This window comes from Bacillus sp. PAMC26543, from assembly GCF_014250375.1.
GTDB lineage: Bacteria > Bacillota > Bacilli > Bacillales > Bacillaceae > Bacillus > Bacillus halotolerans.
In genome coordinates, this window is sequence record NZ_CP060193.1 from 3054284 (window position 1) to 3284969 (window position 230686).

The 230686-nt window shown below is 44.9% G+C and carries 221 protein-coding genes, 17 tRNA genes, 3 rRNA genes, 9 pseudogenes and 1 riboswitch (2 of these 251 cut by a window edge); of the genes and pseudogenes, 82 read left to right on the plus strand and 168 right to left on the minus strand.

The features are described from left to right. On the minus strand, positions 1-893 hold the 5' portion of the coding sequence (gene hemE, locus H7F27_RS15425; protein WP_106022384.1) for a uroporphyrinogen decarboxylase. 169 nt of this gene lie to the left of the window's left edge; the window shows 893 of its 1062 coding nt (coding positions 1-893); its start codon is at positions 891-893; the stop codon falls past the left edge of the window. Positions 894-1013: 120 nt separating this feature from the next. Next, the gene (locus H7F27_RS15430; RefSeq protein WP_185848124.1) at positions 1014-3158 is read right to left on the minus strand and encodes a transglycosylase domain-containing protein; all 2145 of its coding nucleotides are present in this window, start codon (positions 3156-3158) and stop codon (positions 1014-1016) included. 121 nt (positions 3159-3279) lie between these two features. Between H7F27_RS15430 and hmoB the strand changes: the two genes are divergently transcribed. The 4 genes from hmoB to H7F27_RS15450 all read left to right on the plus strand — a co-directional run bounded on the left by hmoB (position 3280) and on the right by H7F27_RS15450 (position 6876). Next, positions 3280-3780 carry a heme-degrading oxygenase HmoB gene (gene hmoB / locus H7F27_RS15435; RefSeq protein ID WP_024120788.1) on the plus strand — a complete coding sequence of 167 codons (501 nt, stop codon included), beginning with the start codon at positions 3280-3282 and terminating at the stop codon, positions 3778-3780. A gap of 50 nt (positions 3781-3830) precedes the next feature. Continuing rightward, complete coding sequence (locus H7F27_RS15440; protein WP_095713707.1) at positions 3831-4145, plus strand: hypothetical protein; 315 nt, start codon at positions 3831-3833, stop codon at positions 4143-4145. Between the two features lie 79 nt (positions 4146-4224). After that, entirely contained in the window at positions 4225-5613 is a 1389-nt protein-coding gene (locus H7F27_RS15445; protein WP_081638267.1) for a hypothetical protein, read from the plus strand. Positions 5614-5685: 72 nt separating this feature from the next. Continuing rightward, a complete protein-coding gene (locus H7F27_RS15450) occupies positions 5686-6876 on the plus strand; it encodes a M20 family metallopeptidase (protein WP_185848125.1) in 1191 nt (396 codons plus the stop codon). Positions 6877-6892: 16 nt separating this feature from the next. Here H7F27_RS15450 and H7F27_RS15455 read toward each other — a convergent pair whose 3' ends face one another. The 3 genes from H7F27_RS15455 to ecsA are packed head-to-tail and all read right to left on the minus strand — an operon-like array spanning position 6893 to position 9585. Then, entirely contained in the window at positions 6893-7600 is a 708-nt protein-coding gene (locus H7F27_RS15455; protein WP_185848126.1) for an EcsC family protein, read from the minus strand. 22 nt (positions 7601-7622) lie between these two features. Continuing rightward, positions 7623-8849, minus strand: a complete 1227-nt coding sequence (locus H7F27_RS15460) for an ABC transporter permease (protein ID WP_095713711.1) — start codon at positions 8847-8849, stop codon at positions 7623-7625. Further along, a complete protein-coding gene (gene ecsA, locus H7F27_RS15465; RefSeq protein ID WP_095713712.1) occupies positions 8842-9585 on the minus strand; it encodes an ABC transporter ATP-binding protein EcsA in 744 nt (247 codons plus the stop codon). The genes H7F27_RS15460 and ecsA overlap by 8 nt, the downstream gene beginning before the upstream one ends. Before the next feature lie 489 nt (positions 9586-10074). Here ecsA and H7F27_RS15470 point away from each other — a divergent pair, with 489 nt between their 5' ends. The 3 genes from H7F27_RS15470 to trpP all read left to right on the plus strand — a co-directional run bounded on the left by H7F27_RS15470 (position 10075) and on the right by trpP (position 12381). Next, the gene (locus tag H7F27_RS15470) at positions 10075-10512 is read left to right on the plus strand and encodes an HIT family protein (protein WP_003327743.1); all 438 of its coding nucleotides are present in this window, start codon (positions 10075-10077) and stop codon (positions 10510-10512) included. A gap of 147 nt (positions 10513-10659) precedes the next feature. Further along, positions 10660-11739, plus strand: coding sequence for a 3-phosphoserine/phosphohydroxythreonine transaminase (gene serC, locus H7F27_RS15475; protein ID WP_185848127.1), 1080 nt, complete (start codon positions 10660-10662; stop codon positions 11737-11739). A gap of 123 nt (positions 11740-11862) precedes the next feature. Next, positions 11863-12381, plus strand: a complete 519-nt coding sequence (gene trpP, locus H7F27_RS15480) for a tryptophan transporter TrpP (protein WP_185848128.1) — start codon at positions 11863-11865, stop codon at positions 12379-12381. A 72-nt stretch (positions 12382-12453) separates the two neighbouring features. Here trpP and H7F27_RS15485 read toward each other — a convergent pair whose 3' ends face one another. Next, positions 12454-12645: a membrane protein YhzF gene (locus tag H7F27_RS15485; protein ID WP_185848129.1), complete on the minus strand. Its 192-nt coding sequence runs from the start codon at positions 12643-12645 to the stop codon at positions 12454-12456. A 127-nt stretch (positions 12646-12772) separates the two neighbouring features. Here H7F27_RS15485 and H7F27_RS15490 point away from each other — a divergent pair, with 127 nt between their 5' ends. Then, positions 12773-13129 carry a YtxH domain-containing protein gene (locus H7F27_RS15490; RefSeq protein WP_024120778.1) on the plus strand — a complete coding sequence of 119 codons (357 nt, stop codon included), beginning with the start codon at positions 12773-12775 and terminating at the stop codon, positions 13127-13129. 177 nt (positions 13130-13306) lie between these two features. Then, complete coding sequence (locus H7F27_RS15495; protein ID WP_024120777.1) at positions 13307-13918, plus strand: HTH-type transcriptional regulator Hpr; 612 nt, start codon at positions 13307-13309, stop codon at positions 13916-13918. Here H7F27_RS15495 and H7F27_RS15500 read toward each other — a convergent pair. Continuing rightward, positions 13915-14256 (minus strand): YhaI family protein, encoded by a 342-nt coding sequence (locus H7F27_RS15500; protein ID WP_024120776.1) that lies wholly within the window; start codon positions 14254-14256, stop codon positions 13915-13917. The genes H7F27_RS15495 and H7F27_RS15500 overlap by 4 nt on opposite strands. Positions 14257-14463: 207 nt before the next feature. On the opposite strand from H7F27_RS15500, the gene H7F27_RS15505 reads away from it, so the two are divergent. Next, entirely contained in the window at positions 14464-14982 is a 519-nt protein-coding gene (locus H7F27_RS15505) for a DUF3267 domain-containing protein (RefSeq protein ID WP_024120775.1), read from the plus strand. A 71-nt stretch (positions 14983-15053) separates the two neighbouring features. Further along, positions 15054-15272 carry a hypothetical protein gene (locus tag H7F27_RS15510; RefSeq protein ID WP_081638266.1) on the plus strand — a complete coding sequence of 73 codons (219 nt, stop codon included), beginning with the start codon at positions 15054-15056 and terminating at the stop codon, positions 15270-15272. Positions 15273-15342: 70 nt separating this feature from the next. On the opposite strand, the gene yhzE2 is transcribed toward H7F27_RS15510, so the two are convergent. Further along, positions 15343-15429 carry a sporulation protein YhzE2 gene (gene yhzE2, locus H7F27_RS15515; protein ID WP_003155248.1) on the minus strand — a complete coding sequence of 29 codons (87 nt, stop codon included), beginning with the start codon at positions 15427-15429 and terminating at the stop codon, positions 15343-15345. Positions 15430-15554: 125 nt separating this feature from the next. Next, a complete protein-coding gene (yhzE1, locus tag H7F27_RS15520; RefSeq protein WP_003327753.1) occupies positions 15555-15641 on the minus strand; it encodes a sporulation protein YhzE1 in 87 nt (28 codons plus the stop codon). Positions 15642-15799: 158 nt separating this feature from the next. Between yhzE1 and H7F27_RS15525 the strand changes: the two genes are divergently transcribed. Continuing rightward, positions 15800-16675: a peptidylprolyl isomerase gene (locus tag H7F27_RS15525; RefSeq protein WP_024120774.1), complete on the plus strand. Its 876-nt coding sequence runs from the start codon at positions 15800-15802 to the stop codon at positions 16673-16675. Between the two features lie 44 nt (positions 16676-16719). Here H7F27_RS15525 and H7F27_RS15530 read toward each other — a convergent pair whose 3' ends face one another. The 6 genes from H7F27_RS15530 to H7F27_RS15555 all read right to left on the minus strand — a co-directional run bounded on the left by H7F27_RS15530 (position 16720) and on the right by H7F27_RS15555 (position 24468). Next, entirely contained in the window at positions 16720-16932 is a 213-nt protein-coding gene (locus tag H7F27_RS15530; protein ID WP_010333590.1) for a sporulation YhaL family protein, read from the minus strand. A 124-nt stretch (positions 16933-17056) separates the two neighbouring features. Continuing rightward, positions 17057-18001 (minus strand): 3'-5' exoribonuclease YhaM, encoded by a 945-nt coding sequence (yhaM, locus tag H7F27_RS15535; protein ID WP_024120773.1) that lies wholly within the window; start codon positions 17999-18001, stop codon positions 17057-17059. 73 nt (positions 18002-18074) lie between these two features. Further along, positions 18075-20972 carry an ATP-binding protein gene (locus tag H7F27_RS15540; protein WP_081638269.1) on the minus strand — a complete coding sequence of 966 codons (2898 nt, stop codon included), beginning with the start codon at positions 20970-20972 and terminating at the stop codon, positions 18075-18077. Between the two features lie 4 nt (positions 20973-20976). Then, entirely contained in the window at positions 20977-22203 is a 1227-nt protein-coding gene (locus H7F27_RS15545; protein ID WP_185848130.1) for a metallophosphoesterase family protein, read from the minus strand. 116 nt (positions 22204-22319) lie between these two features. Continuing rightward, the gene (locus H7F27_RS15550; RefSeq protein ID WP_024120770.1) at positions 22320-23579 is read right to left on the minus strand and encodes an ABC transporter permease; all 1260 of its coding nucleotides are present in this window, start codon (positions 23577-23579) and stop codon (positions 22320-22322) included. After that, a complete protein-coding gene (locus H7F27_RS15555; protein WP_101860882.1) occupies positions 23572-24468 on the minus strand; it encodes an ABC transporter ATP-binding protein in 897 nt (298 codons plus the stop codon). The genes H7F27_RS15550 and H7F27_RS15555 overlap by 8 nt, the downstream gene beginning before the upstream one ends. Positions 24469-24595: 127 nt before the next feature. Between H7F27_RS15555 and H7F27_RS15560 the strand changes: the two genes are divergently transcribed. Then, positions 24596-24781 (plus strand): YhzD family protein, encoded by a 186-nt coding sequence (locus H7F27_RS15560; protein WP_095713718.1) that lies wholly within the window; start codon positions 24596-24598, stop codon positions 24779-24781. A 20-nt stretch (positions 24782-24801) separates the two neighbouring features. On the opposite strand, the gene H7F27_RS15565 is transcribed toward H7F27_RS15560, so the two are convergent. After that, entirely contained in the window at positions 24802-25569 is a 768-nt protein-coding gene (locus H7F27_RS15565) for an enoyl-CoA hydratase (RefSeq protein ID WP_024120767.1), read from the minus strand. A gap of 165 nt (positions 25570-25734) precedes the next feature. Here H7F27_RS15565 and H7F27_RS15570 point away from each other — a divergent pair, with 165 nt between their 5' ends. From H7F27_RS15570 to khtU, 3 genes are all read left to right on the plus strand, one after another. Then, the gene (locus H7F27_RS15570; RefSeq protein WP_081638265.1) at positions 25735-26073 is read left to right on the plus strand and encodes a hypothetical protein; all 339 of its coding nucleotides are present in this window, start codon (positions 25735-25737) and stop codon (positions 26071-26073) included. 62 nt (positions 26074-26135) lie between these two features. After that, complete coding sequence (gene khtT, locus H7F27_RS15575; RefSeq protein ID WP_010333581.1) at positions 26136-26633, plus strand: K(+)/H(+) antiporter subunit KhtT; 498 nt, start codon at positions 26136-26138, stop codon at positions 26631-26633. Between the two features lie 7 nt (positions 26634-26640). Then, on the plus strand, positions 26641-27861 hold the full coding sequence (gene khtU, locus H7F27_RS15580; protein ID WP_010333580.1) for a K(+)/H(+) antiporter subunit KhtU: 1221 nt from the start codon (positions 26641-26643) through the stop codon (positions 27859-27861). A gap of 18 nt (positions 27862-27879) precedes the next feature. Here khtU and H7F27_RS15585 read toward each other — a convergent pair whose 3' ends face one another. Both H7F27_RS15585 and H7F27_RS15590 read right to left on the minus strand, forming a co-directional pair. Further along, on the minus strand, positions 27880-29385 hold the full coding sequence (locus tag H7F27_RS15585) for a coproporphyrinogen III oxidase (RefSeq protein ID WP_024120764.1): 1506 nt from the start codon (positions 29383-29385) through the stop codon (positions 27880-27882). A 112-nt stretch (positions 29386-29497) separates the two neighbouring features. Continuing rightward, on the minus strand, positions 29498-30364 hold the full coding sequence (locus tag H7F27_RS15590) for a Cof-type HAD-IIB family hydrolase (protein ID WP_103672382.1): 867 nt from the start codon (positions 30362-30364) through the stop codon (positions 29498-29500). A 491-nt stretch (positions 30365-30855) separates the two neighbouring features. On the opposite strand from H7F27_RS15590, the gene H7F27_RS15595 reads away from it, so the two are divergent. Further along, positions 30856-31929: a DNA alkylation repair protein gene (locus H7F27_RS15595; protein ID WP_185848131.1), complete on the plus strand. Its 1074-nt coding sequence runs from the start codon at positions 30856-30858 to the stop codon at positions 31927-31929. Positions 31930-31973: 44 nt separating this feature from the next. On the opposite strand, the gene H7F27_RS15600 is transcribed toward H7F27_RS15595, so the two are convergent. Then, positions 31974-32327, minus strand: a complete 354-nt coding sequence (locus H7F27_RS15600; protein WP_010333576.1) for a YlbF/YmcA family competence regulator — start codon at positions 32325-32327, stop codon at positions 31974-31976. Positions 32328-32419: 92 nt separating this feature from the next. Continuing rightward, positions 32420-33553, minus strand: a complete 1134-nt coding sequence (locus H7F27_RS15605; RefSeq protein WP_095713720.1) for a DUF445 domain-containing protein — start codon at positions 33551-33553, stop codon at positions 32420-32422. Positions 33554-33815: 262 nt separating this feature from the next. Here H7F27_RS15605 and H7F27_RS15610 point away from each other — a divergent pair, with 262 nt between their 5' ends. From H7F27_RS15610 to H7F27_RS15635, 6 genes are all read left to right on the plus strand, one after another. Then, positions 33816-34907 (plus strand): YheC/YheD family endospore coat-associated protein, encoded by a 1092-nt coding sequence (locus H7F27_RS15610; RefSeq protein ID WP_101860884.1) that lies wholly within the window; start codon positions 33816-33818, stop codon positions 34905-34907. After that, positions 34897-36258: a YheC/YheD family endospore coat-associated protein gene (locus tag H7F27_RS15615; protein WP_069486318.1), complete on the plus strand. Its 1362-nt coding sequence runs from the start codon at positions 34897-34899 to the stop codon at positions 36256-36258. Before H7F27_RS15610 ends, H7F27_RS15615 begins: the two co-directional genes overlap by 11 nt. 158 nt (positions 36259-36416) lie before the next feature. Further along, positions 36417-36626, plus strand: coding sequence for a YheE family protein (locus tag H7F27_RS15620; protein ID WP_101860885.1), 210 nt, complete (start codon positions 36417-36419; stop codon positions 36624-36626). 212 nt (positions 36627-36838) lie between these two features. Continuing rightward, on the plus strand, positions 36839-37042 hold the full coding sequence (gene sspB / locus H7F27_RS15625; RefSeq protein ID WP_010333571.1) for a beta type acid-soluble spore protein SspB: 204 nt from the start codon (positions 36839-36841) through the stop codon (positions 37040-37042). Between the two features lie 106 nt (positions 37043-37148). Next, positions 37149-37274, plus strand: a complete 126-nt coding sequence (locus tag H7F27_RS15630) for a hypothetical protein (RefSeq protein WP_081638264.1) — start codon at positions 37149-37151, stop codon at positions 37272-37274. Positions 37275-37312: 38 nt separating this feature from the next. Continuing rightward, positions 37313-37933: an NAD(P)-dependent oxidoreductase gene (locus tag H7F27_RS15635; RefSeq protein ID WP_095713722.1), complete on the plus strand. Its 621-nt coding sequence runs from the start codon at positions 37313-37315 to the stop codon at positions 37931-37933. Positions 37934-37978: 45 nt separating this feature from the next. Here the strand turns inward: H7F27_RS15635 and H7F27_RS15640 are convergent, their stop codons facing one another. After that, positions 37979-40000 carry a multidrug resistance ABC transporter ATP-binding protein/permease BmrD gene (locus H7F27_RS15640; RefSeq protein WP_185848132.1) on the minus strand — a complete coding sequence of 674 codons (2022 nt, stop codon included), beginning with the start codon at positions 39998-40000 and terminating at the stop codon, positions 37979-37981. Further along, positions 39997-41754 carry a multidrug ABC transporter ATP-binding protein BmrC gene (locus H7F27_RS15645; RefSeq protein ID WP_185848133.1) on the minus strand — a complete coding sequence of 586 codons (1758 nt, stop codon included), beginning with the start codon at positions 41752-41754 and terminating at the stop codon, positions 39997-39999. Before H7F27_RS15645 ends, H7F27_RS15640 begins: the two co-directional genes overlap by 4 nt. 447 nt (positions 41755-42201) lie before the next feature. Between H7F27_RS15645 and H7F27_RS15650 the strand changes: the two genes are divergently transcribed. After that, positions 42202-42702, plus strand: coding sequence for a universal stress protein (locus tag H7F27_RS15650; protein ID WP_024120753.1), 501 nt, complete (start codon positions 42202-42204; stop codon positions 42700-42702). Positions 42703-42827: 125 nt separating this feature from the next. After that, positions 42828-44189, plus strand: a complete 1362-nt coding sequence (gene nhaC, locus H7F27_RS15655) for a Na+/H+ antiporter NhaC (RefSeq protein ID WP_101860888.1) — start codon at positions 42828-42830, stop codon at positions 44187-44189. Between the two features lie 37 nt (positions 44190-44226). On the opposite strand, the gene dat is transcribed toward nhaC, so the two are convergent. Further along, positions 44227-45078: a D-amino-acid transaminase gene (dat, locus tag H7F27_RS15660; protein WP_103672378.1), complete on the minus strand. Its 852-nt coding sequence runs from the start codon at positions 45076-45078 to the stop codon at positions 44227-44229. Positions 45079-45360: 282 nt separating this feature from the next. On the opposite strand from dat, the gene H7F27_RS15665 reads away from it, so the two are divergent. Next, the gene (locus tag H7F27_RS15665; protein WP_185848134.1) at positions 45361-46209 is read left to right on the plus strand and encodes a polysaccharide deacetylase family protein; all 849 of its coding nucleotides are present in this window, start codon (positions 45361-45363) and stop codon (positions 46207-46209) included. A gap of 25 nt (positions 46210-46234) precedes the next feature. Here the strand turns inward: H7F27_RS15665 and H7F27_RS15670 are convergent, their stop codons facing one another. The 3 genes from H7F27_RS15670 to H7F27_RS15680 form a co-directional block, all read right to left on the minus strand. Continuing rightward, on the minus strand, positions 46235-46960 hold the full coding sequence (locus H7F27_RS15670; protein WP_395958056.1) for an NAD-dependent protein deacylase: 726 nt from the start codon (positions 46958-46960) through the stop codon (positions 46235-46237). Between the two features lie 96 nt (positions 46961-47056). Next, positions 47057-48172, minus strand: coding sequence for a mechanosensitive ion channel family protein (locus H7F27_RS15675; protein WP_095713728.1), 1116 nt, complete (start codon positions 48170-48172; stop codon positions 47057-47059). Positions 48173-48326: 154 nt separating this feature from the next. Continuing rightward, entirely contained in the window at positions 48327-48431 is a 105-nt protein-coding gene (locus H7F27_RS15680; protein WP_103672376.1) for a YhdX family protein, read from the minus strand. A gap of 235 nt (positions 48432-48666) precedes the next feature. Between H7F27_RS15680 and H7F27_RS15685 the strand changes: the two genes are divergently transcribed. The 3 genes from H7F27_RS15685 to crcB are packed head-to-tail and all read left to right on the plus strand — an operon-like array spanning position 48667 to position 50133. Further along, positions 48667-49392, plus strand: a complete 726-nt coding sequence (locus tag H7F27_RS15685; RefSeq protein ID WP_103672375.1) for a glycerophosphodiester phosphodiesterase — start codon at positions 48667-48669, stop codon at positions 49390-49392. Continuing rightward, complete coding sequence (locus H7F27_RS15690; RefSeq protein WP_103672374.1) at positions 49385-49777, plus strand: fluoride efflux transporter FluC; 393 nt, start codon at positions 49385-49387, stop codon at positions 49775-49777. The genes H7F27_RS15685 and H7F27_RS15690 overlap by 8 nt, the downstream gene beginning before the upstream one ends. Further along, the gene (crcB, locus tag H7F27_RS15695) at positions 49777-50133 is read left to right on the plus strand and encodes a fluoride efflux transporter CrcB (RefSeq protein ID WP_103672399.1); all 357 of its coding nucleotides are present in this window, start codon (positions 49777-49779) and stop codon (positions 50131-50133) included. Before H7F27_RS15690 ends, crcB begins: the two co-directional genes overlap by 1 nt. Before the next feature lie 13 nt (positions 50134-50146). Here the strand turns inward: crcB and H7F27_RS15700 are convergent, their stop codons facing one another. Next, positions 50147-51532 (minus strand): hemolysin family protein, encoded by a 1386-nt coding sequence (locus H7F27_RS15700; RefSeq protein WP_185848135.1) that lies wholly within the window; start codon positions 51530-51532, stop codon positions 50147-50149. Between the two features lie 673 nt (positions 51533-52205). Further along, on the minus strand, positions 52206-53387 hold the full coding sequence (locus tag H7F27_RS15705) for a pyridoxal phosphate-dependent aminotransferase (protein ID WP_185848136.1): 1182 nt from the start codon (positions 53385-53387) through the stop codon (positions 52206-52208). A gap of 157 nt (positions 53388-53544) precedes the next feature. On the opposite strand from H7F27_RS15705, the gene H7F27_RS15710 reads away from it, so the two are divergent. The 3 genes from H7F27_RS15710 (at position 53545) to H7F27_RS15720 (ending at position 56445) form a co-directional block, all read left to right on the plus strand. After that, entirely contained in the window at positions 53545-53976 is a 432-nt protein-coding gene (locus tag H7F27_RS15710; protein ID WP_024120741.1) for a Cu(I)-responsive transcriptional regulator, read from the plus strand. 58 nt (positions 53977-54034) lie between these two features. Then, positions 54035-55369: a hemolysin family protein gene (locus tag H7F27_RS15715; RefSeq protein WP_024120740.1), complete on the plus strand. Its 1335-nt coding sequence runs from the start codon at positions 54035-54037 to the stop codon at positions 55367-55369. A gap of 176 nt (positions 55370-55545) precedes the next feature. After that, on the plus strand, positions 55546-56445 hold the full coding sequence (locus H7F27_RS15720) for an NAD-dependent epimerase/dehydratase family protein (protein WP_024120739.1): 900 nt from the start codon (positions 55546-55548) through the stop codon (positions 56443-56445). Between the two features lie 24 nt (positions 56446-56469). Here the strand turns inward: H7F27_RS15720 and H7F27_RS15725 are convergent, their stop codons facing one another. From H7F27_RS15725 to H7F27_RS15735, 3 genes are all read right to left on the minus strand, one after another. Then, positions 56470-57597 carry an NAD(P)/FAD-dependent oxidoreductase gene (locus H7F27_RS15725; protein WP_185848137.1) on the minus strand — a complete coding sequence of 376 codons (1128 nt, stop codon included), beginning with the start codon at positions 57595-57597 and terminating at the stop codon, positions 56470-56472. Between the two features lie 101 nt (positions 57598-57698). Continuing rightward, the gene (locus H7F27_RS15730; RefSeq protein WP_024120737.1) at positions 57699-58298 is read right to left on the minus strand and encodes a 1-acylglycerol-3-phosphate O-acyltransferase; all 600 of its coding nucleotides are present in this window, start codon (positions 58296-58298) and stop codon (positions 57699-57701) included. Positions 58299-58433: 135 nt separating this feature from the next. Beyond that, positions 58434-59429 carry an aldo/keto reductase gene (locus H7F27_RS15735; protein ID WP_185848138.1) on the minus strand — a complete coding sequence of 332 codons (996 nt, stop codon included), beginning with the start codon at positions 59427-59429 and terminating at the stop codon, positions 58434-58436. Positions 59430-59625: 196 nt separating this feature from the next. Between H7F27_RS15735 and sigM the strand changes: the two genes are divergently transcribed. The 3 genes from sigM to H7F27_RS15750 are packed head-to-tail and all read left to right on the plus strand — an operon-like array spanning position 59626 to position 61461. Beyond that, positions 59626-60117, plus strand: a complete 492-nt coding sequence (gene sigM, locus H7F27_RS15740) for an RNA polymerase sigma factor SigM (protein ID WP_024120735.1) — start codon at positions 59626-59628, stop codon at positions 60115-60117. Next, positions 60107-61183 carry an anti-sigma factor gene (locus H7F27_RS15745; protein WP_185848139.1) on the plus strand — a complete coding sequence of 359 codons (1077 nt, stop codon included), beginning with the start codon at positions 60107-60109 and terminating at the stop codon, positions 61181-61183. Before sigM ends, H7F27_RS15745 begins: the two co-directional genes overlap by 11 nt. Then, complete coding sequence (locus H7F27_RS15750) at positions 61171-61461, plus strand: hypothetical protein (RefSeq protein WP_024120733.1); 291 nt, start codon at positions 61171-61173, stop codon at positions 61459-61461. The genes H7F27_RS15745 and H7F27_RS15750 overlap by 13 nt, the downstream gene beginning before the upstream one ends. A 32-nt stretch (positions 61462-61493) precedes the next feature. Here H7F27_RS15750 and H7F27_RS15755 read toward each other — a convergent pair whose 3' ends face one another. Further along, entirely contained in the window at positions 61494-61922 is a 429-nt protein-coding gene (locus H7F27_RS15755) for a GNAT family N-acetyltransferase (protein WP_095713736.1), read from the minus strand. Positions 61923-62031: 109 nt separating this feature from the next. Between H7F27_RS15755 and H7F27_RS15760 the strand changes: the two are divergent. Continuing rightward, positions 62032-63437: pseudogene (locus H7F27_RS15760) on the plus strand (PLP-dependent aminotransferase family protein). Positions 63438-63474: 37 nt separating this feature from the next. Here H7F27_RS15760 and H7F27_RS15765 read toward each other — a convergent pair. From H7F27_RS15765 to citA, 4 genes are all read right to left on the minus strand, one after another. Next, the gene (locus H7F27_RS15765) at positions 63475-64830 is read right to left on the minus strand and encodes a sodium-dependent transporter (protein ID WP_185848140.1); all 1356 of its coding nucleotides are present in this window, start codon (positions 64828-64830) and stop codon (positions 63475-63477) included. Between the two features lie 117 nt (positions 64831-64947). Beyond that, entirely contained in the window at positions 64948-66345 is a 1398-nt protein-coding gene (gene bcaP / locus H7F27_RS15770; RefSeq protein ID WP_101860899.1) for a branched-chain amino acid transporter BcaP, read from the minus strand. Between the two features lie 248 nt (positions 66346-66593). Then, positions 66594-67463, minus strand: coding sequence for an SDR family oxidoreductase (locus tag H7F27_RS15775; RefSeq protein WP_024120728.1), 870 nt, complete (start codon positions 67461-67463; stop codon positions 66594-66596). Positions 67464-67535: 72 nt separating this feature from the next. Then, positions 67536-68636 carry a citrate synthase CitA gene (gene citA, locus H7F27_RS15780; RefSeq protein WP_101860900.1) on the minus strand — a complete coding sequence of 367 codons (1101 nt, stop codon included), beginning with the start codon at positions 68634-68636 and terminating at the stop codon, positions 67536-67538. 108 nt (positions 68637-68744) lie between these two features. Between citA and citR the strand changes: the two genes are divergently transcribed. After that, the gene (gene citR / locus H7F27_RS15785) at positions 68745-69620 is read left to right on the plus strand and encodes a transcriptional regulator CitR (RefSeq protein ID WP_024120726.1); all 876 of its coding nucleotides are present in this window, start codon (positions 68745-68747) and stop codon (positions 69618-69620) included. A 69-nt stretch (positions 69621-69689) separates the two neighbouring features. Here citR and H7F27_RS15790 read toward each other — a convergent pair whose 3' ends face one another. Continuing rightward, positions 69690-70691: a peptidoglycan endopeptidase LytE gene (locus H7F27_RS15790; RefSeq protein WP_024120725.1), complete on the minus strand. Its 1002-nt coding sequence runs from the start codon at positions 70689-70691 to the stop codon at positions 69690-69692. A 539-nt stretch (positions 70692-71230) separates the two neighbouring features. Between H7F27_RS15790 and H7F27_RS15795 the strand changes: the two genes are divergently transcribed. Further along, positions 71231-72607, plus strand: coding sequence for an alkaline phosphatase PhoA (locus tag H7F27_RS15795; RefSeq protein ID WP_185848141.1), 1377 nt, complete (start codon positions 71231-71233; stop codon positions 72605-72607). A 30-nt stretch (positions 72608-72637) separates the two neighbouring features. On the opposite strand, the gene spoVR is transcribed toward H7F27_RS15795, so the two are convergent. Further along, positions 72638-74044 carry a stage V sporulation protein SpoVR gene (gene spoVR / locus H7F27_RS15800; RefSeq protein ID WP_024120723.1) on the minus strand — a complete coding sequence of 469 codons (1407 nt, stop codon included), beginning with the start codon at positions 74042-74044 and terminating at the stop codon, positions 72638-72640. A gap of 44 nt (positions 74045-74088) precedes the next feature. Between spoVR and H7F27_RS15805 the strand changes: the two are divergent. From H7F27_RS15805 to H7F27_RS15815, 3 genes and pseudogenes are all read left to right on the plus strand, one after another. Next, a pseudogene (locus tag H7F27_RS15805) lies at positions 74089-75743 on the plus strand (mechanosensitive ion channel). A 119-nt stretch (positions 75744-75862) separates the two neighbouring features. Beyond that, entirely contained in the window at positions 75863-76303 is a 441-nt protein-coding gene (nsrR, locus tag H7F27_RS15810; protein WP_010333538.1) for a nitric oxide-sensing transcriptional repressor NsrR, read from the plus strand. A 152-nt stretch (positions 76304-76455) separates the two neighbouring features. Further along, a complete protein-coding gene (locus H7F27_RS15815) occupies positions 76456-77901 on the plus strand; it encodes a peptidoglycan endopeptidase LytF (RefSeq protein WP_103672364.1) in 1446 nt (481 codons plus the stop codon). A 42-nt stretch (positions 77902-77943) separates the two neighbouring features. Here the strand turns inward: H7F27_RS15815 and H7F27_RS15820 are convergent, their stop codons facing one another. Next, positions 77944-78267, minus strand: a complete 324-nt coding sequence (locus H7F27_RS15820; RefSeq protein WP_024120720.1) for a YqzG/YhdC family protein — start codon at positions 78265-78267, stop codon at positions 77944-77946. Between the two features lie 201 nt (positions 78268-78468). Here H7F27_RS15820 and H7F27_RS15825 point away from each other — a divergent pair, with 201 nt between their 5' ends. Continuing rightward, the gene (locus H7F27_RS15825; protein WP_024120719.1) at positions 78469-78711 is read left to right on the plus strand and encodes a YhdB family protein; all 243 of its coding nucleotides are present in this window, start codon (positions 78469-78471) and stop codon (positions 78709-78711) included. Positions 78712-78726: 15 nt separating this feature from the next. On the opposite strand, the gene H7F27_RS15830 is transcribed toward H7F27_RS15825, so the two are convergent. The 14 genes and pseudogenes from H7F27_RS15830 to H7F27_RS15895 form a co-directional block, all read right to left on the minus strand. Further along, the gene (locus H7F27_RS15830; RefSeq protein ID WP_185848143.1) at positions 78727-79251 is read right to left on the minus strand and encodes an NADPH-dependent FMN reductase; all 525 of its coding nucleotides are present in this window, start codon (positions 79249-79251) and stop codon (positions 78727-78729) included. Continuing rightward, the gene (locus H7F27_RS15835; protein WP_185848144.1) at positions 79248-79895 is read right to left on the minus strand and encodes a response regulator; all 648 of its coding nucleotides are present in this window, start codon (positions 79893-79895) and stop codon (positions 79248-79250) included. Before H7F27_RS15835 ends, H7F27_RS15830 begins: the two co-directional genes overlap by 4 nt. Then, on the minus strand, positions 79892-81034 hold the full coding sequence (locus H7F27_RS15840; RefSeq protein WP_069486301.1) for a GAF domain-containing sensor histidine kinase: 1143 nt from the start codon (positions 81032-81034) through the stop codon (positions 79892-79894). Before H7F27_RS15840 ends, H7F27_RS15835 begins: the two co-directional genes overlap by 4 nt. Positions 81035-81181: 147 nt before the next feature. After that, positions 81182-82927, minus strand: a complete 1746-nt coding sequence (locus tag H7F27_RS15845) for a phospho-sugar mutase (protein ID WP_024120715.1) — start codon at positions 82925-82927, stop codon at positions 81182-81184. Between the two features lie 133 nt (positions 82928-83060). Beyond that, positions 83061-84728, minus strand: coding sequence for a glycerol-3-phosphate dehydrogenase (glpD, locus tag H7F27_RS15850; protein ID WP_101860906.1), 1668 nt, complete (start codon positions 84726-84728; stop codon positions 83061-83063). A gap of 144 nt (positions 84729-84872) precedes the next feature. Beyond that, positions 84873-86363, minus strand: a complete 1491-nt coding sequence (gene glpK / locus H7F27_RS15855) for a glycerol kinase GlpK (RefSeq protein ID WP_024120714.1) — start codon at positions 86361-86363, stop codon at positions 84873-84875. Between the two features lie 18 nt (positions 86364-86381). Then, positions 86382-87206 carry a glycerol uptake facilitator protein GlpF gene (gene glpF, locus H7F27_RS15860; RefSeq protein WP_024120713.1) on the minus strand — a complete coding sequence of 275 codons (825 nt, stop codon included), beginning with the start codon at positions 87204-87206 and terminating at the stop codon, positions 86382-86384. A 170-nt stretch (positions 87207-87376) separates the two neighbouring features. After that, positions 87377-87952 (minus strand): glycerol uptake operon antiterminator GlpP, encoded by a 576-nt coding sequence (gene glpP, locus H7F27_RS15865; RefSeq protein ID WP_029441192.1) that lies wholly within the window; start codon positions 87950-87952, stop codon positions 87377-87379. A gap of 30 nt (positions 87953-87982) precedes the next feature. Continuing rightward, positions 87983-89335, minus strand: a complete 1353-nt coding sequence (locus H7F27_RS15870) for an aspartate aminotransferase family protein (RefSeq protein ID WP_185848145.1) — start codon at positions 89333-89335, stop codon at positions 87983-87985. Positions 89336-89472: 137 nt separating this feature from the next. Next, positions 89473-90281: pseudogene (locus H7F27_RS15875) on the minus strand (AEC family transporter). Positions 90282-90395: 114 nt separating this feature from the next. Beyond that, on the minus strand, positions 90396-91937 hold the full coding sequence (locus H7F27_RS15880; RefSeq protein WP_024120710.1) for a bifunctional GNAT family N-acetyltransferase/carbon-nitrogen hydrolase family protein: 1542 nt from the start codon (positions 91935-91937) through the stop codon (positions 90396-90398). Positions 91938-91952: 15 nt separating this feature from the next. Further along, positions 91953-92615, minus strand: a complete 663-nt coding sequence (locus tag H7F27_RS15885; RefSeq protein ID WP_024120709.1) for an HAD family hydrolase — start codon at positions 92613-92615, stop codon at positions 91953-91955. A gap of 122 nt (positions 92616-92737) precedes the next feature. Next, positions 92738-93160, minus strand: a complete 423-nt coding sequence (locus H7F27_RS15890; RefSeq protein WP_024120708.1) for a CBS domain-containing protein — start codon at positions 93158-93160, stop codon at positions 92738-92740. A 136-nt stretch (positions 93161-93296) separates the two neighbouring features. Then, complete coding sequence (locus tag H7F27_RS15895) at positions 93297-93692, minus strand: YhcU family protein (protein WP_024120707.1); 396 nt, start codon at positions 93690-93692, stop codon at positions 93297-93299. A 111-nt stretch (positions 93693-93803) separates the two neighbouring features. On the opposite strand from H7F27_RS15895, the gene H7F27_RS15900 reads away from it, so the two are divergent. Then, a complete protein-coding gene (locus H7F27_RS15900) occupies positions 93804-94712 on the plus strand; it encodes an RluA family pseudouridine synthase (protein WP_101860909.1) in 909 nt (302 codons plus the stop codon). 34 nt (positions 94713-94746) lie between these two features. Here H7F27_RS15900 and srtA read toward each other — a convergent pair whose 3' ends face one another. Both srtA and H7F27_RS15910 read right to left on the minus strand, forming a co-directional pair. Next, a complete protein-coding gene (gene srtA, locus H7F27_RS15905) occupies positions 94747-95343 on the minus strand; it encodes a sortase SrtA (protein WP_095713752.1) in 597 nt (198 codons plus the stop codon). Beyond that, a complete protein-coding gene (locus H7F27_RS15910; RefSeq protein ID WP_101860910.1) occupies positions 95340-98906 on the minus strand; it encodes a DUF6359 domain-containing protein in 3567 nt (1188 codons plus the stop codon). Before H7F27_RS15910 ends, srtA begins: the two co-directional genes overlap by 4 nt. A gap of 144 nt (positions 98907-99050) precedes the next feature. Here H7F27_RS15910 and H7F27_RS15915 point away from each other — a divergent pair, with 144 nt between their 5' ends. Further along, the gene (locus H7F27_RS15915) at positions 99051-99698 is read left to right on the plus strand and encodes a spore coat protein (protein WP_024120704.1); all 648 of its coding nucleotides are present in this window, start codon (positions 99051-99053) and stop codon (positions 99696-99698) included. Here the strand turns inward: H7F27_RS15915 and H7F27_RS15920 are convergent. Further along, positions 99630-100596 (minus strand): annotated as a pseudogene (locus H7F27_RS15920) (hypothetical protein). The gene H7F27_RS15915 and the pseudogene H7F27_RS15920 sit on opposite strands and share 69 nt — an antisense overlap. A gap of 121 nt (positions 100597-100717) precedes the next feature. Then, entirely contained in the window at positions 100718-101287 is a 570-nt protein-coding gene (locus H7F27_RS15925) for a YhcN/YlaJ family sporulation lipoprotein (protein ID WP_024120703.1), read from the minus strand. A gap of 154 nt (positions 101288-101441) precedes the next feature. Here H7F27_RS15925 and H7F27_RS15930 point away from each other — a divergent pair, with 154 nt between their 5' ends. Next, positions 101442-101882, plus strand: coding sequence for a hypothetical protein (locus tag H7F27_RS15930; RefSeq protein WP_024120702.1), 441 nt, complete (start codon positions 101442-101444; stop codon positions 101880-101882). A 43-nt stretch (positions 101883-101925) separates the two neighbouring features. Here H7F27_RS15930 and H7F27_RS15935 read toward each other — a convergent pair whose 3' ends face one another. Further along, entirely contained in the window at positions 101926-103317 is a 1392-nt protein-coding gene (locus tag H7F27_RS15935) for an L-cystine transporter (RefSeq protein ID WP_095713755.1), read from the minus strand. Positions 103318-103489: 172 nt separating this feature from the next. On the opposite strand from H7F27_RS15935, the gene H7F27_RS15940 reads away from it, so the two are divergent. Further along, entirely contained in the window at positions 103490-104569 is a 1080-nt protein-coding gene (locus H7F27_RS15940) for a diguanylate cyclase DgcK (RefSeq protein WP_024120700.1), read from the plus strand. 2 nt (positions 104570-104571) lie between these two features. Here H7F27_RS15940 and H7F27_RS15945 read toward each other — a convergent pair whose 3' ends face one another. Beyond that, positions 104572-105402, minus strand: coding sequence for a MetQ/NlpA family ABC transporter substrate-binding protein (locus H7F27_RS15945; protein ID WP_185848146.1), 831 nt, complete (start codon positions 105400-105402; stop codon positions 104572-104574). Between the two features lie 444 nt (positions 105403-105846). Here H7F27_RS15945 and cspB point away from each other — a divergent pair, with 444 nt between their 5' ends. Beyond that, positions 105847-106050 (plus strand): cold shock-like protein CspB, encoded by a 204-nt coding sequence (cspB, locus tag H7F27_RS15950; protein WP_010333511.1) that lies wholly within the window; start codon positions 105847-105849, stop codon positions 106048-106050. Positions 106051-106141: 91 nt separating this feature from the next. On the opposite strand, the gene H7F27_RS15955 is transcribed toward cspB, so the two are convergent. From H7F27_RS15955 to queG, 18 genes and pseudogenes are all read right to left on the minus strand, one after another. Next, a complete protein-coding gene (locus H7F27_RS15955; protein ID WP_185848147.1) occupies positions 106142-107083 on the minus strand; it encodes an ABC transporter permease in 942 nt (313 codons plus the stop codon). After that, positions 107076-107993: an ABC transporter ATP-binding protein gene (locus H7F27_RS15960; protein WP_024120697.1), complete on the minus strand. Its 918-nt coding sequence runs from the start codon at positions 107991-107993 to the stop codon at positions 107076-107078. Before H7F27_RS15960 ends, H7F27_RS15955 begins: the two co-directional genes overlap by 8 nt. A gap of 16 nt (positions 107994-108009) precedes the next feature. After that, on the minus strand, positions 108010-108708 hold the full coding sequence (locus H7F27_RS15965; RefSeq protein WP_024120696.1) for an ABC transporter ATP-binding protein: 699 nt from the start codon (positions 108706-108708) through the stop codon (positions 108010-108012). Further along, positions 108705-109076 carry a GntR family transcriptional regulator gene (locus H7F27_RS15970; RefSeq protein WP_024120695.1) on the minus strand — a complete coding sequence of 124 codons (372 nt, stop codon included), beginning with the start codon at positions 109074-109076 and terminating at the stop codon, positions 108705-108707. The genes H7F27_RS15965 and H7F27_RS15970 overlap by 4 nt, the downstream gene beginning before the upstream one ends. A 5-nt stretch (positions 109077-109081) precedes the next feature. After that, positions 109082-109861, minus strand: a complete 780-nt coding sequence (locus tag H7F27_RS15975; RefSeq protein WP_185848148.1) for a hypothetical protein — start codon at positions 109859-109861, stop codon at positions 109082-109084. 169 nt (positions 109862-110030) lie between these two features. Beyond that, positions 110031-110405 carry a hypothetical protein gene (locus H7F27_RS15980; protein WP_024120693.1) on the minus strand — a complete coding sequence of 125 codons (375 nt, stop codon included), beginning with the start codon at positions 110403-110405 and terminating at the stop codon, positions 110031-110033. 12 nt (positions 110406-110417) lie between these two features. After that, a complete protein-coding gene (locus H7F27_RS15985; RefSeq protein ID WP_003224063.1) occupies positions 110418-110948 on the minus strand; it encodes an NAD(P)H-dependent oxidoreductase in 531 nt (176 codons plus the stop codon). Between the two features lie 22 nt (positions 110949-110970). Then, entirely contained in the window at positions 110971-112575 is a 1605-nt protein-coding gene (locus H7F27_RS15990; protein ID WP_024120692.1) for an MFS transporter, read from the minus strand. 40 nt (positions 112576-112615) lie between these two features. Beyond that, positions 112616-113282: pseudogene (locus tag H7F27_RS15995) on the minus strand (HlyD family efflux transporter periplasmic adaptor subunit). Positions 113283-113317: 35 nt separating this feature from the next. Beyond that, entirely contained in the window at positions 113318-113782 is a 465-nt protein-coding gene (locus H7F27_RS16000) for a MarR family transcriptional regulator (protein WP_101860915.1), read from the minus strand. Positions 113783-113941: 159 nt separating this feature from the next. Beyond that, on the minus strand, positions 113942-115120 hold the full coding sequence (gene yhbH / locus H7F27_RS16005; protein ID WP_095713766.1) for a sporulation protein YhbH: 1179 nt from the start codon (positions 115118-115120) through the stop codon (positions 113942-113944). Between the two features lie 178 nt (positions 115121-115298). Then, a complete protein-coding gene (prkA, locus tag H7F27_RS16010) occupies positions 115299-117194 on the minus strand; it encodes a serine/threonine protein kinase PrkA (RefSeq protein WP_024120689.1) in 1896 nt (631 codons plus the stop codon). Between the two features lie 357 nt (positions 117195-117551). Beyond that, positions 117552-118259 (minus strand): polymer-forming cytoskeletal protein, encoded by a 708-nt coding sequence (locus H7F27_RS16015; protein WP_024120687.1) that lies wholly within the window; start codon positions 118257-118259, stop codon positions 117552-117554. A gap of 10 nt (positions 118260-118269) precedes the next feature. Continuing rightward, positions 118270-118983 carry a bactofilin family protein gene (locus H7F27_RS16020; protein ID WP_024120686.1) on the minus strand — a complete coding sequence of 238 codons (714 nt, stop codon included), beginning with the start codon at positions 118981-118983 and terminating at the stop codon, positions 118270-118272. Then, positions 118974-119615 carry a YhbD family protein gene (locus tag H7F27_RS16025; RefSeq protein ID WP_059336480.1) on the minus strand — a complete coding sequence of 214 codons (642 nt, stop codon included), beginning with the start codon at positions 119613-119615 and terminating at the stop codon, positions 118974-118976. Before H7F27_RS16025 ends, H7F27_RS16020 begins: the two co-directional genes overlap by 10 nt. 126 nt (positions 119616-119741) lie before the next feature. Then, positions 119742-120224 carry a tRNA (uridine(34)/cytosine(34)/5-carboxymethylaminomethyluridine(34)-2'-O)-methyltransferase TrmL gene (gene trmL / locus H7F27_RS16030; RefSeq protein ID WP_081638260.1) on the minus strand — a complete coding sequence of 161 codons (483 nt, stop codon included), beginning with the start codon at positions 120222-120224 and terminating at the stop codon, positions 119742-119744. Positions 120225-120261: 37 nt separating this feature from the next. Then, the gene (locus tag H7F27_RS16035) at positions 120262-121191 is read right to left on the minus strand and encodes an amidase domain-containing protein (protein WP_081638259.1); all 930 of its coding nucleotides are present in this window, start codon (positions 121189-121191) and stop codon (positions 120262-120264) included. A 79-nt stretch (positions 121192-121270) separates the two neighbouring features. Beyond that, on the minus strand, positions 121271-122416 hold the full coding sequence (gene queG, locus H7F27_RS16040) for a tRNA epoxyqueuosine(34) reductase QueG (RefSeq protein ID WP_029441191.1): 1146 nt from the start codon (positions 122414-122416) through the stop codon (positions 121271-121273). Between the two features lie 83 nt (positions 122417-122499). On the opposite strand from queG, the gene H7F27_RS16045 reads away from it, so the two are divergent. Further along, complete coding sequence (locus H7F27_RS16045) at positions 122500-123123, plus strand: hypothetical protein (protein ID WP_024120682.1); 624 nt, start codon at positions 122500-122502, stop codon at positions 123121-123123. A 90-nt stretch (positions 123124-123213) separates the two neighbouring features. Here H7F27_RS16045 and H7F27_RS16050 read toward each other — a convergent pair. Then, positions 123214-123287, minus strand: a tRNA-Gly gene (locus H7F27_RS16050). A gap of 193 nt (positions 123288-123480) precedes the next feature. Between H7F27_RS16050 and H7F27_RS16055 the strand changes: the two genes are divergently transcribed. Both H7F27_RS16055 and H7F27_RS16060 read left to right on the plus strand, forming a co-directional pair. After that, positions 123481-123681, plus strand: coding sequence for a helix-turn-helix transcriptional regulator (locus H7F27_RS16055; protein WP_101860930.1), 201 nt, complete (start codon positions 123481-123483; stop codon positions 123679-123681). Between the two features lies 1 nt (position 123682). After that, positions 123683-124156 (plus strand): hypothetical protein, encoded by a 474-nt coding sequence (locus tag H7F27_RS16060; protein ID WP_024120681.1) that lies wholly within the window; start codon positions 123683-123685, stop codon positions 124154-124156. A 17-nt stretch (positions 124157-124173) separates the two neighbouring features. On the opposite strand, the gene rpsN is transcribed toward H7F27_RS16060, so the two are convergent. From rpsN to H7F27_RS16090, 6 genes are all read right to left on the minus strand, one after another. Next, the gene (gene rpsN / locus H7F27_RS16065; protein ID WP_024120680.1) at positions 124174-124443 is read right to left on the minus strand and encodes a 30S ribosomal protein S14; all 270 of its coding nucleotides are present in this window, start codon (positions 124441-124443) and stop codon (positions 124174-124176) included. 107 nt (positions 124444-124550) lie between these two features. Further along, positions 124551-125081 (minus strand): hypothetical protein, encoded by a 531-nt coding sequence (locus tag H7F27_RS16070; protein ID WP_101860931.1) that lies wholly within the window; start codon positions 125079-125081, stop codon positions 124551-124553. Between the two features lie 91 nt (positions 125082-125172). Next, positions 125173-126309 carry an FMNH2-dependent alkanesulfonate monooxygenase gene (gene ssuD / locus H7F27_RS16075; RefSeq protein ID WP_024120678.1) on the minus strand — a complete coding sequence of 379 codons (1137 nt, stop codon included), beginning with the start codon at positions 126307-126309 and terminating at the stop codon, positions 125173-125175. A 19-nt stretch (positions 126310-126328) separates the two neighbouring features. After that, positions 126329-127162 carry an ABC transporter permease gene (locus tag H7F27_RS16080; RefSeq protein ID WP_185848948.1) on the minus strand — a complete coding sequence of 278 codons (834 nt, stop codon included), beginning with the start codon at positions 127160-127162 and terminating at the stop codon, positions 126329-126331. Further along, on the minus strand, positions 127156-128157 hold the full coding sequence (locus H7F27_RS16085) for an aliphatic sulfonate ABC transporter substrate-binding protein (RefSeq protein ID WP_101860916.1): 1002 nt from the start codon (positions 128155-128157) through the stop codon (positions 127156-127158). The genes H7F27_RS16080 and H7F27_RS16085 overlap by 7 nt, the downstream gene beginning before the upstream one ends. Before the next feature lie 17 nt (positions 128158-128174). Next, positions 128175-128942 (minus strand): ABC transporter ATP-binding protein, encoded by a 768-nt coding sequence (locus H7F27_RS16090; RefSeq protein ID WP_101860917.1) that lies wholly within the window; start codon positions 128940-128942, stop codon positions 128175-128177. A gap of 397 nt (positions 128943-129339) precedes the next feature. On the opposite strand from H7F27_RS16090, the gene katA reads away from it, so the two are divergent. After that, positions 129340-130791: a catalase KatA gene (katA, locus tag H7F27_RS16095; RefSeq protein WP_095713780.1), complete on the plus strand. Its 1452-nt coding sequence runs from the start codon at positions 129340-129342 to the stop codon at positions 130789-130791. Between the two features lie 39 nt (positions 130792-130830). Here the strand turns inward: katA and H7F27_RS16100 are convergent, their stop codons facing one another. From H7F27_RS16100 to H7F27_RS16110, 3 genes are all read right to left on the minus strand, one after another. Further along, positions 130831-131016 (minus strand): FbpB family small basic protein, encoded by a 186-nt coding sequence (locus tag H7F27_RS16100; RefSeq protein ID WP_024120673.1) that lies wholly within the window; start codon positions 131014-131016, stop codon positions 130831-130833. Positions 131017-131158: 142 nt separating this feature from the next. After that, positions 131159-132931 (minus strand): phosphomethylpyrimidine synthase ThiC, encoded by a 1773-nt coding sequence (gene thiC, locus H7F27_RS16105; RefSeq protein ID WP_101860919.1) that lies wholly within the window; start codon positions 132929-132931, stop codon positions 131159-131161. 132 nt (positions 132932-133063) lie between these two features. Further along, a riboswitch (TPP riboswitch) is annotated at positions 133064-133171 on the minus strand. A 68-nt stretch (positions 133172-133239) separates the two neighbouring features. Continuing rightward, positions 133240-133932, minus strand: a complete 693-nt coding sequence (locus H7F27_RS16110) for a Type 1 glutamine amidotransferase-like domain-containing protein (protein ID WP_101860932.1) — start codon at positions 133930-133932, stop codon at positions 133240-133242. Between the two features lie 101 nt (positions 133933-134033). Here H7F27_RS16110 and H7F27_RS16115 point away from each other — a divergent pair, with 101 nt between their 5' ends. The 3 genes from H7F27_RS16115 to H7F27_RS16125 are packed head-to-tail and all read left to right on the plus strand — an operon-like array spanning position 134034 to position 135771. Beyond that, positions 134034-134258 (plus strand): hypothetical protein, encoded by a 225-nt coding sequence (locus H7F27_RS16115; RefSeq protein WP_024120670.1) that lies wholly within the window; start codon positions 134034-134036, stop codon positions 134256-134258. Then, positions 134255-134614, plus strand: coding sequence for a spore coat protein (locus tag H7F27_RS16120; RefSeq protein ID WP_010333479.1), 360 nt, complete (start codon positions 134255-134257; stop codon positions 134612-134614). Before H7F27_RS16115 ends, H7F27_RS16120 begins: the two co-directional genes overlap by 4 nt. 20 nt (positions 134615-134634) lie before the next feature. Then, positions 134635-135771: a zinc-dependent alcohol dehydrogenase gene (locus H7F27_RS16125; protein ID WP_185848149.1), complete on the plus strand. Its 1137-nt coding sequence runs from the start codon at positions 134635-134637 to the stop codon at positions 135769-135771. Positions 135772-135811: 40 nt separating this feature from the next. On the opposite strand, the gene H7F27_RS16130 is transcribed toward H7F27_RS16125, so the two are convergent. Continuing rightward, positions 135812-136009 carry a hypothetical protein gene (locus tag H7F27_RS16130; protein ID WP_101860921.1) on the minus strand — a complete coding sequence of 66 codons (198 nt, stop codon included), beginning with the start codon at positions 136007-136009 and terminating at the stop codon, positions 135812-135814. Between the two features lie 153 nt (positions 136010-136162). Here H7F27_RS16130 and spo0M point away from each other — a divergent pair, with 153 nt between their 5' ends. Further along, complete coding sequence (gene spo0M / locus H7F27_RS16135) at positions 136163-136939, plus strand: sporulation control protein Spo0M (RefSeq protein WP_101860922.1); 777 nt, start codon at positions 136163-136165, stop codon at positions 136937-136939. A 98-nt stretch (positions 136940-137037) separates the two neighbouring features. Here the strand turns inward: spo0M and H7F27_RS16140 are convergent. The 20 genes from H7F27_RS16140 to H7F27_RS16235 all read right to left on the minus strand — a co-directional run bounded on the left by H7F27_RS16140 (position 137038) and on the right by H7F27_RS16235 (position 144797). Then, positions 137038-137119: transfer RNA gene (locus tag H7F27_RS16140), tRNA-Leu, on the minus strand. Positions 137120-137373: 254 nt separating this feature from the next. Continuing rightward, positions 137374-137462 (minus strand) — tRNA-Leu (locus tag H7F27_RS16145). A gap of 7 nt (positions 137463-137469) precedes the next feature. Then, a tRNA-Cys gene (locus H7F27_RS16150) sits at positions 137470-137540 on the minus strand. Positions 137541-137545: 5 nt separating this feature from the next. Beyond that, a tRNA-Gly gene (locus H7F27_RS16155) sits at positions 137546-137620 on the minus strand. 49 nt (positions 137621-137669) lie between these two features. Further along, positions 137670-137741 (minus strand) — tRNA-Gln (locus tag H7F27_RS16160). A gap of 9 nt (positions 137742-137750) precedes the next feature. Continuing rightward, positions 137751-137826, minus strand: a tRNA-His gene (locus H7F27_RS16165). 24 nt (positions 137827-137850) lie between these two features. After that, positions 137851-137924, minus strand: a tRNA-Trp gene (locus H7F27_RS16170). A gap of 5 nt (positions 137925-137929) precedes the next feature. Continuing rightward, positions 137930-138014, minus strand: a tRNA-Tyr gene (locus tag H7F27_RS16175). 22 nt (positions 138015-138036) lie between these two features. Next, positions 138037-138109 (minus strand) — tRNA-Thr (locus tag H7F27_RS16180). A gap of 5 nt (positions 138110-138114) precedes the next feature. Then, positions 138115-138190, minus strand: a tRNA-Phe gene (locus H7F27_RS16185). A 12-nt stretch (positions 138191-138202) separates the two neighbouring features. Next, positions 138203-138279, minus strand: a tRNA-Asp gene (locus tag H7F27_RS16190). Positions 138280-138292: 13 nt separating this feature from the next. Further along, positions 138293-138369, minus strand: a tRNA-Met gene (locus H7F27_RS16195). A 7-nt stretch (positions 138370-138376) separates the two neighbouring features. After that, positions 138377-138452: transfer RNA gene (locus H7F27_RS16200), tRNA-Val, on the minus strand. Between the two features lie 9 nt (positions 138453-138461). Next, positions 138462-138533 (minus strand) — tRNA-Glu (locus H7F27_RS16205). 34 nt (positions 138534-138567) lie between these two features. Beyond that, positions 138568-138659: transfer RNA gene (locus H7F27_RS16210), tRNA-Ser, on the minus strand. A gap of 5 nt (positions 138660-138664) precedes the next feature. After that, a tRNA-Asn gene (locus H7F27_RS16215) sits at positions 138665-138739 on the minus strand. A gap of 9 nt (positions 138740-138748) precedes the next feature. Then, a 5S ribosomal RNA gene (gene rrf, locus H7F27_RS16220) occupies positions 138749-138864 on the minus strand. A gap of 106 nt (positions 138865-138970) precedes the next feature. After that, a 23S ribosomal RNA gene (locus H7F27_RS16225) occupies positions 138971-141898 on the minus strand. Between the two features lie 169 nt (positions 141899-142067). After that, positions 142068-143617, minus strand: a 16S ribosomal RNA gene (locus tag H7F27_RS16230). Together the 16S, 23S and 5S rRNA genes with 16 tRNA genes alongside form the textbook arrangement of a ribosomal RNA operon. A gap of 295 nt (positions 143618-143912) precedes the next feature. Continuing rightward, positions 143913-144797, minus strand: coding sequence for a nucleotidyltransferase-like protein (locus H7F27_RS16235; protein ID WP_185848150.1), 885 nt, complete (start codon positions 144795-144797; stop codon positions 143913-143915). 206 nt (positions 144798-145003) lie between these two features. On the opposite strand from H7F27_RS16235, the gene H7F27_RS16240 reads away from it, so the two are divergent. Continuing rightward, positions 145004-145357 carry a YgzB family protein gene (locus H7F27_RS16240; protein ID WP_127695640.1) on the plus strand — a complete coding sequence of 118 codons (354 nt, stop codon included), beginning with the start codon at positions 145004-145006 and terminating at the stop codon, positions 145355-145357. Between the two features lie 30 nt (positions 145358-145387). On the opposite strand, the gene perR is transcribed toward H7F27_RS16240, so the two are convergent. After that, complete coding sequence (gene perR / locus H7F27_RS16245) at positions 145388-145825, minus strand: peroxide-responsive transcriptional repressor PerR (RefSeq protein ID WP_010333472.1); 438 nt, start codon at positions 145823-145825, stop codon at positions 145388-145390. 134 nt (positions 145826-145959) lie between these two features. Beyond that, the gene (gene bcp, locus H7F27_RS16250) at positions 145960-146433 is read right to left on the minus strand and encodes a thioredoxin-dependent thiol peroxidase (protein ID WP_101860257.1); all 474 of its coding nucleotides are present in this window, start codon (positions 146431-146433) and stop codon (positions 145960-145962) included. A 151-nt stretch (positions 146434-146584) separates the two neighbouring features. On the opposite strand from bcp, the gene H7F27_RS16255 reads away from it, so the two are divergent. After that, positions 146585-147874, plus strand: a complete 1290-nt coding sequence (locus H7F27_RS16255; RefSeq protein WP_101860258.1) for a glutamate-1-semialdehyde 2,1-aminomutase — start codon at positions 146585-146587, stop codon at positions 147872-147874. Positions 147875-148094: 220 nt separating this feature from the next. After that, the gene (locus tag H7F27_RS16260) at positions 148095-149156 is read left to right on the plus strand and encodes an aromatic acid exporter family protein (RefSeq protein WP_101860259.1); all 1062 of its coding nucleotides are present in this window, start codon (positions 148095-148097) and stop codon (positions 149154-149156) included. 73 nt (positions 149157-149229) lie between these two features. Here H7F27_RS16260 and H7F27_RS16265 read toward each other — a convergent pair whose 3' ends face one another. The 5 genes from H7F27_RS16265 to fabL all read right to left on the minus strand — a co-directional run bounded on the left by H7F27_RS16265 (position 149230) and on the right by fabL (position 153245). Continuing rightward, positions 149230-150972 carry an ABC transporter ATP-binding protein gene (locus tag H7F27_RS16265; RefSeq protein ID WP_185848151.1) on the minus strand — a complete coding sequence of 581 codons (1743 nt, stop codon included), beginning with the start codon at positions 150970-150972 and terminating at the stop codon, positions 149230-149232. Between the two features lie 84 nt (positions 150973-151056). Next, the gene (locus H7F27_RS16270; RefSeq protein WP_003239685.1) at positions 151057-151587 is read right to left on the minus strand and encodes a nucleoside tri-diphosphate phosphatase; all 531 of its coding nucleotides are present in this window, start codon (positions 151585-151587) and stop codon (positions 151057-151059) included. A 143-nt stretch (positions 151588-151730) separates the two neighbouring features. Further along, the gene (locus H7F27_RS16275; protein ID WP_024120661.1) at positions 151731-151991 is read right to left on the minus strand and encodes a YgaB family protein; all 261 of its coding nucleotides are present in this window, start codon (positions 151989-151991) and stop codon (positions 151731-151733) included. 173 nt (positions 151992-152164) lie between these two features. Next, complete coding sequence (gene sspE / locus H7F27_RS16280) at positions 152165-152422, minus strand: gamma type acid-soluble spore protein SspE (protein ID WP_024120660.1); 258 nt, start codon at positions 152420-152422, stop codon at positions 152165-152167. 70 nt (positions 152423-152492) lie between these two features. Beyond that, complete coding sequence (gene fabL / locus H7F27_RS16285) at positions 152493-153245, minus strand: enoyl-[acyl-carrier-protein] reductase FabL (RefSeq protein ID WP_010333464.1); 753 nt, start codon at positions 153243-153245, stop codon at positions 152493-152495. Between the two features lie 82 nt (positions 153246-153327). On the opposite strand from fabL, the gene H7F27_RS16290 reads away from it, so the two are divergent. Next, positions 153328-153552: a hypothetical protein gene (locus tag H7F27_RS16290; RefSeq protein WP_024120659.1), complete on the plus strand. Its 225-nt coding sequence runs from the start codon at positions 153328-153330 to the stop codon at positions 153550-153552. Between the two features lie 22 nt (positions 153553-153574). On the opposite strand, the gene mutY is transcribed toward H7F27_RS16290, so the two are convergent. Beyond that, positions 153575-154675: an A/G-specific adenine glycosylase gene (gene mutY, locus H7F27_RS16295; RefSeq protein ID WP_024120658.1), complete on the minus strand. Its 1101-nt coding sequence runs from the start codon at positions 154673-154675 to the stop codon at positions 153575-153577. Positions 154676-154891: 216 nt separating this feature from the next. On the opposite strand from mutY, the pseudogene H7F27_RS16300 reads away from it, so the two are divergent. After that, positions 154892-155876, plus strand: a pseudogene (locus tag H7F27_RS16300) (metal-dependent hydrolase). Here the strand turns inward: H7F27_RS16300 and H7F27_RS16305 are convergent. The 5 genes from H7F27_RS16305 to H7F27_RS16325 all read right to left on the minus strand — a co-directional run bounded on the left by H7F27_RS16305 (position 155873) and on the right by H7F27_RS16325 (position 161534). Continuing rightward, entirely contained in the window at positions 155873-158458 is a 2586-nt protein-coding gene (locus tag H7F27_RS16305) for a YfhO family protein (protein ID WP_095714798.1), read from the minus strand. The pseudogene H7F27_RS16300 and the gene H7F27_RS16305 sit on opposite strands and share 4 nt — an antisense overlap. A 69-nt stretch (positions 158459-158527) precedes the next feature. Continuing rightward, entirely contained in the window at positions 158528-159517 is a 990-nt protein-coding gene (locus H7F27_RS16310) for a glycosyltransferase family 2 protein (protein ID WP_010333459.1), read from the minus strand. A 230-nt stretch (positions 159518-159747) separates the two neighbouring features. Next, positions 159748-160611, minus strand: coding sequence for an alpha/beta fold hydrolase (locus H7F27_RS16315; protein ID WP_101860263.1), 864 nt, complete (start codon positions 160609-160611; stop codon positions 159748-159750). Beyond that, complete coding sequence (locus H7F27_RS16320) at positions 160598-160930, minus strand: SdpI family protein (protein ID WP_024120653.1); 333 nt, start codon at positions 160928-160930, stop codon at positions 160598-160600. Before H7F27_RS16320 ends, H7F27_RS16315 begins: the two co-directional genes overlap by 14 nt. 85 nt (positions 160931-161015) lie before the next feature. After that, positions 161016-161534 (minus strand): SH3 domain-containing protein, encoded by a 519-nt coding sequence (locus H7F27_RS16325; protein WP_024120652.1) that lies wholly within the window; start codon positions 161532-161534, stop codon positions 161016-161018. Positions 161535-161726: 192 nt separating this feature from the next. Between H7F27_RS16325 and H7F27_RS16330 the strand changes: the two genes are divergently transcribed. After that, positions 161727-161939 carry a helix-turn-helix transcriptional regulator gene (locus tag H7F27_RS16330; protein ID WP_010333455.1) on the plus strand — a complete coding sequence of 71 codons (213 nt, stop codon included), beginning with the start codon at positions 161727-161729 and terminating at the stop codon, positions 161937-161939. A 414-nt stretch (positions 161940-162353) separates the two neighbouring features. Here the strand turns inward: H7F27_RS16330 and H7F27_RS16335 are convergent, their stop codons facing one another. Then, positions 162354-162623 (minus strand): YfhJ family protein, encoded by a 270-nt coding sequence (locus H7F27_RS16335; protein ID WP_024120650.1) that lies wholly within the window; start codon positions 162621-162623, stop codon positions 162354-162356. A 124-nt stretch (positions 162624-162747) separates the two neighbouring features. Here H7F27_RS16335 and H7F27_RS16340 point away from each other — a divergent pair, with 124 nt between their 5' ends. Beyond that, a complete protein-coding gene (locus H7F27_RS16340; protein WP_010333452.1) occupies positions 162748-162900 on the plus strand; it encodes a small, acid-soluble spore protein K in 153 nt (50 codons plus the stop codon). Between the two features lie 33 nt (positions 162901-162933). Here the strand turns inward: H7F27_RS16340 and H7F27_RS16345 are convergent, their stop codons facing one another. From H7F27_RS16345 to recX, 3 genes are all read right to left on the minus strand, one after another. Further along, positions 162934-164127, minus strand: a complete 1194-nt coding sequence (locus H7F27_RS16345) for an MFS transporter (RefSeq protein ID WP_101860265.1) — start codon at positions 164125-164127, stop codon at positions 162934-162936. A 136-nt stretch (positions 164128-164263) separates the two neighbouring features. After that, positions 164264-164584, minus strand: coding sequence for a YfhH family protein (locus H7F27_RS16350; RefSeq protein ID WP_106021585.1), 321 nt, complete (start codon positions 164582-164584; stop codon positions 164264-164266). A gap of 6 nt (positions 164585-164590) precedes the next feature. Beyond that, entirely contained in the window at positions 164591-165382 is a 792-nt protein-coding gene (gene recX, locus H7F27_RS16355) for a recombination regulator RecX (RefSeq protein WP_185848152.1), read from the minus strand. 88 nt (positions 165383-165470) lie between these two features. On the opposite strand from recX, the gene H7F27_RS16360 reads away from it, so the two are divergent. From H7F27_RS16360 to H7F27_RS16370, 3 genes are all read left to right on the plus strand, one after another. Beyond that, the gene (locus tag H7F27_RS16360) at positions 165471-166382 is read left to right on the plus strand and encodes a TIGR01777 family oxidoreductase (protein ID WP_185848153.1); all 912 of its coding nucleotides are present in this window, start codon (positions 165471-165473) and stop codon (positions 166380-166382) included. 53 nt (positions 166383-166435) lie between these two features. Continuing rightward, positions 166436-166546: a YfhE family protein gene (locus H7F27_RS16365; protein ID WP_010333447.1), complete on the plus strand. Its 111-nt coding sequence runs from the start codon at positions 166436-166438 to the stop codon at positions 166544-166546. A gap of 65 nt (positions 166547-166611) precedes the next feature. Beyond that, positions 166612-166803: a YfhD family protein gene (locus tag H7F27_RS16370; RefSeq protein WP_044163723.1), complete on the plus strand. Its 192-nt coding sequence runs from the start codon at positions 166612-166614 to the stop codon at positions 166801-166803. Between the two features lie 38 nt (positions 166804-166841). On the opposite strand, the gene H7F27_RS16375 is transcribed toward H7F27_RS16370, so the two are convergent. The 4 genes from H7F27_RS16375 to H7F27_RS16390 form a co-directional block, all read right to left on the minus strand. Continuing rightward, positions 166842-167426 carry a nitroreductase family protein gene (locus tag H7F27_RS16375; protein WP_024120644.1) on the minus strand — a complete coding sequence of 195 codons (585 nt, stop codon included), beginning with the start codon at positions 167424-167426 and terminating at the stop codon, positions 166842-166844. An 87-nt stretch (positions 167427-167513) separates the two neighbouring features. Next, the gene (locus tag H7F27_RS16380) at positions 167514-168392 is read right to left on the minus strand and encodes a PhzF family phenazine biosynthesis isomerase (RefSeq protein WP_101860266.1); all 879 of its coding nucleotides are present in this window, start codon (positions 168390-168392) and stop codon (positions 167514-167516) included. Positions 168393-168506: 114 nt separating this feature from the next. Further along, positions 168507-169538, minus strand: coding sequence for a FecCD family ABC transporter permease (locus H7F27_RS16385; protein ID WP_024120642.1), 1032 nt, complete (start codon positions 169536-169538; stop codon positions 168507-168509). After that, on the minus strand, positions 169535-170536 hold the full coding sequence (locus tag H7F27_RS16390) for a FecCD family ABC transporter permease (RefSeq protein WP_185848154.1): 1002 nt from the start codon (positions 170534-170536) through the stop codon (positions 169535-169537). Before H7F27_RS16390 ends, H7F27_RS16385 begins: the two co-directional genes overlap by 4 nt. A gap of 156 nt (positions 170537-170692) precedes the next feature. Between H7F27_RS16390 and H7F27_RS16395 the strand changes: the two genes are divergently transcribed. Further along, positions 170693-171670 carry an ABC transporter substrate-binding protein gene (locus H7F27_RS16395; protein WP_101860268.1) on the plus strand — a complete coding sequence of 326 codons (978 nt, stop codon included), beginning with the start codon at positions 170693-170695 and terminating at the stop codon, positions 171668-171670. 19 nt (positions 171671-171689) lie between these two features. Here H7F27_RS16395 and mprF read toward each other — a convergent pair whose 3' ends face one another. Then, the gene (mprF, locus tag H7F27_RS16400) at positions 171690-174260 is read right to left on the minus strand and encodes a bifunctional lysylphosphatidylglycerol flippase/synthetase MprF (RefSeq protein ID WP_185848155.1); all 2571 of its coding nucleotides are present in this window, start codon (positions 174258-174260) and stop codon (positions 171690-171692) included. Between the two features lie 172 nt (positions 174261-174432). Between mprF and H7F27_RS16405 the strand changes: the two genes are divergently transcribed. Both H7F27_RS16405 and H7F27_RS16410 read left to right on the plus strand, forming a co-directional pair. Next, positions 174433-174915 carry a MarR family transcriptional regulator gene (locus H7F27_RS16405; RefSeq protein WP_024120638.1) on the plus strand — a complete coding sequence of 161 codons (483 nt, stop codon included), beginning with the start codon at positions 174433-174435 and terminating at the stop codon, positions 174913-174915. A gap of 112 nt (positions 174916-175027) precedes the next feature. Continuing rightward, a complete protein-coding gene (locus tag H7F27_RS16410) occupies positions 175028-176584 on the plus strand; it encodes an MFS transporter (RefSeq protein ID WP_185848156.1) in 1557 nt (518 codons plus the stop codon). On the opposite strand, the pseudogene bstA reads toward H7F27_RS16410, so the two are convergent. Then, positions 176581-177098, minus strand: a pseudogene (gene bstA / locus H7F27_RS16415) (bacillithiol transferase BstA). The gene H7F27_RS16410 and the pseudogene bstA sit on opposite strands and share 4 nt — an antisense overlap. A 128-nt stretch (positions 177099-177226) precedes the next feature. Here bstA and H7F27_RS16420 point away from each other — a divergent pair. Together H7F27_RS16420 and H7F27_RS16425 are read left to right on the plus strand one after the other, a co-directional pair. Then, complete coding sequence (locus tag H7F27_RS16420; protein ID WP_095714815.1) at positions 177227-178480, plus strand: MFS transporter; 1254 nt, start codon at positions 177227-177229, stop codon at positions 178478-178480. Continuing rightward, positions 178446-179063, plus strand: a complete 618-nt coding sequence (locus H7F27_RS16425; protein ID WP_095714816.1) for a TetR/AcrR family transcriptional regulator — start codon at positions 178446-178448, stop codon at positions 179061-179063. Before H7F27_RS16420 ends, H7F27_RS16425 begins: the two co-directional genes overlap by 35 nt. 36 nt (positions 179064-179099) lie before the next feature. On the opposite strand, the gene H7F27_RS16430 is transcribed toward H7F27_RS16425, so the two are convergent. Next, positions 179100-180188 carry an acyltransferase family protein gene (locus H7F27_RS16430; protein ID WP_095714817.1) on the minus strand — a complete coding sequence of 363 codons (1089 nt, stop codon included), beginning with the start codon at positions 180186-180188 and terminating at the stop codon, positions 179100-179102. Positions 180189-180696: 508 nt separating this feature from the next. Further along, positions 180697-181329: an esterase EstB gene (locus tag H7F27_RS16435; RefSeq protein WP_095714599.1), complete on the minus strand. Its 633-nt coding sequence runs from the start codon at positions 181327-181329 to the stop codon at positions 180697-180699. Positions 181330-181736: 407 nt separating this feature from the next. Between H7F27_RS16435 and H7F27_RS16440 the strand changes: the two genes are divergently transcribed. Next, positions 181737-182300 (plus strand): PadR family transcriptional regulator, encoded by a 564-nt coding sequence (locus H7F27_RS16440; RefSeq protein ID WP_095714600.1) that lies wholly within the window; start codon positions 181737-181739, stop codon positions 182298-182300. A gap of 103 nt (positions 182301-182403) precedes the next feature. On the opposite strand, the gene H7F27_RS16445 is transcribed toward H7F27_RS16440, so the two are convergent. From H7F27_RS16445 to glvA, 16 genes are all read right to left on the minus strand, one after another. Then, positions 182404-183561 (minus strand): linearmycin resistance permease LnrN, encoded by a 1158-nt coding sequence (locus tag H7F27_RS16445; RefSeq protein ID WP_103672434.1) that lies wholly within the window; start codon positions 183559-183561, stop codon positions 182404-182406. A gap of 14 nt (positions 183562-183575) precedes the next feature. After that, the gene (locus tag H7F27_RS16450) at positions 183576-184766 is read right to left on the minus strand and encodes a linearmycin resistance permease LnrM (RefSeq protein ID WP_024120629.1); all 1191 of its coding nucleotides are present in this window, start codon (positions 184764-184766) and stop codon (positions 183576-183578) included. A gap of 11 nt (positions 184767-184777) precedes the next feature. After that, entirely contained in the window at positions 184778-185713 is a 936-nt protein-coding gene (locus tag H7F27_RS16455; RefSeq protein ID WP_103672432.1) for an ABC transporter ATP-binding protein, read from the minus strand. A gap of 142 nt (positions 185714-185855) precedes the next feature. After that, a complete protein-coding gene (gene lnrK, locus H7F27_RS16460) occupies positions 185856-186518 on the minus strand; it encodes a two-component system response regulator LnrK (protein WP_024120627.1) in 663 nt (220 codons plus the stop codon). Further along, positions 186515-187717 (minus strand): sensor histidine kinase, encoded by a 1203-nt coding sequence (locus tag H7F27_RS16465; protein WP_185848157.1) that lies wholly within the window; start codon positions 187715-187717, stop codon positions 186515-186517. The genes lnrK and H7F27_RS16465 overlap by 4 nt, the downstream gene beginning before the upstream one ends. Positions 187718-187839: 122 nt before the next feature. Beyond that, positions 187840-189021, minus strand: coding sequence for a Gfo/Idh/MocA family protein (locus H7F27_RS16470; protein ID WP_101860276.1), 1182 nt, complete (start codon positions 189019-189021; stop codon positions 187840-187842). Positions 189022-189030: 9 nt separating this feature from the next. Beyond that, positions 189031-189972 carry a sugar phosphate isomerase/epimerase family protein gene (locus H7F27_RS16475; RefSeq protein ID WP_185848158.1) on the minus strand — a complete coding sequence of 314 codons (942 nt, stop codon included), beginning with the start codon at positions 189970-189972 and terminating at the stop codon, positions 189031-189033. A 27-nt stretch (positions 189973-189999) separates the two neighbouring features. After that, complete coding sequence (locus H7F27_RS16480; RefSeq protein WP_185848159.1) at positions 190000-191448, minus strand: sugar porter family MFS transporter; 1449 nt, start codon at positions 191446-191448, stop codon at positions 190000-190002. A gap of 174 nt (positions 191449-191622) precedes the next feature. Continuing rightward, positions 191623-192567, minus strand: a complete 945-nt coding sequence (locus H7F27_RS16485; RefSeq protein ID WP_185848160.1) for an AraC family transcriptional regulator — start codon at positions 192565-192567, stop codon at positions 191623-191625. A gap of 95 nt (positions 192568-192662) precedes the next feature. Continuing rightward, entirely contained in the window at positions 192663-193520 is an 858-nt protein-coding gene (locus H7F27_RS16490) for a catechol 2,3-dioxygenase (protein WP_024120621.1), read from the minus strand. 17 nt (positions 193521-193537) lie between these two features. Then, complete coding sequence (catD, locus tag H7F27_RS16495) at positions 193538-193942, minus strand: DoxX family oxidoreductase CatD (RefSeq protein WP_024120620.1); 405 nt, start codon at positions 193940-193942, stop codon at positions 193538-193540. 162 nt (positions 193943-194104) lie between these two features. Further along, positions 194105-195919 carry an ABC transporter ATP-binding protein gene (locus tag H7F27_RS16500; RefSeq protein WP_185848161.1) on the minus strand — a complete coding sequence of 605 codons (1815 nt, stop codon included), beginning with the start codon at positions 195917-195919 and terminating at the stop codon, positions 194105-194107. Beyond that, positions 195913-197634, minus strand: a complete 1722-nt coding sequence (locus H7F27_RS16505; RefSeq protein WP_101863592.1) for an ABC transporter ATP-binding protein — start codon at positions 197632-197634, stop codon at positions 195913-195915. Before H7F27_RS16505 ends, H7F27_RS16500 begins: the two co-directional genes overlap by 7 nt. Before the next feature lie 104 nt (positions 197635-197738). Then, positions 197739-199325 carry a PTS maltose transporter subunit IIBC gene (gene malP / locus H7F27_RS16510; protein ID WP_024120617.1) on the minus strand — a complete coding sequence of 529 codons (1587 nt, stop codon included), beginning with the start codon at positions 199323-199325 and terminating at the stop codon, positions 197739-197741. A 14-nt stretch (positions 199326-199339) separates the two neighbouring features. Then, positions 199340-200104, minus strand: a complete 765-nt coding sequence (locus tag H7F27_RS16515; RefSeq protein WP_024120616.1) for a MurR/RpiR family transcriptional regulator — start codon at positions 200102-200104, stop codon at positions 199340-199342. Positions 200105-200169: 65 nt separating this feature from the next. Further along, complete coding sequence (gene glvA, locus H7F27_RS16520; protein ID WP_185848162.1) at positions 200170-201519, minus strand: maltose-6'-phosphate glucosidase; 1350 nt, start codon at positions 201517-201519, stop codon at positions 200170-200172. Between the two features lie 334 nt (positions 201520-201853). Between glvA and H7F27_RS16525 the strand changes: the two genes are divergently transcribed. Genes H7F27_RS16525 through H7F27_RS16550 form a run of 6 tightly spaced genes read left to right on the plus strand, consistent with a single transcriptional unit; the run spans position 201854 to position 205689 of the window. After that, entirely contained in the window at positions 201854-202168 is a 315-nt protein-coding gene (locus H7F27_RS16525) for a WXG100 family type VII secretion target (protein WP_024120614.1), read from the plus strand. 5 nt (positions 202169-202173) lie between these two features. Continuing rightward, positions 202174-203376: a hypothetical protein gene (locus tag H7F27_RS16530; RefSeq protein WP_185848163.1), complete on the plus strand. Its 1203-nt coding sequence runs from the start codon at positions 202174-202176 to the stop codon at positions 203374-203376. An 11-nt stretch (positions 203377-203387) separates the two neighbouring features. Continuing rightward, entirely contained in the window at positions 203388-204173 is a 786-nt protein-coding gene (locus H7F27_RS16535; RefSeq protein WP_024120612.1) for a hypothetical protein, read from the plus strand. A 49-nt stretch (positions 204174-204222) separates the two neighbouring features. Beyond that, positions 204223-204744 carry a YfjD family protein gene (locus H7F27_RS16540; RefSeq protein ID WP_049809915.1) on the plus strand — a complete coding sequence of 174 codons (522 nt, stop codon included), beginning with the start codon at positions 204223-204225 and terminating at the stop codon, positions 204742-204744. Between the two features lie 43 nt (positions 204745-204787). Continuing rightward, entirely contained in the window at positions 204788-205309 is a 522-nt protein-coding gene (locus H7F27_RS16545; protein WP_185848949.1) for a YfjD family protein, read from the plus strand. 50 nt (positions 205310-205359) lie between these two features. Continuing rightward, positions 205360-205689 (plus strand): YnfA family protein, encoded by a 330-nt coding sequence (locus H7F27_RS16550; protein WP_081638253.1) that lies wholly within the window; start codon positions 205360-205362, stop codon positions 205687-205689. A gap of 37 nt (positions 205690-205726) precedes the next feature. On the opposite strand, the gene H7F27_RS16555 is transcribed toward H7F27_RS16550, so the two are convergent. From H7F27_RS16555 to H7F27_RS16625, 15 genes and pseudogenes are all read right to left on the minus strand, one after another. Next, the gene (locus H7F27_RS16555; RefSeq protein ID WP_010333419.1) at positions 205727-205906 is read right to left on the minus strand and encodes a small acid-soluble spore protein H; all 180 of its coding nucleotides are present in this window, start codon (positions 205904-205906) and stop codon (positions 205727-205729) included. A gap of 52 nt (positions 205907-205958) precedes the next feature. Continuing rightward, on the minus strand, positions 205959-207776 hold the full coding sequence (locus H7F27_RS16560) for an acetoin dehydrogenase operon transcriptional activator AcoR (RefSeq protein ID WP_185848164.1): 1818 nt from the start codon (positions 207774-207776) through the stop codon (positions 205959-205961). Positions 207777-207877: 101 nt separating this feature from the next. After that, positions 207878-209255 (minus strand): annotated as a pseudogene (gene lpdA / locus H7F27_RS16565) (dihydrolipoyl dehydrogenase). A gap of 18 nt (positions 209256-209273) precedes the next feature. Beyond that, positions 209274-210470, minus strand: coding sequence for a dihydrolipoamide acetyltransferase family protein (locus H7F27_RS16570; RefSeq protein ID WP_185848165.1), 1197 nt, complete (start codon positions 210468-210470; stop codon positions 209274-209276). A 13-nt stretch (positions 210471-210483) separates the two neighbouring features. Further along, positions 210484-211512: an acetoin:2,6-dichlorophenolindophenol oxidoreductase subunit beta gene (gene acoB / locus H7F27_RS16575; protein ID WP_101860285.1), complete on the minus strand. Its 1029-nt coding sequence runs from the start codon at positions 211510-211512 to the stop codon at positions 210484-210486. 1 nt (position 211513) lies between these two features. Next, positions 211514-212515 carry an acetoin:2,6-dichlorophenolindophenol oxidoreductase subunit alpha gene (acoA, locus tag H7F27_RS16580; protein WP_101860286.1) on the minus strand — a complete coding sequence of 334 codons (1002 nt, stop codon included), beginning with the start codon at positions 212513-212515 and terminating at the stop codon, positions 211514-211516. Between the two features lie 233 nt (positions 212516-212748). Next, positions 212749-213438, minus strand: a complete 690-nt coding sequence (locus tag H7F27_RS16585; protein ID WP_101860287.1) for a YfjL-like protein — start codon at positions 213436-213438, stop codon at positions 212749-212751. Positions 213439-213467: 29 nt separating this feature from the next. Beyond that, on the minus strand, positions 213468-213920 hold the full coding sequence (locus H7F27_RS16590) for a DUF6884 domain-containing protein (protein ID WP_095714616.1): 453 nt from the start codon (positions 213918-213920) through the stop codon (positions 213468-213470). Then, positions 213917-214672: a hypothetical protein gene (locus H7F27_RS16595; RefSeq protein WP_095714617.1), complete on the minus strand. Its 756-nt coding sequence runs from the start codon at positions 214670-214672 to the stop codon at positions 213917-213919. Before H7F27_RS16595 ends, H7F27_RS16590 begins: the two co-directional genes overlap by 4 nt. Positions 214673-214780: 108 nt before the next feature. Beyond that, entirely contained in the window at positions 214781-216037 is a 1257-nt protein-coding gene (locus H7F27_RS16600) for an amidohydrolase (RefSeq protein ID WP_095714618.1), read from the minus strand. Between the two features lie 23 nt (positions 216038-216060). Further along, entirely contained in the window at positions 216061-217596 is a 1536-nt protein-coding gene (locus H7F27_RS16605; RefSeq protein ID WP_185848166.1) for an AbgT family transporter, read from the minus strand. Between the two features lie 21 nt (positions 217597-217617). Then, positions 217618-218800 (minus strand): annotated as a pseudogene (locus tag H7F27_RS16610) (M20 family metallopeptidase). Between the two features lie 237 nt (positions 218801-219037). Continuing rightward, positions 219038-220024 (minus strand): tRNA dihydrouridine synthase, encoded by a 987-nt coding sequence (locus tag H7F27_RS16615; protein ID WP_024120596.1) that lies wholly within the window; start codon positions 220022-220024, stop codon positions 219038-219040. 339 nt (positions 220025-220363) lie between these two features. Then, on the minus strand, positions 220364-221764 hold the full coding sequence (rlmD, locus tag H7F27_RS16620) for a 23S rRNA (uracil(1939)-C(5))-methyltransferase RlmD (protein WP_185848167.1): 1401 nt from the start codon (positions 221762-221764) through the stop codon (positions 220364-220366). 113 nt (positions 221765-221877) lie between these two features. Continuing rightward, positions 221878-222741 (minus strand): DNA-3-methyladenine glycosylase family protein, encoded by an 864-nt coding sequence (locus H7F27_RS16625; RefSeq protein WP_101863609.1) that lies wholly within the window; start codon positions 222739-222741, stop codon positions 221878-221880. 117 nt (positions 222742-222858) lie between these two features. On the opposite strand from H7F27_RS16625, the gene corA reads away from it, so the two are divergent. Both corA and H7F27_RS16635 read left to right on the plus strand, forming a co-directional pair. Beyond that, positions 222859-223818 carry a magnesium/cobalt transporter CorA gene (corA, locus tag H7F27_RS16630; RefSeq protein ID WP_024120593.1) on the plus strand — a complete coding sequence of 320 codons (960 nt, stop codon included), beginning with the start codon at positions 222859-222861 and terminating at the stop codon, positions 223816-223818. Between the two features lie 99 nt (positions 223819-223917). Next, on the plus strand, positions 223918-224781 hold the full coding sequence (locus tag H7F27_RS16635) for an NAD(P)-dependent oxidoreductase (RefSeq protein ID WP_260627281.1): 864 nt from the start codon (positions 223918-223920) through the stop codon (positions 224779-224781). 34 nt (positions 224782-224815) lie between these two features. On the opposite strand, the gene pdaA is transcribed toward H7F27_RS16635, so the two are convergent. Both pdaA and H7F27_RS16645 read right to left on the minus strand, forming a co-directional pair. Further along, positions 224816-225607 carry a delta-lactam-biosynthetic de-N-acetylase gene (gene pdaA, locus H7F27_RS16640; protein ID WP_024120592.1) on the minus strand — a complete coding sequence of 264 codons (792 nt, stop codon included), beginning with the start codon at positions 225605-225607 and terminating at the stop codon, positions 224816-224818. Between the two features lie 99 nt (positions 225608-225706). Then, positions 225707-225892 carry an SE1561 family protein gene (locus H7F27_RS16645; RefSeq protein WP_010333401.1) on the minus strand — a complete coding sequence of 62 codons (186 nt, stop codon included), beginning with the start codon at positions 225890-225892 and terminating at the stop codon, positions 225707-225709. A gap of 145 nt (positions 225893-226037) precedes the next feature. Between H7F27_RS16645 and yfkAB the strand changes: the two genes are divergently transcribed. Together yfkAB and mscC are read left to right on the plus strand one after the other, a co-directional pair. After that, positions 226038-227159 (plus strand): radical SAM/CxCxxxxC motif protein YfkAB, encoded by a 1122-nt coding sequence (gene yfkAB, locus H7F27_RS16650; RefSeq protein ID WP_185848169.1) that lies wholly within the window; start codon positions 226038-226040, stop codon positions 227157-227159. Then, complete coding sequence (mscC, locus tag H7F27_RS16655; protein ID WP_083504394.1) at positions 227160-228002, plus strand: mechanosensitive ion channel protein MscC; 843 nt, start codon at positions 227160-227162, stop codon at positions 228000-228002. A 35-nt stretch (positions 228003-228037) separates the two neighbouring features. On the opposite strand, the gene H7F27_RS16660 is transcribed toward mscC, so the two are convergent. Next, entirely contained in the window at positions 228038-228832 is a 795-nt protein-coding gene (locus H7F27_RS16660; RefSeq protein WP_081638251.1) for a YfkD famly protein, read from the minus strand. A 70-nt stretch (positions 228833-228902) separates the two neighbouring features. Continuing rightward, positions 228903-229958, minus strand: a complete 1056-nt coding sequence (cax, locus tag H7F27_RS16665; RefSeq protein WP_024120588.1) for a calcium/proton exchanger — start codon at positions 229956-229958, stop codon at positions 228903-228905. A 166-nt stretch (positions 229959-230124) separates the two neighbouring features. On the opposite strand from cax, the gene H7F27_RS16670 reads away from it, so the two are divergent. Then, positions 230125-230686: the 5' end (the start) of an MFS transporter gene (locus H7F27_RS16670; protein ID WP_101860293.1), read on the plus strand. It continues 614 nt past the right edge of the window; 562 of the gene's 1176 nt are visible here — the first part of the coding sequence; it begins with the start codon at positions 230125-230127; its stop codon lies off the right edge, out of view.

Sequence of the window (230686 nt, forward strand, 5' to 3'; positions counted from 1 at the left end):
ACTTCCCACGGAGCAAGCAAAATAGACGGGTCCAGGTTGCCTTGCACCGTTTTGGTGATGCCTTTTGATCTGGCTTCATCAATGCCGAGTCTCCAATCGAGCCCCACAACATCGAGAGGCAGGTCATGCCAATCCGTTGCTAAATGGCTGGCACCTACACCAAACATGATAAGCGGCACATTTTCCGATGCCAGCTCAGAAAAAATCCGGTTCATTACCGGTTTGATGTACGTTCTGTAATCCGCTTGATTCAGCGCGCCAACCCATGAATCAAAGATTTGAATGGCTTTTGCGCCCGCCTTAATTTGCGCTTTCGCGTACACGATAATCATGTCGGCAAGCTTTGTCATCAGCAGGTTCCAGGCATCCGGCATGCTGTACATAAAGGCTTTTGTTTTATTGTAGTTTTTCGAAGGCCCGCCTTCGATCATATAGCTGGCAAGCGTAAAAGGCGCACCAGAGAAACCGATTAGCGGGACGTCAAGCTGTTCATTGACAAGCAGTTTGATCGTTTCGAGCACATACGGCACGTCCTGTTCCGGCTCAAGCTTGCCGAGCTTTTCAATGTCCTGCAGAGAACGAATCGGCTGATCAATCACCGGCCCGATTCCATTTTTAATTTCAACATCCACACCGATCGACGGAAGCGGCGTCATAATATCTTTATAAAGGATTGCAGCATCGACTCCGTATTGCTCGACCGGAAGTCTTGTGACGTACGCACACAATTCGGGCTGATGTGTAATTTCGAACAATCCGTATTTTTCCTTCAGCTTACGGTATTCCGGCTGCGAGCGCCCAGCTTGTCTCATGTACCAAACAGGCGTGTGATCCGCTTTTTCTCCCCGCGCAGCTTTTAAAAACGTCTCGTTAAACGTTTCTCGTTTCCTCATCTGATTTCCACCTTTCATACTGCAACCATACGTTCGTGTTCCTTGACCATTACACTATACCTCGTTTTGGGCAAATGGTATAGAAATGCGGCTCAAAGTTCAAAAAATCGCCGAATTCCATTAAGAGGAAAACAGTTTCGGCTGAACGTAATCGGTTCCTTCTCCTTCTTTTTTTGTCTGTGTATTATAAGGCACCACTTTATAGGAAGCGCCCGAAAACAAATTGGCATATGGGATCTCATAGCTTCCCTTTCCTTCAACAGAATCAAGAAGCGTTTCCTTGCCGTCCTTATTTACATAAATTCTGTACACTGCCCGATCATCCTCTTGCGCATCCCATTTTAATTCAATCGTAAACAGCCCCGCTGCCCTAAATGTATAGTCAGCCTTCAGCGTTTTGACAGGCTCAAGCTCAATTGGGCTTTCAAGTTCTTTTACTTTTTTAGGCTTCGCAAACGCAGAACCCGTTTCGCCAGCCTGTGTCAAAATATCCTTAAACATTCTGGTCGGATATGCGCTTCCGCCTTTTAAGTAATGGTTTTGATCTGTTTTGTCATAGCCCATCCAGACAGCTCCCGTTATGTTCGGCGTATAACCTGCAAACCAGGCATCCTTTGTTGCGCCGGAAACGCCTGTATATGAAGTAGAACCGGTTTTCCCGGCAAGATCGCCGTGATAGGTGCCGGACGTTGCTGTTCCCTTCTTAACCACCTGCTGAAGCATTCTCGTCATGTTCCAAGACGTCTGTTTGCTGAATACTCGTTTTCCTTCTTCTTTATGATCGGCTATTGTTTCCCCGTCTTCATCTGTTATGTTTGAAATAAAGTACGGCTCGGTGTATGTTCCATTCGCGGCAAACGTATGAAAAGCGCCGGCAAGCTGGAGGGGTGATACGCCTTTTTCCAAACCGCCGAGAGCCAGAGCAAGCCCTTCATCCGGTATATCAATGCCGTTTGCCTTCAAATAAGATTTCCCCGTTTCCACACCGATCTCATTCAGCGTCCACACTGCAGGCGCGTTTTTGCTGTAAGTGATGGCATCAGACATCGTGACTTCCCCTTCATAACGGCCGTCATAGTTTTTCGGTGTGTAATCTCCGTAGGATTGTAATTCATCCTTTAACAGAGAGTACGGCTTAAATTTCTTTTCCTGCATCGCAGGTCCGTATACGGCCAGCGGCTTAAACGTTGACCCCGGCTGGCGCACAGCTGTCACACGATTATATCCTTTAGCCGTGTAATCTCTTCCGCCGATCGCTGCTTCCACACCGCCTGTTTTATTGTTGATAAAGACTGCGCTTCCTTCAGCATCTTGATCTGTTCCGGGATAATAGCTGCCCTCCTTCATGACTTGATATGCCGTTTTTTGCAGTTTTGAATCAAGCGGCACCTTAATCGTGTACCCGCCTTGAAGCAGCTGCTCTCCGGAAATGGAATACTTGTCCTCCGCTTCTTGGATCACAAGGTCAATATAGCTGTCAAACCAAGGTGTTTCCGACTGTTTTTTCACGTTCAGCCCGAGCGTCCTCCCCTGCGCGCTGACAGCCTCTTTCGCACTGATATAGCCTTGGTCATTCATCATGCCGAGAATCGTATCACGCCGCTCCTTGCTTTTATCAGGATGCAAAACAGGAGAATACGTAGAAGGCGCCTTCGGAATAGCAGCCAAGACCGCGCCTTCTGACACGGTTAAATCTTTAACTTCCTTATTAAAATAATAATGGGATGCAGCTTGAATTCCATAAACCCCGTGTCCGAAGTATAGCTGGTTCAGATACATTTCCAGCAGCTTGTCCTTGCTGTAATCCCGTTCAAGGTTGATCGCTATGATCACTTCTTTCGTTTTTCTTAAAAACGTTTTGTCATGTGTCAGAAAAATATTTTTGGCAAGCTGCTGGGTGATCGTGCTCGCGCCTTCTACTTTTCCTCCTGCTAATATATCGCGGTACACCGCTCTTCCGACAGATTTCACATCGATACCGTGGTGTTCATAAAATCTCTTATCTTCCACTGAGATAAACGCTTCTCTGACCCCTTTCGGAATTTCATTGATAGAGACCGGTTCACGATTTTCTGTATACAGACTTGCGACCTCATCCCCGTTTTGGTCAACAATTTTTGAAGATGCGTGAAGGATCAGCTTCTTTTCATCTATGACATAATGACCGAGAAAAATGATTGAAATATATCCTATTAAAGCGAGAAAAGCAGTTAACACTAAAATAATGATGGGAATGAAAAGTTTCTTTTTCTTTATCTTAAACATGAACTCACCTCGCCTTTCTAAAGGTAGTATGGGAAAAATTGTTTGGATTTATGTTTGAAGCAGTCGCCAATAGAAACTTATACCATTGTTTTGATATACTAGCAAGCAGGAGGTGGCTGATATGAAGGTTTATATTACATATGGGACAGCCGATTTTTTGAAAAACATCGTGCAAAAACATTCCTCGGAAAATATGCTTTTGATGCAGGGACAGGAAAATGCGATTTTAATTCACGAAACAAACGGAGAAACGGTTTTTCAGGCCCCCCATTCCTATGAAGTCATTGACCAAGTCGGGGACATGAAGCATCCCGGTTTCGCAGTATTGAACAATATAGCCGTCACACAGGAAGGACGGCCGCTGTTTGAAAACAGATTTAAAAACAGAGCGGGAAAAGTCGAAAACGAGCCCGGTTTTGAAGCCATTCGTGTCCTGCGTCCGCTTGACAGCGACACGTACGTCATTCTCACCTTGTGGGAAACAGAAAGATCCTTCCAAGACTGGCAGCAGTCAGGCTCATACAAAGAAGCCCACAAAAAACGCGGCACGTCTGCCGGAGTTGACACAACGTCCATTTTCTCCCGGCCTTCGTATGTCACCACATATGTTGCTGTCGAATAGCTGCCGGAATGTCCGGCAGCTTTTTTTATGGCGAAAGGGAGGGAAGCTAGATGAAGTATATTTGCCCAGTCTGCGGGTTTAAAGGGCTGACAGAACCGGCATATGATGACCAAGGGAATCACTCCTATGAAATCTGCTCGTGCTGCGGCTTCCAATTCGGATTTGACGATTTTGAAATGACGCGTGAGGACGGTTCATATTTAGAGCCTTCGGAAAGCATAATCGCCTACCGAAAAAACTGGCTTGCTGTCGGTGCCGTTATTTTTTCACCCGAATGCTACCCGCAGCATCAGCAGCAGGCTAAAAAAGTATTGAAGCACGAGTTGATCGAGCAGCTAAAACATATTCATGTCTATCTGAAGTAATATCTGCGGTCAGATGCTATCTGTCCCGGCACCTTCCGCCCGCCTATGAATAATCTGTAGGAAGCGGAAGGAGTGATCAATGATGGAAATCGGGATTATGTCTGTTCATGTTCTTTATGTGTTTTTTATTGGAGCGATCATTCTTTTTATGCTGCTGCGAAAAGATACAACCTTTATTTCGTTATTTGGGATTTTCATCATTTCGTTATGGGCCAGCCATTCGCTTTCAGCTTCGGTCAGCAGTTTATTCCACAGCTTCATCTATGCGGCATCTGAGCTGCTTCCTACGATTTTCATCATCTGTTTTATCGTGTCTATGAGTGATGTGTTAACGAAAACTGGGATAAATGAAGCGATGATTTCTCCCTTTGTCCGTCTTGTTAAAGGTCCAGTAATTGCATACTGGCTGATTGGCGGACTGATGTTTGCCATTTCTCTATTCTTCTGGCCTTCGCCGGGTGTCGCTTTAATCGGCGCCGTTCTGCTTCCGGCAGCCGCCCGTGCCGGCCTGCCGCCTATCGCTGTTGCCATGGCAATGAATTTATTCGGGCACGGCTTTGCCCTTTCAGGAGACTTTGTCATTCAGGCAGCGCCAAAACTGACAGCTGATGCAGCAGGCATCCCTGTCGGTGATGTCATCTCAGCAAGCATTCCGCTCGTTTTGATTATGGGCGTGACCACAACAACTGCCGCTTTCTTTATGATTCAGCGTGAACGCAAAAAACAATTGCGGCCCGCTTCTTTTTCCCCGATGTCAGAAGAACATGACACTTCAATGTATTTGCCGAAACGTCTTCGGTCAATGCTGGCTCTTTTGATTCCTCTTGTATTTGCCGCTGATATCGCGTGCATGGTCATATTCAACCTTCAAGGAAATGATGCAACCGCGTTAATTGGCGGATCGGCCATTTGCATCCTGCTGATCGTTCATTTCCTTGTGTATAAACAGAAAGGGCTTGAAAAAATCACTGGATATTTTATCGAGGGGTTTCAATTCGGCTTTAAGGTTTTCGGTCCCGTCATTCCAATTGCCGCTTTCTTTTATCTTGGTGATTCCGGCTATGAGAGCATCTTGGGTACTGAACTCCCTAAACATTCACACGGCATTGTCAATGATCTCGGCATCGCCTTATCCCACGCCATGCCTATGTCTAAGGAGCTTGCCGCCGCAGCCTTGACTGCCGCTGGAGCCGTAACCGGACTCGACGGTTCAGGTTTTTCAGGCATTTCCCTCGCCGGCTCCATCGCCAAGCTCTTTTCATCCGCTCTCCATGCTGATCCAGCCGTCCTGACCGCACTCGGGCAAATATCAGCCATCTGGGTGGGCGGCGGTACGCTTATTCCATGGGCGCTCATTCCCGCTGCAGCCATTTGCAAGGTCGATCCATTTGAGCTTGCCAGAAAGAACTTCCTCCCCGTTGTGATCGGACTTTCGGTGACAACCATTGCAGCGATGATCATGCTTTGAAACCCAACCAGTTGAAATATTCAGACTTTTTATATACAATCATGGAAAAGCTTAGAAAAGGGGGAAGCGGCTTTGTCCATAAAGACGCTGCAAAAAGAGATAAACAAACAGCTCGACAGCTGTTTCGATGAAATGGTGGAAATCAGGCGCCATTTCCATATGCACCCTGAACTGTCCAATCAGGAAGAAAAAACGGCCGCTTTTATTGCTTCCTATTACGAATCGTTAGGAGTCCCGATCCGCACCAAAGTCGGCGGGAATGGAGTTTTGGCTTATATTGAAGGCAGCGAGCCCGGTCCTGCTGTCGCACTGCGGGCCGATTTTGACGCCCTTCCCATCCAGGATGAAAAAGATGTTCCTTACGCCTCCAAAGTGCCCGGTGTCATGCATGCATGCGGCCATGACGGCCATACAGCGGCTCTGCTTGCCGTCGGAAAGGTGCTTTATCAGAACAGGCATGATCTGAAAGGAACATTTATTATGATCCACCAGCACGCTGAGGAGTACGCGCCAGGGGGCGCAAAACCGATGATTGAAGACGGCTGTCTTGAAAACGCAGACGTCATATTCGGCACCCATCTTTGGGCGACTGAGCCGATCGGAACCATTCTCTGCCGCTCCGGTGCCGTAATGGCCGCAGCTGACAGATTTACAATCAGCATTCACGGAAAGGGCGGCCATGGCGCTCACCCCCATGATACAAAAGACGCCGTCCTGATCGGCTCGCAAATCGTTTCCTCGCTGCAGCATATTGTCAGCCGTAAAGTCAATCCGATTCACTCCGCTGTCATATCGACAGGCTCTTTCATGGCTGATAACCCGTTTAATGTGATTGCAGACCATGCAACTCTCATTGGCACAGCTCGTTCGTTTAATGAAAATGTCCGCGACATTCTGGAAAAAGAAATCGAAGCTGTTGTAAAAGGAGTGTGCAGCATGCACGGCGCTTCCTATGACTACAACTATGAACGCGGCTACCCGGCGGTAGTCAATCACCCTGCGGAGACCGACCATCTGGTAAACGTCGCAAAAGCCACAGACGGCGTTCATCAGGTTCTTCAAGGTGAACCGCAAATGGGCGGCGAAGATTTTTCTTATTACTTACAGCATGTCAAAGGAACCTTTTTCTTTACCGGCGCCGCTCCTGAACAGCCTGAACGTATCTTTTCCCACCACCATCCAAAATTTGATATCAATGAAAAAGCGATGCTGACTGCTGCAAAAGTACTTGCGGGCGCTGCAATCACTTACCATTTATCTTAAAAAAACAGCCGGAGTTTTACTCTCCGGCTGTTTCCTTTAATATTCTCAGATGAAAAACGTGTCTTGCTGTATCTCCAAGCTGAGCAAGCAGTTTATAATTGGCAATTCCGCCGACTGCGGCCCCTACCCCTGGTAAAAGCTGAAAAAGCTTGACGACATCAATATAATCGCGATACTCCTGCTGAAACACTCTCCAGTCAATATCCTTTTTCTCCGTCTCCCAGTTTTCAATGACAGAAAAAAGCGATTTGCGGCAGTCATCACTTGAAAAAGCAAGCTGAAATACAAGAAGCAAAAACATCCTTTCTTCTGCATTCTTCACATCAAAACCGTATATCGAGGACAAAGTGAATAAACATTTCATCTTAATGGAAAGCAGCAGCGGGAAATCGGCAATACCTAAAAAAATGCCGCCCGCCCCGGTGCCGACTCCTTCAGTAGCCGCCACTTTCTGATAAGAAGCAATCGTTTTTTTCGCAAGCTCGTTTTTTTCACTGAGTGAAAGCGTGCTTGTATCCTTCTTATAAGTGGTGATATTAGATCCTGCCATCGTTGCTTCCACCATTTTTTTCACGCTTTCAGTTACCGCTGCATGAATTTTTTCAGGTATTCGTTCATTCACCTTTGTTTGCACACGCTTTGAGAAGCGTTCAAACATGGAATCCTTTCGCAAAAAATGCATTTTCCATTGAAGAGCTTCCTGCATCAGCAGATTCTCGCTCATTTGACCTACCCCTTTTTTCAGCTCACAGCTTTCCGTGTTTTTTTAATCTGGCGGTCATGTAAGACGGCAGAACGACAAAGATCAAGACGGCAGAGCCGATCAGCGCGTACAGAAAACCTGCAGCGCCCGCAGCATATGCAGAGGCCGCTGCCATGAGCAGAGCCTGCACGCTAAGCGCAGTTTTTAATAGAGAAAAGTAGCTTTTCAGCTTCGCTTCCTTTTTGACAGGATATAGATCTTGAAGCGCCAGATGGTCAAAGTGGCCAAACAGCGGCAGAAGCTGAATGCCTGTGATAAAGACGGTAAACACAGTCAAAATCCCTGCGATCATCGGGCTTGCAGACGCATACATAATAATCAGCGCGAAAATAACGGTTAATCTGACTTGAATGCCCAGATAATCACTTGAACGCAAAAACGCGCGGGCAAACATATAGGCGAACGTTTTACGCTGTTCAAACGGCACAAACCGCAGCAAAAAGTCGAGATACGCTCTCCGTTTCGCTTGTTTCTTTAAATGCGGCACATCCGTAAATAGGTTGGCAATCCGGTAAAAACGCTGCTTGCGTCTCAATTCGTATTCAATATGGCTTTCCCATTTAAATGTTTTTCCTTTTGCAGCGGAAGACACATAAAGATAAAGAGCCGCCATAATGATATAGATCACAAGCGCATACACATAAACAGACTGAAAAACAAAATACAGAACGAGTGTATTAGCGGCAAAACGAATGACAAGATCCATCTGTTTCATGCTTCGGTCATTTTGAAACGTCATACGCCATTCCAAGGCCTGATTCCACGCTTTCAGCAGCAGAAGCTGTACAAATACCGCCGCGTACGACACGAGCGATGCCCCCGGCGTGACAGCGAAATAAAGCGGCATCGCTACAAGGCTCAGTGCAATCAGCGGAAACAGCTGGGACACATAGCTGTAAACAAACGCCTGTCTCAAATACGGCTCCATCTTAGCCTCAAGCGGCAATAAGAAGACAAGGTCAGCCTCCTTTAAAAGCGTCCGCACATAAGATCCTGTCAGAACGAGTGAAAACAGAACGGCCATCACCCAAAAGGACGGAAAGTGAGCGGGAATGTCCCGTACCCATTTGCTGTACCAGCTCGCCGCACCTGCGATAAAAAAGATCAAAACGATAACGAGGTGATCGTTGAGCATATATTTCATATACATTCTTGTTTCTTTAATATGCTCCTGCAGCCGTGACTGCCAAATATCCAGCATGTTATTCATGGCCAGCGTCTTCCTTTGTGAGCTCTAGATATAAATCATCCAGCGCCGCGCCCTTCATTCCAAACTGCTCTCTGAGCTCGGACAGCGTGCCGCGCGCCCGCACTTCGCCGTTATGTAATATGATAAACGAATCACAATAGCGCTCCGCCGTTGCCAGGATGTGCGTTGACATCAGCACGCTCGCCCCACTTTTCTTCGCTTCATTCATCCGCTCAAGAAGAGCATTGATTGCCAGCGGATCAAGTCCCAGAAACGGCTCATCAATGATGTAGAGCGCAGGCTCTGCCAAAAACGCACACATGATCATGACCTTCTGCTTCATTCCTTTAGAAAAATGCGCCGGGAACCATTTCAGCCTTTTTTCCATTCGAAATTCCTTTAACAGCGGCGGCAATCTTTTTTCCATGGTTTCTTTTGAAAGGCCGTATGCCATCGCCGTCAATTCAAGGTGTTCCATCAGCGTCAGTTCTTCATATAAGACGGGTGTCTCAGGAATATAAGTGAATTGGGACCGATAGCCTTCCCGATCCTCAGCAAAGGTTTTCCCGTTTAACTCAATAGATCCTTTATGCGGGTCCATCAGCCCGATGATATGTCTGATTGTTGTACTTTTACCTGCACCGTTTAAACCGATTAAACCGACAATTTGGTTCGGCTCAAGGGTGAATGACACGTTTTTCAAAACCGGATTTCTCGTATAACCGCCGGTTAAGTCTTTTACCGATAGCAGAGACATAGTTTCTCCCCTTATATTGTTTTTCTTCATAGTACCAAAAACAAAGCCTGATTTGAAACAATTCCCTTTTAACAAATGATGATTTTGCTGTAATAAAGAGACAGGTTTCTGGACAATATAATCGTTGTAGAGGAAAAAGCATATCAACTGAAAAATGAGGTGTTTGTCAAAGACGTCTTAGGCACAGTTGGATAGAAAATAACATGTCCTATGCTCAAACCTTTTTGCATTCACTGAATTGATGAATCTTCATTTCTGAAGCTGACTATCAAATGAGGTGTTTATCGCAGGAATCGTTAGGCATTAAACAAGTCTTCATTTTATTGACAAATGAGGTGCTTACCAAAGGCATAACACATTTTCTTCATAAAGCTGATTCCTCTGCATTCAGGGTGAACGCTCCGCCGTTCATCCTGTTTTCTATTTTCTTCATTTCTGTGGTACGATTAGTTTATACATAAAAAAACAATTTCATAAGGAGGAACCCTCATGCATAGTGCAGAGAATTGTATCTTTTGTAAAATTATCGCCGGTGAAATCCCGTCAGCAAAGGTTTATGAAGATGAACATGTGCTGGCATTTCTCGATATCAGCCAAGTGACGAAAGGCCACACCCTTGTTATCCCGAAAACCCATATTGAAAATGTTTACGAATTTACAGACGAATTAGCGAAACAATATTTTCACGCCGTTCCGAAAATTGCCCGCGCCATCAGGGATGAATTTGAACCGATCGGCTTAAATACGTTAAACAACAACGGCGAAAAAGCAGGACAATCTGTTTTCCATTACCATATGCATATTATCCCGCGCTACGGAAAAGGAGACGGATTCGGAGCAGTGTGGAAAACACATGCAGATGATTACAAACCGGAAGATCTCCAAGACATTTCTTCATCCATTGCCAAACGCCTGGCCTCATCATAAAGATGAGGTTTTTTTATTTGTGAACAATTCGCAAATATTCGTCATTTTCTTTTGATAATTCTAATTTTTTATCAAAAAAACTGAATTTTTGTGATAGGATAATTGTATTATTTATTACATTAACGTGGAAAACAGGGAGAGATCATGATGGAACGTACAACGAATTTTAACGCAGGTCCTGCAGCGCTGCCATTAGAAGTTCTGCAAACAGCACAGAAAGAGTTTATTGATTTTAATGAATCCGGCATGTCCGTTATGGAGCTTTCCCACCGCAGCAAAGAATATGAAGCGGTGCATCAAAAAGCGAAAAGCTTGCTGATTGAACTGATGGGCATCCCGGAAGACTATGACATTCTGTTTCTTCAAGGCGGGGCAAGCCTTCAATTCTCAATGCTTCCGATGAACTTTTTAACACCTGAAAAAACCGCTCATTTTGTGATGACAGGCGCTTGGTCTGAAAAAGCGCTCGCTGAAGCGAAACTGTTCGGAAACACATCTGTGACGGCGACAAGCGAATCAGACAATTACAGCTACATTCCCAAGGTTGACCTTACAGATGTAAAAGACGGCGCATATTTACATATTACATCTAACAATACGATTTTCGGCACACAGTGGCAGGAATTCCCGAATTCTCCAATTCCGCTTGTCGCTGACATGTCCAGTGATATTTTAAGCCGAAAAATCGATGTATCCAAATTTGACGTCATTTACGGCGGTGCCCAAAAAAACCTTGGTCCTTCAGGTGTTACCGTTGTCGTAATGAAAAAATCATGGCTGCAAAATGAAAATGATAACGTTCCAAAAATCCTTAAATATTCAACACATGTCAAAGCGGATTCTCTTTACAACACTCCGCCTACATTTGCCATTTATATGCTGAGCCTCGTCCTTGAGTGGCTGAAGAAAAACGGCGGAGTTGAAGCCGCTGAACAGCGCAACGAACAAAAAGCACAGGTTCTTTACAGCTGCATTGACGAAAGCAATGGCTTCTATAAAGGCCATGCCAGAAAGGATAGCCGTTCACGCATGAACATTACCTTTACGCTCCGTGATGACGGTTTAACGAAAAAGTTCGTTCAGGAGGCAAAAGAAACAAAAATGGTAGGCCTTGGCGGACACCGTTCAGTAGGAGGCTGCCGTGCTTCCATTTATAATGCGGTGTCACTGGAAGACTGTGAAAAATTAGCTGCGTTCATGAAGAAATTCCAGCAGGAAAATGAGTAAAAAGTCTGGCTGTGCAAACCATTCGTTTGGTATACTGTTTGCATAACAAATTCTTTAAGCCTTCGCAATAAATGATGAGCATATTATTGGAGGGCAAAAAGCTTAGCAGAGGAGAGCATAGTTATGAAAACAAAAGAGTTAGTCATTATGGCTCTGTTTGCCGCAATCGGCGCAGCGCTCCATTCCATTATTCCGCCCTTTTTAGGCGGGATGAAACCAGATATGATGCTGATCATGATGTTTATGGGCATCCTTCTGTTCCCGCGGGTGCAAAATGTACTCGTTATCGGGATTGTGACCGGGATCATTTCAGCTCTTACAACCGCATTTCCGGCCGGACAGATTCCGAATATCATTGACAAACCTGTATCAGCGTTTCTGTTTTTCTTCCTGTTCCTTCTGGTCAGAAAGAGCCAGAAAACAGCTGCAGCCACAGTGCTGACAGTCATCGGCACCATCTTATCAGGAACTGTATTTTTAACGTCAGCTTTATTTATCGTCGGTTTGCCTGGCGGTTTCGCCGCATTATTCGCCGCAGTCGTTCTTCCGGCAGCTGTATTGAATACAATTGCCATGATCATAATGTATCCGATTGTGCAAACCATTTTAAGACGCTCAAGTTTTATGGAAGCTGCAAAATAAATGTGACACAAAACCTCTTCCGCTTCCGGGAGAGGTTTTTTTAAAAAAGAGCCCGCAGTATGTCAGCATGTTTTAAGCGAGGAGTTTTGTGAAAAAGATAAGACATAGTGTAAAGGCGGTTCCGGTTGAACAAACAAGCGCTTTCTGCCGGATGACTTTCTTCGGCGGATAAGAAGCAGCCTGGCTGAGAAGTCTGATATAGTAAATGGCGCCTGTTGCAAAGGCAAGGGTGATGCAGGATAACACAATTATAAAGACAGACAACCTTCTCCCTCCTTTTCACTTAAAAAATATGCTAAAATAAAGCAAGCTATGTATAGAAGTTCATTCTTCGAACAAAATTGAAAAAGCTGCACGTATCATATTTCAAGAAAAAAACGGGGTGATTTTAATGGCGGACGGACGTTCTCTATTAACAGGACTATTCGTGGGCGGCATCATCGGAGGTGCTGCAGTTCTTCTATCAGCACCTTCTTCAGGTAAACAGCTGCGTGAAAAAATCAAAACCAATTGCGATTCTTTTGAAGAAACGATCAAGCGCTTAAAATCAGACGGCTTAACTTTAAAGGACCAGCTAGTGAAAGCGGCAAAAGAAAGTGCAGATGTCATTAAAGACGTGAGCGGTGAACTGCAAACCTCAATTAAAAAATGGCAGGAAGAGATCAAACCTCATCAGCAGGATCTTCAAAAAGAAATCGCCGATATTGAAGAAAAAATCAAACAGCTGGAGAAAACCTTACAAAACTAATATCCTATTCAAAGGAAAAAAGTGCGGGTCATAACATGACCTGCACTTTTTTTATTCGCAAAAGCCTTTCCTAGCAACGGCTCAAGAATTTATTAAAAAATTCTTACATTTTCATCTTTATTAATCTTTATTTTATTGGCATAATAGAGAAAAAGATAAAGAGAAGCAGGTGACGTAATGAATCAAGTGGAACCGCCTTATGATGTGAAAGAGGCTCTGGTCTTCACCCAGAAAATGGCTCAGCTTAGCAAAGCTCTTTGGAAATCGATTGAGAAGGATTGGCAGCAATGGCTCAAACCGTATGACCTGAATATTAATGAGCACCATATTTTATGGATTGCTTATCAGCTGAATGGAGCTTCCATTTCTGAAATTGCAAAGTTCGGAGTCATGCACGTTTCAACGGCATTTAACTTTTCAAAAAAGCTTGAGGAACGCGGGTATTTAAGGTTTTCAAAACGGCTGAACGATAAACGAAACACATATGTTCAGCTGACTGAGGAAGGAACTGAGGTATTCTGGAGCTTGCTTGAAGAATTTGATCCGACGCGCAACGCGGTTTTTAAAGGGTCACAGCCTCTGTATCATTTATTCGGAAAGTTCCCTGAAGTGGCAGAAATGATGTGTATGATCCGCCATATATACGGCGATGATTTTATGGAAATCTTTGAAACATCACTCACAAATATCGACAACGACTTTGAAAGCGTAAACGGAAAACTGAAGAAAAAAGCAACGGACACTGCTGCGGATGAATCAGCCGAAGAACTTGAACCTGTAAACAGTTAATCAAAGTGTCTGATAATGTCTATAAAAACTTCCATCAGTTCTTTATAAAGCCCCTGCTCATACAGGGCAAAAATCGTTTCATGAACATCTAATTTTTCGTTCAGCTGTCCGGCAAAAAGCGCAAGGAGCTTATCAAAGGTTACAAATCCTTGCGCTTTTTGTGCTGCCAGCTCCTCCGACAATTCACCGCATATGCGCACAACCTCTTCCCCTTCTTCTCTGCTCAGCCCTTTATCAATCAGCAGCGCATAGAAAGGGTACCTGTCCATATCCACTGTTTTCACTAATAATTGTATGTAATATTCCAATCGCTCAATGCGATGATCCATCGAATCCATCCACACCACTTCTTTCTATCTTTAATCTTATTTTAGCTGATAATTCACTGAGAAGAAAGTTCTAACCCCATATTTCATAGATTGTTTGCTCCTTTCAAAAAAATACCTATTGAAAGATATTTTTTCTTAAAAAAGCATTGATTTTTTTTCTTGGGAGGAGTAAATTATTTTGAGATTCTATTCAAGATGTACGGAAGGATGACTTTGATGAATTGCTGGAAAACCATAAATCTGATGAAAGATTATGGTGCCGTTCGCATAATATTGATTGCTGTGTGTTTCATGATTATGGTTTTTATATCTAACTTCTTAGCATTTGAGCTGTTGCGGCCTAAAACAAGCTTGAGTGATGAATATGTACCGCTGTTCGGCGTTTTGCTCGTCGTTATTTTATTTGTACATAAAGTCATCCATGTCCTGCCGATCATCTGCAAAAAAAGAAAAATAGAAAAAAAGATTTATATATGGCGTATGCGAACGTGGAAACGGATACCGAAAACGACGATGCTGATTTCACTGTTAAGCCCTTTTATGCTGATAACACCTGTATTATTTTACGCCGCGCTGGCGTTTCCGAATCACGCCCATTACTTCTGCATGATTTCAGGCATTCATGCAGGCTACTGTCTGCCTGACTTTTTGCTGGCTCTGAAGCTGATGCAAGCACCGAAAGCATGCTTTATCGATCAGGAAGCAGACGGCTTGGATATTTTGGTCGAAAAGTAGCGGACGCTTGGCGCTGTGCCGATTTTTCAGTTTACATTCTATCTTTTTTGATAAATATTTGGTAATGTAATATGGGAGCAGTTCAGAGAGAGGGGGAATCTCCCATCATTTTATTCTATTTTATCGTGACTGCCTTGTTTATTGTTTACTTTATAAACAGGCTCACCAATACATTATGCCTTGTCAGAGAGATTCCTGAAGAGCGCCAGGATAAGGTATTTCGATTTATCAATGTATGTATATTAATTTTACTGATCTCTTCATTTGTGGAGATATCCTTTACTGTTTAAATATGAAGGAAGTAAAGAAAGCATAGCTGCCGGTCTCGCTAGAACCGGCAGCTATGCTTTTTTGCATTGATTAGTAAAGCCAAGAAGCGCCGATGATAATCAACAAGATAAATAAGACGACCAATAAAGCGAAACCGCCTGCAAATACTTCACCCATCTTAAAAAGCACCTCCTGTAAAAAGCTTTATTTTCCAATTACATCTTATGCAGTTAATTGATGAAACGATTAGGCGCTTGTGAAAGTAAAGGATCGCTTATTCAACAAGCGATCCCTTTTGCTGCTTAGTAGATGTAAGCTGCACCTACAATGATAAGCAAAATGAACAGTACAACAAGCAAAGCGAAACCGTTTGAATATCCTCCGCTCATGTTACATACCTCCTTTTCTTGATCAATATATTTGTATGTCATCAGCGAAAGTTTGACTAGACGAATGCCCTTTATTTAAAATCTTTTTACAGAAAGCCACAATATGTTATGATACGCATAGGCAATTCAATTTGGAATGATTAGGAGTGTTTGAAACAATGAAGAAAATCGCAATAGCAGCTATCACTGCTACAAGCATCCTCGCTCTCAGTGCTTGCAGCAGCGGCGACAAAGAAGTCATCGCAAAAACAGACGCAGGCGATGTAACAAAAGGCGAACTTTACACAAACATGAAAAAACAAGCTGGAGCGAGCGTCCTGACTCAGCTGGTGCAAGAAAAAGTTTTGGACAAGAAATACAAAGTATCAGATAAAGAAATTGACAACAAGATGAAAGAATACAAAACACAGCTCGGTGATCAATATACTGCGTTAGAAGATCAATATGGAAAAGATTACCTCAAAGAACAAGTTAAATATGAATTGCTTACACAAAAAGCAGCTAAAGATAACATCAAAGTTACAGATGACGAAATTAAAGAATACTGGGAAAACTTAAAAGGCCAAATTCGCGCAAGCCACATCCTTGTCGCTGACAAAAAGACAGCTGAGGAAGTAGAGAAAAAGCTGAAAAAAGGCGAGAAATTTGATGCCCTTGCGAAGGAATACTCTACAGACACAGGCTCAGCTACAAACGGTGGCGAACTTGGTTGGATTTCAAAAGATAACGAACAACTGGATTCCACATTCAGAAAAGCTGCATTCAAGTTGAAAACAAACGAAGTCAGCGACCCTGTGAAAACACAATTTGGCTACCATATCATCAAAAAGACTGAAGAACGCGGAAAATATGAAGATATGAAAAAAGAGCTGAAATCTGATGTTCTCGACCAAAAACTTAATGACAACACAGCTGTGCAGGCAGCCGTTCAAAAAGTAATGAAAAAAGCTGACATCGATGTGAAGGATAAAGATTTGAAGGATACATTTAACACTTCTGCTTCTACTAGCAGTCCTTCAAGCAGTTCTAAATAATAAAAAAAAAGCTGTGCAGGCTCACCGGAGCTGCGCAGCTTTTTTTATGCGATGGAATGATTTTGGTTTTCTTCCTCACGCTGCTGGGACGTGCGGCGTTCTTTTTCTTTTTCCATCCTTTCAATATAAATCTGACCTTCTTTTTCAATAAAAGACTGGTCTAACTTATCTTCCTCTTTGGCTGCTGACACCAGCTTATATGCACTGAAAATGATACCCACAATACAAAGATATACCCACCATGGAAAAAACAACACGGGCTTCTCCCCCTTTTGCATAGATTCTTTATTTTTAACCTTATGCAGGAATGAGACAGGTTATGAGCGGGAAAAGCATGTAAAAAAGGACTGAGCTGAACATGTCAGCATCAGTCCTTTTTGATTATTGATGAAAAGTCGGTTTATAAAAGGAACGGTTTTCAAGTGCAAATACACGTTCAGTGTACTCACCCGGCTTCACGCGCTCCAGCGCTCTGTCCATCATATTCATTTTCGCATCCAGATTATCAATATAGTGCAAAATTTCCGCTTCTTTTACCATCGGCGGTTTTGGGCTGCCCCATTCTGCTTTGCCGTGATGGCTCAGGATCAAGTGCTGAAGAATCAGCACCTCTTCAGAATCGATTTGAAGCTCCTCAGCCGCTTTTGACAGCTCTGTGACCATAATGGAAATATGGCCGAGCAGATTGCCTTCTACTGTATAGGAAGTGGAAACGGGCCCGGACAGCTCTTTCACTTTTCCGAGATCGTGAAGGATAACTCCTGCATAAAGAAGATCACGGTCAAGAGACGGATATAAATCAGCAATTGCTTTTGCCAGATTCAGCATAGAGACGACGTGATACGCTAAACCTGAGACAAACTCGTGATGATTTTTCGTAGCCGCCGGATAATCCATAAATTCTGCTTCGTGCTTTTTGACCAAATATCTTGTTATCCGCTGGATATTTGGATTTTTCATTTCAAATATATATTGAGTGATGGTATCCAGCATTTCATTTTTCGGAATCGGCGCAGTTTCCAAAAAATCATCAATATTGACGTTTTCATTCTCGCTTACCGGTCTGATATTTCTCAGCTTCAGCTGGGTGCGTCCGCGGTAATGGTGGACATCCCCCACAACCTTAACGATCGTCTGCGGCGCATAGGTTACTTCATCACTTTGCTTGGCATCCCACAGCTTGGCTTCAATATCACCTGACTGGTCTTGAAGCATCAGAGTTAAAAACGGTTTTCCATTGCTTGCAATCCCTTTTGTTAAGGATTTAATCAATAGATATTGGTCAACCTGTTCGCCAACCTCATGTAGCATAATCCCTTTAGCCATACTATTAAAGCTCCCTCCATATCTTACATAATATCAGTATATCACATACCGATTTTCAGCTATATAACCTCATTTATGATACTAAATGGATGATTTGATCACTTTGAAACGCATTTTTTACATGTTCATGGCATGTAAAATAGAAAATCTGCCGTTCTCCTCCTGATAAAACAGCAAGCATTTCCAGCACGCGGTTCAGACGTTTCTGATCGAAATGTACAAAGCTGTCGTCGAGCTGGAATGGCAGCATTGCCCCATCCTGACGAGTAACGGCCAGAGCGAAACGAATTGCTGTATACAGCTGTTCACACGTGCCCTGAGACAGCTCTTCCGCCTGAAATACCGTTCCAGCGCTGTTCATAACCATGATGGAATCATCTGTTTCGGAAAAATAAATCGATTGATAGCTGCCGTCAGTCAGCGGGCGGAAGAATTCTTCAGCTGTCTCCAAAAGACGCGGCAATCCGACTTTTTTATGCCGCTCCATTTTGTTTCTGATCACATGTCTGACCATTTGAATCGATGCCCATTTTTTTGCAGCTTCTTTCACACGCTCTTTTTGCATTTCGGTTTGCAATTTGAGATCTGAGACCAATCCCGAAGCCTCTAACTGTTCCTGTTTGACCAAAAGCAATGCGATTTGAGCGCGCAGCTGTTTCAGCTCCTCATCGAGCCGTTCTTTTTTTTCATGTTCCTGCAGTCGTTTTTGTTCCAATTCAGAAAGAGTGCCGGAGTCCGCCAGATGAAGTTCTGCTGAGCTGACACCTTGAAGCTGTGCATTAACGTTATACAGCCTTATTTCAGTATCCTTCAATTTCTTGCTGATGTCGGCTATGGCGAAAAACTCATTTCTGTTTTTTGCACCCGCCTCAGTGAATAATTGTTCGATCTGCGCTTGGAAATACCGTATCTCTTGCTCCAGCTCCAGCACCTGCTCTTCGTGAAATTGGATATCTGTTTCAATTTCTCTTTTTTGCTTCTCGATCTCTTTTTCGCGTTCCGCATTTTTCCGCAGTGCGTGAAGGACATCAGCCACGGGGGTTTGAGAATCGTTTTTGTCAGAATGCAGCATTCTGACGCGTTCCTCAAATGTTCGCCGATGCTTTTGTAATCTCCCGGCTTCGATCGTCAGCTCATGTTTTTTCTTCACTTCTTTTTTTACATCCTTCATTACATTGTAAGCATCCAGTAAGAAGGAAGGGTCTTCCTTAAATCCGAGTTCATTCATGAATTGCTCAGCTTGGCTGAAGGAGGGAGCCATATCGGCCTCCCACTGTTCGAATTGCTGGATGATCCTTTCGTAAGCTGCCTCTTTCTGCTGGAGCTCTGCCTGCAACGATGTGAGGTGCTGTTTATTGCGGTCATCCTCCCATAGCGCTTCTCTAATCGCTTCGGCTTCTCGCGGAGAAATATCCGTCTCTGGCTCTTTCCTCTCCCTTACTTCTTCAGAAGACAGCGGCTTTCTGCCAGTTGTAAAGGCATACAGCATGAATGCAGCGCCGACGCATATGGCTGGAATCCATTGCCCCAGCAGCAGAAAGAGAACCATGAAGAGAATGCCTGCTGCAATCACGATCTTCTTTTGTTTCGCCTGCTGCCTTTCGAAGAACTTCAGCTGTTCCCTCAGTTTCATCTGCTCTTGATGCTGTCCCTGTGCTTCATCATATGCTTTAAGAGCGGCTTCTTTTTCTTTTCTTTGGCTGTTTTCAAGTATGGCGGTAGATACGTCACGAATTGCCCTTTCAGCGTCTTCCAGCTCGCGCCGCGCCGCTTCAAACGCTTCATCAAGCTGTCTTTTTCTGTCTCTTGCCTGTACGTAATGCCGCACCGCCTGCTGGAGCTGCCATTCATAGTCATAAGACGTGTTCATATTCAGCAGTTCATTTTCATCTGTTTTATTCAGCTGCTCCAGCCCAGCCGCTGCCTGTGAAGAGGACTGACGCAGCTGAGCCTGGATGGCGGCAAGCTGTTCCCCGTAGGATTGGTACATATGATACGCTGATGATAGCTCTAGGATAAGCGCTTCATTCGCCAATATATCCTCATTCGGGTTAAGCTTTTGCAGCTGTTTGTCCAACTCTGCAAGCTTTACCCGAAGCGCCTCCAGCTGTGCGGATTTCGGATGAAGATGGGATTCATACTTTTCTAAACGATGTATCCCGTCAGCAGGGAATTGCCCCGCATGCTCCGGATATTGTTCAATCGCCTGTTCCAGCGCAGTTTTTTCGGTTAGCACCGGCTTCAGTTCAATGGCCCTGTCGATGTTTCGAATATGTTCCGCAGTCTCATTCAGCTCTGTTTCAGCAGCAGCAAGACGGGATTCGAGCGTTCTTTTCTCCTCAAGTAGCTGATGATAGCCCGCCTCCTCCGCTTCAGCCTGCTTCAGCTTTGCTGCCAGCTGCTTCAGCGTTTCCAGCTCCTGATTCAAATGAGGGTTTCGGCCGTTTGGTTTAAAGAGCCTTTCGCTTTCCTTCATCAGTCTTGAATCAAGCTTTGATACAGCTTCAGCGCCAAACAGGCTGGAAAACAGCAGGAATTCTCCAATCTTGTCCCGATTAAAGGCGTGAATTTCCTGCAATCCGAATACGTCAAACGAATAAATGGCTTTGTACAGCGCCCTGTCCGTACCCTGGAACAGCTGCTTCAGAAAATCTTCCTGCTTTACCTCTCCGGTTTCTGTGTACACCCTTACCTTCTCAGCGGTTCCTTTCGTCCGTTCAATCTTCATCACGCCGTATTCAGGGTGTTCAGCCTCAAGAACACCGCCATACACACCGCCTGATTTCGGTTCATATTTTTTCGATTTCGGAAAACCAAACAGCATGCTTTCGATAAATGACATCATCGTCGTTTTTCCTGCCTCATTTAATCCGTAGATTAATTGGACAGGCGAGGCGGAAAAGTGAAAGGTTCGATTTGAAAATTTTCCGTATTGGTAGATATGTATTGATATGATTCGCATTGCTTTCACCGCCTCATGACTCAAGCACCTTAAGCTGTCTTTTCAATAAAACCTGTGCCTGCTCTTTTATTTCCTTTATCTCCTTTTGACTAAACCGGTCTGCGTGTCTCCTATATACAGGATGCCGTTCAAGTCCTTCCAGCACGCCTGCAAGATCAGTCTGTTCAATGTCTTCCAATAAACCGCCGAAAAAAGGATCAAGGCTCTTAAGCTCTGCTTCATTTTCCGTCTCATCTTCTAATGAGAGCGGCCATATAAAATTCTCCTCGTCTACCTCTTGCTCCTGAAAGGCTTCAAGGAGCTCGTCCAGTGAACCTCTCGGCGCATCCGATAACCATTCTGGCGCGATCCCCTGTAATACGAGCTTCACACAAGCAGGAGTCCCTTTTTTCCGCAGCTTTGAAAACGTATCCTCGACAATTTGAAAGAGCGCGGTCATATTCTCTATCGCTGACACATCAACTTCTGCTTTCTCCCACAGGACGTCATGCGCTTTCTTAAATTCATAGGAAATATTTCCGCGCTCCACACGGACAAGATAAAAGCCTTTATCTCCTGTTTCCTTCATATGGCGCGCTTGAGGATTTCCCGGATATATCACGGCCGGATTCCCGGCAGAAACAACCTGGCGTTTGTGAATATGGCCAAGCGCCCAATAATCCATCCCGCTTTTCACAAGATCATCCTGAGTAAACGGGCAATATGGATCGTGTCCTTCAGATCCTGATAACGTGCCGTGGAGCATCCCGATATGAAAGGGCGCGTCAGTTGATCTCCGGTAGCGGGCGGCTTGGTTTTCCGTCACGGCTCTGGTCTGATAGCTGAAACCGTAAATGCTTGCTGCGCGCCTGTCATTCTTATAAAACGATTTTTCTTCAGGGACTGGGGATGTAAACATGTGAACATTCTCCGGCCATTCAATCGGCGTCCATTCTCCGCCGAGATGATCATGGTTCCCAAAAATCACATAGACTGAAATCCTGTACTCTCTAAGTCTATCGAACTGTTTTTTCAAAAAGAGCTGCGCCTTTAAACTTCGATTGGCCTCATCAAACAGATCCCCCGCCAGCAAAACGAAATCAACGTTCTCTGTGATTGCAGCGTCTATAATATGTCTCACGCTTGAAAACGTGCTTTCTTTGATCCGGGCAAAAATGGGTTCCGGCAGATGCGATATCCCGTAAAACGGGCTGTCGAGATGAAGATCTGCCGCATGAATAAAGGTTAGATCAGTCAACATTCTGCTCCTTTCCAGGATGAAGTACCCTTATTTTAGCACCGATTTCTTGCGAATGCACGTTCTGTCAAAACGAATACAATCAAAAACAGCCTGAGCATCCCCAGGCTGTTTTCCAATCAGCTTTTTGACAAACGCAGCGCTTGTTTGATTGCTTTAAACGCGCTTGAGTTGCCGTAAATCAAGACGCCGCCTTTATAGATTCTGGCGCCAATGACGGCAAGTATGATAATGGTGAGCAATGTTATCCCGATGCCGGCAGCCGCCTGCCAAAACGGAATATCAAGCATGCCGACGCGCAAGAACATAATCATCGGCGTAAAGAACGGGATAAACGATGTGACCGTAATAAATCCTGCGTCCGGAGCGTTTAGTCCGAACATGGCAATCATAAAACCGGCAACCACCAAAAGCGTCATCGGTGTGATCGTTTGCTGCACGTCCTCTATTCTGCTGACGACGCTGCCAAGAAACGCGGCCAGTGTCGCATATAAAAAGTAACCGAGCAAAAAGAAAATAACAGCATATATCACGGTAGAAACGGGAACGTCGGTCAGATTAAGAAAACCGCCGACAGATGAAGCCGTTTCGCTCGTTTTGTTCAGCTTCAGCGATAGATATCCGGCAGAAATAATGACAGCAAGCTGTGTTATTCCGACAAGCCCGATGCCTAACAGCTTTGCAAACATTTGCTGGATCGGCGGCATGCTTGAGATGAGGATTTCCATGACACGCGAAGATTTTTCAGTCGCAACCTCCATCGCAATCATACTGGCATACATAATAACGGAGAAATATATGACAAACAGCATAATGTAAACAAGCCCCATCGCCTGCCCCAGCTCTTCCTCAGACTTTGCACCCTCTTTCAGCGCCTCCTGCCCGACAGTGACAGGCGCATAGAGGCTGCTGATGGTTTCCTGCGAAACGCCGAGCTCCTCTGTTCCAACAGCAGTTTTTGTTTGTGTTAACGCCTGCTGCAGTGTTTGGTACGTGCTTTCATCCGAAATCGTTAACGCTTTGTACGTCCCTGAGATCGTCCCTTTTTCATCTCTTTTGATAATGAGCATCCCATCAAGCGTTTCCTCTTTGACTTGCTTTATAACCTTTTCCTCTGATTGCTTAGACTGCTTCACATCAAGATCGCTGTCTGTATCGACTGCTTTCAGTTGCTTTGAGAAAATCGGATATAATTCGTTTGTTTCATCAATAACAGCAATTTTCTCTTTTGTATCTTCTCCTTGAAACATAGAAATGATCGATTCTAAATTGGTGACAGCCAATACAAGCAGAACTGTGATCACAGTAGAAATAATAAAAGACTTTGCCATAATCTTATTTTTGTATGTATGAGAAAGCATGATCAAAAATTTATTCATAGACGGCCCCCACCTTTTCTATAAAAATATCATGGAGTGACGGCTCTTCAAGCTCAAACTTTCGAATAAATCCTTTTCCTTGGAGCATGGCGAAGATCTCTTGAGAGATGTCTTCATTGGCAATTTGCAGCTTTACGCCGCCCGCCGTTTCTTTCCATTGCGTAATTCCTTCATGCCCCTGTAAAAAATGCAGATCGTCATCGGAATGAATGGTCACATTCTTTTTGCCGAATGAACGTTTAATTTCCTTCAGTCTGCCTTGCACAACAGGCTTCCCTTTTTGCAAAATACAAAGGTGCTCACACAGCTCTTCGACATGCTCCATCCGATGGCTGGAAAATAAAATCGAGACACCGCTGTTTTTCAAAGAGATAACAGCCTCCTTCAACAGCTCGACATTGACAGGGTCCAGCCCGCTGAATGGCTCATCGAGAATCAGCAGCTCAGGCTTATGCAAAACCGACGAAATAAACTGGATTTTCTGCTGGTTTCCTTTTGAAAGCTCTTCTACTTTTTTATTCTCGTATTCTGTTATATTGAAGCGTTCAAGCCATGTTCCGAGCTCTTTTACGGCTTCGCGTTTCTCCATGCCTTTTAATCTTGCCAGATAGACAAGCTGGTCCTTTACCTTCATTTTCGGATAAAGTCCGCGCTCTTCCGGCAAATATCCGATTTTGTTGATCATACTGTAGTTGACGGGACGGCCTTTCCAGCTGATCGTACCCTCCGTAATGCTTAATAAGCCGAGAATCATACGAAAGGTCGTCGTTTTTCCCGCTCCGTTTGCGCCTAAGAGGCCAAACATTTGCTGTTCCGGAATTTCCAAATTCAAACCGTCAACCGCTTTATAATCTCCAAATGTCTTCGTTACGTGATCAATCGTCAGCACCGAATCTCCTCCTTCCCTGACCCATTATATACTATATTTGGTTAAAACATAATAAAGGATTTTGGTTTGTTTTTTAGAATATAAATGAAGAAAGAACGATAAATGATGAAGTTGGAGGCGAAATATAATGGCGGAGTATTTTCTTACGGCTTTTGATCCTTCGGGAGAAATACTGATAAACGAGCGATTTGACGCGGAAAACGAAGATACGGCAAAAAAGCAGGGTGAAGCCCTGTTAAAGGAAAAAGAGATTCATCGTCATACCCATCGTTTAGTGAATGCAGCCGGAAAGCTGATTTTGTTTCAGAGATGATCAGCTTCCCGGCTGATCTGTTATGCTTGAAACTTCGGCTCCCGTTTCTCTAAAAATGCACGGATTCCTTCCTGGTGATCTTTTGTCCTCCTCATTCTCTCCTGGGCACTTCGTTCAAGAGCCAGCACCTTCTTCAATTCATCAATATGGAGGCTTTGAAAAATGGCTTTCGTCTCAATCATTGCCAATAAGGGCGAGGCTAAAAGCGTTTCAACATAAGGTCTTGCACCTTCCGCAGGATCTCCGTTAAATGTTCCATCCAAGAGACCCATGCCAGCCGCTTCTTCAGCGGATAGCTTTTTCCCGCTCCAAATCAGCTTTTTCGCTTTCGCTTCCCCAATCCTTTTTTTCAGCAAATAATGTCCCCCGCCATCAGGAACAAGGCCGATGCCGATAAAGTTCATTGCAAGGACGGCATTTTTCTCCGCAAGCACAATGTCAGCACAAAGTGCTAAACTCAAGCCCAGCCCAGCGGCAGCACCATGGACAGCGGCAATTGTCACTTTTTTCATTTCGTATAACGTTAAAGTAATGGCTTCGATCGTATCCATCAGCTGCCTAAATTGATCAGGGTCATGCTCAGAGGTCATCATCCGTATATCGCCGCCTGCCGAAAAACCTTTTCCGGTACCTCTCAGGAGGACGATGAGCGCCTCGCTTTCAGAAACCTTTTCACACGCCTCCTTCAGCTCGAAAAGCATTTGCTCATTCAAGGCGTGATGAGCATCAGGACGATTCAGCACAATTTCTGCCACAGGCCCCTTCAGTTCATATTGAATATAATCCATATGAAACACCTCCATGTATACGCTTTCTTTTTTTCTTTCTCATATACATTCCCCGCCGTCCTTAAAGAAACCTTTTTTATTTTTCAAGGTCAATAGATACTGAAAAATGCATATCATTTGAATGGGAACATAAAGTTTTATATAGTGAAATGGAAGGGATATAGAATGAGAAAGGGGGAAGGTAACATGGATAAATTGCTGATCAGCTTTCTATTAAGCTTATTTATGGTGTGCTTTCCCCCTTCTGACGTGGCCCTGCCCTCCCAGTTTGATGCAAGCACTGACAGCTATGTGCCAATGTCCTCATATCCGAAAGAATCACAATCAGCCAAAACGCCGTCACCGGGCAGTCTGCATCTGGCGGAGTTTATGAAAGAGTACAATCCATTGGCGCAGTCTATCAGAACGTTATCTGTCAAGCCGCTTGATGATCCTCACATCAACAGGCTGGAAAGGGTTTGTGCCGTCCCTGTCAAATACCAGTCTAATTACCTCCGAATATGAATGTATATCGTTTTGTTTGTACCCTATCTTTTATGCCAACACTACATTCGGAGGGATTTTCATTGAATATAAAAGAAAACGATCTGCCGGGAATCGGCAAAAAATTTGAAATTGAAACAAGAAACCGCGAAAAAATGACGATTATCATTCATGATGACGGAAGAAGAGAAATCTATCGATTTGATGATCGGGATCCGGATGAGCTTCTTTCCAATATTTCATTGGATGATTCTGAAGCAAGGCAAATTGCAGCCATTTTAGGCGGCATGGTCTATAAGCCGCAGGCGCTGGAATCCATCGAGATGGCGTTTAGCGACCTCATTATTGAATGGTTTAAGGTGGAAAAAGGCGCGAAGTCAATCGGGCGCACCCTCGGCGAACTTGATGTCCGTCAAAACTATGATGTCACTGTCATCGCCATCATTAAACACAACCAGCAAAAGTTTTTAAATCCAGGCGCTGACTCGGTGATTGAAGAAGATGATACCCTTGTCCTCTCAGGTGAAAGAAAGCATCTGAAAAAACTGACTCATGATTTTCTTTCTAGAGAGGGCGTGTGATCAGCGGATGGATCATCTTGTTTTTGAAGTCGGAACAGCGCTTGTGCTTGTGGCAATTGCCAGTGTCATCGCAAATAAAATTAAGTTTTCAATTATCCCGTTTCTCATTATTTTAGGGATGCTGCTTGGCCCTCATGCCCCTAAAGTCGGGATCATTGACCTCACGTTTATAGAAAGCAGTGAAATCATTGAGTTTTTCGGGCGGATGGGCGTGCTTTTCCTCCTTTTCTATCTCGGACTTGAATTCTCTGTCGGAAAGCTGATCAAGTCTGGAAAATCCATCGCAATTGGCGGATCAATTTATATTTTGATTAACTTCAGCCTCGGACTGCTTTATGGCTTTATCACCGGGTTTTCTTTTCTGGAAGTCCTCGTGCTGGCAGGCGTCATCACCATTTCTTCAAGCGCGATCGTCGCAAAAGTGCTGGTCGATTTAAAAAGAACGGCCAACCCGGAAACAGAGCTGATTCTCGGCATTATTATGTTTGAGGATATCTTCCTTGCCGTGTATCTGTCTGTTGTTTCCGGCCTTGTGCTTGGAGACGCGACATCAGTCGGGAGTGCGCTTTTGTCCATTCTGATCGCATTTGGCTATATGCTGCTGTTTTTTATCGCGGCCAGAAAGCTCCCGCCGCTTTTGAATAAGCTGTTGGACATTCGCTCGAACGAAGTGTTTATTATCGTCATTTTTGCAGCGCTCTTTTTCATCGCCGGATTTTCAGAGACAATTCATGTGGCAGAAGCCATCGGCGCGCTGCTGCTCGGTTTGGTATTTTCGGAAACAGAGCATTCCGATCGGATTGAGCACCTTGTCGTTCCGTTTCGCGACTTTTTCGGCGCGATGTTCTTTTTCAGCTTCGGCCTCAGCATAGACCCTTTTTCACTTGGTGAAGCGGTTTGGCTGGCATTGGGAGCTGTGATCCTGACCATATTCGGAAACTTTATCGCCGGAATGGTGGCTGGACGCCGCGCAGGGCTTTCTCATAAAGCCTCATCCAATATCGGTCTTACGATCGTATCACGGGGTGAGTTTTCGATTATCGTTGCCAACCTCGGCATAGCCGGCGGCCTGTCAGCCACATTAAAGCCGTTCGCCGCATTATATGTCCTCATTCTGGCGATTTTGGGGCCATTATTAACAAAAGAGTCAAAATGGATTTACCGCCAGCTAAACAAGGTGTTTAAATGGAAGCCGGACGTTCAGCCTGTGAAAAAACAGCGGGGATAAAAAAAAGCAGCACTGTGATCAGTGCTGCTTTGTCGTTCTCTCAAAAATCTGCTCTAAATATTTGATCTTTTCGTCCGTGTAGTGCTCAAATCGGTCATTGTATGATTTCGGGTCTTTCGGATTGGCAAAGTGTGTGATTTTCCCTGTATCCGGATCAATAAATTTACTTGCCGCACCGCAGCCGATGCCGATAATCGTCTGCACTTCTTCCATAATCATAATGTTGTAGATGCTTTCCTGGCCCGGAATCGAGTACCCGACGTTTTCCAGATTTCCAAGAATATTTTTCTGGCGGTATAAATAATAAGGCACGTATCCATGTTCTTTCGTCCAAGCTACCGCATCATCCATCATTTGAGAAACCTCTTCTCTCCCGGCAACTTTGTATTTATGTTTGTTTCTTGTCATTTCTGACGCCCGCTTAAAGGAAAGGGTATGAACAGTCAGCGATTCCGGCATCAGTTTCTCGGTTTCTGAGAGGCTGTGTCTGAACTCCTTCACGCCTTCGCCAGGCAAGCCGATAATTAAATCCATATTGATATTATTCATGCCGTGCTGGCGTGACAGATGGTATTTTTCAATGGTCTCTTCCACCGTATGATGACGGCCGATTGCTTTGAGCGTTTCGTTTTCATAGGATTGCGGGTTAATGCTGATCCTGTCAATATCATATTTGTTCAACACGTCAAGTTTTTCTTCAGTAATCGTGTCGGGGCGGCCGGCTTCCACAGTAATTTCCCGAATGTTTTTCACATCCGGGAAGGAGCGGACCATTTCTTCATACAGAAGATCCATCTCTTCCGCTGTAATGCTTGTAGGCGTCCCGCCGCCAAAATATATGGTTGTGACCTTGACGTCATGCTCCTTGAGCCATTCGCCGATTTTCTGCATTTCGTAATGCAGCCCCCATAAAAATGAGCCGACTCTGCCTGCTTGTCCTTGGATGGCGTATGCAGGGAATGTGCAATACGCACATTTGGTCGGGCAGAAAGGAATGCCGATATAAATACTGACTTCGTCCTTTACTTGATACAAATCAGGAACTGCCGCCAGCTGCCTGTCGACAATTTGCTGCATCAATTCGATTTTCTCATCATGAATTAAATAGTCTTTTTTCAATTCTGCATGCGCCTGTTCCTTCGGCATCCCGCTTTGCAGCTTTTTATGAAGCAGCTTCGTCGGGCGGATTCCCGTGAGAATTCCCCACTTTTGCGTCATGCCCGTATGCGCTTGAAGTAGATTTAAGTAAACATAAGAAATTGTGTTTTTTACTTGTTTGAAAGCTTCTTTTTCATTCATATCAGGAGAAAAAGATTTAGTATGGTGTTCCTTAATTCCGGTTCCTTTCACTTCTCCTGAAACCGTCACATGCTCATCCGTTTGCGTGCAGGCTAAAGAGATGACAAGATCCGCCGGCTCCTCTCCGCCGTAGACAAGACCGCATTCCTCATAAAACAAATTTGCGATATTTTGCAGTGGCCGATGAAGGCGGTCATCGTGTATGCCTTCTATTTTAATTTGCAACTTCATCACCTAATTTATCAGATTCAAAACTTTCTTTAGTGTACAGAAATAAACAGCTAAAATCAATCCGGCAAAAAAGCCGCCGCACCTGTTTGGGCGCGAGCGGCTTTTTTTATACGCGTTTCATGTGGAACTTATCGAGGAACCCTTTTCGCTGCTGCATACGGAAATATTCCTTCATCATATATGCGACGCCTTGCTCGTCATTTGACCTTGTGACCCAATCTGCTTTTCTCTTTATTTCCGGTGCAGCGTTCCCCATTGCAACCCCAAGTCCGGCAAGCTCAATCATCGGAAGATCGTCTTGCTGATGGCCGATAGCGACTACATCCTCCATCCCCAGCCCCAGTTCCGAAGCAACAAGTGCAAGGCCCGCTTCCTTCGAAACTCCCTTTGGAACAATGTTCATCTTCTCATCGTTTACGCGAATCACGTCAACCGCCGGGAAGGCTTTTGTAATCGTTTCTGTAATGTCTTGCTGAATATCGTGTTCTGTATATACTTCGATGACGGGCGCACTCACCGGTTCACCCATCAGAAGATCGCTTAACGATTCAACAAACTGAACCGGGTAAAAGATGGGATCTGACGGGTGGATCAGCGCTTTCCCAAGCAAATTTGAATTGACCTTTTTCTTGTTTCCAATCGAATATTTCTCGTGAAGAAGCCTGATGTTGCATTGATAGCTCTCAAGCACTTGAACGATATTAAAAGTATGATCGTCAGAAATTCTTTTTTCAAAAAAGGGCGCGTCTATTTTCTCAGCGATATAGGCGCCGCTGTGGGTTATCAGCTTTGCATCAAGCTTCAGCGATTTTGCTATTTTCTGAGCTGAGCGAAAATGGCGGTTGGTGACAAGTGTGACGTAAATCCCTTTTTTCTTAACATATTCAATCGCGTCTTTCGTTGCCTGATGAATTTTCCCGTTCGACCGAAGCAGCGCTCCATCTATGTTTAAGGCAAGCAATTGTTTAGACACAGAGATGTCCCCCTCCTTGATGACTGTACTTGTGTATAGGATATGACCCTGTCTCTGTGTTTAGAACAACCTTTTCTGTACAGCAAAAAAAGCCTGACTCAGCAGACTTTATATACGCAATCATAATAGGATACGATCGAAGCAGCCATTCTCCCTAATATCGTTATTTCGATTTACTTACGAAAAATCATGTATCAGGAACCCCTTATTTGACCAATGATGCGCTCCGAACACTTACTCTCTGTTGCTTATCCCCTCTATATAACGGCATGATATGCGACCGTATCCATTTGAAATAGGTAAGTGTAGGCGCTTTCAATGTTATTATCCCAGTTTTCTCTGCAGATGACAAGGGTTTTTTTAACTAAAAAAAGTAACCAATATCTGTGTAACTAAGGTAGCGTGTAATGTTAATTATTGGATTCTTCCACTTGAATAGGAACGTACATTCGTATACAATATAAACATTAAATGAAAAAAGCGGTGGTCCAATGACTGTATTAAAAGAAATTTATAATCAAGAACTGATCTCTCGATTTACAGATACTGTAAAGGAAACCTATCCTGCATTCAACAAAGACAAATTCGAGGAACTCTTAATGACGGGAGAATGGCCTGGGCTCGCATTAAAAGAACGCATGCGCCGCATTACCGTTGCTTTATACGAAACACTGCCGAAACATTACGGTGAAGCGCTTGCGGTATTATGGGATGCAGCTCCTCATTTTAAGGGACTCAGCGGAATTATTTTTCCTGATTATGTGGAACAGTACGGATTAGAGCATTGGGATGATTCAATGAAGGCGTTAGAATACTTTACGGCATATTCCACTTCAGAATTTGCTGTGAGACCTTTTTTGCTTTTAAATCAGGAAAAAATGATTGCACAATTCCTGATATGGTCTAAGCATGAAAATGAGCACGTAAGAAGACTTGCGAGTGAAGGAAGCAGGCCCCGCCTCCCATGGGGAAAATCGATACCCGCTTTGAAATCGGACCCCTCCCCCGTGCTGCCGATCCTCGAGCAGCTGATGCAGGACGAGTCTTTGTATGTGAGAAAAAGTGTGGCCAACAACCTTAATGATATATCAAAAACGCATCCTCACTTGCTGAGAAAAGTCGCAGAACAATGGTATGGAACACATCCTCATACAGACTGGATCATCAAACACGCTTACCGGACCTTGTTAAAAAAAGGCGATAAACAGGCCTTATCGCTTTTTGGCTATCACGATGCTGACTCGATTCAACTGCAAGAATTAACGTGCGAGTCCAGCCGTATTTCTATTGGCGAAACCCTCAAGTTTACTTTTCACATTCATTCAGACAGGGATCAGAAAGTAAGAATTGAGTACGCCATTGATTACGTAAAAGCCAGAGGCCAGCATTATCGAAAGGTATTTAAAATAACAGAAACGAATATACGAAAAAACGAAACAAAATCATATACCAAAACACAAACCTTTAAGGATTTATCTACAAGAAAACATTACAAAGGAATTCATACATTATCAGTGATCATCAATGGAGAGGTAAAGAAATCGCTGGATTTTCTAGTTTGCTGAACGAATAAAAAAATCCCTTCTTATCCAGAAGGGATTTTGAATGATTAGCCTTCGACACTGCCGTAAAGCTCTTCTAAAGGCTTCATGATGATTTTGTTTAATTCGCCGATCAGCATACTCATACGCTGCTCCGCTTCCATCAGCTGAGAGATTTTTTCGTGCTGCTGTACAAGCGCAACGGTTTTTTGAGCCTGCTGCACTTCGTCTTCTGTAATTTCTTCTCCAGCCATTTGTTTTTGCTGAAGTCTCAGCTGCACATCACGGAAGTTTTCGAACATTCGTTTCGCAGACTCGTCTGCGTTTACTTCATCGTACAGGTTTTTTAAACGGGTAAACTCTTCGCTCCCGCGCAATGCATTTTCCAGATCATACGCTACATCATAAAAATTAACAGCCATTGTAAGTAGCTCCTTTCATTATTGCCGATTGACATACCACTCCACTATAACAGACTATGGAGCTCCTTTCATTAATCGAAACCCGTTTCTTCTTAAAAAAGGATGACAAACAACGCTTGAATTGCACCTATGATTCCGCCGAGAAGGCCGCCCAAATAGGTTATCATTTTAAATTCTTTTTTCGAAATCGACAGCACCATTTCTTCAAGACGCTGTACCGGGAACTGATCCACCTGCTCCTTTACAATTTCCTCAAGGCGCATTCGTTTTAATACACTTTCAAGATTGGTTGAAATCCCCTCAAGCAATTTGTCTAAAAGCGCCGGCAGGATACGATGGTTCAGATCATTTTCATAGCGGGCTGTAAGCGAGCCAATCGTATTTTCAAAAAACGGAGCAGTTGAAAATGCTTGCAGCACTCTTTGTTTCAGGCTAAAGATTAGTACTTTTGCGTTCCATTTTTCGTCCGCTTCATTAAATGTATACTCCTTCAGCTTGCCCCATTCGTTTTTCAGAAGATCAGAAAGCAGCTTATTCGTTTCCTCATTCCGCAAAAACTTCAGAAGCTCCGGCAGCACGCGATCAGCAAGGCTTGAATTGCCGAGAAACATTTGCACCATGCTTCCAAGCATACCGCGTTCTTTTAAGAAATCATCAATCATATTGCCGAGACGGATTTTTCCTTCTTCACTTTCAAAATAATGAATGCTTCGCGCCAAAATATAGCCTGAAATCATCGGTATCTTCTCTTCTAGCTTTTCCTGCACTTCCAATGGCAGTGCTTCCTTTAACGTTTGATGCTCATATCGGCGGAAAAGTTCATTCAATTTATCATCCGTCCAGCGGCTGATCCAGGCGTCTGCCGCTTCACCCGGATGCTTTACTCCGGCTTTTTCAAGCGCTTCTTTTACTGTCATTTCAGATAGCGACAGGTTTTGAATCAGCTGTTCTCCGACTTGAAGCGCCTGCTTTTTGGCTGAATCTGAAACAAGCCGCTTTTTAATACCCTCAGGCGTTAATAAATGGTTTACCACCATCAGCCCCATTTGTTTCGCAAGCTCATCACGTCTTCTTGGAATCAATCCCGGAGTAAAAGGGACTCGTTTTCCAAACAAATAATATGCCTTATACGGCCTAAATAGCATTTGAATTGCTAAATGATTGGTCACCGCGCCGATAACTGCGCCGATCACGATCATAAATATAAAGGTTCCTGCAATACCCATTCCTGCTCATCTGCCTCCATCTGTGCTTTTACTTTTTCATAAATAGAATGACCTATTTGTATTATAGAGGTTGGTGTGATCACTTAGCAAACAAGGAGACAAAACATATGGCCATAAAATCAGCTTGTTTAACAGGAATAGGGCAAGATGCTGAATCGTAATCTGTAAAGTAGACTACCGACAGCTGTGTTCCTGATGTTTTTTGAAGCGTAAAGCTGCTGACACCCGCCGGCAGCTTTTTAATAAAAGGGGGAGTCTCACCATGATAACACTCGGTTTTATGTCCTTAACCCGCCAGCACGAGCAGGATTATTCCGCAGAATTGGCTACAAGAGCGCCCGAATTCGGCATACGTTTGATCCGCTTTACACCGTTTGACATTTTGCCCGACACCCTGCGTGTCAAAGCGCTGGTTTATCATCCCGCCAGCAGCAATTGGAATGAAACAGAACTTGCGATTCCCGATTATATTTATGACCGCTGCTTTTATGGGAAGGATTCACAATCACAAAAAGCAAAACCGATCGTTGAATGGCTCAAAAAATATCCGAAAACCGAATTTATCGGGCGGGGTCTTCCTGATAAATGGACTGTGTTTCAAGATTTGCAGGAGCATTCTGTGATCAATCCTTACATTCCAGAAACCATGAAAGTGAGCCGATTTGAACAAATCCATTCGTATTTATTGAAAGAAAAAGCCTGTATTTTAAAGCCAGCGTTCGGTGCTGGCGGCAGAGGCGTGATACTTCTGGAGCTTGGCAAGAAAAACATAACCGCCACCTACCATATCGGAAAGGATAAACAGACAAAATCCTTTTCCAACCAAGCTTCATTTAAAACTTGGTGCAAAAAAGTGCTTCAGCACCAATATTTGATGCAGCCTTATTTAAATATCCAAGATAAGGAGCAATACCCGTGTGATATCCGGCTGTTTATGCAAAAAAATGAGGACGGTGAATGGCATACCGTCGGAAAGGCAGTGAGACGCGGATACAAAAACGGGCTGCTGGCCAATTTATCAGGCGGATCGGATACGCTTACATTTGATACATGGTTTGAAAATATCCCGAAAAAACAGCAGGTAGTCTTACTGGATGACGTATTCTCGATTACCCAATCGGTTCCGTATTATCTTGATGAGCGATACGGGCCATTATTTGAACTCGGTCTGGATATATGCCTTGCGAAGGACGGGAGGATCTGGATCCTGGATATCAATTCTAAACCAGGCAGAAAATCAATACTTCGTGTTTCTCCTGAGAAAAAAGAACATCTATATACTTGTCCTCTTAAGCGGTGCAAATATCTATTTTCGCTGCAAAACCAGAAAGGAGTCCTTCCGCGTGAATCGTAAACGGTTTTTGATCGGCATAGACAAAAACAGTGAAAATACTCTGTTTCTGCCCTCCGCAATGAAGCAAGACGGCCTTTTGTCTGCCTCATTCGGAACGAAGGTTGTCAGATGCCATGTTACTTTCAGACGAAATCTCGAACAGACAGTGCTCCTCTCTGAAAATCTGTTTCACGAACTGCTGATACCGCACCGCAGCCGGGCTGATATTCTCATTCATGATCATTCGGTGCACATTGGTCCGTTAATCGGCATCTTCACCGCAGGGTTTACCGCATCACTTGAGCGCCCTTTTAAGGACCGTTCTCTCTTTTTTTCTAAACTGCTCACTTTGCATGAACAAACAGGAAGCTATTGCTTCGTGTTCGGCGCGCACCAAATCAATTGGCAGGAAGGGACGATTGAAGCGCTTCTATACAGGGAAAATGGCTGGGAGAAACACATTGTCCCGCTGCCGAACGTCGTGTATGACCGTTTGCCGAATAGAAAAATCGAGAACTCAATTGTCTTGCAGAATACAAAAAACCGGCTGATCAATGAATATCAAATCCCATGGTTCAATAAAACATTTTTCAACAAATGGGATGTTCATCAATTGCTGGAAAAAGACCCGAGAACGGCTCCTTACTTACCGAAATCAATCCTTCATCCTACTGTTGAGCGGATTGAAGAGCTGAGTGATTCATTCGGCAAGGTTTATATAAAACCGGCGGACGGAGCACTCGGCACCGGGATTTATCAGCTCGCCAAAACGGAATCCGGTTTGACTGTGAAACATACAAATGATGCCAAATCTTTTTCTTCAATCGACTATCCCGATGCTTCCGCATTTCTGGATGAATTTCAAAAACAGCATGATCCCGCTGTCTTTCTCGTTCAGCAAGGGGTAAATTTGATTGAATTTCAGGGAAAACCAGCCGATTTCCGCGTTCATACGAATAAAAACAGTAAAGGGAAATGGACTGTGACCGCCATCGCAGTAAAAATTTCAGGAGAAAACAGCATTACAACACACCTATCCAATGGCGGAAAAGTGAAAACGCTGGCCGAAGTATACGATGATCCGGCGGAACGAATACATGTCATTAAAAAGCTTTCTGCGGCGGCATTGACCGCCAGCCAAGTGCTCCATGACCATATCGAAGGGTTCATCGGCGAGATTGGTTTTGATTTTGGCATTGACCAAAACGGTAAGGTATGGATGTTTGAAGCGAATTCACGTCCTGGCCGCAGTATTTTTTCTCATCCGAGTCTGCAATCTGTCGATTCTTTGACAAAACGAAGAAGCTTTGAATATGCTTCATATCTTTCGAAGATGGCCATTACCTCCCATGAATCGCTGTGGCCATCCTAATTTGCCCGCTTTATGTAAAAGCGGGCTTGAAGTTTATTCAACGCAAGGACAAGTTCATCATAAAGCCCCTTCAATGATGTTTTGCAACAATGATACAATGAATATAATTCGTCCGTATCCATGTCAATTGATATCAATTTCAAGGAGCGTGGCCCCTGATGATTTCTCATTTCAGCTGGAAACCTTTGTTTCAAAAACAAAAACTGCCCGGATGGACAATTTCCTTTTACTATAAAGGCATGCATTACGAGGGCATCTATCATAAAAGCGGCGAGATTGAATGGGGAGATTTGTTTCCCGCCCGTGCTGTTGAGCCTGCACTCAAAAACGAGATACATGAATTGATGCTTTTTCATATTTACGATTAGCTTAGCCTGAGCGGCTAAGCTTTTTTTATGCCTTCTCAAGATTTACCACTAAAATCCCCGCATGAGTTTCAGTCAAATCTAACATAATACGTAGTAACAAGCCGGCAAAGCATTGGGTTACGCCGAGACGGCAGTGACACCCGAGACGGGTCCACAGACTGGTGCAACTCCAGTTAACCCAACCATATCAAATAAAAAAGGAGATTTTACACATGGCAAACCAAAACTCTTCAAATCAATTACTAGTACCTGGCGCAGCTCAGGCTATCGACCAAATGAAACTTGAAATCGCTTCTGAATTCGGCGTTAACCTTGGAGCGGATACGACTTCCCGCGCTAACGGTTCTGTCGGAGGAGAAATCACAAAACGTTTAGTATCTTTCGCTCAGCAGAACATGGGCGGACGCGTACAATAACAATTCAATAAATGGCTGACAGAAGGCGCGGTTTCCGCGCCTTCTTTATATTTGTCACCCTTTTTTCCTACACCACATATCCTAGGAGAAAAGGGAGGGAATCAAGGTGCCATTCATCGCTATTGTGAATTGGGAGCTGGTGCAGTTCGTAAGTATATCCATGATTAATGAATATGTTTCCCATCGTTCTGTCTTTTTGTACAGGTATTCTTTCCCGCGCTGTTCAAACTGAGTACATCCTTTTATAATGAGGGGCGAGGAGGTTTTTTCATGAAAATTGCCTTATTTGGCGCAACCGGCCGTGTCGGACAAGCCTTTTTAAGATTGGCAGGCACCAATGAACAACTCGATATTTACGCTCTGATCAGATCATCGAATGATAAACTTGGCCTGCCGAAAGAACGGATCGTTATCGGGAATGCCCGCTGCCGAGAAGATGTGAAAGAAGTTATGAAGGATGCTGAGATCGTCATCAGCTGTCTCGGTACAGATGGCGACGATACGTTGTCAGCTGCCATGACACATATTCTTGCCATTATGCAGGAAAAGCATATCAAACGGCTCATAACGATCGGCACCGCGGGCATTCTTAATTCACGATTTGAACCAGGAAAATACCGATTTGAAACAAATGAATCAAAACGAAAGCTGACCCGCGCTGCCAAGGAGCATGCAAGGGTATATGAAATGCTCAGAGCTTCGTCCTTAGACTGGACCATGATCTGCCCCACATATCTCCCCGACGGAGAAGCAGCAGGTGAATACCGTGCAGAGCGCAACGTCTTGCCGGCGGAAGGTAAAAAGATCACTGTCGGCGACACTGCGGCTTTTCTGTATCACGAGCTTCTTACAGGGGACTATATCGGCTGCCGGGTAGGACTGGCTTATTAATGCGCACAAAAACCCAAAACATTGAATGTCTTGGGTTTTTGAAAGCTATGCAATGGAGTGCCTCTGTCCTTTTTGCAGCTCATACATTTGATAATATTGCCCTTTTAACGCCATTAGTTCCTCATGATTCCCTTTCTCAACAATTTCTCCTTTTTCAAGCACTAAAATTTGATCCGCGTTTCTGATGGTTGAAAGCCGGTGTGCAATGACAAATGTCGTGCGCCCTTGTTTCACTACATCCAGTGCCTTCTGGATCAAAGCCTCTGTCTCCGTATCAATATGCGCCGTTGCTTCATCCAAAATCAAAATGGCGGGATCGTACGCCAGAGCTCTTGCAAAGGAAATGAGCTGCCGCTCTCCCGAGGATAGCGTGCTGCCTTTTTCAATGACAGGTTCGCTGATGCCTTTCGGAAGCTTTTCAAGAAGCGACTCAGCCCCGACTTGCCGCAGTGCTTCTATAATGTCTTCTTCTGAAATTCTTTCATCCTCCAGACTGACGTTAGAACCGATTGTTCCTGAAAATAAGTACGGGTCCTGCAGCACAATCCCCATATGGGATCTAAGTTCCTGCCTTGACATGCTGTAAATGCTTCTCCCATCGATGAGCACATCCCCTTTTTGCGCATCATAAAAGCGGAAGAGGATATTCAAAATCGAGCTCTTGCCTGATCCGGTATGGCCGACAAGCGCTACAGTTTCGCCTTTTTGTGCTGTAAAGGAAATGTGTTTCAAAACATTTTGTCCTTCTTGATAAGCAAATGATACGTCTCTAAATTCAACCCGCCCCAGCGCGCGCTCCTTCGCCGGTTCACCCGTTTCTTCCGTTTCCTTTTCTTCAAGCAGTTCAAAAACACGCCCGGCGGACACCCGCGCCAGTTCCAGCTTAGAAAACTGATTGACGATACCTGTAATCGGCTGGAATAAGCGGTTTAAGTAATCCACAAACGCGTACAGCACACCGATGGAAACAATTCCTGCCGCGTTTAGACTTGCGCCGCCAAAATGCCAGATCAGACAGACAAACGCAAGGTTGCGGATCACATTCACAAGATTGTGTGACATTAAGGAGTTTAAATTCAGCATCCTGTTCTGATAGTAATAATGAGATTCATTTAATTCCTCAAACTCTCTCATTGTTTCTTTTTGATGGAGAAAAGCTTGGATGATCGGCATGCCTTGAATAGACTCATTCATTTTTGCATTAATGTCACTATTGATCGAACGGATTTGATGATTGTAATAGGAAGCGTATTTCCGGTAGATGATCGACCACAGCCAGATGATCGGCACAATCGCCAAGCATAAAAACGCGAGCTTTACATCCAGCAGGAACAACGCCGTAAATATCCCGATCATATATATGCCGCTTGTCACAAACGTTGACAGCACTGTCACATATAAATCTCTGATTGCCTCAGTATCATTTGTAATTCTTGCGACTACTTTGCCCGCGGGAAGATTATCAAAATAGCGGATCGGCAGTTTCTGAATGCGGGAAAACACATCCTGTCTCATCTTTTGAATAATGCGGTTGGCACTCATCTGCAATAAATAATGCTGCCCATATTGGAAAAATACCGAGAAGACAAGCAAACCGGCATACAGAAAAATAAGAAACGTCATCCCCTTCATTTCCGGCTTATAGAACTGAAAAATCTCCTGCTTTGTCAGCTTTTCAGCAGGATACGTCCGGCTTTCATTCCCATTAGTGATCGTCAGCTTTCCGTCAGAAACCGTTCTGTTCCCGTCAAAGCTGACAGCCTGATCAACGAAATAAAACGCCATTCCCACTTGATAAATATGCGCTTCTTTCTCTTTAGCAGCCGCGCCCTGCATCCGGTCCTCCCTGACATAGGAGGTGCCGTCAAATTCAACTGCATTTTTATCTTTTTCCGAGACCTCATACCATGTTTTTTCAATGCCGAGGATGTGATCGTCAATCATTTTTTTGCCGATAAACGGTCCGGTCAGCTCTGCCCCGACTGCAATCGCAAGCAACAGGACGGCAGTGATCAGCAATTTTTTATATAGGAGTGCGTATCTCCATAAGGTTTTTCCTGTCTTCATGCCCCTGCTCCCCCTTCTTCTGCAGTGAACAGCTGCTGCCTTTCGTATTGTTCCCGATACCATCCGTTATTGGCCATCAGCTCTTGATGTGTGCCTCTCTCAGAAATCACGCCGCCGTCCATCACAAGGATGAGATCGGCATGCTCCACAGCTGATAAACGATGCGTCAGAATAAATGTCGTTTTCTCTTGGCGGTTTTTCCTGATATTGCTGATAATAGCCGCCTCCGTTTTTGCATCTACAGCGGAAAGAGAATCATCCAGGATTAAAATCTCCGGATTCGCCATCAGCGCCCTCGCGATTGAAATTCTTTGTTTTTGCCCTCCAGAGAGTGCGACGCCTTTTTCACCCACCATTGTCTCCAGACCGGCCGGAAGCATTTGCAAGTCTTTTTCAAAATGAGCTTCTGAAACAGCCTTCTTTACCTCAGCATCACTTGCGTCAAGCTTTCCGTACAAGATGTTTTCTTTTACAGACCGGGAAAACAGTAAATGATCCTGCGGCACATATCCAATCCATCCGCGGAGCCGGTCAAGAGGAATCTGCTCAATCGGCACACCTGAACATGTGATGCTCCCTTCACCGGCTGGATACTGGCGCAAAAGCTGCTTAATGATCGTCGTTTTCCCGCTCCCAGTTTTACCGGCAATCCCGACGGTCTGCCCTTTTCGCACGGTAAAAGAAACATCCTGAATATTTACATTTGTTGAGCTTGGATATGTAAAGCTGACATGGCTGAAAACGATATCTCCAGGCTCTTTTAAATCAGACGGCCGCTTCGGATCTGTCACGTCCGGTTCATAAGAAAGGGTTTCATTTACCCGATCTAAGGACGCGTTGCCGCGCTGCATCACATTAATTAATTCACCGATCGCAAACATCGGCCAAATCATCATGCCCAAATAGACATTAAAGGAAACAAGCTCGCCAAGCGTCAGCTCATTACGGAAAACAAGAAACGCTCCATACCCCAGCCCAATCAGATAGCTGGCGCCGACAAGCAGCTTAACAGTCGGCTCAAACAGAGAATCAATAAAGGCTACCTTCATATTCTTCCGGTACACATCGGCCGTCATTTCATTAAAACGGCGTTCATCATTCGTTTCCTGCACATAAGCGCGAATCACTCTCACACCCGAGACCGATTCGAGCACCCTGTCATTCAGCGCTCCGAAAGAATGTTGTGCCTCTGTAAACCTTTCATGAATTTTACTTCCGTATATGCTGATCGCAACAGCCATAATGGGAAGAGGTATTATGGCTGCAAGCGTCAGCTTCCAGCTGATCAAAAACCCCATCGTCAAAAAGATCGTCATCATAAACATTGTGGAATCGACTAATGTCAAAATGCCAAAACCCGTCGTTAAACTGACAGCCTGGAGATCATTTGTCCCCCGCGCCATTAAATCTCCTGTTCTGTATTTTTCATAAAACGGCGGCGCCATTTTCAGCAAATGGCCCATCAGCTTAGAGCGGAGAATTTTTTCCATAACGTTCGCTCCGCCGAACAGCTGGTGCATCCAAAAATAAGACATGATATACACCACCGCCGTCAAACCTAAAAATACGCTGACATAAAACAGCAGCCCGCCTGAGGTAAACTCCCCCGATTTCATATCATCGATGGCGTTCCCCAACAATTTAGGCGGAAACATCTCAAGTACATTTACACATAATAAAAGCACAATCGCAATGGTATAGCGCAGCCAGTAGGCTTTAAAAAACCAGCCCAGCTTTTTCAATACTGAAAACATCCATCCCCATCTCCTTTATCTCGTCAGCCGCCTTCTATTTTTTCCTTGCAGCTCTTTTCGTTCAGGTTGTCATAACCAATCCTTGCCTCTGTATTTGTCTTCACATCCGATACACCTGTCTTTCTTAAGATTTTGTATATAAAAAAGGCATGAAGCGTCAGCTCCATGCCTTTTGTTATCGATTATGATGTACAGAGCGCTTTTCGGCGCGCGGATTAACCCAATTCAAAAAAACAGAATAAGGGTTTGCCGCGCCAATATGAAACTGTTCTGTAAGACATATCATTCCTTGGCATAGCAAACCCTCCATTCATTCTGATTTTTCACTCTTTTTTCATAATATAAACAAAACCTTTTTTTGTCAATCATTACTTGAACAGAGAAAAGATTAAATAGATATGATGTCGGGTATTGTATTGTACGACGTTTTTTGAAAGGGTGAGAATGATGTTTCATGCTGACCGTATTATTGTTGCGTTTGACGGAAGTGAAAACAGTAAGAAAGCGCTTCAGACAGCCATTGATCTTGCGAAAACGGTAAATGCAGCCATTACAGTCGCCCATTCACATGATATGAAAGACAGCCAGACCATCATCGATCCGCCGAGGCCCGCAGCAGGGGCAAGCTATATTGGCGGAGGCATGACAAGTGTTCCTGACCCGCTGATATCAGATGTTGCGCCACCGGAGCCAATGATTTATGAAGACCGTACGGAAGAAGTCATCGCCGAAGCCAGAATGATGCTGAATGATCAGCAGACAGAGGGAGATATCGATATATTGGAAGGTGACCCGGCTGAATCAATTATCGAGCATGCCAACCGGGTTTCAGCCGATCTGATTGTAACCGGAAGCAGAGACCAAAACAGACTGAAGAAACTTTTGTTTGGAAGTGTAAGTGAAAAGCTTTCGGCGAAATCAGATATACCGGTTCTGATCGTAAAGTGAGCACGCCACGTGCTCGCTTTTTTATATTCATAATTGTGAAAAAACACGGATTTTCGTTTTTTTCTGATATAATGCTTTCGTGCCCAAAAGCACAAAAGCATTAAAGAAAATGATGGGGTGTTGTTTTGGATTCTCAAAAAAAGCTGACGTTTCCGTTAGCCGTCGGTTTATTTATATTAATGTTAGGAGTCATTACCTCCTGCTTATTTTTTCTTCATACAGAACCGCATATCCCGCTGTTCCTATGTGTTGTCCTGCTTTCAGCAGCCGGTTTATGGTACGGTTTTTCCTGGAACAGCCTTGAAAAAGGAATTGTAAACGGGATTAAAAACGGTGTACAGCCGATCATTGTTCTGGCACTGATCGGTATCTTAATCGGCGCTTGGATGTACAGCGGCGCCATACCGTCCGTTACAGTTTATGCTTTGTCCTTTATTGAACCGAGCCATCTTCTGTTGACTGCTTTGTTTTCCTGCATGATCATCAGCACGCTTGTCGGCTCAAGCCTGACAACTGTAAGCACAATTGGCGTGGCACTGATCGGCGTGGCGAGCGCGGCAGGCGTTCCGCTCGAATGGACGGCGGGGGCAGTCATTTGCGGAGCCTGCTTTGGTGATAAAATGTCACCGATGTCGGATACAACAAATTTTGCTGCGGGTATAGGCGAAATATCGATCTTTGAACACATTCGCCACATGATGGGCACAACTATTCCCGCCTTGCTGATCACCGTTGTCCTTTTTTACTTTCTTGGTTTATCAGTCTCAGCAGACGCTGCTTCAACAGATGATATTGCACATGTTATTGCCGGAATAAAAGATGCAGCAAACGTCACACCGTGGGCGCTTCTTTCTCCGCTCTTAGTTGTTTTGCTGGCGATTAAGCGCGTGTCCGTTATTCCCGTTCTGACTGCCGGTATTATTTCCTCGGGAATTTTGACAGCCATCTTTGTTCCCGACAGCAGCATTCAGGCTTTTATGTCAGCCCTGCAAAATGGCACCATGTTCGAAACTGACAATGAGGCTGCCGCTAAAATCATCAACAGAGGCGGACTGCAATCCATGATGGGCTCAGTTTCTCTTATTATGATCGCTTTTGCACTCGGCGGTTTAATGGAGAAAATCGGCCTGATCTCCGCACTATTGGAGGGTGTGATGAAAGGAATCCGTTCAAAGGGCAGTCTCATTGCAGCAACTGTCTGCTCCAGTATCGGTGTCAATCTTGCAACAGGCGAACAGTATTTATCTATATTAATACCGGGACAGTCATATAAATCCTTATATGACAAACAAAACATTCAGCGGAAGTTTTTATCAAGATCATTAGAGGACGGCGGAACATTGATTAATCCATTAATCCCTTGGGGCGTCAGCGGGGCTTTTATGGCAACCGCGCTTGGTGTTCCCGTCATTGACTATATCCCATTTACGTTCTTCCTCTATATATCGCCGATGATTTCGATTTTAGTTGGATTTGTAAAAAAATAAAAAGAGCGCCGCTTGCAAAGCGGGCTCTTTTTTAACATTAAAATGATACGCGGGCTGCCTGCTGAATGCTTTCTTGAAAAGCCGCCTGCAGCTGTTTTGTCACCGGTCCGGGCACTCCGCTTCCGACTGATTTTCCATCAAGCGTCACAACCGGAACAATCTCTGCCGTCGTTGAAGAAATAAAGATTTCCTCCGCCTGTCTCAGCTCTTCTTCAGTAACGGGCTTTTCATCAAGCTCTATGCCGTTCTTTACGATGAGATCCAAAATCTTCATTCGTGTAATCCCATTGAGAATCATTCGGTTAGCCGGATGCGTCCGCACCGTACCGTTTAAAACAGCATAAACATTAGAAGATGTACCTTCTGTAACAATTCCGTCTCTTATTAAAATGCCTTCAAATGCTCCCGCTTCGTAGGCTTTCTGCTTTGCCATCACATTATACAGTAAATTCAGACTTTTAATATCGCATCTCAGCCAGCGAAGATCCTCATCCGTGATGGCTGAAACGCCGTATGTCTGCTCCTGTTCCGGCTTTTTAACAGAAAATGTATAGGCCGTCGTCTGCGGCTCAAGGCCCGCTTCATATTGGTGTTTTCGCGGAGCAACCCCTCTTGTGGTTTGAATGTAAACCGCTCCGTCGCTGACCGCATTTTCCTGCACAAGCTTTTGCAGGTCCCACTCTAAATCTTCTAAACTGAACGGCAGTGAAATTCCGATCTCAGCCGCGCTTCTGAATAAACGCTCCGCATGCTCGCGCAAGCCGAATAATACCCCTTTATACACCCTGATAACCTCATAGATTCCGTCTCCAAACTGATAACCGCGATCTTCCACATCAACGGATGCCTCGTTTCGCTCCACCAGTTGGCCATTGACTAAAATCTTCATATAAGCCCTCCCTTTTTCGTATTTATCCTGATGCCTAATCAAGCTGTCATTGTCACTCATTCTACCATATCAAACCAGCTGAAAAACAGAAAGATCAAGAACTCAATAGCTGGGAAGGAGATTATTTTTTCCTTAAAATCTGACATTTCGACATTTTTTCTATGTTCTTTCCAATTTTATTCCTGTATACTTGACTCGTAATACATAGGTTGTAAACAATGGCACCTTCAGAGCTGCCAATACAGCGGTATGTAGAGATTTTATGCCACTGGAGAGATTGATATGCGACAAACGAGAGGAGACGCTTCTCCTTCTGCAGTTTCGCTTGCTTTTAAATTTGCAAGTTTAGCAGTTTTATGTGTGCTGCTTTTGCTTATGGTGATTTTAGGTTATTCCAACAGCTCCTCGAAAGCAAAGGAGATCACTGTCACAACAAACAGCCAGCTTCGTGATGAGAAGGAAAGCCTGAAGCTGAAAGACGACTCCCCAGGCCTGCTGATAAAACATTTGCAGACTGAGCAGAATATGGGAGACAAAACGGTTTATTTAACCTTCGATGATGGCCCGTCAGCCTCTACAAACCGCTTGCTGGACGTACTGAAAAGCGCCGATGTAAAGGCGACATTTTTTATGCTGTCACCGCGAATGAACGAATTCAAACACGCGGTTAAAAGGGCCGGAAATGAAGGGCATGCACTCGGTTTACACGGGGTCACGCATAATAACAAATTGTTTTATCAAACGCCGACATCACCGCTAAAAGAAATGCAGCAGGCGCGTGACACGCTGGAAAGCATTACAGGCTATTGCACTGATCTTGTCAGAACGCCCTACGGCAGCAAGCCGTCTCTTACAGATTCACAAATTCGCAATCTAGAAAAAGACGGTTTTGTGTACTGGGATTGGACGATTGACAGCATGGACTGGAAATACCGCAACTCAAAATACGTAGCAGAAGTACTGCAGCAGCTTGACAATATGGAACACAGCCATTCAAATCGGCCGTATGTGATTCTCATGCACGATCTTCCTGCTACAGTAAACGCACTGCCGGTGCTAATCCATAAACTGAAAGAAAAGGGCTATTCCTTCGGTGTGTTAAAGGATACAATGGTTCCGGTTCATGAATAAAAAAGTGAGGCGCTTATCTGCGGCCTCACTTTTTTATGCCCAAGCTGCGGGCAAACTCTCCGATTTTTTGATGGATGACGAAATCAAACAAACTGTCGCAGTACGTCGGCTCCAGGTTAATAATGGCTTTTTTAATGCCTGGAATCCGGATTGCATCCTCAGGCACAAATCTTGCGGGAGCAACCTCAAGAGACGTGCCGATCACCAATAATAGGTCGGCTTTATCCAGCTTTTCATAAAGCGTGTCAAAATGCAAAACGGCATCGCCAAACAGAACGACATCGGTTTTTAATACCGTTCCGCACACCTCACCGTCATTTCCGAACGCTGTACACTCCGGCACATCATGCTTCAGTAAATGAGGGAGATCATATCGGGCACCGCATGAGAGACAGCTCGCTGTTTGGATAGAGCCATGCAACTCGTATACATGTCTGCTTCCGGCTTTTCTATGAAGGCCGTCAATGTTTTGTGTGAATATATCCATCTGCTTCCCTTGTTTCTCCAGTTCTGCCAAAAGCAAATGCCCTTCATTCGGTTCATAGCTCCCGCTCATTTTCATTTGAAACAATTCTTTGAACTTAGGCCAAAACAGACGCGGATAGCTTAAAAAATAATCAAGGCTCATCGCCTCCATCCTTGAGGCATCCTCAGTCCAGATGCCGCCGGCTGAGCGAAAATCGGGTATGCCTGATTCTGTGCTCATTCCCGCTCCGGTCAGCACGACAATTCGCTGCGCTTCATTCAGCATGTTTCTGAATGCTTCCAATTCAACACCGCCTTACAGTCTTTTTTCTTATTTTACCATGAAAAAGACCCCGCCTCTTTGAGACGAAGTCTTTCTTTTTTAAGCCCGTTCCTTTTCCCCTTTATTGAGATTTACTTGAAACGGATCGTGCTGGTGCTTCTGGTTGACATACACCATTTGTCCGGGATAAGCAAATTCAACCCCTTCAGCGCCGAGGATTTCAATAATTTTGTAGTTGATATCCTCTCTGACATGAAGGTTCTCCGCCCAAACCGTTGTTTTTGTATAGAAGTTGAAAAATAAATTGTAATAGCTGTCAGCAAACGTATCGAAATTGACCATGATTGTATCATTATCGACGCCTTCATGTTCAAGCAGCATCTTTCTGAGCGAACGAATGCAGCGTTCCAAATTCTCAATCGGCGTTGCGTAGGATACATGAATGGAAAACGTAATCTGGCGCTTGGTCATTCTCGTCCAGTTCGTGATGGCTTCCATCGACAGCGTGGAATTCGGCACCGTTACAAGCGCACCCTGCGCTGTTCTGAATCTTGTGCTTCTGAAGGTAATATCCTCCACTGATCCGGTCACTGTCGCCGTCTCCACCCAATCACCGATCGTAAACGGCTTTTCAGTGATAATGATGATTCCGCCAAAGAAGTTGCTGATCGTGTCTTTCGCTGCTAGCGCAAAAGCCAATCCGCCAAGCCCAAGGCCCGCCACAAACCCATTGACGTCATAATTAAATTCCTGCGCGATCACGCTCACACTGAGCGCTATAATGACAAAACGGAGCAGCTTAGACAAAAACGGCGCCAGAATATCATCCATATCCAGTTCGAAGCGCTGATTCACTTTATGAAAAATAAAAGATGATGTAGCGGTCAAATTACAAAGCCCCCAGCTCAACAGCGCCACAATCAGCGAGCGGTATATTTTGCTGATCAGCGGCATCTGTGCATCTAAAAACGGTGAATAGCGGATCGCTAAAAACAGCCCTAAGGCAACAAAAAACCATCTGGCAGGCTTATCGAATGCCACAACCACCTGTTTAAAAATTTCGGTTTTCGGTTTGTTTGTCATATTAAAAAGCAAATTAAAGAAATATCTTGTAAACAGTTTTCTTAGTATAAGAAACAACAGCAAAATTGCCAAACTGATGCCGGTTTGTATGATTTTATCAAGCGTGAAATATTGCTGCAGATGATCTAGCATGGCAGTCTCCCCTCTATCCCAATCGAATGTTTATTATACTAAAACATTCGGCAGAATGCTTCCCTAAATGTCTTTATAAAACACAAAACCCCGGCGGAGCGCCGGGGCAATTTCTCATTTTAACCATTCAGCCAGATTCAATAGGGACAGTCACTTACTTTTTTTTCGTTTGTGTCTGATCAAGGAGAGTTGCTTTTTGCATTTCAACATCCGTTTCGGCTTTAATTCTTTCCTCCACTCTGATTCTCCCTTTTCCCATGATCTCGCCTCCTTTTTTGCTATTATAAAGTAACAGAATATTTTGTGAACATGTCGAAAGCACTATTTTTCTCCCGAAATATGCTCGGATACGGTGAGTGTTCTTGTTTCAGTTATACGTTGTTTTCAGCTTGGACTATTCAAATATGACAGAAAAAAAATTCACAAGTTGGTATCGCGGTGCATATATGGATTTGATACAATAACAGAAATGCCCATATGAGGAGCTGACAAGCTTGTACACCATTGCCCACCGCGGAGCATCCGGCTACGCTCCCGAAAATACAATTGCTGCATTTGATCTCGCGGCAGAAATGAATGCAGATATGATTGAGCTGGATGTCCAGCTAACAAAAGACAGGCAGATTGTCGTTATACACGATGACAGAGTGGACCGGACAACAAACGGTTCAGGCTTTGTTAAGGATTTTACGCTGAAGGAGCTGCAGGCACTCGATGCAGGAAGCTGGTACGGCCCCGCTTTTCAAGGAGAAAAAATCCCGACTCTGGAGGACGTGCTCAAGCGCTACCATAAAAAAATCGGACTTTTAATTGAACTAAAGGGCCACCCTTCGCAAATCGGGATTGAAGAAGAAGTGGGACAGCTGTTAGGACAATTTTCTTTTTCTATTAACAATATTGTTCAATCCTTTGGTTTCCGTTCCATCCAAAGGTTCCGCGAGCTTTATCCATCGATTCCGACAGCCGTTATTACAAGACCGAATTTTGGCATGCTGTCCAGAAATCAGCTGAAAGCCTGCAAAGCTTTCGCAAATTATATCAATATCAAATACACACGTCTCAATCGTCTCATGATCGCTTCCGCCCATAAAAATGGATTAAAAGTGTTTGCATGGACAGTAAAGCATCAGAAAACAGCAGCCAAACTGCAGGCCATGGGCGTCGACGGGATTGTCACAGACTACCCGGACTACGTATTAAAGGATGGAAAACATGAATAGATATAGTGCAGTTTTTATTGGAGGCGCCCTTGGCGCTTGTCTCCGATACGGATGTAACATCAGCATAAACAATAATATATTTCCGGCTGCAACTTGGCTGGAGAACGCGGCAGGCAGCCTTCTTTTAGGCATTCTGACCGGTTTTTTTATGATTAGGGCGAAACGGCCTTTGCTATCGGCTTTTTTAGGCACCGGTTTTTGCGGAGGCTTTACAACCATGTCAACGCTTTCTAAAGAAACGGTCATGCTGTTGCAATCGCATTCGTCATTAGCTGTTTTGTATATGGCGGTCTCATTCATATCAGGAATCGGGCTTGCGCTCTTCGGCGTTTTGGCAGGACGGCGAATAGCCCAATTTCAAATCGGAAAGGAGCGGAAGCAATGATGACACTGGCTGGTATTTTCGCAGCGGGAGGACTCGGTGCTGTGCTGCGTTTTTGGCTTGGCAACATCATAACATCTAAAACGCAAAGCCTTCGTTTTCCAGTCGGCATATTGACCGTTAATATACTGGGTGCCCTCGGTCTTGGGCTTTTTACAGGGCTTCATGTGACAAATTCATCTGCAGCACTCATCATCGGCACCGGCTTTTTTGGCGCCTTTACCACGTTTTCGACTTTCAGCGTTGAAAGTGTTCAGCTCTTGCTGGCCAAGCGTGTAAAGGAAAGCATCCTATACATCGGTTTAACGCTTTGCGGGTCCCTTTTGGCGTTTTGGTGCGGCTGGACGCTGCTGACATAAAAAAACCTTGAGCTTATTTCTCGCTCAAGGTTGCACTGTTCAGCATGACTGGCTCGGGCATCGGCAGCGTATGGTGGGCCGTAATCCCGGATGTCTGGCTGATTTCTTCTTTTATATCTATTTGCTTAATCAAACGGCCATCCATCTTCAGCACCTTTATTGTATATGATCCGATGCGAATGGATTCGCCAGCCTCAATATCAATGTTTTCTTTCAATATCAGCCCGCCGATAGTGTCCACGTCTTCTTGAATCGACGCGCCGAGAAGGCTGTTCACCTGATCCATGCGAACCTTTCCATCCATAACATAATGGCGGTCGCCAAGCTTTTGGATCAGCGGCTGTTCATCTTCATCAAATTCATCTCTGATCTCGCCGACAATTTCTTCAAGAATGTCCTCTGTCGTGACAAGTCCCGAGGTTCCGCCGTATTCATCCGACAAAATCGCCATATGAATGCGTTCACGCTGCATTTTAATCAGCAGATCATGAACCGGAATTGTTTCAATGACTTCGATCACTGGCCGCACATACGGATGGATCGTCATTTTCATTCTTTCCTCTTCTGTCATAAACAGCAAGTCAGAAAACAAATGCTTCGTATTGACCAAGCCGATGACACTGTCTTTGTCCCCATCTGTGACAGGCCAGCGGGTGTATTTTTCTTTCAGCATAACCTCCAGCATCTCTGCCATCGTCATATCCGTTGATACAGCGGCCATTTCCTTCCGCGGTATCATAATTTCTTTGGCAATGCGGTTATCAAATTCAAAAATCTTATTCACATATTTATATTCAGACGGATTAATCTCTCCGTTTTTTAAACTCTCACACAACAGCATTCTGAGTTCTTCTTCAGAATGAGAACCCTCATGTTCTGACGCCGGCTTCAAACCAAACATGCCGCATAAAAGCCGCGCCGATCCATTCAGGATCCAAATAAACGGAAACAGAAGCAAATAGAATAGTCGCAGCGGACCCGCTATCAGCAAGGTTAGCTGTTCAGCCTTTTGAATCGCGACCGTTTTCGGGGCCAGTTCACCTACAACAACATGCAGAAATGTAATCAAGCCGTACGCGACTGCAAAAGAGACTGCATGAGAAACCGATTCCGGCAGGCCGAGCGGTTCAAACAATGGATGCAGCAGCCGTTCAAATGCCGGCTCCCCCAGCACGCCGAGTCCAATTGATGTCACTGTAATGCCCAGCTGGGATGCAGATAAATATTCATCCAAATCTGTAATGACACGCTTTGCGAGTATCGCCCGTTTGTTTCCTTCTGTTATAAGCTGATCAATTTTGGATCTCCTTACTCTAACAATCGCAAACTCACTTGCGACGAAAAATGCAGTTAAAGCAATGAGCACACCAATTAAAATCAGACTGTCAATATCGTCCATTTAACCTTATCCCCTCATTAAAGGATAAGGAGTCACCTCCTGATATAATCATTTTTCCTTAACATTGAGGTACGCGGTGTATTGTTGCCTAAGCAGAGGGCCCCATCATACCACCTCCAAGTCAAAGTTTGATTATAAATTGTATATTTTATTGTAACACAACTCATTCCAAAAATGATTTTAAATTTTTAGACTTCTATCATAGGACAGCCTATTGATTCATCCGGCCAGCAGGTTCTTGATATCCGTGCATAGCCTTTTAAGACGATGCTAAGATTATTGGGCAAGGTGCTGTTCACTGAAATATCGGACATATATCTGTTTTTCAAGCTGAAGCTTGTACGGCTCATTCGCTCGGATCTGCTTCGGCGGCGTGCATAGGATAAAGTTCGTTTGAGGCCAGTTTGACTGTTAGATCATGACGTGTGCTTTTAAATGCTTACTAGATGTGTCTGGTCACACAGCACAGGCAAGGGCCAGGAATGGGCTCGACCAGTTTGCGTTATAAACGGTTTCTATCTTCAGGCCGGCTCTGCTGTTATGGTTGAATTTGGCGGTTTATTCGAGGGAGAGATAAAATCAGGAATTGAAAAACGGGCCAAAGCCTGGGGCATACGTCAAATAAAAAAGATAACAGCCTCGGGATCGCTGTTATCTTTTTGTGCGAGCTGGCTTATAAAAAATCTTTATATAAGGCGATAAAGATGTCGCGTGATTGTTTGATTTGCTCCAGCGGCACACTGAAGGATAAACGGAAGCGCCCTTTCATCCCAAAACCGCTGCTCGGCACAATTAACAATTTATACTTTTGCGCTGCATGCACACAAAATGCGACTTCATCTTCAATTGGCGACTTCGGAAAAACGAAGAAACCGCCTTTTGGCATTTCAAATTCAAAACCGGCTTCCTTTAAAATGTCAACCATGACATCTCTGCGTTCTTTATAAGCGCTTGCGTCTATTCTTAAATCATCCATTCTCGCCACAGCCCGCTGCATCATGACAGGTGCATTTACAAACCCAAGTGTTCGATTGCAGTACACAAAAGCATTTATCAAAAGGTCGGCATCCGGCATGCTGCTGTCTAAGCCGATATAACCGAGCCGCTCCCCTGCTATGCCGAGGTCCTTACTGAATGAACTCGCCAAAATGACACGATGATACGATTGAAACGGATTTGCCAGCACTTCATCATAAATCAGCTGACTGTACGGCTCATCAAACAGTACATAGATGGTTTGGCCGTTTGTCTCTTCAATCTCTTTTAACAGAGCGCCTAGATCATCTATATTTTTCTGGCTGAGTACGGTTCCCGTCGGGTTATGAGGTGTATTCAGAATGAGTCCTTTCGTCTGCGGGGTAATCGCCTGCCTTACCGCTTCAATGTCAATCTCGAACCGGGCTGTCAGCGGGCAGCTGACAGCCTTACCCCCATAGTTCTCAATATACAATTTATATTCTGCAAAATAAGGAGCGAGAATGATGACCTCTTCTCCCGGATTTAATATGCTTTTTAGCGCCACATTCAATGCGCCGCCCGCACCTACTGTCATGACAACACGCTCAGCTGAAAACTCGGCAGCAAAGCGGCCGGCCAGAAATTGCGCGACTTTTTCTCTAGCTTCAGGAAGACCCTGATTTTGTATGTATCCGTGATTTCCTTTTTCAGCTTCTTCTATTAATGCTCTCGTAAAGGCTTTAGGCGGTTCAACGACCGGGTTGCCGATTGAAAAATCAAACACCTGGTCATTTCCGAACTCTTTCTTCAGTCTCGCTCCTTCATCGAACAGCTTTCGAATCCACGATCCTTTATTTAGGTTCTCTTCAATTTCCCGCGATAAACCAGCCAATCTCATCTGTCCCTTCTGCACATATAAATTGAACATTCTATCTATCTATGTTACTTCAATCAGAATTCGGATGCCACAATTTCCATATCCGGCATCTCAAAAAAACAATAAACTTGTGTAAGGCACCCTTCATATATTAAACTATTCTCATAACTATAACGTGATGGTTGGGAGGGATTTAGATGGGGCTGAGACTTATCGTATCAGTGAACTAGCGGCACTTGCCGGAGTAACGAAACGAACAGTTGATTATTATACGAATCTTGGTCTGCTGACGCCGGCCAGATCCTGTTCAAATTATCGTTACTACGATGAAAACGCACTTAAACGACTCATATTTATTGTAGATTGCAAGCAGCAGAGATTGGCCCTGTCCGATATTAAAGATCGACTGGAGAACCAGTTTCCCTCTTCAGCCATAGATCATGATGAAATTGGAAATCTGGCATCTGAAATTGATTATATGAATCAAAACATCTCCGGAATCTTGCATCGGTTTGAACGGCTGGAGCCTGAGGAGCGTGACAAGCTAAAAAGCAAACTTACACCCGAAAAGCTCGCCGTGTTCCAATCATTTATGCTGCTGTTAAGTTAAAACCATTTTACTAACAGGAGGTGTTACCTTCATTCTCATTGTAGAGTGAAGGTTCTAATTGGACATAGTGAATTTGATTTTAGTCGCTGTTTTAATCGCCCTGACGGCGTTTTTCGTAGCATCTGAGTTTGCCATTATCAGAATCAGAGGCTCACGGATTGATCAGCTGATCGCGGAAGGAAATAAAGCAGCAATTGCCGCAAAAAGAGTGACCACGCATCTTGATGAGTATCTATCTGCGTGTCAGCTTGGAATTACATTGACTTCCATTGGATTAGGGGTTTTAGGGGAATCAACGATTGAAAGGCTTGTTCATCCGCTTTTCGTACAATTGGACGTACCAAGTTCCCTTTCACATATCATATCGTTTATTTTGGCGTATGCCATTATCACGTTCCTGCACGTTGTTGTCGGAGAACTTGCACCTAAGACAGTTGCCATCCAAAAGGCGGAAGCAGTGTCTATGCTGTTTGCGAAACCGCTGATTTGGTTTTACCGCATCATGTTCCCGTTCATCTGGCTTTTGAACAATTCCGCAAGGTTATTGACAAAAGCTTTTGGCCTGGAGACCGTATCAGAAAACGAACTGGCTCACTCTGAAGAAGAGCTAAGAATCATTCTGTCGGAAAGCTATAAAAGCGGTGAAATTAACCAGTCAGAATTTAAATATGTGAATAAAATCTTTGAATTTGACGACAGGCTCGCGAAAGAAATTATGATCCCGCGGACCGAGATTGTCAGCCTTCCGCATGACATTAAGATTTCTGAAATGATGGAAATCATTCAAATTGAAAAATATACCCGCTACCCAGTAGAAGAGGGCGATAAAGATAATATTATCGGGGTTATTAATATTAAAGAAGTGCTGACCGCCTGCATCAGCGGCGAGGTTTCTGTTGATTCCACCATCTCTCAATTCGTGAATCCGATCATTCATGTGATTGAATCTGCGCCGATCCATGATTTGCTTGTCAAAATGCAAAAAGAAAGAGTCCACATGGCAATCCTGTCAGATGAATACGGCGGAACTGCCGGACTGGTGACGGTAGAGGACATTATTGAAGAAATCGTTGGCGAAATCCGCGATGAGTTTGATATTGATGAAATCAGCGAAATCCGCAAAATCGGCGAAGGCCATTACATGCTGGACGGTAAAGTCTTGATCGACCAAGTGAACGACCTGCTCGGCATTCATTTAGAGAATGAAGAAGTCGATACGATCGGCGGCTGGTTCCTTACTCAGAAATACGATGTTGAAAAGAACGATTCAATTATCGAAGAAGGCTGTGAATTTATTATTAATGAAATTGACGGCCACCACGTCGCTTATATTGAAGTGAAAAAGCTCGCAGCAGAAGAGCTGATAGAAGTTGGAGAGTCGAAAGAAGCATAATTTGAAAAGACACCCTTTATTGGGGTGTCTTTTTTTATTCTGGTTCGTTTTTGACGTGATCATACCTCTCTTCTGAAAACTGCTGCTAATAAATCGGTCATCCGCGGGAACTCTAAAAAGGTGCAACTGCGAGAAAAACGAACATCTCTGCATTATTATCGAAAAGGAGCGAAAACATGAAAGTTGTCGTAACTGGAGCAGCAGGTAAAATCGGACGCTGGGCTGTAAGAACAATATTAGAGGCCGGCCATGATGTGACAGCATCAGACAGAGTATTAAAAGAAGAATCCGCATCGAAAAAATTTATTCAAGCTGATTTACGGGATTACGGTCAGGTATGTCAGCTAATTATGGGCTGTGACGCTGTGATTCACCTTGGGAATATCCCTACAGATGTCAGGAATACATCACAGGCGATATTTGAAAATAATATGCTTGTTAATTTTAATATCCTGGAAGCCTGTAAAGATTTTAAAATCCGTAAGCTTGTGTGGGCTTCCAGTGAAACGGTGCTGGGATATCCATTTGTGCCGGACGAGCTCAGTTACCTTCCCGTAGACGAGGACCATCCAACGATCGTAAAGTCATCTTATGCGATGGCAAAACGGCTGACCGAAATCCTCTCAGATATGTATTCAAAGCTGATCAATACACAAATTGTCACTCTCCGCTTTGCGAATATATATGAGCCTGATGAGTACGAAAAAATCCCAGGCATGCACTGGAACGAGCAGCAAAAGGATATTCAAAAGAAAAACGCATGGGCGTATTGTGATGTCAGGGATGCTGCACATGCTTGCCTTCTAGCACTCGAAAAAAACAATCTCGGAAATGACGTCTTCCATATTACTGCACCCGATACCATCATGAAAGAGCCGAGTGAAGACTTAGTAAAACGATTTTTCCCCGATGTATCTTTAAAGAGAGATATAAAAGGATATGAAACGCTGATGGCAATCGATAAAGCCAAAAAGGTCCTTGGCTATGAACCGCGTTATACATGGCGTTCTGTATTAAATAATGACGGCTCTCTTAAAGCACTGCCAGAGGATCAGCTATCATTATCAAAAATATAAACATCACAAAAAAGCAGCAGGCGATCACCGGACTCCTGCTGCTTTTTTTATATCATAATCATCTAAATTGATATCCAAATCCATTTTGAGGGCCATCTTCGCCAACTGCTTCCCCATATAGGGGCCCATTGTTAAACCAGACGATCCAAGACCGTTTGCCACTATGATCCCATTCCAGCCGGGAAGAGATCCGATCACCGGCACATCGCCTGGTGTAAAGGGGCGTAAGCCGACTCTTGCCTCTTGAAAGGTGCTGTTCGCTAAGCCGGGAGCCATTTCTAATCCTTTGCTCAGAAGTTCCTGCAGCCCGCCAGCCGTTATCCGCACATCACGTCCGCCTATCTCATCTTCACGTGTCGCACCGATGGCTATTCTATTGTCATGATAAGCTAAAAGATATTCTTTGGAAGGCGGCATCACTGCAGGCCAGCTGTCGATATGATTTACATTCGGCACCTGCACATACACAATTTGCGCTTTTTGCACACTTACTTTGAAGTGAATTCCCAAAGGCGCTAACAATTGGTCTGCCCAAACACCGGCACAAACAATAACCTCGTCAGAAGAATAGATTTCATTACCGACAGTTACGCCTGTGACACGATTCGAATGATGTCGAAGCGCAGCATCACCTTTTAAAATGACTGCACCGTTTCTTTGAGCAGATCTCAATAATGTATCTCGCAGCACTTCTCCATCCACGCGGGCGGCTCTGCTTATATGAACAGAATGGTACCGTTCAGCCAGCAGAGGAAACAAATCAGCGGTTTGGTTTTCATGAAGAAAGGTAATCTCACCAATTTCCGCGGCAGCTTGTTTACGCTCCCGCACACGTTTTTCGATCTTTTCTATCTTTTCTATATCTTGATGAATACTGAGAGCACCGACTTGAGCATAACCAATGTCCGTCTCGCCTTCTTTTCTAAGTTCTTCTATGAACCGAGGATAAAAGCGCGCTCCGTCCTTTGCCAGCCGGTACCAAGCCTGATCACGGCGAGGAGACAGCCATGGACAGATAATGCCTTTCGCTGCATGGGTGGCCTGGCCCTTATCTTTCCGATCTATAACAAGAACCTCTGCACCCATTTTGGCTAGCTGATATGCTGTTGATGCTCCCAAAATTCCAGCCCCGACTATTATCATTTTTTTCATGATCCGTAACCTTTCCCAATGATCAATACCTCATTTAGTATAGCTAATGGCCCAGGAAATTATAAACAATCGGGAAATGGATGAATGCAATGACTGATGAATTAAAGTTGTTCCAGCTTCTTTTCAAGCTCTTTAATGCTGTTATTCAAAGCCTCTGTCATAGCCGCCAGCCTTTCCTTAGACGGAAGGTGGGCAAAATCAGCCTGCTGCAAAGGTTTACCGATAATCAGCTTCATTTTTCCTTTTTTGAACAACGCCTTTCCGCTTGAAGGTCCTTTATAAGCGGCCGGAACAAGGGGCGCTTTCCCCATTTGCGCAATTGTCACTGCGCCTCTTTTTAAAGGCACATCCTCAGAGGTTCTTGTTCCGCTTGGGAAGATTCCGACAATTTCTCCTTCTTTCAGCAGCTTAATCGGCGTTTTAATGCTGCTTGGGCCGGGATTTTCCCGATCTACCGGAAAGGCATGAATTTTCTTCAGAAACGAACCAATCCATTTATTTTGAAAAAGCTCTTTTTTCGCCATGTAGTGTATTTGATAAGGAAGAATCCCGACTCCGAGTGTGATCACATCAACCCAGCCAGAGTGTGTACACGCGATGACAAAACCTGAATCGGCCGGAAGGTTTTCTTTGTTATACACCTTCACTCCTCCGCGAAGAGAAAGAATAACTTTTAAAGCATTTGCACAAAACTTATACATATCGCACTTCCTTTGTCGTAATCAATGATTCTTTCTGTTACTTATTATAACAACATTTTTTATTACCTGGTACTAATTTTTAAGATTTCTCTTTTCTTAACGTCAAAAAGCTGAGGAATCATCCTCAGCTTTTTGTTATATGCCCTCTCTTGTCGGAGGCGCCATAAATTCCGGTCCGACCGGGTTTGATATCGTCTGTTCCAATATGGTATTGATGTCTTTTTTATCTTGACTGCTCAGCGTCCAGCCGGTAATTTCTGATACCGCCTCTATTTGCTCAGGTTTTCTAGCCCCCCAAAGGGCGATCCCAGCTCCCGGCTGGTCTAAAATCCATCTGACGGCCAGATGAATCACTGATTTTCCATACCGTGTCTTCGCCAGCTCATCTAATTGATTGACAGCAGAAAGATACTCTTTAAATCTTGGCTTCTGGAATTTCGGATCGTGATTTCGGAGATCGTCTCCCTCAAACGAATGATCTTCTGTCATTTTTCCTGTTAACAGCCCTCTGCATAAACTGCCGTACAATAGTGTTGTCATCTGTTTGTCTTTCGCATACGGAAGCACATTCTCTTCAATTTCCCTTTCAAACAGATTGTAAGGAGGCTGGATTGTATGAAGCGGAGCAACAGCCCGAAATGTATCCATTTGTTCAACCGAAAAATTACTGACGCCGATCGCGCGGATTTTCCCGGCATCATATAATTCCTTCATCACTTCTGCTGTTTCCTCTATCGGGACAAGCGGATCAGGCCAGTGCACCTGATATAGATCGATATAATCCGTCTGAAGACGTTGCAGGGAATCTTCGACCTCCTGTATAATTCTCGCTCTGTTAGCATGGCGGAACAGCTGATTGTTTTTCCAATCCAGCGCCGTTTTAGTGGCAAGAACAACCTGATCTCTTGCCCCATGCTGCTTGATCGCCTTCCCGACAATTTCTTCGGACTGTCCGAAGCCATACGCCGGCGCGGTGTCAATCAGTGTGATCCCCTTATCAAGAGCGGCGCGGATGGTTTCGATCGATGTTTTTTCATCAGTGCCTCCCCACATGGTTCCGCCGATCGCCCATGTGCCGAGTCCAATTCGGGAGGCTTTTATTCCTGTGTCTGAGATACTGGTGTATTCCATTGTGCCACTCCTTCACTTTTTCACTATGGTTTCCCTGATGGAAAAAATGTTAAACATTTCTCACCACTATCTTTCAGGGCAAATTTTCGGTACTATAGAGTAATGGTGTTTAATTACGTATTAAAAAGCCGTTTGCATGTAATGTGCAACTTTAAACCTTTCTTATGCGTGTATAACATAGAGGGGAGAAAAGGCAGTGACGATCGATGAAATTTACCAAATGTACATGAATGATGTTTACAGGTTCCTGCTCTCCATGACAAAAGACAAGCATCTTGCCGAAGACTTGCTGCAGGAAACCTTTATGCGGGCATACATACACATTCACTCCTATGATCACAGCAAAGTAAAGCCCTGGCTTTTTCAAGTGGCGCGGAACGCCTTCATTGATTACGTCAGAAAGCATAAGAAAGAAGTAACCATTTCTGATGATTTGATTGGAAGTCTCTTTCAAACTGCTGTTCAGAGCCCTGCCCATCAGGTAGAGATAAAGGAAGTGCTGACTGGTTATATGTCCGAGCTCCCCGATAACTATCGGGAGGCGTTAACACTATATTATTTAAAAGAATTAAATTACAAAGAAGCATCCCATATTATGAATATTTCAGAGGCGAATTTTAAAAGTGTTTTGTTTCGTGCCAGACAGCGGCTGAAAGCACTTTATAATAGAGGTGTTAATGATGAATGAAGAATTTAAAAAGCGTTTTGATCAATATAAAAACGGTGAAATGAGCGATCAGGAAATGACCGCGTTTGAAGAGGAACTTGAGAAGCTCGAAGTGTATCAGGAAATGATTGATAGTGAGCTGCCAGACGATCATGATTGGGATGTCGACATCAGTCCTGAAAAACAAAAAGCCATTCTGGCCTACGGCAAACGGAAGTCTTATTTGCGTATTTCCGCGCTTGCCGTCATTTCGACATTAATGATTTTGCCGCTATGTACGCTGGGAAGCTACCTCTATTACGGAATGGGAGGAAAACACAGCACCGGCAATGAATTTATGGAAACTGCCGCAGTCACTGTAGCCCTGACTATGCCAAATGTTCTTGTCGATACTTCTGGACTGAAGAGCCAGGTGAAGCTGTTTGGCATGAATACAGAATTCCCGCTGCAAAAACAGATTGGCACGAAAACGGCCGCCGTGGGGAATGAACGGGTGGAAATGTTTTATGACAGAGTGAAAGCGCCGGTCGTCAACTACTATGACTTAGAAATCCATAAAGCCGGCCATTACTTTACACACCCATCAAGCGGACCTGAACAAACAACCGCAAAAGCAGAAAAAACATTAAAAACTTTGCCTGAAGGGACTGTTTCCGAGGTCTACCTTTCTTATGACCGGGCATATCCGACAAAAGAAGTGTATCAAAAATTCAGCGGCTATGATGTAAGCTTTTTGTGGAACGCGGTTGAAACAGAGAACAATACAAAGGATACCCCTTACGCAGAGCCGCTTGGCTACCCAGGGAAAGATTCAAAGTTCCTGACTGCGCTTGATACAAAAGGCAAGTCAAACGGCGACCAATTTATCGATGCTTTAACTTACATATCGAAGCACGAGAAATGGGCGCAGGTCATCTCAAAACGAAAAGATTTAAAAGTGGACTCCCGCTTGGATTATGTAGAGAAAAATGGTGTTAATGTATACGGCTCAGTCGTTACAGGACCGACCAAGGAAATCCAGCGCATGCTGAAAAACAAATCAGTAAAATCAGCAAATGTCGGCGAGGTGGAATTATGGAATTGGTAAGAATTTTTAAAGAACATAATGTATTTGGCTGGATATCTGTCGGGACAGCAATTCTGTCTTTGCTCTTGCTTAATTTGGCGATTATCAGCAATGTGACCTCTTATTCTTATCAAATGCTGCCGTTTGCCATGGCCGCCGTTCCGTTTGGCGTTATCGAGCTTTTCATCAAAAGAGGACGCACGGGTCCCGGCCTGCTCGGCGTTGTACTTAATCTCTTTGTGATTATCTGTGTGTATACCATCGTATCAGTGGATACCAACTTACAGTTTGGCTTTTAGCAGAAAAGACGCCTGAAACGGCGTCTTTTTTATTACAGCTGTTTTCTGAATAAATAACTTTCAATCGTAAATCCCATTTTATCCTTATAAAATCTGTGGGCGTCTTTGCGCTGAAGGCCTGATGAAAGACTAACAAGAGGATAGCCCGCATCTCTCGCCCAGTTTGCCGCATAATCCAAAAGAAGTTTGCCGTACCCTTTAGATCTGTGAGACCCGCTTGTGACAAGATCCGCTATCCATACGTACTCTCCTTTATGAAGCGAGACCCTTGGCAGTGCGCCGCACAGCGCCCTGATCGCTTTATCCTCATATAAGGCAAACAGCATATACGACTCTTTTTGGACACAGCGCTCCAGCCTATGTAAATACGTCTTTTCATCCAGCTCTGTTCTTAATTCACGCATTACCGGATATGCTTCCATCCATTCTTCTCTAGTCGTTAATTGTTTGATATGAAGCATCTTATCAATCCCCTCTCCATTCGTTACAATGATAATATCCGATTTATGGCATTCACCAAATAGCCAAAACCTGAAAAAATGACCACGCCAGATGCAAAGGAGAGATAAAATGGAAATCACGCCGTTTCTGGACAAAACAAGCAACACACCGCTGTATGAACAGCTTTACACCTATTTCAAACAAGAAATGACACATGCCAGAATCACCAAGGGAATGAGGCTTCCGTCAAAACGCAGGCTCTCCGGCTTGCTCGGTGTCAGCACGGCAACGGTAGAACGCGCCTACGAGCAATTAACCGCTGAAGGATATGTCAAAAGCAAGCCTAAAATCGGCTGGTTTGCGGCAGAAATTGAACCTGAGTTTCCGGCTGCTCCAGTATCATATCAACCGCCTCCTCAATCGGTCACTCATAAAGAAATAGAACCTGTTATTAACTTTCATCAAGGAAATGTCGATCCGGTCCACTTTCCCTTTAACGCTTGGCGAAAAAGCATAGTGAAAAGTCTCGATCTGTATTCTGAACAATTTCACACCTCAGGCGATCCTCAAGGAGAACCTGCACTCAGAGAAATGATAGCCCGATTTGTCAGACTGTCACGGGGTGTCAATTGTGACCCCAGCCAGATTATTATCGGAGCAGGCACTACTGTCCTTCTGCAAATTCTTTGCCTTACGCTTCAGCCGGGAACAAAAATCGGGATTGAAGAACCGGGATTTCACCGTCAAGACGAATGTTTGAGGCCAATCACATGAACGTGATTCCCATTTGCACTGATGAAGAAGGAGTCCTGCCGGCTATCCTTAAACCCGAGAGCCCGCATCTTGTCTATACGACTCCCTCGCATCAATTCCCGCTCGGGAGCATAATGACGATCGCCCGAAGACAGGAGCTGTTGTCTTGGGCAAAAGAGGCAAACTCATTTATTATTGAGGATGATTATGATGGAGAATTTCGCTACAGCGGGCAGCCCATTCCATCTCTGCAAGGCCTTGACCCGAATGGCAGGGTCATTTATCTCGGCACTTTTTCAAAATCATTGCTCCCTTCCTTGCGGATCAGCTATATGATTCTTCCTGCTGCACTTATTGAACCCGTAAGAAAAAATGCGCTTTTGATGAAACAGACCGTCTCTTCTCATAATCAATTGGCATTGGCAGATTTCATTGAAAACGGCGAATGGCAAAAGCATTTGAACAGGATGAGATCATTGTATCGAAAAAAACATGCTGTTCTGCTGGAAGCGATACGAACTGAACTGGGAGACAGTGTGGAGGTTCTCGGAAAAAACTCGGGGCTTCACATCCTGCTCCGGCTCATGTTTTCAGCCAGTGAGGTTGATGCAATAAAAGCCGCTGCCAAAAACAGAGTGAATGTCTATCCGGTATCTCCATCGTACAAAAGCCAGCCGCCGTTTGTTTCTGTCTTAATCGGTTATGGAGGGCTTTCTGAAGAGGACATCCGGCTCGGTATCAAAAAGCTGAAAACCGCATGGGAGCCGCTGATGAAATCATAAAAAACAAAAAAACAGGCCCCCAACAGAGCCTGTTTTTCTAAAAGGATATAATCCCGATTAAATTTAAGAACACAATAATAATAGCCAGCGGCACAACGAAACGGAGCAAATAAAACCATATATAAAAGAATGCTTTTCCGGGATGCGATCCTTGTCTCATTTCTGCCCACAGCTCCTGTTTCGATATTTTCAGCGGAATAAAAATAGAAATTAACAGGGCGCCTAATGGCAGCAGAACATTGCTGACAGTAAAATCGACAACGTCAAAAAACGTCTTATCAAATATGCGCACATCGCTCAGCATGCCATAAGATAAGCAAGATGGGATACCGACTAAGAAGATTAAAAACCCGCTTGTCCATGACAGTTTTTTCCTCTTCGTTTCATCGCCTTTGCCGATAATGGCTACAATCATTTCCACCATTGAAAAGGCAGAGGTCAGTGCGGCAAATAAAAATGCGACAAGAAAGCCGATGAAAAACAGGATGCCGAACGGAAGCTGTTCAAAAACGGCCGGAAGCACTGTAAACAGCAAAGTCGGACCTTCATTCGGCTCCAATCCGAAGGAGAAAACCGCAGGAAAAATAGCCAGGCCTGCCAAAAGTGTCACAATGATATTCATGACGACAATGGAGGCTGCAGACCGCGGGATATTTTGCGTTTTCGGCAGATAGGAGCTGTAAGTCACCATGACCGAAACCCCCAGTGTTAACGTAAAGAAAGCCTGTCCCAGCGCAAATAAAACAGACTCCGGCGTCAAATCGCCGAAATGAGGCACAAGCAAAAATTTCACGCCTTCAATCGCATGATCCAGCGTGAGCGACCGAAGAACAAGCAGGACAAACAATATAAACAAAATCGGCATCATCACCGCGCTTACCCGTTCAATCCCTTTTTGAACCCCTCTGGCGACAACCAGCACAGTCAGCACCATAAAGATAAGCTGAGCCGCGAGCGTCTGCACGGGATTTTGAATAACAGAACCAAAAAGTGCACCGTACTGTTCCTGGGTGAGTCCTGATAGTGAACCTGATGCTGTTTTCACTATATATAGTAAAATCCATCCTCCGATAACACTGTAAAACGATAAAACTAAGAAACAAGCCGCTACGCCGACCCATCCTGTGAGAAACCAAGCTGTTCGCGGCGCTTCTTTTTTATATGCATCAATGGCATTCGTTTGGTTCCGTCTTCCAAAGATAAATTCTCCCACTAAAAGCGGATAGCCCAAGAGAATGGTAAATAGCACAAAAATAAGGAAAAAGGCGCCTCCTCCATTCGTCCCCGCTACATAAGGGAACTTCCAAATCGCGCCTAAGCCGATAGCTGATCCAGCGGCAGCCATGACGAAACCGATTTTTGAAGCCCATTGGACTGTTTTTTGCTCAGACAATGATGTCACTTCCTTTCCAGCCTATATTATCTCTTATTTTCATGCTTATTTCTATATATTCATTTGATGAGAATAGAAAAGAGAGCGGCCAGTGTAAGCCGCTCTCTTCTTTGAGAGTTATTGATTTAATTTTGAATGCTTTCTTGAATATAAGAAATAGATCGCCATGCCAATTAACAGCCACACAAGGAAGCGGACAATCGTTACCCATCCAAGATTAAAAATTAAGAACAGGCAGAAAAGAATTGCTAAGCCCGGGATAACCGGAACCCCTGGGCATTTAAAAGCTCTCGGGAGATCAGGCTGTTTCTTTCTCAATACGATAACCGCCACAGAAATCAGCACAAACGCTGACAGCGTTCCGATGTTTACCAGCTTGGCAAGCTCATCAAGCGGAACAAGTGAACCGAGAAGCGCCGACATAATGCCGAAAAACCAAGTCGCTACATAAGGTGTTTTATGCTTCGGATGAACCTTAGAAAGCGAGCCCGGAACCAGGCCGTCACGAGACATAGCAAACATAACGCGTGTCTGTCCATAAAGCATCACAAGCATAACCGTTGTCATTCCCAAAACCGCGCCGATATCGATAATGCCTGCCACCCAGTTTTGCCCCGCGCTTTGAAGAACGAGAGAAACCGGATGATCGACGCCTGCAAACTGGGCAAACGGAACAACCCCTGTCATGATGGCTGATACAGTAACATATAAAATCGTACAAGCCAATAATGAGAAAATAATTCCTTTCGGCAGATCCTTCCCAGGGTTTTTCGTCTCTTCCGCAGCAGAGGATACAGCGTCAAATCCGATAAAAGCAAAGAAAACGAGCGCCGCTGCGCTGAATACGCCGCCAAAGCCCATTGGCATAAACGGCTGCCAGTTATCCGGCTTCACGTAAACAGCTGCCACCGCAATAAATAAGAGAACGACCAGCACTTTTAAAATGACCATTATGTTGTTGACTCTTTTAGATTCTCTGATACCTAAATAAAGCAAATACGTAATCGCAAGAACAATGACAAACGCAGGCAGATTAAAAATGGTAAATGTTCCTTTTACAGCCCCCGGAGCAGCCGTTAAGGCAACCGGAAGATGAATGCCCAGCCCGGACAAAAATGATTGAAAATACCCGGACCACCCGACTGAAACAGCACTTACCGCCAGCATATACTCTAAAATTAAATCCCACCCGATAATGAAGGCCAAAAGTTCTCCCATTGTAGCATAAGTAAATGTGTACACGGAACCTGAGACAGGCACACTTGAAGCAAATTCAGCATAAGACAATGCAGCGAATAAACAAGCCAGCGCTGCGACAACAAATGAAATGGTCAGTCCGGGTCCGGCAGTTACCGCCCCTGTCCCCGTCAGTACAAAAATCCCAGTACCAATAATGGCCCCAATCCCAAGCAATGTTAAGTCAAACGCCCCTAATTCTCTTTTTAAGGATTTTTCCCCATTTGTTGCAGCGATTAAATCTTGTATGCTTTTCTTCCTAAATACGCTTCCTTTCATTCCCCTTCAACTCCTAGCTGATGTTTTCTTTATATTTTATTTGAATTTTCTGAATTCATGAGCGGTAATGGCCGTTTTTCTTTTTTTCTACTATATTTGTACTGGTGATGAATCATTCCTTTCTCCTACTCAATATTATATATAAAAATCTGAAAATGAAAACTAAATTTTTAAAAAATTCGACAAATTTCTGCGGTAACATATTTTCATGCACAAAAAAACCAGCAAATCTGCTGGTTTTTTGTACATTATGTTGAAATAAAACGGCCGCCATTTACATGAATCGTCTGTCCCGTCATATAGGAAGATTCATCAGATGCGAGCAAGACGTACGCCCCCGCATGCTCAACCGGCTGTCCCGGTCTGCCCATCGGTGTATCAAGTCCATGCTGCTTCACTTTTTCTTCCGGGAATGTCGCCGGAATCAGCGGTGTCCAAATCGGACCGGGCGCCACCGCATTCACTCTGATGCCTTTGTCCGCAAGAGATTTGCTCATTGATCGTGTAAAGGAGACAATTGCCCCCTTTGTACTGGAATAATCAATTAATGCGGTATCCCCTTCATAAGCGGTAATCGAGGTCGTATTAATTATTGCGCTCCCTTCTTTCAAATGAGGCAAAGCTTTCTTCGTCATATGAAACATTGAAAAAATGTTCGTGCGGAAGGTTTTTTCAAGCTGTTCTGTTGAAATATCAAGAATACTGTCCTGCGGGTGCTGTTCAGCAGCGTTATTAACCAAAATATCCAGCTTCCCAAAATGGTCTACGGTTTGCTGTACAGCCTGTTCACAATGCTTCTCATCTCCGACGTCACCCGGAATCAGCAGGCAGCGGACGTTTTCCTGTTCAATCTGTTTTCGCGTTTCCTCCGCGTCAGAATGTTCGTCCAGATAAAGAATGGAGACGTCCGCCCCTTCTTTTGCGTACGCGATTGCTGCCGCTCTCCCGATTCCGCTGTCGCCTCCTGTAATGATCGCGACTTTTCCTTTCAGTTTTCCGCTTCCTTTATAATCACGGTCCTCTGATAAAGGAAGAGGATTCATTTCGGACTCAATACCCGGCTGCCGGTCCTGCCGCTGCGGTTCTTGTCCTTCTGTTTGTCTGTCCATTGGGTTCATATTGATCACTCCTAGACATGATAATACTGATCGTTTACCACATCACAGCAGCGAATAAACCGCAAAATATGTTTATAAAAGTACTTCTTCAGGAATAGCCCCTGTATATTTAGCTGACGGGCGGAAAATCATGTTGTTTTCTGCTTGTTCCAGCACGTGTGCGCACCAGCCTACCATTCGGCTTGCTGAAAACGTCGGTGTAAACAATTCATCATCAAAATCAATTGCCTTCATGACAGCAGCTGCATAAAATTCAACGTTTGTGTACAGCTTGCGGCCCGGTTTGTAGATGTCCAGCAAACGAATCGCTTCTGCCTCTACATGCAGCGCCAGATCCAAATCACGGTCATCGCCTGCAACCTCTTCAGCTTTCTGTCTCAAAGCTTCTGCCCGCGGATCTTTCGTCTTATACACGCGGTGCCCAAATCCCATCAGGCGTTCTCCTTTTTCAAGCTTTGCTGTCAAATACGCTGCAGCATTCGCTTTTTCTCCAATGTCTTCAAGCATTTTTGTCACAGCAGATGGAGCCCCTCCGTGCAGCGGGCCTTTCATCGTGCCAAGCGCCGCGGTAATGGCCGATACCAAATCACTCTCTGTAGACAAAGTGACCCGTGCTGAGAAAGTTGATGCATTCATGCCGTGCTCCATGGCCAGAATCATATATGTTTCAAGCGCTTTCTTTTTTGCTTCTGAAGGCTGCTCACCTGTGAGCATATAATAATAGTTTTCAACATGTCCGTACTGGGAAGATGGCTCAATGGCTTGTTCGCCGCGCACCCAGCGTTTTCTGTAAGCGATAATGGACGGCGTGATGGCAATCAGCCGAATCGCTTCTTCTATTTTTGGATAAAACGTGTACGTATTTTCCCCTAATGCTGAAACAACCGTTCTCAGTACCGACATGTCGTCCATGTTGTTTGGCAGCGACTGAATCAAACGCCCGATGCGGTCAGGCAGGTTTCGCTCCGCAATCAGCTTTTTTTCAAATGTCTGTAATTCATCTGATGCCGGCAGTTTTCCAAACAAAATCAAGTAAGCGGCTTCTTCAAAGCTGTGATGCAGCGCGATGTCTTTTGCATGATACCCTCTGTAGATAAGCCGACCTTTTTCGCCGTCAATATGGCTGATTGATGTGTCCACACATGTAATTCCCTTTAATCCGTAATGTACCATTTGTATTCCCCCTATCCTTTTCTGTTATTATAGTAAATATAATATTTAAAAAATATTGAATATTTTAAAGGGAATTAATTAAAAATCTTAATCAGAGGGAGAATGGAAATGGATTTCAAATGGCTTCACACCTTTGTGACCGCAGCGAAATATGAAAACTTCAGAAAAACAGCAGAAACGCTTTTTTTATCTCAGCCCACTGTAACCGTTCATATCAAGCAATTAGAAAAAGAAATCAGCTGCAAGCTGTTCGAGCGAAAAGGCAGGCAGATTCAGTTAACCGATGAAGGCAGGGCTTATTTGCCGTTCGCACTGAGGCTGCTTGATGACTATGAAAACAGCATGGCAGAGCTCCACAGAGTGAGACAAGGCTACTCTCAAACCTTACAGCTCGCGGTTTCGCCGCTTATTGCCGATACCGTGCTTCCATCTGTTATGAAACGATACACTTCAATGAATACCGAAACAGAAATTGCAGTGAAAATTTTTGAATCGGCAGAAATCTCGTCTCTGATTAAAGCCGGCGAGGCGGATATCGGACTGAGCTGTTTAAAAGTCCAGTCTTCTTCTTTAACATGCCACTGTTTATATAAGGATCCTGTCGTCCTCGTTGCGCCTCCTGATCAGCGTTTCACATCAGACGAAGAAATTGATGCCAAAGAGGTGCTTGAGCAATACCTGCTTTTGACCCACAATCATCCTGACTACTGGGACGACTTACTCCGTCAAGTCAGAGTGACTTTTCCATTTGTGAGAACAATGAAAGTCACACAAACCCATATAACGAAACGGTTTATAAAAGAAGGACTTGGCGTTTCATTCCTCCCCTTATCTACAGTAAAGCGCGAATTAGAGGAAAAACAGATGATCAGAATTCCTTACCATTCTGTGCAGCTGCCTTATGCCGGTGCTTATGCGATCGCCCTTTATGAAAATAAGAAGGAAAAAAAGTTTTTGGACTTTTTATCACATTTTCATTTTTAAATGTAACCAAAACGAAGATGCTCCGTCTAATGAAAAAAACCCGTTCTATGAACGGGTTACTTCGTAAAATTAGAATCTTTTCGCACCGAGGTAGCGAGGCTTCCAGTAGCTGTTGTTCAGGCTGCTGATTTGTACACCGTCAGATCCTGCATGAACGAAACTGTTGTTTCCAATGTAAATCCCCATGTGAGAAGGGCCGGATTTATATGTTGTAAAGAATACGAAATCACCGACAGACGGGCTGGCAATGCTCTTCATGGAACTCCAGTATCCCGCAGTGCTCGTTCTTGCCACACTTGTTTGTTTGTTTAATACGTACCAAATGAATCCGCTGCAGTCAAAACCGGAAGTTGTTGTTCCGCCCCATTTGTACGGCGTTCCAGTTAGCGCTTTTGCATCAGAAACCAGTTTGCTTACGTTAAGTGATGTAGATGATACTTTGCTGCTTGAACTAGATGAAGGCTTAGAGGAAGTGACAGGTTTTGAACTTGTTCCTTTCACCTTCAATACTTGTCCAACATAGATTAAATCTGATTTTAAGCCGTTGAGACTCTTTATTTTGCTAACCGTTGTGCCGTATTTTTTCGCGATTTTAGATAGACTGTCGCCGCTTACTACTTTGTATGTAGAAGTTGCAGACGTAGACACGCTTGATGAGCCGGAGCTGCTTGAACTGCTTGAGCCCTTCACTTTCAGAACTTGTCCGATACGCAGAAGATCTGATTTTAAGCCGTTCAGTTTTTTCAGTTCATTGATCGTCATGCCGTATTTTTTCGAAATCTTCCAAAGACTGTCGCCGCTCACTACTTTGTATGTAGAAGAAGATGAACTGCTTTTTGAACCTGATGCTGCCGATTTACCGTTAATAGATAAAGTCTGTCCTGCGTAAATAATATCGGAATGAAGCTTGTTTTCTGATTTAATTTTACTTATTGTGGTGCCGTATTTTTTTGAAAGATCCCATAACGTGTCGCCTTTTTTCACCTTGACGCTTTGTGCAGATGCCGCTCCTGCAAATAAGGTCGATCCTAAAACTACTGCTGTTGTAGCTGTAATGATTTGCTTTTTCATGTTTTCCTCCCTAAATATGTATATCTATTATTATCTCTTTTTTTTAATTAATCATCTTGTTTTCTATTATAAGGATGGATTCCCAACAGAAATAGTCTTGACTTCACGTGACAAATTTCTTAATTATTCGTTTTCAAAAAAAGTTTTTAAGGGTATTAAATATTTCATTTTCATTTCAAAGGTGACAAAAAACGAGTGCTTTTGTCATGTTTTTTGGGCGGTTTATCAACATTTAGGAAATAATTGAAGAAGGTTTTGGGGATTTATGACATAGCAAAAGAATGTTGAACTTATAGGTTTCGATAAAAACTGCGGGCATCCGCAGTTTTTTTATTTAAACAACCATATCACGCATAAACCATGAGGTAAAGATTTTTCCGGAAAAATGAATGCTTTGATGAAAGAAAGGCAAGATAACGGACACAGACAATTTATATTCATCACAATCCTTTACTTAATGTTTACAGGATCAACAGCCGCACTTAACAAACATTCCCTATCGTAATAAGCAGAACAAATTAAAGGAGGCCTGCAAAAAAATGAGTCTGTTTCAAAAAATGAAATCAAAATTGCTGCCAGTCGCAGCTGTTTCCGTGCTTACAGCCGGTATATTCGCCGGTGCAGAGCTGCAGCAGACCGAAAAAGCAAGCGCCAAAAAACAAAACAAAGATGAGATCAGAAATGTCATTGTGATGATTGGGGACGGCATGGGAGCATCGTACATAAACGCCTACCGTTCCATGAAAAATAACGGTGAAACACCGAACAACCCGAAGTTAACTGAATTTGACCGGAACCTGACAGGCATGATGATGACGCACCCGGATGACCCTGACTATAATATTACAGATTCAGCAGCCGCCGGAACAGCATTGGCGACAGGCGTTAAGACATATAACAATGCAATTGGCGTCGATAAAAACGGAAAAAAAGTAAAATCAATACTCGAAGAAGCCAAGCAGCAAGGCAAGTCAACAGGGCTTGTCGCAACTTCTGAAATTAACCACGCCACACCCGCAGCATACGGCGCTCACAATGAATCGCGGAAAAATATGAACCAAATCGCCAACAGCTATATAGATGATAAAATAAAAGGCAAACAAAAAATTGACGTTTTGCTTGGCGGCGGAAAATCCTACTTTACCCGCAAGGACAGAAATTTAACGAAAGAATTTAAACAAGCGGGCTACAGCTATGTGACAACAAAACAAGCGCTGAAGAAAAATAAAGATCAGCAGGTGCTCGGGCTTTTTGCAGACGGTGGGCTTGATAAAGCGCTCGACAGTGACAGCAAAACCCCATCCCTGAAAGATATGACTGTTTCAGCAATTGACCGGCTGAATCAAAATAAAAAAGGATTTTTCTTGATGGTTGAAGGCAGCCAAATTGACTGGGCCGCTCACGACAATGATACTGTCGGAGCCATGAGCGAGGTTAAGGATTTTGAACAGGCCTATAAAGCCGCTATTGAATTTGCGAAAAAAGATAAACATACGCTTGTGATTGCAGCTGCTGATCATACGACAGGCGGATTTACCATCGGTGCAAACGGCGAAAAAAATTGGCATGCGGAGCCGATTTTGGCCGCGAAAAAAACACCTGAGTTTATGGCCAAAAAAATCAGCGAAGGCAAACCGGTCAAAGATGTGCTCGCCCGCTATACAGATCTGGATTTCACACGTGAAGAAATGAAAAGTATTGAAGCCGCTTCACAGGCTGACAAAAGCAAAGGCGCCTACAAAGCCATCATCAAGATTTTCAACACCCGCTCTAACAGCGGCTGGACCAGTACCGATCATACCGGTGAAGAAGTACCGGTATACGCGTACGGCCCCGGAAAAGAGAAATTCAGCGGACTGATCAACAATACCGACCAGGCAAAAATCATATTTAACATTTTGAAAACAGGAAAATAAAAAGGATGCAGAACACTGCATCCTTTTTTCTTATAAATACCTGCGGTGAACCCCTTTTCCGTCATACGAAAACATCACTTGCTTATCCTCCAGCACAGATTCGATATGCACGCTTCTTCCCCACAGCTGGTATAAATAAGGAAGCACTTTCTCCAAGTATTTCAAATCCAGTTCTATGCCCTCATACCAATGCTTAATTAAGAGCTCGTTATTTTTCAGATAATCGCCTTCGTTTACTGTCAAATACGGAAATCCTCCGTTTACCCGCATGCTCACAAGCTGATCGCGGACAGCCTCCCACTCTTTATCGACGATTTTGTAGTCTCTGCCCTGCTTTTGGAACAGGTAAAGATCCTCGCGCATCACTAAATCTTTTGTTAAATAATTGCGGATGAATGAGATATCTGATTCAATCTCTCTGACCTCAAACATTTTCTCCCGGCCTGAGTTCGGCTTGACGCCCATTTTCTTCATTTCCTCAGTCGGATTGTTATACCGTTCCTCAATATCTTCAAAAATCTTCAGTCCCAAATAATAAGGGTTGATTCCCGTTTTTGACGGCTGGACAACCCCGGCATTCAGCTTGGCGAACTCTATCGCTTCATCAGAGGTTAAATCAAGCTCCCGGATAATTCTTTGATGCCAGTATGAGGCCCATCCTTCATTCATAATTTTCGTTTCCAGCTGAGGCCAGAAATAAAGCATTTCTTCTCTCATCATCGTCAAAATATCACGCTGCCACGGCTCAAGTTCCCTTGAATGCTCTTCAATAAAAAGCAGAATATCTTTCTCGGGCCGCGGCGGGAAAGGTTTTTTTGATTTTTTCAGTTGTTTTCTCGGTTTCTTTCCATCTAAATTCCATAGATCATCGTACGGCGTAGCCATTTCCTCAAACTCTTCTTCCTCATCATCCACACTCCACTGGAGCTTCGGACGCACCAAAGAAGGATCGATATGCTCCTGGATTGAAAGGATCGCGTCTAAAAAGGCCTCCACTTCCTTTATTCCGTGAATCCGTTCATAATACTTAATCCGCTCCGCCGTTGCCGCCATGCTTTCCACCATGTCACGCTTCGTGTTTTGGAAGCGGCAGTTGTTTTTGAAAAAGTCACAGTGGGCGAGAACATGGGCGACAATCAATTTATTTTGAATCAGTGAATTGCTGTCCAGCAAAAAGGCGTAGCATGGGTCTGAGTTAATGACAAGCTCATAAATTTTGCTTAATCCAAGGTCATAATGCAGTTTCATTTTGTGAAACTGTTTCCCGAAGCTCCAGTGGCTGAATCTTGTCGGCATCCCGTACGCGCCGAATGTATAAATAATTTCAGCCGGGCAGATTTCATATCTCATCGGATAGAAATCAAGGCCGAATCCTTTTGCAACTTCGGTAATTTCCTCAATTGCCCGCTGTAATCCCTTTTTCTCCTCCGCGTTCAACCGAATCCCCCCTACTTGGACTTATCTATAATGTATGAGCCCGCCTGATAAAAGATGATAAGTCACATTTCCGCCTGAAAAAAACTTGCCCTGCACATTGGCCTGTTTGCCAAATGTGTCAGTGGGTAAAAACAGACCATATTACGAAAAAAAGGAGCGATACCAATTGAACGCAGCAGACATGTTTTCTTCTTATCTCAGTAAATTGCCAAACCTCATCATTGCTTTGCTTGTCTTATTAATCGGATGGGCTATCGCCAAAATCATTGAAAAAGCGGTGTACAAAGGGCTCAGAAAAACAAAAATCGACGACAAGATCTTTGCTGAGAAAAAGCCGTCACGCTATTCATCGGAAAAAATCGTAAGCAAGGTCGTTTATTTTATCGCTTTGATTATCGTCTTTATTTTATTCTTTAACATTTTGCACCTGACAACAGTGGCTTCGCCTTTTGTCAGCATGCTTTCTGCTATTGCAGCAGCTGTTCCGAGCGTGCTGAAGGCCGGATTGATTCTGCTGTTAGGCTGGGCGGCAGCTTCTGTGTTAAGCTTTCTTGTCAAAAAAATCGGGATGAAGCTGAACACGAGCGAAAAACTGCGCAAATGGAACTTGGTATCTGAAGGGAAAGATATTCACCAGGCAGTTAACGCCGCTTCACAAATTGTCTTTTACCTCGTGCTGCTCATATTCTTGCCGGGAGTCTTATCTTCACTGAATATCAGCGGAATTTCAGGCCCGTTTACAAATATGATGGAAAGCGTACTCGCTTTTCTGCCGAAATTATTCGCTGCGGCGCTGATCGTTTTAATCGGCTGGCTCATCGCCCGCCTGGTCCGTGACATCATCACAAATTTCCTAGCAAGCATCGGTACAGAAAGATTCGCTGCTCGTATGGGGTTATCCATTTACTTAAAGGATACAAGCCTTTCAGCTGTCATCGGGACCATTGCTTATGTGCTGATTTTAATTCCGGTTGTCATTTCAGCGCTTGATCGTCTTGATGTCGCCGGCATTTCTCAGCCAGCCGTCTCTATGCTCAATACCATCTTAAACATGCTTCCGAATATCATTATCGCCATCGTACTGATTTTAGCCGGTATATGGGCCGGAAAATGGGTAAACACAATGGTGTCCGGACTGCTCCGCCGTGCAGGCTTTGATTCTTTATTAGGAAAAATGGGCGTAGAACCTGGCGCATCCGCAAAGCTGTCACTCTCCCAAGTTGTCGGTATGATTGCGAAAATCATTGTGATCCTGCTGTTTACAGCCGAGGCGCTGCAAATTGTTCAGCTGCATTTACTCGTTGAGATCGCAGGAGGCATCATCGCGTATCTGCCGAATGTCCTTGTCGCAGTATTTATCCTCGGAATCGGCCTTTACGCCGGAGAATTGGTGCGCAAGGTACTGGCCAGCATGATCAAAGGTCAGGAGTTCAAATCTTTAGCTGCGATTGCAAAGTATACAATCATCGCACTGGCTTTCTTTATGGCACTAGATCAGCTCGGAGTCGCTGACACAATTGTCAATTCCGCATTTATCATCGTGCTTGGCGGATTCGCACTTGCATTCGGTTTATCATTCGGTCTTGGCGGAAAGGATTTTGCTTCACGTTATCTTTCTAAATTCGAACGCAAAATTCAAAACACCGAGGTTGATACGAAAAACCGTTCAAAACAAAATCCTTCCAATGACATGAATTAATGAATTAAAAAAATGCGTGTGCCCAGCAGGGTGCACGCTTTTTTAGGGAAATTCCTTTTTTTTCATTTTATAATAGATTATGATAAGATATAGAAAATGTCTTATTCCGAGGTCTTAATATGAAGTTAACAAATTATACAGATTATTCATTACGAGTTTTGATTTTTCTTGCTGCAGAACGTCCCGGAGAACTTTCAAATATAAAACAGATCGCCGAAACGTATTCTATTTCAAAAAATCATCTCATGAAAGTCATATACAGGCTCGGTCAGCTCGGATATGTAGAAACGATACGCGGACGTGGAGGCGGCATACGTTTAGGCATGGATCCTGAAGACATTAATATTGGAGAGGTCGTCAGAAAAACAGAAGACGATTTTAATATTGTTGAATGTTTTGATGCGAATAGAAATCTCTGCATTATTTCTCCAGTGTGCGGCTTAAAACACGTGCTTAATGAAGCGCTTATGGCCTATCTTGCCGTTTTAAACAAATATACGCTGCGAGACCTTGTCAAAAATAAAGAGGAAATTATGCAGCTTTTGAAAATGAAGGAATAGTTGATGATTCCTTCTTCTTTTATGCCCTTTTTCCTGCTTTCTGTTAAGATAATATGACTGATTTTTAAAAAAGGCAAAACGATGAGTTGAATCTGCCGATATAAAAAAGAAACAGCATATTCAAAATCATTGGGGGAAAAAGGAGAGCTCAGATGAAAAAGAAATTAGCAGCAGGGCTGACAGCATCCGCGATTGTCAGCACAACACTAGCGATTACACCCGCTGAAGCAGCAACGATTAAAGTCAAAAGCGGAGATTCCTTATGGAAGCTGGCGCAAAACTACAACACAAGTGTAGCGGCCATCACATCCGCCAACCATCTTTCGACTACCGTCCTGTCAATCGGCCAAACGCTTACCATTCCAGGCAGCAATTCCGGCACTTCATCTTCTTCTTCAGGCTCAACAGCAAAGAAGAGCGGAAATTCTGTTTACACAGTGAAAAGCGGCGATTCACTATGGCTGATTGCCAATGAGTATAAGATGTCGGTACAGGAACTGAAAAAGTTAAACGGATTGAGCAGCGACATGATTCGTGCAGGGCAAAAATTAAAAGTATCCGGAAAGGTTTCTTCAAATTCCAGTTCCGGCACTTCAAGCAGCTCTAAATCATCTAAATCGAGCTCAAGCTCTTCAGCTTCGACTGGCACTTACAAAGTGCAGCTAGGTGATTCGCTTTGGAAAATCGCGAACAAAGTCAATATGTCCATCGCTGAATTGAAGGTATTGAACAATTTAAAATCAGATACCATTTATGTGAATCAAGTATTAAAAACAAAATCAGCGGGTTCTAATTCGTCATCCAAAGACAATTCATCCAAATCAAATCAATCAACATCAGCAACAACGAAGTACACCGTAAAAAGCGGAGACTCACTTTGGAAGATCGCAAACAAATATAACCTGACTGTACAGCAAATCCGAAACAGCAACAATCTGAAATCAGACGTTCTGTACGTCGGACAAGTGCTGAAGCTGAACGGCAAATCGTCTTCCGGCACATCAACAACACCGTCTTCGTCAAATTCAAGCTCCGGCACAACGACGACTACATATACGGTGAAGAGCGGGGATTCCTTATGGGTGATCGCTCAAAAGTTCAATGTGACAGCCCAGCAGATCCGGGAGAAAAACAACTTGAAAAACGATGTCTTACAAATCGGCCAGAAGCTCACGATTACAGGCAAAGCTTCATCTTCAAATTCAAGTTCCGGATCTTCAGGCAGCACGATCTCAACAAGCGCGAAGATTAACAAAATGATCGCGGCCGCTAAGGAGCAGCTTGGCGTTCCATATCGCTGGGGAGGAACGACACCGGCCGGATTTGACTGCAGCGGATTCATTTACTATGCGCTAAACAAAGTGACATCTGTGTCCAGATTAACGGCGGCCGGCTACTGGAACACCATGAAATCTGTCAGCCAGCCTGCAGTCGGAGACTTTGTCTTCTTTTCGACATACAAAGCCGGCCCTTCTCATGTCGGGATTTACCTCGGAAACGGGGAATTCATTAATGCCAACGACTCAGGGGTTGTCATTTCAAATATGAACAACTCATACTGGAAACAGCGCTACCTCGGAGCAAAGCGTTATTTCTAAAAACAAAACTGTATGGCCTTTGTCGGCTGTACAGTTTTTTTATTAAAGACGAAACACATTGATGCTGATCATATGTTTTGTCACAGGGTGAAAATATACTTCCGCACGCACGGAAAATGTTTCATCATTCTGTTTGACGGTCACCCGAAAGACATCCTTTGTCTGCTGGTCATTCACCTCGGTCCGCCCCATATAGGCGTAATCGGAAAAAGAAGCCCCTTTATATTCATCTTGAATTTTACTCCAAGCGAGCTGTTCCCACTTTTGAACAGACTCGTTCATGTTTTCTGAATGCCCTTTTGCAGCCATCGATAAGATGATGAAACCGCAAAACAGAAGCGCAATGGCATACGGCAGAGATTTCATGTTTTCAGTCTCCTGTACCCAGATTATTTTCATCTTAGGTTTTCCAAAACCGCTTGCTTCATTCAGACATTTTCATTTTATGTCTCCCTCATATTGCTACCCCAGTTCTGACGCAGACGCCAAGTTTTGCCCCGTCAATAACAGCTGATGCGGCATAAACTAATCCTGAACTTCTCACACAGGAAAGGAGAAGCGATTGATATGGATTATGCTGATTACGACAAAGCATTGTATTACACCCATCGTTCCCAATGGGATAATTTATTAATTTTAATGGTGCGGACAGAGGATGATTTGTTATCAAAACGAATTGAGCATTTTTTGCATGCATACCATTTTGAACAGGATTATGCTGTATTAGAAAAGGTGCTGTATTCTCTTCTCCGCTATATTGACCATGCCACTGAGCTGACATATGAGGATCAATTAGCGCTTCTCACATAAAACAACCCCCGGTGTTTAGGCGCCGGGGGTTCCTGCATTTGCGAACATGTGCAATTCTTCCATCAGCTCTTTTATGCTGGCCGCCATGTGTTCCGTTACTGTTGCGTTTTCCACATCAATCGTTACCGGATCAAGCACAAGCTGCCTCGGAATGACATTGGCATATAAGCCCCTCATCACGGTTCGCATATTGTTCAGCGCATTGATTCCGCCTTTTCCGCCGCCTGCTGCTGCCAAAAGAGCTACTGGCTTATATTTAAATTGTTCGCTGCTTAAAAAATCCAGTGCATTTTTTAAAGCGCCGCTCATGCCGCTGTGATATTCAGGAGATAGTAATACAATCGCATCCGCTTTGCTGACGCGCTGCTTCAGCTCTTGTACCCGCATAAGCTCGGCCTGTTCGGCTTCACCGTTAAATAACGGCAATATAAATTCGCTCAAATCAATCAAATCCGTTTGATACACAGATGAAATATAGGCTGCCGCAATTCTTGTCCTGCCATGTGTTCTCGGCGAGCCGCTAATCACTAATATGTTCACTTTGTGGTCTCTCCATTCAGGTTGTATTTCACTGCAAAAAGCGCTGCTTGTGTACGGTCCGCCAGCTCAAGCTTTGCTAAAAGATTAGACACATGGGTTTTTACTGTTTTTTCTGAAATAAACAACGATGCTGCGATTTCTTTATTGCTTTTTCCGCAAGCAATTTCGTTTAGCACATCTCTTTCCCGCCGGGTTAATTGATAAAATTTTTCTTTTTCCGGTTCATTCTGTTTTTTCATATGTGTCAGGACATGGGGCATAATAGCTGAAGACAGCATATATTCGCCTGAATCAACCTGTCTCAGTGTTTTCACCAATTCCTCCGGCTCCGTATCCTTTAGCTGATATGCCTTCGCTCCTGCCTGAAGCGCAGGGATTACATGCTCCTGATCAGAGTAGCTCGTCAGCACGACGATATGGACACCGGGAAATTGCTGTACTGCTTTTTTTGTTGCTTCTATTCCATCCATATCCGGCATCGACAGATCCATCAGAACGAGGTCAGGCTTTGTTTCTTCGATGACACGGAGGGCCTCAATTCCGGTTGCCGCTTCTCCGACAACTTCAATGTCGTCCTTGGTGGCAAAGAAAAAACGAAGCCCCTTCCGGACAACATGGTGATCATCCGCTATTACAATTCTCATCTCACTGTCCTTCCTTTCTGATTGGTAAGCGGAAGCCTGACAGACAGCTTCGTGCCAGCTCCAAGCTCTGACTCAATGAAAAATTCCGCGCCGGCTTTTTCTGCCCGCTCTTTCATTCCTTTGATGCCAAGTGAAGGCAGTCCGTCGTGCGCTTCATAACGAAACCCTGCCCCATGATCAATAATATCCAGTTCTGCATAGGACGAAGAAGCAGTAATTCTGACATACGCTGTATCAGTCCCGGCATGCTTTTTGCAATTATTGAGGGCTTCCTGCACGACACGCCACAGCATATGCTCCTCTTCATCACGAAGGGCCGGACATCCTTTTTGTGTAAAGACGACATTCAATCCGATCAGAGTGCCGTAGCTTTTAATGGCTTCAGCCAGCCCTTTTTCCAATCCTCCGGGACGAAGCTGCCAGATTAAGGACTTCATTTCAGCCAGCGCGTCCTGCGTTAACGTTTGAATAAAATCAATCATTTGCTGCAGGGTCTCTTCTTGTGTTAATGTCTTTGCCGCTTTTGCTGTTAAACTGACGGAAAACAGCATCTGGTTGACTGAATCATGCAGCTCCTGAGCGAGACGGTTCCGCTCCATTAAAAGAGCGTTTTTTTGTTTGTATTCAGCAAGTCTCATCCGCTGTATCGCCGTTCCGATCTGAAAAGCAACCGCCTCCAGCAAATGAAGCTCCTCCTCATCAAAAAGTGTCTTTCCAGCCGCCGCCACATTTAATAAACCAAACCGTCTGTCTCCATCTTCTAAGGGAACGGTTGCATGATGCGTAATCCCTTCTGTGTCAAAACAATGCAGCTCTTCAGCTGATTCTATGCGTTTACAGTTCATAATATTGGCTGCTTTTCTAAGTCCGCCGTTATTGAATTTCGTCAGGCAATAGCACTCCCCTTCACACATCAGCACTTTTTCCCTGCGGCTTAAAGCAGGCGGCAGGTATGCGTCTGCTGCTAACGTATAGGAACCGTCCTCTTCAATGAGAAAGATCCATCCAGACTGAAGATTCGTTAAGCTCAGCAATTCTTTTAAAACTTCATTCAGCGTTGCTTTGACATCGTGTCCTTGATTCAAAGTCTCGGCAATGGTTTTCAGCGTTCTTAATTTTTCCACCCTCGGTTTGGTCACGTCTCTCACTCCGGCTATGGTTATTATCTAAGATTATACCAGTTTTTTGAATATTGTTACTTCACATGAAGGATGATTTTCTTTCAGACTTTTGGATGAGAAATAGAAAAAAGCTGGATCACATTGCGTGATCCAGCTTTTTTAGAATTACTTTGCTGTTGCTTCGACAATTTCGTCAACTGTCTTCATGACATCGTCAGAAAGTGCGGCAAGACGCTGTTCACTGTCTTGTAGGGATGTTCCTTTTACGGCGAAATAAAATTTGACCTTCGGCTCAGTACCAGAAGGACGGAGGCAGAACCAAGATCCGTCTTCCAAGAAATATTTCAATACATTTGATTTTGGCAGGTCGATGGCTTCTTCTTTATTTTCCGTCAAAACCATCCGTTTGCTTACAGCGTAATCCTCTGCTGAGACAACCTGTTTACCGGCCATTGTTTGCGGCGGATTTTGTCTGAAGGAAGCAAGAATCGCTTCAATCTGCTCCGCTCCCTGTTTTCCTTTCAGCGTCAGTGATTTCAGCCCTTCACGGTAAAAACCATATTCTTTGAAGATATTCATTAACGCTTCGTATAATGACGTTCCTTGTTTCTTATAGAACGCGCAAACCTCAACTGCCAAAAGTGCGGCCTGAATGGCATCCTTGTCGCGGGCGAAATCTCCGATTAAATAACCATAGCTTTCTTCATATCCGAATTGGAAAGTGTACTGGCCTGAGGCTTCGTATTGTTTAATCTTTTCCCCGATAAACTTAAAGCCCGTCAGTGTATCAATCGTATCGAGTCCGAATGAAGATGCGACATCGCGGCCGATTTCACTTGTTACGATTGTTTTGAGAACGACGCCATTCTCAGGCAGGATTCCTTGTTTTTTCTTTTCAGAAAGCAAATAATGAAGCAGCAACGCGCCGGTTTGGTTTCCTGTCAGCACTGTATATTTGCCTTCATCATTTTTCACCGCAATGCCAAGGCGGTCCGCATCTGGATCTGTTGCAATAAGAATATCTGCATTTTGCTCTTCGCCGAGCTTAATAGCGTATTCAAATGCAGCATGCTCTTCCGGGTTCGGAGATGTTACAGTTGAAAAGTCCGGATCTGGCCGTTCCTGTTCCTTCACGACCGTGACATTTTGATAGCCAAGGGCTTCGAGCCCGCGTCTGACCGGTTTGTTTGCGGTTCCATGCAGCGGAGTGAAAACCACTTTCACATCCACTTCTCCGGATAACTCAGGGTGAACGGAAATAGATGTCAGTTTTTCAGTATAGACCTTATCAATCTCTTCCCCGATGATCTCTATTAAGCCTTTTTCTCTTAACGCTTCTTCATCGTCGACCGTGATTGTCAGTTCATTTTCGATGGCGTTTACCTGCTCAATGACGATGTCTGCTTCCCGCGGAGGCAGCTGGCCGCCGTCATCACCGTACACTTTGTACCCATTATATTCAGGCGGGTTATGGCTAGCCGTCACAACAATTCCTCCGTAAGCGTTCAGTTGTCTGACAGCGAATGACAGCTCCGGCGTCGGGCGAAGCTCATCAAATACGTACGTTTGGATGCCTTGTGTAGCAAGCGTTTTTGCCGCTTCCATCGCAAACTCCGGTGATTTATGGCGGGAATCATACGCAATGACAACGCCCCGTTTTTTCGCTTCCTCACCCTGCTGCAAGATGTATGCCGCAAATCCCGCTGATGCCTTGCGCACCGTGTAAATATTCATCCGATTCGTACCGGCGCCAATTTCTCCGCGCATACCCCCAGTTCCGAATTCAAGGTTTTTATAGAAGCAGTCTTCAAGAGCCTGATCATTCCCCTCTAATTCAGTGAGGAGCTTTTTTAATTCAGGATCTAAATTTTCTGTCTGTTTCCAGCGTTCATAGCTCTTTCTCCAAGTCATAATTCGTCCTCCTATGTATCAGCCATATGCCATTATTTTAATATGAAGAGAGCGTCTCTGTCACTTGATATCTTGAGATCTGACGCTTTCTGGCTCATAAAAGAAAAAACGGGCTGCAGACAGCCCGTTATTTTTATTGTTCGACCGGTACAACCGCATCGTGTAATAGCTTGTTAAGGTTTTCTGTATGTTTGTTTTGCGTCTGCTCATCCCACTGGAATCGCTCGCTCATAAAATCAATAACGGCGTCTTTATATGTTTTTACCCAATTGATATCAAAAAATAAACGTCCCGTTCTGCGGACAAAGAAGTCAGCAGGCGTTGCAGTCAATTCTTCTTCAATGCTGTATTCTGCCTCGGCAAGGATATGAACCGGGATATTTCGCTTCGCAGCCTCGTCTTTCAGTGCCTCGACCCGATTAAAGACACGCTCTACGTTGGAGCCGTATCTGATAGCCAGCTGTTTCGCATCTTTTTCTGATAAGCCGGCCGCAATGCCTTCTTTCGTTTTCGCCGTCACGAAGGATGCAAGGTTTTTAGAACCGCCGACGTGCCCGCCTGAAATCGGCATGTTTTTCGTTTTGCATGGGCCGAAATCCTTTTCGCCTTCCTCTTTTAATCGATCACGAACAAGATCGACAATGTGCTCCGCCATTTTTCTGTACCCGGTCAGCTTACCGCCGGCAATAGTGATCAAGCCTGAATCTGACGTCCAAATTTCATCTTTGCGTGAAATCTCGGAAGGGTCCTTTCCTTCTTCATGAATGAGCGGACGCAGACCAGCCCAGCTTGATTCGATATCATCCGCTTTAATATTCAGTTCCGGGAACATGTAATTGATTGAATTGATGACGTAATCGCGATCCTCAGTTGTCATGCGCGGATGCTCCAGGGCCTCTTTGTAAACGGTATCGGTTGTGCCCACGTATGTTTTGCCTTCACGAGGAATAGCAAACACCATGCGGCCGTCCGGTGTATCGAAATATACCGCTTGTTTCAAAGGAAAGACAGATTGGTCAAATACAAGGTGAATACCTTTTGTATGCTGAAGGTGCTTTCCGTTTTTAGAATGGTCTTTTTCTCTGAGCTGGTCTACCCAAGGGCCTGTCGCATTGACGATTTTTTTCGCGTATACTTTATATTCTTTTTTCGTCAAAACGTCTTCAATTAATACACCGACTGCTTTGCCTTTTTCATAAAGGAGTTCTTTTACTTTGGAATAATTCACAGGCTCTGCCCCGAATTTGACCGCTTCCTTCATGACCTCGATTGTCAGTCTCGCATCGTCAGTGCGGTATTCAACATAGTAGCCGCCGCCTTTTAAGCCGTCTTTTTTCACCAAAGGCTCTTTTTGCAGCGTTTCTTTTGCTGAAAGCATACTTCTGCGTTCTGATTTTTTTACGCCGGCTAAGAAGTCATAAACTCTTAAACCGATAGAGGTTGTGAATGAACCGAATGTGCCGCCTTTATGAAACGGAAGCAGCATCCATTCCGGTGTGGTAACGTGCGGGCCGTTTTCATAGACAATCGCCCGCTCTTTCCCTACCTCAGCGACCATTTTCACTTCAAATTGTTTTAAATAGCGCAATCCGCCATGAACCAATTTTGTTGATCTGCTTGATGTTCCAGCCGCGAAATCCTGCATTTCGCTGAGTGCGACCTTCATGCCCCTTGATGCCGCGTCAAGAGCTGTACCAGCTCCTGTAATTCCTCCTCCGATAATAAATAGATCATATGTTTTTTTCGTCATGTCTGTCAGCATGCGATCCCGCTCAAGACTTGAAAATTGATTTTTCATTATTACGTTTCCTCCTTGTTGTCACGGTAAGTAAATAGAAAAAGAGACCACAACAGCCAAAGTGCATGTTCACACTTTGGTGCTGTGGTCTCTCCTCATCTCAGGACCGTTCTTATTAACTTGTAACCATTATAACATACTCTTATTTTATTTAAAAGCCATAGCTGCTTTAACGGCTTTTTGCCAGCCTGTATACAGCTCATTTCGTTTTTCTTCTTCCAATTTAGGTTCAAAACGCTTATCCAGATTCCACTGGTTAATAATTTCAGAACGATCCTTCCAGAATCCCACAGCGATACCTGCCAAATATGCCGCGCCAAGCGCAGTTGTTTCATTGATTTCCGGTCGTTCCACAGGCACATCCAAAATATCCCCTTGAAACTGCATCAAAAAGTTATTTTTAACAGCGCCGCCATCCACACGAAGCGTTTTCAATGAAATGTTAGAATCCGCTTCCATTGCATCAAGCACATCTTTCGTCTGATAAGCCAATGACTCCAGCGTGGCACGGATAAAATGTTCTTTTGTTGTGCCTCTTGTCAGGCCGAAAACTGAACCGCGCACATCGCTGTCCCAGTAAGGCGTTCCCAAGCCGACAAAGGCCGGAACGACATATACGCCGTCAGTTGAATCAACTTTCTCCGCGTATGATTCGCTAAGCGAAGAGTCCTGGAACATTCTCATTCCGTCTCTGAGCCATTGGATGGCTGAGCCTGCGACAAAAATACTTCCTTCTAAAGCATATTCAACTTTACCGTCAATGCCCCAGGCGATTGTTGTCAGCAGCCCGTGTTCCGACTTAATTGCTTTTTCCCCTGTATTCATCAGCATGAAACATCCTGTGCCGTATGTGTTTTTCCCCATGCCTGCTTCAAAGCACGCCTGGCCGAACAGCGCGGACTGCTGGTCGCCTGCCGCTCCAGCAATCGGAATATTTTTTCCGAAGAAGTGATAATCAACTGTCTCCGCATACACATGAGAGGACGGTTTCACTTCAGGGAGCATTGATTTCGGAACGCCTAAAATCTCAAGCAGCTCATCGTCCCATTTCAAATCGTAAATATTAAACATCAGCGTTCTTGAGGCGTTGGAATAATCCGTTACGTGCGCTTTTCCGCCTGACATTTTCCAAATGAGCCATGTGTCAATCGTTCCAAACAGCAGCTCGCCTTTTTCCGCTTTTTCTCTTGCGCCTTCCACATTGTCTAAAATCCATTTCACCTTCGTGCCAGAAAAATATGGATCTATCAAAAGGCCTGTTTTCTCTCTGAATGTATCATTATATCCTTTTTCACGAAGCTCCTCGCAGATTCCAGACGTCTGTCGTGACTGCCAAACGATCGCATTATACACAGGCTTTCCTGTATCCTTATCCCAAACAACCGCTGTTTCCCTTTGGTTGGTAATGCCGATTCCGGCAATTTGAGAAGCGCTGATTCCCGATTCAGAAATGACAGATGCGATAACAGCAAGGACAGATCCCCAAATTTCATTTGCATTATGCTCAACCCACCCTGGATGCGGGAAGTATTGTGTAAATTCCTTTTGAGCGGAGTGAACGATTTTGCCTTCTTTATTAAACAGAATCGCTCTTGAACTTGTTGTCCCTTGATCTAAGGATAAAATGTAAGTTTCCATAAGATGTCTCCCCTTTGCTTAAATATATTTTGAATTTGATAGTGTTTTAGCTGCATGTTTTTTCGTATAGCCATAGAGTCCTAACAATACCACAACCAAAACAACGCTTACAATCCAGAAACTGCTTGTAATCTGCCCCTGAAACGCTGCGCTGTAAAATACACCGCCGAATGATCCGCCCAAAATCGGGCCGGCAACAGGAACCCATGCGTACTTCCAGTTTGATGAGCCTTTCCCCGGAATCGGCAGAAGTGCATGGGCAATCCGCGGGCCTAAGTCGCGGGCGGGATTAATTGCATATCCCGTGGTTCCTCCAAGAGAAATACCGATAGCAACGATGAGAAAACCGACGATTAAAGGGTTAAGTCCCTCTGTAAACTCATTTGCCCCAATCGCCAAAATTCCAAGCACAAGGACAAATGTCCCAATAACCTCACTTAAAACGTTTGCAAACGTATGCGGAATGCTGGGTCCGGTTGAAAAAACACCCAGCTTGGCAGCGGGATCATCGGTAGACTTCCAATGCGGCAGGTAATGAAGGTAAACAATCACCGCACCGATCATTGCACCGATCATTTGCGCCGCAATGTAAACCGGAACCTCTTTCCACGGAAAATCACCAACAAAAGCTAATGCTATCGTTAACGCGGGATTGAGATGGGCGCCGCTGATGCCGCCGACCGCATAAGCGGCCATTGCCACACCTAATCCCCATCCAAATACAACAACAATCCAGCCAGATTGATATGAAAGCGATTTCTTCAAATTGACTCCTGCACAAACACCTGCGCCAAAAATAACAAGCAGCATCGTACCGATTAGTTCTCCCCAAAATGCTGTCATAGATAATTCCTCCTAAGGTTGCGATTAAGAAGTATGATAGAGTATAAAAAAACCACAACAAACCGCTTTACGGATGTATAACTTTTACCGTAAAGAGCTGCTGTGGGTCTCCGGATTCTCCATCACATTGTATTAACCTAGTTCAATTGTATCAGTGGATGAAAGCGGTGTCAATCACTTTCTGTCAAAAAGTTTTCATATTTTTTCCATAATTTGGTGTTAGATGTGGTGACAGCAACGGCACCAGCTTTCAGTGCCTGTTCTACATCTTGTTCTGTGCGGATGAAACCTCCCGCAAAGATAGGGATACCTGTTTTCTCTTTAATTTCCTGAATAAGTGACGGCACGATGCCCGGCAGCACTTCAATGAAGTCAGGCTTATGCTTGCCGACAAACTCCATGCTTTTTTCCATTGCGCTTGTATCAAGCAGAAACAAACGCTGGATCGCATAGATTTTCTTTTGCTTCGCTTTTGCAATCACGTTTGATCTTGTTGAGATAATCCCCGCTGGCTTGATATCCTGGCAGATAAATTCCGCTCCGTATTCATCATGTTTGATCCCTTGGATTAAATCGACATGCACCATCATCTTCTTCCCGTGCTTTTGCGCCTCTCTGATCACGCCCTTTAATTGTCCGAGATGAATATCAAGTATCACGCCGTACGAAAATGAGCTGTTTAAAAACTCATCAAATTGCTTCATATTACGAATAGCCGGTAAAATAGGCTGGTTGTGAAAACTCATAGTGTGCTCCTTTAACAAATCACTTTTGTATCAAATCGTCAGTATGCTTTCCTTCACCGTTTTTACGATAAATGCAAGGTCTTCTTCTGTCAGACAAAATGGCGGGGCGAGCTGAATGACATTGTTATATCCGGCGACTGTATCGCCGTTTTTGCCGATGATCAGCCCTTTCTCTTTGCATGCCGCAACCACTTGGTTCACTTGGTCAGCGCCAGCCGGCTCTTTAGTCAGCTTATCTTTGACAAGTTCGATTCCGACCAGCAGCCCTTTTCCCCTTACATCTCCTACTGCAGGGTGTTCTCTCAACGACTGAAGCTCACCTAAAAGCTTTGCTCCGAGATCGCGGGATCGCTGAATCAGCTGTTCATCCTCCATAATTTGCAGGTTTTTCAAAGCCAATGCGCAGGCTGCCGGGCTGCCGCCGAATGTGTTGACGTGGCGGAAACGGTCATAAGGAGCTTCTCCTTGGTATGCTTCAAAAATCTCCCGTTTAACTGCGGTCGCTGACAATGGCAGATACGCGCTTGTAATCCCTTTCGCCATTGTAATGATATCGGGCTTCACGCCGTAGTGCATAAATCCGAACGGCTCGCCAGTCCGCCCAAATCCGCAGATGACTTCGTCACAAATCAGCAGGGCGCCGTGGCGGCGGCAGATTTCCTCCACTTTCTTCATATATCCGTCCGGCGGCATTAAAATGCCTCCGCCAGTAATAATGGGCTCCATAATGACACCGGCAATCGTTTCGCTTAATTCCCATGTCATGATGCGGTCAATTTCATTTGCGCTCTCTAGCGTATCGGCGTCTTCAGGATTTCGGTAGACATCAGGCGGGGCGGCGTGCAAGAATCCTTGGCTTAACGGTTCATATTTATATTTCCGCTGTGCCTGGCCGGTTGCAGAGAGCGCTCCCAACGTATTGCCGTGATAGGCTCTATATCTAGAGATGAATTTATATCGGCTGTGGTCGCCGTTTTCCAGATGGTACTGGCGAGCGATCTTAAAAGCGGTTTCATTTGCTTCCGATCCGCTGTTGGAAAAGAAAATCACATAATCGCCGCCAAGCCACTCATTCAGCTTCTCCGCCAAGTGAATCGCAGGTGCGTGACTTTGCGTTAACGGGTAATACGGCAGTTCCTTTAATTGTTCATAAGCAGCCTCCGCAAGCTCTTTTCTGCCGTAACCAATATTAACGCACCACAAACCGGACATCGCATCAAGATAGCGGCGTCCGTCTATATCAGTCACCCAGGCTCCTTCCGCCTTTTGGGCAATCAGACTGTCCGCTTGATGCGCTCCCTTCATAGCATGCCACACGAATTGCTCATCCTTTTGCTTTAATCCCTGATTTTGCTGAATGTTTTCCATCCCCATCATCTCCATTTCATTAGCGTTCAATAAATAAATTGAAACAGACCTTCTCTTATGTGATGTCTAGGTGATGATTTCCCTGACTTCAATATAAAGCCAGACGACAAAGGAGTCAATAAACCGCCGGGTAATTAAAACATCCTCTTTCATCAAGAAGAAAGAGGATGCAGCATCCAAAGCAGGACCGGCAAAGTGACTATGCTCAGCATTGTGCTGATAAAAGTGGCACTGGAAACGACTTCGGGCCTTGTATTAAACTGAACGGCCATTAAGGTCGTATTGGCAGCGGTCGGCATGGCCGCTACGAGAATCATGATTTGCTTCGTCATGTCATCCACAGGCAAAATCAATGTGAAGGCCAGCGCAATTAACGGTGATACCATAAGCTTCAGCAGCAGAGAATAAGAAATTTTTCTATATTCAATATTCCTGAAAGAGATCAGCGCAAGCTGCATGCCAAGAATAATCATGATCGTCGGAATCGTCGCATTTCCGACCAGTTCAATGCCTGTCATTAACTCTTTAGGGATTGAAATATGCATAAGCTGAAGTATTGCGCCTAAAAGTGCTCCGTACGCCACAGGCATACGGATAACCCGAGTCATCACCGTTTTACATCCGCCTTCCTCCGAACCGCCCTTTGCAGCGTAATACATGCCGATAGTACTCATAATTAACTGCTGCAGCACCATTAACACAACAGCCGTATCCAGCCCCGCCGTCCCAAACACAAGCAATATGACAGGCGTGCCGTAATTACCGTTATTCATAAAGGCTGATGAGAGAATCATGGCACAGTGATCTTGGTTCGGATACTTATGAAAAAAGGATAAAAAGGAGACATTAAATATAATGACATTTTGGACAGTGTCTGTATATCAAAACCGAGTGTTTTCTGTCCGATATAACCAATTGCGAAGATTCCGAAAACAGGAACTAAAACAAGCAGAAACTCCATAGGGCACCTTCTTTTCCGATGTACATACATTTATTTCTATTTTAAAGAAAGCACGGAAGCGTTTCAATTCCGCTTTTTTTAAAAAAAGCCCGCCAATTCAGGCGGGCTTTCGTATTATTTTTTATAGTGAATATGATAAATATCGCGGCGTCTGTCTTTGAGCTGACGCACTGTTCCGTTTTGGCGCTGTCTTCTGAGAATTTCTAAGTCAACATCGCCAATGACGACCATTTCAATATTCGGGTTGGTTTCCCCAACGATGCCGTCTCTTGCGAATTCAAAATCAGAAGGGGCAAAGATGCCGGACTGAGCATATTGGATATCCATATTTTCCGTTTGCGGCAGGTTTCCAACCGTTCCGGAAATGACGGTATAAATTTGATTTTCGACTGCTCTTGCCTGTGAACAGTATCTGACACGCAAGTAGCCTTGGCGGTCTTCCGTACAAAATGGTGTAAAAATAATTTTTGCGCCTTTATCGGCCGCAATGCGGGCAAGCTCAGGAAACTCAATGTCATAGCAAATTTGGATCGCAATTTTCCCGCAGTCCGTATCAAACACACGTACCTGGTCGCCCGCGCTGATTCCCCACCATTTGCGTTCATTCGGCGTAATATGCAGTTTATATTGCTTCTCAATCGTTCCATCACGTCTGAACAGGTAGGCGATATTATAAATTTTCCCTTCCTCTTCTACAAAATGAGATCCGCCGATAATGTTGACATTATACTTAACAGCCAAGTCTGTAAACAGACTGATGTAATCCTCAGTATACTCGGTAATTCTCTGTACCGCCAAGCTTGGTGAACGTTCCTCAAGGAAGGACATCAGCTGGGTTGTGAAAATTTCCGGGAACACTGCAAAATCAGACCTCGCGTCAGATGCGACATCGACATAGTACTCTACTTGATTTGCAAATTCCTCAAAGGAATAGATTTTTTTCATTTCGTATTGAATGACACAAATTCTCACAGGGAAGGCCGATTTATAATAACGCTTTGTCTGCTGCGGCAGATAATCGACATTATTCCATTCCATGAGCGTCGCATATTTGATTGAAGCTGTATCATCCGGAAGATAATCCGGGTTAATCCGCATCAGGGTAAAGCCGTTCATCAGCTGAAAAGAAAGGACAGGATCGTAAATTTGATGGCGTGTTACCTGTTCAACATACTCTCTCGCAGTCATTTCATCAGCATATTTATGATAGTTCGGTATCCGTCCGCCTATGATGATGCTTTTCAGATTTAAACGTCTTGCCAAATCCTTTCTTGCCTCATACAAACGATGGCCGATTTTCATCCGTCTGTAATCAGGATGCACCATGACCTCGATCCCGTACATGTTTAAGCCATCCGGATTGTGATTGGTGATGTATCCGTCATCTGTAATGTCCTGCCACGTATGGCGGTCATCATATTCATCAAAGTTAATCAGGAGGCTTGAGCACGAACCGATAATTTCACCTTCGAATTCTGCACAAAACTGCCCTTCCGGAAAATGCTCCAGATGGCTGATTAAATGCTCTCGCTTCCACGGCTCCATGCCTGGAAAGCAGTCCTTTTGAAGGTCGATAATGTTGTCAATATCTTTCTCTTCGATATTACGGATGACCATTTTCTTTTCAAAACGGGTCAAATCTAATTTCTCAGACAATCTACTCGCTCCTTTCTAGTTTTGTGCGTTCAGATGATCAAGCAATAGGGCGAGCTCCATCTCCGCCATTGATTCGAGCCTGTGATCATATTCTTCAAACATCAAGGTGCCTGTTACTTGATTTGGAACGATTACACACTTCATGCCCGCTCGCTTGGCAGCAATCGAACCATTGACGGAATCCTCAAATGCGAGACATTCCGACGGCGATACTCCAAGATTCTTTGCCGCTAACAAATACAGCTCGGGATTGGGTTTGACCTCTTCTACATCATCAGCTGTCTGAATCACTTCGAATTCGTCAAACAGGCCAAGTTGCTTTAAATGGCCGGATACCCATTTATAATCTGAGCTGGAAGCCAGTCCTACTTTTAAACCTAAATCCTTTGCCGCATTCAGATACGCTTCAACACCAGGTCTCGCTTTTTCTGTTTCCATGCGTTTTGCAAACCGGTCTCTTCTCAGTTTTGTCAGCTCTTCATGGTTCAGCTTTTTGCCTATCTGCTCTTCTAAGTATTCAAATGGCCGAAATCCCGCCGCTGTTCCGATAACCTTGCCCCAAACGGATAACGGCAGAACTGAGCCATGTTCCTCAAAAATTTCCTGAAGGACTTCATATTCATGTGTTTCTGTATCAAGAATAAGCCCATCAAAATCAAAAATTAACGCTTTTATCACTGCGTACAACTCCTTTGGCCCGAATTGAGACATATGTATACACTATACCCCGAAACGTCTCTGCTTTCAAAAAGTAAGGGTTTATGTGAAGAAAGAGCCTGCACATTGCAAGCTCTTTCTTATTAATGCAAGTTTTGATGAGAAATGTTTGTCAGCGCTTCTCCAGCAGACTCGTTCGACATCTGATTGACAGCCAGGTCTCCAAGCGCAACGATCCCGACTAGATTGTTTTGATCTACAATAGGAAGGCGGCGGATTTGGTGCTGGGCCATCAGATGCGACGCGTCTTCCAGACTCATATTAGGATTTCCTGATACGAGGTCTGTTGACATCACTTCTGAAACGGGTGTCTGGCCATCTCGGCCTTGAGCTGTGGTTCTCAATGCAATGTCACGGTCAGTCAGCATTCCTTTTAAAACACCTTGCTCTACCACGGGAACCGCCCCGACGTTATGCTGTTTCATCAGAGAAGCCGCTTCCTGAATCGTTTGATTCGGAGAAACGGTTGCTACCTGCGTTGTCATTGAATGTTTAACTGAACTCATTGGTCAGCACCCCTTTCAATCATTAGTATGTTCAGACACCGGATGATTAAAAAGGGAGTTGCAGGAAAGGTTTTGTGGTATGATTTCTCTGATGCAAAAAGAGCTTTTCTCGAAACGGAAAAGCTCTTGCCGCAGATTATATCAGCCTTCTGTGACCCGAAAAGGCATTGTTTGTTTTCGGTTGAAAATCAGATAAAGCAAACGGAAAATATACTCCGCAATCATTCAGCATCTTGCTGTTTTTATCAAAAATGGCTTGATCACTCAAGTCATCGTGCGGTGAAGGCTTTGTCAGAATAATATGTATCATTTGCAGACAAGCCATAATTTGAAAAGCTTCTTTTAATGTTCCTTGGTAATATTGGTTATTTAAAGACAGAACGCCTTTCTTTTTAAAGCGCTGAATGTCCAGTTCGGAGAAATAAAGAGGAAATACATGATGGAAAAGCTCCATTGACAGTTCCTTGATAAAGCTTTCCTGTTCTTCAGTTGCTGCGTTCACGATTCTCACGTCTATCACCTTTCTTGCCATCGAATATCCAAAGTCTTTCTCAAGAATATCACAGAAAAAAACGCGAAAGCTAAGGTAAGTGTTTCCTATGAGAAGCAGCGGCCTTTCGCGCAAAAAAGGAGCCATTTGATCATGAAAGAAAAAGGCAAAGGGCTAGAGCTGATAATCAGTGAAAAACAGGACGGACAATGGCTGTTTTCTGTGCTGAAAACAGAGCTCAAAGCTTCTAAACCCGTTATCCAAGAATGGATGACTTATCACAATATAAAGGTCAATCACGAGCATGTCAAAAACAACATACTCGTAAAAAAGGGTGACCGCCTGTTTATTGATCTTCAGGAAAACGAAGAGTCCTCCGTCATACCTGAGTATGGAGAGCTTGATATTTTATTTGAAGACCGCCACATGTTAATCGTCAATAAACCAGCTGGCATTTCCACTCATCCAAATGAAGAAGGCCAAACCGGCACACTCGCCAATTTGATCGCATATCACTTTCAGGTGAATGGCGAAACAATCAAAGTGCGCCATGTCCACCGTCTTGATCAGGATACATCAGGCGCTGTCGTATTCGCCAAGCACCGTCTGGCGCATGCCATCTTAGACCAGCAGTTAGAGAAAAAAACGCTGAAGCGTACGTATCTCGCAATTGTTGAAGGAAAACTGAAACCGAAAAAAGGCAAGATCGATTCGCCGATTGGAAGAGACAGATCACATCCGACAAGACGGCGGGTTTCGCCAGGCGGACAAGCCGCCGTCACCCATTACCGTACCCTTTCTATCAATGCGAGAGAACAGCTCTCGCTTGCTGAATTAGAGCTGGAAACAGGCAGAACACATCAAATCCGTGTGCATATGGCAAGCATCGGCCATCCGCTTACTGGGGATACACTTTACGGAGGCGGGACCCAATTTCTTAACAGGCAGGCACTGCATGCCAAAAAGGTACAGGCTGTTCATCCAATTACCGAAGAGCTGGTCGTTGCCGAAGCACCTCTTCCCGCTGATATAGAAAGCCTTTGCCATACGTATTTATCATGAAAGAAAAGCCGCAGGGATTGTCCTGCGGCTTTTTTTACGAAATACGTTTTCCGTAAATAATATAACGTTTCGGGGCATCCCCGACGTATGAAAAAGGATAGCAGGTGGTCAGAATGAGCTCTTCCTTTTCGTGCTGCAGCGTAATAATGGAGGTATCATCCTTATCCACGATTTTTGTTTTTTCAATTTCATATGTGAAATCACCATATGAAAGGATGATGTTGAGCCGGTCACCTTTTTCAAGCTCTCCTGTCCGGCGAAAAACGGTGTCCCGATGTCCTGACAGTACAATTTGCCCGTTTTCATCTGGATAATAGCTGTCCTTGTAATGCCCCACACCCTTTTCTAAATCATCTGCATCGGTCCCTTCCACGATCGGAAGCTCCGCATTGATTTTCGGTATTTCCAGTATGCCGCTTGCTTGGCCGGTCTTCGGCTTAAACGATGATTTTTTCTCGGCTTGATTATCGTTTTTCTTCGTGCCTGCAATGGCCTGCGGCTGTTCAGCCGCCTTTTTTGCTTCTTTTAATGTCTGCTCTGTTTTCATGCTGGTATCTATCAGCTTGAAGCCCCCGTAGCCTGTGATCACAAGACCGATCACAATGATCACAAGAGGAATATATTTTTTCACGTCGTAGCGGCACTCCTTTTCCTTCTGATATATAAATACGTTCCGGACAGTGAGACCGCTGCGCCGATCACAATGAAGTTGTAGTATCCTGCTGATGTATCCGGAAGCTTATGATCAGAACCGCTTTCCTCACTTTCTTTATGCAAAGGCAGTGTGTTTATACGGCCGGCGGCAGTGGCAGGCTGTTTGGTCTCTGTTAATTCTTCAAAGGTCGAAATGACTGCAGGCGGCAGCTGATGGACCGGAGCTGTGCCCGGGGTCTCTCTTAGATCAGGCTGTTCTTCCCCAGGTGTCGGATTTGCCTTGCCCGGATCGTCTGTTCCCGGACTGTCTGCCGGGTCTTCAGTGACTGGGTCTTCAGCCTGACTGTCTTCAGCCAGTTTTATTCTGCCTTCTTTCGTATATGAAATCGGCTTATCAAAGCTTTTTACATACTCTACAGTCGCTTCTAAATCCTCAGGCCCTGTAACCGGATGTTTCCCAAGCAATCCGATTGGCTGGTATTTGGCTCCTGTCGCCGTCGCCATAAAATGATTAACGGTCAATGTGTATGTGGCATCCGGCTGGATTTCGGTTCCGTCTGCCATCTTTATATCAACCGCTTTGCCTGTTTCTGTATCCCACGTATACGTAAACCCGCTTATGCTGTAGTCAGGGCCGAAAATCGGTGAGATTTGCGCATTGATGATCTCCCGCAAATCTTTTCCTTTAATCTCAAGCTTCGTCAGCACATTTCCAAACGGCTGAATGTTATAAAGGTCTCCCCATGTAATTGGGCCTTTCTTCAGTCCTTCCCGTATCCCGCCGCCATTCATTAGCGCAAAATCCGTTTTCATCGCCGCTCTCATGCCATCAGCAATCAAATTCCCAAGTGGTGTGTCGCCATCATTAGAATAACCGCCTTCCATATCAACAGCCGCCTCACCGACTACTTCGCTGATAATCGGTTCAGCAAGGGCCTGATACTTGCTTAAAATAGCTGAGGCGCTGGCATCAGGTTTTTTCTTGCTTTGATCGACATATTCGATATCAGCCGATTTTTTGACGATGTCTTTTGTCTGTTTATTGATTTCCAGATCTACGACACCTATCGCTTTTCCGTATTCAAACGCCTGAACGATCAGCTTGCCGTTCACTTCACCATTGACGACCTTATGGTTATGCGCTGCAAAAATGATGTCTATCTCAGAATCTGATTTGTTTGCAAGGTCAGCAGATTCGCCTGTTATTGTACTGCCATTTTGTTCGGCGGACATATGTGCGAGCACTGCAATGGCCCTGATGCCTTTTTTCTTCAGCTCTTCAGCAGCGTCATTTACCGCTTGTATTTCATCGGTAAACTCAATATCCTTTATTCCGTCAGGCATGACCATTCCGGCCGCCGACTGTGTGACAACCCCAATAAAAGCAACGGGTATGCCCTCTACGTTTATAATGTCATAAGCCGGCAAAAAGGGTTCTCCGGTAGACTTCATTTTACAATTGGCGCACACAAGGGGAAAGTTTTGTCCGTCATAGCCGCTAGTGCCTTTCGGGTGATCTCCCCCTTTTAACATTCTCATGAGTTCATCCGTACCTTCATCGAACTCGTGATTGCCCACAGTTCCGACATCAAATCCGATATCCTCCATCAGCTCGACAGTTGGTTCGTCTTGAAGAAGAGATGATACGGGCGAACTTCCTCCGATCATATCCCCGGCGTGCACAGTGAGCGTGTTTTTCTTCTCCGCTTTTTTTTCTTTCAAATAGGCAGCTGCATAGTCCATGCGTCCGAATGTGCCATCTGGAGTGCCGTCTCCATCAAGGTCAAGCTCGTATTGCTGATCGATTTTCCCATGTAAATCGTTCATGCTTAAAATTCTAAGCGGTATATTTTCTTGGAGAGAGGTTTGCTTTTTCTTGTAACCGGCACTCTCTGCTTCAGCTGCTGAAGCAAAGAAGATCCTGTTTTCCACAGCCACCTTCTTCCAGTCTGCTGGCGAAACATAGGTCTTGTTTGATGAGTCTCCCACATACCTTGTCAGCCCTTTTCCCTGCTCTCTGGCTCTAAATTCAAACGGCATTTCCATAAGAGGATCCGCTTCATTCCAAATGCCTTTTTGCTCCTTTTTAGCATTGGCGGCTGCGGCCTGAAATTCCTGATAATCCTCTTCATTTTCAACAGGCCAAATAAAATATGTTGGAGCATAGCCATTTTTCACGAGTTCTAAATTTACATTTGCCCCTGTCTCAGTCACAACCTGTCCAAGAAGTCTCCCATAGCTGTCCATGGCTTCGCTGCCGACTTTTACCGTTATTTGATCTCCTGGAGACAAAACAGTTTTTAAATAGTCAGAGGCTTTCTTTCCAAATCTTAATTGATTTTCATCCGCTTCATTTTTTGGTGTGTGGTATGTTTCTGGCGTGTCTACATTTACAAAGCGGATTTTTGTCGTGCCAAGTATCGGTTTTTTGACATGAATGGTGTCACCGTCTACAACGCGATCAACCACAGTTTCATATTCGCCTTCTGAAGGCGGCGGGGCAGGCTGCTCTTGAAGCAGCTTCATGTCTGCTGATTTTCGCGGAAGAAGCTGAAAGGATTGATATCTGCTCAACACGCCAGTGATTTCATACCATTTATCCTCAGTCAGTTCATCAATGATACCTGTCTCACTCATAACACGCAGTGTCATTGCGTGGTGATCATTATCAATCATCGTAACATTGTAACCGCCGCCTGCTTGAGAATTTGGAATGGAAGAAATATAAGCTTTGACTGTTACAAGACGCCCTTCATATTGATCACCCAAGCTGCCATTGACCAGTTCATTGATCGTTGAAAATTCAGGGACAGGGAGAGGCTGATTTGATTGGGTAATACGGATGCCTGATGTATCCGGAACTATTTCAGTAAGCCCTTGGTAAGTCGTTATTTTCCCTGTCACCGTAATGTCCATTCCTTCTTTTAACTCAGGGAAATTCTCTGGTGCTGCCGAATAAATGTTGATGCCGCCTGTGTCATCCTGCATAAAGGTCGACAGCTTTCCGCCTCCGATTGCGCTCTGATCGGCAGTAACAACGCCTTTAATCGTGACATGTTCATTCATTCGGCCGCGCGCTTCCTGTATTGTAATAGGCTGTGCTGCCGGCGGAGATTCAGCGTCATCCTTTAAGACCATTGACTGAACCTTCTTAAGACCTGTCGTATTAAAATAATGTTCAAGCTCACCCTGAACAGCTATCTTTTTCCCAAGAAGCAGCGGGTTCGTTTGCAGTCCGAATTGGCTTCTAAACGCGGAGGGGATTTGCACGGGAAGAATGTGATCGGGTGATGTCTCGTTTTTGCTGTCCGCTATAGCAACGTTATAATCATTTGAAAAAGGGCTTGTCAGATTGTAATGCTGGGGTGAAACGGCTTGGCCGATTGTATATCCTTCGACAAGAGCTTGCCCCTCTTTTTGCTGTATCGCTTTTTCAACCGATATTGGTTCTGGCTCAGCAGCTCTTACAGCTTCATAAGCGGACATGACATTCAAGAAAATAAAAAGTATGATCAAAACAACATGCAAAAAACGCCTCATCAGTTTTCCTCCCTTACATCTTGCATCATTCGTTTATTTGATAATCACTTCGACAATCAGCATATAAATCCTGTCAGGCGCTGCATAAAACACCGCAGACAAGCACAAAATACAGCTGATCTGAAAAAAAAGGAGGAATTCGGTTTGGATCAGCAATTTCAGCAGCAATCACAGAATAAAGGGATACCAGGCAAACCGCATCAAAATCACGGCGGACATGAAATGTTTGATATGCACGAGGTGCTTTCCGGAACGCTTACTGTGCTTGATCAGTTTATGATGCTGAGACAATTCTGTAAGGATCAGGAATTATTAAACATCCTTGACCGTCAATATCAATTCATTACATCTCAATATAACTTAACGGCAGAGTGCTTCAAAACAGGAAGCGAGCCTTCACAAAAAACGGCAACTTATATGATGAAAGAAGACAACCAGACTGTTTACGGTATGCAGCCGGCACAGCCTAAGAAACCTGTTCAATCCATGAATGACATTGATGACAGCATCATCAGCCGCCAAATGCTTTGCGCTGTTAAGGCACAGGCATCTATGCTGACGATGGCTTCTCTAGAAATGACAAATCCGGCCGTAAGACGTGTACTGTCTGCGCAAATTCAGCAGTATGTCGAAATGGCTTTTGAGATTTTCCTTTACCAAAACAAACATGGTTATTACCAAGTTCCGCAGCTTGACGCGCAGGATATGGAACAACTGAGAAATTCATTTGCCCCTGCACAAGGACAAATGCCTCCGACTCAAGGCGGTATGGGCCAGCAGGGACTTCATTAAATAAAAAAGGCATTGGATAGAAACTATCCAATGCCGCATTTTCTTCAAACGTTCTGGTAAAATCTTTTTCAAATTGATCAAGACTATCCTGCGTCGCCGCTTTAAACCCTTTTTTAAAATCCCCTTTTTTCGCTGTTTCCTTTATAATCTCCAAAATAATGTCTTTCCCGTATGTTTCCGTCAGCTCATTGATCATATAAAAGCTTTGCAAATAAACATCGGTTTCATATTCCGATCGAGCTTCCTGCCAGTTCTGATCTGTCTGCAAACTGTCAAACGGCACGACAGTAAACGTGATCGGATCTATGAGCAATTCATAGTTCGCGATCCACTCGCTTAATCCTTCATGGAACCATAAGGGGAACTCATCAGGACCTGCTTCGAGCTCCCGTAATTTCTGATGAAACGCATGGTGTGTGTACTCATGAATCAATAATCTCTGATACAGATAAACCGCTACATCATCACCTTCTAAAAGCTGCTTTTTCTCTTCAGGCAATAATCCGATCAGCTGCTCCCGCTCAGAATAAAAGCCGACAACGTCCAATAAACCGGAATAAGCCTCCATCTGTTTTTCATTAGGAAAAAAAATAATATCAATAGGCTTATGATTCGAATAGTCAAGCATGACCTGATTAATACTCACCGCATATTCAAGCGTTTCTTTCGTTAATGGCAGTAAGGATTTTTCCTTAGAAGTGTAATAAACATCGGCCTGTTTAAATGACTCTTTCTTCATGTGCTTCGTCACTTGTTCTTTCGTTATCCCAGATGTCTGCCCTGGCAAAGACAGAATATACATCGTGCTTGATACGATGGCCGAGCTTACGGCCAGCATCACAAGGACTCCGCACAGGAATAGAGCGGATGCCGCACGCTTTCCTATGCCACCCTGCAAACGTCTCCCTCCCTGAGCCGGTCCGTCTTGTACCTTTTATTTTTACTCTATGCAGCCTTAGTTCACAGCGTGTCATTTCTGCAAAGAAAAAAGCCGCACAAGTTATGCGGCTTTTTATCTGTTATTCAGCTTGCGGAAAGACACGTTGTACTGTTTGACTGAATTCATCAAAGAATCCTGCAATCGGATCACCATTTTGAATCCGTTCGCCATACCCCTGCATCCGATCAACAAAGTCTGGATTTGCAGAAACATAAACATTGTCCATGTTCTTATCAGTGTCTCTTACTTTATCGGAAATTTTCTTTTTCAGATCTTTTCCAACTTCTTTTTTCCCATTTGTTAATACAACTGCAACATACGCTTGATTTCCGGCAACAATCACATTCGCGTGTTTAACTTCTTTCATATCGGTAATTTTATCGGCTGCATCATCAGCAACTTCCAACTTACGGTTATCATTACCGTTATTGTCATTACCATTATTCGTCATATTATTATCAACGTTGTCACGGCTATCATTTGCATTGTTGATATTTCTTGTGCCGTTATCATTTGCCGGATTGCGGTAGTTAACATTTTCAGGCTCTGCATTATCACGTCTGCCCTCACCCTGATTGGCCATACTGCAGCCAGTCATAAGCAAAGGGATAAGAAGCATGGACGCAAGGACTTGTTTTTTTCCAAGCATGTGAATTCCTCCTTTATCACTTTACTTATAGGTTTTTCTAATTGGCTCTAAATATGCATGAAAAAATAACGGAAATGCTTTCCCGGGAAATAAAACGGTTAATTTGTCTAATCATAGGGGAAAATATCAATACACTTATAAAGGAGGGATCACGTTGTTCAATCAGCGAAAAGGAATCAGTCCGACAGCCTTAGTTATCGGTTCAACTGTGCTTGTTGCTGCTTTATCACCGCAGATCCGGCAAAAAATCAGCGGGTTTATTACAGGTCAAATGAGCAACCGGAATTCTCAAAATAAGTCGTTTGATGTTTCTAATGTTGGAGATATGATGAAACAGGCGTTTGGCGGGAATAATCAAGATCAATCTCAAAATCGTCAGCAAAATGGCCGGCAGCATCAGCATGCAGGCCAGCAGCAAAGCCACCCTCAACAGCATCAGTCTCAGTCTAAGCATAATCGCCAAACGGACACAACAACAGCCAGAAATAGACAGCAGCAATATGCAGAGCCAATCCATTTCGAACAAAGCGCAATGAATGTAATGGATGACAACACTGTAATGGAAATGCTGGAAGACTTAGAACCCGGCCGTTAAAAAAAACGTGTAATCCCCCGTGGGATTACACGTTTTAATATGACTAGGCTTCTTCCGCTTCGATCACATTGGATCGATCTTGGAATACACCAGAATCTATTTCCTTCGTAACTTTGCTGGTAATCAGGCCTGATGTCATACTTCCGCTGACATTCAGCGCAGTACGTCCCATGTCAATCAACGGTTCGATAGAGATTAATAAACCGGCGAGCGCGACAGGCATATTTAACGCTGATAATACGAGCAGCGCTGCGAATGTAGCTCCGCCGCCAACTCCGGCGACACCAAACGAACTGATGGCAACAACCGCGATCACTGAGATAATAAACGCCGGATCAAACGGATTTTGACCGATTGTCGGGGCAATCATCATCGCCAGCATAGCCGGATAAATCCCGGCACAGCCATTTTGGCCGATAGATAGCCCGAACGAGCCGGCGAAATTCGCAATTCCTTCCGGGACACCCAAGCTTCTTTGTGTTTTAATATTCAGCGGCAAAGCGCCTGCGCTTGATCGTGACGTAAATGCAAACACGAGTACAGGCAGCGCTTTTTTCAAATAAACAACCGGATTTAATCCGCTGATCGTCAGCAGAAGCAAGTGGATGATAAACATTACAATTAACGCGGCATATGAAGCAATGACAAACATACCCAGTTTCAAAATGCTGTCAATATCACTTGTCGCAATCGTTTTTGTCATAATGGCCAGCACACCGTAAGGCGTCAGTCTCAAGATGAGAGTAACAACACGCATGACAATGGCGTAAACAGCATCAATCAATTTTTTGAACGTTTCAGCCTGTTCCGGCTGTTTCCGTCTCACACCTAGAAATGCAATGCCCAGAAAAGCGGCAAAAATAACGACTCCGATAGTTGATGTCGGTCTAGCCCCTGTAAAATCCAAAAAGGGATTTCCAGGAAGCAGCTCAATCATTTGCTGCGGCAGTGTTTTCGCTGTCATCTCCTCTGATTTCTGTTCAAGCTCCTGTCCCCGAGAAAGCTCTGTATTTCCTTGGTCAACCTGAATCGCCTGAAGATCAAAGGAAAGGGCGGACGCAATACCAACCGCCGCGGCTACCGCTGTAGTCGCAACCAAAATCCCGATAATCAAACCGCTGATTTTCCCGAGATTTTTTGTCAGCTTCATCTTTGTAAAAGCGCCTAGAATGGAAATAAAAACAAGCGGCATGACAATCATTTGAAGCAATTTGACATATCCGCCCCCGGCAATATTAAACCAGTCGGCTGTTTGAACCACAATGTTTGAAGTCGGACCGTATATCAGCTGAAGCGCAAATCCAAAAACGATCCCCAGCCCCAGGGCAGTAAACACACGTTTTGAAAAAGAAACATGTTTCTTCTGCATGGCAAATAGCCCAATAATGAGTAAAAGTAAAATAAATACGTGCAAAATGACTAGCAAAGTCTCCAATTGAGGCAAACTCTCCCTTCAAAATTTTTCTTATATACTATATTACACAAATTCCGATAGTTCAAGTAAGAATTATTTCATCATCAATATTTGGATAAAAAAACCCAATGAATACCGTTTTTGTTCTTTTCATTCCCCCCTTTCTTTAGTAACTTATATAAGGGTGATAATATTGCTGAAAGAACTGTTCGTAAATTTGACCATTTTAATCACATTTAATTATCTGTTCACCCACCTGTTTAAAGATAGGTTAATACATAAAAAAGACCGCCTGTCCTTTCAGTTAATAAAAGGAACTGCCTGCGGTCTCCTCGGGGTTATTCTTATGAATTTTGGTCTGACGTACCACCATTCAATCATAGATTTTAGAAATATCCCTATTATGATCGCCGCTCTTTATGGAGGCTGGGTGTCTACGGCGGCAGCCCTGATGATAATCGCAGCAGGCCGCATGCTGATCAGCTTGAATGAATCAGCGCTGTATTCCATGATTACAATTTGTATCGCTGCCGTGCTGTCACTTATTGCATCAAGGAGAGAAAAAGTTCAGCTGAAACACGTTCTGTTACTTTTAATCATTTCAAATGGTTTCATCTCCTTTTTCTTCTATGTATTTGTTGATATCTATTCACTTAAGCTTCACTTTTACTTTTGGCTGATTTCAATTATCGGCGGCATGCTCAGCCTATATATTATCGAGCATGAAACAAATGCACATCTTTTATTTAAACAGTATAAGTTCCAGGCGCACTTTGACTTTTTGACAGGTATTTATAACCGCAGAAAGTTTGAAGAAATCACACAAGACCTGTATCAACAGGCTGCACACACTCCATCTTTACAATTTTCGCTTATTTATATGGATATCGATCACTTTAAAACCATTAACGATCAATACGGCCATCATGAGGGGGATCAGGTTCTAAAAGAGCTGGGATCCCGACTAAAACAAAATATCCGCAACACTGATCCTGCCGCACGGATCGGCGGCGAGGAATTTGCCGTCCTCTTGCCAAATTGCACGCCCGAGAAAGCATTCCAAATCGCCGAACGGATCAGGCACTCGATTAGTCATACACCGATTGTATTAACAAACGGGGAAAAACTTGCCGTTACGGCCTCACTGGGGGTAGCCCATTACCCCCGAAACACAGATAAGCCGGAAACCTTGCCGGTTCTTGCTGATCAAATGCTGTATAAAGCGAAAGAAAGCGGCCGAAACAAAGTATGGTTTTCTGAAAAAAAAGAATGAATTCATTTTTTGAATTCATTCTTCCAATCTGAAAGACGATGTAAAGGCAAAAAAGCGGGAACAAGCATCCCTTGATACTCTTTCTCTATAAATGCCGCTGTATCATCTGATTGATAGAGTTCAAGGATGGTTTGCAGTGTTTCGCGATCTCTGTCCTCAGCTCTGACAACAATTACATTCATATCTTCCTTCCCGGTTTGTCTGCCGCCCTTTAATGTATGCTTCTGCGGGTTCAGTCCCGCTTTTTTTGCGGCGGCTGTTTTCATCACAAACACGTCGGCTCCGCTCAATTCATCCTGTCGGCGTACGGTTTTCAATTTCAAGTGTTTCGGATTATCTTTTATCACATCAATTGAACCGGTTCCATTAAATCCGTTCTTCAAAGTAAGCAAACCCGCTTCCTGCAGCAGCGTAAGGGCTCGCCCAAAATCGAGCGGTTCATCCGGGACAGCAACAACAGCACCGCGCGGAATATCTTTGATTCGCTGATATCGTTTTGAATAAATGCCCATAGGCGCTATGTATGTCGTGCCGAGCGGTGCCAGTTTATGTTTGTATTTCTTTGAAAACGACTGAAAATATGAAATGGATTGAATAGCATTGGCATCAATCTCTTTGTTAGCCAGCGCAATATCTGATTCTGCATAATCAGAGAATGGAATCAGCTGAATATCAAGCCCTTCCGCTTCAGCCTTTTTTACGATATAGTTCCATATCGCTTCGTCCGACTCAGCAATTCCAATTTTTATCGTTTCATGTTCTGCTGACGGTGAGCATGCAGTAAATGACATGAAAAGAATAAGAACAAAACTGCATACAAGCCACTTTTTCATTGTGACACCATACTCCTATCTATTTATTAGAGCATGCAAGCAATATCAGACATAAAAATCAGACGCTCTTAGTTGATAAACGTTGTCATTTGTAACATTGGTTAACTTTACCTTACTCATATCAGATAGGGTTGTCAATTACTATTACCCTGCCTTTGCGTAAAGAGAAATTAAAGTAAAAAGTCCTGCAAACATATGATCACGTATCGAAAAAACAGATACATTTCGGCAAATAAATATCAAAATGAAAAATAATATGTTATTTTCCGAAAAAAGTTTCGTTTAACAGTTGTTTTTTCTCAAAATTACTGGTAGAGTAAAGGTAATTATTTTTGTTCGAACTATCTTTAAGAAGAAAGTTTTGTAAGAGTTTTCGTCTTGGAAGTTTGTTTTAGAGCAAGAATAGTGAATTTAAGCGTTATGATCGCTTTAGGAGGAAATTTCATGTTAGAAGGTAAAGTAAAATGGTTCAACTCTGAAAAAGGTTTCGGATTCATCGAAGTAGAAGGTCAAGACGATGTATTCGTTCATTTCTCTGCTATTCAAGGCGAAGGCTTCAAAACTTTAGAAGAAGGCCAATCAGTTTCTTTCGAAATCGTTGAAGGAAACCGTGGACCACAAGCTGCTAACGTTACTAAAGAAGCGTAAGCATAAATTGATAATAAGAACTGCAGGTGCAAGCCTGCAGTTCTTATTTTAAAGAAAAAGCTGTTTTGCTTATGCAAAACAGCTTTTTTCATTAGTTCGCAATATCCCGTTTCATAAAGATTCCGAAAGCAAGCAACAGGAAGACGACAAAGTAAATCACCAGCATCACAGTAGAAAAAGTGATTGTCATCCCTTCCACTAACGGTGTTCCTTCTACATACTGCATCAGATCAACATTGGCAAATAAAATATACTTCGCCCAGTCAAACTTCATCGCTATAAATGTAGTGGCTGTCGTGCCCGTTACCAATAAAAAGATAGAAAACCCTACAGCAAGAGAGCTGTTTCTGAATACTGCGGACAGCATAAATGCCATCGTAGCCAGCATTAAAGCCGCAACAGATTCTGAGAGATACGTTTTGGCCAAATATCCTAACATGTTTTGTTCCAATACATGACCATCTTTATAGATTAAATGAACATTCGCGGCAGTGTCCCCGCCTGTTCCAAAAAAGACCAGTCCCAGCAAAGTTGAACCTATAAATAAAATAAACAGCAATAAGAGACCAAATAAAAGAACGGTAATATATTTAGAAAGCAGAATTTGAAAACGGCTGAGCGGCCGAATCATTAACAGCTTAACCGTACCCCAGTTAAATTCGTTTGCGACGATGCCAGCTGCAATTATAATCGTGAACAGCCCAGTAAGGATTGTAAAACCGGCAGAATCCGTTACATAAGACCAAACGGTATATCCAGTGTCACTCGGGATATTATGTTCAATGCGATAGTTATTGATTGTAATCGTTTCTTCATATTGTCCTTTTAGGGAAGGATCTTCTTTCATCGCCTTCTTCAAATCAGCATTTTGTGCTTGAAGCGTTTCTTTCCACTTCGGATTTGCTACATCGGTTGAAAAGTGGTTTGTTAAAAATGCCCACCCGATCATTGTCAAAGCAAGGATTCCGATCATCACCCATGTCCCGACACGGCTGAAAATTTTAATCCACTCATTATAAATCAAATTAAGCATGTTGAACCTCCTCTTTTGCTTCGCCTGTGATTTCTAAGAAACGGTCCTCTAATGATTTTGTAATCACTTTGACTTCATAAATACGGATTTGCTGCATGACCAGCAATTCAATGACTGCAGGGACGTCCTCTTTAGCCAGTTTGATTTCCAAACCGTTTGTCTTGATTACCGAATCATATTCTTTTAGAATCGCAGCAGCTTCTTTCGGCTGCTCCACATGGAAGAAATATGTATCCTTTTCATCAGTTATTTCATCTCTTACATTCTGAATATCGATAAGTTTTCCTTTTTGGATAATCGCAATTCGGTCACACATTAGTTCCATTTCTGACAGCAGATGGCTTGATACGATGACAGACATTCCTCTTTCTCGCGTCAGCTTCTTTAAATGGTCTCTGATTTCTCTGATTCCCGCCGGATCAAGGCCGTTAGTCGGTTCATCCAAAATCAGCACTTTCGGATCGTGCAGAAGGCATTGTGCCAAGCCGAGACGCTGTCTCATTCCCAGAGAGTAGGTTTTCACTTTATCATGGATTCTTTCTTTGAGGCCTACCAGTTCTACCACTTCATCAATTTTTTCCTTCGTGACACCCTTTACCATCCTTGCGTATTGCTGGAGATTTTTATATCCGCTTAAGAATTTATACAGCTCTGGATTCTCTACAATAGCCCCGATATGTTTGATTGCCTTGGCATAATCTTTTGTGATTGATTGGCCGCAAATGAGCACGTCACCTTGTGACAGCTTCATTAAACCGACCATCATTCTGATTGTCGTCGTTTTCCCTGCTCCGTTTGGTCCCAGAAATCCAAATACTTCGCCTTCGCGAATCGTAAAGCTCAGATGATCAATGATCGTCCGGCCTCTGATGTTTTTTGTCACATTTTTTAATTCCAATACTGTTTTCATCAAATTCCTCCTCTTTCTAGTAAACTTCCATATTCGTTTTAAACCATTGCAGCACGGACATACCTTCCTGCTCGCGAATCTCTTCTACATCACGCTGTGCCATTTTTTCTCCGTCGGCGAGCACGATGACCTCGTCAAGCAGGATTTCAATTTCATCAATTTCGTGTGTCGCAATGACAACGATCTGCTGCTCAAAATCAATATAAGAAACGAGGCTGTTTACGATTGAATCCCTGACCATTGGATCAAGACCGGAAAAAGGCTCATCCAGCAGAATGACGGAAGCTTTTCTTGATAGTGCCAGCACGATTTTAAGACGGCCTCGATTTCCCTTAGAAAGCTGCTTTATCTTTTTTTCAGGCTTCAGCTGCATTTCCTCAAGCAGCTGATAGGCTTTTTCCATCTGAAAGTCAGGGAACTGTGATTCGTAAAAATCGAGCATATCTTTCACCGTAAATCCGGGATAAAACATGTCTAACTCTGTTAGATAAGCCGTCTGCTTGATCATGTCTCTTGTTACAGGCTGTTCACCCGCTTTTACTGAACCTGTAGTAGGAAACATCAATCCGGCGATTAATTTCAAGGTTGTCGATTTCCCGCTGCCATTCGAGCCCAAAAATCCGTAAATTTTTCCCGGATATAAAGTGAATGATATATTGTTTAGCGCCGTGTGGCCGCCGTATCTCTTAGACACATTGTCAAATACAATATTCATTCCTGTCCTCCTCCCGTGTATTTTTTAATGCCTGCAAGCATTTCTTCTTTTGTTAATCCCAGCTCTGCCATTTGATGAATAAAGCTTTCAAACACTTCACGGGTAAGCCTCTCTTTCAGTTCATCCACGAGTTCAGCTTTGTCAGCGATAAACGTCCCTTGCCCTCTTCTTGTCTCCACAATTCCCAGCCTTTCCATTTCACTGTAGGTTCTTTGAATCGTATTCGGATTTACTTTTGTTTGAATTGCCATTTCTCTGACAGACGGCAGCTTGTCTCCGGGAACAAGCTCCTGTCTGACCAGCCTATAAAAGATTTGATCAGCAATTTGCAAATAAATCGGTTTAGAGGATTGAAAGTCTTGTCTCATGTTCTCTACACCTCAACTTTTCGCTGCAGGAGCCTGGAAGCCAGAAAAAGAAATACAGCTGCCAAAACCAGCATGACTATAATAGACGGATAGGGAAGATGGAAGATGTTTAATTCCACGCTCCACCCTAAGGATCCCTTGTATGTAAAACCGACATCTCCATACGTTGTGAAATAATACAGTTTATCCAGCGGTGTCAGCCAAGGCATGATCAAATGGTCCTCTACATAAAACCACCCTATCCCCAGTAACATACAAATGAACCAGCGAAACCGCCTGATGAAGGAAGAACTCGATTTTAAAGAATGAAACACATTCCACAGCAGGATCACCGCACAGGAAAGATAAGCAGTAAATACCAGCCCATAAAGATTAAAGATCAGTATAGTGCCTGCAAGCGGAACTCGATCAGCAATGAGCGCTTTTGAGTCAAGGTACTGATAAAGAAAGACTCCATAAACTGAAATCAAAAACTGAAAAATAAATTGATAGACAAGACCGGTAGTCAGCTTCGAGAGTAAAAGCGCGGCTGCGCCGTTTGGATTATATAACCATAGCTGATTTTTCCCCTCTACACGAAGACTATTGTAGATCAGCAAAGGAGCTAAAAACACTTGAAAAATGGCAAGCATTACCCAGCATCCAAAAGCAGCTAAAGGTTCTTCAGTCAATCGTTCCAATAAAAAGCTTCCGGCAGCTAAAAGTATGACTGCACCGAGACATGCAAAAAACCGCATTTTTGACAGTCTCAGATCCTTTTTTACTAAACCCCAAAACGGTTTCATTGTTTTTCCTCCTAAAAACACTTATGAAGTGTATGACTCAAATAGTACACTAGAACTTTCTGAAATACAACATATTCCATGGATTTATTTTATAAAAAACCAAGTTTTATGCATTTAAACAGCATAAAAAAAGCAAACCCGCCATGAGTAAACGGATTTGCCTTTGATATTATTTCTTTTTATTTTTCATGGAGAGCAGCGCATCACGATAACTGCTGTCCTGCATTTTGTCACTTTTTTCAGTGACCTCTTTGTCTTTCTGATCTTCCTCAGAATGCTTAAACTTTTGAAGCGCCTGCCTGTAGAAGTCATCCCCAATTGAGTCACTTTTCTCTTTTTCAGAGTCAGTTTTTACAACGGCTGGGACATGCTCAGCAGCCCGTGCTTCAGCAGGGTATTGTGCTTCGTTTTCTTCCTCTTCTGGAGGGGCGATTTTTTCAGCTGTTTCTCGCTTCTCGAGTCCAGCAGAGGCGTTGCGGACGTTATACGTGATAAGGCCCGCAATCACAATGACAGCAGCAATAATTGCTATAATAATGGCCATTTTAACCTCTCCTTACTGTCCGGCTGTTAAGTTTCCTGTGACTTGGCTGACGCGTCTTCCTAATGCGCGGCCCAGCTGGATACCTTCCTCAGACATTAACTCATCACTGTCTACCGGGCAAGTGACGCCCGCTCCGTAGTAAGAACCGTACAGCGCGTTTTCAGGCACATTGCCAGGCAGACCGACAACAATCATCCCTTGGTGGAACATTGGCGTGATTAAGTTGTGCATTGTCATTTCCAAGCCGCCGTGTGTTGTTGCCGTTGTGCAGAATACTGCGCCGACTTTGTTGATCAGCTCGCCTTCAGCCCATAAGTAGCCGAGTCTGTCGATCCAAGTTTTCAGACCTGCACTGATTGTTCCGAAATGCCCGGGGCATCCCCAAATAATCGCGTCCATGTCTTTAAGCTTGCGGATATCCGCCTGATCTACGTGGTCGATGAATACTTCAGCCGCGTCGTTTTCCCGAGCGCCTTCAGCAATCGCTTCTGCCAATACCTTTGTATGTTCGCCTTCACTGTCATACACTACATAAATTTTCATTCAGGAAACCTCCCTGTACAGTTTAAGATTCCTTAACTTCTTTTGGAGCCGGAAGCAATGAAAGCTCCTCTTTTTTCTTTTTCTCCGCACGCAATTTATCTTTTCTGACATCACGCAGGAAAAGACTGAGAATCACACCTGCCACACAGAATAATGTCGCCCACATAAAGGCGTCATTAATCCCCATGACGTTTGAATCGAGTGTCGCGTGTTTATAAATATGTGAGTAAACATACGTTTTCGCTGTTTCATAAGGCACATTCATATTCACCATTATATTCGAAACTGCATTTTGGAACGCATGGAGGAAGTTCGGGTCCGCTGTGCTTGTTTTATCTGCAATTTGTGAATAATGGAATGTCGTGCGGTTTGTATAAATCGTCGTAATTAAGCTTGTTCCAATTGATCCGCTGATTTGGCGGAGCGTGTTGCTCATCGCCGTTCCGTGACTGTTCAGACGGGCAGGAAGCTGGTTCATCCCGGCTGTCATGACAGGCATCATTAAGAGTGACATACCGAATGCGCGAATTGAGTATACAAGCATAATGTGTGTATACGGTGTATCGATGGTCAATTGCGTATATTGGAATGTTGTCACCACTGTCACGACCAGACCGATAATCGCAAGCGGTCTCGGGCCGAATTTATCAAACAAAATACCTGAAATCGGTGACATGATCAGCATCACGATCGCACCCGGAAGCAGAAGCAGACCGGATTGAAGCGCCGTAAATCCGACCAGGTTTTGCAGATAGATCGGTAACAGGAACATACCAGTGTAAAGTGCCACTGTAATAATGATATTAATAACACTTGAGAGTGAGAAAATGTCGTATTTAAACACTCTGAAATCAAGCATCGGATCATCATGGCGCAATTGCTGAACAACAAAAGCAATAATTGCAATGACGCCGATTATAACTGTAGACAGTACAACCGGGTCGGTCCAGCCGTCAGAACCCGCTTCACTGACTCCGTATAATAAGGATGCGAAACCGACAATTGAGAGGATCGCTCCAAGAGTGTCGAGTTTGATTTTTTGCGGCTCCACCAGATTCTTAAAGATGAAGAAAGCCACGATGATAACAATTGCGCCGATCGGCACAAGTCCGTAAAACATGATGCGCCATGTGTAATGCTCAATAATCCACCCAGAAAGAGTCGGGCCGACCGCTGGAGCAAACATCATCGCAAGTCCGAAAATCCCCATTCCTTTCCCCCTGCTTTCAGGCGGGAAGATTAACAGAATGGTTGTCATAACGAGCGGCTGCAAGATACCTCCGCCCACGGCCTGGATCAAACGGCCGATCAGCATTACAGAGAAGTTAGGTGCGATACCGCAGACTAACGTACCGAGCGTAAAACAGAACATCGCAACGAGAAAGAGACTCCGTTGGCCGAACCGTGTAATCAGGAAAGCAGATAACGGAATCAATACGCCGTTAACAAGCATGTAACCTGTTGTCAGCCACTGAATCGTCGTTGCACTTACGCCAAATTCAGTCATTAAGTGCGGCATTGCGACGTTAAGCAATGTTTGGTTTAGTATTGCCAAAAACAAACCCGCCATTAGCACAATCAGCAATGTCATAGGGCTTTTTGTATTTTTTTCTTTGCCTGTAGCCATCTAAGACAACCTCCTTTCATGGTTTGATGACTGATCTGTTTTACTCAGAAATCTTAACAGATGCATTCATACCTGGAAGCACCTTATCAGATGGGTTTTTGATTGAAATTTTAACAGGAACTTTTTGCGTTACTTTTGTGTAGTTTCCGCTTGAATTTGTAGATGGAAGCATATCAAAAGTTGAGTTCGTCGCATAGCCAATTTCTTCTACAGTACCGTCAAAAGTTGTATCAGGATCTCCGTCAACTACTACGTCCACACTATTTCCTACTTCAACATCCGCAATATCTGTTTCTTTAATATTTGCTGTGATGTACAGGTTGTCCATGTCAATCGTTTGCGCAATTGTTGTACCAGCCTGTACGGTTTGTCCGTTTTTCACTTCGTTTTTCACAATTGTTCCATCCATGATGGATTTCACATCAACCGTTTGTTCACCTTTGATTTTTGCAACTGTGTCGCCTTTTTTCACTGTTTTTCCTTCTTCAAGATCCCAGTCGGATACTTTACCTGCTGCTGGAGCTGAGATAGCTGCCATATCGCCGGCTACTTTTGCTTCATCTGTTTTTACGTAGTTTGTGCTTTGATAATAGTAGTAAGCACCTCCGCCTATAATTGCAAGAACAACAATCAAACCGATAATGTTGGTCAGAATTAAACGTCCTCTGTTCATTTTGTTTTTCTCCTTTCGTTTCTTCCTCTATCATTTTGTGGAAAGCTGGTGAAAATATGTGGGAAGTTTTCAATTACCGCTTTTTTCTGCACAGCCTTCAGCGAGTTTTGATAAACTCCCGGCAAGCTTACGCAAATATTGAAGCTGAGACGTGTCAAGCTTCTGATACAGGCTTGCGCCCAAATTCGCGTATTGCACAGCGGCTTTCTGTAAAAGTTTTTCCCCCTCTTCGGTTAACTGAATCATGACGATACGGCGGTCACCCGGACTGTCATATCGATTCATCAATTGCCGGTTATATAGGATATCGGTCATCCGGGTCACAGAAGCAGGCTTAAGATCAAGAGACATGGCCAGCTTGCTGAGCGGCGTGCTTCCGCTTTGATGAATTTTAAACATCAGTAAATATTGAAGGACTGTAATATCAAAAGGCTCAAGCACAATCTCCAATATCTTCTTCTGTTTTTTATAGATAGCCCGAGACGTATCGAAGAGCTGTTCAAAAGTGAGCAAAGCACGTTCTGATTCAGTCAACTCCTTTTCACCTCATTCCTCAATAATAGTTCACAAGATAAAATATTAATAAATGAAAGAAGATTTGTCAAAGGAAAAATTCCTTTTTTCTTCTTATTTTTTTCGTAATCGCTTTCTTACTTTTTTTAAATAAAAAAAAGCCCTGAAATGGGCTCTTCACTAGGATAATTGATGGCTGATGCCAGTTTCTTCATTTCTAAAAAAGTTCTTCAGCGCCTGAAAAACGTCTGACTTCTGCTTTAAAATATAGTATTTGAATTTCTCGTCTTTCACATTTTTATAAGCCGACATTAACGTTGAGTGTCTATTGTATTGATTGACCTCGCCATAACAGAATAAATTTGCTTTCTTCATAATATCATTCACCAATTTCACGCACCGGGCATTATCAGATGTGAGATTGTCGCCGTCAGAGAAATGAAAAGGGTAAATATTATAACGGGCGGGGCTGTATTTTTCATCGATCAGCTCAAGCGATTTTCGATATACGGAAGAACAGATTGTTCCGCCGCTTTCTCCCTTTGAAAAGAAATCTTCCTCAGACACAACTTTCGCTTCTGTATGATGGGCAATAAATTCAATTTCAACTGTTTCATATTTCGTCCGTAAAAAGCGGGTCATCCAGAAAAAGAAGCTTCTCGCCATGTACTTTTCCCACACGCCCATACTGCCGCTCGTATCCATCATTGCTAACACGACAGCTTTTGACTCAGGCTTCGTGACATCATTCCATGTTTTATATTTTAAGTCCTCCGGATAAATCGGATAGAAAGACGGCTTCCCTGTCATCGCGTTGCGTTTAAAAGCCGACATCATTGTTCTTTTCTTATCAATATTACCGGTTAACCCTGTTTTACGGATATCGTTAAACTCAATATCCGTGTGGATGATATTATCTCTTTCTTTTTGCTGAAGATTCGGAAGCTCTAATTCTTTGAAGAGCGCTTCTTCTAAATCCATTAGTGAAACTTCTGCTTCATAATAATCCTCGCCTGCCTGATCTCCGGCCCCCTGGCCTTTACCCGGCCCCTGCTTTTTGTCTGATCCGTCCCGGGCTACCACATCTCCAACCTGGCTGTCGCCGTCCCCTTGCCCTACATGTTTATTTTTATCGTAGTTATAGCGGATTTTATACTCATCCAGTGATCGGATTGGAATTTTCACTACATCTTTGCCGTTAGACATAATAATGCTTTCCTCGGTTACGAGATCCGGGAGATTGTTTTTTATGGCTTCCTGTACTTTTTTTTGGTGGCGCTGCTGGTCATCGAAGCCTTTGCGATGGAGGGACCAGTTTTCCTCAGAAATTAAAAAATGGCCGCTGTCATTTTGGGACATGAATTCCCCTCCTTAACCATTTGTGGTCGTGATACATACCTATTCCGGCTTGTGCCAGATTATGAAACAAGTCTTTCGAAAAGATTTATATTCATCATATGCGCATAAGTACAGTTAATTGACAAACTATTTAGAAAATGGTACAAAACAACCCGCCCTGTTCGGACGGGTCACTTGCTTATCGGTTCAGCAGGCTGCCGACGTATTTCAGCAGCTCATTGGCACTCGTCGAGTTGTAGCCGTGCTCATCAATTAAACGGGCTACGACTTCATTTACTTTCTTCAGCTGCTGCTCATCAGGCGTTTTCGTTGAGGTCGTAATTTTAACGACATCCTTCAAATCAGCAAACAATTTTTTCTGAATGGCTTCACGCAGTCTTTCGTGGGAATTGTAGTCAAACCGCTTTCCTTTTCTCGCATAAGCGGAGATGCGGATTAAGATTTCTTCGCGGAACGCTTTTTTCGCGTTTTCGGAAATGCCGATCTGTTCTTCGATCGATCTCATCAGCTTTTCGTCCGGATTCATTTCTTCCCCTGTCAAAGGATCACGCAGCTTATTTTTATTGCAATAAGCCTCTACGTTGTCGAGATAATTATCCATGAGCGTTTTGGCTGATTCTTCATATGAATACACAAACGCTTTTTGGACTTCCTTCTTCGCAATATCATCATATTCCTTACGGGCTGCAGAAATAAAATTCAAGTACCGCTCCCGATCCTCGTTTGAAATAGACGGATGCTGATCAAGTCCTTCTTTTAAAGAACGGAGAACATCAAGGGAATTGATCGACTCCATATTTTTTCTGATAATGGTTGAAGAAATGCGGTTGATCACGTAGCGCGGGTCAATTCCGCTCATCCCCTCATCATTATATTCTTTCTTCATGTCCTCAACGTCTACTGAATTAAAGCCTTCCACACTTTCTCCGTCATACAGTCTCATTTTCTTCACCAGATCAATATCAGACCGCTTCGGCTCTTTTAATCTCGTAAGGATTGAAAACATCGCGGCGACCTTAAGGGTGTGAGGAGCAATATGAACATCCGATACATCACTTTCTGCGATCATTTTTTCATAAATTCTTTCTTCCTCAGACACTTTTAAGTTATAAGGAACAGGCATCACAATAATTCTGGAGTGCAGGGCTTCGTTTTTCTTATTAGAAATAAATGAGCGATACTCCGTTTCATTCGTGTGAGCTACGATCAGCTCATCAGCAGAAATTAACGCAAATCGCCCGGCTTTAAAATTCCCTTCCTGTGTCAGTGAGAGCAAATGCCAGAGAAACTTCTCATCACATTTCAGCATCTCCTGAAACTCCATCATGCCTCGGTTCGCCTTGTTCAGCTCTCCGTCAAACCGGTAGGCGCGCGGATCAGATTCAGAACCGTACTCGGCAATGGTTGAAAAATCAATACTTCCCGTCAAATCGGCAATATCCTGAGATTTCGGGTCAGACGGGCTGAAGGTGCCGATTCCAGTACGCTTATCCTCAGAAAAGAAGATCCGCTCCACCCTCACATCTTCAATACGCCCTCCGTACTCTTCCTCCAGCCTCATCACATTTAATGGTGAAAGACTTCCTTCTATTCTAATGCCGTATTCTCTGTAAAAATCCTCCCGCAAATGATGAGGGATTAAATGAAGGGGGTCCTCGTGCATCGGGCAGCCTTTAATCGCGTATACAGCACCATTATCCGTCAGCGTGTACGCTTCAAGACCTTTTTTGAGCATCGTGACCAGCGTTGACTTACCGCCGCTCACAGGGCCCATTAAAAGCAGAATCCGCTTTCTGACATCAAGCCTTTTCGCAGCCGGATGAAAATATTCTTCCACAAGGCGCTCGAGGGATTCTTCAAGCCCGAACAGCTCGCGGTCAAAAAAGCTGTACTTCTTCCGTCCGTCAATCTCCTCTATCCCGCTGTCTTTTATCATATTAAAAACACGAGAATGAGCAGATTGCGCGACCATTGGATTCTCTTTAATAATCTCCAAATAATCAGCGAATGTTCCTTCCCATTTCAGACGCTGCTCTTCCTCTCTGTACTTTTCAATTTTCTTTAATATATCCATAAGGACCTCCTCTATCATGTTTGATGCGCTGTGCAAAAAAAGGTACTTTGATACAATCTATGCCGTCAGCTCGTGATACATGCTTTGGTTTCTTAAAAATAAAGATACCTTATACAGCGTTGACAAGGCAGACTGCGTGCGTTCATAATAAAGAAAATACAGAATCATCCAGACTCGGACAGCAGGAAAAATTGAAGAGGGGGAGAGACGGTGAAAACAATCATCATGATGGGAGTCATTGTCACTTTTTTAGTATCAATTTTTACCGCAGGGTACGATAGCAAGCCGGGAAAAGAATAAAAAGAAAAGGGTGCTCCCTCCTGAGAGCACCCTTTTTCTTTGTAACAGAACAATGTTTTACAACTTAATTCTTTTCATCATTTTTGAATGCTGATCGCATTCGCATTTGTTTTCAAACTCAACTGTGCCGATTTTACAGCCCGGCCCGATAACGACTTCTTTCCCTCTGACAACCGCCGCCTCGGTATTTTCCAAATAGATTTTATCTCCTTCAATCAGCTCCGCAGTTAGTTTCGCTTTTTTTCGCGTAAAAAAGCGCGCACGTTTTTTTACAGTAATGGACGTTCCGCCTATTTCCCGAACCCGGCTGGCATCATGGCTCAATCCGATATCAATCTCGCCTGCATTCAACAAACCTGTTACGTCCACACAGCCAGTGATATGAAACGATTCGATTTCACAATCGCCTTTCACGCTGAGCTTTCCTTTTGCTTCGCACGAATCCCCTGCCATATTGCCGCCGATCTCAGTCAGACCCTTCAGCTTTAATCGGCCAACATGAAGAGCGCCTCTGACTTGCATCGTCCCATATATGCTGATTTTGTCCGCAGTCAAATCGCCTTCAAACTCGCTTTCTCCGAATACTTTCAGCCGTTCAGTCTCCGCGTTCCCGAGAAAACGGCCTGTGCCGTATATGCGGCAGCCTGCAGCGGACAGTCCTTCTCCAACCGTACCTTCACCTTTGATGCTGACATGGTGATAGGCACCTCCCGCAGCGTGCCCGGCACCATATAATTTTAAATTCCCTAATTTTACTGTTTCCATATGATCCTCCTTACATTCTTGTGTACATGCCTACCGAAGCGTTCGGATCACAAGTATAATCACCGCTGTATTCCACGGTCTCAATCCGGCAGTTCGGACCGATTTTCACTGTGTTTCCCCGCACAGTCTTGGCGTTCGTGTTTGTCAGCTCAATCACGTCCCCCTCGATCAGTTCAGCCGTTAACACAGGGGTCGGCATCAGCTTCAGCAATGTCAGCATCCCTTTTCTGCCCGTCACTTGAAGATGGCGGCAGCCGATTTCCCGCACATAACTCTCTCCGGAAGAAAGCTTGATATTCACCTGATCAGCATTTAAAAGACCGCTGACTTTGCATTTCCCTTCGGTCTGAAATCTTTCCGTTTCACAATCAGCTTCCATGACCGCCTTTCCGGTGATCACAATGTCATCAGCCTTGACTGTTCCGCCAAATGTTGACGATCCCGCAACCTTCAATTGTTTAGCGGCGGTATCACCTTGAATAAAGCCTGTTCCATTCATGCGGATGGATTCTGCTTCAACATCCCCATGAATTTTCCCTGAACCGCTGATGGTTACTGTTTTTGCCTTGACGCTCCCATCCGCTTTACCGGTCCCGTTAAATGAAAAAGAGTCACACTCCACGTCTCCGGCCACGGTTCCGCTGCCATTAATCTCAACTGATTGAAATTTTCCGCCCTTTGAACTCCCCGTACCGTTTATCACCAGATTATCCATTATTTCCATTGATGGCCCTCCTGCATATATTTTGTCTTTAGTTCCTCTGAAGCATTTGCTAAATCCACTCTTTCGACAATCTTGACGGACGACTCAAAAAGGATGCTGTCTGCGGCAGCCGCTATAAAACAAGTCGTTACACCCAGCTTGCGTAAAATGATCAGTTCCGTCTGCTTCTTGATCTCCGCTGTATCATACTTCCTCAATACCTCAGCAGCCATTTTCGCTTCTTCCAAGCTGACATTTCCGGATTGTAAAAGCCCTTCAAGCACATACAGCGACAACAGATCCCGAGAAGAAAACACCGTGTCTGCTCCGCCTTCTGAAAAGACATGCAGAGCCGGCTTTGATATCAAACCTTTCGTCAGCAATTCATCAGCTGTCATGCTCACATCCTTCATTTTCGGTGACAGCATCTCCCGCATCTCATCCAAAGACAAATTTTCTTTCATCTTTTGAATGATTGAAATGCGCTTTAAAATATCCTCTCTAGGAAAAAACGTCTCTTGCCCTGTAAATGTGGATTTACGTATAAACCACTCCTCAGGGATTAAATTTTTTCGTTTCCATCGATACAGCTGACCGTATGAGATGGATGTTTCTTCAAGCAATTCTTTTTTAGAGATTAATTGATCTTCCATAAGTCCAGCTCCTTTGATGGATATATTGTAACATAACACTGTTACGTTGTTAACCCTAAAATAACAGAATAAAGTTCCATCAACAGCACAAAAAAACCCGCCCATACACATGAGCGGGTTTTTCTACTATTTTAAATCTCGGTAATTTTGCTGACGCAGCGCCTCATACACAAGAATCGCTGCGGTATTGGACAGATTTAGCGATCTGACATGCTCTGTCATCGGAAGGCGCAGGCATCGGTCCATATTATTTTGAATTAATTCCTTTGGCAAGCCGCTTGTTTCTCTTCCGAACACAAAGAAATAATCCTCGTCAATATCCGTGTAGTCAAAAGATGTATGCGGCTTTTGGCCGAATTTCGTGATGAAGAAAAACTGCCCTTTTTTATATGCCTCAAACAATTCTTCTAACGAGTCATGATACACTACGTTTACAAACTCCCAATAATCAAGTCCGGCGCGCTTCAGCATTTTATCATCTGTTGAAAAGCCGAGCGGACGAATCAGGTGGAGCGTTGTATCTGTTGCTGCGCAAGTACGTGCGATATTCCCTGTATTAGCAGGAATTTCTGGTTGATATAAAACGACATGTAATGCCACTGTGTTCACCTCTATTTTTCTTATCCGCCCATCATTATATCATTAATTACTCTTTTGTCGTATCATCAACGATATGAAAAAAGGCATATCGGATAGACGGTGTGTATGCAGTTGAATCCTCGTATGACCAATACCTCATCCGGCTGTCATAGGACTGGGCGTTGACAAGCGGCATATTGCCTTTGTCCTTCGCCACCACAATCGTTGTATGATTAAACCGGCCGTCTCCCTCAAAATCATAGCAAATCACATCACCCGGCACCAGCTCTTCCGCTGATTTCACCCGAACCGCCCGAAGGCCGGCCTTGGAATTCGTCAAATACATTTTCATCGAGTGCGCCACCGTCCAGCTATAGCTCCAAGAGCTTTGTTTCATCCACCAGCCAGATCCTCTGTTCGGGTGGCCGCGCATTGGCGCTCCTCCTGCATGAAGACACTGAGAAATAAAATTCGTGCAATTATCGCTGAAATTCTTATAAGCCGGATTACGCTTGTTCCAATATTTTTCTGCATATTGTACCGCTCCGAGCCGGTCATATTGAAAAGCTCGGCCAAACGCTTCCCTTTCTTCCTGTGAATAGTCAATAATGCTTTGGCCTTCACTAAACCCCGCCGGTTTTTTTATCACTTCCTGATCCTTAATCAGAATTTGATCATAAACAAAAGCGACTCTTTCTTCTATCTGCTCTTCCATATACAGACTGTCATCCTGCTCCTTGTATAGATATTCGAAGTGTATGATATACCTGATGCATGCGGTTCCGTCATCCTCAACCTGCACATAGTCTATGACAGCTTTTGCTTTCGCTTTTATCATCTCAATCTTACGTTTTTCCAGAAGCTTTTTCTTTCGTTCCATGACTTCCAGGTCTCCGACTTGAGGCTCCTGTCTCAGATCATGCCCGTTGACCAGATAGCTGAGACGCTCCTCCGCTAGTTGTTCTAATATGTGCTTCAAGCTCACCCCACCCGACATACTTTTTTATAGAGAAAAAACACTTGGCTGCATCTCAAGTGTTTTTTCCTTCTGCTCTATACGTATGTCAGGACAAGACTTATTTAGTCATGCCGGCTTTTAGCAATTCAATTCCTTTTTCAATTTCCTGCTTTGCCTCTTCATCATTTTCTTTTTCCAGTGCTTTTTCAAGCTCCTCCGCGTATGTGTTGTCTCCGATTTTCCCGATAGCCCAGGCAGCCGTTCCCCTGATTACCGGGCGCGGATCTTTATGCATAAGCTCCGTCAGTTCAGACAGTGCGGAGGTGTCTTTAAAGTGGGCAAGCGCCAGAATCGCATTCCGCTGAATCGGTTTTTTTCCGCGCCACGAGCCTGAAACATGTCCGAATTTCTCTTTAAATTCACGGTTGCTGATGGTTAAAAGCGGCTTCAATAACGGTTTTGCAATCTCGGGGTCCGGTTCCATTTCAGGATGCAGATGAAAATCCTTCCCTTTATTGATTGGACATACCGTTTGGCACGTATCGCATCCATACAGTCGGTTTCCGATTTTCGTGCGGAATTCATCCGGCAAAAATCCTTTTGTCTGGGTCAGAAAAGATATACAGCGCTGAGCGTTAAGCTGCCCAGGGTTCACAAGCGCTCCCGTCGGGCAAGCATCTAAACATTTGGTGCATGATCCGCACATATCCTCAATCGGCACATCCGGCTCGAAAGGTATATTTGTAATCATTTCCGCCAAATACACATAAGACCCGTACTCTGGCGTTGTAATCATACAATTTTTGGCACTGAACCCAATTCCGGCCCGTTCCGCCACTGCCCGATCAGACAATTCACCCGTATCGACCATTGATTTTGTCCTGATATCCTCATGCTTGCTTCTCAGGAAATCCTCCAGAAGATCAAGCTTTTCCCGCAGGACGTCATGATAGTCCTTTCCCCAGGAGGCTCTGCAAAAAATGCCTCTGCGCTCAGTTCGCGTGCTTCTTGGCGCATCCTTCATTCTCGAAGGATAAGCAAGTGCAATCGCCACGATTGATTTCGCTTTCGGCAAAAGCAGCGTCGGCGTCACTCTTTTTTCAATATCAGGCTCTTCAAAACCGGAAAGATATCCGAGTGACTCCTGAAGAATCAAACGGTCTTTTAAACTGTCAAATGTATCAGCGGTCGTAAAACCGATCTTGTCCACGCCAATGCTTTTCGCGTATTCAATTAATTCTTCTTTCAGCTGATAAACGTTCATGGTTTGCACAGCCTCCTTTCTTTGTGATAAAACAATAAGCCGTTGTATAATAGGTTGATATCCCGTAATTGGAGTGAATGCATGTGAATATCAAACTTGATCCTGTTATTACTGAACGCGCGGCAGGAATAAATGCAGCCGCTGTGATATATGAAAATATTGAAGTCGGCTCCTCTCCGCAAATGCTGAAAGGCAGACTTCGTTTATTTCAAGAGTCCCTGTTTTTTGACTATGCGGACGGCGGAATTTCCAGCCAGCCTTACGTCAAAGAATGGCAGACAATCTTTAAGCAGCTTGACCCTTCATTCGAGGGAGAAAAAACGCCGATGGAGCAAATGCTGATCCCGATATCCAAAGAACAATTCATGGAAAGCGAGGATTCAGCCCATGATACCATACATTTTTTCGCGTTAAAATATTCTCTCCCCATTATGATCTATGATGCCGGCAAGCTCCAGGAGCCAGTCCGGATTTCAGTAGGAGAAAAAGATAACATACTGATTTATTCTGATGAAGACGGGGTATTCGGCGATTTCAAAAACAAAGTCAATCAAAAACCCGTCACAGCAGATACAAAAAGCATGCTGCAAATCATCTTTTTCCCGCCATCGATTAAAAAAGAAAACGCCGTTAACCTATTAACATCATTAACGAAAATGTTTGAACAAATTCACGGCGGCGGCCATACAGTACATTGGCTTACGTAAAAGAACACGAGATTCGTGTTCTTTTTCACATAAAAAAACGCAATACTTCGTTTATCTGAGAAACGAAACACTGCGTTAATAACGTATGTATGGAGCGGGTGATGAGAATCGAACTCACGACATCAGCTTGGAAGGCTGAGGTTTTACCACTAAACTACACCCGCATTTGTTATTGGCGGTGTCAGCACCGCTTTGACTTTTATTATGTTACACGTTTATTAATTTTTCGTCAAGAGAATATAAAAAATTTGTCGAAAGAAATTTTTATTTTTGTAATATTGTTAAGTTACATTTACATAATGTTAAATAAACTATACAATGGATGAAAGTGAGAATGTGAAGGTGGCAGACGTCATGATGAAAAATAAAGTGAAAGAGCTCAGAGCGCGCTTAAGTTATTCTCAGGAAAAACTCGGAGAAACGGTCGGCGTCACGAGACAAACGGTAGCAGCAATTGAAAAAGGAGACTATGTTCCCTCACTGTTATTAGCATTAAAAATCTGCAAAGCCTTCTCCATGAAAATGGAGGATGTCTTTTGGCTAGAGGAGGAAGACTAATATGGGCATGAAAACAAAAGCAGCATTTCACCTCGTTTTGTTCGGCCTTGCATGCTGGACACTGATTTCATACTTTGAAGCTTCGGAAGGCATTGGAGCCTTTTTCAGCACAAGGAACGGCCAGATGATGTTTGAAATAAACATCACCCCGTTTATTCTTTTTATTGCGGCAGCTGCAGTTTATATCTATTTACAAAAGAAAAGCCGACCTGCATCAAAAAATCTTCTGCTGCCAGATGAATTTGAGGAACAGGATGAAAGAGAGCAGATGATGACGGCAAAAGCCTGCCGTGCGTCATACATCGCCGTCTACTTTTCACTGCCTGCCGCCGCTGTCCTGCTCATTTTTTATCCGCTGTTTCAGTCACACATTCCCTTTTTCCCTATTATTATCGTGTTTATCATCATGATCATCCAGCACATATCCTACGTCATTTCCTTCAAGAAAAATGAAAAAAACTCCGGCGCAGTGTAATCGTCCGGAGTTTTTTCTTACCAGCTTGCTTTTTTCACACCCGGAATTTGGCCTTTATGCGCCAGCTCCCTAAATGCAATTCTGGACATTTTAAATTTTCTCATATATCCTCTCGGGCGGCCCGTTACCATACAGCGGTTATGGAGTCTTCCCGGTGCTGAATCTCTCGGCAGCTTGCTGAGTGCTTCGTAATCTCCTTTTGCCTTTAACTCTTGTCTGATAGCAACATATTGTTCAACAAGCTTCTGGCGTTTTAATTCTTTTGCCACTTTTGATTTCTTAGCCAAGAAAAAGCCTCCTTTAAATCGTAATATTTACGATTTAAAATGTATCACGATGTATTCTAAAATGCAAGCACACCGCTCGGTAAAACAGACGGCCGAAGCCGTCCATTTTATTTATGCAATTCAACATAATAAAGCAGAGCATCTTTATGTTTGATCAGTTCATTTTTGTTTCCAGTGGTTTTCATTGTACCGTTAGAATCCTTTATGCTGCTGCCGATCAATACCGGTTTCCCGAAAGAAATTGGCTCTGCTGATGATATATTTTGAGTCATTTCCTGTACAGCGCTGACGTCACGCTGAAACGATGAAGCAGCCGTGCTGCTCCCTTGTTCATCAACAATGCCAAAGTGAACGGTGCTCATTTTTTTCTGCCCTTCCTCATTCTCAAAATAAACAAATTGTAATGTATCGGGATTTTCTTCCGTGTAATCAGCAGTTACCGGACCTATCGTTTCAACAAGCTTTCCGTTTTGGTAATGTTCAATGTACATGTCAGCCTCAGAAATGCTTTCGTTGATATTAGTCACTTCAGCAGCGAATGAATGCGGAGCCGCAATCTTCATTCTGTTTTTTTCAATATCTGAAACATCTGCCTCTTTGATTTCCATGTGCTTCGTATTTCCGCATGCAGACAGCATGACCAACAGAGTAACGGCACTTATAAGTATTTTCAGAAAAAACAGCCCCCTTTTTTGATTATCATACCATGTTCGGAGGCTGTGTTTTCACTTAAACTGACGCATGATTCTCTTTGACAAAATAAGTGTTACCGACGGCTTCTCCTCTTTTTTTCTGAAGTTTCCTTGTCCGCTCATTTTCGAACGGCAAAAGCGGGAAGACGAGCTCTGCAAAATAGTACGCTTCTTCTAAATGAGGATAGCCGGAAAAAATAAATGATTCAATGCCGAGGGCCTGGTACTCCGCTATGCGGTCGGCAATGGTCTGCGGATCTCCGACAAGAGCCGTGCCTGCCCCTCCTCTGACCAGGCCGATACCCGCCCACAGATTCGGGCTGATTTCAAGCTTTGTCCGATCGCCTCGATGAAGCTCCGCCATCCGCTTTTGACCCGAAGAATCAGCACGGCGCAAAGCGTTCTGTGCTTTGGCAATCGTGTCATCATCCAAATGGCTGATTAAACGCTCAGCCGCTTCCCACGCCTCATGTTCTGTTTCACGGGCGATCACATGCAGCCTAATGCCGAACCGCACTGTTCTTCCCTCTTTTTCCGCTTGCTTTTTGACTCTCTCGATCTTTTCTTTTACCTGCTCAGGCGGCTCACCCCACGTTAAATACACATCTGTATGCTTTGCCGCGACTTCAATTCCAGCCTGTGAGGACCCGCCGAAATAGATAGGCGGGTGCGGTGCTTGCCGCGGCGGGAATAGCAGATTGCTGTTTTCCACTTTTATATGGTTTCCTTCATAGGTAACCGTTTCTCCGCGCAAAAGCCCCCGCCAAACAGTTAAAAATTCGTCCGTTGCTTCATAGCGCTCATCATGACTGATAAACAGTCCGTCCCCGGCTAGCTCGTACGGATCGCCCCCTGCCACAACATTAATCAGCAGCCGTCCATCTGAAATGTGATCTAAGGTAGAGGTCATTCTGGCTGCAAGAGAAGGCTGCATTAACCCAGGCCGTACCGCGACTAAAAACTTTAAGTCCTTTGTTTCCCCGGCTAACGCCGCGGCTGTGAGCCAAGGGTCCTCGCACGATCTTCCCGTAGGCAGAAGGACTCCTGTATACCCCAGCCTGTCAGCGGCCTGCGCCACTTGTTTAAAGTATTCATGATCCGCCGTCCGTCCATCGCTTTCCGACCCTAAATACCTTGTATCTCCATGTGTCGGAATAAACCAAAGAATGTCCATATCAATCTCTCCTTTTCGTCTATTTTCCCTCGTAACTGTTTCTCCACTTTAATAGCTTTCGTTCAAGCAGTCTGACAAAAGAATCCGTCAGCTTTCCAACCACCGCAAAAATGATAATCCCGGCAAACACTTTATTTGTTTGTGAAAATTGTCTGGCATCCATGATCATATAACCGACCCCTGAGCTTGAACCCATCAGCTCCGCTACAACAAGCCCAAGCCATGCAATACCCAGCGATAAGCGAATGCCGAGCAATATATTGGGCAGGGATGCCGGCACAATCACTTTTGTCATCTGCTGGTGCCATTTAAATTCAAGCACCCGGGCAACTTCGAACAGCTTAGCGTCAACTCCGCGAATGCCGTTAAATGTATTGATATACACAGGGAAGAAAGCGCCGAGCGCAATCAGCAAAATTTTAGATATTTCATCAAAACCGAACCATAAAATAAACAGCGGCGTGACAGCCAGATGCGGAACAGTTCTGAGCATTTGCAATGATGGGTCACGATACAATTCCGTCCGTTTTGAAAATCCGGCCAAAATTCCGATCAAAAGTCCAAGCCCCGCACCAAGTACAAAACCAAGCGCTGCCCGGTATATACTGATTTGCAGATGGCCAAAGAGCTCGCCTGTCAAAATGAGCTCTTTAAACGTCAGCAAGATCGCAACAGGTGTAGGGAGCACTGTCGCCGACACGATGCCAAGACTGCCGATCACCTGCCAGATGGCTATGATCACAGCAGGCAGCAGAAGCCCCTTTGCCCACCCGTATTTGATTCTATGGGGCTTTCTTTGTATCGCTTCAGCATTTGCTTTCGGCAGTGAACCTGCAGCCTCTGCTTTCATGATGGATCACCTCCAGAGACTTTTTCCTTTAACGCTTTTTTGATAAATGAATTATCAACAACTTCTCTCACATCAATTTTCTTATCTATCGCTTTTGTTTTAAATTGAAAATCCGCTGTCTCCTGCTGCGCTTTTATAATGTCTTCACTAATAACCTCATTCAGAGGCTCCGTATTTTTCAGCACATTTTCAACGACCTTTTTATCGAGATCTTTTATTTTTGCATACAAGTCAGCCGCTTCATCCGGATGTTCCTTTTGCCATACAACCGCCTGATTAAACACCTTCAGAAAACGGACCACTTCGTCTGGATGTTCCTTAGAGAATGTTGTTCTAACTAATGTAAACCCTGGTGAATATAAATCGGTGCTTTCCCCGTTCACAAGAAGTTTCGCTCCGTGTTTGATTGTTTCTAAGGATAGGTACGGCTCCCAGATGGACCAAGCGTCAACCGAACCGTTTTCAAACGCAGAGGCCGCTTCATCAGGCTGCAGCTGAATAATGGTCACGTCATCAGCTGACAAGCCTGATTGATCAAGCGCTTTATACAAAAAGTCAAAGCCGCTGCTGCCTTTCGCTACAGCAATTTTCTTTCCTTTTAAATCTTTGACCTCCTTAATCCCGCTGTCTGGATTCACAAGTATTCCGTTCGCCTTTAATCCGTCCTGAGACAAGCCGATTTCTTTAAAATCAATGCCTGCCGCCTGTCCAGCGATCACTGGTGAATTGCCGACTTGAGAAAAGTCAAGTTTATCTGCTGCAAGCCCTTCAAATTGTGGCGGCCCGCTTTGAAACTCCACCCATTTCACCTTGATGCCTTCTTTTTCAAAAGCCTTTTCAAACCAGCCTTTTTCCTTGGCAATTAAAAGCGGGCTTAAGCTTTGCTGTATTCCGATCCGAATTTCTTTCAATGGTTTTTTATCACCGCTGGCTCCATTTGCTCCGCACCCTGCCAGCAGAAAAAAAATAGATGCCAATCCAATGATTCCTTTTTTCATCTCTGCTTCAGCCCTTTCTATATCCCTGATCCTTCTGCATACTCAAAGTCTTCTGTTTTTTCGAATTCCGACAGCACTTTCTGTCTGATCGCTTGGAAATCAGTCGTCGTCCTGTTTCGGGGATAAGCCAGATGAATTGGCATCAGCTTGTGAATTTTTCCCGGTTTGGCTTTTAGGATCGCAATCTCATTCCCTAAATAAACAGATTCATCTATATCATGAGTGACGAGTATCATCGTTGTCTTTTTCCTCCGCCATATATCCAGCAGCACGTCTTGAAGGTGTTTTCGAGTAAACGCGTCTAACGCACCGAACGGTTCATCCAAAAGCAGCACCTCCGGCTCCCGCAGAAGAGCTCGTGCGATGGCCACTCTTTGAGACATACCGCCCGACAGCTCACGCGGATATGCTTTCTCCGATCCTTTTAATCTGACAATCTCGATCAGTTCATCTACCTTCTGTTTGACTTTAGGATCTTTCAAATTCAAATCGGCTGCAATATTCTGCTCAACCGTCAGCCAAGGAAAAAGACGGTGTTCCTGAAAAATAAATCCTTGCTGAATACCTGGTGCAGTCACATGGCGTCCGTTAATTTCGACACTCCCGCTAAAATCAGAATCAAGTCCTGCAATTATCTTTAAAAGTGTGCTTTTTCCGCATCCGCTCGGTCCGATGATCGTTAAAAACTCACCCGGTGCAATTGATAATTGAATATTCTCCAAGACCGTAGTTTGGCGGCCTTCTTGAGCAAATGCTTTTTCCTTGATGTTGATGGTCACAGCCACTTTTATCCCTCTCCTTCTGCCAACCCCGCCTTCTAAAAAAACAAAAAGGCCCCCATCTCTGTTTTTGTAGAGATGAGAGCCTTCGGCGGTCCGATCAGCTGCCCAATTGTTTTTTGTTTGAATATCATGTTAATTCAAATTATTCCGATATGTCAACTCTTTTTTATTCAACATTTTTTGGATTAATGTTTATCACTTACTTTTCATATTCGCAAATAGCGCTTATTTCTATGAACCCTCGATCATCTCTATTAAACTGTTCTGCCAAGGGTTTTCTGCTTTTTTCAATAGTTTTTATCGTATTATACAAATGATTATTTTATAATCATTATAAAATAATATTGACTTTTTACTTAGAGATGATATTATGTTCTTATCAATTCCAAGAGGTGATGACATGAGTTCAAATAAACTGACAACTAGCTGGGGAGCTCCAGTTGGAGATAATCAAAATTCAATGACTGCCGGTTCTCGCGGACCAACTTTAATCCAAGATGTACACTTACTCGAAAAATTGGCCCATTTTAACAGAGAACGTGTTCCTGAGCGTGTCGTTCATGCTAAAGGTGCAGGCGCACACGGTTATTTTGAAGTGACAAACGATGTAACAAAATATACAAAAGCTGCTTTCTTATCAGAAGTCGGCAAACGCACACCTTTGTTCATCCGTTTCTCAACAGTTGCCGGTGAACTTGGCTCTGCTGACACCGTTCGCGACCCGCGCGGATTTGCTGTTAAGTTTTATACAGAAGAAGGAAACTATGACATCGTCGGCAACAATACGCCGGTATTCTTCATCCGCGATGCGATTAAGTTCCCTGATTTTATCCATACACAAAAAAGAGATCCAAAAACACACTTGAAAAATCCTACAGCTGTATGGGATTTCTGGTCACTTTCACCGGAATCTCTACACCAAGTGACGATCCTGATGTCTGACCGCGGAATTCCTGCTACACTTCGCCACATGCACGGTTTTGGTAGCCATACATTCAAATGGACAAATGCCGAAGGCGAAGGCGTATGGATCAAGTATCACTTTAAAACAGAACAAGGCGTGAAGAACCTTGATGTGAAGACAGCAGCAAAAATTGCCGGTGAAAACCCCGATTATCATACTGAAGATCTGTTCAATGCAATCGAAAACGGCGATTTCCCTGCATGGAAATTATATGTGCAAATCATGCCTTTAGAAGATGCAAATACGTACCGCTTCGATCCGTTTGATGTCACAAAAGTATGGTCTCAAAAAGACTATCCGCTCATTGAAGTCGGCCGTATGGTTCTTGACAGAAATCCGGAAAACTACTTTGCAGAAGTAGAACAAGCAACATTCTCACCTGGAACACTGGTCCCCGGTATTGATGTATCACCGGATAAAATGCTTCAAGGGCGTCTGTTTGCGTATCATGATGCGCATCGCTACCGTGTCGGAGCAAACCACCAGGCCCTGCCGATCAACCGCGCACGCAACGAAGTAAGAAACTATCAGCGTGACGGACAAATGCGCTTTGACAATAACGGCGGCGGCTCCGTCTACTACGAGCCAAACAGCTTCGGCGGACCGACTGAATCACCTGAGGATAAACAAGCGGCTTATCCAGTACAAGGAATGGCTGACAGCGTAAGCTACGATCACAATGATCACTACACACAAGCAGGCGATCTCTACCGTTTAATGAGCGAAGAGGAACGCACACGCCTTGTAGAAAATATCGTAAATGCAATGAAACCGGTAGAAAAAGAAGATATCAAACTCCGCCAAATCGAGCACTTTTACAAAGCTGATCCTGAATACGGAAGACGCGTAGCAGAGGGCTTAGGTTTGCCGATTAAAAAAGAAGTTTAATAGCATAGAAAAAAACCCGCTGTTTATTCAGCGGGTTTTTTACATAGATTTACGGATTGCCGTATGCTTCTCGTCAATCTTCATATAAATTTTTTCCATTAACTCTTCACTATTCATTATCTCCCGTTTGTTCTTTTCAATAAGAAGCGCCAGCGGCAGCATCTGATTGCCATATGTTTTTCGTTTTCTGAAGCGTCTTCTCCCTTTCTCTTTTTTGGTTCCCATCATTTCTCCCTCCTTTAAAAATAAAAAAGGCTCTTATCTCAAAAGATAAGAGCCTTCGGTGATCCGATCAGCAAATGTTGGAAATGTATATTAGCTATATTTAAACGTATTCAATTCGGCCTGTCAATGACTTTCTATACTGTTACTTATAAAGTTTGCTCCCTTGATTCACAAATTCCTCGGCTTTTTCTTTCATGCCCTCTTGAATGGCATCCCACTCATTAAGCTCTTTGTCTTTGGCATAATCACGGATATCCTGAGAAATTTTCATGCTGCAAAATTTCGGCCCGCACATCGAACAGAAATGAGCCGTTTTCGCCCCTTCAGCAGGCAGGGTCTCATCATGATATTCAAGCGCTCTTTCCGGATCAAGCGACAGGTTAAATTGGTCTCGCCAGCGGAATTCAAAGCGTGCTTTTGATAAAGCGTCATCTCGTATTTGCGCTCCCGGATGCCCTTTTGCAAGGTCAGCCGCATGCGCCGCAATTTTGTATGTAATAACCCCTTCCCGCACATCTTCACGGTTTGGCAGCCCGAGATGCTCCTTCGGCGTCACATAACAAAGCATGGCCGTACCGTACCAGCCGATCATCGCCGCTCCGATCGCTGATGTAATGTGGTCATAGCCCGGTGCAATATCCGTCGTCAGCGGCCCTAGCGTGTAAAAAGGCGCTTCTTTACAGATTTCCATTTGTTTATCGACGTTCTCCTTGATTTTATGCATCGGCACATGACCCGGCCCCTCAATCATCACCTGAACATCATGCTTCCAGGCAATTTGCGTGAGTTCTCCGAGAGTCTCTAATTCAGCAAACTGCGCTTCGTCATTGGCATCGGCAATTGACCCTGGGCGAAGCCCGTCTCCAAGAGAAAAGGCAATATCATACGTCTTCATAATTTCACAGATTTCTTCAAAATGAGTATACAGAAAGCTTTCCTGATGATGAGCCAGACACCACTGGGCCATAATCGCTCCGCCGCGTGACACAATTCCCGTTGTCCGTTTAGCAGTTAGCGGCACATATCGCAGCAAAACACCCGCGTGAATCGTAAAATAATCCACACCCTGTTCAGCCTGCTCAATCAGCGTGTCACGGTAGATTTCCCACGTTAAATCCTCCGCTACACCGTTTACTTTTTCAAGCGCTTGATAGATCGGAACGGTGCCAACAGGAACCGGGCAATTTCGGATAATCCATTCACGCGTCGTATGAATATCTTTCCCCGTGGAAAGATCCATCATCGTATCTGCTCCCCAGCGAATCGCCCACGTCATTTTTTCCACTTCTTCTTCAATCGAAGATGTAACGGCTGAATTCCCGATATTCGCGTTAATTTTCACATGGAAATTTCGGCCGATAATCATTGGTTCACTTTCCGGATGATTAATATTTGCTGGAATAATCGCCCGGCCGCTGGCTACTTCATCTCTGACAAATTCGGGAGACACATGCTCACGAATAGCGATAAACTCCATTTCAGAGGTAATTATCCCCTTTTTCGCATAATGCATTTGAGTGACATTTTGGCCCGTTTTCGCCCGCAGCGGTTTCCGTTTTAACCCGGGATAGCTTACATTAGGGTTAGCCTTTTTATAGCCGTTGTCTTCTGGCTTCACAGCACGTCCATCGTATTCTTCAACATCGCCGCGCCCAGTGATCCACTTGTGCCGAAGCGGTTTTAAACCTTCTTGAATATTAATTTTTACATCGGGGTCCGTATACGGTCCGCTTGTATCATAGACACGAACCGGCGCGTTTTCCTCTTCGCCGAATGATCCTGTTGTCGGACTGAGTTCAATTTCTCTCATCGGCACTTGAATATCCGGCGAAGCCCCCTCTACATATACTTTTTTACTACCCGAAAAACTCGACATAATGGAAATGTTGGCTTGCTGCACTGAATGATTTTGCATCACTTATCCTTCCCCTCTCTTTGTTTGAAAGGACAAAATCAAGCCCATAACCAGCACAAAAAACCGGATTCAATTGAATGAACCCGGTTACAGTCAGAAAGAAACATATTATTGCAGTATTCAGCAATAATAAAAACAATTCCTCTACTTCCCCACGCTGGTACGAACCAGATCAGGTCCAAAGGGTTAAGAAGCATATCTTCTCTCTCAGCCCGTCAGCGGGCACCCCCAGTAACTATTAATTTCGCACTTATCGTATCATAAAAACAAACTGAAAAAAAGAGCAATGTATAAAATATTCAGCAAATTCAAGACAAATATGTAATCGGCAATGCTATTTCAGAGATTTCATTTTCATGAAGCACTACCTGATACGCATTTGCATCAGATCTTGAACTTACAGCCTGAAAAAACTGATCATCAATAAAATGAAGAGCTGCTCCATCATCCGCCGCATAACCGCTGCTCAACGCTTTCTCTGATATCATGTGATGATATGTAGGTCTCCGATCCTTTTCTCCATCATAATGAGGACAAAAACTGCCTTGCAAAAAACCCAAGCTTTTCAAACCGGTCAGCGGTCCGGCAGAATCCGTCACACCTTCTTCAAACCAGCAGATCGCACCTGCACTTAATCCCGCTAAAATAATCCCGTTCTCCCAAGCTTTTTTCAATATGTGATCCAGTCCCCACTCCTTCCACAGCACCAGCAAATTTCTTGTATTTCCCCCGCCGACATAAATCACATCTTTCTCCATAATAAAGGAGGCTAAATCTGTTGTCGGCGGCTTAAATAAAGACAAATGAGACGGGTCACAATCAAGCTTTTGAAAAGCATGGTAAAACCGCTGAACATAGTTCTCCGCATCCCCGCTTGCCGTTGGCAAAAAACAAATGCGAGGTGAGGGCTGCTTTGACTGATTAATGATAAATTGATCAAGAACCAGATGATCTGGTTCCATTGAAAAACCTCCGCCACCCATCGCAATAATCTGTTTCATCATCCGACTCCCCCAAGAAAATATTTTCCCCATTATAGCACTTTCGCATAAAAGCATGATACAAGGTAAAAATACCTTTGAATCAGGAGGTGACCGAAAAAATGGAACAAGACCGTTTGGCAAACCACGAAACAGTTGATTTACACGAAATCCTCAACTTCAAAACCGTATGTTTACTTAAATCAAAAATGATGCAGGGACTGGTGTTCGATCAGGAACTGAGAGCCCTTATGGAGAAGGATGTACAGCAGTCTGTACGGGACGTAACTGAGCTTCAGAGCCTCTATCAAAAGGCCCCGACAATAACAGGAGGTGACTATCATTGAACGATTTCTTAGACCCGAAAAACGCAAAAGGCATGCCTGACCTTGCTGATTCAGCACTTGCCCTAGATTTCTTAATTTCCGTAAAAACCGGTATCAAAAATTATGCTGTCGCCATCACGGAAACCGCAAGCCCAGAACTCAGAACAGCATTGCGCAATCAATTAGACGCCGCTATTTACCTGCACGGAGAACTATCACAGCTCATGATGGAAAAAGGCTGGCTTTTCCCTTCTGACTTGGACAAACAATTTCAAATCGATATGAAATCAGCACAAACAGCCGTTGATATCGCCGGGCTAAAACTTTTCCCCGATAACACGAACCGTCTCGGAACATTCGCAACGCCCGATCACTAAACAATAAGGAGACATCATGAATGAAAGCTGTTACGTATCAAGGCATTAAAGACGTCCGCGTCAAAGAGGTAAAAGCGCCAGAAATCAAAAAACCTGATGATATCATCGTCAAACTGACAACCACAGCAATCTGCGGATCTGATTTACACCTAATTCACGGCATGGTTCCCAATTTTCCTGAAGATTATATCATCGGCCATGAACCAATGGGCATTGTTGAAGAAACAGGCCCCGACGTTCACAAGGTTAAAAAAGGCGATCGTGTCATCATACCGTTTAACGTCAGCTGCGGCGAATGTTTTTTCTGCAAAAACCAGCTTGAAAGCCAATGTGACAATTCAAATGCAAACGGCGAAGTCGGTGCTTATTTTGGCTATTCAGACTCAGCAGGCGGCTATCCCGGAGGCCAGGCTGAATACATGCGCGTCCCCTATGCTAACTTCACTCCCTTTAAACTTCCTGATGACTGTGAAGTAGAAGATGAGAAATTGGTATTGCTTTCAGACGCTATGTCGACAGCCTATTGGAGCGTAGACAACGCAGGAGTAAAAGAGGGAAATACCGTCATTATTCTCGGCTGCGGTCCTGTCGGGCTGCTCGCGCAAAAATTCGCATGGATGAAAGGCGCCAAAAGAGTCATTGCAGTGGATTATGTAGACTATCGCCTTCAGCACGCAAAAAAAACAAACAATGTAGAAATCGTTAATTTCGAGCATCATGAAAACGCTGGTTTATATTTGAAAGAAATCACACAGGGCGGTGCAGATGTCGTCATCGACTGCGTCGGAATGGACGGCAAAATGTCCCCGCTTGAATTTCTCGCCACCGGTGTTAAAATGCACGGCGGAGCCATGGGTGCGCTGGTAACGGCGGCACAGGCTGTCAGAAAATGCGGCACAATTCAAGTGACAGGTGTGTACGGAATGAGATACAATGCATTTCCATTCGGAGACATCTTCCAAAGGAACGTAAATATTAGAACCGGCCAAGCCCCCGTCATTCATTATATGCCGTACCTGTATGATTTGATTGCTACAGGTAAAGTAGATCCGGGCGACATCATCACACATGTTCTGCCGTTAGATCAAGCAAAGCACGGTTATGAGGTGTTTGATACGAAAACAGACGGAGCCATTAAAGTGCTTCTTAAACCATAAAAAAAGACGGTCTCTCATTTTGAGAAGCCGTCTCTCTATTTTATTGCTCCACTCTTCTTAACGCTTCGTTTACTGTTTCTTTTATAAACGCATCTTCCCCGGTCAAACTGTCTAATCTGAGTTCACCGCTTCTCAGTCTTTCTGAAAGATTGTTAATGTCCTCCTCGACTGTGATTTGCAGCTCACCAGCTAAAAACATTCTATGTAATTCATCAGCGACCATCATTTCTTTATTCATTCATGTCTCCTCCTTTACTTAAGCATCACTTTTAGTCTGTCCCTCAGATAAACGATTATAGGAAAAAAGGTTCATTTATTTCAAAATAAATGAACCTTTTTTCCTTCTTCCCACGTATAACTGTTGAGAAAAAGAAAAAGGGGAAGATCTAATATGTCATTTTTTAAGAAACTTGCCGCAAGTGCCGGCATCGGCGCAGCAAAAGTCGATACCATTTTGGAGAAAGATGCGTATTGTCCAGGAGAAGAAGTCCGCGGAACTGTACATGTAAAAGGCGGGAAAATCGCCCAGGATATCCGTTATATTGATTTACAGCTCAACACAAGATATGTCATTGTAAAAGACGATGAAGAGCACCGGAAACACGCAACAATTCATTCTTTTCGGGTAACTGGTTCATTCACCATTCAGCCTGGAGAAGAACATCAATTTCCGTTCTCCTTCATCCTGCCTCTTGATACACCGATTACTGTAGGGAAGGTAGAAGTCGCAGTAGTGACAGACCTTGACATTCAAGGCGGTATTGATAAATCAGATCACGATCGTATCTTCGTAGAAGCACATCCTTGGGTTGAAAATGTATTAGAAGCAATTGAGAACCTTGGCTTCCGTCTTAACGAAGCAGACTGTGAACAGGCATCTTACTTCCAGCGCCGTCTGCCTTTCGTTCAAGAATTTGAGTTTGTTCCAACATCAGGCTATTACCGTCAGATGCTTGATGAATTAGAGCTTATTTTTCTTTTAGAGGAAGACGGTTTAGAAATTATTTTCGAAGTTGATCGCCGGGCAAGAGGCCTGCGTGGATGGCTGGAAGAGATGTATAATGACGGAGAGCAGCTCGTACGTGTCCGTTTCAGACAATCAGAGCTTGATGATATCGAACAACTTGAAGAGGTCTTAGAAGAGATCATCGACCAATATGCTGAGTAAATAACAAAAAGGAGCCTCTGCTTATTAATATAGGCTCCTTCTTTTAATAAAAACGAAACCCCGTTTCTTACATAAGTAAGAAACGGGGTTCTTTTGTATACCGGTGGTCGGGGTCGAACCGACACTCCAGAAGGAACACGATTTTGAGTCGTGCGCGTCTGCCAATTCCGCCACACCGGCAAGTTTTACGTCGTATCTAACCGACGAATATAAATATATCATGGATATGATAAAGTGTCAATGTATTTCAAAAAAGTTTTTTGGGAAATATAATAATAAAGGGCTAAAGCGACTTTTTATGAAATACAGCCCAATGCTTACATCGACACTTTCATACAATAAAAAAATGATCTACATAAGTAGATCATTGATATGATTAGCTTCATTATATTTTCAAGCACAAACACCAATTTAACTTATCAAGTAAGTAAAATTGGTGCCGAGGGCCGGACTTGAACCGGCACGGTAGTCACCTACCGCAGGATTTTAAGTCCTGTGTGTCTGCCAATTCCACCACCCCGGCAAAAGAAAGGCGACACCCGGATTCGAACCGGGGATAAAGGTTTTGCAGACCTCTGCCTTACCACTTGGCTATGCCGCCGTAATTGGAGCGGAAGACGGGATTCGAACCCGCGACCCCCACCTTGGCAAGGTGGTGTTCTACCACTGAACTACTTCCGCATCTTAAGGGACTTAATACATTATATTCAATTGATATAAAAAAGTGAGACTGGGCTAGCTGGATTCGAACCAACGCATGACGGAGTCAAAGTCCGTTGCCTTACCGCTTGGCTATAGCCCAATGATAATATGGGGCGATTGATGGGAATCGAACCCACGAGTGCCAGAGCCACAATCTGGTGCGTTAACCACTTCGCCACAACCGCCATAATCTCAAGATGTCATAAATTTGGCAGGGGCAGTAGGAATCGAACCCACACCGGAGGTTTTGGAGACCTCTGTTCTACCGTTAAACTATGCCCCTATAAATGGTGGAGGGGGGCAGATTCGAACTGCCGAACCCTGAGGGAGCGGATTTACAGTCCGCCGCGTTTAGCCACTTCGCTACCCCTCCACATTAAGTTTTGAAAAAACAGTGCCGGCAAGAGGACTTGAACCCCCAACCTACTGATTACAAGTCAGTTGCTCTACCAATTGAGCTACACCGGCATAGGTGGTGGCTCGGGACGGAATCGAACCGCCGACACACGGATTTTCAGTCCGTTGCTCTACCAACTGAGCTACCGAGCCTTATTATTTAAATGGCGGTCCGGACGGGACTCGAACCCGCGACCTCCTGCGTGACAGGCAGGCATTCTAACCAACTGAACTACCGGACCATTTGATTTTAATTGGTTGCGGGGGCAGGATTTGAACCTGCGACCTTCGGGTTATGAGCCCGACGAGCTACCGAACTGCTCCACCCCGCGATGATAATGGTGGAGGATGACGGGCTCGAACCGCCGACCCTCTGCTTGTAAGGCAGATGCTCTCCCAGCTGAGCTAATCCTCCATCATATAATGACCCGTACGGGATTCGAACCCGTGTTACCGCCGTGAAAGGGCGGTGTCTTAACCGCTTGACCAACGGGCCCAGACTTTCAATTGTAATTATGTATAAATATAAGTGGCGGAGAGCAAGGGATTCGAACCCTTGAGACGGAGTTGACCGCCTACACGATTTCCAATCGTGCTCCTTCGACCACTCGGACAGCTCTCCAATAATGGCTCCGCAGGTAGGATTCGAACCTACGACCGATCGGTTAACAGCCGATAGCTCTACCACTGAGCTACTGCGGAATGAAGTCTGCCTGGCGATGTCCTACTCTCACAGGGGGAAACCCCCGACTACCATCGGCGCTGAAGAGCTTAACTTCCGTGTTCGGCATGGGAACGGGTGTGACCTCTTCGCCATCATCACCAGACAATTTCAGTGACATTTAACATTATACTATGTATATATTGAAAAGTCAAGAGTTTTTTTGAGATATTCTCTCAAAACTAGATAACAGGTGTGACATCATTAGAAATTAGGTTAAGTCCTCGATCGATTAGTATCTGTCAGCTCCATGTGTCGCCACACTTCCACCTCAGACCTATCAACCTGATCATCTTTCAGGGATCTTACTTCCTTGCGGAATGGGAAATCTCATCTTGAGGGGGGCTTCATGCTTAGATGCTTTCAGCACTTATCCCGTCCGCACATAGCTACCCAGCGATGCCCTTGGCAGAACAACTGGTACACCAGCGGTGCGTCCATCCCGGTCCTCTCGTACTAAGGACAGCTCCTCTCAAATTTCCTGCGCCCGCGACGGATAGGGACCGAACTGTCTCACGACGTTCTGAACCCAGCTCGCGTACCGCTTTAATGGGCGAACAGCCCAACCCTTGGGACCGACTACAGCCCCAGGATGCGATGAGCCGACATCGAGGTGCCAAACCTCCCCGTCGATGTGGACTCTTGGGGGAGATAAGCCTGTTATCCCCGGGGTAGCTTTTATCCGTTGAGCGATGGCCCTTCCATGCGGAACCACCGGATCACTAAGCCCGACTTTCGTCCCTGCTCGACTTGTAGGTCTCGCAGTCAAGCTCCCTTGTGCCTTTACACTCTGCGAATGATTTCCAACCATTCTGAGGGAACCTTTGGGCGCCTCCGTTACCTTTTAGGAGGCGACCGCCCCAGTCAAACTGCCCACCTGACACTGTCTCCCCGCCCGATAAGGGCGGCGGGTTAGAAGGTCAATACAGCCAGGGTAGTATCCCACCGATGCCTCCACCGAAGCTGGCGCTCCGGTTTCCAAGGCTCCTACCTATCCTGTACAAGCTGTACCAACATTCAATATCAGGCTGCAGTAAAGCTCCACGGGGTCTTTCCGTCCTGTCGCGGGTAACCTGCATCTTCACAGGTACTATAATTTCACCGAGTCTCTCGTTGAGACAGTGCCCAGATCGTTGCGCCTTTCGTGCGGGTCGGAACTTACCCGACAAGGAATTTCGCTACCTTAGGACCGTTATAGTTACGGCCGCCGTTTACTGGGGCTTCAATTCGCACCTTCGCTTACGCTAAGCGCTCCTCTTAACCTTCCAGCACCGGGCAGGCGTCAGCCCCTATACTTCGCCTTACGGCTTCGCAGAGACCTGTGTTTTTGCTAAACAGTCGCCTGGGCCTATTCACTGCGGCTCTCTCGGGCTTGCACCCTAACAGAGCACCCCTTCTCCCGAAGTTACGGGGTCATTTTGCCGAGTTCCTTAACGAGAGTTCTCTCGATCACCTTAGGATTCTCTCCTCGCCTACCTGTGTCGGTTTGCGGTACGGGCACCTCTCACCTCGCTAGAGGCTTTTCTTGGCAGTGTGGAATCAGGAACTTCGCTACTAAATTTCGCTCGCCATCACAGCTCAGCCTTATGGGAAACGGATTTGCCTATTTCCCAGCCTAACTGCTTGGACGCGGATATCCAATACCGCGCTTACCCTATCCTCCTGCGTCCCCCCATTGCTCAAATGGTGAGGAGGTGGTACAGGAATATCAACCTGTTGTCCATCGCCTACGCCTTTCGGCCTCGGCTTAGGTCCCGACTAACCCTGAGCGGACGAGCCTTCCTCAGGAAACCTTAGGCATTCGGTGGAGGGGATTCTCACCCCTCTTTCGCTACTCATACCGGCATTCTCACTTCTAAGCGCTCCACCAGTCCTTCCGGTCTGGCTTCACAGCCCTTAGAACGCTCTCCTACCACTGTTCGAAGAACAGTCCGCAGCTTCGGTGATACGTTTAGCCCCGGTACATTTTCGGCGCAGAGTCACTCGACCAGTGAGCTATTACGCACTCTTTAAATGGTGGCTGCTTCTAAGCCAACATCCTGGTTGTCTAAGCAACTCCACATCCTTTTCCACTTAACGTATACTTTGGGACCTTAGCTGGCGGTCTGGGCTGTTTCCCTTTCGACTACGGATCTTATCACTCGCAGTCTGACTCCCAAGGATAAGTCATTGGCATTCGGAGTTTGACTGAATTCGGTAACCCGGTAGGGGCCCCTAGTCCAATCAGTGCTCTACCTCCAAGACTCTTACCTTGAGGCTAGCCCTAAAGCTATTTCGGAGAGAACCAGCTATCTCCAGGTTCGATTGGCATTTCACCCCTACCCACACCTCATCCCCGCACTTTTCAACGTGCGTGGGTTCGGGCCTCCATTCAGTGTTACCTGAACTTCACCCTGGACATGGGTAGATCACCTGGTTTCGGGTCTACGACCACGTACTCATGCGCCCTATTCAGACTCGCTTTCGCTGCGGCTCCGCATCTTCTGCTTAACCTTGCACGGGATCGTAACTCGCCGGTTCATTCTACAAAAGGCACGCCATCACCCGTTAACAGGCTCTGACTACTTGTAGGCACACGGTTTCAGGATCTCTTTCACTCCCCTTCCGGGGTGCTTTTCACCTTTCCCTCACGGTACTGGTTCACTATCGGTCACTAGGGAGTATTTAGCCTTGGGAGATGGTCCTCCCGGATTCCGACGGAATTTCACGTGTTCCGCCGTACTCAGGATCCACTCAGGAGAGAACGAAGTTTTGACTACAGGGCTGTTACCTTCTATGGCGGGCCTTTCCAGACCTCTTCATCTACCTCGTTCCTTTGTAACTCCGTACAGAGTGTCCTACAACCCCAAGAGGCAAGCCTCTTGGTTTGGGCTAATCCCGTTTCGCTCGCCGCTACTCAGGGAATCGCATTTGCTTTCTCTTCCTCCGGGTACTTAGATGTTTCAGTTCCCCGGGTCTGCCTTCTCATATCCTATGAATTCAGATATGGATACCACTCCATTACGAGTGGTGGGTTTCCCCATTCGGAAATCTCCGGATCAAAGCTTGCTTACAGCTCCCCGAAGCATATCGGTGTTCGTCCCGTCCTTCATCGGCTCCTAGTGCCAAGGCATCCACCGTGCGCCCTTTCTAACTTAACCGTTAAAAAGAATCACTATGTGATATCTTGTGTTACTAATTGAATGTGATGTCTACTGTTATCTAGTTTTCAAAGAACACGTTTCGAAGGAATGATCCTTCAAAACTAAACAAGACAGGGAACGTTCTGTTTATAAGACCCAAGGTCTTATATTCCGTAAATATCCTTAGAAAGGAGGTGATCCAGCCGCACCTTCCGATACGGCTACCTTGTTACGACTTCACCCCAATCATCTGTCCCACCTTCGGCGGCTGGCTCCATAAAGGTTACCTCACCGACTTCGGGTGTTACAAACTCTCGTGGTGTGACGGGCGGTGTGTACAAGGCCCGGGAACGTATTCACCGCGGCATGCTGATCCGCGATTACTAGCGATTCCAGCTTCACGCAGTCGAGTTGCAGACTGCGATCCGAACTGAGAACAGATTTGTGGGATTGGCTTAACCTCGCGGTTTCGCTGCCCTTTGTTCTGTCCATTGTAGCACGTGTGTAGCCCAGGTCATAAGGGGCATGATGATTTGACGTCATCCCCACCTTCCTCCGGTTTGTCACCGGCAGTCACCTTAGAGTGCCCAACTGAATGCTGGCAACTAAGATCAAGGGTTGCGCTCGTTGCGGGACTTAACCCAACATCTCACGACACGAGCTGACGACAACCATGCACCACCTGTCACTCTGCCCCCGAAGGGGACGTCCTATCTCTAGGATTGTCAGAGGATGTCAAGACCTGGTAAGGTTCTTCGCGTTGCTTCGAATTAAACCACATGCTCCACCGCTTGTGCGGGCCCCCGTCAATTCCTTTGAGTTTCAGTCTTGCGACCGTACTCCCCAGGCGGAGTGCTTAATGCGTTAGCTGCAGCACTAAGGGGCGGAAACCCCCTAACACTTAGCACTCATCGTTTACGGCGTGGACTACCAGGGTATCTAATCCTGTTCGCTCCCCACGCTTTCGCTCCTCAGCGTCAGTTACAGACCAGAGAGTCGCCTTCGCCACTGGTGTTCCTCCACATCTCTACGCATTTCACCGCTACACGTGGAATTCCACTCTCCTCTTCTGCACTCAAGTTCCCCAGTTTCCAATGACCCTCCCCGGTTGAGCCGGGGGCTTTCACATCAGACTTAAGGAACCGCCTGCGAGCCCTTTACGCCCAATAATTCCGGACAACGCTTGCCACCTACGTATTACCGCGGCTGCTGGCACGTAGTTAGCCGTGGCTTTCTGGTTAGGTACCGTCAAGGTACCGCCCTATTCGAACGGTACTTGTTCTTCCCTAACAACAGAGCTTTACGATCCGAAAACCTTCATCACTCACGCGGCGTTGCTCCGTCAGACTTTCGTCCATTGCGGAAGATTCCCTACTGCTGCCTCCCGTAGGAGTCTGGGCCGTGTCTCAGTCCCAGTGTGGCCGATCACCCTCTCAGGTCGGCTACGCATCGTCGCCTTGGTGAGCCGTTACCTCACCAACTAGCTAATGCGCCGCGGGTCCATCTGTAAGTGGTAGCCGAAGCCACCTTTTATGTTTGAACCATGCGGTTCAAACAAGCATCCGGTATTAGCCCCGGTTTCCCGGAGTTATCCCAGTCTTACAGGCAGGTTACCCACGTGTTACTCACCCGTCCGCCGCTAACATCAGGGAGCAAGCTCCCATCTGTCCGCTCGACTTGCATGTATTAGGCACGCCGCCAGCGTTCGTCCTGAGCCAGGATCAAACTCTCCGATAAATGGATCGCAGATTAAGTTCACCACATCCTGTGGTGACATCTGCGTGATCTGCATCGTGCAGACCTCAGTTTGACTGACTACGCACATCGCTGTGCGATTTATAATAAAACTTGAATTAACAGGTACGTTTTGTCTTGTTTAGTTTTCAAAGATCATCCGCCCCTTCTTTAAGAAGCGACTTTTTCAGTATAACATTTCGACTTTGTTTTGTCAAATGTTTTTTATTTTATTTCTCCGCCGCTGTGAGCTTATTTTTTCAGAAGCGCATCAGCGACGTTTAATAATATACCATGCTCAGGAATCAGAGTCAACATCTTTTTTAAAAGAATATCCTCGATGAAAGACAGCCTGTCCTTTGGTTTCAATTCGGCACACGCTGAGAAGACCTTTTTCTGTCAGGTAATCAAGCATGACGCCAAGGTCTTGAGTAAAATGTTTTAAGTCAGGATGCTGAAGAAGCTCGCTAAATTGCCATATGTCCTTTTCTTTCATCACTTCGAAAAGATGTGCTGAACCAATCTCAGCTTTAGAATGAATAAGAAAATCATTTGCTAAGAATAATAATTCAAGTCTTTTTTCCAAGCTTTCGTGACTTTCAATCAGCTCGGAATATAATTTGTACACTTGAGGCTCCATCTGACGCACTTGACTCCACACAGTGGTTTCCGGATGGAATCCTCTGTCGATTACTTCAATACGTGCTAGATGATGCAATGCATGGACTACTGCATTGTAGGCATCTAAAAATTGATTGGCTTCAAAGAAAGCTTTTCCTTCAACGTATCTTCTAATTAACTTGCCGTATTCAAGGCCGATCTTCAGTTTACGTTCTGCAAACGGAAAAGTATTAAGCCTGTCGATAAGCTCAGCAATATACTCATTGCGGTCAAACATGACTCTTCCGTTTACAATCCAATCTATGATTCTTCTATTTGTGCCGAGCAAAATCCATTCTTGAACCTGAGCATCAGTTATCACATGTAAAGAGGCTGTTTTGTGATCAAATTCATAATGCTTTATAAAAACTGGCTTATCAGACTGCTTTACAATGACAAGCAAAGCGGCATCAAAGTTGTCTGTTATGGAAGACGTTTTGTTTCTTCTCTCAATCATAATAACAGCCAATGTATTAGGATGACTTGCTCTTTCTTGGTAAATTGGACGGAGAAGATTTTCCATCACTATTCCTCCAATGCAATTGTTCAATTTTTTTATTCTCTATTTGATTCAATTCTATGGTTAAATCGAAATTCCTTTTTTCTAAACACATTGAACTATTATAAACAATTTCAAAGCAAGTCTCCATATTTAAATTCCATTTCAAACGAAAACATAAAGAAAATACCATCGGGTTTGTGCTATATTTAATTCAGAGGGGGATGGACATGGCGAAATACTCCAGCAAAATTAATAAAATCAGAACGTTTGCGTTAAGTTTGGTTTTCGTTGGGTTTATCATTATGTACATCGGGATCTTTTTTAAGGAATCCGTTTTGCTTTCGAGTTTGTTTATGATACTTGGGCTTTTATCTATCGGGCTCAGCACGGTTGTTTATTTTTGGATCGGCATGCTCTCGACCAAAGCGGTTCGGGTCATTTGTCCGGGCTGTAAAAAAGAGACCAAGGTTTTAGGCAGAGTAGATATGTGTATGCATTGCAGAGAGCCGCTGACTTTAGATCAAAGCTTAGAAGGAAAAGAATTTGATGAGTCTTATAATAAGAAGAAAATGTCGAAATAAATAAGCTGACCGTTTCGCGGTCAGCTTATTTTAATGGTTTTCTTTTTTTGAACACTCTTGGCAGACGCCGTAAATTTCTAAACGGTGGTGGCTTACTTTAAAGCCGGTCACATGTGCAGCAAGCTGCTCTACTTCATCAAGGCCGGGATAGTGGAAGTCCACAATTTTACCGCAGCTTTCACAAATGGCGTGATAGTGATCGGATGTAACAAAATCAAATCTGCTGGAAGCATCACCATATGTGAGCTCTTTTACCAGGCCGGATTCCCGGAACACACGCAAGTTGTTATATACCGTCGCTACGCTCATGTTAGGAAATTTTCCTTCCAGAGCTTTATATATATCGTCCGCTGTTGGATGAGCCATAGAGTTAACGAGATATTCCAGAATCGCATGACGTTGAGGAGTAATGCGAACTCCGGTTTCCTTCAACGTTTCTAAGGCTTCTTTTAGTTCATGTGCAGCCATCCGTCATGCACCTCTCTTCTAAAAAAGATTCTTACATTATAATGTTTATAATTAGTGTAACTCTTTTTACGATAATTTGTCAATTGATATTAGGGTAAAAGTTGCAGCATATGCTATGAGGCTGATTGACGATTTTACTTTCCCGACATATCTTTCAGCGTCTGAAGCGCTTCAGCTACATGGTCTTTCACTTTTACCTTTCTCCATTCTTTAATGAGCTGGCCTTCTTTGTCAATCAAAAAAGTGGAGCGTTCAATCCCCATATATTCTTTTCCGAAGTTTTTCTTCAGTTTCCATACATCAAACGCCTCCGCCAGCTTGTGCTCGTCATCGACAAGCAGCAAAAACGGAAGATTATGCTTCTCTTTAAATTTCCCGTGTTTTTCCTCGCTGTCCGGGCTGACGCCGATAATCACAGCATCCAGCTCAGCGAAGTTTTCGTGGCTGTCACGAAAATCGCAGGCTTCAGTTGTGCATCCCGGTGTCATGTCTTTTGGATAAAAGTAAAGGACGATATACTTCCCTTCATAATCCGATAATTTTACTATCTCCCCATGATCGCCTTTCAACTCAATCTCAGGCGCTTTTTGTCCGATTTCAATAGTCATTTCTTTACCTCCGGATGTTTTTGTATTAAGCGTATCCAATTCTTGTCCAGATTACAACTATGACCCTGTATCTTGAGCCTGAATCCGTTGTTCTTGTTTGGAAGCATGCTACAATAGAGGGGACGCAAGGAGATATAGGAGGTTATTATTTTTGTATACAAAATCAGTTGAACTTCACCGTGAAGCATTAGAGCATATTGTCGGCGGTGTAAACAGCCCTTCAAGATCATATAAAGCAGTTGGCGGGGGTTCTCCTGTTGCAATGGAGAAAGCAAATGGCGCTTATTTTTGGGACGTCGACGGAAACAAATACATTGATTATTTGGCGGCTTACGGGCCAATCATCACCGGACATGCCCACCCGCATATTACAGAGGCGATTAAAAAAGCCGCGGAAAACGGTGTATTATATGGAACACCGACAAAACATGAGGTTACTTTTGCAAAGATGCTGAAGGAAGCCATCCCTGCTATGGATAAAGTAAGATTCGTCAATTCAGGGACAGAAGCTGTGATGACGACCATCCGTGTGGCTCGTGCTTACACAGGCCGCACCAAAATCATTAAATTTGCAGGCTGTTATCACGGCCATTCAGATCTTGTGCTCGTAGCGGCCGGCTCCGGTCCGTCTACTCTGGGCACGCCTGACTCAGCCGGTGTACCGAAAAGCATTGCAAACGAGGTCATTACAGTTCCATTTAATGATATTGACAGCTACAAAGCGGCCTTAGAGAAATGGGGCAGTGAAATCGCAGCGGTTCTCGTTGAACCGATTGTCGGCAACTTCGGTATCGTTGAGCCAAAAGAAGGTTTCTTAGAACAAGTAAACGAACTGACACACAATGCGGGCGCCCTCGTTATTTATGATGAAGTCATTACTGCTTTCCGCTTTATGTATGGCGGTGCACAGGATCTTTTACAGGTGAAACCGGATTTAACTGCACTCGGAAAAATTATTGGCGGCGGACTTCCAATTGGAGCCTATGGCGGCAAACAAGAAATTATGGAGCAAGTCGCACCGCTCGGCCCTGCATATCAGGCAGGAACAATGGCCGGAAACCCCGCTTCTATTTTATCTGGCATTGCTTGCCTGGAAGTGCTGAAAGAAGAAGGCGTGTATGAAAAGCTTGACCGTCTTGGCGCTATGCTTGAGGAAGGCATTTTGGCACACGCAGAAACCCATGGCATCACAATAACAGTCAATCGCTTAAAGGGTGCGCTGACGGTTTACTTCTCTGATGAGAAAGTAGAAAATTACGATCAGGCAGAACGCAGTGACGGTGAAACATTCGCTACGTTTTTCAAGCTGATGCTGGAGCGCGGCATTAATCTCGCACCTTCTAAATATGAAGCGTGGTTTATTACAACAGCACATACAGAGCAGGACATTAAAGATACGCTTGCTGCTGTTGAGGATGCTTTTAAACATCTTAAAAAGTAATATTGCACATCCCCGGACAGGAGCTTATAAGCTCCTGTTTTTGTGTACTTTTAAAATGCGTGTAAGATTTTGGTCTTTTTCTTGAGAAATAGCTTGAATAATTGTATTGATCCCTGTATATTACTTAATTGTTTAGCAAATAAACTCACAGGGAATTTTAATGATTAGCCATTTGCTAGGTCAAACAATTTATTATAGAAAGGAATGCACGCACAAACCAATGAAACTTGGTGCCCGCATTTTCAAAACAGGGATCGCGATTACGCTGGCTCTTTATTTAGCTTCGTGGATCGGACTTCCCGCACCGATTTTTGCTGGGATTGCAGCGATATTTGCGATCCAGCCGTCAATTTACCGCTCTTTTCTTATTATTATTGATCAGGTTCAGGCAAATATTATCGGAGCTGTTATTGCCACAGTGTTCGGTCTTATTTTCGGACCCAGTCCGATTATGATCGGATTGACAGCAGTTATTGTTATTACCATAATGCTGAAGCTTAAAATTGAACATACGATTTCGATTGCTCTTGTTACAGTTATTGCGATTTTAGAATCTGCCGGTGACGACTTTTTAATGTTTGCGTTGATCAGAACAAGCACAGTCATTTTAGGGGTACTTTCTTCCTTTATCGTCAACCTGGTGTTCCTGCCGCCTAAGTACGAGACAAAGCTGATTCATAACACAGTCGAAAACACTGAAGAAATTATGAAATGGATCAGGCTGATTATGCGCCAGTCAACAGAGCATTCGATTTTGAAAGAGGATATTGAAAAACTGAAAGAGAAAATGATCAAGCTTGATCAGACATATCTTCTATATAAAGAAGAAAGAAGCTACTTTAAGAAAACGACTTACGTGAAATCAAGAAAACTTGTCCTGTTCAGACAGGCGATAATAACCGCAAACCGGGCGCTCGACACGCTGAAGAAGCTGCATCGCCTGGAAAACGAGATTTATCATATGCCTGAAGAGTTTCAGGAAACGCTGACTGAAGAACTTGATTACCTGCTTCATTGGCACGAGCGGATTTTGATGAGGTTTGTCGGCAAAATTAAACCGCATGATGATACAGATGAAGAAGGCATCCAATACAAACAGCTGCTGACAAAGTCATTCCTTAGAAACCAGCGCAACTCAGATGATGAGCTTCTTGATTATAATATGCTTAATATTATGGCAAGCGCTGTGGAATACCGCGAGCAGCTTGAACATTTAGAAACACTTATTACAAGCTTTCAAACGTACCATCCGAAAGACTGCGAATTGGAAATAGAAGAGTAACCCGGTTCACATCACCGGGTTTTTTTATACAAAAAAATCTTATATCCTTGATCAAAGGATATAAGATCGATGTTTAGTTCAAGTTTTGGATTGTGAATAAGTGCTTGTATTGACTGTCATAATCCATCAGTTCATCATGGGTTCCGGTTTCGATGATTGTTCCGTTTTCCATGACGACAATTTTATCCGCATGTGTGATGGTTGATAAGCGGTGGGCCACAACAAAAGTTGTTCTGTCCTTCGCCAGCTTGTCCATCGCTTCTTGAATGTAGTGCTCACTTTCAAGATCCAAAGCTGAAGTAGCTTCATCCAAGATCAGCAGCGGCGGATTTTTCAGAAATACACGTGCAATGGAAATCCGCTGTTTTTGTCCCCCTGAGAGCTTAACGCCTCTTTCTCCCACACGGGTCTCATACCCTTCCGGAAAACTCATAATAAAATCATGTGCATTGGCTGCTTTTGCGGCTTCCATAATGTCTTCAAGCGTGGCATCAGGTTTTCCGATCGCAATATTTTCTCTAATCGTTTCACTGAATAAAAAGGTATCCTGAAGCACCATGCCAACCTGATTGCGCAGACTTCTTGCTTCATAATCCCGAATATCTGTCCCGTCAATCAATAGGCTGCCGCTTGATACATCATAAAACCTTGGAATCAGGCTGACGAGCGTGGATTTCCCTCCGCCGCTCATTCCAACGAGGGCTACGGTTTCTCCTCTGGTTACTTTTAAAGACACATCGTGAAGGATGTTTTCTTTTCCCTTTTCATATTGAAACGACACATTTCGAAATTCGACTTCTCCGCGGATATGGTCAGCTTTGATGGCATTTGGTTTGTCAGTCAGTTCATACGGCTCGTCAATAAATTCAAATACCCTGTCCATTGAAGCGATTGACTGCGTCAAGGTTGTAGAAGAATTAATCAGCCTTCTGACAGGGTTATACATTCTGTCGATATACCCGACAAACGCAACCATCGTTCCGACTGTCAGCGGTCCGTTGATGACAAAATAGCCGGCGAATGCAATCACGATGAGCGGTGCCAGATCTGTAATGGTGTTGACAACCGCAAAGGTTTTGGCATTCCAATTCGTATGACGGATTGCTTTATCTAAGAAATGGCTGTTTTTTTCATTAAAGTTGGCCTGCTCATGGTCTTCTATCGCAAAACTTCTGATCACTGGCATGCCTTGAATCCGTTCATGCAAATGCCCCTGTACCTGAGCAAGCGCCTGTGACCGCTCTCTTGTCAGCTTTCTTAAACGGCCGTAAAAATACTTCACTGATATACCGTATAACGGAAACAAAATGATGGAAATAAGCGTTAATTTAACGTCCAGTGTCAGCATGATAGAGATCACGATCAAAATCGTCAGCATATCGAGCCATATATTCATCAGACCTGTGATCACAAAATCCTTTGTTTGTTCCACGTCATTGATGACTCGGGAAATGACTTCCCCTGTTCTAGTATTCGCATAGAAACGAAGGCTCAGCTTCTGTATATGATCAAACAGCTTGGCTCTTATATCATAGAGTACCTTGCTGGCTGTCCACTGGGCAAAATATTGCCGATAATATTCAACAGGCGGGCGCAAAATTAAAAATAAGGCGAACATGATCGCCATAATGGTGAACAATGACGTTGTTTTGTCACTGGCCGTGCCGCCTCCTTGAATAATGTCGTCAACTACGTACTTCAGAAGCAATGGGAGAGCAAGCGGAATGGAGAATTTTACGATCCCGATTAATACTGTAATGAAAATTTGCTTCTTATAAGGTTTGACGAATTGCATATAGCGTTTCATAACCCCCACGTTGATTCCCCCTCTCTTTATCATGATGTGTGTGAGCCCATGTGAAAAACCTGTTGTACCCCGCAACAGGTTTTTACGTAACCATTATTTTGTATAGCGCAAATACCGTTCATACCACATATCGACAAACTCGGGTGCAAACGGGCCCTGCCGCTGATGAATCCAATGGAGCAGTGTGTTTAAGTAGTCTCTTAAAATACTGTCAATTTCTTTTGGATAATTCATGGATTTCCGATGATCATCATATTCGTCTTCATCGAGAATATTGTAAGTCATGTCAGGAAAAACCTTAACATCTAAGTCATAATCAATATATTTAATTGCTTCGCCATCATAGGCAAACGGAGAACTGATGTTGCAATAATAATGAACCCCGTCTTCCCTCAGCATCCCGATGACATTAAACCATTGTCTTGCGTGAAAATAACAGATTGCGGGCTCTCTGGTTATCCATGTCCGGCCGTCTGATTCGGTTACCATCGTCCGGTCATTGGCTCCGATGACACACATTTCTGTACTTTTTAAGATTGTTGTCTCATTCCAAATTCTATGAATCAGCCCATTATGCTTATAGCTGTGAATTTGAATGGTTTCTCCTTCCTTGGGATAACCCATATTTCTCCCCTACTTTCTATAAAGCCCTACAGTTAGTATGTCCAAATTTGCTTACCGACAACGTCTTTTACCTATTATAACGTTACAAATTGAAAAATGAAAATAAAAGAGCCATTCCGGCTTGGGAATGGCACATTCCTGCTCTACACATAGGAAGACGGCTTTTCTGAGCTGCGATATGAACGAATCACCTGCTCTGTCTGTTTCTGAAACGTATCCTGTATATCAGCAAGATGCTTTCGTTTTACCGCAATTTCATCCTGAATACCGCGCAGCCTTGCATCCCTTTCCAAGTGCCGGAGTTCTGCTTCGATTTCTTTGCAGCGGTCGAGCTCTGATTGGAGATCGAGAAGCTTGTCCATCGTTTTCATCTGTTCTATTACCAGCTTTTCAAATTCCGTCATCGGTTCCTCCTTCAGCCTGGTCAAAGTCTAAACGTTTCCACCATTAATCATTTCGATTCTGATCTAAGCAAACCCTTTGACTCATTCTGTTGAGCTTTCACAAGTTTTGTCGTTTTTCAAACAGAAAAAAGCACTTCCACCCGAAGATGAAGTGCTTTTTTCTGTTTCAGTGATTAGCTGTTTTGTTGTTTGTTTTGTTCAGCAGATTGGTTTTGCTGTCTTACCTGCTGTGTGTTAGTTTCGCTTGCGAATTCAGTGCCGAATTGACCTTGTTGGCCAGCAGCTGATTGTTGGTTTTGTTTTCTGACTTGCTGAGCGTTTGTTTCGCTAGCAAATTCAGTACCGAATTGACCTTGACCAGCAGCTGATTGTTGGTTTTGTTTTCTGACTTGTTGAGCGTTTGTTTTGCTGAAGTTATTTGAGTTAGCCATTGTTATCACCTCCACGGTCATTAGAATGTGCAGGTAATCGAGTGGCTATTCCTTTTTTCAAAAAAATTTTTTAAACGAGCAGTGAGCGCCCGCCGTCAACGATAATGGTCTGCCCTCGGATCATGTCAGCTTTTGATGACACTAAAAATTCAACCGTATCGACCATATCTTTAATCTCTACCATACGTCCCGCCGGGGTATTTTGACGCGCATCCTCCAAAAGGTCTTCTCTGTTCGGGAAGTGTTTGAGCGCATCTGTGTCAATCGCTCCGCCTGATACCGCATTTACGATAATCTGTTTTGGTGAAAGCTCTACTGCGAGATAACGGGTTAAAGCCTCTAACGCAGCTTTTGACACACCAACTGTCGTATAGTTTTCAAGGTAGCGGATTGAACCTAATGAGCTGATGCTGACGATATGACCGCCGCCGTTTTTCTCCATCAGCTTTGCCGCTTCCTGAGCGCAGAAAAGCAAGGCTTTTGCATTGATGTTCATCGTCCAGTCCCAATGTGTCTCCTCTAATTCCATAACCGGTCTCAGTACGCCTGATGCAGCGTTATTAACAAAAACATCCAGTCTTCCAAAGGTTTCATCAATTTGCTGAAACATCTCTTTAATTTTTGCGGGCTGGCCTACGTTTGCTTTTACGATAAGCACTTTCACGCCAAGTTTTTCGATTTCTTCCGCTGTTTCCAGAGCGGCTTTTTTGCTGCGTGCATAGTTAATGACAATATTATAGCCGTTTTCCGCAAGTCTGATCGCCGCTGCTTTTCCGACGCCGCGGCTGCTTCCTGTTACGAGTGCGCATTTATTTTGTTCCATTTTTTCCTCAGCTCCTTGTAGCGTATAGTTCTCTTCATTCCACAAACAATAATGGCAAGAACTTTAAAGGGGGTCTTCTGTTATGTATGTCGGACGAGATATGAGCGAATTGACCATGATTTCCAAAAAGGACTGGAAAAACAGTGAACTCGCCTTTTTTCATCATGCCTTTCAGCAAATTATGCCTTATTTGAACGAAGAAGGCCAATCAAAATACCGTGAATTAACGCAAGAGATTGAAGCGCGCGGCGGAATGAAGCGTAATGAAGCAGACTACAGCCACGGCACGCGCGTCAGTTATGATTAAGGACTCTTACCGAGCAGCCGAATTAAATGACTCCGGCTGCTTCCACTGCCATCTTCCAAATTTTCTGGTGTGACACTGGAAACGCGAATTCTTCAAGCTCTTCCTTCGTTACTTTTTTTAGGTCTGCAGTATCCGACACTTGTTTTACTTTACCGAAAAACACAGAAATATTCCATACCAGGTGGGTGAAAACATGCTCCACTACACCTTGGAGGTCACTGATTTCAGCTTTTATGCCAAAATCACTTTCTAAAAATGCAGTGAGCTGCTCGCGCTCTGTTTTGATTCCTTTTTGCGTTTCAAGATTCGGGAATTCCCACAGATTGGCAAGCAGTCCCTTAGACGGGCGTTTATGAATATAGACTTGTCCGTCATCATCTGTCAGTACAATTGCAGCCATTGTTTTGATTCCCGGTTTTTTCTTTTTGCTTTTCACCGGGAGTTCTCGTTCAGTGCCTTCTGCAAACGCTGAGCAATGCTGCTGAACAGGACAAAGCAGGCAAGAAGGTGATTTCGGCGTACAGATGATGGCTCCCAGCTCCATTAAACCCTGATTGAATTCAGAGGGTTTTTCTTTTGAAATAAACGCACGGACTGCTTCTTCAAAAATCGTTCTTGTTTTTGGCTTGGCAATATCATCCCAGATGGACAGAATTCTCGACATGACACGCATCACATTTCCGTCAACCGCGGGAATCGGTTTATTGTATGCGATGCTTAGCACCGCTCCTTTTGTGTAAGGGCCTACGCCTTTTAAGCCGCCGAACTCTTTTTCTTCTGACGGAACAACTCCCCCGTATTGCTGCTTCACTTCTTTAACCGCACTTTGCAGGTTTCTGACCCGCGAATAATAACCGAGGCCTTCCCATGCTTTGAGCACTTTTTCTTCATCGGCATCAGCGAGCGCTTCTACTGTCGGGAATTGCTCCACAAACCGTAAAAAGTAAGGAATGACCGTCTCTACCCTCGTTTGCTGGAGCATCACTTCAGATACCCATACTTTATACGGATCCTGGTCCTCTCTCCACGGCAGAATGCGCTGTTCTCTTTCGAACCAGTTAATTAAATCATTTTGAAATTGCTGTATATCTTTTTGTTTTACCTTATCTTCAAGTACGTTCATATGTGTTTCTCCCCAGTCTCTCGCGCCCCGCTTTTCTTTAGACTGTTTTTTGTTGTACACTAAGGGCACAGTACGATAATATGTTACATTAAATAGAAGTAAAGAAAAAGCGGAAACATATGAGAACGATTAAACAGGTTAAAAGATTGGGTATATAAAAATAGGTAATGTCTTACAAAAGTGAATGTGCAGGATACACCTGCAAGGAGGTCACCTATGGATACGGGCACACATGTTGTCATGGGCATCGCCCTCGGCGGAATCGCGACACTGGATCCGGTTGTCGGAACAGATCCGGCAATGGCTCACGCAGTCATGATCGCTACGCTTGCGGGCTCACAGGCTCCTGATATTGATACTGTGTTAAAACTTAAAAACAATGCTGTTTATATAAGAAATCACAGAGGCTTTACCCATTCTATTCCCGCCGTTTTGTTTTGGTCTGTCATCATTCCGGCGATTTTGTATTTATTTTATCCGCAGGCTGATTTTCTGCATCTGTGGCTGTGGACATTGCTGGCAGTTGTGCTACATGTATTTGTTGACATTTTCAACGCGTACGGAACACAAGCCATCCGGCCGTTTTCGAAAAAAATGGGTGGCACTCGGGCTGATTAACACATTTGATCCGTTTATATTTATCAGCCATCTGGCGGCCATCGCGGTTTGGTATGTCGGCGGCAGCCCCGGTATCACATTTCTCACCTTATACGTAATACTGGCAGGCTATTATATTTTGCGCCTGATGATGCAGCTGCGAATCAAACGGCAGCTCCGTGAGATGATTCATGAAGAGATCGAAAGCATTATCATTTCGCCGACAATGAAATTCAGGCAATGGCGGATTGCGGTTACAACTGCGCATGCTTTTTATGTAGGAAGGAGCATGGACGGGCACGTGGTGATACTTGATACGTTTAATCGGGTGCCTGTGCCTGAAACCGACGTTATGCAAGCGGCGAAGCAGGATGATAACATTGCGGCGTTTCTTTCGTTCTCCCCGGTTTACAGGTGGGAAGTGGATACGTATAAGGATCATTACGAGGTACGGTTTATTGACCTGCGTTATCGGAGTAAAGGGCACTATCCGTTTGTCGCAATTGTTCATATCAGTCATGATCTTGAGATACGCTCATCTTATACCGGCTGGATATTCAGCGAAGAAAAGCTTCAGAAAAAATTAAAGCTCGGCTCTATTTAGAGCCGGGCTTTTTTGCGTCTTGTATAAAAAACAGCTAAGAGCAGACTGATGAAAGACATCACTGCGGATATTTTAAAATATGGCGGATAGTAGGTGAGTTCAATTTGATTGTCTCCCTTTTGCGCCTTAAAACCGATAAAAGTGTAATCGGCTTTTTCAATTTTCTGCTGTTTTCCGTTAATTTTCAGCTCCCAGCCTTTCTCATACGGAATCGGGAGCATGATGTACTGGGGTTTAGAATTGTGATATGTGAATGTCAGCTTGTTTTTATTCCATTCCAGGCTGTCTGTTCTCTCTGTTTTGTTTTTCGACACAGCGTTTTTTAATGTTTGATAATTTTCTGCATAAAGCGCTATGTGTGAAAGCTCGTACGTTCCTTTCGGAAGCCTGATCGAGATATGATCTGATTTAGGCACTCTGATGGTTAAATCATTTACACCCGTTTTATAGATCGATTGATTGGATTTTCTTGTTGTGACATAATCATTTACCTTTAGCGTAAATCCTTTGTCTTTTGCTTTGCTTTTTAAATAAAAACTGACATAGTAATCGCCCGGACCGGCTGACGCCTTTTTCGGAGTGATGATCAATTCTCCGCCGTTTTCTCCAGTTACAGTGAGGAGTCCGTTTTGATATTGAGCTTGTTTTGCAGTGATGTCCGATTTGGAGATCAGATTCGCCAGATCAGGCGGCTGCTCTGTTTTTTCAGTTGGATCTGCTAATACAATTCCTTTCAGCATCGCTTGTTCTTTCGCAAGAGTCGGCAATTTTTCCAAATCCTTTTCTGAGTAAACTTTATCTGCTGATTTGGCAAAAGGAAGCATGTATTGATTTTCATAAACGGTGTAGTGCTCTGATTCCATATGTTTTGTAAAGCCGTATGGAACATTCGCTTCGTTTATTTTTTCCGTCATATAATATCTGCCGTAAAGCAAGCTGTACAAATTCGCTCTGTCCCCCAATGAAGCGTAGCGGCTGACGCTTTCTCTTCCCATATCGATGCGAAGATCATTCCAATAGAAGGAGAGCAAATGGCTGTTTAAAATGCTCGAGTAGGCGCTGAATCCATTAAACCCGTAAATAATCGGAGTGTTATTGCGGACGCCATTCATCCAGTCGATTCTCACGAGCGGATCATTGTCTTCCTTTTGCACACGTCTGATGAGCTGAGATTGTTCGTCTCCTTTGTATTCCTCGCTTGTAATATAGGATTTTGAGACACTGTCCAGCCCGCCTCCTTCTGAGAGCGCATATTTCTGATAGGTGTTAGCGACAAGCAGCGAAGACAGAATCACCACACCGTATACAGCCAGCTTTGCCCGTTTTTTCACAAAAACTGCGGCAAACAAAGCAGCGATTGTCAGGAACAAAAGCAGTAGGATGCTTTCATTCGCTGGCTTCCATATATCAAGCTCATACCTTTGGACATGATACCAATAAAGAAGCAGAACAATCGCTGCTGCAGGAAGCAGTTCTTTCCGCCTCAGCTCCTGCAGCTGTGATAAACCTGCGGCGGCTGCTCCGGCGATTGTAAAGGCCAAAATATATTCAAACCGGTTTTGCGGCGCGGAAAAGCCGTTAAAGGCGCTTGCCGCGTACGGACTGAAATGAAAGAGGATAAACAGAAGGCTCAATCCGGCAAAAAGGCGAAACACCCGGTGTTTATAAAAAGAAATGACAAACAAAAACAGCAAAAAGATGGCTGGCACCACGATAATCCTGCTTGAAAATAAAATATTATCATCGAAATTCAGCCACTCTATTTTTTCATTATACGGAGGGCGCAGGTTATTTAAATACCCGTAAACCACCGGCACAAATACCGCCGCACTGATACCGAAAGAAATGAGTCCCGAGACTAAAAACATTCTGCATTGAACCCATTTTTTCACTTCATGATCTTCCAGCTTGATCAGCCATCTGAACAAAATATAAATTCCAATGAAAATCAGATTTATGTATGCAAAGTAAAAATTGTTGATTAAGCTCAGTGAGCAAGCAATGATAAACCATGCCGGACGCCGCTCCCTGATGATTTTTTCCGCTCCGAGCACGAGAAGCGGGAGCCAAATCATTGTATCGGTGAAAAATTCCCAATACGCTTCATGGCGAAAGTAAATAATCGATACTCCGTATAGTACAGCACCCGTAAACGCCGCTGCTCTGCGTTTGAGCAAATAGCTGAAAACAGAAGCTGCTGTAAAAATAATCAGACTCAGCTTAAAAATGCTGATAAAAACGGCTGACTGTGCCCAAAAAAGCGTATCCGCCTCACCGATGAGATGAACCGATTGCAGCAGCCAAACTGCGGCGGATGTCGCAAGAAAAAGGAAAGAAGCAGAAAAATAATAGCCAAGCTGACTGAATGTGCCGCCGCCGAGTCCGAATGAATAATGATAGAAAAAGTTTCCTTGCGTGTATTGTTCATATAATAATTTCTTAAATACGATCATTTGCGCCAGTCCGTCACCGGGACCGGTCATATATCTGCCTTCCGCCCATTCTTTCACAAAAAAAGCGTGCGCAAGAACGGCTATGAACAGACTGGCCGCATAAATCATGACATGTTTTCTTTTTTTCATAAGAGGTCTCCAGTCTTGCCGTTAACTGTAAGCATGCAAAAAAGCACTGCCAATGGCAATTGATTCATTTCAGTGCAGTTTGGTCAGGCGCCGCATGTTTTTCAATTCGTTCGTTTCAGGCAGATCTTTGCTCGGGATATTTGCTTCTTTGATCAAATAATGCGGACGTTTTTTTGTTTCGTAATAGATTCTGCCGATGTATTCTCCTATGATGCCAAGGCTTAACAGCTGAACCCCGCCAAGGAATAAGACCGCAGATATAATTGTGAAATATCCGGGTACAGAAATACCGTTTGTAAGAATTTTGACGAACGTGGCTATGATATAAATAAGAGAGAGCAGCAATACAAAAATGCCGGTGTAAAAGCATATTCTCAGCGGTTTATGGTTAAAGGAGACAACGCCGTCCATTCCGTAATTAAAAAGGCTGCTGAATGACCATTTGGATGTGCCGTTTTTTCTTTCGACATTTTCGTAAAAAACAATTTTCTGTTCGAAGCCGATCCAGCAAAACAGGCCTTTTGAAAAGCGGTTGCCTTCGCTCAATTTCAAAAGTGCATCCACAGCTTGGCGGCTTAACAGACGAAAGTCTCCGACACCGTCACGCAAATCAACTTCCACCGCTTTATTAATGAACTTGTAGTAAAGGGACGAAAGAAGCGAACGCACGGGGTTATCCCCTTTTCTGTTCCTCTGGGCAATGACTTGATCATAGCCTTCCTCGTAGCCTTTGATAAAGTCCTTCAGCAAATAGGTCGGATGCTGCAAATCGGCGTCCATCACGACAACTGCCTCGCCTTGAACATGTTCAAATCCGGCCAAGATCGCGGCTTCTTTTCCAAAGTTTCGCGAAAATGATATGTATTTCACTCGGCTGCATTTGGATGCCAGGTCTTTGATCTGCTGAAGCGTGTCATCAATACTTCCGTCGTTAATGAAGAATATTTCATAATCATAATGAATGTTTTTGAATTCCTTTTTTAAAGATTCATGAATGAGTTTGACATTATAACCTTCATTGTAAGACGGGATAATAATCGAGATTAATCCTTGCTTCATTAAGGCACCTTCTTTTTTTATTCTTTTTAAGTATTGCCTTAGGGGAATTGTACACAAATCTTCAGTAAGGCTATTCCTTTTTTTAAAGTCGTTTAAACCTGTTTTTTGTTACATTTTTGGTATGACATTTGAGTATATGTAATGTTATTTTGTCAGGTTTAAAATAGAGTATGAAAAAAAAGCATAGAAAAAGTCTGCCATTTCGACAGACGGTGCAAAGAAAATCTGACTTATTGGTTTTCAAGATATTCTAAAATAAGCTGATTCACGATGGCCGGCTTTTCGTGGCTGATCCAATGGGACGCTTCATCCACAAATATTAAATGCCCGTTTGGACAGCGTCTTGCTGTTTCTTTTGCAAGCTTTCTGCTTAAAAAGCGGTCTTCCATTCCCCAGATCATCCGGTAAGGGGCTGTATGGCATTCGCGGGAATTTTCTGCAAGGCTGCCTTTTCTGAGGGCCCTGTACCAGTTCAGCATTGACGTCAGGGCGCCAGGCTGCTTCCACGCTTCTTTGTACTTATTGATATCCTCAGAAGAAAAAAGCTCCGGCCGATCAGATAGCCCGATGGCTTTATCTAATTTCTCATAGTCGTTTTCTGTTAACGCGGCCTCCGGTTTGTCCGGCAGCTGGAAGAAGGCAATGTATGAGCTTTTCAGCCATTGCGGAGGGTAGACTGGCGTTACGGTTTTCATGACGTGCGGATGCGGTATGTTAATGGCGATAAGCTTTTCAAGATATTCCGGACGTGTTGATGCCAAGTGCCAGGCTACTGCTCCTCCCCAGTCATGACCGATCACGATTGCTTTTTGATCAGTGAATTGCGAAATAAGCCCAATGATATCATCTCTTAATGTATCAATCCGATATGCCTCAATTCCTTCCGGTTTGTCACTGAGATTGTAACCTCGCTGATCAGGAGCAATCACCCGGTACCCCGCGTCCGCAAGCGGTTTGATTTGGTTTTTCCAGCCATACCAAAACTCAGGAAATCCATGGAGCAGGACGATAAGCGGGCCGTCCTCCGGTCCTGCAGAAGCAACGTGGAGTGTGATTCCATTTGTTTTGACAAACTGGCTGTTAACTCCTTCCACTTAAATCTCCTCCTTGACTTTGCGTCATATGTTTCAGCCTTTTCTCTGTCAGTATAAAAGTGATGATACAAGCAGCAACAAGCAAGATCAGCTGAAGGATGATAAAGCTTGATCTCAGGAGCACCCCGGCCCCCAAGACAATCAAACCTGACAGGATCATGAGCGCCGCACTGTAACGGTTGGCTTCATTCCATAACTTTTGATCTGACATTGAGCGTCTCGTTCTGAATCCATATACACTGTTAATGGATTTTGGAGGGAACAATTTGATAAAAAGACCTGCAATGATCATGAGCCCTCCGCCGACTAAACATGCCATCTGATCATCTCCTCTCTCATTGTTACGTTCAGAAAGAAGAAATGTTTCAATATCCTGACAAAAAGACAAGCATGAGCCTGTCTATTTAGCGTATTTGTAAATCCTTTGTCGGAATATAGCCTTTTATCCCGCCGTGATCAACGAATGCCCAGCTGAAATCAAATCCTCCGTTTTCACTGAATCCCCAGCCGAGCAAAGTGACTTCTGTCCCCGAGGAAAGCTGCTTGGCTTTTCCATTTTCCGGTGTTGGAGAATAGAAGGCAGTCTGTTTTGCTGTTTTTGCTTGACTTGCGGTTTTCATTAAGAAGTGTGTTGAAATATATCCTTTTTTTCCTTTGAATTCGATTTGAGCCCAATCAGCATTAGCAAATCCCTTTACAGTGACTTTCTGTTCAGATGATACTGTGCCGAGAATCGCGCTTTTTTGTTTTGGCTCAGCCCGGACATTCAGTTTTCCTGCTTTAATCATATAAGAATCTGATGATGGCATAGAGACATTTATGGTCTGAAGGGTTGCAGCTTTTGCTGCGGGAGCAGTGCTAAATGCGGTAAAACTCAGTCCTGCGGCGGCAGTTAAAGCGAGCAATACTTGTTTCTTTTTCATACATAGCTCCTCCTCGCATTTTGACAAGATATAAGAGGTATTCCCTGATTGCCCGGAGGATGAAACACTTTTTGTTTATTTTTTCTAACAGTTAAGGAAATTTTAAGGTTTGTAAGGTGTACATTACATTCTAATCTTTGTATGATACATTATGTAAGGTATACGTTACATAATGAGAGAGGATCAAATAAGATGAAGCACGGGGTTCGTAATTGTGTAAAAGAATACAGAAAAGCTAAAGGATGGACACAGGATCAGCTGGCAGAAAACATTCAAGTGACAAGACAGACGGTCATTGCAATTGAAAAACAAAGATATGAACCCTCGATAGGCACTGCAATTAAATTATCTTCAGTGTTAGAGTGCTCATTAGATCAATTATTCTGGATAGAAGGAGACAAATAATATGAACATGACGTATCGTACTGTTTTTGCAAACTTTGCTTCCCATTTTATTGTGTGTCCTTTATTGGCATTCACCTTCAACTTTAACACTTCTGTTAGCAGTCATCGGAACTGCACGAGTTCTTTATTCTGCCGCACATATTCATAGAAATAAACTCTGGGGAAACGTACACTTTCAGAATGACCAACGCACCCGCTCAAATGCTCATTTCGCGGGCTATATATCACATTGGGTGATGATTGTTATTTTGCTTATAGGTGTTGTTCTTATTCATCAATCCATGCTTCCTCTGTCCTATCTGCAGCTGATTGCATATACTGCTTTTCTTGGTTTTATGCTTAGAATGGTGATTAGTGATGCACTTAATACAAATGTGTAAAAAACAGCCTGCCGTACTTTGCCGGCAGGCTGTGTTAATGTAAAAGCCCTCTGCTTTGGTTTAAGTAATCATTCACGTCTTCACGGCCGCTTTGGAAAAGGTGGAGCTGGCCGCCATAGTTCTCAATCCACTGTGTGACGATTTTTTCGGTCATTTTTTCGCCTTGGTAGGCGTGTCCGGCTTTTGCATAGGTTGCTTCAAAGTCGCTCCATAACAATTCCACCCATGTTTTCGCCTGAATGTAGCTGATCATATCGTTTTTTTCCAGAAGCAGATTTGTCAGTTTCTCAATATACGTATTCATTTGGTGGTCTCCTTTCCTTCAGGAAAAAAATTACGCTTTAAAACTTCATGTTCTCCATATACTAACCTTACGTCTTCATCTGGCAAGACGCAACTTTTTGATCTCGAACCTAGGGGGATATGACATGGTCCGCAATAAAGAAAAAGGATTTCCTTACGAAAACGAAAACAAGTTTCAAGGTGAACCGAGAGCAAAGGACGACTATGCTTCAAAGCGTCCTGACGGGTCAATCAACCAGCATCCTCAGGAAAAAATGAGAGCCTCCGGCAAACGATAAAAGAAGAACAGCTGCACATGTGCAGCTGTTTTTTTACCCTTTATTGACTTGATACTCATAGACGCTTTTCTTTTCTGACAGATGCGCAAATGTTGAGAGCACCAGTCCGCACGCGGTCATCAGCGCTCCTCCCGCAAACAGCCAGGAATAAGAGCCGGTTCCGCTTAAAATGATGCCGCCGATCCAAGCACCGAGCGCATTGGCCAGGTTAAATGCAGACACACTCACAGCTGCGGCGATCGTTGTTCCGTTCTCAGATGAAGAAAGCACCTTTGTTTGCAAAAGAGGCGGTGTGCCGAATGCGCAAGCTCCAAATAAGAAAGTCGCGACAATGGCTGCGGCCGGATAAACGGCGATGTACGGGAATACCGCAAGTACGCCGATCAAACCGATCATGACGCCAATCATGGTCCGGGTCAGCAGAGGAAGCGGCACTTTTCCCGCAAAGAAATTTCCCGCAACCCCTCCCAACCCATAGGCGAAGAGGGCGCCTGTAATGCCGACTGTGCTGAATCCCGCTGAATTTCTTAAAATCGGTTCGATAAATGTATACGCGATAAATACGCCTGAATAGCCTAAAATTGTAATCGCAAAGGAGTACAGCACCTGTTTATGTTTAAATACTCCCCACTCATTCATGAGCATCGGGATGACTTTTGGTTTTCTGTTCGGCACGGTAGCCATCAGGCCTACAAATCCGATCACTCCAAGCACCGTAATGATGGAAAACACGACTCTCCAGTTTAGGACATCACCCAAGTAGGAACCGAATGGAACACCCAGCATCAAAGCCACTGTTAAACCGCCGTTCATAGACGCAGCGGCTGCGGCGCGTTTTTCCGGCGGCACCATTTCACTAGCGAATACCATCGCAATCGCAAAGAAAGCGCCGTGAATGGAAGCAGATAAAATTCTTGAGACCGCCAATACCGCAAAATTCGGTGCCAGTGCGCTCATCAGGTTGGAAAGGATGAAAATCCCCATCAATCCAAGAAGCACCGGCTTTCTCGGGAGCTTGACAGAAACAATCGTGACGAGCGGGCCTGTCACACAGACGCTTGCCGCATAAGCGGTGACAAGGAGTCCCGCAGAGGAAACATGTATATGAAAGTCATCGGCAATCGACGTCAAAATACCCATCACCGCATATTCTGTGTATCCAATTGAAAACGTGCAGATCATTAGAACAAAAATAATTAATTTTACTGATGGATTTTTCATACTCAACGTCATCGCCTCCTTTAATGTGAAAAAACAACGAGTTCCATCTTAAAAGAAATCCAGGGTGAATTCAATCATTTTTTCTCTAAAAATCGCCTTGAGTGTGCTCAAATAAAAAAGAGGCTGATATTCAGCCTCTCGGTTATCCCTGCTTCTTTTGCTGTAATACTGAGATTGGAAGCGCTTCTTCTTGATCGGGAGCCGATGTTCTGTATCCCCAAGCGAAAACGCCATTTAAATAGTTAATGCGAAACTCGTCCTCAGAGCCGTCCACAACATACGTTTCTCCCGGCGTGAAGTCCTCCGGGTTCAGCAAGTATGCCTTTGCCATGGCAATTTTCCGTTCGAGCACTGCCAGTTCATTTATGATTCCAAGCTGTTCCGCTTTTCTTGCTTTTTCAGAGAGTCCTGCGATTTCTGTATTGAGTTCGTGCGTTGTCATTTGACTGTATCGTTTCTCCATTTTCAGCTACTCCTCTTCCTGCAGAAATTGCTCGATTAAATCGAGTGAGAATCCTTTTCTGAATAAAAATTGTTTGACCTTCATGGCACTTTCATAGGAGCCGTCATAACGGTATTTTCTAAACGCTTTTTCCGCATGAAGACGCAGCGCTTCTTTTTCAGTGTCTTCATCATTTTCGTATTCAATCTGCTCCAGCGCCGCAGAGATGACATCAAATGAGAAGCCTTTGCGCTGCAGCTGCATCTGTGCTCGCTGTTTGATTTCTTTTGAAGAGAGTTTCTTGTCTTTCTTCAGAAGCTTTTCGATATGCTTAACTGCTTTTTCCGTCTGTTCTTCAAAGGAGAAAGAACTCAGCGTATCTTTGATGGTGTCGTCATCAATCCCCTTCGCTTTCAGCTCTCTGAACAAAACGTCAGGCCCTTTTCCGTTTGTTTTTTTGTGGGTGCTCACGTAGGCCGCCGCAAACTCTTGGTCATTTAAATAGTTGTAATCGTTCAGCTTATGAATCACTTCCGCAATGACGGGCGCCGAGGTATCTTTTTTCTTTAAATGGTCTTCTACCTCTTTCGTTGACCGCATTCGATAGGATAAAAAATCAATCGCACGGTTGAAGCCTTTTTTCACTTCATCTCCGTATTGAATCTCAATGATCTCGAGGTCATCAAGCTCTTTTCCCTTTGTAAGCTCAAATTTCACGAGCACATCTGCGTCAACACTGAAAGCATATTTTTCATCCAGAAAAATATTAAAGCGTTCCGTATTCTTCTTTTGCGCTGAAATCTTTGTAATAAATGGCATCTTAATCTCCCTTCTCCGGTCTCAAACGCGTTTTCTATGATCAAAATGAGGTAAAGTATAGGTATCAGAACGATGAGGAGAGATGTTTATGAATATTGCAATGACGGGCGGAACGGGTTTTCTCGGTACGCATCTGACTGGCGTCCTCACCCGCCAGGGACATCATGTTTATATTTTATCAAGAAACGCGCCAAAAACTGAACAAAAAAATATCAATTATGTCCAATGGCTGACTGAAGAAGCTGCGCCTGAACAAGAACTTCCTCATATTGATGTTTGGGTAAATCTTGCGGGAAAATCGATTTTTGGCCGCTGGAATGAAAAAACGAAGCAGCAAATTCTCTCCAGCCGGATCGATGCAACCCGGGAAGTACGGCGGCTTATTCATAAACAGGCGGAAAAACCGAAGGCGCTTATTCAAGCCAGTGCAGTGGGCATTTACGGCACTAGCCTTGAAAAAACCTTTACAGAAGACTCTCCCACGTCGGACGAGGATTTTCTCAGCCACACTGCACATATGTGGGAACGGGAAGGGCAAAATATAGAAATGATGGGCATTCGAACGGTTTACGCGAGATTTGGCGTGATGCTCGGAGAAAAAGGCGCTCTCCCGCTGATGGTTCTGCCATATAAGCTGCTGGCTGGCGGAACGATCGGGACGGGCAATCAGTGGCTGTCCTGGATTCACGTGGAGGACGCCGCCCAGCTGATTGCATATGCAATCGAAAACGACAGCATCTCAGGTCCTGTTAATGTGACAGCGCCTAATCCGGTTGAAATGAAGCAGTTCGGAAAAACGATTGCACGGGTGAAACACCGTCCCCACTGGCTCCCCGTTCCAGCATTCTTTTTATCAAAAGCATTGGGGGAAATGAGCCTGCTTATTGTGAAAGGACAGCGCGCTCTGCCTAAAAAAGCAATTACGTCCGGATTCCGTTTTACATATTCAGACCTTGAATTCGCCCTCTCGCAGCTGCTGACGGACCGAAAGGCTGTATAAAAACGGAAGGAAGCGTCAACCTTAAGAATAACATGGTTGAAGGAGGTCCTTTTATGGAAAAGAAGAGGGAGAAGCACCAGCAAGGAGCCAACCTGAAGAAAATGCAGGAAGTTCTTTATTCGAGTGAATTTAAAAAGGCGGAAAAAGCTGCTAAGCGGAAGTAGGGATACATAGCGCCAGAAAGCAGATACTATGTTTGTTTGATATCACTTTTTAGGGGGAATTTGATATGGGCAGAAATCATATCCACAAAAACCGTGATAAAAACAAACAAAAACTTCCTCAGGTTCCCGATGCGTTAAAACGAGAAACTGACGGCGTTTACGAGGAATATTCAAGCGAACTCGCTGATGCGGATGACCGCGAAGCGCAGGAGCGCGCAAAAGCGGCCGACAGCAGAGCGAAAAGCAAAAAACGTTAATGAAAAACCCCTTGTCTCTGCTTGAGACAGGGGGTTTTTTACAGCTCGGTGAACCGTTCCTTTATCGGTGTGCGTTTTTTCACTTCCGGCATTTCATCAGGATAGCCTGTTTGTATGATCGCGGCGAAGCGCTCGTTATCCTGTAAACCGAAGGCTTGATGCACGTCTTTATCATAGAGGATCTTTCCGCTTTTCCAAACCATGCCAATTCCTTTTTCCCAGGCAAGAAGCTGGAGGTTTTGAATCAATGAGCTGGTTGCCGCAAAATCATCATCTCTTGCTCTTTCGTTCTCATCTTCCTGAAATACAACGAGCAGAAATCCAGGCACACGGCTGAGTGTCTTTTTGAAATTTTGGAGTTTTTCTTCCGTCATGTCCGGCTTTGATTTTTTAGAAAATGAAGCAAAGGTTTTAATCAAGCTTGCTTTTCCTGTTTCACTGGAAACGTAAATAAATCTCCAAGGCTCCGTCACTCTGTGATTTGGCGCATATTTTGCCGTTTCTAGCATGTCAAGGATGACAGCCGGAGGTACGGGATCTTGTTTAAATTTACGGATTGATCTTCTGCTGCGTATGATATCCCGCAGTGCTGAATCTTGATTTATCTGTTCGGCTTGAGGCATACCGCTTCACCCTTTCTACCCAATTGAAAATGATTATCAATCATAATCATAACGGAAAGTGCAGCTTTTTGTAAACCGTCAGCCATATTAGATTTCAAGAATCCGAGTTTCTGAGTAAACGGCAGTCCCTGTCATGTTCACTTTGATGTGATCGTTATCTCCATTTATTTCAATTTCCACTCTTCCGTCTTTCCCCATCTCCTGTCCTTGTTCAATGATGAATGTACGCTGCCCGGACCGGCCGTATTGCTGCATGTAAGCTCCCATCACACCGGATGCTGTGCCAGTCACGGGATCTTCTATTGTTCCTGAATACGGCGACGAAAAGTGGCGCCCGTGCAGGTCGCTGTCAGAGTGAATCGTTTCAAAGGTAAACGGATGCACTGAGGCTTTTGGCAGATCAACTAGAACTTCCGGAAATTGTTTGTTATTCGGCACCATTTTTTTAGAGGCTTCTAATGATTTGAGCGGAACGATTGCAGTCCATATGCCTGTACTGCCAAAAACAATTGGAAGGTCCTCATGAAAGTCCTCCGCCGTAATTCCCAATGCGTCCGCGAGCCTTTCCCGGTCGCCCGTAAATGGTTTGAATTTCGGAGCAGCCTGTTCCAGCGTGATATGGATGCGACCCTCTTTTTCAGAAATGTTTGCTGGCAAGTTACCGGCTTTTGTCTGGATGCTGTACGTTTTACCAATCTCCAGCCTTCCTTTTTCACATAATGCGTATAGGGAAGCGACCGTCGCATGTCCGCATAAATTCATTTCGTGTCCAGGAGTGAAGTAACGGAGTTCAAGATCAGCCGCCTCGCTGTTCCGAATAAAGGAGGTTTCTGAATATCCTGCGATTTCAGCTATTCTCTGCATTTCTTCTTCTGTGTAATGGTCCCCGTGCAATACCACACCCGCGGGGTTTCCTTTGCCGGGATTTTCCGTAAATGCTTCATATTTTAATACCTCTGCTTTCATTCGCCTGCCATCCTTTCTACATCAATGTCTCTGTCAGTATAACAAAATATTAGAGGGAATTTTCAGTCAATATCAAAAACCCATTTTCTTTGCAGAGAAAATGGGTTCTTACAATCAGGAATTTCTTGTTTTATAGAGCAAATAAATAAAATAGGGGGCGCCGATCGCCGCTGTAAAAACGCCTGCCGGGACTTCGACCGGGGCAAATAGGGTTCTGCCGATGATGTCTGCTCCTAATACGAGCAGAGCCCCGATCAGTGCAGATGCCGGGAGCAGCGCACCGTAAGACGAGCCGACGAGACGCCTTGCGATGTGCGGCGCCATCAGACCGACAAAACCAATCGTTCCGGCAACCGAAACCGCACAGCCCGTAAGAGCCGTACTCAGCAGCAGGAGGAAGAACCGGTTTCTTTGCACGGAGCTTCCCGCGCCTGCCGCAATATCTTCACCGAGCATCTGTATATTCATATTTTTAAGACAGATAAAACAAATGAATAAGAGAATGACAGACAGCAACACGGCTATTTTTACATGCTGCCAGTTAGATCCGTAGACCGAACCTGTTATATATACATTGGCTTGGGACGCCCTGTAGATCGGTCCTTTGATCATGAGCAATGTGGTCATCGCTTGTGCAGACATTGAAAATCCGATTCCGATCAGCACCAGCCGAAACGTGGAGGCGCCATTTTTGTATGCGAGTAAATAAACGATAAGTCCAACAACTGATGCCCCGATAAATGCGGCAGCCGGAAGCCATGACAGACTGATCGTCAGTGAATCGCTTCGGTCTGAGAAGAACATCATGACAAGCACCACAGCCACAGCCGCTCCGCCCGTGATTCCGATAATATCTGGGGATGCGAGAGGGTTTCTGACCAGCCCCTGCAAAATTGCGCCTGCCGCAGCCAAGCAAACGCCGGCGCATACAGCTGTCAAAATTCTTGGCATGCGGAACGACATCACCATCATTTCATCGAGCTTTGAACCTGCACCGAAAAATGTTTTGGCCACATCCCAAGGAGGAATGAACCGCTGTCCGAGACCGGCGCTTATGATGAACACAGCCGCTGTTAAACCGAGTAAAACAAAAAAGACAATCCATGCTTTTTTTTCAGCGGCTGTAATGCCAAAACGAAGTTTCATAGATTCGCCCCCCTTCTTGCGATGTAAACAAACACTGGCATGCCGATAATCGCCGTCATAACTCCGACAGGAACTTCCTGAGGCATAATGATATATCGTGCCCCGATGTCCGCGGCAACAAGTAAAATCGCACCCAACACAGCGGAAAACGGCAGAACCCAGCGATAATCATTGCCGATGATAAAGCGGGCAAAGTGCGGGATGATGATGCCGATAAAGGAAATCGGCCCGGCAATGGCGACAGCCGAACCGGCAAGCAGGACAATGCATAGTGCCATAGCGAATTTCAGCAATCCCGTTTTTTGACCAAGTCCTTTGGCAACATCTTCTCCCATGATAAGAAGATTAATTTTTCGGCCGAGGAAACAGCTGATCAAAAGCGCCGCCGCGGCATATGGAAGCATCGTGAGCAGCAAATCGAGACTCCTGCCCTGCACAGAGCCCGTCAGCCAAAATAGCACCTGAGCCAGCTCGAGTTCATTGACGGAAAGCATGCCTTGTGTCAGCGAAGAAAACATTGCCGCCATGGCTGCTCCAGCCAGCGTCAATTTGATCGGCGTGAGCCCTTCCCTTCCAAGCGAACCTGCGGCATAGACAATCGCGGCGGTAAAGGAAGCACCGAGAAACGAGCTCCATACAAGCGCTTGGGGTGATTGAATATGCAGAAAAAATGATCCGGCAACAATAAAAAAGCCGGCCCCTGCGTTGATTCCGAAAATCCCTGGTGATGCTAGCGGGTTTTTTGTCAGCGCCTGCATCAGAGCGCCTGCAGCCGCAAGGGAAGCGCCGACGACCGTGGCAACCAAGGCGCGCGGGAGCCGGACGTCTTTAATGATGACTTGCTCATTTGATCCATTAAAAGATGTAAACGCTTGATAGACCTGTCCCCATGACGTACCGGTATAGCCGTATATGACACTTGCGCAGACAGCCGCCAGCAAAACGAAAAGCAGACATAATAACAAAATCCATTTCGAATAAGCCTTTTTGAAGATCATCATCCAATTCTCCTAGTGATTTACTATGTAACATTCTTGATCATGACTGCAGTAAATTGATTGTTTTTGAGAATCATCCTCAATTAATGATTGACACTCTCACCACTGCTTATTATGATCTAAATGATAATGAATTTCAATATTGGGAGGAAAAAGATGAAAAAGCATATCAGCATGCTATTTGCATTACTTATGGCCGTTATGGTGCTTTCTGCCTGTAATAGTTCAGAAAGTTCAAGTAACAGCGAGGGGTCAAGCAGCAAAACAAGAACGGTTAAACATGCAATGGGGACATCAGACAACATTCCAGCCCATCCAAAACGGATTGTTGTCTTAACAAATGAAGGAACAGAGGCGCTTTTAGCGCTTGGCATTAAACCTGTCGGGGCCGTGAAGTCATGGAAGGGCGACCCGTGGTATGACTACCTGAAAGACGATATGGAGGGTGTTAAAAACGTCGGGCTAGAAACTGAACCGAATGTGGAAGCCATCGCGGAATTAAAGCCTGATTTGATTATTGGAAATAAAGTGCGCCAAGAAAAGATTTATGATCAGTTAAATGCGATTGCGCCGACGGTTTTCGCTGAATCTTTAGCCGGGAACTGGAAGGATAACCTGACTCTTTATGCCGACGCGGTGAATAAGGCGGACAAAGGCAAAGAAGTCATTGCCAATTTTGATAAGCGCGTTGCCGATATGAAAGATAAGCTTGGCGATCAGACAAACAAAACCGTGTCTGTTGTACGCTTTCTGTCCGGCGAGTCGAGAATCTATTATAAGGATTCATTCTCTGGCATTATTTTAGACCAGCTTGGTTTTAAACGTCCTGAAAAGCAAGTGGAACTATTCAAGAAACAAAAGGACCAATTCACGTTCTCAACAGACAGCAAAGAATCCATTCCTGATATGGATGGCGATGTGCTTTTTTATTTCACTTATAAAGCCGATAATGCAAAAGATAATGAAAAATGGGCCAATCAGTGGACGAGCAGTTCACTATGGAAAAACCTCAAGGCTGTGAAATCAGGGAACGCCCATGAGGTCGATGACGTCGTGTGGACAACCGCAGGCGGAATCAAAGCCGCAAACTATCTGCTTGACGATATTGAAACGTATTTCTTAAAGTCTAAATAAAAAAAAGAACTCCGTCTGTTTAGACGGAGTCTTTTTTGCTTTTGCCGATCAGACGCGTGACGAGGAACATGGTGACAGAAAGAGATCTGTTTTTCCGATACGCCAAGTATTTTCCGCGCCATTCAGGTTTGTATTTTTCTTTAAATGCCCGGAGCCCGCTGAAGCTGTACATGTACCGAACATTATTAAAAATGACAGCCGCGAAGCGCTCTGACCAGAAGGATGTAAAGGCTGTGCCGACATTGGCCAAAGGCGCCATGCCCATGTTAAATGACGTGCACCCCTCCTCCTTCGCCCATAAAAACATGCGGATGAACAATGCATCCATAATACCGTTCGGGGCGTCGCTGCGATAGCGCATCAGATCGACCGAGATTTCGCCTTCCTGATACATCGGCATGATATTTGCGAAAGCTACAATGTCCCCTTCGGCATTTTTCATATAGGCGATCGGTGCTCTCTGTAAATATGACGGATCAAAGAACCCGAGCGAAAAGCCCTTCTCCTTTTTCGAGCCGAGCCATTCATCGGAGATTTGTTTGAGCTCTTCTAAAAACGCTTCTGAAAATGGAGGATGATCAACATGGAAAGTATATTCCTCCCGTTCAAACCGGTTATTGATTGCCCGCAGGCCTGCTTTTTTCTTCCCTGATATGGTAAACGTGTTTAAGTCCACATAGGCTTCCTCGCCAAGTTTAAAAAAGTTATACCCAAAATCGTGGTACAGCGCCATGTCCTCTCGTTCGATTTGATAGAACAAAACACTGAACCCCTTTTGATGTGCTTCGTTAAGAAATTCTTCGAGCACAAGCGGGAACGATTCTCTTTGGCCTGACGGATCGCCGAGCACGACCAGCCGTCTGGCGATTTTTCCAAACAGAAGCAGGGCATTTCCGTCACTTGAAAAATAAAACCGCTTATCTTCGAGAAAGCCGAGATGGCTCAGCGCGTTGCCGCCTTTTTCATTGAGAAACGCAGCAAGACGTTCTGGATCAGCTTTTTCCCCAATTGGTTTGGTTTTCTTATGGTACACCACTGTAAAAATAAAGAAGAACAGCGGAACGGCGATGACTGCCATGATGGTCGCATGTGTAATATGGGAAGTGCTGTGGACGAAATATTCGTGGCGCAGCACCTTTTTCATCCGATCCCAGATGAAGCTTGCGATAAGGTTATAGTTAAACAGTGCCACAGTAAACAGGGCCGCAGCGAAAATCATTTGCCCTAGTGTATAGGAAGCCTGTTCTCTGACAAATTGTTTTTTCAGCAGCACAAGCAAGACGATGATAATCGGCAATATGAATATTGCACTGATATTGAGCCCTTTTAAAAAGCTGAAAACAAATCCGCCGACAAGTGCTGTAATCGCCATTGTATAGGACCGTTTTGTCCGTTTATAAAGCTCGATCGGCAATATCAGCAAAATGAGCGCTGAGCTTAAGGACAGCCCGTTGAACAGCAAAAGGACCGGACGGGGAATGTGCGGAATGACTGTCAGCCTATCAATCGGCAGTGACACCGACGCAAGGACAATGAGACCGGCTACGAACACAATAAGTGAAAGCGATCCCTGTAAAATCCTCACTAACATGGCCCGCTGTACGACAAGCAGCACGTTTGTCGTTTCGATAGCCGGTGCGATGCGCGGGTTCGTTTCGAGCCGTTTCATTGTATTTTCGGTCAGGTCGCCGGCAGCAAAGAACAGCCCCAAAACAAATGGAATAAATGAATAGGCGAGCCTGTACAAAACGATTGACGTAACAATGGCTTCCTGATGATAGCCAAGCTGCTCCATACCGAGCAAAAACAAAAGGTCGAACGAGCCGAAACCGCCCGGCACGAGGCTGATCATCCCGCCGATCGCCGCAATGACGAACACCCCGAACACATACCGGATATCAGCATGAATGCCCATGGCGAACAAAGCAAAATAGATGACGACTCCAGCCATGAGCCATTCGGCAACGGAAGCGCCGATATAAGCAAAAATCGGATTTTTCACTTTATCCTCATTTTCTTCGTCTCCGGCTTTGCGGCCTTTTATTTTGGCCACCGCCAAGGATAACGGCAAAATCAGCGCGAAACCGATAACGACTGCCCACAGCCAAGGCTTTTCATGGATCACTTCATCCACTGGCAGCACCCGCGCTGCGACGAAAATGCTGAAAACAGATAGCCCGAGCAGCATAGATGACGTAAGCCAGGCGATTCCTTTCACGAGCGCCTTATGGTCTTTCGTATGCTCCTTATAGAACATCATTCTTAACCCGACACCGGCTAAACCGCCGAACCCGAGCACATTATTAAATGAATTGGCGATCCAGGAAACCCTGAATACCTTTCCGTTTGTGATCGAAAGGCGCAGCGAGTATTTCAGGACGTAATCATACAGCGACATAGCCGCAACAGCCAGCAAGCCGATCAATACAAGGATGAATAAGTCCGTGCGTTCCAGCCCGTTGATAACCATGAGCGTGCGTTTGAATGACAGATTTGTCAGTTCTTTTTTTGATTGATAAATAACAAATAGTAAAACAGCAACAGGAAAAACGATTTTTAAAATTGATAAAGCATTCTTTTTAATCAGCAATGGTCTCTCCAATCATATACAGTTCGATATTTCTTTCCCCAATAATCTCCAACTCATTATACACTACCGCTATTTTTCGGACAAAGTCTCATCTGCGGTTTATGCTGACTTTCTTTCAGCGGTTAAAATCGAGTAATATGGTAAGAGGAGCGAATGACGAGGAAGTGATCAAATGGAATATAACTTACATGATACAACAGTATTAAACGAAAATATTCTTTCATCTGAGGAACGTGAAATTTGGGTGCTTTATATGAAAGTCTTAACATCTGCCGGGCTCGGTGATGTGTCTGAGTGGATGAAGCTGGATATGAGCATGCCGCAAATGAAAGTGCTCATGCTTTTAAACAATCACGGAACGCTGAAGGTCAGTGAAATTGCAGAGAAAATGGGGGCTTCCCTGTCAAATACAACCGGGCTGCTTGACCGCCTTGAGAAGTCCGGCTTTGTTAAACGCTCACACTCTGAAGAGGACCGCCGTTCAGTGGTTGTTCATTTAACGGAGAATGCGAAAAATATTTTTCGCGGGCTTTATCAAAAGGGCCATATGAAATTGAAGCGTTCCTTGGAGATACTGTCTCCTGATGAAAAGCAAGCTGTTTCCAAAGGGCTTTCTGTTCTTTCCAGAGCGCTGGAGCAGGCTAAAAAAGAATAATGTCAGCGAAGTCTGTCCTCACGCAAACTGCGGAGGCAGACTTTTTTTATTTGACATTTAGTTCATTTTAAATGAATAATATATTCTGAGTGAAGTAAAAGGAGTGATGAATATGCATAAGGCATTGGCAGATCAAAAAAGCCAAAAGTGGGCGATCAGCCTGTTTACCATCGGTGTGTTTATGGCTGCGCTGGATAACGGGATCATCTCCGCTGCGCTGACCACGATAAACGAATCGTTTGCCGTTTCTCCGTCTTGGGGTTCGTGGGGCATTACGCTTTATACGCTCGGACTCAGCGTCAGTGTGCCGATCGTCGGAAAGCTTTCCGACCGCTACGGCAGAAAAAAGCTGTTTCTTATTGAAGTCGGCCTTTTCGGGCTTGGTTCTTTGCTTGTCGCCTTGAGCCAAAGCTTTCCGCTTTTTCTTATCTCACGGCTGATTCAGGCGCTTGGAGGCGGCGGGATTTTCATCATCGGAAGTTCTCACGTCCTTGCTACGCTTCCAAAGGAAAAGCAAGGGAAGGCCCTTGGTTTGCTAGGGGCGATGAACGGGATGGCTGCTGTGCTCGGACCCAATATCGGAAGCTTTCTGCTTGATTGGACCGGGTCATGGCATTGGCTGTTTTTGATTAACCTGCCGATTGCAGTGCTGCTGGTTGTTTTCGGTGCATTTTTTATTGTGGAAACCAAAGCGCCGGAGGCCAAACGTCTCGACACGGCCGGAATTTTTCTTCTGTCCTTGTCAATTTTGGCTGTAATGTACGGCATGACAAACCTTGACGGGGCGAATCTCTTAAAAAGCCTGGGAGATCCTGAGGTTTATGGATGTATTGTTTTCGGTATTTTTTGTTTTGCGGGGCTCGTATGGTTTGAGAAGCGGATGGAAATGCGCGGGGGCGATCCCATTCTGGCGTATTCTTTACTTCGGAATCACATGTTTCAGCGAACGCTTATCATCGGTTTATTATCCGGGGGCCTCTTGGCGGCGGTTATTTTTATTCCGTCATATGTTGAGCAATATTTAGGCGTTCCTGCCGTAAAAGCGGGCTATTGGATGACACCTCTTGCCTTAGCTTCCGGAATCGGCGCTTGGCTTGGCGGAGCGCTCACCGACAAAAAAGGACCGGTGAAAACTGTTGTGCTTTCAGGAATTATTTCATGTGCGGGATTTGCTTTATTTCCGCTTTGGGTGACGGAAAAATGGGAGTTTGTCATTGCAAGCGTGGCGGCCGGCATCGGTTTTGGCTTTCTGCTAGGCGCTCCGCTGAATGTTCTTGTATCAGAAGCAGCTAAAGCGAATAAGGGCACGGCGCTCGGCACGCTTTCATTAGTAAGGCAAATCGGACTGACATTGGCGCCTACTCTTTATGCAGGTTTTATCACAGCAGGGTTTGACCAAATCGGCGATGAAATCAGCAGCCGCTTATCGGACAGCGGACAGTCAGGGAAGGCTATGCAGATGATTCCCGAGATCGACAGTTCAGATGTTTCTTCTTTACAAGAACAGATCGAACGCATTCCTGTGCCTGAAGTCAAAACTGCGATAAGCGATGCCATTCAGGCCAGTGTTGCCAGCGGCTATGATCATTTATATGCGGCGGCGGCTGTGATTTCTCTGCTGGTGATTGCAGCAATCAGTCTCCCGGCTTTCCGCCGGCAAAAGCGTTAAGACCACCCCATCCGTTTGGAAAGCTCCGTAATATGAGCGATATGGTGATGTGAGTGCCAGACATACAGCCCGAGCGCGTTCTCTAGGGTAATGATCTCTTTTGTATCGGGATGGTAAAATCCGCGCTGAAATTGCTGATCCGTCAGAGTGCGGAGAAGAGCCGTCCATCTTCCGTGAAGCTCCTGCAAAAGCGCGAGTGAACCGCTCGGCTCCGCTGTTTTGGAGTCTTCAAGCTCCGACCATGCTTTTTCATCATACGGACGGATGGCCGGCGTCTCTTCTGTCAAGCTTAATTTAAAACGGATATAGCCATTCATATGACTGCTTGCCGGACGGTCCATCCGCCGTCTCGGTACGGTGTATCAAGCTGGCTGTCTGTCATCCCCTCAACGGCTTGCTTCAGCTTAGCCGGCACTTCCTCCAGCACTTGAATCCATTCTTCTTTCTGCTCATTTGATATGAATTTCCTAGGTTTGTACTCTCCTATCGGATAGCTTAGATTGGCTGTTGACATGTGCATCTCCCTCCTGAATGCTTTATTCAATCTTTATTATTTTACAAGAAAACCATTGTTTATTGTGTTATTTTCCCATACAATAAAAACGACACTAGTGTCATTTTTATGAGCAGGAGGAGAAAACTATGGGTCAATCATTGTTTTGGAGAAATAAAGGGCTGATGACGCTGTTAGCCTCGCAAACAATTTCTTCCCTTGGCGACTGGCTGCACATTTTGGCCGTCTTAACATTAGCCGCCTTTCAGCTGGATGCTTCTTCACTGGATATGTCTTTTTTAATGATGTCATTTGCACTGCCTGTCATTGTTCTCGGTCCCGTATCGGGTGTGCTTGCAGATCGATTTGACAGAAAAATGATCATGTTTCTGTCTGAAATCGGCCGCACCCTCACCGTTATCAGCTGTGTTTATGTCAGTGAGCTTTGGCAGCTTTACGTATTGCTCAGCCTTCAGAGCTGTTTTTCTTCATTGTTTTCACCTTCTAAAAACGGCAAGCTTAAGGAATTGACATCAGAAGCTTTCCTTCAGCAGGCTGTTTCTATCAGCAGCATCATCGATAACACTGCAAAAATTTTCGGTCCCGCGCTTGGCGGCATAATGGTCGCCGCAGTCTCCATTCATTCCGTTTTCTTCATCAACGCGGGCGCTTTTCTTCTGTCTGCTGTCATTTTGTTTTTGCTTCCGAGAGATGCGTTTCAGCAAACACCCAATACACCTCAAGACAAAACATCAGCACTTGCTTCTATAAAAGAAGGTTTTCTATTTATGAAACAGACACCTCTTCTATTGACGGGCTTGTTCACGGCTTGCTTTGTTCTCTTCATATTGCAGATAGGCGATTCACAGGCTATTATTCTCATCCGCTCTTTTCCCGGTGCGCCGCCCGAACTTGCAGGATGGTGCATGGCCGTAAGCGGGGCCGGTATGCTGCTGACGGCGTCCATTGTAGGAAAAAGGCGAATTTCCTCTTATCTGCTTTATTTCACACTGGGGGCATGTCTGCTTGGAATAGCAACTGGATGTGTGCCATTTCTGGGAGGCCTCGGAATTGTCGGCACAGCACTTTTTATCTTCGCTTTTTTCATCATGGGAGCAGCTTTCGGCCTCGTCCATATCCCGTTTCAAATTCTTGTTCAGACGTCCGTGCCTGTTGATTATAGCGGCAGAGTGTTTGGCGCTATTCAGAGCATGACGACTCTCGCCTCCATTCTCGGCATGGCGGGCGGGGGCGTGCTGGCCGAATTGATCGGCGTATCTCTTGCTTTTCTGATCTGCGGCTGCTTGCTGATTGCGGCCGGGTTGACTACACTTATAGGTAAGAAAATGGCAGAAAGCAGGCGATATTTTGTCACCGAAAGTAACAAAGGAGCACAAAGATAAACGGCAAGCGGAGATTTTAGAAGCCGCCAAAACCGTTTTTAAACGAAAAGGATTTGAATTAACGACAATGAAGGACGTTGTGGAGGAATCGGGCTTCAGCAGGGGCGGCGTCTATCTTTATTTTTCCAGTACAGAAGAGATGTTTCGCCGCATCATTGAGGCCGGCCTCGATGAAGGGCTCCGAAAGCTGGATGAATCAGCTGAAAACCGAAGTGTCTGGGATACTATTACCAGCTACCTCGATGGACTGACTGAAGGCCTACGTGGAGCGGCGGATACATTGGCGCCGGTGCAATTTGAATATTTGGTGACTGCTTGGCGCAATGAAGAACGGCGCGAGTATTTGGAGAAGCGTTATGATCTTTTTGTGACAAGGTTTTCGAAGCTTTTGCAAAAAGGAATCGATCAAGGTGAATTTCAGCCGCTGCAGCCTCTGGCGACGATTACTAAGTTTTTTCTTAATGTGAACGATGGCATGATCCAGAACGCGCTTTATTTCAATGAAGATAAAGCTGATGTATCAGGAATGGCTGAAGCAGCTAAACTGTATTTAAAAACAGCATTGCAAGTGAATCAAACATAAAAATCACGGCAGGAACGTTTCTCCTGCCGTGATTTTTCAGCCTGCGTGGTCTCGCACTTCCATTTTTACTTTTCGCTTCTTCGGCTGATAGATTTTCCCTACAAACAAATATCCATATTTAAACTTGTTCAGTGCCCAGGATGTCAGGATCGGGCCCGCTGTGCAGACGGCAAACAGCAAGAAAACGGCCGGCACGGCGGGAATGTCTGGCATATTTAACAGCAAAACATAGCCAATGATCATAAAATAAGCGTGCAGCAGATAAATCGAAAAGGAATAGTTACTGATAAACATAATGATTTTCGGCACCTGCTTTATGTTAGAAAACAGGTGAAAGCACAGGAAAATCATACTTGTTGAATAAAGCATGATGTCAGGCCGCTTTGAGCTGATCATGCCGACCTCTCCGAAATAAGAAACAGCCACAACCAACGCGGCGGACCCGACCGCAGCGCCGTATACCACCCAGCGGTATTGATTCAGCAGCGCTAAAAACCGCTTGTACTCTTTTCCGCAGTAATAAGCGAGACAAAAGTAGAAAAGCCAGCCTGCAAACGGAACCCAGAAGAACGGAAATGAACCGCCTTGTTCAGAAGCGGGTGCCGGACTGACTGCTGAGAAATAGCCCAAATAAGCGGCTGTCACCACAAACGAAACAGACAGCACCCATTTTGGCGATGCTTTTTTCAAATACTCATGAAAGAGCATGTGCAGGATATAAAATTGGAAGATGACAAGAATGAAATATCCGATAAAGTTTCCTAAAAATACGTTTTCCAGATATTTCTGCACAAACGCCAGAAAAGTCAGCTTCCCCCCCATTGCACTGGCCATCAGCAAGGCATCAATGGCTGCGATAAACAAAAAGGGAATAAAAATCACTTTTCCTCTCTTCTTCAAAAACCCCTCCGGCACCCCGTCAGGATAAGAACGCGCCAGCAAAAACTCAGAGATGAAAATGAAAGCAGGCGTGCTGAACATCAGGAGTGTACGCAAAGAATCAACCGTGTGAGAAATATCAGCAAGTGCTTCCGCCTGAAGCATCAGGACCATTGAAATGATATGGAGCAGAACGACACTTAAGCACGAAATGCAGCGGATCACAAAAATTTCTTTGATTTGCATAACAGCGCTCCTTTATTTCAAATTTTTAGAAATCGATGGTTGTACCATAACACACCTGCTTCAATTGAAAAAAGTGCCTGATTTCTTATCTTTCAGTATGCATGAACGACTAAGACCCATAAAGACCCATAACTTTTTGGCATACCGCCCTCAGCCATTTGTCCCGTACAGCCGGTCTGCTATGCTTGACGCGCGGGAACAGTGTCCTGTTCACTTTTTTGATTCCGCAAAATTGCAAAATCCGCGATTTGCCTCGGCATCCATGAGTGAAATTACCAAAAAAGCTGGCGTTGCGGATAAGACAATTTGTCTCGAAGACGGTGGCTCCCGCATTTGCGAAAACTTTCAGCAATGAAGTGTTCATTCGGGAAGTGCTGAATAACTGTATTAGAACTTACAAAAAGGTCCGTGTTCGTTCTGACTTTCTGCTCTTTTCAACCTGTCAGAAAACAAAAAACCTGCTGTAACCAAACAGCAGGTTTTAACATAGCCGCATATCTTTGAAGCATCAGTTCGTATTTAATCCTCCGCCATTCAATCCTTCTTTGATATAGGCGTTGACTTGGCTATTAGAAAGCAATCCAATATGTCCAATGCCATACAGTTGGATGTTTCTGGCTCCTTGTAATCGAGACAAGCTATTGATGACAATTTCATCATTCAGACTGTAGATCGATGTATAGAGGATCTTTTGATTAGGATCTGTACCTGGCAGCGCAACAGATGACACTAAACCATTAGCCCCTCCGAGCGTGACAACATTTTGAATCTTATTGCCCCCGCCTAAATATTTTATAGCATACAGCGTATTGGCTCCTCCCATGCTATGAGCCACAATATCTACTTTTTTTGCTCCTGTTTCTTTTAAAACACGATCAATATATGCTGCAAGCTGCGGTCCGTTATTTAGGTTATTCCCTGTCTTATCATAAAAATCAATCGCATACAGTTTATTGCTTTGCCAGCCCTGAGAGATTAAGTAATTTTTAATAGCAAAAAAATTGTATGATGCACCGCTAATCCCATGAACAAGAACAACAGGGTTATGTGCTGTTTCTGCCTTCGCACTTGAAGGCGGAGCTGCTAGAATAGACAAAATCATTGATAGACAAATAGTTGATGCAATAAGTAATCTTTTCATTTGACGTTTCTCCTCAATTATGTATTTACCAGAATGATTATACAATTAAATTTAAACTTGGTAAATATAAACTTATCAGAATCTTCAATTTACCTATTATTTTGATTAAATCCTAATTCTGTCGATTGGCAGTTGTCTGCAGTACACTTGATCCATATACTCGAAAGAAACTTGAAAGGACAATAAGCGTAGGAGACATGCGGTTGTGTTCCCAGTCTCCCTTTCCTATAATATAGGGAACAGATGAAAGCTAAACATAAGATGGCATTCACTATTTTATATAGGACGAGTATCAAGAAGGAATTCAATTTTGTTTTCCGTATAAGAGAAAAGAACGATACGATTTTGCGGCAGGGCATTTAAAAAACTTCTGGTTTGCAAAAACAGCCATAGACACGGAGGACAGCATGAGAGTATTAAAATACGCCATATTAGGGCTTTTACGAAAAGGCGAATTGAGCGGATATGATATTACAAGTTATTTCAAAGCGGAGCTCGGCCAGTTTTGGAGCGCCAAGCACAGCCAGATTTATCCGGAGCTCAAAAAGCTGACAGATGAAGGCTTTATCACATTCCGGACAACGATTCAGGGCACAAAACTTGAGAAAAAAATGTATACCCTGACAGACAGCGGAAAACAGGAGCTTCACGTGTGGCTGACCCGCCACCACCCTATTCCGGAAACAGTGAAGGATGAATTTATGCTGAAGGCTTATTTCATTTCTTCTCTGTCACGCCAGGAGGCAGCCGACTTGTTTACAGACCAGCTGCTGAAGCGCAAGGAGAAGCTCGCTGATCTGCAAGGCAGTTATGAAAAGCTAATGGCCTCAGCGGAGCCAATGTCGTTTTCTTCACCGGATTTCGGCCACTATCTGGTACTGACAAAAGCGCTGGAACGGGAAAAGAATTACGTATCCTGGCTGGAGCATATTTTAGCCATGATACAAGAGAATACCCAGGAGCGGCCTTAATCGAAGGTGACTGGCCGTCCGGCAAACAACACTTGGAACAAAGACTGAACCTGACAGAACACACGATATAATGATAAAAGCATCTGCCCGGAGGCGGATGCTTTTACGTTCGGAGCGCTTTCAGCCCCGCTGTGAAGGTGACGGCGGCAAAAGCAAGCAAGATGCCGCAAATGCCGAGTATATCCGTGATGGTTGCCCCGTTAGCGATAATTTCTGTCAGTCCGCTCATCGCCCACTTTTGCGGGAGAAAGTCAGCAATGGACTGCATCAGCTTCGGCTCAATTTCTATCGGCCAATACATTCCGCTCACCATACACGTCGCAATAACGAACAAGTTGCCGAAAGCAAGCTGCTGTTCTGGCGTTCTGACATGGGCAGCAATCATCAGCCCGATGCCAACGACTGCAAACAGAAAAAAGGATACTAACACGATCAGCGCAGCCGGATTGCCCCAGCTGATTCCGAACAGCCAATGAGATGCGAGAAGCAGCATTCCAAATTGAATCCAGCCAATCACAAAGAACGACAGCACATACCCCGCTCCGATTTCCGCGCGGCTGACAGACGCGGTGAGCAGTCTCGGCCAGACGCCGCTTTTTCGAGCTTCTAATATCGTGCCGGCTGCCCCCATCATTGTCAGCATCACAAACAGAATGGAAAAGCCAGCAGCTCGTGAAGCTGTGTCACTTACGCCCTTGCCTTCTTTTTTATCATTGAGAGATTCCCGTTTTACAGCTGGGGCGCTATCTCCATGATCTTTGGCGATTACCGTTTTATAAGCCGATTTCCAGCTCTCCCCCGCCGCCTCGGCCGCGGTTTTTGCCGCGGTTACCTGAATGTTGAGCTTTGCCAGCTTGCTTTCGGCATACTGTTTAGCGACTGGCGCTTCTGTCAGCTCTGGACCGTGGCTGAAGACCAGCTCCGGCTTCTCTCCTTTTTCCAGCTTCTCTTGGAAAGTGCGGGAAAGGGTGATGACTCCTGCAATTTTCTTTTGTTTCAGTTTTTCTGAAGCTTTGCTTTTAGTCATCGTTTGAAATGTATACATATCATCATGTTGCTTGAGCTCCCGGATATAATGCTGTGAAAGAAGCGTATCATCCTGATCGACGATCGCAAGCCGCATCTTATCATCACTTCCGCCGAGCAGACCGCCGAATACAAAGGTCAGCAGCAGCGGGGCAGCGAACATCATTAAATAGTTCTGCGGCTTCTTAAAAATGAGAGAAAGCTCAACGCCGCAAATGGCTATGATTTTTTTCACCGTGTTTTACCTCCTTATCTTGTGTGAAGCCTTCTGATGCCAACAGCCAGTGAACAAAGACCGATTGCCGCAAAAAGAAGGACCGGCGTTTGAAGTTCAGCCCAGCCTCCCCCTTCCATTAAGGAAAGAAAGCCTTCGAGCGCCCATCGATTTGGCACCGCCTTTGAAACAGATTGCAGAAAATCCGGAAATTGATAAAACGGAAGCATAGAACCACCGAGAACGGCAAGCACCTGAATTCCAAAACCGCCTAAAACATCTGCTGACTTCATATCGCTGATGCACGAAGCAAGAAGCATTGAAATGCCGGATACAGCTGCTGCGTAGGAAAGCCCCAGCACGCACACAAACAAGAGATTGTCTCCCCAGTCCACATCAAATATATTGATGGTCACAATAAGAAAAATGAAAAATTGTATAATGGCAAACAAATAGGTTCCGAGCCACTTCCCGAAGAGAATGGCGTATTTTTGTGCAGGCGTCATCAGCAGTCTGGCAAGGGTTTCTGTTTCCTTTTCCAGCAAAAATGATTTCGCGCCGACCGTCATATGAAACAGCATAAACATGCAAAGCATTGCCGCCGAATAGTATTGAAAACTGGTAACTTCTTTTGCGCCGACTGATTTCTCAGTAACAGCAAGCCTGGCACCCGCTTCTTTTTCAAGCGTCTTAGCAAGATTTTCTGCTATGAGGGCAGGATTGAGCTTTCCTTGTTTTACAGCTTCCGTCTTGGTGACATATTCCATCGAGGCGGATGCCGCTTCTCGTACCGCCTTGTATTGGTCTAAAAAAGATACTGCAGCCGTTTCTATGATAGAGCTTTTTAATTCCTGATCAGTGCCAGCATAGACAGCGGCCGGTTTCTTGCCGGATCCCCAATGTGCCGGGACGGCAATTCCGACATCAATTTTCTTTTCCGCCAGCAGCTTTTTCATTTCCTTTTTACTGCCGGCTTCTGTGACCTTGATCATCTTCATTTTTTCAAGTACGTCTGTTTTAAACATCTTCGACGCGCCTGACTGATCAGACTGGACATAGCCGACTTTGATTTCATCAATCCCGCTGCCTCCGCCAAGGATTGATCCAAGAGCGGCCCCTAATATGGCTGTTAAGATCAGCGGCATTAGGATAAGCATCATAAACCCTTTTTTGTCCGTGATTCTGATTTTGACATCTTTCCATGCGATCCATATTGCTTTTTTCATCGCCGCCCCTCCTAATCCCGCAATGTGCGGCCTGTCAGATTCAGAAACAGCCGTTCCAGATTCGGCTCCTGAACCTGAAGAGACAGGAGATTCGTTTGATGGGCAGCGGCTTCCGCGAGCAGGCTGGTGACTACTTTCTCATGGTGCGCCGCAGCAACCTCAATTTTGAGCTCAGATTCATTCACTATTACATCATTCACATTGGCAAGCGAGCGGACAGCAGAAAGAAATCCTTCATCTGCCCCGCTGACAGTCATCTGGATGATCGTATCTCCTCCAAGACGGCTGCACAAGTCGTTTTTTGTGCCGATTGCAATCATTTCTCCCTGATCAATAATGCCGATCCGGTCGCATAAATACTCGACCTCTTCCATGTAGTGACTCGTATAGATCACGGTCATGCCTGTTTCGTTGAGCTGTTTGACTGTTTCTAAAATATGATTTCTCGATTGGGGGTCGATGCCGACGGTCGGTTCATCCATGATAAGCAGCTCAGGCTTATGCATAAGGGCTGCGCCGATGTTAATTCTCCGTTTCATTCCGCCGGAGAATGTTTCGATTTTATCTTTAGCCCGTTCAGTAAGCCCTACATATTCAAGGACTTCTGCTGATCTTTTTTTGGCCTCTCCATGCGTGAGTCCATACATTTTCCCCCAAAATACGAGATTTTCTTGAGCCGTCAGTGTCGGGTACAGGGCGATTTCCTGCGGGACGATGCCGATTTTTTGTTTGGCTTTGTTCGTGTCTTTGCCGATGACATACCCGCCGACTGTAATCTCCCCTCCGTCAAGCGGCACAAGTCCGGAAATCATAGAAATGGTTGTGGACTTCCCCGCTCCGTTCGGTCCGAGAAGTCCGAACGACTCACCCTTTCTCAAGGAAAAAGAGATTCCTTTGACAATTGTTTTTTTTCCGTATGCCTTTTTGATATTTTCTGCTTGAAGCACGCCGTTTCACTCCTTTTTTTATCCCATTGCCATTGTAGAAGAGATTGAGGCGTGAAACATGTGGCGCCGGATAGAACATCGGGCATAAAAAAAGGCCTGTGACAGGCCTTTTCAGGGCAACGCATATGCCAAACGTCATCTATCAAAAGACAGATACGCCATGTCTGACGGAATAAATGGCGGCTTGGGTTCTGTCTCTGACCGACAGTTTGCTGATAATGTTTGACACGTGATTTTTCACTGTTCCTTCTGTAATGTACAGCTTTTCGGCAATTTCTTTATTGTTCAGTCCATACCCGAGCTCAGCCAGCACTTCCATTTCACGCTCGGTCAGGTCGATCAGTTCCTTCGGTTTTTCTTTCTCTTCCGTTCCTTTCAGCTGTTTTTCTCGTTTCCATTCATTCAGCATTTGGGCTGTGAGTTCCGGCGGGAGCACCATTCCTCCTGATTGAACAGTCATCACCGCTTTCACAATCGTATCGGCTGACATGTCCTTTAACAGGTACCCGCTTGCCCCTTCTTCAAGCGCTTCGGCAATCAGCTCTGAATCTTTAAAGGTCGTCAGCATCAGCACCTTTACGCCCGGCAGCGAGCTGGTGATCAATTTTGTTCCCTCCACCCCGTTGGACACCGGCATGCGGATGTCCATCAATACGATATCCGGTTCCAGCTCTTTCGCCTTTTCAAAGGCTTCCTGTCCGTTTCGCGCCGTGGCGATGACATCGAGCTCTTCCCGGAGCTGAAGCAGAGACGCCAGCCCTTCTCTGACGATATCCTGATCGTCGGTAATGATGATTTTAATCATGATAAACTCTCCTTTTGCTGTGCGGGCCCAAAGCTCCATTTTTTATTAGCCAAAGAAAATTCCGCAATCACGGTAAATCCTTGATCCCGCTCGCTTTCAAAACGGATCATCCCGCCATGCTCGGCCGCCCGCTTTTTCATATTCAAGAGACCAAATCCCAGCGCGGCCTTAGGATTTCCTTTTCCGTCATCTTTAATTAAAAGACTGACTGTTTCCGGTGAACACGTGAGCTGAATCGAGCAAGCAGTGGCGCCGCCGTGACGTTTTGCATTGGTCAGCGCCTCCTGCACCGTTCTGATCACAGTCGGATGCAGAGACAGCGGGACCAGCGCAGGATCGCCGCTGACCGTCAGTTCGGATGTGACGCCCGCATTTTTGTAAAAGTCTTCTGTCAGTTGTTTCAGCGATTCAATGAATGAGGGATCGTTCTCCGTTTGCAGGGTTCGGACTGATAAGCGGACATCGCCGAGTGCTTCACGGGCGAGCGTTTCACAGACGCCGACTGTCTCATCTGCTTTTCGGCTGTCTCTTTTTTGCCATTCACGCAGAAGCTGCAGCTGGACAAGAAGCGCCGTCATTTTGTGCCCTACTGTATCATGGATGTCCCGTGCCATTCTGTTCCGCTCGTGAATGGCAGTGAGTTCTTCGACCTGCTTCGCATATAAATGCAGCTCCTGGTGTGCTGCTGACAGCGCCCGATGCGAATCCGTCAGTTTCTGAAACTGCTGTTTTGCCGTTTCTTGTGCTTCAAGAAGTTTGCGGATTAATTTGCCGACCACCCCGCAGAACACCACAAATGTCATGCTGGTGATGTGATCCATGACGTATTCATTGCCGGCTAGCAGATATGTACGTATGAGGACAATTGAAAACAAAATTGAGCAAAGACATAACAAAAACCATGCCATTTTTCTATTGAACCCGCGCAGAAAAAATGCGACAGCTACCGGGCATAGCATAATAATGAACAAACCATTGCCGGGAAACATGAATCCAAACGAAAAGCCGACCGTAAGATCAATCAGACAAAACCAGACGTCATACTTCTCTGTTTTCAGCAGAAAATGATTGGCTGCATACACGGCAGCTCCTAACGCTATAAATAGATATTCAAACCAGTTATCATCCTTTACGAGGGACAGATACATCGAACAGCTCACCATCAAGGTGAAAATTCTTGTAAATAAAAGAGCCTTCACGCTCATCACTCCTATAAGCAATTCCTTTCTTATCATACCTGCCTCTTGTTATTTTTTACAGATGTTTCTGGAAAATAAAAACCGCATATGAACTTTATGTCATATGCGGCGTTTCCACTTATTTATTTGAATTCAACCCAGACTGATCCTTGGTCTGCTGAACGCACGCAATTCTCAATCCAGCGGATGCCCTCGATCCCTGCATCAATGTCAGGATAGACTAAGTTGTTCAAGGTTTCTTCATCTTCGCGATTTTTAGCGTCAATTGCTATGGCAAACTTAAGATAAATATTGGCCCACGCCTCTGACAGCCCTTCGCTGTGTAAGGCGCCGAGACGTTCATCGGCGCTGCATGCACCATCTAAATATGGCATGCCGCGAACGAGTGTCTGAATCGGCTCTCCCTGCACTTCATACGTCAGTTCGTTCGGTTTGCTGTCCCACCATTCGATGCTTGCTTTAGAGCCAACAATTCTGATTCTGTGGCCATCCATACACCCTGCATTGATTGATGATGTCCACATCGTCCCGACCGCCCCGTTTTCATAATGCATCAGCACATGGGCATTATCCTCAAGCGGCGTGCGGCTGCCGACGAAGCTCTGGCGGTCACACAGCAGCTCTTTTATTTTCATATGCGGCATAATAAGCTGCGACATATAATACGTGTGGGTAGATAAATCGCCCAGCACAAAGCTTGGCCCGGCGATCGCAGGGTCGACACGCCATTTCTGTGCAGCGCTTATGTTTTCGCCTTCATCTGCTGCACAAAAACCGTGTGTGTACTGCAAGTCAACCACACGAATATCGCCGATCTTGCCCTGCTCAATTATCGCACGCATTTGAAGGAGCATTTGATTGCCGGAAAAACCGTATGTCACGCCGACAATTTTCCCTTTTTTCTCCGCGAGCGCTTTGATTTCATAGCCCTCTTCTGAAGTGAAGAACAGCGGTTTTTCACAAATGACATGCAGATCTGCTTCAAGCGCTGCCTTACAGATCTCATAATGAGTGCCGTTCGGAGTGGCAATCGATACAACCTCTATGCCATCCTCTCTTTTCGTTTCCTCCGCAAACATTGTTTGATAGTCGGGATAACAGCGTTCCGCTTCCACTCCGAGGTTCACCCCGAAGTCTTTTCCTCTTTCGGCATCGATATCAAAGGCGCCTGCGGTTAATTGAAAGGCAGTATTGTCTCTCAGCGCTCCAATACGATGTTTATATCCAACCTGGCTGAGCCGCCCGCCGCCTACCATTGCCCAGCGCAGCGGTTTTGAAATGGTTCTTTCTCCATTTAGCATGATGAAAACCTCCTATTGGCTGATGGTTTGTTTTAAAGCTTCTATCGATGTGCGGATGCCCGCTTCCGGTGACATCGTCAGGTCCTCCATTTCTAAGGAAACCTCACCGTCATACCCCATCATTTTTACGACTGAAAAAAATTCCTTCCACCACTGTAAATCCTGTCCGCAGCCGACAGCTACATAATTCCATGCCCGGTTTGCAGGATCTGTCACTTCTTTTGTTTCTAACAGCCCGTTAACCGCAGCTAAATGTCTTTCAATTCTGACATCTTTTCCGTGAACATGGTGAATGGCTTCTCCGAGCTCCCTTGCTGCGATGATTGGGTCTGCGCCCATCCATAACAAATGGCTCGGGTCAAGATTCAAACCGACCATCGGGCCGACTGCATTTCTGAGCCGAAAGAGAGTCTCAGGATTATAGACTAATTGAGAGCTGAAATTTTCAAGCGCGATTTTTTCAACACCGCAGGCTTCCGCTTTTTTGACAAGCTCCTTCCAATACGGAATCGCAACATCTTCCCATTGATAATTGAGTATATCTTTTAAAACAGGAGGCCAGCTCACTGTGTATGTGATCCAGTTCGACACTTTGTCGTCCGGGCCGCCGGCTGGCAGGCCGCTCATCATGATCACTTTTTTGACGCCTAATAATCCAGCCAGCTCCATCGTTTTGTCAGTTACTTCTCTGTGCAATTTGCCCAGTTCGCCTGGATCCAAAGGATTCCCCGAGCAGTTTAAAGCGCAAAGTGTCATATTCCGCTTTTCCAGCGCTGCTGAAAATTCTTCTCTTTTGTGACTGCTTTGCAGCAGTTCATCAAGATTCAAGTGAGGCGCAGGCGACCAGCCTCCGGTTGTCATTTCAAGCGTATCAATGCCAAGCTCCGCGGCAAAATTGAGCATTTCTTCAAAAGGCAAATGTCCTAAACTGTCTGTTACATAAGATAGTTTCATTGATAGATTCCTCCTAGTATCTGCAGGTTACGATAAGTGAGTTGTTTGATTTTGGATTTCCTGATCATCGCGGCGGCCATACTGGCGAAAGGAGTGTTCAAGCTGTTCAAGTGACCGCCCTTTTGTCTCAGGCACATATTTTTTCACAAATAGAATCGCTAGGATATTCATAGCGACAAAGATAAAAAATGTCGCCGACATCCCAATATGATTGAGCAAAATGGGAAAGGTGAATCCAATGAGAAAGTTAGCTGTCCACAAGCAGAAAGTACTGATCCCCATACCAAGTCCCCGCACATGCATAGGGAAAATTTCTGAGAGCATGAGCCACGTCACTGTAGAAATGGCTGTCTGCTGAAATGCAAGAAACAAAACGGTCAAACTCAGAACAACATACGGCAGGGCGAGTGTTCCTTCAAGGACAATAGATAAAATCCCGATCAGCAGAAGAGCTGTCATCGTGCCAATCTGTCCGATGATCAGCATGGGCCGACGGCGGACTTTGCCGAGAAGCCATATCCCAAAAATGACCGCAATAACTGAAATAACACCGTTTGCAATATTGCCGATTAATGCAGCTTCTGTTTGAAAACCGGCTTCTCTCAGAATTTCTGTCCCATAGTACATGATTGAATTGACACCGGTAATTTGCTGTACGATGGCGATTCCGATCCCAATCAATAAAATGCGCCTGATCCACGGCTCTTGAAAATCATGAAAGCCTGCCTTTTTTGCTGTGCCCTCAATCGCATGTTTGATTTCTTTTATTTCCTGCTGTGCCCGGCTGTCTTCACGGATTTGCCGAAGCACCCGCAGGGCGTCACCCATTCTGCCTTTAACTGCCAGCCAACGCGGGCTTTCAGGCACGATGAGCATTCCAAACCATAACACAACAGCTGGAAGTGTCGCGATGACCAGCATATACCGCCATACATTTGCGCTCTCCCCCATTCTGCTGCCGATAATGGCGTTAAAGGTGTATGCCAGCAGCTGGCCAATTACGATCATCAGTTCATTTTGTGTCACGATTCGTCCCCTGCGTTCTGCCGGCGAAATTTCCGCTAAAAAGGTTGGAACCGTTACAGAAGCGCAGCCAACCGCCAGTCCGAGCAGAAAACGAAAGGCAATCATCACGGACGCGTTTGGTGAAAAGGTGCAGCCAAGTGTGGCTGCGATGAAGAGTAAGGCTAAATAAAGGATCGTTTTTCGGCGGCCGTGACGATCGGACAGACGTCCTCCAAACATCGCCCCAAAGGCTGCCCCGAGAAGCAGGGAACTCGCAACCAGTCCTTCTGTAACAGGTGTAAGATTCAGTTGACCTGCAGTTGCCATAAAAGGAAGTGCCCCATTAATGACACCCGTATCGTAACCGAACAATAGGCCGCCGAATGTAGATACCAATGTAATCGTTCGTAAAAGCCCTTTTTGAGCTAAGCTTTCTTTTTCTTTTACAGCCTCTTTCTTTTTAGTACTCACGGCTTTCTTCCCCTTCTTTCAAGAATGGCAGAGCACCCGACACCAAGCATAAGCCAATGCATCCCTCCTTCAGCAACATTCATTGTTGTAACCGCTTTCTAAAAAGATTATAAGACAACGAGATTTCTCGCGTCTTTATCATATGAAGACATTGTTTTGTCATTTCAGGACATCTTATTCGTGCGGCTTGGCCTGTTCGGTTTTTTGAAAAGGTTTATTGATTTGAAATGCGGTCATTTTTGAATCTTTATAAAGGGAACGGAAAAGCCCTGGAGAGCTGCCGATTTTGGCGGAAAATATGCGAGTGAAATAATGTACTGAGAAACCGATTTCTTCTGCTATTTCTTTAATCGACAGAGTCGTTGATTTCAGCAGCTCGGCAGCTTTATTTATTTTTTCATTTTGGACAAATTCTGAGTAGCTGACGCCCAGTTCTGCTGCAAATAAACGTGATAAATGTCTCCCTGAGATATGAAAGTGGCTGGCGACATCCATCAGCTTTAACGGCTGTGACAGATTGTCTTTTATGTGCAGTTTCACCTCTGTCAGCAAAGCAGAAGATGTGTGAATGGGCTGCTTTTGTTTCGAGCGATGGGCGGCCGGGAGAAAGGTTTGGATTAATGACAGGATCAATGCATGCGACAAATGAGATAGGATCTCTTTGTCAAAAGTATTGACAGGCTGCGCTGCTTGCAGCATTAATGTTTTCCAAAGCAGGCCCGGCGGTTCGCCAGCTTTCATTTGCATTGTGATAAGGGGACTTTGTTTCACTTTTTCCATCACTTTGATCCATTCGGCGCTTGACTGATCCTCGCTCAGCTCGAAAGCAACATAAAAAAGGAACAGACCTGTTTCACTTTTGATTTGGTGCAAATGATCCGGCTTTGACAAAAAAATCGTCTGTTCACGAAGCGGATATGTACGATCGCCTTCAAGGTAATATCCTTCACCTCTTACGACGTAACAAATTTCATAAAAGGAATGCTTATGAAGCAGTGTGTTATAGTGGTTCGTCATCGCTCCCCAATAGTGGACGTAAAATAAAACATCCTTTTGCTCTAAGCGATGCACATATTGATTTAAAGCGATTTTGCCCGTCACAAGGTGATTGAGTTCCATGTAAACGCCTCCTAACAAGTTGGTTCTCCCATCATAACAAGGCGGACAGAAATAAAAAATCCCCCTGCCGTTTTTTACGGGCAAAGGGATGACAGTTAAATCACAAATTTGATATGTGCTCCGGAGACAGGGTCTTTCACAAGAAAATGGTTTTCCGTTTCTTCAAGCGAATATCCAGCGTTTTTGACTCGGTCCGCCACACGTTTGAGTTCCTCCTGATAAGGCAGGACAACGGTGTAATAGTCGAGCCCGCTCGCATTTGCCGGCTTAGGCGGCGCATGTTTCCCAGCCCAGATGTTTAAGCCGATATGGTGGTGGTAGCCACCGGCTGAAATGAAGAGAGCAGACATGCCCGCATAGTCTCCGACAATGTCAAAGCCCAGCACATCTGTGTAAAACGCTTTTGCTTCTTTCAGATCGCTGACATGCAGATGAATGTGCCCGATGACCGTACCGTTTGGAAGCGTTGTTTTCCGCTCTTCTCCGGCCTCTTCCAAAAGGCCCTCGATGTCGACAGCAGTTGTTGTCATGACGTAGTTTCCTTCACGATCCCGCTGCCAAGTGCTGCGAGGACGGTCAGCGTACATTTCAATTCCGTTTCCGTCAGGATCAGAGAGATAGAGCGCCTCACTGACAGCGTGGTCTCCCTGTCCGAGGGCAATCCCGTTTTCAATCAAGCGGGCGAGTGCGATACCAAGTTCCTTTCTGTTGGGAAGCAGAATCGCAAAGTGATACAGGCCCGTTACCGTGCGTTCAGGCAAGACGACAGCGCTTGGATTTTCTTCCAGAATAAGCAGGGGGCGTTTTCCGTCAGCCGTTAATTCAGCTTGGCGGTCCGTCTTATTCAAGACTTGAAAGCCGATCACGTTGCAGTAGAACTGAAGGGAACGCTCCAGACTGCGGATTGTGAGTTTGACATAGCCAATGGTTGTATCCTCATGAATGCTGGTCATGCTGTATGCCTCTTTTCTTATGCTGATACGTTTTCGTTCTTTTTTGCTTTAAACACAAATGGGTCCAGTGCCAGGAATCTGCTTCCAGTAAGCGCCAGGTGAATGGATGTCAAAAGCAGAAGGTAATCAAATTCTGCATTGCCCATGAATGGCGCTTTCAGCTTCACTGTAATAATGGCTCCGATCAATGTGAGAGCAAACAGAACACCTACAATACGTGTAGCCAATCCGAAAAAGACGAGCACTCCGCCAACGAGTTCAATCGCTGCGATGACATACGCCATAAAGCTTGGAAGGCCTATGCTGCCGAAAAATTGGATGGTGCCCTCCATTGCCTGAAACTTTGATAAACCGTGAACAAAAAAGATAATACCTGTGATGACTCTTAAAAGTAATGTGCCAATTTCAAATGATTTATTCATTTTTATCCTCCTTGATAAATGTTATCACTTACTTAATGTAAGCTAGTATATATACATAACTTGTTTACGTCAAGTAATTTTGTTACATTTTACGAAATTGAAATAAAAGTACTATAAATCTGTAACAAAAAAGACCTTTATGCAGGACAAAGGTCTTTTTCTTTATTTCTGAAATTGGCTTTCGTATAAGTCACTGTAAAATCCTTTTTGGCGTACCAGCTCATCATGGCTGCCTTTTTCAATCATTTCGCCGTCTTTTAATACGACAATCTGATCCGCTCTTTGAATGGTATTCAGCCTATGAGCAATGATAACGCTCGTTCTCCCCTCCATTAAACGGGCAAGCGCTTCTTGGATTTTCACTTCTGTTACGGTATCAATGTTGCTTGTCGCTTCATCCAAGATGAGCAGAACCGGATCGGCCAGCACGGCTCTTGCTATGGAGATCAATTGTTTCTGTCCTTGACTGATGCCCGAGCCGTTTTGCGTCAGCACTGTATCATATCCTTTTGGCATCCGCTCAATAAAGCTGTGGGCATTCGCTGTTTTTGCTGCGGCCTCGACTTCCTGATCGGAGGCATCGAGCCTGCCGTAGCGGATATTTTCTCTGATCGTGCCTTGGAACAAGAACGAATCCTGAAGCACAAACCCCATATTTTTTCTCAGGCTCGCCCTTGTCAGCTTTTTAATATCAATCCCGTCAATTAAAATGCTCCCCTCATTGGGCTCATAAAAACGGGCAAGCAGATTGGTAACAGTGGTTTTACCCGCTCCCGTCGGGCCGACAAAGGCGATTGACTGCCCGGCCGGCACTGTGAATTGGAGGTGTTTCAGTGTCTGATTGTTTTCCTCGTAGCCGAAGGAAACATTTCGGAATTCAATGCCGCCTGTTTGTATCGGCTGATGCAGGGCACTCTTTTCATCCTCACGCTCCTCTTTTTCATCCAGCACGTCAAACACCCGTTCAGCGCCGGCAATAGCGGACAGCATCGTATTAAACTGATTGGCCAGATCATTTAATGGACGCGTAAACTGTCTTGAGTACTCGGCAAAGACAACGATGGTGCCGATGGATATCCAGCCTTTCAGCGCAAACAGTCCGCCGATTGCAGCAATGATCGTAAAGCTTAAATTGTTTAAAGAGTTCATCACTTTCGGGATAAAGCCGGAAATCGTCTGTGCCCAGAAGCCTGAAGTCTTGAGTGCGGCGTTTTTTTCCAGAAATTCAGCTGTAATCTGGTCTTCCCGTGAATACGCTTTGATGACCTTTTCGCCTGAAATGCTTTCTTCAATATATCCGTTCAGCTCGCCAAGATTTTTTTGCTGTTCTTTAAACAGTTTTCCCGTACGGTTTGTGATCCATTTCAGACTCACCGCCATTACCGGAATGATCGTCAGCGTGATCACCGTCAGAAGCGGACTCATGTACAGCATGACGGCAATCGTTCCGACGAAAGTGATGACGCTCGACAGAATTTGAATCACCGACGTATTTAAAGTGGAGCTGACATTTTCGATGTCATTGGTCACCCGGCTCATCAGCTCACCATGCCGCTGTTTATCAAAAAACGGGATCGGCAGCTCATGCAGATGGGTGAACAGCTCGCTTCGCATTCTAAAAACTGTGCCTTGCGAAATCGTGATCATCCAATAGTTTTGAAACCAGAGTGATAAAGATTGAATGAGATATATGCCAAGCAGAATGAGCAGAACGGGAATAAGCCCGCTGACCGTCTGGCCGACGATGAAATGGTCGATGGCCTTTCCGATCACAAAGGGGCCGAGGAGGCCGAATATCGCGCTGATTACGACCATCAGCATAACGAGTATGAGCAGCCCTTTTCGTTCTGCCAGGTAAGACCAGATTCGTCTCAGGGTGCCTTTTGTATCCTTTGCTTTCGCCCTTTTTTTGGCGCGTTCTTTTTTATCGATTGGGATTTTGGGATATTGGAAAGGCTTGCGGATGTCTTTCAGCACGACTCGCTCCCCTCCCTTCCGAATTGTGACTCGTAAATGCGCTTATATAAATGTGAGTCAGAAAGCAGCTGGCTGTGTGTGCCTTTTTCTATCAGCTCTCCATCCTCGAGCAGCAAGATTTCATCAGCTTTCATGGCCGTTGTTATTTTTTGTGTAATGATTAAGGTTGTGCACTCATATGTGCTGATGGCCTCAAGCAGATTCGCTTCCGTTTGCAGGTCAAGCGCGCTTGTGCTGTCATCCAAAAGAAGGATGGAGGGTTTTCTGATCAGTGCCCTTGCAATAGAAATCCGCTGCTTTTGACCGCCGGACAAATTGACGCCTCTTTGTCCCAGGACGGTATCATATCCCTTCGGAAGCTTCATGATCGTTTCATGGATTTGCGCATGTTTGGCCGCTTCCATTATTTCATCAAGTGAAGCATTTTCTTTGCCCCAAGCAATATTTTCTTTGATCGTGCCTGAGAACAAGAGCACTTCCTGGGGCACAAATCCGATTTGCTTGCGAAGGCCCTCCGCCGGAAAGTCATCAATAGGCTTTTCATCTATGTAAATGCTGCCCGAATCCGGCTGATAAAGCCGCGGAATGAGCTGAAAAAGCGTCGATTTCCCTGATCCTGTCGCCCCGAGAATCGCGATCGTTTCTTTCGGCTTTGCGGAAAATGAGACATTGCGCAGCGCTTCTCTGTCCATATCCGGATATCGGAAGGACACATCCTGAAAGTCAATTCGGCCTGACAAGCGAGATGAGAGTAATCCTTCCTCCTGCTCGTCACCTTCTGTTTCAAGCACCTCGCCGATTCTGTCGCCTGAGGCTTTTGCCCGGGTGAAAATCATAATCAAAAACGGGAACATAGAAAGCGCACCCGTAATTCGTGTCGCATAGTTAATAACCGCAACGACATCGCCGACCTGAGAACCTCCGCTTGTGATGCTGTGAGCTCCCGCCCATAAAATAAAAAGAATGCAGAGGTTCATCAGCAGCATCAGCACAGGCATCGTAAATTCTACAAGCTGAAATGCCGAGACCGTTTTTTGCATCAGCATCGTGTTTGCTTTGATAAATCTCTTGACCTCATGGCTTCCGCGCAGCAGCGCTTTAATCAGCTTGATCGCAGTTAAATTCTCCTGCATGATCGTATTCACCTGATCCAGCCGCTTCTGCACAGACCGGAACAGCGCCCCGCCCTTTTTCAGTACCCAAAGCAAAAACAAAATCAGGATCGGAATCGTCACAAGAAGAAAAAAGCCGAGCTTCACATTAACGGCGAGTGACAGCGCAATGCCGCCCACAATCATTAGCGGCGCACGCAGCATAAACCTCAGACTCATAAAAATCAGGTTTTGCACCTGTGTCACATCGTTTGTCAGCCTTGTCATATAGGATGAGGACGAAAACTGTCCAAATGTTGAATAAGAGAAGGACTGGATTTTTTGAAAAAGCCCTTTTCTCGTATCGTAGGAAAAGCTTTGGCTGACATGGGCAGCGTAAAAGGAATTCAGCATCCCCGCCGCAAATGATAAAATGGTCAGACCGATCATGACCGCACCCCATATCCAAACGTGCCGCATGTCTTGCTTCAAAATCCCATCGTCGATGATTTTTGCGATCAATAGAGGCTGTACCAGTTCAACCGCGAGTTCCGTCAGCATGAGAATCAGCGCAATTCCCACCAGAAGTGAGTATGGTTTTAAATATGATAAAGCCTTTGACATGTAAAAGCCTCCAAATCCCTTATACTCGATTGTCTCTTTCTTTACTTTACTATGATGGTCTTTTTGACGGCAAACGAAAACCCTCCCAAAAAGGAGGGTCTGCTTTATTGATTTAATAGTTTTTCCACACGCTCCCGCATCTGCGGTACACTCAATCCGATAATCACCTGAAACGCTTTTCCGTTTCTGACGACGCCGTGAGCTCCAAGCGCGCGGAAGACGCTGTCGGGTTCGACCTTTTTTTCATCCTTGACGCTGACTCTGAGGCGGGTGGCGCAGTTTGTGACCTCGGTGATGTTGTCTTTTCCGCCTAACGCTTCGATGTACAATGCAGCGGTTTCATCTGCCGTTTCTGCAGCGGAGGCTGTTTCGTCCTTTTTGTTTTTTCTTTCTCTGTATTCTTGTTTCGAATACAGCTTTGTTTCCTGCTGATCGTCAATTTCCCGTCCCGGTGTGGCAATATTGAATTTGAGGATCAGAAATCGGAAGACGAAAAAATAAATTGCAGTAAATGAGAGTCCAATCAGAATTTGATACACATACGTCATACCGTGGCTGCCAAAGAGCGGAATCCAGTTCAGGGTAACCGCCTCAATTAACCCGCCCCCCATGTTTCCGACAACACCGGCCATATACATGACCGTCGACATTGTCGCGGCGAGTACGGCGTGAACCGCAAATAGGAAAGGAGAGATGAATAAGAAAGTAAACTCAATCGGCTCTGTGATGCCGGCGACGATGGCCGTGAGTGTGACAGGAATCAGCAGGCCGGCAACGAGTTTTTTCTTTTCCTTTTTGGCTGTGACATAAAACGCGAGCGCAATCCCCGGAATGCCGAAGATTTTTGAATTGCCGTGAAGCGCGAATCCGCCTTGCGGGAACAGCTCCTTCAGCGGTTTGGCGCTTTGTGAATATTCACCAAGGTGCTGCGCCCAATACGTGACGATCCCGCCTTCCGCCACAGCCGGGCCGTAGATGAACGGCGTGTAAATAAAATGATGAAGACCGGTCGGAATCAAGATCCGTTCCAAAAATGTGTAAATCCAAACGCCCACCGCCCCGGAAGCGACAAGAAAGCTTTGAAGCGACCCGATTCCCGTTTGGACCATCGGCCAGATAAAAGACACGGCCAGAGCGACCGGAATCATAATGAAGAAGGAAATCATGACGATATACGTGGAGCCTTGAAAGATGCCGAGAAAATCAGGCAGTTTTTTATCAAAATAGCGGTTATGCAAAAATACGACAATGGAAGAAATAAAGATTGCCCCGATAATGTTGGTATCAAGCGTTTTAATGCCGGCAATCATCGTTAATCCGCTCGTTCCGCCGACCTCTTGATTCATATCGACGCCAAAGGCGCCTCCCCAGACTGTCAGGATCGAGCTGACAAAATAATTAAACGTTAAATAAACCGTAAGCGCTTCCAAACAAGCGCGCGCCTGAGCTTTTTTCGCCAAAGCGACTGGAATGCCGATGGCGAATAAAAGCGGCATTTGATTAAATACCGTCCAGCCGCCTTGCTCAATGATATACCAGCACTGATACCAAAACCCGTCAGGATCAGCGAGCGGCCCCATCAGGGTTTCGTTTTTGAAAAGCGTGCTGACACCCACGATAATGCCGGCGAACGCAAATAATAATACAGGCACAAACATCGCGCTTCCAAAGCGCTGGACTTTTTGCATCATACCAAAACCCCCTGCTACTCAATGTCGTTTTTTTCAGCTTCTTTGTAATCAACATATGCGCGGAACAATGCTTCGCCAACGAGAAAAAACGGCGCAAAAGCGACAATTTCTTTTTTATCACTCAATGTCACGGGCTTGCTTGTCGCATAAAGATTATGCGGTGTGAGCTGGGCGAGGACATTGTTTTTCAAATTCGTAATGGAAATAAAGGGAACTCCCTTTGCGGAAAGCATTCTTGCCTGCGGAATCAGCTCAGGCGTTTCTCCGGACAGCGAAATGATGATAAACAGGTCATTCACCTTAAAATCATCCTGCATCTGGTCAAATTCATTTCTGCCCTCAATTAAAATCAGATACTTATTGAGAGGGATAAACATTCTTTGCAAATCATGGGCGCATATCTTTTGCGCCGTTCCGGACCCGTACACGAAAATGCGGTCCGCTTCATCAATCAGCTGGCACATGTCCGTCATGTCCTTTGTCCTTATAAATTTCAAATTTGCTTCAATATCATCCAGCAGCTTTTGAAAACTCATACTCTCGCCTTCTTCCGGCTGATCTTCCCACTTCAAAAAAACGCGAAATTCACTGTAGCCGCTGAAACCGAGCTTTTGGGCAAGACGCAAAATCGAGGAACGCGATACGCTGCATGCTTTCGCAAGGGCATCGATTCCAAGACGATAGCACGTGTTCTTGTGATTCAATATATATTTCAAAATATGAAAATCATTGTCATTTAATTTACTGTAATGCTGATTAATCAGTTCTTCGAGCTGCATATCAGATCCCCCCATTTTCTTTCTATTATATACAATATAGATTTCGAAAATGGGGGATTTTTCAGTTATGAGATACGGCTCGGGCTTTGATCAAGCTCAGGCCAGAAATCTTTGTTGGCCTCCAATAAATCTTCGAGAATAAGCCTTGCCACACGGGCGTTCGGCACTGTTTTTGAGAGAATGAGCGCCTGCCATAGCTTTTGGAAGGATTTTTCCGTCCACGCCTCAACTGTCAATTTTTCAACTGATACCTGCTGTTCCATCAGTCCTTTTTGGAACTGCGGAATGTTTCCGACTGTGATCGGTTCAGGCCCGTTTGAGCCGACGATACACGGCACCTCTACCATCGCTGTCGGGTCAAAGTTTGCGATTGCGCCGTTATTTTCAACGATTAAAAGCATTCTTTCACCTGTATTGTAGGCAATGGCGCGGGCAAGATCGACGATATATGACGCGTGATCGTCTATTTTGATTTCGCTGTTTTTAGAGGACTGCTCGCGTGCAATCATGTCGCATTGGCTGAAAATAAAGGCTTCGCGTCCTTCCATGACTTCGTTTGCCCGCGTATGGTTCGGATTTGATTTTTTCACCATGTCATCCGGGAACAGATAATATTGTAAATACGTATTCGGCAATGTGTCCGGATCGGCGGCCTGCACGTCACGCGCTTTTGCGAACGTGTCATTCCAGCTCGCCTCCACCGCCTCGGGCTCTGCGTTCGGAATATACCCGTACTGAGACACATGTTCCTTCAGCTTCGGCATTAAATCATTGCCCTCTTGATCCTGAATGGATGTCCACCAGCCGAAATGATTTAATCCATAATACCGGACCTTCATTTCTTTTCTTGAGGACAGGCCGAGAATTTGCGCCATACGGTCTTCGATACCGACCGGCATATCACAGATGTTGAGGATTTTTGAGTTCGGTCTGAGGCGTCTCGTTGCTTCCGCCACAATCGCCGCCGGGTTGGAGTAATTCAGCATCCACGCATCTGGCGAGTATGTTTCCATGTAATCTAATATTTCAAGCACGCCGCCAATTGAACGCATACCGTATGCGATACCGCCCGGTCCGCATGTCTCCTGGCCCACAACTCCGTACTTCAGCGGAATTTGCTCATCAAGCGCACGCATCGCGTATTTCCCTACCCTGATGTGTGCCATGACAAAATCAACGTCTGTAAAAGCTTCTTCCGGGTCAGTCGTCGCTGTAAATTCAATTTCGGGTGCTTTTTCTCTGATAAAAACGTCACAGGCCCCCGCGATCCGCTCCTGTCTTTCCTTATCATTGTCATACAGCTTCAGCTTTCTGATCGGAAACTCATCCAAATGGTCTAAGAGCATCAGAACAATCCCGGGAGTAAATGTGCTCCCTCCGCCCGCTATTACGATTGAGAATGATTTTTTCTTCATATGACGACCTCCTTGATAACGTTTACATTTTATTTATATCATGTGACAGCTTGTCTCGTAATGCTTTTGGCGCACTTAGGTCATTTGATCAGTTTTAGTTTTTTTTCCCATTGAGCGGGAAATTTCTCACTTATCTATCAGTTCAACAATTTGATTTTTTTACCTTTTTTGTAATCTCAAAGTCTCATCATCTGTGAAATTTGAGTGAATATACGCCCTTCCAATTCTTATGAAAAGGTTCTTTTGTACGATTCGGATACATGCCGAATTATTTATAATCATTTATATAAAACATCCATTTGTGCGTTAATTTAGGAAAGGCAGGGGACAAAAGTTGGACTCACATAAAGTCATCGAGCTTGCAAATCAGTACAGTGCAGCCGCAGAAGAGGTCAGAAGCTCAAAAATGCTCCTTGACTCCCGGTTATCTGCATTGGGCGATGCGTGGCAGGGAAAAGCAAGAGACACATTCGACCAGGATTTCGAGGAAACAAAAGCCGCCTACGATCAGTTCGAACAGGAGCTGCTTGAAACAAGCCAGGAACTTAAGGCAGCTGCCGTAAAAATAGAAGAACGAAAAGCTGAGATTGCCAGAATGGAAGAATTAGAAAGAAAAGCAAGAGAGGAAAGACATAAACTCGAGAGGTGAATAGCGTGTCAGGAAACATTGCAGTTGATCCGGATAAGCTTGAACAGCTGGCAAATGATGTGGTCATAGAATTAACTGATATGGAAAACAAATATAAGGATTTGCATGCGGAGCTGGGACAGCTGATTTTACAATGCGATCCCCGCTACAGCAGCTGTTTTTCGGGGGTTGGGGATGCTTGGAGCTCAGGAAAAGCACTCGTCAGCAAGCTGAGTGACAATGAGATATTCATTAGAAAAACGAGCGACAAATTTGTTGAGCAAGACAATATTTTACGAAAGCTTTATAACGCTTACGACAAATACGGAACGATGACAAGCTTAACCGCCCTGATGCTGACCCAGGGAAAATACTACGGATTAGGGCTTACAAAGTTTGTGAAACAGCCAAGCGGCTTACATACTGCACGGCATTCAAAGCTTCTATTGGACATTTCCAGAGCAGTAGACAGCTCCCGTTATCAAAAAGCAGCCAGAGTGCTTTTGAACCCAAAATATCTGTTTAAAAAGACAAACCGGCCATTTTCTGATTTGGTACATAAAAAGTTTACAAAATACTTTCCGCAGGACACGGTGGATTTTTCAAACAGCGTAAGGAGCTATACAAGAGGATTTGTTAATGAAGCCGGCGTACGCTCAACACTGAAGGATGTCGGAAAAACAGGCTTGAAATTCGCAAAAGGAAATGCCATTACAGCGACACTCATAACCGGAGCGACAGAAACGTTTGGAGCAGGCTTAAAGATCGCCGAAAATTACGCGAAATACGAAGACAAACCCGAAGTGCTCAAACGGGAAAATGCAAAAGCTGTTGGCAATGCAGTCAATAACACTATTTTTGTCGCTGGCGGCGCAACGGCAGGCGCTGTAATAGGCGGGGCGATCGGAAGTTTTGCAGGCCCTGTTGGTACTGTCCTCCTTGGCGCAGCTGGCTCTTATGTTGGCGGAGTGGTAGGAGAACAAATTGCCAAATTTACGGCAGGTTTCGCCGAAAAGGCAGCCTTAAAGCTGAAAGAACCGATTCATGCTGTTGTAAATACTGCCAAAAAGGGGCTGGAAGCGGCCGGCAAAGTCGTAAAAACGGTGAATGACGGCATAGATGCGGCTAATAAAACAATTCATAAAGGAATGGCCAAAGCAAAGAAAACGGCGGACTCGCTCATACACGGCGCAACTCATTTCCTTAAAGGCAAACTTTCATTCGGATAGGAGAATAAATCATGAATCAGTTTACGATCAGCTTAGAAGAGCTCATATTTTGTTTTTACAGCGAAGGCTTTTTTGAACAGGGCATGTCACTGAAGCAAGCCTATTTTCCTGAAGTAGAAGATGAGCAGCTCGGATTTTTATTTGAAGCGGCCTGCCGTTCGCTTTTGGCGAAGGATGCTGCTGAATATCGGAATCATCAATACAGGTTAAAGGACGAGTATTGCCCGTTTATCCACGTATTAAATGACGCGGACTATACAGTGAAGCTTTCCAAGTTTGACGAGCAAGGCAGCGAACGGAATGTTTCCTGCCATGTTTCAAAATTTGGCACCTACTCCCATGAGCTTCTTTTTGATGAGCAAGTACATAGTATAAAAAAAATGGAATCAAGCGACGGATTACTTACAAAAACAGCTGAGTTTTTAAATATAATAGATACCGAGGATAAAAGCGAATCTATCCTGACTTTGACATCAAAAGAATTTGAAGCACTTCTGGAAGGTGCTTCCGAGACTCCCTCATACCTGAAGGAATTCCTTGGAAAGCACGACTACCAAGAGGACATTACCCGGTTTATAAATGATTTGTCATTACGTAAAGGAAAGATGGATACCCTGATGCGCCTGTCTTACGATAAAGATAACGCACCGGAAGTGGATGACATGGCTTTTATCCTGCCCGGCACCCGCCATACTTGGCTTGTAACGGGTATCACCCAGAATGAATTTACTGTCATGGCTGCTCATAAGGATGTTGTAAATCAAATCATTTCAAAACCGAACGAGAATCTGAATTGATAAAAGGAGAAGAGCATTGGAAAATCAAGTAGTCGAAGTCAAAAGCAGAATGTTCCTGAGAATATGGGCTTTTGTCGGATCTGCCGGTATGGGGCTTGCTTGTTTATGGCTGTTTTATATGGGGATTACCTTTCAAACGAAATATTATCTCCTAGCCATTCCAGCAGGTTTTCTATTCACCTTGTTTTGTTTATATTTATTTATCATCTTTTTTCCTGCCTTTACCTCTAGGGGAAATATCATCTTCCGTATTAAAACCGGAAAAGATGGTGAGATATTCACTGACAAAGCGGCTGTGAAATTTGCCGATATCAAGAAAATTGAAATGAATCGCAATAAATACCGCTTAAAAGGGATTTTTCAGGAAGATGTCATAATTCAAACAACTGACCACAAGACAATTCGCATTCCGACTTGGAACATCATTCCAAACCCTTTGTTTTTTGAAGCGGTTGAACGTTATATTGTCCCACATATGAATGATGAAGCGAAAACGAATTGGATCGGTCAGTTTACAGAGATTCAGCGCAATGTGTATTTAAAGGAATTTGAGAATCATCCGAAGCTATAGGAGCAGCACATTGGAATCACATGATATCGAAGTCAAAAGCAGAATGTTTTTCAGAATCTGGCTGTTTCTCGCAACAGGCGGCGCCGTTATTGCAGGCGTGTGGCTGGTATCAGAAGCCATTACGTTCGAATCCAAGTACTCTCTGCTTTATTTGGGCGGCGGATTGATGGCGATTGTCTATGGCTTGATCACATTTTCTATGGTTTTACCGGCGTTCACAAGCCGAGGACATGTTATTTTTCGTATTAAACAAGGGCCTGATGGGGAAATCTTCACAAAAAAACGCAGCGTGCCTTTTACTGAAATCAAGCGCATTTATATGGGACGCCATCAATACAGTTTGAAAGGGATTTTCTTTGAGGATATTATCATTGAGAAGAATGACGGCAAGATCGTTCGTATTCCGACTTGGAACATCATAGCTAATCCATTATTTTTCGAAGCGGTTGAACGTTATATGCTGCCCCATATGACGGAAGAGGCGAAAAACAATTGGATCAGCCAGTTTACGGAGATTCAGCGCAGTGTGTATTTAAAGGAATTTGAAGAGAATCCAAAGCTTTAACGCCTCTCTCTCCTTTATAATGAAATGTAATTGAAGTTTGAGGGGTGCGCGTGATGCTGATGACCATTCTTTTATTTCTCGCGGCGGGACTTGCTGAAATTGGCGGAGGCTATTTGATTTGGCTGTGGCTGAGAGAAGCGAAGCCCGTCGGATACGGGGCAGCCGGGGCGCTGATATTGATTGTATACGGCATTCTCCCGACGTTTCAATCCTTCCCTTCCTTCGGCCGTGTATATGCCGCTTATGGAGGGGTGTTCATCGTACTAGCTGTCTTTTGGGGGTGGCTTGTCGATCGGAAAACTCCTGATCTGTATGACTGGATCGGCGCACTGATTTGTCTGATAGGCGTTTGTGTGATCTTATTCGCGCCGCGAGCATAAACAAAATGGCCTGCTTATGAAAGCGGGCCATTTTTGTTTAATCCTCTTTTAAGTTGTTCAGCAGCACTTCATGCTCCTGCTGCGGTTCGTCCAGCGGATAAATTCTTGCTGTTCCGGTTTCTTCATTCACATGCTGAATGTAAATCGGAACTCCGTTATAAGTTACTTTCTTCATATCCGGTGATTCCACGATTTCTTTCGCTCTCTGTATATTCATCTCAACACCCTCCTTCACCCATAACGTTTCCATTTCTTGAAAGAAGTATGCTTTATGATCCAGCGGTCATATTAAATTTTTTCAATCGTTTGTAGAAGGTGCTGCGCGGAATGCCGCTGATTTTCGCGGCTTGGGAGACGTTTCCTTTTGCCGTTTCAAGCGCATTGATAAGGATATCTTTTTGAATTTGCTCACGGAGAGTAAGCGCCTTTGTTTCAGCCCCCTTTTCTTTTACGGGGCCGATCGGCAAGCCCGACGCTTCGAGCAATAAGGAAAGCGGCTCGTCACTCAGCCGTCCGTCCGGAAACCTGATGGAAAGGCGTTCAAAGACATTAAACAGCTCGCGGATATTCCCCGGCCACTTCCATTGCTTCAGTACGTCCAAAAAGGCAGGCGGAAGCTCTCCCGGCCATCCATTTTTCTGTGTGTAGCACGCAAAGAGGGCCTCAATATCTTCGAGGCGGTTCCGCAGCGGAGGAAGATGAATCGGGTAGACATGAAGGCGGTAAAACAGGTCCTCTCTGATTTTTCCGCTTTCTGCGAGTTCACGCAAATCACAATGTGTGGCTGCAATCACTCTGATATCAACCGGAATTTCTTTTGTCCCGCCGACCGGCGTAATCTTGCGTTCCTGAAGCACCCGTAAAAGCGCCACCTGCATCGAGTGGGAAATTTCTCCGATTTCATCTAGAAATAAGGTGCCGTGATTCGCTTTTTGGAAGGCGCCTTTGTAGCCATCTCGTTTCGCTCCTGTAAAAGCGCCTTCTGCATAGCCGAACAGCTCGCTTTCGATTAAATCCGACGGGATCGCTCCGCAATTCACGGCTACAAACGGGCCGTTCTTACGGTCGCTGTTTTCATGAAGCGCGCGGGCCGCGACTTCCTTGCCCGTGCCGGTTTCACCCGACAGGCAAACTGTCGCATCAGCCGCGGCCGCTCGTTCGAGGCTTTTGAGCATCGCTTGCGATTGCCTGCTTTGTCCGAGGACTCCATTGAATCGAAAGGCCGGCTTTTTCTTTTGTTCCGATAAATAAAAACAAGTGCCGCTGTCCCCCATGGTGACCGCTTTATCGATTGTAAAACCCCTTTCCTTCAACTCATAAAGATGCCGGCCTTGCCAATCCGGTATTGACGATCGTATCGGTAGGCTTGCGCCGATGATGTGCTGTTTGGCATTACAAAGCACGATCGGTACACGGGACGCTGTCCTATCAGCAAAGCGGCTGAGCAGTTCAAGCTCTTTCTCCCTGCTTTTGGCTGCCAATTCTCGTTCCGCGGCAAAGGCAATGGCCGCGGCAATGCCGAGCATATTTGGCTGTGCATGCGCTGCCGGGCAAGAGATATCAATCACCCCCGCAAGACTGCCGTCCTCATAATGAATCGGTGCTGCTGAGCAATTCCAGTGATGGGAGGCGACAGAATAATGCTCTGATCCTTGAATGACAACCGGCTCGCTAATGTGAAGCGCCGTTCCAATTGCATTTGTGCCAACCGCCGTTTCTGTCCAGCACGCGCCTTCGACAAAGTTAATGCGTTTGGCTTCATGCAGCGCGAGGCGATGGCCGTCAAGCGCCAGCACCATGCCGTCCGCATCAATTAATAGCGCCATCATTTCCATTTCTTTTATTGCGGGCAGCAGTTTTTCCAGGTAAGGCATTGCGGTAGACAGAAAGAATGAATGCTTGTTTGACTGCTGATCCAGTTCCGTTTGCTGCAAAACCTTCGGGCCTTTTTCTAAATAGGGGTTAACCTCAGCCTTTCTGCAGCGGTGCCAGGACTCGGCTATCCTTTTTCTTATTCGGGCTTCGTCCAGCACGCCGTCTTTCACAAAACGTTTCCAGGTTTGCAAATCGTTCGGGATCGAATTCATTCCTTGATCGTTCCTCCCTTACACGCCGTTTTCATCTATTGTAGGGGAAAAATAAAGCGCTTTCAACACAAAAAAGCCGGCGCATTCGCCAGCTTTTCTTTTTATGCATGCACCGCAAGCCCAATTGTGCTTAACAATGCTTCGTGCAGCGTTTCCGACAGTGTCGGATGGGCCGCGATAAAATGCTCTGCCATATCCGCCGTCATTTCTCCGTTCATGATGGCAGCCGCCTGGCCGATAAGCTCGGTCACATCCGGTCCGATCATTGAGACTCCGACGATTTCGCCGAACTCCGGTTCCGCCACGATCTTGACCTTTCCTTCCGCTTGGTGTTTGATGAGCGCCTTCCCGTTTGCGGAAAAAGGAAATTCACCAATCTGTACATCTCCGTAAACGTGTCTTGCCTGTTTTTCCGTCAATCCGATACATGCGATTTCTGGCGATGTGTAAATACATCGGGGCACGTTTTTTTTCGTTCATTTTGACGTCGCGTCCTGAAGCGTGTGAAGCGGCGATGATCCCTTCATGGAAAGCTGCATGGGCCAGCTGAATGCCACCGATCGCGTCCCCGCATGCGTAGATATCAGGCACATTGGTCTGCATCTGCTCATTTACGGGAATACCTTTTTGGGAAAAATCAATTCCCGCCTGGTCAAGCTGTAATCCATCCAGACGAGGTTTTCTGCCGATCGCCACCAGCACATAATCGGCCTTCGTCTTAAACTCACGCTGTCCGCTTTTCCATATCGCCGTTTTGGCTGCTTGATCAACACGCTCTAACCGGGAGGAGGTGTGAACTTCAACTCCGTCTTCCTCAAGCTTTTCCTGAAAGAGACGGGCGATATCCTCGTCCTCTGCCGGGATCAGCTGGCCGGCCGTTTCAATGATCGTCACCTTCGTTCCAAGTCTGGCGAACAATCCGGCATACTCGCAGCCGATCACACCGCCGCCAACAATTACAAGCGAAGCGGGAATGTCTGAAAGGGCGAGTGCGTCTTTGCTGTCAATCACCCATTCGCCGTCAAACGGGGCAAAGGGCAGCTCGATCGGCTCTGATCCGGTTGCGATCAATATTTGTTCCGCCTCTCTGATTTCTTTGCCGTTCTCCCCTTCGATCAAGAGCTTCTTGTCAGAAAGAAAGGAGGCCTCTCCCTTCACAACTTGTATTTGATTTTTTTTCATTAAGTACTGTACGCCTTGGAAAAGCTGGCTGACAACCTGCTGTTTTCGGCTCTGCATTTTGTCCCAATCAACCGATATTGCACCGGGCGGAAGTTCAATGCCGAAGCGCCCGGCATGTTTGATTTTATCGAGCACATTTGCGCTTTCTAACAAAGACTTCGTCGGAATGCAGCCTTCATTCAGACAGGTTCCTCCAAGTGAGCCTTTGTCAATGAGCAGCACCTTTTTTCCCTGCTGTGCCGCTGAGACTGCTGCCGCATAGCCCGCTGGTCCCCCTCCGATAATGGCTAATGTCATGTTCTTTCACCTGCTTTTCTATAAAATTAACGCTGCCGGTTCCTCCAAATAAGTTTTGATCGTCTTCAGAAATTCAGCTGCCGGAGCGCCGTCACAGGTTCTGTGATCAAACGTCAGGCTGAGCGGCAGTATCGTACCTCTGACAATCTCCTCCCCTTGAAAAACCGGCGTGTCATAGCTTGCTCCGATGCCGAGAATGCCTGTTTCGGGCGGATTTAATATCGGCGTAAAATGCTCCACGCCGGATGCGCCAAGGTTTGTGATTGAGAAGGTCGAGCCTTGCAATTCTTCACTCCCCGCACGTCCCTCGCGTGCTTTTTTGGCGTTTTCTGAAATGGTTTTGGCCAGCTCAATCAGCGGCAGTTTTTCAGCATGACGAATGACAGGCACAACCAACCCTTTTTCAAGAGCAACAGCCATTCCGAGATGAACATGAGGATGTGTGATAATGCGTTCATTTTTGTAGAAACTGTTCAGTATAGGGTGTGATTGTAGAGCGAGCACCGCAGCTCTTGAGACAAAATGAGTGATCGTCAATTTCGTGCCGTGCTGTTCCTCAGCTGTCGGCGAAAGCTGTTTTTGAAGAGCTGCCAGCTTAGTGATATCAGCCTTCATTGTAATCGTCAGCTGGGCGCTGTTTGCCAAGCTTTCCTGCATTCTGGATGCGATCACTTTTCTCATGCCTGTAACTGGCGTTTCCTGCGCCTTTTGCTCAGAAACCGGCTCTGTCTGCTCTTTTTTCTGTTCAGCAAGCGCCTTTGTTACATCGTCTTTCACGATTCGCCCGCCTGGTCCTGTGCCTTTCAGCTGTTTCACGTCTAATCCCGCTTTTTCCGCGATTTTCCTGGCGACTGGAGATATTTTGATTCGTTCTTTTTTACCGGCTGCGGGTTTGTTTTCTTGTTTTGAAGGCTGGACAGCTGGCGGCTCACTATCTTCTGCAGCAGGCTCTTTCGCCTCTTCCTGCACCGATTCATTGGCGTTCCCGATATAGCAGATGGCTGTGCCAGGCGGAACCTCTTCCCCTTCTTTCACCTTAATATCAATCAGCGTGCCCTTTTCAGGCGCTTCGATTTCCATTTCAATTTTCTCCGACTGAATGCTGGCGATGCTTTCTCCCTTTTCAACCGGATCTCCCACTTTTTTGTTCCAAATCGATACTTCTCCTTGTTTCATGGCCATTCCCAACTTTGGCATCACTACTTTGACCGCCATATGTGTCCCCCCTTTAATTCACTGCCGGCTCGCCAAGCAATTCAAGCGTGACGCTGACGATTTTATCTGGTGTCGGCAAATATTGGTCTTCAAGCACTGGCGAAAACGGCACAGGTGTGTGCGGCGCTGTAATCCGCTTAATCGGCGCATCCAGCAGATCAAAGCCTTTGTCGGCCACAATCGCGGCTATATCTGTGGCTATGCTGCATCGCGGATTGGCTTCGTCAATGATGATCAGCCGGTTTGTTTTTTCTAACGATGTGAAAATTGCTTCCTCATCCAGAGGAGACAGACTGCGCGGATCAAGAACTTCGGCTTCAATGCCTTTTTCTGATAATTGTGCTGCCGCTTCGAGTGCGGTATTGACCTGCTTGCCGATCGCAAACAGCGTAATGTCGCTGCCCTCGCGTTTGATGTCCGCTTTTCCGAGCGGAATTGTGTAATACTCTTCCGGCACTTCGCCTTTCATGTTGTAGGACGTTTTGTCTTCAAAAAAGAACACCGGATCGTTGTCTTCGATCGCCGCAAGCAGCAGACCTTTGGCGTCATACGGATTCGACGGAACAACCGTCTTCAGCCCCGGAATGCTTGTGAAAAGGCCGTACAGCGTCTGGGAGTGCTGTGCCGCAGCCCGGAAACCCGCTCCGTATGTGGTGCGGACGGTAATCGGCACTTGCGCTTTTCCGCCGAACATATAGCGGAATTTTGCCCCTTGGTTGATGACCTGGTCAAAGCACGTGCCGATGAAATCGTTAAACATCAGCTCCGCAATCGGTCTCAGCCCTGTTGATGCCGCAGCCATAGCGGCGCCTATATAGCCCGCTTCAGAAATGGGCGTATCCAGCACCCTGCTCCGTCCAAATTCCTGAACGAGCCCTTTTGTGACGCCTAATACGCCGCCCCATGCTTCGTCATCCTGCAAATGATCGACTGCCGCTCCTCCGGCTACATCCTCACCGATCAACAGCACATTTTCGTCCCTTCTCATCGCAAGTTTCATCGCCTCGTTGATCGCGTCTGACATGCTTATGACTCTTGCCATCTTACATTCCTCCTTTTTCGTATGAGACATATACATCTGCCAGCAGCTCTGATTCTTTCGGATATGGGCTGTCTTCGCTGAAGGAGACTGCTTTTTCAATCGATTCGCTGACACGCTGTTCAATGTCTGACAGCTTATTAGCATCTGTTTCTTTTAAAAGGTAGTTTTTAAAACCTTGAATGGCATCTTTTTCTTCAAGGTGCTCAACTCTTTCATCCTTTGTTTTATAGGTTTGGGCATCTCCTTCGAAATGGCCGTAGTTTCGGTAGGTCATGCATTCAATCAAAGACGGGCCTCCGCCGTTTCTTGCTCGTTCAATCGCTTCCTCCGCTGCCTGATAAACTGCTAAAATATCTTTTCCGTCCACGGTTACTCCCGGCATGTTATAGGCAGCTGCCCGATCAGCGATTGAATCACAGGCTGACGCGTACTCAAATGGCGTGGCTTCGCCGTAGCCGTTGTTTTCAGCGATAAACACAACTGGAAGATTCCATACAGCCGCTAAGTTGAGGCCTTCATGGAAGGTTCCTTGATTATTTGCTCCGTCTCCAAAAAAGCAAACGCTTACATTATTGGTCTGTTTATATTTAGCCGTGAGCGCTGACCCGCATGCGAGCGTAAATCCGCCCCCGACGATTCCATTTGCCCCTAACATACCTTTATTGAGATCGGCAATGTGCATAGAACCGCCCTTGCCTTTACACAGTCCGGTCGCTTTCCCGAATATTTCCGCCATCATGCCATCCAGATCACAGCCCTTGGCGATACAATGCCCATGCCCTCTATGTGTGCTTGTAATGCTGTCGCCATCATCTAAGTGAGCGCACACGCCTACAGCTACAGCTTCTTCACCGGCATACAAATGGACGAATCCGGGAAGCACTCCCTCTGCGAACAGTTCATGCACTTTGTCCTCAAAGCCCCTGATTTCCAGCATCTTTTGGTACATCCACAGCGCTTTTTCCTCAGTTAATGACAAGCCTTCTCGTTTTAACAGTTCCATTGTGTGTGCCTCCTTCTATTTAGGGTTCGCATTAATGAATGCAAGAAGTGTGCCAGCTATTGGATGCCTGTAAAATCAGTCTTCTATGTTGATACCATGAGACAGTTTGAGACAGGTGTCTCATTTTGTCTCGATATGAAACCATGTGTCTCGTTTTATTCCAAATAAAAAAGACCGGTCACCAGCCCGGTCTTTTGACGTCGATCGACATATTTATTTCCTCGGAAATCTTATCAACTTCCTAATGCCTCTGCATCGTTTTTCTGAATGGCGATTTCAGGAGTAAAATCAATTGAATATTTTACATAACCAAAGCCGCCGTCCCCATCCTTCTGCATGCAGTCTATCGTGCCTCTGAAATATGTATACCCTTTTTGATTAAGCGTTTTTCTGACGGTTTCCGCCATCGCCGCGGCATCTGTTTTTGTTTTTCCGCTTGCATCTAACTGTATCGTCAAACTTAGCGGCGCTCTTTCAGCCAATTGCTTGCTCCAGCTTGTCTCTAATGTGAACTGGTCGTTTTCAACGCTGATATCTGCTTCGGCTTTTATAAGTTGCGGAACGGCTTTTTTCAAATCTGTTTCGATTTCCTTTGATGCTTCTTGATTTAGATGTTTTGCAACAGACTCGGTATAGGCTTCTTCAATTCCATCGCAGGTTACCTTAGGATGGAGAAACCCCATCGCGCACATTTGGTAGCTTTGAGATTGGGTGTTTGCTTGAAACACATATTCCGAGATTTTCGCGTTATAAACTCCATTCGTGATCTTGATTTCTTTTTGAGGATAGGTCTGTTTCACATATGATGTGAGCTTTTGCTCTGCGGCATTTTTGGAAAATGGATCACCGAATAAAAAATGATAGATATAAAAGCCGCTTCCACATACCGCAATGGCAAGGAAGCCAAACACCATTCTTTTCATTTTCACACCCTTTTCGGGTTATGTACGTATTACAGTTCTTGTTTTTCTTCAACCGCCCTGTTCAGTGCCTGAAGCATGTAACCAATGCCTTTGTACGGTGCCAGCGGCCAGCTGATATGCTGATGATCTCCGACGACCGTGCTCAGGACTTTACGATATTTTTTCCCGCCGAGCATGACGAGCTCTTCTTTTTCAAGAAAACCCTTTTCACGATATTGACGGCTTAACTTCTCCTCTGTCATAATCTCTGGATGACCGCTCCCGAATGCCACATCGTAGTTTTCCGGCACGATGTCATCAGGACGCAGGAACCCGTGCTTCGCCGACAAAATGACCCACTCGTCAAAAAAAGCTTTTGCATACCGCTCGCACGCCTGATGAAACGGGCTCAGGTAAGTGTCTTCCGCCCTCGTCGGCCCCGCATCAGGCTGAATATCCCAGATTTTTTTCGCGCCGCAGGGGATGATGCATAGTCGTTTCATATTGATTTTCGAACTCCTTTTGTCTTCTGGACTATCACAAAGATTAAAATCCCGATCATGATCGCACAACCAACAGCGAACGTAATCAACGGATACAAAAGAGGAAATATGACATTGGGAATCACTTCATACATATCAGAATGATACCCCATTGAATTTCCTCCAACGTATGAAAAATTGAGCAGTTTTACACTCAATGGATCCTTGCTTCTATCAGAATAGCTTAGAAGCTTCTCCTTTACAGTCCCATCCTGATGAATCCTGATTATTTTCCATTTGCTTTTTTCAAGACTTATTTGATCGTCAGTTATTCTCTGAACAATGTAAACCAGATTTTGATCAGTCTTTCGATCCTTTACCGTTAATATTTCAAGCCATGAAAAGTATCTTCCTCCTCTTTCTCGATTAGAAAGCCATACTTCAGAAGGTGATGAGAGATCTCGGCCGTCTAATTGATACTGTATGTTAACAATCTCTCCGGCAGGGACGTTTTCGTCTTTATCCCAGCTTGTCAGGGGCGCATGTTTTCCTGTTTTGGCCTCAATAATCCTAATATGATGATTAAATATGTTGATATTTTGAGTATCTATCGCAGGTTCATAACCTTGCTTGTCTTGATATGCATAATGAATGTCATAACGATTTGTTACGTTGTGATCTATTATATTTTCTCTCAATAGTACAAAGATAGGATAGGCTGAAATCACGATCAGCAGCAGGCCTATACCTGTACAAAAATGCATTCTCTTCATTTGATTCTCCTCTTTTTTTCATACCTATCAATGTACCATAAATCCAACAAATCGTCTCCTTTATTTGGAAATCGTTTCGAATGACATAAAAAAAGAGGGGATCCCCCTCTACTTCAACAGCTTCAATGCCGCTTGCTTCAGCAGCTGTACGCTTCGCGGAAGAATATCTTCCTGGATATCGAACTTTTCATGATGATGCGGGGCAGCGATGTCGGTGCCAATGATCATATATGTCCCTTTTCCTCCCCGCTCCTGAACTCTTTTGATCATATAGCTTGCGTCTTCACTTCCTCTTGAGCCGGTCTGGATGCCTTGCAGTGAGGAAAATCCGCCAACCTCTCCAGCAGCTTCTAGCACGGTCGAAACCATTTCCTCGTCACATTTGATCGGAATCGCTCCGCCGATGATTTCGACCTCATGTTCAAGCTCATGCATGGCTGCGCTGTGGGCGATGATCTTTCTCACCCGCTCTTCCAGATCGCGGTTGACCTCTTCTGAATCTGACCGCGTTTCAATGATCATTTTCGCGTGCTGCGGGATGATATTGGCCGCTGTTCCGCCTTCAAGCACGCCGACATTGATCCGGGTATCGCCCGAGCTGAAACGCGGAATGGCATGTATATTTAAAAGCGCCGTCGCCGCCCCTAGCAAAGCATTTCTGCCATGCTCAGGAGCCGCTCCTGCATGTGAGGAGACGCCCCGGAAATGAACAGCCATTTTCGTAGTGGCCAGGAATCCTTCTGCACCGCCGTATACTTCCCCAAGCGGCACATTGGTCCCCAGATGATGGCAGAGGAGATAATCAACATCGTCCAGCATGCCTTTCTCAGTAACGGCATACGCTCCGCGGACACCCTCCTCAGCGGGCTGGAAAATCAGCTTCAGAGTACCTGCAAAGTTTCGATGTGCCAGCGCTTCAGCAACGCCTAGCCCGATCGCGGTATGTCCGTCATGGGCGCATGCGTGCATATTTCCTTCAAATGCAGAACGGAAGCCCTTGGCGTGAGGACCATGGTCAGCATCTGCGCTTTCTGTAATCGGAAGTGCATCCATATCAAAACGAAGCGCAACGACGGGTCCCGGCGTATTCCCTTCAAGTCTTCCGATGACAGCGGTATATCCGCCTTTCATCGGCGCAATGATATCAGGATCGGCTCCATTTTCAATTGCACGGTCAAAAGCGCGCTTCAGTTCTTTTTCTGAAGGAACGCCTCTGCGGGCCTCGCCATCCATTGCGTCCTTGCCATATGTCACGTGATATCCCAGGGTTTGAAGGGTTTCCACAACCTTTCCGGCTGTGCGAAATTCTGTGAAGCCCAGTTCGGGATGCCGGTGAAAATCTCGTCTTATTTGAATCATATCCATATGTCTCCCACCCTTTGCCATTTTTATTTTGCATAAACGCCCGGTCCGATCGGCCAGCCGAAAGCGTACCAAATGAACATCATGAGAAGCCACGCCAAGAAGAACAGAACCGTATACGGAATCATGGTTGAGATCACAGTTCCGAAGCCCGCATCTGATTTGTAGCGCTTATAGTAAGCCATCAGCATCGGCAAATACGGATTCATCGGCGTAATGGTGTTTGTCGCGGAATCCGCAATCCGATAGGCAATTTGAATAAACGCGGGATGAAAATCCAGCAGCATCAGCATCGGGATAAACACAGGGGCCAGCAACGCCCATAAAGCAGAGCCGCTCGTAATAAACAGACTGACGACACAAGTCAGCAACGAAAATCCGATTAATACAGGAAACCCGGTTAAATGGATGGATTCCAGAAAGTCCGCTCCTTTTACAGCCATAAAAATTCCCATATTGCTCCACGTGAAAAAAGCGATAAACTGTGAAATGACAAAGACAAGCACAATAAAGCCTGACATGCCTTTAATGGAATCTCCCATCAGCCTCGGGACGTCTGTCTGATCCTTAATGCGTCCGGCCACGATGCCATAGACAACCGATACAGTAATAAAGAACAGCAGAATGATGGGGATGATGCCTTTCAGAAAAGGCGAGGAAAGAATTGATCCGTTTTCAGGATCACGCAGGAGCGCTCCCTCTGGAACGACTAATAACGCAATGACTCCAGCATATAAAAGGGCCGCTGCCCCCGCCGCCTTCAGTGCTTTGATCTCTTTTCCCGTTAACGCCGCCATTTCAGGCTTGTATTCTCCGCGGTAGCTGCCAAGCCGGGGTTCAACGATTTTATCAGTAACCCATGCACCGATAAAAGCTAAAACAAATACGGAGGCCGCCATGAAAAACCAGTTATCGACAGCCGATACCTGAGCATTTTTATCGACGGTTTGTGCGACCTGTGTGGTAATGCCGGAAAGAAGCGCGTCTGTCCCGGCGATCATCAGATTGGCCGTAAATCCTGACCCTACACCTGCCGCAGCGGCCGCAAAGCCGGCAAGCGGATGACGCCCGGCTGCCATGAAGATCAGGGCGCCAACCGGCGGGATAATGACCCATGCCGCATCAGACGCCAGATTCCCTAAAATCCCGACAAATACGACGGAATAGCTGATGATCGCTTTCGGAACATGCGCCATCATCTTTTGCAGCACAGCCTCGATCAAACCGACGCGTTCCGCCAGCCCGATGCCGAGCACCATCGTGAGCACAAGTCCGAGAGGCGGAAATTGAACAAAGTTGTTCACCGCTTCCGTCAGCATCCAGTGAATGCCCTCGGTGCTGAGCAAACTCTTAACGGCTACCTCTTTCCCGTCTCCCGGATGTGTCACTGCGTTTCCTGCCAGCAAAACAGACATGGCAATGATGATCACCGATAAGTAGATAAATAACATAAAAGGATCAGGCAATTTGTTTCCAGCCTTTTCGATCCACTTTAATATTCCTTTATGCTCGATTTTTTGTAAAGAATCAGCGGTCATGACTTCCGGCAGATGTTTAGCCATAGCGCCCTCCTATAATCGGTTTTAGTTGATCTTCATTGAAATCGATTCACGGGAATGCAGAATGAAATAGACTGAATTTACAAATAATTTAACACCTGCTGATAACGCTTTTTCATCGAACATGAATTTAGGATGGTGATGCGGATAGATCATCTCCCCGGTTCCCGCTCCCAAAGCGATATAACAGCTAGGCACTCGTTCAGAAAACGCGGAGAAATCCTCTCCGCCCATCATTGGCGCTAACGGAAATACCTGATCCTTCCCCCACAGATTCTCTGCTGCTTGTCTGACCAGTTCGGTTACGTTCGGATCGTTTACCACAGACTTGTATCCATGGCGGTAATCAAAATCATACGACGCGCCATGGGCTTCAGTTACGCCTTTTATAATGGTTTCCATGAGCGCTTCCGTATTTGCCCGGACTTCCTTTCGAAACGTCCTTACCGTCCCTCCAAGCGTCACAGTATCGGGGATCACATTGTAGGCGGAGCCCGCATGACACATGGTAACAGAGAGCACCAGTCTTTCGGCAGGATCTGTATGTCTTGAGGCAATGCTTTGCAAATGAGTAATGACTTGTGAGGCAATCACAAGCGGGTCAATATACTGTTCAGGCTGAGAGGCATGCCCGCCTTTTCCTAATCGTGATATCAAAGCGATTAGAGTTAGCTGTGACCGGGCCTGATGCCAGTCCGATTTTTCCTAAAGGCATGGCAGAAAACAGATGGATGGCTATGCATAGATCAAGATGGTCCGCAACACCAGCCTTCACCATTTCCTGCGCTCCGCCAGGATGAACCTCCTCGGCATGCTGAAAAATAAAGTAGACTTCGCCGCTAAGCTCATCCTTTTTCCGAGACAAAATCTCAGCCGCCCCAAGCAGCATGGCGGTGTGCCCATCATGCCCGCACGCATGCATTACACCTGGATGGCGGGAGCGAAAATGACTGTCATGCTCCTCTTGAATCGGCAGCGCATCCATATCAGCGCGCAGCCCAATTCGCTTGCCCGGGCGCGCACCGCTCAGCCGGGCAACGACACTTGTCCTTGTCGGGCGGCTGATCTCAAGATTTTCAAAAGAAGAGAGCGTATCATATACAAATTGAGCTGTTTTTTCTTCTTGAAAGGACAGCTCCGGGTATTGATGAAGATGTCTCCTCCATTCAATCACGTTCTTATATATACTGGCGTATTCATCCATCATGCTTCCAGCCTCCATTCTGTTTTAGAAACTCTTGCATTTACTTTATTGATTATATGGGGCTGGTTCAATTGGAATGTCAGACAATCTGACTTATTGAATCAAAAAAGAAGAGGAAATCTGACAGATTCCTCTTCGTCTGTTGTATTTTTGCACAGTGAAAATAAACTTTTCCTAAATAACTAACTTATAAAGCAAAAAGAGCGTCCCGCTCCGCTTTTACCTTGAATTAGGAAACATCTACTGTTGCTCCGCCCCATCAAGATACTTACTCTCAAAGTCATCGAGCAATGCACGCACTTCATCTGTTGACTTAGTGTTCATGCACTGGTTTCTTAATTCACTTGCTCCGCGGAATCCGCGGAGGTAAATTTTGAAAAAGCGAGGAAGAGGCTTGTATGGACGCGCTTCTAATGCTGAATATTTATCATGAAGATCCAGATGCAGCCGTAAGAGATCAAGCAATTCCTTACTGCTATGCTCTTTCGGCTCCTTTTCAAAGGCAAATGGATTTGTAAAAATACCGCGCCCTATCATAATTCCATCGACACCGTATTGTTCAGCAAGTTTTAATCCAGTTTGGCGGTCAGGAATATCCCCATTGATCGTCAACAGTGTATCTGGCGCTACCTCATCACGAAGTTTCTTAATCTCCGGGATGAGTTCCCAATGCGCATCCACTTTGCTCATTTCCGCTCTTGTGCGCAAATGAATGGAAAGATTAGCAATGTCCTGTTTCAATACGTGTGTCAGCCAGCCGCGCCATTCATCTATATCCGTGTAACCAAGTCTCGTTTTCACGCTTACTGGCAATCCGCCTGCTTTTGCTGCTTGTATTAGTTCTGCTGCAACCTCTGGACGACAAATAAGGCCGCTTCCCTTTCCATTTCCCGCAACATTAGGTACAGGACAGCCCATATTGATATCTAGACCCTTAAACCCTAGTTCCGCCATACCAATACTCATTTGGCGAAAGTTCTCAGGCTTGTCTCCCCATATATGAGCTACCATTGGCTGTTCATCCTCTGTAAAAGTCAAACGGCCGCGCACACTATCCTTCCCATCCGGGTGACAATAGCTCTCCGAGTTTGTAAACTCTGTAAAAAACACATCCGGCCTGCCTGCTTCACTTACTACATGACGGAAAACAACATCTGTCACATCTTCCATTGGTGCCAGTACAAAAAATGGCCGTGGTAATTCACGCCAGAAATTATCTATCGTCATTACATTCAAATCCTTTCATTATGGGATACGGCTACACCTTTATCCCAAAATTAAAAAGCTGACCATGCTTCTTTTACACTTATAGCATGCTTAAGCACTTCTTATCAAACGATAGTAAATTTTGAACATTTACATCTTTACTAGTCACACATAAAAAGTGACAAAGTAAACCGACTAGAAAAGCAGTTTGAGTCATAGGGTTAGGTACATGATCCAAGTTTCAGTGTATGTTCCTGCAAATTTTCTTTCAATAGCTTGGGTGGGTTGCGCATGAAAAAGACCCAGAAATCGGCAATGTTCATTCTACCGAAATCCAGATCTGATTAGGAATTGATTATTTTAGTTAGACGATTTCAATACAAGCTTCGCCACTGCTTCAACGTGAGCCGTCTGCGGAAACATATCGACAGGCTGAATATATTCCACGCGATAGTCTTTCGAAAGCGCCTGTAAATCCTTCGCAAGTGTGGATGGATTGCAGGAAACGTAGACAAAACGTTTCGGTTTGACTTTTTTGATCGTATCCAGGAACGTGCTGTCACAGCCGGTTCTTGGCGGATCAACGATGACGACGTCCGGGCGGAAGCCTTCTTTCGTCCATTTCGGGAGCCAGTGCTCGGCTGTTCCTGTTACGTACGTGGCGTTTGTCATGCCGTGTTTTTTGGCATTTTTCTTGGCATCGTCAATCGATTCTTTGATGACGTCCATGCCGCGGACTTCCTTCGCTCCGTCCGCCACCCACATGCCGATGGTGCCGACGCCGCAATACGCGTCAACGACTTTTTCTTTCCCGGTCAGCTGCGCCGCTTTTTTCACTTCATCATACAGCTTGACGGTTTGCTCCGGATTGAGCTGGAAGAAGGCGCGGGCGCTCAATTCAAAAGATACGTCGCCGAGCACCTCTTGAATCACGGTATGTCCGGCGAGGGGTTTTGATTTCTCACCGAAAATAACAGAGGTTTTCGCTCCGTTTACATTTTGAATAATGGATTTCACCTCAGGCAGGCGCTTTTGGATCGCTTTGACGATTTCTTCCTTATGCGGAAGCGTTTCTTTTGCTGTTACAAGCACGACCTGCACTTCGCCTGTTTCAAAGCCGACTCTCGTCACTATCGTGCGAACGTCGCCTTTTCGTTTTCTTTCATTATAAACAGACACATTGAAGTCCTCTAAAATGCGGCGGACGATGCCTGTTGTTTTGTTGGTTGCCGGATGCTGAACGATACAGTCTTTGATCGGCACGATATCATGAGAATCAAGGCCGTATAAGCCGGCAATGATGCTGCCGCTTTGTGAGCGTCCGATCTGGAATTGGCTTTTGTTGCGGTAATTCCATGGGTTGTCCATGCCGACCGTTTCTCTGATATCCATGTTTTCGACTTTGAACTTCGTATGGCGCTCCAGAGACTGGATGACGATGTCGCGCTTTTCCCGAAGCTGCTGGCTGTATGCAAGATGCTGAAGCTGGCAGCCGCCGCACTGCTCGTAGACAGGGCAAGGCGGTGCCACCCGATGCTCCGAAGCCTTGCGAATCTTCTTGATCCGTCCCTCCGAAAACTTCGGCTGCACTTTCGTCGCTTGGACGACAACCTCTTCACCAGGAAGCGCGCCGGGCACGAACACGACTTTTTTCTTGAAATAGCCGACGCCTTCCCCGTTAATTCCGAGACGTTTAATCGTCAGCGGAAAGGTCTGTCCGACTTTCAGTTCGACGGGCGCCTTTTTGTTTTGTTGGTTCACGTTGTTCTCTCCGTTTCTATATGAAGCTTTCTGCAGATGGCAGAAAGTGAAATGTTTTTTTCACATCTTTCTAGTATAACACGTTTGCACGATTTCCTTCATTGTCAGACGAATTATTCTATACTCCTCCACAAATACAACGACGCATAGCTCAAATAAGGCTCCCACTCCTTGCTCATCGCGAGCATAACATCCTTTGCCGGTTTGTCGTCCAAATTGAAGTGGCGTTTGATCGCGTTTTGCAGTCCGATATCGGCCAGCGGGAATAAATTGGGCCGTCCGAGCCCAAACATCAGCACGTTTTGTACCGTCCATGGGCCGATGCCTCTGATTTTGATCAGTTTCTTCATGATGTCTTCATCCGTCAGTTGGGGCAGCTCTGACAAGTCGAGCGAACCTTCGGCGATCATTCGCGACGTATCAATGGCGTATTCCGCTTTTCTCATGCTGAACTGGAGCTCGCGGAGATCTTGATAATCCAGCGCCGCAATCGTTTCCGGCTTCGGATAGCACCACACACCGTCCTTCTGCTCGCCGAACGTATGGACAAACCGTTCTGTCAAGGTGTACGCAAAAGATAGATTCAGCTGCTGGTGCACAATGCATTTCATGATACAGTTGTACACGCTGTAGTCTAATACCAGCGGCGTGCCTGCATGCTCTTCAAAAATCGCGGAAAGATTCGTTTTTGAGAAATGATCAAGGACATGCTGCAAATCATGTTCCCATTGAAAAATCCGTTTGATTTCCTTCATCATGTCTTCCTGCTCTGTTTCCCCGCTGACGAGAAACTCGGGCTCGTCCGCATGGCCTAACGCCTGCACCTTCACAATACATACGTCACCGGCCTTATTTCTGATCGGCACTCTTATGTCCCGCGCTTTCAAATCAACTGCATTAAGAGGATCTAACGACAGCCTGTCGAGCACACGGTCAAAATGGTACGGCGGTGTGACCGATACTTTTTCTTTCCACATATGATCAGCCCTTTTTCCGTTTTTGTTCAGTATACCACGCCGCTGGAAACCGGTAGAAAACACTGTATACTTTTCTGAAAAAGGCTGCATGATATAATGGCAGGTGGAGGGTTGTTTATGATCAACATTACCGCTATCACAACACAGCATCAGCTTTTGAAAAATATACCGATCGAACGGGTTGAACAGCCGGATATTGCGTGGTACTGGGTTGATTTTTACGGCCCGGAGGAAACGGAAACCGCGTTATTGAGAGATTTTTTTCATTTTCATCCGCTTGCGATTGAAGATTGCTTTCAGCATATGCAGCGTCCGAAGCTTGACCATTACGACGGCTATCGCTTTTACGTGCTTCATGCGCTGAATCAGGAAACACTTGAAACCGAGGAAGTCGATATCTTTCAAGGTGAAAAATTTGTCGTCACCTTTCATTTACACGAAACGCCCGGTATCGCCAAAGTCCGGGAGCGTTTATATGCTTCACCGGACATGTTAAAAAAAGGGCCGGGGCATATTTCTTACATGATCATGGATCAGCTTGTTGATGAATATTTTCCTCTGGTGTACAAAATAGAAGACCGGCTGAATGAGATTGAAGACAGCCGCAGCCACAAAACATACGGGACGCTGATGAGCGAGGTGTTTGAGCTCAGAACTGACCTATTGCATCTCAGGCGGACCATTATTCCGATGCGTGATTTGCTGTATCGGATTTTAAGCCTTGACCATGTGAAGGAGCAGCGGGAAACAAAGGCATACTTCAGCGATATTTACGATCATTTATTAAAGCTTTCAGAAATTGTGGAATCTAACCGCGACATGACGTCCGATTTGCGTGACAGCTACGTGACACTGAATTCGAACAGGATGAATGCGATTATGATGACATTGACCATCGTGTCTACCATTTTTATCCCGCTCACGTTTATCGCCGGCGTTTACGGCATGAACTTCGACAACATGCCGGAGCTGCATTGGAAATACGGATATTTCGCCGTGCTTGGCCTGATGGCCGCTCTTGTGGCCGGCATGCTGATATGGTTTGTACATAAAGGATGGTTCAACATCTTTAAATGAGGACAGCGTGAAGCTGTTCTTTTTATTTTGGTAAGCCGATTTCCAGCATATCCTGTTCATTTTGTATATAATGAAAAAAATGTTCAGGGAGTGATCAGATTGAAAATCGCTGCGATCGGACTCGGCAATATGGGACAGCCCATTGCCCGGAACGTGCTTCAAGCAGGCTATCGTTTGACAGTATACAATCGGACGAAAGAAAAGACGGAGGAATTTGCATCCCGGGGCGCCCAAGTGGCAGAAACGCCGCGCCAGGCGGCCGAGACCGCTGATATTGTCGTGACAATGCTTTCCGATGACAATTCTGTCAGCAACGTGACGTTCGGCAAAGACGGATTGATTGAAGGGTTATCAGAGAATGGCATTCACATTTCGATGAGCACGATCAGTGTGGAGTTCTCAGAAAAACTTGCGGCCGCCCATGCAGAAAAAGGACAATCCTTCCTTGCGGCTCCTGTGCTGGGAAGGCCGGATGCAGCCGCAAAAGCCGCCCTTCGCATTATAGCGGCAGGACCCGCGGAAGCAAAAAAAACAGCAAAACCTCTGCTCGAAAGCTTGAGTCAGCAAGTGTTTGACGTCGGCGAAGAAAGCAAAACAGCAAACGCAGCGAAAATCAGCATCAATTTCCTGCTCGTATCCATGCTGGAGGCGTTATCTGAATCATTCCTGTTGATGGAGAAATACGGATTAGAGCAAAAACAATTTTTAGAGATCGCCAACGCGCTTTTCGGCTCCCCCGTATATCAAAATTACGGAACGATCATGGCTGAGCAAACATTTGAGCCGGCGGGCTTTAAAATGTCATTAGGGTTGAAGGACACCAATCTGGCGCTCGCCGCCGCGGAGCAGGTTTCTGCAAACCTCCCTCTTGCCGAGCTGGCGAAAGGCCATTTTGAAAGCGGTATTGAAAAAGGGCTTGGAAACCTAGATTGGGCCGCTTTAATAAAATGCATAGAAAAATAGTAAAAGCCTCTCTATTGCGGAGAGGCTTTCATGTTTACAAAGACGGCAGCTTCATTTCTTTCTCAAACATCAAGTCATCAATGCTTTTAAAGGTATAGCCTTGTTTTTTCAGGTCGGTAATCGCATCGTCCAGCGCCTCGGCATTGTCCTTGGAGACAGTGTGAAGCAGGTAAATCGCACCCGGATGCGCCTGTTTGATCATGTGGCCGTAGGCGTATTTTTTCCCTTTTTGATGATTGATTTTCCAGTCGACAAAAGCGACGGACCAGAAAACGGTTTGATAGCCCATGCGTTTTGTTTCTTTCAGCACATATTCACTGAACACGCCGCGCGGCGGCCGTAAGTATAGGTTGTCCTGCTTTCCCGTGATCTTATAAACTTCCTCGTTGACTGAATCAAGCTCGTCCTGAATTTGGTCTGCTGTTTTTGTCGTCAGATCCGGATGGTGAAAGGAGTGGTTGCCGATGATATGCCCTTCATCCGACATCCGTTTGATCAGCTCGGGCTGATCCTTCACGAAATGCCCGGTGACAAAAAACGTTCCTGTCACGTGATGTTTTTTTAAGACATCAAGCACTTTTGGCGTATAGCCATTTTCGTAGCCGTTATCAAATGTTAAATAAATTGTTTTTTCTTTTGTATTGCCTAAATAAAACGCGTCATATTTTTTGATCAGGCTGTTCAGCTGTTTTCCCGCATCTGGCGGCTGATGATTAACGCTTCGCTTAAAGCCCCAATTAATCGGCTCATTCGGTACCGCATCTGCCTGTTTTGCTCCTGCTGCAAGCAGGACGGCGGCGCAGCATATTGCACACATCCACTTCATGGCCAGCGCTCCTTCTGCATTTTTTCTTATTTTACAGAAAGGCGCCCTGTTTTATACTGACGCTTTATGCCAATATAAAAAACCGCGGCATGCGCGGTTTTATTCCCAGTCTTTTTTAAATCGTTCATATTTGGCTTCCAGGTCATCCAGCATGCCGATGAGCCTGTCTATATCTTCAACGTCTGTTGCTTCAGGGTCTAATGAATCGATGACGTTCATAAACATGTCTAGTCTGTTCTTTAAATAATCAAGCTGCTGATCTTTATTGTTTACTGCGTTCCCCATTCTGCGCCTCCATTCATTTTTTATTATGGTAGCTCATTTTTTGCCGTTTTTCAATCGCCCCGCTACTTGCGATCTTGGCAAATCAGGTCTAAAATTAACTGTTGGCAGCGTTAGTATGCCTCATTTATAAAGGAGTTAGATAGTCATGACACAAAACACGAAGCTGCGTCCGATTACACCTGAGTTCGACCCTTGGGAAGCCTATATGGATGTCGACCAGTATGGAGATATGCAGCTGACGAACGTTGAATTTACAACGACGACACTGTGCAATATGAGATGCGAGCATTGCGCTGTAGGCTATACATTGCAGCCCAAAGACCCGAATGCTCTGCCAATAGATCTTCTGTTAAAACGGCTGGAGGAAATTCCCCGCCTCAGATCCATCAGTATTACAGGCGGAGAGCCGATGCTTTCATTAAAATCTGTAAAGGAATATGTCGTGCCGTTATTGAAATACGCCCACGAGCGCGGGGTGCGGACCCAAATCAATTCAAACCTGACTCTCGATATCGAGCGATACGAATGTATTATTCCGTATCTTGATGTGTTACATATTTCTCATAACTGGGGAACGGTTGAAGAGTTTGCGGAAATCGGTTTTGCTATGATGGACAGAAAACCGACCTTCGAACAGCGCGCGCGCTATTTTGATAAAATGATCGAAAACAGCCGCAAGCTAGTGGATGCCGGAGTGATGGTATCAGCGGAAACGATGCTGAACAAACGCACACTTCCGCACATTGAGCATATTCACCGCCAAATCACAGAAGATATGAAATGTCAGCGTCATGAAATCCATCCGATGTATCCGAGTGATTTTGCGAGCGCCCTTGAATCTCTCAGCCTGAAGGACATGAGACAGGCGATTCACCGTTTGCTGGATATTCGTGATGAAAAGACATGGATGCTGTTCGGCACACTGCCGTTTTACGCATGCAGTCCTGATGAAGAGGATCAAGAGCTGCTTCGCCGGCTTCGCACGGCGAAAAACGTGACAGTGAGAAATGACCCTGACGGCCGGTCGCGCCTGAATGTCAATATTTTTGACGGGAATATTATTGTGACCGACTTTGGCGATACACCGCCGCTCGGCAATATACAAACGGACAGCCTGCCTTCCGCCTATCAAAAGTGGAGAGAAACAAAGCTGGCCAAAGAACTGAACTGCCACTGCCCGAATGTCCGGTGCCTCGGACCAAACGTTCTCGTCAAAAACAGCTACTACCAGGATACAGATTTTTCAAAACGTCAAGCCAGGAGTTAGATGCGGATGGAAGAAACACTTACGGAGATTTTTCAGAATAAAATCGTTGATATTCTCCTCGTCGCCGTCATTTTGTGGATCGGTGTTTTTATCATTAACCGATTGGTGCAGTTATTTTTTAAACGGACGGACTTTATTGAAGAAAGAAAAGAGAAAACCATTGAAAGCCTTGTCCGTTCTATCACCCAATATACGGCGACGATCGGTTTTATCTTTTATGTTATTTCTTTATTTGTGCATGATTTCGGCAAGATTTTAGCCGGGGCGGGCGTAGCCGGTATCGTCATCGGTTTTGGCGCCCAATCACTGATTAAGGATGTGCTGGCGGGTGTGTTTTTAATTTATGAACGCCAGCTTCATAAAGGCGATTATGTGACAGTAAACAATTTATTTAACGGCACCGTCGAAGAAATCGGCCTGCGCTCGCTGCAAATCCGTGAATGGAGCGGAAAGCTTCTCACCATCAGCAACGGCGAGGTCAGACAAATAGAAAATTATAATATTGATTTTATGCGGATTACCGAATCCTTTCTCATCAGCTTTAAAGAAGATCCAGATCGTGTATACAGTGTGCTGGAGGAAGCGTGCGACATGCTGAATGAAGAGCTTCGCGATTCACTGAAGCGGGATGAATTCGGAAACCCGACAGAACCTTTTCAAATACACGGCATCACCGCTTTGAATAAAATCAACCGCGGAGTGGAATTTACCGTAAAGGGCATGGTCCGGGATGAAGATTATTTCAGTGCCAGCCTTGCCGCCAGACGGGTTCTCGTTCGCCAGCTGTACCAAAACAATGTGCAAATGCTTGAGGAAGCTGTAAGAATTGAAAGAACCCAATAAAAAAACTGATTCCATTATAGGAATCAGTTTTTTATTTATCTTGGCTGTGAGGAAAGCTGGAAGCTAAACGTGACATGGTCTTGAACCGGAATCCACGCGCCGATTCCCTGTGACGTGACATTTTTCACAACAAGTTTTCGTTTATTGCCTTTGAGCACTAAATAGACTTCTCCGTAAGTCACTTTCCCTTTTTCATTCACAGCCGGAGCATATGCGTTTAAATAACCGAGTTTTTTCGGAGCGACTTTATAAATTTGGTCTCGTTTTGTTCCCGCTCCGATGACCGTTTCAAATGCAAGCGGAAGATTTGTTTTTTTCATCGCCTTCAGCATCATCATGCTTTTGACATCTTCCGTGTTTGGAACTTTTGCTGTCAGGCCGCCCGTTACTCTATATTGCTGCTCTTGGGCATAATGCATTTCAGCCGTTTGTTTTCCGCCGCGGTTATCCGCGCGGTTTGTATTGATTTTTTTATATTCCCAGTTGGCGACTGTTTCATTCGATTCATATCCAAGCGCCCATTTCCCGAGAAATATTGTGGCCCGGTAGCCGACCGCAAGCGGTGTGCCAGAGACCGTAGACTCGTTCAGCATTTTGATAAGGTGCGGATTTTCGATCTGTACCTCTGATGAACTCAGCAGTTCCTTAGCCAGCTTGCTCGGCTGAAGCATCGGCTGATCCTGTGAAGCATTCGGATACGTGTTTTCTTTCGAAATGCTTGCTACAGAATTTGGCACCTTAAACTGCTTCTTCGCGTGGATGGGCTGAACGCCGAAAAAACTAAAGAATAACAACACAATAAGTGTGGAATGAAATAGCTTTTTCATCATATCACTCTTTCTATCGCATTTTCCCTTAGTCTTTTCATCCCGCTTTGTTGTTATCCATCATTTTTTCAGGTTAAAGAAGGAAAAAGCCGATTGCCATAATGACATAAGCCGCTAGCAGCGTGGCACCTTCAAACCAGTTGGAATCACCATCATTCGAAATGGCAATCATCAAGAGAACGGAAGACACCATCGCGACAAGCTCCGGCAGTGTAAACACAAGCGGCATGCTTACCGGGAAAAAGATGGAACAGATCACAAGAACCGGTGCGACAAACATAGCAATCTGCAGCGTCGAACCGACTGCAATTTCAACTGCAATATCCATTTTATTTTTATAGGCCATAATGATGGCTGACGCGTGTTCCGCCGCATTACCGACAATCGCAACGATGATGACCCCGATAAACAGCTCGCTCCAGCCGAACTGTTCAGCAACCGAGTGGAATGTGTGCACCAGGTTTTCGGATATGTACGCCACGACAATTGTTGCTGCAAACAAAACAATCGTGGCAACCTTCCCTGACCATTCCGGCTGCTCCTCTTCCTCAGGCTGGACAGCATTGTTCGGCTGATATACACCGCGGTGCGTGACAAGCTTAAAGTACAGAGCCGCCACATATAACAGAATCAAAATGATGCTGATCCCGATGCTTAAATTAAGCTTGCTTGTATCCCCCATTCCAACCGAAAACACCTCAGGAATTACGAAAGCCACAATAATGGCGAAAATCAAAAGCCCTGAATTATGGCGTGCATCATGGATATTAAACTCCTGCCGCTTGTATTTTAAACCGCCGACAAAAAACGATAAGCCCGCAACCAGCAGGAGATTTCCCAGCACTGAACCTGTTAAAGAGGCAAGCACGATTCCTGTAAGGCCTTCCTTTAATGCAAATAGCGAAATAATCAGCTCAACCGCATTCCCGAAGGTGGCGTTCAACAGACCGCCGATCCGCGGCCCGGCAATAATGGACAGCGATTCTGTCGCTCTTCCCATATAGCTTGCCAGAGCAATAATTGTTACACAATAGACTGCAAAGAGAATGGCAGAAGGCCAATGCATCAAACTGCCGATAACAGAAAGCGGAACACCAGCCGCCACTAATATAAAAAAGATACGATTCATAGTGAATTGACTCCTTTTGTATGACTTGTTTTATTTTTATTCTTCACAAAAATCATCATGATTACACGAGGTCAATGTTTGCGCGCGATATAGGCTTTTTTCAGGTTGCCGGCTTTTGGAAATCGGTGTACGATCAACATAGATCTCACAAAGGAGAACAGACACGATGTCACGAATGCATTTTTCTATTCTGGTTTTGCTCGTTTCCATATCCGGGTTTTCACAAGGCATGCTGCTGCCCGTCATCTCGATTATCTTTGAAACAAATGGTGAATCAGCGGCGATTAACGGCCTGCATGCGACTGGACTCTACATCGGAGTGCTATTGGCTTCTCCGTTTATGGAGGCCCCGCTTAGAAAACTGGGTTTCAAACCGCTGATCGTCATTGGCGGAAGCATCGTCATTTTAAGCTTGTTCGGGTTCATTTGGCTTCAGTCGGTTTGGATGTGGTTCCTGCTTCGTCTTTTCATCGGGATCGGCGACCATATGCTTCACTTTTCTACGCAAACGTGGGTGACCTCCATGTCGTCAAAGCAAAACCGCGGGAGAAATCTTTCCATTTACGGACTCTCCTTTGGTCTTGGTTTTGCTGCGGGCCCGTTTATGGTCCCGTTTGTTAAGCTGAGTCCGGCACTGCCTTTTATCGTGTCAGGCTGCATCAGTTTGCTTGCGTGGCTCTTTGTTTTCTTGCTACAAAATGCATACCCGGAAACCAGCCCTCACGAAA

Excerpts from the sequence above, each read along its gene's own strand:
- H7F27_RS15430 (WP_185848124.1), bottom strand. The coding sequence starts at position 3,158 with ATGTTTAAGATAAAGAAAAAGAAACTTTTCATTCCCATCATTATTTTA.
- hmoB (WP_024120788.1), top strand. The coding sequence starts at position 3,280 with ATGAAGGTTTATATTACATATGGGACAGCCGATTTTTTGAAAAACATC.
- H7F27_RS15440 (WP_095713707.1), top strand. The coding sequence starts at position 3,831 with ATGAAGTATATTTGCCCAGTCTGCGGGTTTAAAGGGCTGACAGAACCG.
- H7F27_RS15445 (WP_081638267.1), top strand. The coding sequence starts at position 4,225 with ATGATGGAAATCGGGATTATGTCTGTTCATGTTCTTTATGTGTTTTTT.
- H7F27_RS15455 (WP_185848126.1), bottom strand. The coding sequence starts at position 7,600 with ATGAGCGAGAATCTGCTGATGCAGGAAGCTCTTCAATGGAAAATGCAT.
- H7F27_RS15460 (WP_095713711.1), bottom strand. The coding sequence starts at position 8,849 with ATGAATAACATGCTGGATATTTGGCAGTCACGGCTGCAGGAGCATATT.
- ecsA (WP_095713712.1), bottom strand. The coding sequence starts at position 9,585 with ATGTCTCTGCTATCGGTAAAAGACTTAACCGGCGGTTATACGAGAAAT.
- H7F27_RS15470 (WP_003327743.1), top strand. The coding sequence starts at position 10,075 with ATGCATAGTGCAGAGAATTGTATCTTTTGTAAAATTATCGCCGGTGAA.
- serC (WP_185848127.1), top strand. The coding sequence starts at position 10,660 with ATGGAACGTACAACGAATTTTAACGCAGGTCCTGCAGCGCTGCCATTA.
- trpP (WP_185848128.1), top strand. The coding sequence starts at position 11,863 with ATGAAAACAAAAGAGTTAGTCATTATGGCTCTGTTTGCCGCAATCGGC.
- H7F27_RS15490 (WP_024120778.1), top strand. The coding sequence starts at position 12,773 with ATGGCGGACGGACGTTCTCTATTAACAGGACTATTCGTGGGCGGCATC.
- H7F27_RS15495 (WP_024120777.1), top strand. The coding sequence starts at position 13,307 with ATGAATCAAGTGGAACCGCCTTATGATGTGAAAGAGGCTCTGGTCTTC.
- H7F27_RS15500 (WP_024120776.1), bottom strand. The coding sequence starts at position 14,256 with ATGGATTCGATGGATCATCGCATTGAGCGATTGGAATATTACATACAA.
- H7F27_RS15505 (WP_024120775.1), top strand. The coding sequence starts at position 14,464 with ATGAATTGCTGGAAAACCATAAATCTGATGAAAGATTATGGTGCCGTT.
- H7F27_RS15510 (WP_081638266.1), top strand. The coding sequence starts at position 15,054 with ATGGGAGCAGTTCAGAGAGAGGGGGAATCTCCCATCATTTTATTCTAT.
- yhzE2 (WP_003155248.1), bottom strand. The coding sequence starts at position 15,429 with ATGGGTGAAGTATTTGCAGGCGGTTTCGCTTTATTGGTCGTCTTATTT.
- yhzE1 (WP_003327753.1), bottom strand. The coding sequence starts at position 15,641 with ATGAGCGGAGGATATTCAAACGGTTTCGCTTTGCTTGTTGTACTGTTC.
- H7F27_RS15525 (WP_024120774.1), top strand. The coding sequence starts at position 15,800 with ATGAAGAAAATCGCAATAGCAGCTATCACTGCTACAAGCATCCTCGCT.
- yhaM (WP_024120773.1), bottom strand. The coding sequence starts at position 18,001 with ATGGCTAAAGGGATTATGCTACATGAGGTTGGCGAACAGGTTGACCAA.
- H7F27_RS15545 (WP_185848130.1), bottom strand. The coding sequence starts at position 22,203 with ATGTTGACTGATCTAACCTTTATTCATGCGGCAGATCTTCATCTCGAC.
- H7F27_RS15550 (WP_024120770.1), bottom strand. The coding sequence starts at position 23,579 with ATGAATAAATTTTTGATCATGCTTTCTCATACATACAAAAATAAGATT.
- H7F27_RS15560 (WP_095713718.1), top strand. The coding sequence starts at position 24,596 with ATGGCGGAGTATTTTCTTACGGCTTTTGATCCTTCGGGAGAAATACTG.
- H7F27_RS15565 (WP_024120767.1), bottom strand. The coding sequence starts at position 25,569 with ATGGATTATATTCAATATGAACTGAAGGGGCCTGTGGCAGAAATTGTG.
- H7F27_RS15570 (WP_081638265.1), top strand. The coding sequence starts at position 25,735 with ATGAGAAAGGGGGAAGGTAACATGGATAAATTGCTGATCAGCTTTCTA.
- khtU (WP_010333580.1), top strand. The coding sequence starts at position 26,641 with ATGGATCATCTTGTTTTTGAAGTCGGAACAGCGCTTGTGCTTGTGGCA.
- H7F27_RS15595 (WP_185848131.1), top strand. The coding sequence starts at position 30,856 with ATGACTGTATTAAAAGAAATTTATAATCAAGAACTGATCTCTCGATTT.
- H7F27_RS15600 (WP_010333576.1), bottom strand. The coding sequence starts at position 32,327 with ATGGCTGTTAATTTTTATGATGTAGCGTATGATCTGGAAAATGCATTG.
- H7F27_RS15605 (WP_095713720.1), bottom strand. The coding sequence starts at position 33,553 with ATGGGTATTGCAGGAACCTTTATATTTATGATCGTGATCGGCGCAGTT.
- H7F27_RS15610 (WP_101860884.1), top strand. The coding sequence starts at position 33,816 with ATGATAACACTCGGTTTTATGTCCTTAACCCGCCAGCACGAGCAGGAT.
- H7F27_RS15620 (WP_101860885.1), top strand. The coding sequence starts at position 36,417 with ATGATTTCTCATTTCAGCTGGAAACCTTTGTTTCAAAAACAAAAACTG.
- sspB (WP_010333571.1), top strand. The coding sequence starts at position 36,839 with ATGGCAAACCAAAACTCTTCAAATCAATTACTAGTACCTGGCGCAGCT.
- H7F27_RS15635 (WP_095713722.1), top strand. The coding sequence starts at position 37,313 with ATGAAAATTGCCTTATTTGGCGCAACCGGCCGTGTCGGACAAGCCTTT.
- H7F27_RS15640 (WP_185848132.1), bottom strand. The coding sequence starts at position 40,000 with ATGAAGACAGGAAAAACCTTATGGAGATACGCACTCCTATATAAAAAA.
- H7F27_RS15645 (WP_185848133.1), bottom strand. The coding sequence starts at position 41,754 with ATGTTTTCAGTATTGAAAAAGCTGGGCTGGTTTTTTAAAGCCTACTGG.
- H7F27_RS15650 (WP_024120753.1), top strand. The coding sequence starts at position 42,202 with ATGTTTCATGCTGACCGTATTATTGTTGCGTTTGACGGAAGTGAAAAC.
- dat (WP_103672378.1), bottom strand. The coding sequence starts at position 45,078 with ATGAAGATTTTAGTCAATGGCCAACTGGTGGAGCGAAACGAGGCATCC.
- H7F27_RS15665 (WP_185848134.1), top strand. The coding sequence starts at position 45,361 with ATGCGACAAACGAGAGGAGACGCTTCTCCTTCTGCAGTTTCGCTTGCT.
- H7F27_RS15670 (WP_395958056.1), bottom strand. The coding sequence starts at position 46,960 with ATGCTGAATGAAGCGCAGCGAATTGTCGTGCTGACCGGAGCGGGAATG.
- H7F27_RS15675 (WP_095713728.1), bottom strand. The coding sequence starts at position 48,172 with ATGCTAGATCATCTGCAGCAATATTTCACGCTTGATAAAATCATACAA.
- H7F27_RS15680 (WP_103672376.1), bottom strand. The coding sequence starts at position 48,431 with ATGGGAAAAGGGAGAATCAGAGTGGAGGAAAGAATTAAAGCCGAAACG.
- H7F27_RS15690 (WP_103672374.1), top strand. The coding sequence starts at position 49,385 with ATGAATAGATATAGTGCAGTTTTTATTGGAGGCGCCCTTGGCGCTTGT.
- crcB (WP_103672399.1), top strand. The coding sequence starts at position 49,777 with ATGACACTGGCTGGTATTTTCGCAGCGGGAGGACTCGGTGCTGTGCTG.
- H7F27_RS15700 (WP_185848135.1), bottom strand. The coding sequence starts at position 51,532 with ATGGACGATATTGACAGTCTGATTTTAATTGGTGTGCTCATTGCTTTA.
- H7F27_RS15705 (WP_185848136.1), bottom strand. The coding sequence starts at position 53,387 with ATGAGATTGGCTGGTTTATCGCGGGAAATTGAAGAGAACCTAAATAAA.
- H7F27_RS15710 (WP_024120741.1), top strand. The coding sequence starts at position 53,545 with ATGGTTGGGAGGGATTTAGATGGGGCTGAGACTTATCGTATCAGTGAA.
- H7F27_RS15720 (WP_024120739.1), top strand. The coding sequence starts at position 55,546 with ATGAAAGTTGTCGTAACTGGAGCAGCAGGTAAAATCGGACGCTGGGCT.
- H7F27_RS15725 (WP_185848137.1), bottom strand. The coding sequence starts at position 57,597 with ATGAAAAAAATGATAATAGTCGGGGCTGGAATTTTGGGAGCATCAACA.
- H7F27_RS15730 (WP_024120737.1), bottom strand. The coding sequence starts at position 58,298 with ATGTATAAGTTTTGTGCAAATGCTTTAAAAGTTATTCTTTCTCTTCGC.
- H7F27_RS15735 (WP_185848138.1), bottom strand. The coding sequence starts at position 59,429 with ATGGAATACACCAGTATCTCAGACACAGGAATAAAAGCCTCCCGAATT.
- H7F27_RS15745 (WP_185848139.1), top strand. The coding sequence starts at position 60,107 with ATGATGAATGAAGAATTTAAAAAGCGTTTTGATCAATATAAAAACGGT.
- H7F27_RS15750 (WP_024120733.1), top strand. The coding sequence starts at position 61,171 with ATGGAATTGGTAAGAATTTTTAAAGAACATAATGTATTTGGCTGGATA.
- H7F27_RS15755 (WP_095713736.1), bottom strand. The coding sequence starts at position 61,922 with ATGCTTCATATCAAACAATTAACGACTAGAGAAGAATGGATGGAAGCA.
- bcaP (WP_101860899.1), bottom strand. The coding sequence starts at position 66,345 with ATGAAAGGAAGCGTATTTAGGAAGAAAAGCATACAAGATTTAATCGCT.
- H7F27_RS15775 (WP_024120728.1), bottom strand. The coding sequence starts at position 67,463 with ATGAACCCAATGGACAGACAAACAGAAGGACAAGAACCGCAGCGGCAG.
- citA (WP_101860900.1), bottom strand. The coding sequence starts at position 68,636 with ATGGTACATTACGGATTAAAGGGAATTACATGTGTGGACACATCAATC.
- citR (WP_024120726.1), top strand. The coding sequence starts at position 68,745 with ATGGATTTCAAATGGCTTCACACCTTTGTGACCGCAGCGAAATATGAA.
- H7F27_RS15790 (WP_024120725.1), bottom strand. The coding sequence starts at position 70,691 with ATGAAAAAGCAAATCATTACAGCTACAACAGCAGTAGTTTTAGGATCG.
- H7F27_RS15795 (WP_185848141.1), top strand. The coding sequence starts at position 71,231 with ATGAGTCTGTTTCAAAAAATGAAATCAAAATTGCTGCCAGTCGCAGCT.
- nsrR (WP_010333538.1), top strand. The coding sequence starts at position 75,863 with ATGAAGTTAACAAATTATACAGATTATTCATTACGAGTTTTGATTTTT.
- H7F27_RS15815 (WP_103672364.1), top strand. The coding sequence starts at position 76,456 with ATGAAAAAGAAATTAGCAGCAGGGCTGACAGCATCCGCGATTGTCAGC.
- H7F27_RS15820 (WP_024120720.1), bottom strand. The coding sequence starts at position 78,267 with ATGAAATCTCTGCCGTATGCCATTGCGCTTCTGTTTTGCGGTTTCATC.
- H7F27_RS15825 (WP_024120719.1), top strand. The coding sequence starts at position 78,469 with ATGGATTATGCTGATTACGACAAAGCATTGTATTACACCCATCGTTCC.
- H7F27_RS15835 (WP_185848144.1), bottom strand. The coding sequence starts at position 79,895 with ATGAGAATTGTAATAGCGGATGATCACCATGTTGTCCGGAAGGGGCTT.
- H7F27_RS15845 (WP_024120715.1), bottom strand. The coding sequence starts at position 82,927 with ATGACTTGGAGAAAGAGCTATGAACGCTGGAAACAGACAGAAAATTTA.
- glpK (WP_024120714.1), bottom strand. The coding sequence starts at position 86,363 with ATGGAAACTTACATTTTATCCTTAGATCAAGGGACAACAAGTTCAAGA.
- glpF (WP_024120713.1), bottom strand. The coding sequence starts at position 87,206 with ATGACAGCATTTTGGGGAGAACTAATCGGTACGATGCTGCTTGTTATT.
- glpP (WP_029441192.1), bottom strand. The coding sequence starts at position 87,952 with ATGAGTTTTCACAACCAGCCTATTTTACCGGCTATTCGTAATATGAAG.
- H7F27_RS15870 (WP_185848145.1), bottom strand. The coding sequence starts at position 89,335 with ATGGAGATGATGGGGATGGAAAACATTCAGCAAAATCAGGGATTAAAG.
- H7F27_RS15890 (WP_024120708.1), bottom strand. The coding sequence starts at position 93,160 with ATGAGTTCAGTTAAACATTCAATGACAACGCAGGTAGCAACCGTTTCT.
- H7F27_RS15895 (WP_024120707.1), bottom strand. The coding sequence starts at position 93,692 with ATGGCAAGAAAGGTGATAGACGTGAGAATCGTGAACGCAGCAACTGAA.
- H7F27_RS15900 (WP_101860909.1), top strand. The coding sequence starts at position 93,804 with ATGAAAGAAAAAGGCAAAGGGCTAGAGCTGATAATCAGTGAAAAACAG.
- H7F27_RS15910 (WP_101860910.1), bottom strand. The coding sequence starts at position 98,906 with ATGAGGCGTTTTTTGCATGTTGTTTTGATCATACTTTTTATTTTCTTG.
- H7F27_RS15925 (WP_024120703.1), bottom strand. The coding sequence starts at position 101,287 with ATGCTTGGAAAAAAACAAGTCCTTGCGTCCATGCTTCTTATCCCTTTG.
- H7F27_RS15945 (WP_185848146.1), bottom strand. The coding sequence starts at position 105,402 with ATGAAAAAGTGGCTTGTATGCAGTTTTGTTCTTATTCTTTTCATGTCA.
- cspB (WP_010333511.1), top strand. The coding sequence starts at position 105,847 with ATGTTAGAAGGTAAAGTAAAATGGTTCAACTCTGAAAAAGGTTTCGGA.
- H7F27_RS15955 (WP_185848147.1), bottom strand. The coding sequence starts at position 107,083 with ATGCTTAATTTGATTTATAATGAGTGGATTAAAATTTTCAGCCGTGTC.
- H7F27_RS15960 (WP_024120697.1), bottom strand. The coding sequence starts at position 107,993 with ATGAAAACAGTATTGGAATTAAAAAATGTGACAAAAAACATCAGAGGC.
- H7F27_RS15965 (WP_024120696.1), bottom strand. The coding sequence starts at position 108,708 with ATGAATATTGTATTTGACAATGTGTCTAAGAGATACGGCGGCCACACG.
- H7F27_RS15970 (WP_024120695.1), bottom strand. The coding sequence starts at position 109,076 with ATGAGACAAGACTTTCAATCCTCTAAACCGATTTATTTGCAAATTGCT.
- H7F27_RS15975 (WP_185848148.1), bottom strand. The coding sequence starts at position 109,861 with ATGAAACCGTTTTGGGGTTTAGTAAAAAAGGATCTGAGACTGTCAAAA.
- H7F27_RS15980 (WP_024120693.1), bottom strand. The coding sequence starts at position 110,405 with ATGGCCATTATTATAGCAATTATTGCTGCTGTCATTGTGATTGCGGGC.
- H7F27_RS15985 (WP_003224063.1), bottom strand. The coding sequence starts at position 110,948 with ATGAAAATTTATGTAGTGTATGACAGTGAAGGCGAACATACAAAGGTA.
- H7F27_RS15990 (WP_024120692.1), bottom strand. The coding sequence starts at position 112,575 with ATGGCTACAGGCAAAGAAAAAAATACAAAAAGCCCTATGACATTGCTG.
- yhbH (WP_095713766.1), bottom strand. The coding sequence starts at position 115,120 with ATGTCCCAAAATGACAGCGGCCATTTTTTAATTTCTGAGGAAAACTGG.
- prkA (WP_024120689.1), bottom strand. The coding sequence starts at position 117,194 with ATGGATATATTAAAGAAAATTGAAAAGTACAGAGAGGAAGAGCAGCGT.
- H7F27_RS16015 (WP_024120687.1), bottom strand. The coding sequence starts at position 118,259 with ATGGAAACAGTAAAATTAGGGAATTTAAAATTATATGGTGCCGGGCAC.
- H7F27_RS16020 (WP_024120686.1), bottom strand. The coding sequence starts at position 118,983 with ATGGAAATAATGGATAATCTGGTGATAAACGGTACGGGGAGTTCAAAG.
- H7F27_RS16025 (WP_059336480.1), bottom strand. The coding sequence starts at position 119,615 with ATGGAAGATCAATTAATCTCTAAAAAAGAATTGCTTGAAGAAACATCC.
- H7F27_RS16035 (WP_081638259.1), bottom strand. The coding sequence starts at position 121,191 with ATGTCGGGTGGGGTGAGCTTGAAGCACATATTAGAACAACTAGCGGAG.
- queG (WP_029441191.1), bottom strand. The coding sequence starts at position 122,416 with ATGAACGTTTATCAGCTGAAAGAAGAATTAATTGAATACGCGAAAAGC.
- H7F27_RS16055 (WP_101860930.1), top strand. The coding sequence starts at position 123,481 with ATGAAAAATAAAGTGAAAGAGCTCAGAGCGCGCTTAAGTTATTCTCAG.
- H7F27_RS16060 (WP_024120681.1), top strand. The coding sequence starts at position 123,683 with ATGGGCATGAAAACAAAAGCAGCATTTCACCTCGTTTTGTTCGGCCTT.
- H7F27_RS16070 (WP_101860931.1), bottom strand. The coding sequence starts at position 125,081 with ATGCTGTCTGCATGCGGAAATACGAAGCACATGGAAATCAAAGAGGCA.
- ssuD (WP_024120678.1), bottom strand. The coding sequence starts at position 126,309 with ATGGACATTCTTTGGTTTATTCCGACACATGGAGATACAAGGTATTTA.
- H7F27_RS16085 (WP_101860916.1), bottom strand. The coding sequence starts at position 128,157 with ATGAAAAAAGGAATCATTGGATTGGCATCTATTTTTTTTCTGCTGGCA.
- katA (WP_095713780.1), top strand. The coding sequence starts at position 129,340 with ATGAGTTCAAATAAACTGACAACTAGCTGGGGAGCTCCAGTTGGAGAT.
- H7F27_RS16100 (WP_024120673.1), bottom strand. The coding sequence starts at position 131,016 with ATGGGAACCAAAAAAGAGAAAGGGAGAAGACGCTTCAGAAAACGAAAA.
- thiC (WP_101860919.1), bottom strand. The coding sequence starts at position 132,931 with ATGCAAAATCATTCAGTGCAGCAAGCCAACATTTCCATTATGTCGAGT.
- H7F27_RS16110 (WP_101860932.1), bottom strand. The coding sequence starts at position 133,932 with ATGAAACAGATTATTGCGATGGGTGGCGGAGGTTTTTCAATGGAACCA.
- H7F27_RS16115 (WP_024120670.1), top strand. The coding sequence starts at position 134,034 with ATGGAACAAGACCGTTTGGCAAACCACGAAACAGTTGATTTACACGAA.
- H7F27_RS16125 (WP_185848149.1), top strand. The coding sequence starts at position 134,635 with ATGAAAGCTGTTACGTATCAAGGCATTAAAGACGTCCGCGTCAAAGAG.
- H7F27_RS16130 (WP_101860921.1), bottom strand. The coding sequence starts at position 136,009 with ATGAATAAAGAAATGATGGTCGCTGATGAATTACATAGAATGTTTTTA.
- spo0M (WP_101860922.1), top strand. The coding sequence starts at position 136,163 with ATGTCATTTTTTAAGAAACTTGCCGCAAGTGCCGGCATCGGCGCAGCA.
- H7F27_RS16235 (WP_185848150.1), bottom strand. The coding sequence starts at position 144,797 with ATGGAAAATCTTCTCCGTCCAATTTACCAAGAAAGAGCAAGTCATCCT.
- H7F27_RS16240 (WP_127695640.1), top strand. The coding sequence starts at position 145,004 with ATGGCGAAATACTCCAGCAAAATTAATAAAATCAGAACGTTTGCGTTA.
- perR (WP_010333472.1), bottom strand. The coding sequence starts at position 145,825 with ATGGCTGCACATGAACTAAAAGAAGCCTTAGAAACGTTGAAGGAAACC.
- bcp (WP_101860257.1), bottom strand. The coding sequence starts at position 146,433 with ATGACTATTGAAATCGGACAAAAAGCGCCTGAGATTGAGTTGAAAGGC.
- H7F27_RS16260 (WP_101860259.1), top strand. The coding sequence starts at position 148,095 with ATGAAACTTGGTGCCCGCATTTTCAAAACAGGGATCGCGATTACGCTG.
- H7F27_RS16270 (WP_003239685.1), bottom strand. The coding sequence starts at position 151,587 with ATGGGTTATCCCAAGGAAGGAGAAACCATTCAAATTCACAGCTATAAG.
- H7F27_RS16275 (WP_024120661.1), bottom strand. The coding sequence starts at position 151,991 with ATGACGGAATTTGAAAAGCTGGTAATAGAACAGATGAAAACGATGGAC.
- sspE (WP_024120660.1), bottom strand. The coding sequence starts at position 152,422 with ATGGCTAACTCAAATAACTTCAGCAAAACAAACGCTCAACAAGTCAGA.
- fabL (WP_010333464.1), bottom strand. The coding sequence starts at position 153,245 with ATGGAACAAAATAAATGCGCACTCGTAACAGGAAGCAGCCGCGGCGTC.
- H7F27_RS16290 (WP_024120659.1), top strand. The coding sequence starts at position 153,328 with ATGTATGTCGGACGAGATATGAGCGAATTGACCATGATTTCCAAAAAG.
- mutY (WP_024120658.1), bottom strand. The coding sequence starts at position 154,675 with ATGAACGTACTTGAAGATAAGGTAAAACAAAAAGATATACAGCAATTT.
- H7F27_RS16305 (WP_095714798.1), bottom strand. The coding sequence starts at position 158,458 with ATGAAAAAAAGAAAACATGTCATGATTTATGCGGCCAGTCTGTTCATA.
- H7F27_RS16310 (WP_010333459.1), bottom strand. The coding sequence starts at position 159,517 with ATGAAGCAAGGATTAATCTCGATTATTATCCCGTCTTACAATGAAGGT.
- H7F27_RS16320 (WP_024120653.1), bottom strand. The coding sequence starts at position 160,930 with ATGGCATGTTTAGTCGGCGGAGGGCTCATGATCATTGCAGGTCTTTTT.
- H7F27_RS16325 (WP_024120652.1), bottom strand. The coding sequence starts at position 161,534 with ATGAAAAAGAAACAAGTATTGCTCGCTTTAACTGCCGCCGCAGGACTG.
- H7F27_RS16330 (WP_010333455.1), top strand. The coding sequence starts at position 161,727 with ATGAAGCACGGGGTTCGTAATTGTGTAAAAGAATACAGAAAAGCTAAA.
- H7F27_RS16335 (WP_024120650.1), bottom strand. The coding sequence starts at position 162,623 with ATGAATACGTATATTGAGAAACTGACAAATCTGCTTCTGGAAAAAAAC.
- H7F27_RS16340 (WP_010333452.1), top strand. The coding sequence starts at position 162,748 with ATGGTCCGCAATAAAGAAAAAGGATTTCCTTACGAAAACGAAAACAAG.
- H7F27_RS16350 (WP_106021585.1), bottom strand. The coding sequence starts at position 164,584 with ATGGAGAAACGATACAGTCAAATGACAACGCACGAACTCAATACAGAA.
- recX (WP_185848152.1), bottom strand. The coding sequence starts at position 165,382 with ATGCCATTTATTACAAAGATTTCAGCGCAAAAGAAGAATACGGAACGC.
- H7F27_RS16360 (WP_185848153.1), top strand. The coding sequence starts at position 165,471 with ATGAATATTGCAATGACGGGCGGAACGGGTTTTCTCGGTACGCATCTG.
- H7F27_RS16365 (WP_010333447.1), top strand. The coding sequence starts at position 166,436 with ATGGAAAAGAAGAGGGAGAAGCACCAGCAAGGAGCCAACCTGAAGAAA.
- H7F27_RS16370 (WP_044163723.1), top strand. The coding sequence starts at position 166,612 with ATGGGCAGAAATCATATCCACAAAAACCGTGATAAAAACAAACAAAAA.
- H7F27_RS16375 (WP_024120644.1), bottom strand. The coding sequence starts at position 167,426 with ATGCCTCAAGCCGAACAGATAAATCAAGATTCAGCACTGCGGGATATC.
- H7F27_RS16380 (WP_101860266.1), bottom strand. The coding sequence starts at position 168,392 with ATGAAAGCAGAGGTATTAAAATATGAAGCATTTACGGAAAATCCCGGC.
- H7F27_RS16385 (WP_024120642.1), bottom strand. The coding sequence starts at position 169,538 with ATGAAACTTCGTTTTGGCATTACAGCCGCTGAAAAAAAAGCATGGATT.
- H7F27_RS16390 (WP_185848154.1), bottom strand. The coding sequence starts at position 170,536 with ATGATCTTCAAAAAGGCTTATTCGAAATGGATTTTGTTATTATGTCTG.
- H7F27_RS16395 (WP_101860268.1), top strand. The coding sequence starts at position 170,693 with ATGAAAAAGCATATCAGCATGCTATTTGCATTACTTATGGCCGTTATG.
- H7F27_RS16405 (WP_024120638.1), top strand. The coding sequence starts at position 174,433 with ATGGAATATAACTTACATGATACAACAGTATTAAACGAAAATATTCTT.
- H7F27_RS16410 (WP_185848156.1), top strand. The coding sequence starts at position 175,028 with ATGCATAAGGCATTGGCAGATCAAAAAAGCCAAAAGTGGGCGATCAGC.
- H7F27_RS16420 (WP_095714815.1), top strand. The coding sequence starts at position 177,227 with ATGGGTCAATCATTGTTTTGGAGAAATAAAGGGCTGATGACGCTGTTA.
- H7F27_RS16430 (WP_095714817.1), bottom strand. The coding sequence starts at position 180,188 with ATGCAAATCAAAGAAATTTTTGTGATCCGCTGCATTTCGTGCTTAAGT.
- H7F27_RS16435 (WP_095714599.1), bottom strand. The coding sequence starts at position 181,329 with ATGAAAAGATTACTTATTGCATCAACTATTTGTCTATCAATGATTTTG.
- H7F27_RS16440 (WP_095714600.1), top strand. The coding sequence starts at position 181,737 with ATGAGAGTATTAAAATACGCCATATTAGGGCTTTTACGAAAAGGCGAA.
- H7F27_RS16450 (WP_024120629.1), bottom strand. The coding sequence starts at position 184,766 with ATGAAAAAAGCAATATGGATCGCATGGAAAGATGTCAAAATCAGAATC.
- lnrK (WP_024120627.1), bottom strand. The coding sequence starts at position 186,518 with ATGATTAAAATCATCATTACCGACGATCAGGATATCGTCAGAGAAGGG.
- H7F27_RS16475 (WP_185848158.1), bottom strand. The coding sequence starts at position 189,972 with ATGAAACTATCTTATGTAACAGACAGTTTAGGACATTTGCCTTTTGAA.
- H7F27_RS16485 (WP_185848160.1), bottom strand. The coding sequence starts at position 192,567 with ATGGAACTCAATCACCTTGTGACGGGCAAAATCGCTTTAAATCAATAT.
- H7F27_RS16490 (WP_024120621.1), bottom strand. The coding sequence starts at position 193,520 with ATGACCAGCATTCATGAGGATACAACCATTGGCTATGTCAAACTCACA.
- catD (WP_024120620.1), bottom strand. The coding sequence starts at position 193,942 with ATGAATAAATCATTTGAAATTGGCACATTACTTTTAAGAGTCATCACA.
- H7F27_RS16505 (WP_101863592.1), bottom strand. The coding sequence starts at position 197,634 with ATGTCAAAGGCTTTATCATATTTAAAACCATACTCACTTCTGGTGGGA.
- malP (WP_024120617.1), bottom strand. The coding sequence starts at position 199,325 with ATGATGCAAAAAGTCCAGCGCTTTGGAAGCGCGATGTTTGTGCCTGTA.
- H7F27_RS16515 (WP_024120616.1), bottom strand. The coding sequence starts at position 200,104 with ATGCAGCTCGAAGAACTGATTAATCAGCATTACAGTAAATTAAATGAC.
- glvA (WP_185848162.1), bottom strand. The coding sequence starts at position 201,519 with ATGAAGAAAAAATCATTCTCAATCGTAATAGCGGGCGGAGGGAGCACA.
- H7F27_RS16535 (WP_024120612.1), top strand. The coding sequence starts at position 203,388 with ATGAATCAGTTTACGATCAGCTTAGAAGAGCTCATATTTTGTTTTTAC.
- H7F27_RS16540 (WP_049809915.1), top strand. The coding sequence starts at position 204,223 with ATGTTCCTGAGAATATGGGCTTTTGTCGGATCTGCCGGTATGGGGCTT.
- H7F27_RS16545 (WP_185848949.1), top strand. The coding sequence starts at position 204,788 with ATGTTTTTCAGAATCTGGCTGTTTCTCGCAACAGGCGGCGCCGTTATT.
- H7F27_RS16555 (WP_010333419.1), bottom strand. The coding sequence starts at position 205,906 with ATGAATATACAGAGAGCGAAAGAAATCGTGGAATCACCGGATATGAAG.
- H7F27_RS16560 (WP_185848164.1), bottom strand. The coding sequence starts at position 207,776 with ATGAATTCGATCCCGAACGATTTGCAAACCTGGAAACGTTTTGTGAAA.
- H7F27_RS16570 (WP_185848165.1), bottom strand. The coding sequence starts at position 210,470 with ATGGCGGTCAAAGTAGTGATGCCAAAGTTGGGAATGGCCATGAAACAA.
- acoB (WP_101860285.1), bottom strand. The coding sequence starts at position 211,512 with ATGGCAAGAGTCATAAGCATGTCAGACGCGATCAACGAGGCGATGAAA.
- acoA (WP_101860286.1), bottom strand. The coding sequence starts at position 212,515 with ATGGAACTGTTAAAACGAGAAGGCTTGTCATTAACTGAGGAAAAAGCG.
- H7F27_RS16585 (WP_101860287.1), bottom strand. The coding sequence starts at position 213,438 with ATGAAAAGAATGGTGTTTGGCTTCCTTGCCATTGCGGTATGTGGAAGC.
- H7F27_RS16590 (WP_095714616.1), bottom strand. The coding sequence starts at position 213,920 with ATGAAACGACTATGCATCATCCCCTGCGGCGCGAAAAAAATCTGGGAT.
- H7F27_RS16595 (WP_095714617.1), bottom strand. The coding sequence starts at position 214,672 with ATGAAGAGAATGCATTTTTGTACAGGTATAGGCCTGCTGCTGATCGTG.
- H7F27_RS16600 (WP_095714618.1), bottom strand. The coding sequence starts at position 216,037 with ATGGATATGATTCAAATAAGACGAGATTTTCACCGGCATCCCGAACTG.
- H7F27_RS16605 (WP_185848166.1), bottom strand. The coding sequence starts at position 217,596 with ATGGCTAAACATCTGCCGGAAGTCATGACCGCTGATTCTTTACAAAAA.
- H7F27_RS16615 (WP_024120596.1), bottom strand. The coding sequence starts at position 220,024 with ATGACGATAGATAATTTCTGGCGTGAATTACCACGGCCATTTTTTGTA.
- H7F27_RS16625 (WP_101863609.1), bottom strand. The coding sequence starts at position 222,741 with ATGTGGAAAGAAAAAGTATCGGTCACACCGCCGTACCATTTTGACCGT.
- corA (WP_024120593.1), top strand. The coding sequence starts at position 222,859 with ATGATCAACATTACCGCTATCACAACACAGCATCAGCTTTTGAAAAAT.
- pdaA (WP_024120592.1), bottom strand. The coding sequence starts at position 225,607 with ATGAAGTGGATGTGTGCAATATGCTGCGCCGCCGTCCTGCTTGCAGCA.
- H7F27_RS16645 (WP_010333401.1), bottom strand. The coding sequence starts at position 225,892 with ATGGGGAACGCAGTAAACAATAAAGATCAGCAGCTTGATTATTTAAAG.
- yfkAB (WP_185848169.1), top strand. The coding sequence starts at position 226,038 with ATGACACAAAACACGAAGCTGCGTCCGATTACACCTGAGTTCGACCCT.
- mscC (WP_083504394.1), top strand. The coding sequence starts at position 227,160 with ATGCGGATGGAAGAAACACTTACGGAGATTTTTCAGAATAAAATCGTT.
- H7F27_RS16660 (WP_081638251.1), bottom strand. The coding sequence starts at position 228,832 with ATGATGAAAAAGCTATTTCATTCCACACTTATTGTGTTGTTATTCTTT.
- cax (WP_024120588.1), bottom strand. The coding sequence starts at position 229,958 with ATGAATCGTATCTTTTTTATATTAGTGGCGGCTGGTGTTCCGCTTTCT.